This window comes from Delftia tsuruhatensis, from assembly GCF_903815225.1.
GTDB lineage: Bacteria > Pseudomonadota > Gammaproteobacteria > Burkholderiales > Burkholderiaceae_C > Comamonas > Comamonas tsuruhatensis_A.
In genome coordinates this window covers 1-226,135 of record NZ_LR813084.1, presented here as the reverse complement: position 1 = coordinate 226,135, position 226,135 = coordinate 1, and the positions used below count along the sequence as shown (strand labels likewise).

At 68.8% G+C, this 226,135-nt stretch carries 198 protein-coding genes (1 of these 198 cut by a window edge); 104 read left to right on the top strand and 94 right to left on the bottom strand.

Annotation, left to right across the window (positions count from 1 at the left end; genetic code table 11):
• A protein-coding gene (locus tag L1Z78_RS00990; protein ID WP_234639728.1) for a CaiB/BaiF CoA transferase family protein crosses the window boundary here: on the bottom strand, positions 1-693 show its 5' portion. 504 nt of this gene lie to the left of the window's left edge; the window shows 693 of its 1,197 coding nt (coding positions 1-693); the start codon lies at positions 691-693; its stop codon lies off the left edge, out of view.
• Between the two features lie 130 nt (positions 694-823).
• On the opposite strand from L1Z78_RS00990, the gene L1Z78_RS00985 reads away from it, so the two are divergent.
• Positions 824-1,768 (top strand): LysR family transcriptional regulator, encoded by a 945-nt coding sequence (locus L1Z78_RS00985; protein ID WP_234639727.1) that lies wholly within the window; start codon positions 824-826, stop codon positions 1,766-1,768.
• A 28-nt stretch (positions 1,769-1,796) separates the two neighbouring features.
• On the opposite strand, the gene L1Z78_RS00980 is transcribed toward L1Z78_RS00985, so the two are convergent.
• Positions 1,797-3,530, bottom strand: coding sequence for a methyl-accepting chemotaxis protein (locus tag L1Z78_RS00980; protein WP_234639726.1), 1,734 nt, complete (start codon positions 3,528-3,530; stop codon positions 1,797-1,799).
• A 304-nt stretch (positions 3,531-3,834) separates the two neighbouring features.
• On the opposite strand from L1Z78_RS00980, the gene L1Z78_RS00975 reads away from it, so the two are divergent.
• From L1Z78_RS00975 to L1Z78_RS00955, 5 genes are all read left to right on the top strand, one after another.
• Positions 3,835-4,815 (top strand): Bug family tripartite tricarboxylate transporter substrate binding protein, encoded by a 981-nt coding sequence (locus L1Z78_RS00975; RefSeq protein ID WP_234639725.1) that lies wholly within the window; start codon positions 3,835-3,837, stop codon positions 4,813-4,815.
• A gap of 118 nt (positions 4,816-4,933) precedes the next feature.
• Positions 4,934-6,442 (top strand): class I adenylate-forming enzyme family protein, encoded by a 1,509-nt coding sequence (locus L1Z78_RS00970; protein WP_234639724.1) that lies wholly within the window; start codon positions 4,934-4,936, stop codon positions 6,440-6,442.
• A 237-nt stretch (positions 6,443-6,679) separates the two neighbouring features.
• Entirely contained in the window at positions 6,680-7,651 is a 972-nt protein-coding gene (locus tag L1Z78_RS00965) for a tripartite tricarboxylate transporter substrate binding protein (RefSeq protein WP_234639723.1), read from the top strand.
• 1 nt (position 7,652) lies between these two features.
• Positions 7,653-7,889: a hypothetical protein gene (locus L1Z78_RS00960; protein ID WP_234639722.1), complete on the top strand. Its 237-nt coding sequence runs from the start codon at positions 7,653-7,655 to the stop codon at positions 7,887-7,889.
• Positions 7,873-9,258, top strand: a complete 1,386-nt coding sequence (locus L1Z78_RS00955) for an amidase (RefSeq protein ID WP_234639721.1) — start codon at positions 7,873-7,875, stop codon at positions 9,256-9,258. The genes L1Z78_RS00960 and L1Z78_RS00955 overlap by 17 nt, the downstream gene beginning before the upstream one ends.
• 48 nt (positions 9,259-9,306) lie before the next feature.
• On the opposite strand, the gene L1Z78_RS00950 is transcribed toward L1Z78_RS00955, so the two are convergent.
• Positions 9,307-10,245, bottom strand: a complete 939-nt coding sequence (locus tag L1Z78_RS00950) for a LysR family transcriptional regulator (RefSeq protein ID WP_234639720.1) — start codon at positions 10,243-10,245, stop codon at positions 9,307-9,309.
• A 62-nt stretch (positions 10,246-10,307) separates the two neighbouring features.
• The gene (locus L1Z78_RS00945; RefSeq protein WP_234639719.1) at positions 10,308-11,312 is read right to left on the bottom strand and encodes a tripartite tricarboxylate transporter substrate binding protein; all 1,005 of its coding nucleotides are present in this window, start codon (positions 11,310-11,312) and stop codon (positions 10,308-10,310) included.
• Between the two features lie 370 nt (positions 11,313-11,682).
• Between L1Z78_RS00945 and L1Z78_RS00940 the strand changes: the two genes are divergently transcribed.
• Together L1Z78_RS00940 and L1Z78_RS00935 are read left to right on the top strand one after the other, a co-directional pair.
• A complete protein-coding gene (locus L1Z78_RS00940) occupies positions 11,683-13,092 on the top strand; it encodes a glycosyltransferase family 39 protein (protein WP_234639718.1) in 1,410 nt (469 codons plus the stop codon).
• Positions 13,093-13,094: 2 nt separating this feature from the next.
• A complete protein-coding gene (locus L1Z78_RS00935) occupies positions 13,095-14,213 on the top strand; it encodes a glycosyltransferase family 2 protein (protein WP_234639717.1) in 1,119 nt (372 codons plus the stop codon).
• A gap of 37 nt (positions 14,214-14,250) precedes the next feature.
• On the opposite strand, the gene L1Z78_RS00930 is transcribed toward L1Z78_RS00935, so the two are convergent.
• The gene (locus L1Z78_RS00930) at positions 14,251-14,592 is read right to left on the bottom strand and encodes a zinc ribbon domain-containing protein (RefSeq protein WP_234639716.1); all 342 of its coding nucleotides are present in this window, start codon (positions 14,590-14,592) and stop codon (positions 14,251-14,253) included.
• A gap of 16 nt (positions 14,593-14,608) precedes the next feature.
• The gene (fmdA, locus tag L1Z78_RS00925) at positions 14,609-15,841 is read right to left on the bottom strand and encodes a formamidase (protein WP_234639715.1); all 1,233 of its coding nucleotides are present in this window, start codon (positions 15,839-15,841) and stop codon (positions 14,609-14,611) included.
• A 361-nt stretch (positions 15,842-16,202) separates the two neighbouring features.
• Here fmdA and L1Z78_RS00920 point away from each other — a divergent pair, with 361 nt between their 5' ends.
• The 4 genes from L1Z78_RS00920 to L1Z78_RS00905 are packed head-to-tail and all read left to right on the top strand — an operon-like array spanning position 16,203 to position 19,410.
• Positions 16,203-16,595: a Zn-ribbon domain-containing OB-fold protein gene (locus tag L1Z78_RS00920; protein WP_234639714.1), complete on the top strand. Its 393-nt coding sequence runs from the start codon at positions 16,203-16,205 to the stop codon at positions 16,593-16,595.
• Positions 16,592-17,803, top strand: a complete 1,212-nt coding sequence (locus L1Z78_RS00915) for a thiolase (RefSeq protein WP_234639713.1) — start codon at positions 16,592-16,594, stop codon at positions 17,801-17,803. Before L1Z78_RS00920 ends, L1Z78_RS00915 begins: the two co-directional genes overlap by 4 nt.
• A 24-nt stretch (positions 17,804-17,827) precedes the next feature.
• The gene (locus L1Z78_RS00910; RefSeq protein ID WP_234639712.1) at positions 17,828-18,985 is read left to right on the top strand and encodes an acyl-CoA dehydrogenase family protein; all 1,158 of its coding nucleotides are present in this window, start codon (positions 17,828-17,830) and stop codon (positions 18,983-18,985) included.
• Complete coding sequence (locus tag L1Z78_RS00905) at positions 18,982-19,410, top strand: PaaI family thioesterase (protein WP_326491962.1); 429 nt, start codon at positions 18,982-18,984, stop codon at positions 19,408-19,410. Before L1Z78_RS00910 ends, L1Z78_RS00905 begins: the two co-directional genes overlap by 4 nt.
• A 22-nt stretch (positions 19,411-19,432) precedes the next feature.
• Here L1Z78_RS00905 and L1Z78_RS00900 read toward each other — a convergent pair whose 3' ends face one another.
• Positions 19,433-20,347 (bottom strand): LysR family transcriptional regulator, encoded by a 915-nt coding sequence (locus L1Z78_RS00900; RefSeq protein WP_234639711.1) that lies wholly within the window; start codon positions 20,345-20,347, stop codon positions 19,433-19,435.
• Positions 20,348-20,508: 161 nt separating this feature from the next.
• On the opposite strand from L1Z78_RS00900, the gene L1Z78_RS00895 reads away from it, so the two are divergent.
• Positions 20,509-21,810: a CaiB/BaiF CoA transferase family protein gene (locus L1Z78_RS00895; RefSeq protein WP_234639710.1), complete on the top strand. Its 1,302-nt coding sequence runs from the start codon at positions 20,509-20,511 to the stop codon at positions 21,808-21,810.
• A 392-nt stretch (positions 21,811-22,202) separates the two neighbouring features.
• Positions 22,203-23,912: a methyl-accepting chemotaxis protein gene (locus L1Z78_RS00890; RefSeq protein ID WP_234639709.1), complete on the top strand. Its 1,710-nt coding sequence runs from the start codon at positions 22,203-22,205 to the stop codon at positions 23,910-23,912.
• On the opposite strand, the gene L1Z78_RS00885 is transcribed toward L1Z78_RS00890, so the two are convergent.
• The 9 genes from L1Z78_RS00885 to L1Z78_RS00845 all read right to left on the bottom strand — a co-directional run bounded on the left by L1Z78_RS00885 (position 23,855) and on the right by L1Z78_RS00845 (position 36,529).
• Complete coding sequence (locus L1Z78_RS00885; RefSeq protein ID WP_234639708.1) at positions 23,855-24,847, bottom strand: porin; 993 nt, start codon at positions 24,845-24,847, stop codon at positions 23,855-23,857. The two genes, L1Z78_RS00890 and L1Z78_RS00885, sit on opposite strands and share 58 nt — an antisense overlap.
• Before the next feature lie 288 nt (positions 24,848-25,135).
• Positions 25,136-26,380, bottom strand: a complete 1,245-nt coding sequence (locus L1Z78_RS00880) for a Fe-S oxidoreductase (RefSeq protein WP_234639707.1) — start codon at positions 26,378-26,380, stop codon at positions 25,136-25,138.
• 13 nt (positions 26,381-26,393) lie between these two features.
• Positions 26,394-27,458, bottom strand: coding sequence for a homocysteine S-methyltransferase family protein (locus tag L1Z78_RS00875; protein WP_234639706.1), 1,065 nt, complete (start codon positions 27,456-27,458; stop codon positions 26,394-26,396).
• A gap of 67 nt (positions 27,459-27,525) precedes the next feature.
• Entirely contained in the window at positions 27,526-28,164 is a 639-nt protein-coding gene (locus tag L1Z78_RS00870; protein WP_326491961.1) for a helix-turn-helix domain-containing protein, read from the bottom strand.
• Positions 28,165-28,241: 77 nt separating this feature from the next.
• Positions 28,242-29,327, bottom strand: a complete 1,086-nt coding sequence (locus L1Z78_RS00865) for a hypothetical protein (protein WP_234639705.1) — start codon at positions 29,325-29,327, stop codon at positions 28,242-28,244.
• A 57-nt stretch (positions 29,328-29,384) separates the two neighbouring features.
• Positions 29,385-30,527, bottom strand: a complete 1,143-nt coding sequence (locus tag L1Z78_RS00860; RefSeq protein ID WP_275444435.1) for an NAD(P)/FAD-dependent oxidoreductase — start codon at positions 30,525-30,527, stop codon at positions 29,385-29,387.
• A gap of 145 nt (positions 30,528-30,672) precedes the next feature.
• Positions 30,673-32,124 carry an efflux transporter outer membrane subunit gene (locus L1Z78_RS00855; RefSeq protein WP_234639703.1) on the bottom strand — a complete coding sequence of 484 codons (1,452 nt, stop codon included), beginning with the start codon at positions 32,122-32,124 and terminating at the stop codon, positions 30,673-30,675.
• Positions 32,117-35,326: an efflux RND transporter permease subunit gene (locus tag L1Z78_RS00850; protein WP_234639702.1), complete on the bottom strand. Its 3,210-nt coding sequence runs from the start codon at positions 35,324-35,326 to the stop codon at positions 32,117-32,119. Before L1Z78_RS00850 ends, L1Z78_RS00855 begins: the two co-directional genes overlap by 8 nt.
• A gap of 12 nt (positions 35,327-35,338) precedes the next feature.
• Positions 35,339-36,529 carry an efflux RND transporter periplasmic adaptor subunit gene (locus tag L1Z78_RS00845; protein ID WP_234639701.1) on the bottom strand — a complete coding sequence of 397 codons (1,191 nt, stop codon included), beginning with the start codon at positions 36,527-36,529 and terminating at the stop codon, positions 35,339-35,341.
• Positions 36,530-36,859: 330 nt separating this feature from the next.
• On the opposite strand from L1Z78_RS00845, the gene L1Z78_RS00840 reads away from it, so the two are divergent.
• The 3 genes from L1Z78_RS00840 to L1Z78_RS00830 all read left to right on the top strand — a co-directional run bounded on the left by L1Z78_RS00840 (position 36,860) and on the right by L1Z78_RS00830 (position 44,011).
• Positions 36,860-39,979 (top strand): hypothetical protein, encoded by a 3,120-nt coding sequence (locus L1Z78_RS00840; protein WP_234639700.1) that lies wholly within the window; start codon positions 36,860-36,862, stop codon positions 39,977-39,979.
• A 20-nt stretch (positions 39,980-39,999) separates the two neighbouring features.
• On the top strand, positions 40,000-41,715 hold the full coding sequence (locus tag L1Z78_RS00835; RefSeq protein WP_234639699.1) for an SWIM zinc finger family protein: 1,716 nt from the start codon (positions 40,000-40,002) through the stop codon (positions 41,713-41,715).
• A 313-nt stretch (positions 41,716-42,028) separates the two neighbouring features.
• Positions 42,029-44,011 (top strand): reverse transcriptase family protein, encoded by a 1,983-nt coding sequence (locus tag L1Z78_RS00830; RefSeq protein WP_234639698.1) that lies wholly within the window; start codon positions 42,029-42,031, stop codon positions 44,009-44,011.
• Here the strand turns inward: L1Z78_RS00830 and L1Z78_RS00825 are convergent.
• Positions 44,001-44,828: an AraC family transcriptional regulator gene (locus L1Z78_RS00825; RefSeq protein ID WP_234639697.1), complete on the bottom strand. Its 828-nt coding sequence runs from the start codon at positions 44,826-44,828 to the stop codon at positions 44,001-44,003. The genes L1Z78_RS00830 and L1Z78_RS00825 overlap by 11 nt on opposite strands.
• A 19-nt stretch (positions 44,829-44,847) precedes the next feature.
• Positions 44,848-45,231 (bottom strand): hypothetical protein, encoded by a 384-nt coding sequence (locus L1Z78_RS00820; RefSeq protein WP_234639696.1) that lies wholly within the window; start codon positions 45,229-45,231, stop codon positions 44,848-44,850.
• Positions 45,232-45,455: 224 nt separating this feature from the next.
• On the opposite strand from L1Z78_RS00820, the gene soxR reads away from it, so the two are divergent.
• The 3 genes from soxR to L1Z78_RS00805 all read left to right on the top strand — a co-directional run bounded on the left by soxR (position 45,456) and on the right by L1Z78_RS00805 (position 50,505).
• On the top strand, positions 45,456-45,938 hold the full coding sequence (gene soxR, locus L1Z78_RS00815; RefSeq protein WP_234639695.1) for a redox-sensitive transcriptional activator SoxR: 483 nt from the start codon (positions 45,456-45,458) through the stop codon (positions 45,936-45,938).
• A gap of 310 nt (positions 45,939-46,248) precedes the next feature.
• On the top strand, positions 46,249-47,397 hold the full coding sequence (locus L1Z78_RS00810; protein ID WP_234639694.1) for an efflux RND transporter periplasmic adaptor subunit: 1,149 nt from the start codon (positions 46,249-46,251) through the stop codon (positions 47,395-47,397).
• A 9-nt stretch (positions 47,398-47,406) separates the two neighbouring features.
• Positions 47,407-50,505, top strand: a complete 3,099-nt coding sequence (locus L1Z78_RS00805) for an efflux RND transporter permease subunit (RefSeq protein WP_234639693.1) — start codon at positions 47,407-47,409, stop codon at positions 50,503-50,505.
• 40 nt (positions 50,506-50,545) lie between these two features.
• Here L1Z78_RS00805 and hutG read toward each other — a convergent pair whose 3' ends face one another.
• The 14 genes from hutG to L1Z78_RS00735 form a co-directional block, all read right to left on the bottom strand.
• Positions 50,546-51,367 carry an N-formylglutamate deformylase gene (gene hutG, locus L1Z78_RS00800; protein WP_234639692.1) on the bottom strand — a complete coding sequence of 274 codons (822 nt, stop codon included), beginning with the start codon at positions 51,365-51,367 and terminating at the stop codon, positions 50,546-50,548.
• 19 nt (positions 51,368-51,386) lie between these two features.
• A complete protein-coding gene (locus L1Z78_RS00795; protein WP_234639691.1) occupies positions 51,387-52,763 on the bottom strand; it encodes a formimidoylglutamate deiminase in 1,377 nt (458 codons plus the stop codon).
• Positions 52,760-53,887, bottom strand: a complete 1,128-nt coding sequence (locus tag L1Z78_RS00790; RefSeq protein ID WP_234639690.1) for a histidinol-phosphate transaminase — start codon at positions 53,885-53,887, stop codon at positions 52,760-52,762. Before L1Z78_RS00790 ends, L1Z78_RS00795 begins: the two co-directional genes overlap by 4 nt.
• On the bottom strand, positions 53,884-55,272 hold the full coding sequence (locus L1Z78_RS00785) for an FAD-binding oxidoreductase (protein ID WP_234642298.1): 1,389 nt from the start codon (positions 55,270-55,272) through the stop codon (positions 53,884-53,886). The genes L1Z78_RS00790 and L1Z78_RS00785 overlap by 4 nt, the downstream gene beginning before the upstream one ends.
• A 55-nt stretch (positions 55,273-55,327) precedes the next feature.
• The gene (gene hutI, locus L1Z78_RS00780; RefSeq protein WP_234639689.1) at positions 55,328-56,587 is read right to left on the bottom strand and encodes an imidazolonepropionase; all 1,260 of its coding nucleotides are present in this window, start codon (positions 56,585-56,587) and stop codon (positions 55,328-55,330) included.
• 31 nt (positions 56,588-56,618) lie between these two features.
• On the bottom strand, positions 56,619-57,179 hold the full coding sequence (locus L1Z78_RS00775) for a HutD family protein (RefSeq protein ID WP_234639688.1): 561 nt from the start codon (positions 57,177-57,179) through the stop codon (positions 56,619-56,621).
• Between the two features lie 22 nt (positions 57,180-57,201).
• Positions 57,202-58,923, bottom strand: a complete 1,722-nt coding sequence (gene hutU / locus L1Z78_RS00770) for a urocanate hydratase (RefSeq protein ID WP_234639687.1) — start codon at positions 58,921-58,923, stop codon at positions 57,202-57,204.
• Between the two features lie 39 nt (positions 58,924-58,962).
• Complete coding sequence (gene hutH / locus L1Z78_RS00765) at positions 58,963-60,534, bottom strand: histidine ammonia-lyase (protein ID WP_234639686.1); 1,572 nt, start codon at positions 60,532-60,534, stop codon at positions 58,963-58,965.
• An 86-nt stretch (positions 60,535-60,620) separates the two neighbouring features.
• Positions 60,621-61,337, bottom strand: a complete 717-nt coding sequence (gene hutC, locus L1Z78_RS00760) for a histidine utilization repressor (protein ID WP_234642297.1) — start codon at positions 61,335-61,337, stop codon at positions 60,621-60,623.
• A gap of 80 nt (positions 61,338-61,417) precedes the next feature.
• Positions 61,418-62,203, bottom strand: coding sequence for an ABC transporter ATP-binding protein (locus L1Z78_RS00755; RefSeq protein ID WP_234639685.1), 786 nt, complete (start codon positions 62,201-62,203; stop codon positions 61,418-61,420).
• The gene (locus L1Z78_RS00750) at positions 62,200-63,057 is read right to left on the bottom strand and encodes an ABC transporter permease (protein ID WP_418921662.1); all 858 of its coding nucleotides are present in this window, start codon (positions 63,055-63,057) and stop codon (positions 62,200-62,202) included. The genes L1Z78_RS00755 and L1Z78_RS00750 overlap by 4 nt, the downstream gene beginning before the upstream one ends.
• A gap of 2 nt (positions 63,058-63,059) precedes the next feature.
• Positions 63,060-64,022 (bottom strand): ABC transporter substrate-binding protein, encoded by a 963-nt coding sequence (locus L1Z78_RS00745; protein WP_234639684.1) that lies wholly within the window; start codon positions 64,020-64,022, stop codon positions 63,060-63,062.
• Between the two features lie 72 nt (positions 64,023-64,094).
• On the bottom strand, positions 64,095-64,919 hold the full coding sequence (locus tag L1Z78_RS00740) for a phytanoyl-CoA dioxygenase family protein (RefSeq protein WP_234639683.1): 825 nt from the start codon (positions 64,917-64,919) through the stop codon (positions 64,095-64,097).
• A gap of 284 nt (positions 64,920-65,203) precedes the next feature.
• The gene (locus tag L1Z78_RS00735; RefSeq protein ID WP_234639682.1) at positions 65,204-66,100 is read right to left on the bottom strand and encodes a LysR substrate-binding domain-containing protein; all 897 of its coding nucleotides are present in this window, start codon (positions 66,098-66,100) and stop codon (positions 65,204-65,206) included.
• Positions 66,101-66,191: 91 nt separating this feature from the next.
• Between L1Z78_RS00735 and L1Z78_RS00730 the strand changes: the two genes are divergently transcribed.
• Both L1Z78_RS00730 and L1Z78_RS00725 read left to right on the top strand, forming a co-directional pair.
• Entirely contained in the window at positions 66,192-67,442 is a 1,251-nt protein-coding gene (locus tag L1Z78_RS00730; protein WP_234642295.1) for a CaiB/BaiF CoA transferase family protein, read from the top strand.
• A gap of 9 nt (positions 67,443-67,451) precedes the next feature.
• Positions 67,452-68,603: an acyl-CoA dehydrogenase family protein gene (locus tag L1Z78_RS00725; RefSeq protein WP_234639681.1), complete on the top strand. Its 1,152-nt coding sequence runs from the start codon at positions 67,452-67,454 to the stop codon at positions 68,601-68,603.
• A gap of 145 nt (positions 68,604-68,748) precedes the next feature.
• On the opposite strand, the gene L1Z78_RS00720 is transcribed toward L1Z78_RS00725, so the two are convergent.
• The 3 genes from L1Z78_RS00720 to L1Z78_RS00710 all read right to left on the bottom strand — a co-directional run bounded on the left by L1Z78_RS00720 (position 68,749) and on the right by L1Z78_RS00710 (position 71,676).
• Entirely contained in the window at positions 68,749-69,063 is a 315-nt protein-coding gene (locus L1Z78_RS00720; RefSeq protein ID WP_234639680.1) for a hypothetical protein, read from the bottom strand.
• 224 nt (positions 69,064-69,287) lie between these two features.
• Entirely contained in the window at positions 69,288-70,370 is a 1,083-nt protein-coding gene (locus L1Z78_RS00715) for an HAF repeat-containing protein (RefSeq protein ID WP_234639679.1), read from the bottom strand.
• 391 nt (positions 70,371-70,761) lie between these two features.
• A complete protein-coding gene (locus L1Z78_RS00710; protein ID WP_234639678.1) occupies positions 70,762-71,676 on the bottom strand; it encodes a hypothetical protein in 915 nt (304 codons plus the stop codon).
• Positions 71,677-72,054: 378 nt separating this feature from the next.
• On the opposite strand from L1Z78_RS00710, the gene L1Z78_RS00705 reads away from it, so the two are divergent.
• Positions 72,055-73,986 carry a RecQ family ATP-dependent DNA helicase gene (locus tag L1Z78_RS00705; RefSeq protein WP_234639677.1) on the top strand — a complete coding sequence of 644 codons (1,932 nt, stop codon included), beginning with the start codon at positions 72,055-72,057 and terminating at the stop codon, positions 73,984-73,986.
• A 32-nt stretch (positions 73,987-74,018) separates the two neighbouring features.
• Here the strand turns inward: L1Z78_RS00705 and L1Z78_RS00700 are convergent, their stop codons facing one another.
• Both L1Z78_RS00700 and L1Z78_RS00695 read right to left on the bottom strand, forming a co-directional pair.
• Positions 74,019-74,507, bottom strand: coding sequence for a hypothetical protein (locus L1Z78_RS00700; protein ID WP_234639676.1), 489 nt, complete (start codon positions 74,505-74,507; stop codon positions 74,019-74,021).
• Positions 74,508-74,819: 312 nt separating this feature from the next.
• A complete protein-coding gene (locus tag L1Z78_RS00695) occupies positions 74,820-75,800 on the bottom strand; it encodes a Bug family tripartite tricarboxylate transporter substrate binding protein (RefSeq protein WP_234639675.1) in 981 nt (326 codons plus the stop codon).
• Between the two features lie 299 nt (positions 75,801-76,099).
• On the opposite strand from L1Z78_RS00695, the gene L1Z78_RS00690 reads away from it, so the two are divergent.
• From L1Z78_RS00690 to L1Z78_RS00680, 3 genes are all read left to right on the top strand, one after another.
• Positions 76,100-77,473, top strand: coding sequence for an aspartate aminotransferase family protein (locus L1Z78_RS00690; protein WP_234639674.1), 1,374 nt, complete (start codon positions 76,100-76,102; stop codon positions 77,471-77,473).
• Positions 77,474-77,657: 184 nt separating this feature from the next.
• Positions 77,658-78,731, top strand: a complete 1,074-nt coding sequence (locus L1Z78_RS00685; protein WP_234642294.1) for a GNAT family N-acetyltransferase — start codon at positions 77,658-77,660, stop codon at positions 78,729-78,731.
• The gene (locus L1Z78_RS00680) at positions 78,713-79,612 is read left to right on the top strand and encodes an arginase family protein (protein ID WP_234639673.1); all 900 of its coding nucleotides are present in this window, start codon (positions 78,713-78,715) and stop codon (positions 79,610-79,612) included. The genes L1Z78_RS00685 and L1Z78_RS00680 overlap by 19 nt, the downstream gene beginning before the upstream one ends.
• A 46-nt stretch (positions 79,613-79,658) precedes the next feature.
• On the opposite strand, the gene L1Z78_RS00675 is transcribed toward L1Z78_RS00680, so the two are convergent.
• From L1Z78_RS00675 to L1Z78_RS00635, 9 genes are all read right to left on the bottom strand, one after another.
• Positions 79,659-80,876, bottom strand: coding sequence for a DegT/DnrJ/EryC1/StrS family aminotransferase (locus tag L1Z78_RS00675; RefSeq protein WP_234639672.1), 1,218 nt, complete (start codon positions 80,874-80,876; stop codon positions 79,659-79,661).
• Positions 80,869-81,363, bottom strand: coding sequence for a DMT family transporter (locus L1Z78_RS00670; protein ID WP_234639671.1), 495 nt, complete (start codon positions 81,361-81,363; stop codon positions 80,869-80,871). Before L1Z78_RS00670 ends, L1Z78_RS00675 begins: the two co-directional genes overlap by 8 nt.
• 155 nt (positions 81,364-81,518) lie before the next feature.
• Positions 81,519-81,887 carry an EamA family transporter gene (locus tag L1Z78_RS00665; protein ID WP_234639670.1) on the bottom strand — a complete coding sequence of 123 codons (369 nt, stop codon included), beginning with the start codon at positions 81,885-81,887 and terminating at the stop codon, positions 81,519-81,521.
• Entirely contained in the window at positions 81,877-82,818 is a 942-nt protein-coding gene (locus tag L1Z78_RS00660) for an alpha/beta hydrolase (RefSeq protein WP_234639669.1), read from the bottom strand. Before L1Z78_RS00660 ends, L1Z78_RS00665 begins: the two co-directional genes overlap by 11 nt.
• Positions 82,819-82,962: 144 nt before the next feature.
• Complete coding sequence (locus tag L1Z78_RS00655; RefSeq protein WP_234639668.1) at positions 82,963-83,667, bottom strand: MtnX-like HAD-IB family phosphatase; 705 nt, start codon at positions 83,665-83,667, stop codon at positions 82,963-82,965.
• A complete protein-coding gene (locus L1Z78_RS00650; RefSeq protein ID WP_234639667.1) occupies positions 83,660-84,604 on the bottom strand; it encodes an HlyD family secretion protein in 945 nt (314 codons plus the stop codon). The genes L1Z78_RS00655 and L1Z78_RS00650 overlap by 8 nt, the downstream gene beginning before the upstream one ends.
• A complete protein-coding gene (locus L1Z78_RS00645) occupies positions 84,601-85,347 on the bottom strand; it encodes an ABC transporter ATP-binding protein (RefSeq protein WP_234639666.1) in 747 nt (248 codons plus the stop codon). Before L1Z78_RS00645 ends, L1Z78_RS00650 begins: the two co-directional genes overlap by 4 nt.
• A gap of 9 nt (positions 85,348-85,356) precedes the next feature.
• A complete protein-coding gene (locus L1Z78_RS00640) occupies positions 85,357-86,514 on the bottom strand; it encodes an ABC transporter permease (protein WP_234639665.1) in 1,158 nt (385 codons plus the stop codon).
• On the bottom strand, positions 86,511-87,941 hold the full coding sequence (locus tag L1Z78_RS00635) for a TolC family protein (RefSeq protein ID WP_234639664.1): 1,431 nt from the start codon (positions 87,939-87,941) through the stop codon (positions 86,511-86,513). The genes L1Z78_RS00640 and L1Z78_RS00635 overlap by 4 nt, the downstream gene beginning before the upstream one ends.
• Before the next feature lie 229 nt (positions 87,942-88,170).
• Here L1Z78_RS00635 and L1Z78_RS00630 point away from each other — a divergent pair, with 229 nt between their 5' ends.
• Entirely contained in the window at positions 88,171-88,893 is a 723-nt protein-coding gene (locus L1Z78_RS00630; protein ID WP_234639663.1) for a response regulator, read from the top strand.
• Positions 88,878-90,056: a sensor histidine kinase gene (locus tag L1Z78_RS00625; RefSeq protein WP_234639662.1), complete on the top strand. Its 1,179-nt coding sequence runs from the start codon at positions 88,878-88,880 to the stop codon at positions 90,054-90,056. Before L1Z78_RS00630 ends, L1Z78_RS00625 begins: the two co-directional genes overlap by 16 nt.
• On the opposite strand, the gene L1Z78_RS00620 is transcribed toward L1Z78_RS00625, so the two are convergent.
• A complete protein-coding gene (locus tag L1Z78_RS00620) occupies positions 90,031-90,708 on the bottom strand; it encodes a TetR/AcrR family transcriptional regulator (RefSeq protein WP_418921661.1) in 678 nt (225 codons plus the stop codon). The genes L1Z78_RS00625 and L1Z78_RS00620 overlap by 26 nt on opposite strands.
• A gap of 45 nt (positions 90,709-90,753) precedes the next feature.
• Here L1Z78_RS00620 and L1Z78_RS00615 point away from each other — a divergent pair, with 45 nt between their 5' ends.
• The gene (locus L1Z78_RS00615) at positions 90,754-92,436 is read left to right on the top strand and encodes an acyl-CoA dehydrogenase family protein (protein WP_234639660.1); all 1,683 of its coding nucleotides are present in this window, start codon (positions 90,754-90,756) and stop codon (positions 92,434-92,436) included.
• 16 nt (positions 92,437-92,452) lie between these two features.
• On the opposite strand, the gene L1Z78_RS00610 is transcribed toward L1Z78_RS00615, so the two are convergent.
• Positions 92,453-93,445 (bottom strand): helix-turn-helix transcriptional regulator, encoded by a 993-nt coding sequence (locus L1Z78_RS00610; protein WP_234639659.1) that lies wholly within the window; start codon positions 93,443-93,445, stop codon positions 92,453-92,455.
• Positions 93,446-93,607: 162 nt separating this feature from the next.
• Here L1Z78_RS00610 and L1Z78_RS00605 point away from each other — a divergent pair, with 162 nt between their 5' ends.
• The 3 genes from L1Z78_RS00605 to L1Z78_RS00595 all read left to right on the top strand — a co-directional run bounded on the left by L1Z78_RS00605 (position 93,608) and on the right by L1Z78_RS00595 (position 97,243).
• Complete coding sequence (locus L1Z78_RS00605; RefSeq protein ID WP_234639658.1) at positions 93,608-94,807, top strand: threonine ammonia-lyase; 1,200 nt, start codon at positions 93,608-93,610, stop codon at positions 94,805-94,807.
• A 90-nt stretch (positions 94,808-94,897) separates the two neighbouring features.
• Complete coding sequence (locus tag L1Z78_RS00600) at positions 94,898-95,050, top strand: hypothetical protein (protein ID WP_234639657.1); 153 nt, start codon at positions 94,898-94,900, stop codon at positions 95,048-95,050.
• A gap of 327 nt (positions 95,051-95,377) precedes the next feature.
• Positions 95,378-97,243, top strand: a complete 1,866-nt coding sequence (locus L1Z78_RS00595; protein WP_234639656.1) for a phosphoenolpyruvate carboxykinase (GTP) — start codon at positions 95,378-95,380, stop codon at positions 97,241-97,243.
• Between the two features lie 141 nt (positions 97,244-97,384).
• Here the strand turns inward: L1Z78_RS00595 and L1Z78_RS00590 are convergent, their stop codons facing one another.
• On the bottom strand, positions 97,385-97,804 hold the full coding sequence (locus L1Z78_RS00590) for a hypothetical protein (protein ID WP_234639655.1): 420 nt from the start codon (positions 97,802-97,804) through the stop codon (positions 97,385-97,387).
• A 141-nt stretch (positions 97,805-97,945) separates the two neighbouring features.
• On the opposite strand from L1Z78_RS00590, the gene L1Z78_RS00585 reads away from it, so the two are divergent.
• The 19 genes from L1Z78_RS00585 to L1Z78_RS00495 all read left to right on the top strand — a co-directional run bounded on the left by L1Z78_RS00585 (position 97,946) and on the right by L1Z78_RS00495 (position 115,705).
• Positions 97,946-98,905, top strand: coding sequence for a LysR family transcriptional regulator (locus L1Z78_RS00585; RefSeq protein ID WP_234639654.1), 960 nt, complete (start codon positions 97,946-97,948; stop codon positions 98,903-98,905).
• Positions 98,906-98,935: 30 nt separating this feature from the next.
• The gene (locus L1Z78_RS00580) at positions 98,936-99,826 is read left to right on the top strand and encodes a metallophosphoesterase (protein WP_234639653.1); all 891 of its coding nucleotides are present in this window, start codon (positions 98,936-98,938) and stop codon (positions 99,824-99,826) included.
• A gap of 63 nt (positions 99,827-99,889) precedes the next feature.
• The gene (locus L1Z78_RS00575; protein ID WP_234639652.1) at positions 99,890-100,312 is read left to right on the top strand and encodes a universal stress protein; all 423 of its coding nucleotides are present in this window, start codon (positions 99,890-99,892) and stop codon (positions 100,310-100,312) included.
• A 193-nt stretch (positions 100,313-100,505) separates the two neighbouring features.
• The gene (locus tag L1Z78_RS00570; RefSeq protein ID WP_234639651.1) at positions 100,506-104,180 is read left to right on the top strand and encodes a DUF3616 domain-containing protein; all 3,675 of its coding nucleotides are present in this window, start codon (positions 100,506-100,508) and stop codon (positions 104,178-104,180) included.
• Between the two features lie 171 nt (positions 104,181-104,351).
• A complete protein-coding gene (locus L1Z78_RS00565; protein WP_234639650.1) occupies positions 104,352-105,032 on the top strand; it encodes a fumarylacetoacetate hydrolase family protein in 681 nt (226 codons plus the stop codon).
• Entirely contained in the window at positions 105,029-105,790 is a 762-nt protein-coding gene (locus L1Z78_RS00560; RefSeq protein ID WP_234639649.1) for a fumarylacetoacetate hydrolase family protein, read from the top strand. The genes L1Z78_RS00565 and L1Z78_RS00560 overlap by 4 nt, the downstream gene beginning before the upstream one ends.
• Positions 105,791-105,818: 28 nt before the next feature.
• Positions 105,819-107,276: a 5-carboxymethyl-2-hydroxymuconate semialdehyde dehydrogenase gene (hpaE, locus tag L1Z78_RS00555; protein ID WP_234639648.1), complete on the top strand. Its 1,458-nt coding sequence runs from the start codon at positions 105,819-105,821 to the stop codon at positions 107,274-107,276.
• Positions 107,277-107,313: 37 nt separating this feature from the next.
• Entirely contained in the window at positions 107,314-108,285 is a 972-nt protein-coding gene (locus L1Z78_RS00550) for a tripartite tricarboxylate transporter substrate binding protein (RefSeq protein WP_234639647.1), read from the top strand.
• A gap of 32 nt (positions 108,286-108,317) precedes the next feature.
• Positions 108,318-108,644, top strand: a complete 327-nt coding sequence (locus L1Z78_RS00545; protein ID WP_234639646.1) for an aromatic ring-opening dioxygenase subunit LigA — start codon at positions 108,318-108,320, stop codon at positions 108,642-108,644.
• Position 108,645: 1 nt separating this feature from the next.
• On the top strand, positions 108,646-109,464 hold the full coding sequence (locus tag L1Z78_RS00540; protein ID WP_234639645.1) for an extradiol ring-cleavage dioxygenase: 819 nt from the start codon (positions 108,646-108,648) through the stop codon (positions 109,462-109,464).
• Positions 109,465-109,899, top strand: coding sequence for a 5-carboxymethyl-2-hydroxymuconate Delta-isomerase (locus L1Z78_RS00535; protein ID WP_234639644.1), 435 nt, complete (start codon positions 109,465-109,467; stop codon positions 109,897-109,899).
• Between the two features lies 1 nt (position 109,900).
• A complete protein-coding gene (hpaH, locus tag L1Z78_RS00530; RefSeq protein WP_234639643.1) occupies positions 109,901-110,734 on the top strand; it encodes a 2-oxo-hept-4-ene-1,7-dioate hydratase in 834 nt (277 codons plus the stop codon).
• Between the two features lie 45 nt (positions 110,735-110,779).
• Positions 110,780-112,234, top strand: coding sequence for an NAD-dependent succinate-semialdehyde dehydrogenase (locus tag L1Z78_RS00525; RefSeq protein ID WP_234639642.1), 1,455 nt, complete (start codon positions 110,780-110,782; stop codon positions 112,232-112,234).
• Between the two features lie 17 nt (positions 112,235-112,251).
• Positions 112,252-113,073: an aldolase/citrate lyase family protein gene (locus L1Z78_RS00520; RefSeq protein WP_234639641.1), complete on the top strand. Its 822-nt coding sequence runs from the start codon at positions 112,252-112,254 to the stop codon at positions 113,071-113,073.
• A 74-nt stretch (positions 113,074-113,147) separates the two neighbouring features.
• Positions 113,148-113,636, top strand: coding sequence for a homoprotocatechuate degradation operon regulator HpaR (hpaR, locus tag L1Z78_RS00515; protein ID WP_234639640.1), 489 nt, complete (start codon positions 113,148-113,150; stop codon positions 113,634-113,636).
• 44 nt (positions 113,637-113,680) lie between these two features.
• Positions 113,681-114,316, top strand: a complete 636-nt coding sequence (locus tag L1Z78_RS00510; protein ID WP_234639639.1) for a PolC-type DNA polymerase III — start codon at positions 113,681-113,683, stop codon at positions 114,314-114,316.
• 146 nt (positions 114,317-114,462) lie between these two features.
• The gene (locus L1Z78_RS00505) at positions 114,463-114,984 is read left to right on the top strand and encodes a flavin reductase family protein (RefSeq protein WP_234639638.1); all 522 of its coding nucleotides are present in this window, start codon (positions 114,463-114,465) and stop codon (positions 114,982-114,984) included.
• Positions 114,985-115,062: 78 nt separating this feature from the next.
• Positions 115,063-115,296, top strand: coding sequence for an AbrB/MazE/SpoVT family DNA-binding domain-containing protein (locus tag L1Z78_RS00500; RefSeq protein WP_234639637.1), 234 nt, complete (start codon positions 115,063-115,065; stop codon positions 115,294-115,296).
• On the top strand, positions 115,283-115,705 hold the full coding sequence (locus L1Z78_RS00495) for a PIN domain-containing protein (RefSeq protein ID WP_234639636.1): 423 nt from the start codon (positions 115,283-115,285) through the stop codon (positions 115,703-115,705). The genes L1Z78_RS00500 and L1Z78_RS00495 overlap by 14 nt, the downstream gene beginning before the upstream one ends.
• 27 nt (positions 115,706-115,732) lie before the next feature.
• On the opposite strand, the gene minE is transcribed toward L1Z78_RS00495, so the two are convergent.
• The 7 genes from minE to L1Z78_RS00460 form a co-directional block, all read right to left on the bottom strand.
• Positions 115,733-115,996 carry a cell division topological specificity factor MinE gene (gene minE / locus L1Z78_RS00490; RefSeq protein ID WP_234639635.1) on the bottom strand — a complete coding sequence of 88 codons (264 nt, stop codon included), beginning with the start codon at positions 115,994-115,996 and terminating at the stop codon, positions 115,733-115,735.
• 6 nt (positions 115,997-116,002) lie between these two features.
• The gene (minD, locus tag L1Z78_RS00485) at positions 116,003-116,818 is read right to left on the bottom strand and encodes a septum site-determining protein MinD (RefSeq protein WP_234639634.1); all 816 of its coding nucleotides are present in this window, start codon (positions 116,816-116,818) and stop codon (positions 116,003-116,005) included.
• A 49-nt stretch (positions 116,819-116,867) separates the two neighbouring features.
• The gene (gene minC / locus L1Z78_RS00480; RefSeq protein ID WP_234639633.1) at positions 116,868-117,608 is read right to left on the bottom strand and encodes a septum site-determining protein MinC; all 741 of its coding nucleotides are present in this window, start codon (positions 117,606-117,608) and stop codon (positions 116,868-116,870) included.
• 155 nt (positions 117,609-117,763) lie between these two features.
• Positions 117,764-118,552, bottom strand: coding sequence for a crotonase/enoyl-CoA hydratase family protein (locus L1Z78_RS00475; RefSeq protein WP_234639632.1), 789 nt, complete (start codon positions 118,550-118,552; stop codon positions 117,764-117,766).
• 12 nt (positions 118,553-118,564) lie between these two features.
• On the bottom strand, positions 118,565-119,578 hold the full coding sequence (locus L1Z78_RS00470; RefSeq protein WP_234639631.1) for an acyl-CoA dehydrogenase family protein: 1,014 nt from the start codon (positions 119,576-119,578) through the stop codon (positions 118,565-118,567).
• An 11-nt stretch (positions 119,579-119,589) separates the two neighbouring features.
• Positions 119,590-120,759, bottom strand: a complete 1,170-nt coding sequence (locus L1Z78_RS00465) for an acyl-CoA dehydrogenase family protein (RefSeq protein ID WP_234639630.1) — start codon at positions 120,757-120,759, stop codon at positions 119,590-119,592.
• A gap of 88 nt (positions 120,760-120,847) precedes the next feature.
• Positions 120,848-122,926, bottom strand: coding sequence for an acetoacetate--CoA ligase (locus L1Z78_RS00460; RefSeq protein ID WP_234639629.1), 2,079 nt, complete (start codon positions 122,924-122,926; stop codon positions 120,848-120,850).
• Positions 122,927-123,121: 195 nt separating this feature from the next.
• Here L1Z78_RS00460 and L1Z78_RS00455 point away from each other — a divergent pair, with 195 nt between their 5' ends.
• The 3 genes from L1Z78_RS00455 to L1Z78_RS00445 all read left to right on the top strand — a co-directional run bounded on the left by L1Z78_RS00455 (position 123,122) and on the right by L1Z78_RS00445 (position 126,727).
• Complete coding sequence (locus tag L1Z78_RS00455) at positions 123,122-124,429, top strand: solute carrier family 23 protein (RefSeq protein WP_234639628.1); 1,308 nt, start codon at positions 123,122-123,124, stop codon at positions 124,427-124,429.
• Between the two features lie 206 nt (positions 124,430-124,635).
• Positions 124,636-126,150, top strand: coding sequence for an acetyl-CoA hydrolase/transferase family protein (locus L1Z78_RS00450; protein WP_234639627.1), 1,515 nt, complete (start codon positions 124,636-124,638; stop codon positions 126,148-126,150).
• Between the two features lie 103 nt (positions 126,151-126,253).
• Entirely contained in the window at positions 126,254-126,727 is a 474-nt protein-coding gene (locus L1Z78_RS00445) for a hotdog fold thioesterase (protein WP_012202024.1), read from the top strand.
• On the opposite strand, the gene L1Z78_RS00440 is transcribed toward L1Z78_RS00445, so the two are convergent.
• From L1Z78_RS00440 to L1Z78_RS00415, 6 genes are all read right to left on the bottom strand, one after another.
• Positions 126,728-127,429: an ABC transporter ATP-binding protein gene (locus L1Z78_RS00440; protein ID WP_234639626.1), complete on the bottom strand. Its 702-nt coding sequence runs from the start codon at positions 127,427-127,429 to the stop codon at positions 126,728-126,730.
• A gap of 178 nt (positions 127,430-127,607) precedes the next feature.
• Entirely contained in the window at positions 127,608-128,372 is a 765-nt protein-coding gene (locus L1Z78_RS00435) for an ABC transporter ATP-binding protein (RefSeq protein WP_234639625.1), read from the bottom strand.
• Positions 128,365-129,405 carry a branched-chain amino acid ABC transporter permease gene (locus L1Z78_RS00430; RefSeq protein ID WP_234639624.1) on the bottom strand — a complete coding sequence of 347 codons (1,041 nt, stop codon included), beginning with the start codon at positions 129,403-129,405 and terminating at the stop codon, positions 128,365-128,367. The genes L1Z78_RS00435 and L1Z78_RS00430 overlap by 8 nt, the downstream gene beginning before the upstream one ends.
• A 2-nt stretch (positions 129,406-129,407) precedes the next feature.
• On the bottom strand, positions 129,408-130,280 hold the full coding sequence (locus L1Z78_RS00425; protein ID WP_234639623.1) for a branched-chain amino acid ABC transporter permease: 873 nt from the start codon (positions 130,278-130,280) through the stop codon (positions 129,408-129,410).
• Positions 130,281-130,301: 21 nt separating this feature from the next.
• On the bottom strand, positions 130,302-131,465 hold the full coding sequence (locus L1Z78_RS00420) for an ABC transporter substrate-binding protein (RefSeq protein ID WP_234639622.1): 1,164 nt from the start codon (positions 131,463-131,465) through the stop codon (positions 130,302-130,304).
• A 55-nt stretch (positions 131,466-131,520) separates the two neighbouring features.
• Positions 131,521-133,077 carry a benzoate-CoA ligase family protein gene (locus tag L1Z78_RS00415; RefSeq protein WP_234639621.1) on the bottom strand — a complete coding sequence of 519 codons (1,557 nt, stop codon included), beginning with the start codon at positions 133,075-133,077 and terminating at the stop codon, positions 131,521-131,523.
• A 215-nt stretch (positions 133,078-133,292) separates the two neighbouring features.
• Between L1Z78_RS00415 and L1Z78_RS00410 the strand changes: the two genes are divergently transcribed.
• The 4 genes from L1Z78_RS00410 (at position 133,293) to boxA (ending at position 138,833) form a co-directional block, all read left to right on the top strand.
• A complete protein-coding gene (locus tag L1Z78_RS00410) occupies positions 133,293-134,207 on the top strand; it encodes a helix-turn-helix transcriptional regulator (protein ID WP_234639620.1) in 915 nt (304 codons plus the stop codon).
• Between the two features lie 190 nt (positions 134,208-134,397).
• Positions 134,398-136,059, top strand: coding sequence for a 2,3-epoxybenzoyl-CoA dihydrolase (gene boxC, locus L1Z78_RS00405; protein WP_234639619.1), 1,662 nt, complete (start codon positions 134,398-134,400; stop codon positions 136,057-136,059).
• Between the two features lie 31 nt (positions 136,060-136,090).
• Positions 136,091-137,518: a benzoyl-CoA 2,3-epoxidase subunit BoxB gene (boxB, locus tag L1Z78_RS00400; protein WP_234639618.1), complete on the top strand. Its 1,428-nt coding sequence runs from the start codon at positions 136,091-136,093 to the stop codon at positions 137,516-137,518.
• Between the two features lie 25 nt (positions 137,519-137,543).
• On the top strand, positions 137,544-138,833 hold the full coding sequence (gene boxA, locus L1Z78_RS00395) for a benzoyl-CoA 2,3-epoxidase subunit BoxA (protein WP_234639617.1): 1,290 nt from the start codon (positions 137,544-137,546) through the stop codon (positions 138,831-138,833).
• Here boxA and L1Z78_RS00390 read toward each other — a convergent pair.
• Both L1Z78_RS00390 and L1Z78_RS00385 read right to left on the bottom strand, forming a co-directional pair.
• Positions 138,827-139,579: an aspartate/glutamate racemase family protein gene (locus L1Z78_RS00390; RefSeq protein WP_234639616.1), complete on the bottom strand. Its 753-nt coding sequence runs from the start codon at positions 139,577-139,579 to the stop codon at positions 138,827-138,829. The two genes, boxA and L1Z78_RS00390, sit on opposite strands and share 7 nt — an antisense overlap.
• 14 nt (positions 139,580-139,593) lie before the next feature.
• Positions 139,594-140,475, bottom strand: a complete 882-nt coding sequence (locus L1Z78_RS00385) for an amino acid ABC transporter substrate-binding protein (protein WP_234639615.1) — start codon at positions 140,473-140,475, stop codon at positions 139,594-139,596.
• 221 nt (positions 140,476-140,696) lie between these two features.
• Between L1Z78_RS00385 and L1Z78_RS00380 the strand changes: the two genes are divergently transcribed.
• Positions 140,697-141,917: a D-amino acid dehydrogenase gene (locus tag L1Z78_RS00380; RefSeq protein ID WP_234642293.1), complete on the top strand. Its 1,221-nt coding sequence runs from the start codon at positions 140,697-140,699 to the stop codon at positions 141,915-141,917.
• 5 nt (positions 141,918-141,922) lie between these two features.
• On the opposite strand, the gene L1Z78_RS00375 is transcribed toward L1Z78_RS00380, so the two are convergent.
• Together L1Z78_RS00375 and L1Z78_RS00370 are read right to left on the bottom strand one after the other, a co-directional pair.
• Positions 141,923-142,828 carry a LysR substrate-binding domain-containing protein gene (locus tag L1Z78_RS00375; protein ID WP_234639614.1) on the bottom strand — a complete coding sequence of 302 codons (906 nt, stop codon included), beginning with the start codon at positions 142,826-142,828 and terminating at the stop codon, positions 141,923-141,925.
• 8 nt (positions 142,829-142,836) lie between these two features.
• Entirely contained in the window at positions 142,837-143,406 is a 570-nt protein-coding gene (locus tag L1Z78_RS00370) for a cob(I)yrinic acid a,c-diamide adenosyltransferase (RefSeq protein ID WP_234639613.1), read from the bottom strand.
• Between the two features lie 179 nt (positions 143,407-143,585).
• Here L1Z78_RS00370 and L1Z78_RS00365 point away from each other — a divergent pair, with 179 nt between their 5' ends.
• Together L1Z78_RS00365 and L1Z78_RS00360 are read left to right on the top strand one after the other, a co-directional pair.
• Positions 143,586-143,927, top strand: a complete 342-nt coding sequence (locus tag L1Z78_RS00365; protein ID WP_234642292.1) for an EF-hand domain-containing protein — start codon at positions 143,586-143,588, stop codon at positions 143,925-143,927.
• 66 nt (positions 143,928-143,993) lie between these two features.
• A complete protein-coding gene (locus L1Z78_RS00360; protein WP_234639612.1) occupies positions 143,994-145,418 on the top strand; it encodes an FAD-binding oxidoreductase in 1,425 nt (474 codons plus the stop codon).
• On the opposite strand, the gene L1Z78_RS00355 is transcribed toward L1Z78_RS00360, so the two are convergent.
• A complete protein-coding gene (locus L1Z78_RS00355) occupies positions 145,408-146,313 on the bottom strand; it encodes a LysR family transcriptional regulator (RefSeq protein ID WP_234639611.1) in 906 nt (301 codons plus the stop codon). The two genes, L1Z78_RS00360 and L1Z78_RS00355, sit on opposite strands and share 11 nt — an antisense overlap.
• Positions 146,314-146,442: 129 nt before the next feature.
• On the opposite strand from L1Z78_RS00355, the gene L1Z78_RS00350 reads away from it, so the two are divergent.
• Positions 146,443-147,651 (top strand): CaiB/BaiF CoA transferase family protein, encoded by a 1,209-nt coding sequence (locus L1Z78_RS00350; RefSeq protein ID WP_234639610.1) that lies wholly within the window; start codon positions 146,443-146,445, stop codon positions 147,649-147,651.
• 70 nt (positions 147,652-147,721) lie between these two features.
• Entirely contained in the window at positions 147,722-148,723 is a 1,002-nt protein-coding gene (locus tag L1Z78_RS00345) for a Bug family tripartite tricarboxylate transporter substrate binding protein (RefSeq protein WP_234639609.1), read from the top strand.
• Between the two features lie 442 nt (positions 148,724-149,165).
• Here L1Z78_RS00345 and L1Z78_RS00340 read toward each other — a convergent pair whose 3' ends face one another.
• Both L1Z78_RS00340 and L1Z78_RS00335 read right to left on the bottom strand, forming a co-directional pair.
• The gene (locus L1Z78_RS00340; RefSeq protein ID WP_234639608.1) at positions 149,166-150,455 is read right to left on the bottom strand and encodes a M20/M25/M40 family metallo-hydrolase; all 1,290 of its coding nucleotides are present in this window, start codon (positions 150,453-150,455) and stop codon (positions 149,166-149,168) included.
• Positions 150,456-150,601: 146 nt separating this feature from the next.
• Positions 150,602-151,873 carry an MFS transporter gene (locus L1Z78_RS00335; RefSeq protein WP_234639607.1) on the bottom strand — a complete coding sequence of 424 codons (1,272 nt, stop codon included), beginning with the start codon at positions 151,871-151,873 and terminating at the stop codon, positions 150,602-150,604.
• Positions 151,874-151,937: 64 nt separating this feature from the next.
• On the opposite strand from L1Z78_RS00335, the gene L1Z78_RS00330 reads away from it, so the two are divergent.
• The 5 genes from L1Z78_RS00330 (at position 151,938) to L1Z78_RS00310 (ending at position 155,822) form a co-directional block, all read left to right on the top strand.
• Complete coding sequence (locus L1Z78_RS00330) at positions 151,938-152,948, top strand: AraC family transcriptional regulator (RefSeq protein WP_234639606.1); 1,011 nt, start codon at positions 151,938-151,940, stop codon at positions 152,946-152,948.
• 71 nt (positions 152,949-153,019) lie between these two features.
• On the top strand, positions 153,020-153,553 hold the full coding sequence (locus L1Z78_RS00325; protein ID WP_234639605.1) for an RNA polymerase sigma factor: 534 nt from the start codon (positions 153,020-153,022) through the stop codon (positions 153,551-153,553).
• A gap of 2 nt (positions 153,554-153,555) precedes the next feature.
• Positions 153,556-154,176 carry a hypothetical protein gene (locus L1Z78_RS00320; protein WP_234639604.1) on the top strand — a complete coding sequence of 207 codons (621 nt, stop codon included), beginning with the start codon at positions 153,556-153,558 and terminating at the stop codon, positions 154,174-154,176.
• Positions 154,177-154,206: 30 nt separating this feature from the next.
• Complete coding sequence (locus L1Z78_RS00315) at positions 154,207-155,418, top strand: sulfite oxidase (protein ID WP_234642291.1); 1,212 nt, start codon at positions 154,207-154,209, stop codon at positions 155,416-155,418.
• A 68-nt stretch (positions 155,419-155,486) separates the two neighbouring features.
• Positions 155,487-155,822, top strand: coding sequence for a c-type cytochrome (locus L1Z78_RS00310; protein ID WP_234642290.1), 336 nt, complete (start codon positions 155,487-155,489; stop codon positions 155,820-155,822).
• 13 nt (positions 155,823-155,835) lie between these two features.
• Here the strand turns inward: L1Z78_RS00310 and L1Z78_RS00305 are convergent, their stop codons facing one another.
• The 8 genes from L1Z78_RS00305 to mnmG form a co-directional block, all read right to left on the bottom strand.
• Complete coding sequence (locus tag L1Z78_RS00305) at positions 155,836-156,657, bottom strand: class I SAM-dependent methyltransferase (RefSeq protein WP_234639603.1); 822 nt, start codon at positions 156,655-156,657, stop codon at positions 155,836-155,838.
• A 33-nt stretch (positions 156,658-156,690) separates the two neighbouring features.
• A complete protein-coding gene (locus L1Z78_RS00300; protein ID WP_234639602.1) occupies positions 156,691-157,725 on the bottom strand; it encodes a peptidoglycan-binding domain-containing protein in 1,035 nt (344 codons plus the stop codon).
• Positions 157,726-157,940: 215 nt separating this feature from the next.
• Positions 157,941-158,873: a ParB/RepB/Spo0J family partition protein gene (locus L1Z78_RS00295; protein WP_234639601.1), complete on the bottom strand. Its 933-nt coding sequence runs from the start codon at positions 158,871-158,873 to the stop codon at positions 157,941-157,943.
• A gap of 15 nt (positions 158,874-158,888) precedes the next feature.
• The gene (locus L1Z78_RS00290) at positions 158,889-159,467 is read right to left on the bottom strand and encodes an RBBP9/YdeN family alpha/beta hydrolase (protein WP_234639600.1); all 579 of its coding nucleotides are present in this window, start codon (positions 159,465-159,467) and stop codon (positions 158,889-158,891) included.
• A gap of 3 nt (positions 159,468-159,470) precedes the next feature.
• Entirely contained in the window at positions 159,471-160,241 is a 771-nt protein-coding gene (locus tag L1Z78_RS00285) for a ParA family protein (RefSeq protein ID WP_234639599.1), read from the bottom strand.
• Positions 160,242-160,254: 13 nt separating this feature from the next.
• On the bottom strand, positions 160,255-160,869 hold the full coding sequence (locus L1Z78_RS00280; RefSeq protein ID WP_234639598.1) for a LysE family transporter: 615 nt from the start codon (positions 160,867-160,869) through the stop codon (positions 160,255-160,257).
• Between the two features lie 106 nt (positions 160,870-160,975).
• Positions 160,976-161,635, bottom strand: a complete 660-nt coding sequence (rsmG, locus tag L1Z78_RS00275; protein WP_234639597.1) for a 16S rRNA (guanine(527)-N(7))-methyltransferase RsmG — start codon at positions 161,633-161,635, stop codon at positions 160,976-160,978.
• Positions 161,632-163,602 (bottom strand): tRNA uridine-5-carboxymethylaminomethyl(34) synthesis enzyme MnmG, encoded by a 1,971-nt coding sequence (gene mnmG, locus L1Z78_RS00270; protein WP_234639596.1) that lies wholly within the window; start codon positions 163,600-163,602, stop codon positions 161,632-161,634. The genes rsmG and mnmG overlap by 4 nt, the downstream gene beginning before the upstream one ends.
• Before the next feature lie 280 nt (positions 163,603-163,882).
• Here mnmG and L1Z78_RS00265 point away from each other — a divergent pair, with 280 nt between their 5' ends.
• The 3 genes from L1Z78_RS00265 (at position 163,883) to L1Z78_RS00255 (ending at position 166,627) form a co-directional block, all read left to right on the top strand.
• Positions 163,883-164,470, top strand: coding sequence for an NADPH-dependent FMN reductase (locus tag L1Z78_RS00265; RefSeq protein WP_234639595.1), 588 nt, complete (start codon positions 163,883-163,885; stop codon positions 164,468-164,470).
• Between the two features lie 220 nt (positions 164,471-164,690).
• Entirely contained in the window at positions 164,691-165,299 is a 609-nt protein-coding gene (gstA, locus tag L1Z78_RS00260; RefSeq protein ID WP_234639594.1) for a glutathione transferase GstA, read from the top strand.
• 209 nt (positions 165,300-165,508) lie between these two features.
• Positions 165,509-166,627 carry an alkene reductase gene (locus tag L1Z78_RS00255; RefSeq protein ID WP_234639593.1) on the top strand — a complete coding sequence of 373 codons (1,119 nt, stop codon included), beginning with the start codon at positions 165,509-165,511 and terminating at the stop codon, positions 166,625-166,627.
• Positions 166,628-166,712: 85 nt separating this feature from the next.
• On the opposite strand, the gene L1Z78_RS00250 is transcribed toward L1Z78_RS00255, so the two are convergent.
• Positions 166,713-168,404: a methyl-accepting chemotaxis protein gene (locus tag L1Z78_RS00250; RefSeq protein ID WP_234639592.1), complete on the bottom strand. Its 1,692-nt coding sequence runs from the start codon at positions 168,402-168,404 to the stop codon at positions 166,713-166,715.
• Positions 168,405-168,702: 298 nt separating this feature from the next.
• Here L1Z78_RS00250 and L1Z78_RS00245 point away from each other — a divergent pair, with 298 nt between their 5' ends.
• Entirely contained in the window at positions 168,703-168,897 is a 195-nt protein-coding gene (locus L1Z78_RS00245) for a heavy-metal-associated domain-containing protein (protein ID WP_234639591.1), read from the top strand.
• 12 nt (positions 168,898-168,909) lie between these two features.
• The gene (cueR, locus tag L1Z78_RS00240; RefSeq protein ID WP_234639590.1) at positions 168,910-169,344 is read left to right on the top strand and encodes a Cu(I)-responsive transcriptional regulator; all 435 of its coding nucleotides are present in this window, start codon (positions 168,910-168,912) and stop codon (positions 169,342-169,344) included.
• Positions 169,345-169,361: 17 nt separating this feature from the next.
• On the opposite strand, the gene L1Z78_RS00235 is transcribed toward cueR, so the two are convergent.
• Positions 169,362-170,096 carry a TetR/AcrR family transcriptional regulator gene (locus tag L1Z78_RS00235; RefSeq protein ID WP_234639589.1) on the bottom strand — a complete coding sequence of 245 codons (735 nt, stop codon included), beginning with the start codon at positions 170,094-170,096 and terminating at the stop codon, positions 169,362-169,364.
• Positions 170,097-170,225: 129 nt separating this feature from the next.
• Between L1Z78_RS00235 and L1Z78_RS00230 the strand changes: the two genes are divergently transcribed.
• The 8 genes from L1Z78_RS00230 (at position 170,226) to L1Z78_RS00195 (ending at position 179,019) form a co-directional block, all read left to right on the top strand.
• Positions 170,226-171,095 (top strand): ABC transporter ATP-binding protein, encoded by an 870-nt coding sequence (locus tag L1Z78_RS00230; protein ID WP_234639588.1) that lies wholly within the window; start codon positions 170,226-170,228, stop codon positions 171,093-171,095.
• Positions 171,092-171,973 carry a branched-chain amino acid ABC transporter permease gene (locus L1Z78_RS00225; RefSeq protein WP_234639587.1) on the top strand — a complete coding sequence of 294 codons (882 nt, stop codon included), beginning with the start codon at positions 171,092-171,094 and terminating at the stop codon, positions 171,971-171,973. The genes L1Z78_RS00230 and L1Z78_RS00225 overlap by 4 nt, the downstream gene beginning before the upstream one ends.
• Positions 171,974-171,983: 10 nt before the next feature.
• Positions 171,984-173,021, top strand: a complete 1,038-nt coding sequence (locus L1Z78_RS00220) for a branched-chain amino acid ABC transporter permease (protein WP_234639586.1) — start codon at positions 171,984-171,986, stop codon at positions 173,019-173,021.
• A 13-nt stretch (positions 173,022-173,034) separates the two neighbouring features.
• Positions 173,035-174,231: an ABC transporter substrate-binding protein gene (locus tag L1Z78_RS00215; RefSeq protein ID WP_234639585.1), complete on the top strand. Its 1,197-nt coding sequence runs from the start codon at positions 173,035-173,037 to the stop codon at positions 174,229-174,231.
• Between the two features lie 13 nt (positions 174,232-174,244).
• Positions 174,245-175,072: an ABC transporter ATP-binding protein gene (locus tag L1Z78_RS00210; RefSeq protein ID WP_234639584.1), complete on the top strand. Its 828-nt coding sequence runs from the start codon at positions 174,245-174,247 to the stop codon at positions 175,070-175,072.
• Between the two features lie 13 nt (positions 175,073-175,085).
• Positions 175,086-176,918 carry an AMP-dependent synthetase/ligase gene (locus tag L1Z78_RS00205; protein ID WP_234639583.1) on the top strand — a complete coding sequence of 611 codons (1,833 nt, stop codon included), beginning with the start codon at positions 175,086-175,088 and terminating at the stop codon, positions 176,916-176,918.
• 11 nt (positions 176,919-176,929) lie between these two features.
• Complete coding sequence (locus tag L1Z78_RS00200) at positions 176,930-177,709, top strand: enoyl-CoA hydratase/isomerase family protein (RefSeq protein WP_234639582.1); 780 nt, start codon at positions 176,930-176,932, stop codon at positions 177,707-177,709.
• A gap of 122 nt (positions 177,710-177,831) precedes the next feature.
• Entirely contained in the window at positions 177,832-179,019 is a 1,188-nt protein-coding gene (locus L1Z78_RS00195; protein WP_234639581.1) for an acetyl-CoA C-acyltransferase family protein, read from the top strand.
• 51 nt (positions 179,020-179,070) lie between these two features.
• Here the strand turns inward: L1Z78_RS00195 and L1Z78_RS00190 are convergent, their stop codons facing one another.
• Complete coding sequence (locus L1Z78_RS00190; protein ID WP_234639580.1) at positions 179,071-180,087, bottom strand: recombination-associated protein RdgC; 1,017 nt, start codon at positions 180,085-180,087, stop codon at positions 179,071-179,073.
• A gap of 287 nt (positions 180,088-180,374) precedes the next feature.
• Here L1Z78_RS00190 and L1Z78_RS00185 point away from each other — a divergent pair, with 287 nt between their 5' ends.
• Complete coding sequence (locus tag L1Z78_RS00185; RefSeq protein WP_234639579.1) at positions 180,375-180,920, top strand: Spy/CpxP family protein refolding chaperone; 546 nt, start codon at positions 180,375-180,377, stop codon at positions 180,918-180,920.
• A 237-nt stretch (positions 180,921-181,157) separates the two neighbouring features.
• Positions 181,158-181,727 (top strand): acyloxyacyl hydrolase, encoded by a 570-nt coding sequence (locus tag L1Z78_RS00180; RefSeq protein ID WP_418921660.1) that lies wholly within the window; start codon positions 181,158-181,160, stop codon positions 181,725-181,727.
• Between the two features lie 1,668 nt (positions 181,728-183,395).
• Here L1Z78_RS00180 and dinG read toward each other — a convergent pair.
• The gene (gene dinG / locus L1Z78_RS00175) at positions 183,396-185,570 is read right to left on the bottom strand and encodes an ATP-dependent DNA helicase DinG (protein WP_234639577.1); all 2,175 of its coding nucleotides are present in this window, start codon (positions 185,568-185,570) and stop codon (positions 183,396-183,398) included.
• A gap of 777 nt (positions 185,571-186,347) precedes the next feature.
• Here dinG and L1Z78_RS00170 point away from each other — a divergent pair.
• The 5 genes from L1Z78_RS00170 to L1Z78_RS00150 all read left to right on the top strand — a co-directional run bounded on the left by L1Z78_RS00170 (position 186,348) and on the right by L1Z78_RS00150 (position 194,318).
• Positions 186,348-187,496 (top strand): efflux RND transporter periplasmic adaptor subunit, encoded by a 1,149-nt coding sequence (locus L1Z78_RS00170; RefSeq protein WP_234639576.1) that lies wholly within the window; start codon positions 186,348-186,350, stop codon positions 187,494-187,496.
• 23 nt (positions 187,497-187,519) lie between these two features.
• Positions 187,520-190,624, top strand: coding sequence for an efflux RND transporter permease subunit (locus tag L1Z78_RS00165; RefSeq protein WP_234639575.1), 3,105 nt, complete (start codon positions 187,520-187,522; stop codon positions 190,622-190,624).
• Positions 190,625-190,802: 178 nt separating this feature from the next.
• On the top strand, positions 190,803-192,014 hold the full coding sequence (locus L1Z78_RS00160; protein ID WP_234639574.1) for a TolC family protein: 1,212 nt from the start codon (positions 190,803-190,805) through the stop codon (positions 192,012-192,014).
• A 199-nt stretch (positions 192,015-192,213) separates the two neighbouring features.
• Positions 192,214-192,918 (top strand): response regulator transcription factor, encoded by a 705-nt coding sequence (locus L1Z78_RS00155; RefSeq protein ID WP_234639573.1) that lies wholly within the window; start codon positions 192,214-192,216, stop codon positions 192,916-192,918.
• On the top strand, positions 192,918-194,318 hold the full coding sequence (locus L1Z78_RS00150) for a sensor histidine kinase (protein ID WP_234639572.1): 1,401 nt from the start codon (positions 192,918-192,920) through the stop codon (positions 194,316-194,318). Before L1Z78_RS00155 ends, L1Z78_RS00150 begins: the two co-directional genes overlap by 1 nt.
• 14 nt (positions 194,319-194,332) lie before the next feature.
• On the opposite strand, the gene L1Z78_RS00145 is transcribed toward L1Z78_RS00150, so the two are convergent.
• The 3 genes from L1Z78_RS00145 to L1Z78_RS00135 form a co-directional block, all read right to left on the bottom strand.
• Positions 194,333-194,731 (bottom strand): YkgJ family cysteine cluster protein, encoded by a 399-nt coding sequence (locus L1Z78_RS00145; protein WP_234639571.1) that lies wholly within the window; start codon positions 194,729-194,731, stop codon positions 194,333-194,335.
• Positions 194,732-194,867: 136 nt separating this feature from the next.
• On the bottom strand, positions 194,868-195,344 hold the full coding sequence (locus L1Z78_RS00140) for a MaoC family dehydratase (RefSeq protein WP_418921659.1): 477 nt from the start codon (positions 195,342-195,344) through the stop codon (positions 194,868-194,870).
• Between the two features lie 10 nt (positions 195,345-195,354).
• On the bottom strand, positions 195,355-196,329 hold the full coding sequence (locus L1Z78_RS00135) for a tripartite tricarboxylate transporter substrate binding protein (protein WP_234639570.1): 975 nt from the start codon (positions 196,327-196,329) through the stop codon (positions 195,355-195,357).
• Positions 196,330-196,466: 137 nt separating this feature from the next.
• On the opposite strand from L1Z78_RS00135, the gene L1Z78_RS00130 reads away from it, so the two are divergent.
• Positions 196,467-197,387, top strand: a complete 921-nt coding sequence (locus L1Z78_RS00130) for a LysR family transcriptional regulator (protein WP_234639569.1) — start codon at positions 196,467-196,469, stop codon at positions 197,385-197,387.
• 93 nt (positions 197,388-197,480) lie between these two features.
• Positions 197,481-198,644, top strand: a complete 1,164-nt coding sequence (locus L1Z78_RS00125) for a CaiB/BaiF CoA transferase family protein (protein WP_267966996.1) — start codon at positions 197,481-197,483, stop codon at positions 198,642-198,644.
• Positions 198,645-198,763: 119 nt separating this feature from the next.
• On the opposite strand, the gene L1Z78_RS00120 is transcribed toward L1Z78_RS00125, so the two are convergent.
• Genes L1Z78_RS00120 through L1Z78_RS00100 form a run of 5 tightly spaced genes read right to left on the bottom strand, consistent with a single transcriptional unit; the run spans position 198,764 to position 203,138 of the window.
• Positions 198,764-199,741, bottom strand: coding sequence for a biotin-dependent carboxyltransferase family protein (locus tag L1Z78_RS00120; protein ID WP_234639568.1), 978 nt, complete (start codon positions 199,739-199,741; stop codon positions 198,764-198,766).
• Positions 199,731-200,642 (bottom strand): 5-oxoprolinase subunit B family protein, encoded by a 912-nt coding sequence (locus L1Z78_RS00115; protein ID WP_043820657.1) that lies wholly within the window; start codon positions 200,640-200,642, stop codon positions 199,731-199,733. Before L1Z78_RS00115 ends, L1Z78_RS00120 begins: the two co-directional genes overlap by 11 nt.
• Entirely contained in the window at positions 200,639-202,036 is a 1,398-nt protein-coding gene (locus L1Z78_RS00110; protein ID WP_234639567.1) for an acetyl-CoA carboxylase biotin carboxylase subunit, read from the bottom strand. Before L1Z78_RS00110 ends, L1Z78_RS00115 begins: the two co-directional genes overlap by 4 nt.
• A gap of 11 nt (positions 202,037-202,047) precedes the next feature.
• Positions 202,048-202,296, bottom strand: a complete 249-nt coding sequence (locus tag L1Z78_RS00105) for an acetyl-CoA carboxylase (RefSeq protein ID WP_234639566.1) — start codon at positions 202,294-202,296, stop codon at positions 202,048-202,050.
• A gap of 53 nt (positions 202,297-202,349) precedes the next feature.
• A complete protein-coding gene (locus L1Z78_RS00100; protein WP_234639565.1) occupies positions 202,350-203,138 on the bottom strand; it encodes a 5-oxoprolinase subunit PxpA in 789 nt (262 codons plus the stop codon).
• A gap of 238 nt (positions 203,139-203,376) precedes the next feature.
• Here L1Z78_RS00100 and L1Z78_RS00095 point away from each other — a divergent pair, with 238 nt between their 5' ends.
• Positions 203,377-204,306, top strand: coding sequence for a LysR family transcriptional regulator (locus tag L1Z78_RS00095; protein WP_234639564.1), 930 nt, complete (start codon positions 203,377-203,379; stop codon positions 204,304-204,306).
• A 335-nt stretch (positions 204,307-204,641) separates the two neighbouring features.
• On the opposite strand, the gene L1Z78_RS00090 is transcribed toward L1Z78_RS00095, so the two are convergent.
• Positions 204,642-204,947 (bottom strand): hypothetical protein, encoded by a 306-nt coding sequence (locus L1Z78_RS00090; protein ID WP_234639563.1) that lies wholly within the window; start codon positions 204,945-204,947, stop codon positions 204,642-204,644.
• Positions 204,948-205,006: 59 nt separating this feature from the next.
• Between L1Z78_RS00090 and L1Z78_RS00085 the strand changes: the two genes are divergently transcribed.
• From L1Z78_RS00085 to L1Z78_RS00025, 13 genes are read left to right on the top strand one after another with little or no spacing between them, the layout of a single operon-like run.
• Positions 205,007-207,178, top strand: coding sequence for an indolepyruvate ferredoxin oxidoreductase subunit alpha (locus L1Z78_RS00085; protein ID WP_234639562.1), 2,172 nt, complete (start codon positions 205,007-205,009; stop codon positions 207,176-207,178).
• 8 nt (positions 207,179-207,186) lie between these two features.
• Positions 207,187-208,698 carry an indolepyruvate oxidoreductase subunit beta family protein gene (locus L1Z78_RS00080; RefSeq protein WP_234639561.1) on the top strand — a complete coding sequence of 504 codons (1,512 nt, stop codon included), beginning with the start codon at positions 207,187-207,189 and terminating at the stop codon, positions 208,696-208,698.
• Positions 208,699-208,733: 35 nt separating this feature from the next.
• Complete coding sequence (locus L1Z78_RS00075) at positions 208,734-209,732, top strand: Bug family tripartite tricarboxylate transporter substrate binding protein (RefSeq protein WP_234639560.1); 999 nt, start codon at positions 208,734-208,736, stop codon at positions 209,730-209,732.
• Between the two features lie 11 nt (positions 209,733-209,743).
• A complete protein-coding gene (locus L1Z78_RS00070; protein WP_418921658.1) occupies positions 209,744-210,739 on the top strand; it encodes a PDR/VanB family oxidoreductase in 996 nt (331 codons plus the stop codon).
• A 31-nt stretch (positions 210,740-210,770) separates the two neighbouring features.
• Positions 210,771-211,739 (top strand): Bug family tripartite tricarboxylate transporter substrate binding protein, encoded by a 969-nt coding sequence (locus tag L1Z78_RS00065; RefSeq protein WP_234639559.1) that lies wholly within the window; start codon positions 210,771-210,773, stop codon positions 211,737-211,739.
• Between the two features lie 4 nt (positions 211,740-211,743).
• Positions 211,744-213,075 carry an aromatic ring-hydroxylating dioxygenase subunit alpha gene (locus L1Z78_RS00060; protein ID WP_234639558.1) on the top strand — a complete coding sequence of 444 codons (1,332 nt, stop codon included), beginning with the start codon at positions 211,744-211,746 and terminating at the stop codon, positions 213,073-213,075.
• A complete protein-coding gene (locus tag L1Z78_RS00055) occupies positions 213,072-213,575 on the top strand; it encodes an aromatic-ring-hydroxylating dioxygenase subunit beta (RefSeq protein ID WP_234639557.1) in 504 nt (167 codons plus the stop codon). The genes L1Z78_RS00060 and L1Z78_RS00055 overlap by 4 nt, the downstream gene beginning before the upstream one ends.
• An 8-nt stretch (positions 213,576-213,583) precedes the next feature.
• Positions 213,584-215,194, top strand: a complete 1,611-nt coding sequence (locus tag L1Z78_RS00050; protein ID WP_234639556.1) for an ATP-dependent acyl-CoA ligase — start codon at positions 213,584-213,586, stop codon at positions 215,192-215,194.
• Between the two features lie 16 nt (positions 215,195-215,210).
• Complete coding sequence (locus L1Z78_RS00045) at positions 215,211-216,200, top strand: Bug family tripartite tricarboxylate transporter substrate binding protein (protein WP_234639555.1); 990 nt, start codon at positions 215,211-215,213, stop codon at positions 216,198-216,200.
• 2 nt (positions 216,201-216,202) lie between these two features.
• On the top strand, positions 216,203-217,381 hold the full coding sequence (locus L1Z78_RS00040) for a thiolase family protein (protein WP_234639554.1): 1,179 nt from the start codon (positions 216,203-216,205) through the stop codon (positions 217,379-217,381).
• The gene (locus tag L1Z78_RS00035) at positions 217,378-218,631 is read left to right on the top strand and encodes an SDR family NAD(P)-dependent oxidoreductase (protein ID WP_234639553.1); all 1,254 of its coding nucleotides are present in this window, start codon (positions 217,378-217,380) and stop codon (positions 218,629-218,631) included. Before L1Z78_RS00040 ends, L1Z78_RS00035 begins: the two co-directional genes overlap by 4 nt.
• A gap of 1 nt (position 218,632) precedes the next feature.
• Entirely contained in the window at positions 218,633-219,442 is an 810-nt protein-coding gene (locus L1Z78_RS00030) for a cyclase family protein (RefSeq protein WP_234639552.1), read from the top strand.
• On the top strand, positions 219,439-220,167 hold the full coding sequence (locus L1Z78_RS00025; protein ID WP_234639551.1) for an SDR family oxidoreductase: 729 nt from the start codon (positions 219,439-219,441) through the stop codon (positions 220,165-220,167). The genes L1Z78_RS00030 and L1Z78_RS00025 overlap by 4 nt, the downstream gene beginning before the upstream one ends.
• A 29-nt stretch (positions 220,168-220,196) precedes the next feature.
• Here the strand turns inward: L1Z78_RS00025 and L1Z78_RS00020 are convergent, their stop codons facing one another.
• The 4 genes from L1Z78_RS00020 to dnaA form a co-directional block, all read right to left on the bottom strand.
• Positions 220,197-220,661 (bottom strand): MarR family winged helix-turn-helix transcriptional regulator, encoded by a 465-nt coding sequence (locus L1Z78_RS00020; protein WP_234639550.1) that lies wholly within the window; start codon positions 220,659-220,661, stop codon positions 220,197-220,199.
• Positions 220,662-220,696: 35 nt separating this feature from the next.
• Positions 220,697-223,276, bottom strand: coding sequence for a DNA topoisomerase (ATP-hydrolyzing) subunit B (gene gyrB / locus L1Z78_RS00015; RefSeq protein ID WP_234639549.1), 2,580 nt, complete (start codon positions 223,274-223,276; stop codon positions 220,697-220,699).
• A gap of 211 nt (positions 223,277-223,487) precedes the next feature.
• Positions 223,488-224,606, bottom strand: a complete 1,119-nt coding sequence (gene dnaN, locus L1Z78_RS00010) for a DNA polymerase III subunit beta (RefSeq protein WP_234639548.1) — start codon at positions 224,604-224,606, stop codon at positions 223,488-223,490.
• A 122-nt stretch (positions 224,607-224,728) separates the two neighbouring features.
• The gene (gene dnaA, locus L1Z78_RS00005) at positions 224,729-226,135 is read right to left on the bottom strand and encodes a chromosomal replication initiator protein DnaA (protein ID WP_234639547.1); all 1,407 of its coding nucleotides are present in this window, start codon (positions 226,133-226,135) and stop codon (positions 224,729-224,731) included.

Genomic DNA, 226,135 nt, shown 5'->3' with positions numbered 1-226,135 from the left:
ACTCACGCCGGCGGACGGTTGGCCGCCGCACAGTGCGTTCTCGGCGAGCACCGTGGACTGCAGCGCGCAGCAGACCTCGAACAGATTGAGCTGCACATGGCGGCCCCGGCCGTCGCGCGCCTTGCCCAGCAGGGCGGCCGTGCAGGCCTGGGCCGCATAGACGCCCGCCGCGATATCGGCCAGCAGCAGGCCCACGCGCTGCGGTCGGCCCTGGGCGTCCCGGTTGGCCGCCATGAGACCGGAATCCGCCTGCATGACGGAGTCAGTGGCCGGCCGGTCGGCATACGGCCCCGTCGGACCGTAGCCGCTGATGGACACATAGACCGGGTTCATGCCGGCCGCGCGCAGGCTGTCGTAGTCCACGCCCATGCGCTGCACCACCTGAGGCCGGAAGTTCTGGATGACGACGTCCGCACCCTCGGCCAGCCGCCTGAGCAGGGCCCCGCCCCCCGGCTGGCGCGCATCGACCGCGATGCTGCGCTTGCCCGCGTTGTAGGTGGCCGACAGGCTGCTCTGGCCCTCGCGGGACAGGCCCACATGGCGCGCCCAGTCGCCATCCGGCGGCTCCACCTTGACCACCTCGGCCCCCTGGCGCGACAGCAGGTGGGCGCAGTAGGGACCGGCCACGCCCTGGCTCAGGTCCAGCACCTTGTAGTGCGCCAACGGCGCGGTTTGCTCGGCATCTTGGTTCATGGATTGCGGCCTTTCGCATGGTTTGCTCCATGCTAGAAAACCGGCGCTGCCACCACAATCCCCGGCAGCAGCCCATGCTTGGTGAGCTGCAATCAACAATCGCCGGATGCGGGAAGCGAACAATGCCGTGATGGATCTGAACCTGTGCCGCGTCTTCATCGACATCGCAGAAGCCGGCAGCCTCACGGGCGCCGCGCAGCGCAGCGGCATGACGCGATCGAACGTGTCGCGCCGACTCAAGGCCCTGGAGTCCGAGATGGGGACGCAACTGCTGCGTCGCAACACGCGCAGCGTAGAGCTGACCCAGGCCGGGCGCCTGCTGTACCAGAGCTGCCTGGCGATGATGCGGGAGCTGCAAAGCGCCCGCAATGCCATCCACCAACTGCGCTCCACCGTCAGCGGCGAAGTCGGCGTGCGCGTGCCCACGGGCTTCGGTCACTTCTATCTCAAGCCGCTGATCCTGAGCTTTTGCCGCGAGCATCCCGATATCCGGCTGCGCCTGCTCATCAACGACCAGCTCGGCGACCTGGTGGCGTCCAAGGTCGACCTGGCCGTGCAGATCACCTCCTCGCCGCTGGACGACCTGGTGGCCACCAAGCTGTGCGAGGTCCGCTGGCATTTCGTGGCCACGCCCGCCTGCCTGCAGGCGCTGGCAGGACCGTTGCGGGAAGCTGCCGACCTGGCCCATGCCCGCCTCATCCTGCCGCTGGCCATGGGCAGCAGGCTGGCTTTCCACACGCAGGGCGGCGCGGCGGCGGGCAGCATGGAAGTCTCGCCCTCGCTGCAGTCCGGCGACTACCGGCTGCTGTACGAGGCCGTGACCGCCGGCCAGGGCCTGGCCCTGCTGCCCCACTACGTCACGGCTGGCGCGATTGCCGATGGCCGCCTCGTGCCCGTGCTGGAACATGTGGACTTCCCCGGCCTGGGCAACGCCATGTACCTGGTGCGCATGCCCGACCGCCAGCCCACCATGGCAGCCCGCACCTTCCAGCAGTTCCTGCGCGAGGCCATCGTCTCGGCCGTGCCCTGCTGGCTTCCGGGCGATGACAAAGGTGACGACAAGGGCAAAGCCTAGCGACCGCCATCGCTCTCCAGGCCGGCCTTCAGAACGACGCCCATTCACCCTCCTCCACCTTGCCGCTGGCATGCGCCGGCCTGCTGCCCTGATCCCCTCGTGATGCCGGCAGGGGCGCCGCCCCCGAGATCCTGCGGGCAGGGGCAGTCCGCGCCGGCACGGCAGCAGCAGCGGGCCTGCGGGCCGGCGCGGATGCCCTGGCAGGCGCCAGCGCACTGCCCTCCTGCCCCAGCTTGAACACGGCCACCACCCCCGCCAGGCGCCTCGCCTGCTCCTGCATGGCCAGCGCCGCCGCGCTCGACTCCTCCACCAGCGCCGCATTCTGCTGCGTCATCTGGTCCAGCTGGCTCACCGCCTGGTTCACCTGGCCGATCCCGTCGCGCTGCTCCGTCGACGACGCCGTGATCTCTCCGATCAGATCACTCACCCTGCGCACGCTGGACACGATCTCCTCCATGGAGCGCCCCGCCTGCTCCACCTGCTGCGAGCCCGATTGCACGTTGTCCACGCTGGTCGTGATCAGCGTCTTGATCTCCTTGGCCGCCTCCGCGCTGCGCTGGGCCAGCGAACGCACCTCGCCCGCCACCACGGCGAAGCCCCGGCCCTGCTCGCCCGCGCGCGCCGCGTTCAGCGCCAGGATGTTGGTCTGGAAGGCAATGCCGTCGATCACGCCGATGATGTCGGCGATCTTGCGGCTGCTGTCCGTGATCTGCTGCATGCTCTGCACCACCTGGCCCACCACCGCTCCGCCCTGCTCGGCGGCCTTCGCCGCCGTGGCCGCCAGCTGGTTGGCCTGGCGCGCCGTGTCGGCCGACTGGGTGACGGTGGCCGTCAGCTGCTCCATGCTGGCCGCCGTCTCCTGCAGGTTGGCTGCCGTCTGCTCGGTGCGCGCGGACAGGTCCTGGTTGCCGCTGGCGATCTGGTTGGAGGCCGTGGACACGGACTCCACGCCCGAGCGCACCTCGCCGACCACGCCGCGCAGGCGCTCGGCCATGCCGTTGAACGAGCGCAGCAGCTTGCCGATCTCGTCGCCCCGGTCGGCCGGCACCGAGACACTCAGGTCGCCGGCGGCGATGTCGCCTGCCAGCGTGACGGCCTGCTCCAGGGGCCGCGTGATGGAGCGTGTGACCCAGGTGCCCAGCACGGTGGCCACCAGCATGGCCAGCGCCAGGCCTGCCAGCTGCAGCGTCAGGGTCTGGTTGCGCAGCGCATTGGCCTGCGCCTGCCGTTGCACCAGCAGGTCGCGTTCGGCCTGGCTGAATTCCGACTGGATCTTGCGAAAGCCATCCATGATGGCCTTGGCCTTCGCACGTTTGAAAGTGGCAACAAACGCGTCCATCGACATGGCGCCTTCATCCACCGACCTGCGCATGGCCAGCAACTCGCGCTCCGTGGCGATGAAGGCCTGCTGCGCGGCTTGCAGTTCATCGAGGCGGGCTTGCTGGACCGGGTTGTCCTGCGTGAGCGTCTTCAGCTGCGCCCAGGCCTGCTGGACGCCTTGCAAGCCCTTGTCCCAGGGCTCCAGGAAGCTGCTCTCGCCGGACAGCAGATAGCCCCTGACGCCGGTCTCCATGTTGACCATCCCCAGCAGCAACTCCTCGGCCAGGCCGGCGACACGGAAGGTGTGCTGGTTCCACTCCTGCGCTGCCTTGATCTGGTTCTGGCTGTTGATGGCCACCAGGATCACGGCAAGAAAAATGGCGATGACGCCCGCAAATGCCAGCGCCAGGCGCCGCGCCAGGGGCCAATCGGAAAACTGCATATGTCTCTCCACGCTCGGTGCTTCGGATTCCTGGGAAACCCGCTCTCGCGGGCCAGACCGCATCAGAAACCAAAAGATACAAACCTGGATATAGGACGGGTCTGATTTCCATGCCGACAGTCCCCGCCGCACCACCGGACGGGCTCCGCAGCCTGTCCTAACAACCGGCAAACCCCGGCTTTGGCAAAAGCAGATTCCCAAGCCGTGCCCATGTCCGCACCATTGCCTGCATGTCCGGCGCAGACCGGACGCGAGGCCGGCCACGCGGGCGCTTCGCACCATCCACCTTTGCAGGAGACATCGCATGACCGTCCACGCGCGCCGCAAGGCGCTGGCCACACTGGCCCTCTCTTCCCTGCTGCTGGCAGGGCTGCCCGCGGCCGCCCAGGATTCGCAGCCCGTGCGCCTGATCGTCGGCTATTCCGCAGGTGGCCCCGTGGACCAGGGTGCCCGTCTGTTCGGCGTGGCCCTGTCCAGGGAACTGGGCAGCTCGGTGGTGGTGGAGAACAAGCCCGGCGCCAATGCCACCATGGCCGGCAGCGAGGTCGTGCGTGCCAGGCCCGATGGACTGACGCTGTGGTTCGCGGCCAGCCCCACCATCACCATCAGCCCCAACGTGATGAGCAAGATGTCCTTCGACCCGGCCAGGGACCTCACGCCCGTGGCACCCATCCTCAGCTACTACAACGTCCTGGTGGTCAACAACGGCGAGCCCTACAGAAGCGCGCCCGAACTGGTGGCCTACGCCAAGGCGCATCCCGGCAAGCTCAACTACGGCTCGGCCGGCGTGGGCGGCTCCAACCACCTGGGCGCGCTGCTGTTCGCGCGGCGCAGCGGCATCGAGATGAACCACATTCCCTACAAGGGCAACGCACCCGCCATGACCGACGTGATCGGCGGCCAGCTGAGCATGATGCTGGACATCATCAGCACCGCCAGTACCTACATCCAGAGCGGCAAGGTACGGGCCATCGCCGTCACCTCGCCCCAGCGCAATGCCTCCCTGCCCGACGTGCCCACCTTCGCGGAATCCGGCATCGAAGGCCTCAAGGGCTTCGACGTGGGCGGCTGGTATGGCGTCTACGGGCCCAAGGGCATGTCGCCCGAACTCGTCGCCAGGCTCAACAAGTCCATCAACGCCGCCCTGGCACAGCCCGAGCTGCGCAAGCGCTTCAAGGAACTGGGCTACGAGGAGTGGACGGGATCGCCCCAGAAGCTGGCCGAGCGTGGTGCCAAGGAACGGGCCATGTGGGCCACGGTGACCCAAGGCATCGTGGTGGACTAGCAGGAGCACCTCCTGAGGCGCTTCGCGCCTTCCCCCTCTCTTCGGAGGGGGCGTACGGGCAACCGGCGCCCCCACCGCATTGGGCCGCGCCGGTTTTTCAGCGTGCGCCATGGAACCTATGAATCAACGCATACATCATCTTCTGGACCGCTGGCTGGCCGAGGCGCCGCAGCGGCCTTTCATCCACCTACCGGATGGCAGCAGCCTGCGCTTTGCCGACATCGGTGCGCTGACGGACACGGCCGAGGCCGAGTTGCGCGCGCTCGACGTACGGCCTGGCGACCGCGTGCTGGTCGTGGCCGAGAACTGCCCCGAGCATGCGGCACTGATCCTGGCCTGCAGCCGGGTCGGAGCCTGGTCCTGCGGCGTGAATGCGCGCATGGCGCCTGGCGAGATCGATGCGTTCGCGGACAAGGCCGATGCACGCATCGTCTACTTCACATCGGCCGCCTCGGACAGCGCCAGCACCCATGCGCGGCGCTTTGCCGCATGCGACTCGGCCCTGTCCGGCATGCAGCACAGCCCCGTGCGCGATGCGGCCGTGGCCGAAGGCGGACCGCTGCAGGACGAGGTGGCGGCATTGATCTTCACGTCCGGCACCACGGGCACGCCCAAGGGTGTGATGGTGGGGCATGACGCGCTGGCGCATTTCGCGCGCGTCTCGGCCGCGTCGCGCGCCCTGGGGCCCGAGGACCGCAGCTATGCCTTCGTGCCCATGACCCACATCTTCGGCCTGGGCACGGTGCTGCTGGCTTCGCTGCATGCAGGCGCGCAGATGGTGATGCGCCCGCAATTCGATCCGGCCGACCTGCTGGACGCGTTGGCGCGCCACGGCATCTCCCAGCTCCAAGGCCCACCCGCTCTCTATGCACGGCTGCTGGCCTGGCTGCAGGAACAGGGCATTCCCCGGCCCGAGGCGCCCGCGCTGCGCTATGTCTACACGGGTGCGGGTCCGCTGGACCTGACGCTCAAGAAGCGTGTGGAACAGGTGTTCGGCCAGGCCCTGCACCACGGCTACGGCCTGTCGGAGTACGCGGGTTCGGTGCATCTGACGCGCATGGGCGAGCAGCGCCCCGATACCAGCGCCGGCTATGTCGTCGAAGGCGCCGAGGTCCAGGCCGTCGATGCGGCCACGGGCCAGCCCCTGCCCATGGGCCAGCGCGGCGAGCTGTGGATACGCGGACGCGGCCTGATGCAGGGCTACTTCCGTGACGCCGAGTCCACGGCGGCCGTGATGCGCGAAGGCGGCTGGTACGCCAGCGGCGACCTCGGCGAGTTCCAGGCCGATGGTGCGCTGTTCGTGGTCGGGCGGCTCAAGGAGATGATCATCCGTTCGGGCTTCAACGTCTACCCGGCCGAGGTGGAGCGGGCCCTCAACGAGCTGCCCGGCATCCAGCGCAGCGCCGTGGTCGGCCGTGCCGGGCACGACGGCAACGAGGAGGTCATCGCCTTCGTGGAGCTGTGCCCCGGCGCCGCGCTCGATGCCAAGGCAGCGCGCAGCCACCTGCGCGAGCGGCTCGCACCCTACAAGCTGCCCGCCCACATCGTGGCCGTGCCCGAGCTGCCCACCAGCCCCAACGGCAAGGTCCTCAAGCGCCTGCTGCAGGAACGGGCCCGGCATCTCTGATGTGCGCCTGCGCCCCTCGGACGGCGCGCAGGCGAGCCGGTGAAATCGTCAATTTTTATACAAAACTATCGTATTGAAACAATCAATAGCTGAATAAAATTTCTGAATTGGACGCCCAAATCGCCGCTGGCTACAGTTCGATATCACTGTCTTGACAAGCATCAAATGCCGAAACGGCAAGACTTGCATGCCACGGACAGGCTTTCGTACCTAGCGACCAACCGTCCCCTTTCACCCATGAAAAAACTGGTCAGGCTCCTCTGGAGCGGTGTGCTGCTCTGTGCCGCGGGCATCAGTCACGCTGCATGGCCCGACAAGCCGATCACCCTGGTGGTTCCCTTTCCTCCCGGCGGCGGCACGGACGTGGTGGGGCGCATCCTCGCCAAGGAACTGGGCAGCCGCCTGGGCGTGAGCGTCGTCGTGGAAAACCGGCCGGGCGCGGCCGGCAACATCGGCAGCAACCATGTCGCGAAATCCAGCCCCAATGGCTATACGCTGCTGATCGGCACCACGGCCCAGAGCATTTCCGCGGCGCTCTACCGGCAGTCCAGGTATGACTTCGTCAATGACCTGGAGGCCATCTCCACCATCAACGACGGCCCGCTGGTCCTGATCAGCAGGCCCGGCCTGAAGGTGTCCTCCGTCAAGGACCTGATCGATCTGGCGCGGCGCAGCCCCGGCAAGCTCTCCTATGCCACTCCGGGCTATGGCACCTCGGCCCACATGGCGGCCGAAGTCCTGAGCCTGGCCACCGGCATCAGGATGCTGCATGTCCCCTACCAGGGAGCGGCTCCGGTGCTCACCGACCTGATGGGAGGCCAGGTGGACATCACCTTCGACCTGCTGACCACCGCCAAGAGCTACGTGCTGGAAGGCAAGGTCAACCGCATCGGCGTGGCCACGCGCGAGCGCTCGCCCCTGGTGCCCGACTGGCAGACCCTCAGCGAGCAAGGCCCCGAGAGCCTGCGCGGCTTCAATGAAACCGCCTGGAACGTGCTCATGGCGCCCAAGGGCACGCCCACCGCCATCCTGCAAAAGCTCAATGCGCAGATGAAACAGATCCTGTCGGACGACAAGGTCCGGCAGAAATTCATGGACCTCGGCAGCCTCCCCCTCTGGAAGGACATGGCCGATTCCAGGGCCTTCGTGGTCGATGACGTCAACAAGTGGAGAAAAGTCGTCCATGACGCAGGCATCGACAAGATCTGACATGCGTGCCACCGCCAGGAAAGCGTCCTCCTCGGACCTGGAGCGTCTGCAGGAGCTGCTGTCCGCATTGGGCCGGCATGGCCTGCATGTACCCTTCGAGCGCCTGGAGCCGATCCTGCACGAGTACCAATGGCTCAAGGAGCATCGCAGCCTCGTCAACGAGGTGGCCCACCAGCACGGGCCTTCGCACATCCAGACCCTGATGGGCCGACCTGCACGACATGAACGCCAGTCCTGAACTCTCGATACGGCAGATGGCCGGCATGCTGCGGGCGGGAAAGGCCACTTCGGAGACGCTGACCCGTGCGGCCCTGGGCCGTATCCGCGCCATGGACATCGACATCCATGCCTTCACCAATCTCGATGCCAGCGGCGCGATGGACGCCGCACGCATCGCCGACGCGGCGCGCGCCGAGTGCGCCGACCTGCCGCTGCTGCATGGCATTCCGGTGGCCATCAAGGACATCTACGACGTGGCAGGCTTGCCCACGACCTGCCACTCCTGGCTGAGCCTGGACTATGTCCCCGAGGAGGACGCCACCACGGTGCAGCGTCTGCGCAGGGCCGGTGCGGTCATCCTGGGCAAGCTGGCCACGCACGAGTTCGCCCTGGGCGGCCCCGACTTCGACCTGCCCTTTCCCCCGGCCCGCAACCCCTGGGACCTGGCGCATGTTCCCGGCGGCTCCTCGTCAGGGTCGGGGGCCGCGATCGCGGCCGGCTTCACGCGCCTGACGCTGGGCACCTGCACGGGAGGGTCCATCCGCATCCCGGCGGCCTGGTGCGGCGCCGTGGGGCTCAAGCCCACCTATGGCCGTGTGTCCAAGCACGGCGTGTTCCCGCTGGCCTGGACACTGGACCATTGCGGCCCGCTGACCCGCAGCGTGGAGGATGCGGCCATCGCGCTGCAGGTGCTGGCGGGATACGACCCCCTGGATCCCTCCAGCGCCGACCAACCCGTGGACGACTACGTCCGCGACCTGGACAAGGGCGTCTCGGGACTGACCATCGGCATCCCCCAGGACTGCCTGCCATCCTCGCCGCAGGCCTCCCCCACCGTTCTGGCGGCCTTCGACCGCATCGCGGCGGTGCTGGCCGAAGCCGGGGCAGGCATCGTCCGTCCGGGCCTGCCCGGCAGCGAGGAGTTTCTGGCAACCGGCCGCGTCATCCTCAGCGCAGAGAGCTTCGCCATCCACGCGCAAGACCTGCGCTCGCGCCCGTTGGATTTCAGCGCACGCACGGCCGCCCGCCTGCTGCTGGGCGCCACGGTGACTTCGGAGGACTACCTGAACGCGTTGCGCGTGCGGCGCATGCTGGCAGCACGCGTGGATGCAGCGCTCTCGCGCTGCGATGTGCTGCTCACTCCCGTGACCCTGGACACGGCGCCACGTTTCGACCCGCCTCCGTGCGCCCACTCCTGGCCGGTCCAGACGTATGCATTCAACGTGACAGGGCACCCGGCCGTCAGCGTGCCGGTCGGCCTTTCTCCCCAGGGCCTGCCCCTGGCCGTGCAGGTGGTGGGCCACTACTTCGACGAGGCGCGCATCCTGCAGGTGGCTCGCGCCATCGAACGGTTGAGCGGCTGGGAAAACCAGTTGCTGCCGGACTGATCCCCGGCATGGAATGCACCGGGCCAGGCCATGGGGACGGGGCGTGGCCTAGATACCCAGGCCGAGCTGGTCCGTCCGCTGCGTAGGCCCTCCCTGCCTGAAGGCCATCACGGCCTCGCAGAAATGGATGCGCGCGGGCGTTCCGGGCTGTGCCAGATGGATGAGCCCCAGGCTGACGCGTGCCGACTTGCCACCAGCTATGGGGCGCAGCACCACGTTGGGCGACAGCCGCATGGAGATGGCAGACATGTTGGAAGGCACCATCGCCAGCCCTATGCCCTCCTCCACCAGCCCCAGCACCGTCTGCACCTGCGCGGCCCGGTGCGTGGTGTTGGGCGCCAGCCCCTCCTCCTGGAACAGGGCGTCGATGACGGGCGCCAGGGCGCCCTGGACCTCGCCCGTGTAGTGGATGAAGGGGTAGTAGGTCATCTCCACCAGGGGAATTTCGTCCAGTACGGCCAGCACATGGTGGCGCGGCAGGGCGACCAGCAGATGGTCGTCCTGGATATGAGAGACCACCAGGTCGGGATCGTTGTCTATGGGAAAGCGCACCAGACCCACATCGACATCCCCCTGTTTGACGCGCTCGATCAGCAGGGAGGTGGTGGCCTCCTCAAGCTCCAGCCGCACCTGGGGATGCTGGGCACAGAAGCCGGCCAGCAGCTTGGGCATCAGGGTGCTGACCACCGAGCCCACGAAGCCTATCTTCAGTGTTCCGCTCTTGCCCGCCGCGGCCAGCCGTGCGTTGTCCCGGGCCTGCTGGACATGGAGCAGGGCCTTGCGCAGGTCCGCCGTGGCCGCCTGGCCGGCCATGGTCAGGTCGACGCCGCGGCTGGTGCGCAGGAACAGCTGGCAGCCGAACTCTTCCTCCAGCTTGCGGATGGACGTGGACAGCGCTGGCTGGCCCAGGTGCAGCTTTTGCGCCGCCACGCTGAAGCTTCGGGTTTCACTGAGAACGAGGAATTGCCGAAGTTGTCTGAGATCCATGAAGCATTATGGTGGAACGCCGCAGCATGGGCAGGCTTGCAACGGGCCTCGCTGCGCACGGCTCAGTCCGCCTGTATGCCCGCCACCTTGACCACCTGCGCCCATTTGCGCAGCTCGCCGCGCAGGCGCTCGCGCATCTGCTGGCGGGAGCCCGGGTCGGCCTCCGCGCCGGCCGTCAGCAGGCGCTGGCGCACGGCGGCGTCGCGCAGCGCGGTGTTGAAGTCGGCGTTGATCCGGTCAAGCACGGCGGCGGGGGTGCGGGCCGGCGCGAACAGCGCGGCCCAGGAATAGGCCTCGTACTCGGGCAGGCCCGATTCGGCGATGGTGGGCATCTCGGGCAGCATGGCCGAGCGCTGGCGGCTGGCCACGCCCAGCACCTTGATGCGGCCGGACCTGATGTGCTGCAGCGCGCTGGGCGCGTCGGCGAACATCAGCTGCACCTGGCCGCCCAGCAGGTCGTTCATGGCCGGCGCGCTGCCCTTGTAGGGAATGTGCTGCAGCTTGATGCCCGCATGCATGTTGAACAGCTCGCCGGCCAGGTGCGTGCCGCCGCCATTGCCGGAGGAACCGAAGCTCAGGCCGTTGCCGGACTTGGCCAGCGCGATCAGCTCGCGCACATTGCGCGCCGGCACCGAAGGATGGGCCACCAGGAAGACCGGGAACATGGCGGCAAAGCTCACGGGCTCGAAGTCGCGCTCGATGTCATAGGCCATCTTCGGCTGCAGCGCGGGATGGACGGCGTGGTGTATCGAGCCGACGAACAGCGTATAGCCGTCGGCCGGCTCCTTGGCGGCCAGGGCCGCGCCCACCATGCCGCCCGCGCCCGCGCGGTTGTCGACCAGGGTAGTCTGCTGCCATGCCTCGCCCAGCTTCTGGGTGAAGGCACGGGCCGTGGTATCCACGGGGCCGCCGGGCGGAAAGGGGACGATGAAGCGCACGGGCCGCGCGGGCCAGGACTCGGTGGCGCGGGCCTGCCGCACGGCAGGCATCAGGCTGGCGGCGGCCAGGGCACCGCCGGCGGACAGGAACCGGCGGCGTGAACGGGGCAGGGAAGGCGTCGGGGGCATGGCGGATCTCCGGACAACGGGCGGCGGTTTGCCGCGCGGCCATTCTGTTCAAGCCGCCGCGCACCGTGTTTCGTCAATGCGGAAGATGCGCTTCCAAACCGTCCAAGCGGGGTAAACCCTGGGCTACCAAGTCTGCTGGTCTTCCCGAAATCCTGCGCCACGGCACTCACCCTGACTTTCTCCTCTCCGTTGGATTGCGCATTTGTAATCCACTCCAGGAGAACGGATCCATAAAATAGGTGGCCTGCGATTCCAACTCAGCACTGGCTGCAATGTGATTTTTCCACACAAAATAGCAGACGCGCCGCCTTATTCAAGCGCCGTGCTGCTTCTCATGGGCTTCATCGCCTTTCGTACGGCAATGGCTGGAATGACAGCCCTGACGCCACAGGAAGCCTATTACTGGACATGGAGCCGGTTTCCCGATATTTCCTATTACGACCACCCACCCCTGGTCAGCTATTCCATAGGGATCACGACCTGGATTTTCGGCAATACCACGTTCGGCGTGAAAATGGCGGCGGTCCTGTGGTCACTGGGGTGGAATCTGCTGTGGCTGCGGCTGATCCGGGACATGTTCGACGACCCCAGGCTGGCCTGGTGGTCGCTGCTGGTCCTCAACTCCACCCTGCTGTACGAGCTGTATGCGCTGGGCCCCACGCCCGATGCGCCCCTGCTGTTCGGCTGGACGGGCACTCTCTGGGCCGTCTGGCGCGCCACGCATTCCCGGGGCCTGGGCTGGTGGCTGCTGGCGGGCATCTTTCTGGGCACGGCGCTGCTGGGCAAGTACTCCGCCATCCTGCTGCTGCCCGCCGTCGGCCTGTACCTGCTGGCACCTTCCAGACGGCCTTGGCTGCTCCATCCGGGCCCATGGCTGGCCCTGGCCCTGGCACTGCTGCTGTTCGCGCCCGTGCTGTACTGGAATGCCCAGCACGACTGGAGCTCCCTGGCCTTCCAGAGCAGCCGTCGGCTGGGGGAGATGTCCGCGCTCAAGCCCAGGTTCTTCGCCCTCCTGCTGGCGACGCAGACCCTGCTGCTGACGCCCTGGGTCATGTGGCTGAGCCTCCGGGGCCTGTGGGGCGCCGGCAGAGCGGTTCTCGCATCGCACGCCGATGCCGCGACCACCCTGCTATGGTGCAGCGCCCTGGTTCCCCTGGCCGTATTCGGCTCCGCCAGCTTCCTGGCCAACGGCAAGCTGAACTGGCTGATTCCCGCCTGGTGGCCGCTGGTCGTGCTGGGCCTGCGCCAGAGCCTGTCGCGGCCCGCCGCCGGCCTCTGGCGTCCCCTCGGCCTGGCCAGCACCCTGGCCCTTCTGCTGGCCGCCAGCGTCCTGGTCACCCAGGCCGACATGAAGCTTCCCGCCGACCTGAACGTCGCCAGCGGCTGGCGCCAAGCCGCGGCAAGGGTCGATGAACAGATTGCCGCCGAAAGGCTGGCTGGCAGGCGCGCCTTTGTCTTTTCCCCGAATTACAAGATCAGCTCGCTGATATGGATCCACCGGCCAAGCCAGGAACGCACTTACTCCAGCGACATATGGGGCGGCAAATCATTGCAATATGACCATTTTCCGAAAGACGAGAACCTGGCAGGTGCGACAGGATTTCTCGTGCTGTCCGACCAGGCCCAGTCGAATATCGACATGACCGAGGTCGCCAGACGCTTTGAATCCCTGGAATGGGTTGAAACCATGGAAACCCGTTCCAGGGGGGCCCTGGTCCGGCGCATTGAAATATGGCGCGGGGAAAACTATGCCGGCAGCGCGGCGCAATCAGGGAATTGAAAATGCCAGAGCTCACCATCATCGTTCCCACCTTCAACGAATCGGGCAATGTGGAGGAACTCCTGTACCGGATACGGTCGGCCCTGATCGACGTGGATTGGGAAATCATCTTCGTCGACGACGACTCGCCCGACGGCACGGCTGGCGTGGTCTCGCGCCTGGCCCGGGACAGCCATCGCGTGCGCCTGCTGCTGCGCCTCGGGCGCCGGGGCCTGTCCTCGGCGTGCATCGAGGGCATGCTGGCCTCCTGCGCGCCCCTGGTTGCCGTGATCGATGCCGACCTCCAGCATGACGAGCGGCTGCTGCGGCAGATGGTGGAGGAGCTCGACCACGATCCCGGCCTGGACATCGTCGTGGGAAGCCGCCATGTGGCCGGCGGCGGCCTGGGCGACTGGGACGCGTCACGCGCCGCCATCAGCCGTCTTGCGTCCTGGCTGGGCAGATCCGTGCTGCGTGCCGATCTGCGAGACCCCATGAGCGGCTTCTTCATGATCCGCAGGACGGCGGCAATGCCCTGCATGCGCGCGGGACTGTCCGGTATCGGATTCAAGATCCTGCTCGACCTGTTCGCCAGCAGTCCGCGGCCTCTTCGCTTCAAGGAACTGCCCTACGTGTTCGGCCTGCGGCGCCACGGCGACAGCAAGCTGGACAGCTCGGCCGCGTGGCAGTACCTCGTCATGCTGCTGAGCCATCTGCTCAAGGGAGCCCTTCCCGCGAAATTCATCGGCTTCGCCCTGATCGGCGCCCTGGGGCTGGTGGTCCACCTGGCCGCCCTGGCCATTCTTTTCAGAACCATGGGGCTGTCCTTCCCCCATGCCCAGACCATGGCCGTCGCCATTGCGATGACCGCCAACTACGTGCTGAACAACCGATTGACCTACCGCGACATGCGCCTCAGAGGCTGGCAATTCCTGCGGGGCTGGATCTCCTTCGTCGCCATCTGCAGCGTAGGCGCCATGGCCAACGTCGCGCTGTCCTCATGGCTGTTCACCTTCATCCCACACTACTGGCTGGCCTGGGCCACGCTGGGCGCGGCCGTGGCCGCCGTCTGGAACTATGCCGTGACAGCGGTCCACACCTGGGGACAGGGCTCGGTCCGGCGGGAGCAGCAGGGCGCCTGAGCGCCCTCCGGGGCGGCGCGCGCACCTTCAATTCAGCTCAATGGCTGATCATCCAGGGCCTCCTCGACGGCGCGGACTTCGTGCCGTTGGGCGCCGTCACCGTGGCGCCGCGCCGACCCGAACCACAGCAGCCGCAGCCAGCGGGATGCCTGAGGCGCGCATAGTCTCTGGAACTCACGGGCTCGTGGCGCGCGCGCTCGTTGGTGTCCATGGCGCGGCGCGTGCCGTCGGGCATCAGGGCCAGCCGGGGGGCGGCCGCCAGCACGCGCGGCGCGGCCACGCCACAGCCGGGGCAGGCGGCGGGCTCGTCGCGCAGGCGCAGCGGCCGGAGCGCCTCGAAGCCGCCGCACTGCGCGCAGTCATAGTCGTAGGTGGGCATGTAGCAGGCTCCCTGTTCAGCGCAGGTCGGGCGACAAGGGCATGTCGATGCTTCCATCGAACTGCACGACCGGCCCCGCCGCGTTGGGGTTGATGTCGAAGTCGAAGATGCCCGTGGGCAGCCACAGCGTGGCGCAGGCATTGGGCACGTCCACCACGCCGCTGATGTGACCCTGCACGGGCGCCGTGCCCAGAATGGAGTAGGCCTGGGCGCCGCTGTAGCCGAATTTCTTCAGGTACTCGATGGCGTTCAGGCAGGCCTGGCGGTAGGCCACGTTGACATCGAGGTAGTGCTGGCGGCCGCTCTCGTCCACCGAGATGCCTTCGAAGATCAGGTAGTCGTCATAGCGCGGCGTGATGGGGCTGGGCTTGAAGATGGGGTTCCTGATGCCGTACCTGGCCATGCCGCCCTTGATGAGGTTGACGCGCATGTGCACCCAGCCGGCCATCTCGATGGCGCCGCAGAAGGTGATCTCGCCGTCGCCCTGGCTGAAGTGCAGGTCGCCCACGCTCAGGCCCGCGCCGTCCACGTAGACCGGGAAATACACCTTGGCGCCACGCGACAGGTCCTTGATGTCGCAGTTGCCGCCGTGCTCGCGCGGCGGCACGGTGCGCGCGCCCTCGGCGGCGGCCTTGTCGCGGGCCTCGCCGCGCAGCTTGCCCATGTGGGCGGTTCCGGCGGACGGCGGGTTGGCCAGGCCGGGCACGCGCCCGGGATCGGTGGCGATCAGGGCGCTTTCGCGCTCGTTCCACATCTCCAGCATGGGCCGGTCGGGCAGGCAGCCGATCAGGCCCGGGTGGATGAGGCCGGCGAAGTTCACGCCGGGGATGTGGCGCGAGCTGGTGAACATGCCCTTGAAGTCCCAGATCGATTTCTGGGCCGAGGGGAAGTGGTCCGTCAGGAAGCCGCCGCCATTGTTCTTGGAGAAAAAGCCGTTGAAGCCCCAGAGGCTGTCGGGCTTGGCGCCGATGTCCAGCAGATCGACCACCAGCAGGTCGCCGGGCTGGGCGCCCTTCACGCCCACGGGCCCGGACAGGTAGTGCACCGTGGTCAGGTCGATGTCGCGCACATCGTCGGCGCTGTCGTTGTTCTGGATGAAGCCGCCGGTCCAGTCGTAGGTCTCCAGGATGAAGTCGTCGCCGGGCTGGACCCAGCAGGCCATGGGAATGTCCGGGTGCCAGCGGTTGTGCACCTGTTCGTTGTCGGTGGGCGGGCGGGTCAGATCGACCTTGATCAGCGTATCCGTCATGTGCAGAGCCTCCTGGAGGTGGTGATGAACTGCGGAAACAGGCGCGGGCCCGGACGCCCTGCCGGGCGCGGCCCGCCATCGCCCGCCCCTGCCGCGCCAAAGCGGCGGCGCGCCTGGGAAGCGCGGACTGGAAGAAAGGGCCGGGGATGCACAACCACCATAGCAGCCGCGCGGCGGCACCGGCCTAGGCACCAACCCTGGCTTGACGCGGCGCCACCGCCCCACCGGCTGCCGTGAAGCCACCCTTCCAGATTGGCGAATTGAAGCGGGGCCGCGATGCGGGCATGCTGGCGGACAGCCAGGGCATCCGGCGTGATCGCCGCACGCCCGCCGCAGAACACCGAGAACGGAGACCCCGCCCATGCACCTCAGTGCCCAGACCCATTACCAGGCCGAACTCGATGCCGGCCGCTTCTGCCTGCAGCAGTGCCCGCAATGCACGCGCCATGTCTTCACCCCGCGCGAGCTGTGCCCGCACTGCGGCGCCAGCCCGCTGCGCTGGGTGCGCGCCAGCGGCCAGGGCACGGTCTATTCCACCTCCACCATCGCGCGCAAGCCCGACGCCGGCGGCAACTACAACGTGGCCCTGATCGACCTGGACGAAGGCGTGCGCATGATGGGCCGCGTGGAAGGCGTCGCCCCCGAGGAGGTGCGCATCGGCCAGCGCGTGCAGGCCCATGTGGCGCACAAGGACGGGCGCGGCCTGGTGCTGTTCCAGCCACGCCAGGCCCCGCAGCAGGGAGGTGCCGCATGAACGCGCGCATTCCCCAATCCACCCTGGACGCCGCCGCCGTGAACCGCCTCCTGCGCGGGCGCGTGGCCATTGCCGGCGCCGCCACCTATGGCTGTGGCGAGGCACCCGGCATGGACGACATGACCCTGCTGGTGCGCGCCGCCCATGCGGCCGTGGCCGACGCGGGCCTGACCATGCAGGACATCGACGGCCTGGCCACCTGCAGCGTCAACGCCAGCATGTGGACCATGCCCGTGATCGAGCACCTGGGCATCAACCCCACCTATGTGGACGGCACGATGATCGGCGGCAGCAGTTTCATCGCCCACCTGCTGCCCGCCATCCGCGCGCTGGAGGCAGGCCAGTGCAAGGCCGTGCTGGTGTGCTACGGCAGCGCCCAGCGCTCGGCCACCTTCGGCCGCAAGGAAGGCCAGGCGGCGCGGCGCTTCCTGGACCCGCAGCCCTATGAGTTCCCCTACGAGCCCGTGCTGCCCGTGACCGCCTATGCGCTGGCGGCCGCGCGCCACATGCACGAGTTCGGCACCACGCGCGAGCAGCTGGCCGAGGTGGCCGTGGCCGCGCGCGCCTGGGCCCAGCTCAACCCCGAGGCCTTCATGCGCGATCCGCTGACCATCGAGGACGTGCTCTCGGCCCGCCCCATCGCCAGCCCCCTGAGCGTGCGCGACTGCTGCCTGGTCACCGACGGCGCGGGCGCCATCGTGCTGGTGCGCGCCGACCGCGCCCGCGACCTGCCCCGGCCCCCGGTCTACGTGCTGGGCAATGCCACGGCGATCTGGAACCGCCAGATCTCCTGCATGCCCGACCTGACCACCACGGCGGCCTCGCAGTCGGGCGCCCAGGCCTTCGCCATGGCGGGGCTCACGGCCGCCGACATGGACATGGCCCAGCTCTACGACGCCTTCACCATCAACACCCTGCTGTTCCTGGAGGACCTGGGTTTCTGCGCCAAGGGCGAGGGGGGCGCCTTCGTGTCCAAGGGAGGCATCGCGCCCGGCGGGCGGCTGGCGGTCAACACCAACGGCGGCGGCCTGTCCTGCGTGCACCCGGGCATGTACGGCATCTTTGCGCTGATCGAGGCCGTGCGCCAGCTGCGCGGCGAAGCCGGCCAGCGCCAGCTGGGACGCCACCGCACGGCCGTGGTCCATGGCAATGGCGGCACGCTGTCCAGCCAGTCCACCGCCGTCCTCGGCACGGCCGATGCCCTTTGATTTCGCAGAGAGAGAACACCGCCAATGATCCGCGACCAAGAAACCCTCGAAGCCCTGCTGGACAGCGTGCGCCGCTTCGTGCGCGAGCGCCTGGTGCCCGCCGAGAACGAAGTGGCCGAGACCGACGAGATTCCCGAGTCCATCGTGCAGGAGATGCGCAACCTGGGCCTGTTCGGCATGACCATCCCCGAGCAGTTCGGCGGGCTGGAGCTGACCATGGAGGAAGAGGTGCGCGTGCTCTTCGAGCTGTGCCAGACCGCGCCGGCCTTCCGCTCGGTGATCGGCACGACCGTGGGCATAGGCTCGCAGGGCATCCTCATCGACGGCACGCCCGAGCAGCAGGCCGCCTGGCTGCCCAAGCTGGCCACGGGTGAGATCATGGCCTCGTTCGCGCTGACCGAGCCCGAGGCGGGCTCGGACGCGGCCTCGCTGCGCACCACGGCCATCAGGGATGGGGACCACTACGTGGTCAACGGCAACAAGCGCTTCATCACCAATGCGCCGCATGCGGGCATGTTCACGCTGATGGCGCGCACCGACCCGGCCAACAAGGGCGCGGGCGGCGTCTCGGCCTTCATCGTGGATGCGAAGTCGCCGGGCATCAGCTTCGGCAAGAACGACGTGAAGATGGGCCAGAAGGGCGCGCACACCTGCGACGTGTTCTTCGACAACGTGCGCGTGCCGGCGGCCAACCTCATCGGCCTGAAGGAAGGCCAGGGCTTCAAGACCGCCATGAAGGTGCTGGACAAGGGCCGCATCCACATCGCGGCCGTGAGCGTGGGCGTGGCGCAGCGCATCCTGCGCGACGCGCTGAACTACGCGCTGGAGCGCAAGCAGTTCGGCCAGCCCATCTGCGAATTCCAGCTGGTGCAGGCCATGCTTGCCGACAGCCAGGCCGAGCTGTATGCGGCCGAGTGCATGGTCATCGACGCAGCGCGCCGCCGCGACGAGGGCCGCAACGTCTCCACCGAGGCCTCCTGCTGCAAGATGTTCGCCACCGAGATGGTGGGCCGCGTGGCCGACCGTGCCGTGCAGATCCTGGGCGGCTCGGGCTACCTGGCCGAATTCGGCATCGAGCGCTTCTACCGTGACGTGCGGCTGTTCCGCCTGTACGAGGGCACGACGCAGATCCAGCAGCTCATCATCGCGCGCAACATGGTGCGCGAGGCCCGCGCGGCATGAGCACGCCGGCCCCTGACCGCAGCGCCTTCATGCGCCTGATCGGCGCGGCACAGGTGCCGGCGCCGCCCGGCAAGGTCCATGTGCGCCTGCCGCACCTGCGCGAGGAACTGCTCAACCAGTTGCCGGCCGCGCATGGCGGCGTGCTCATGGCATTGCTGGACTCCGTGATGTCGCGCGCCGCCGGCGAGCTGCCGGGCGCCCCCTCGCAGACCGCCGTCACGGTGGAGATGAGCAGCCGCTTTCACCGCCCCGGCAAAGGCGCGCTGCTGGCCGAGGGCTGGGTGGTGCACGCCAGCCGCAGCCTGTGCAGCTGCGCGGCGCAATTGATGGACGAAGACGGAAAACTGGTGGCGACAGCCACCGGCACCTTCAAATACTGGCTGGCTCCGACCACCCTGGACCAGGGAACGGCCCGCGCGGATTGAGTGGGCGGAGCGAACCGGCCGGCTACTCCACCTTGAGCCGGCCCTGCGCGTCGGCCACCAGCAGCTCCACCAGTTCCTGGGCGAAGGACGGCAGGGCCTCCAGGCTGCGCACGCAGATCTGCATCTCGCGCACCGACCAGGCGTCGGACAGCGGCACGATGGCGATGTCCATGGACTGCGCATGGCGGCTGGCGGCCGACTCGGGCAGCACGCCCACGCCCACGCCGGCCTCGATCATGCGGCAGGCCGTCTCGAAGTTGCCGACCTGGATGCGCTGCTTGATGGGCCGGTGCAGCTGGTCGCTGGCCTGGCGAAGAAAGGCATGGATGGCGCTGGACTCGTGCAGGCCCACATGGTCCAGCTCCAGCGTATCGGCGAAGGCCATCTGCATCTCGCCGTCCAGCGCATGGCCGCGCGGCACCACCAGCACCAGGCGGTCGCGCCGGTAGGGCAGGGTCTCCAGGTTCTCTGTGCGCACCAGGCCGGCGACGATGCCGATGTCGGTCTGTCCCTCGGTCACGGCGCGCACGATGTCGTGCGACAGGCGCTCGCGCAGGTCGATGTTCACGTCGGGATTGCGGCGCAGGTAGTGGCGCAGCACGGGCGGCAGGAACTCGCCCAGCGAGGTGGTGTTGGCGAACACCCGCACATGGCCCTTGATGCCGCGCACGTACTCCTGCATGTCGCCGCGCAGGTGCTCGATCTGGCCCAGCACCATGCGCGCATGGGTCACGAAGGCCTGGCCCGGCGGCGTCAGCGTCACGCCCTGGCTGGTGCGGTACAGCAGCTTGGTGCCTATGCTCTCCTCCAGGTTCTTGATGCGGGTGCTGGCCGCCGGCAGGGAGATGAAGGAAAGTTCCGCGCCGCGCGTCATGCTGTTGGCGTCGGCGATGTGCACCATCAGGCGCAGATCCACAAGATCGAAATGCATGGCCATCCGGCATTGTAGAAAGCCGCGGGCTCCGGCACTGAGCCGCGCGCGTCAGTACAAACCGCAGTGCCGGCCCGGGCGCGAACGCGCGCTTTCACAAATGCGAAGCCGCAGCAGGCCCGCGCGCCGTAGCATGGCCCATCTGCCCGGGATAGCCGCCTCAGCCCATGAACCACACCGAACCCCCCTCCCCCAGCCCCATCAACAACACGGCCACCCAGACCGCAGGAGCGCTGGGCCATCTGCGCGTGCTCGACCTCTCGCGCGTGCTGGCCGGCCCCTGGTGCACCCAGAACCTGGCCGACATGGGGGCCGACGTCATCAAGATCGAAAAGCCCGGCGAGGGCGACGACACGCGCCACTGGGGCCCGCCCTTCTTCCCCGATGCGCAAGGCAATCCCTCGGACAACGCCGTGTACTTCGCGGCCTGCAACCGCAACAAGCGATCGGTCACCGTGGACATGGCCACGGCCGAGGGCCAGCAGCTGATCCGCGAGCTGGCCATGCAAAGCGACGTGGTGGTGGAGAACTTCAAGACCGGGGGCCTCAAGCGCTACGGGCTGGACTACGCCTCGCTGAGCGCGCTGAACCCGCGCCTGATCTACTGCTCGGTCACGGGCTTCGGCCAGACCGGCCCCTACGCGCCGCGCGCCGGCTACGACCTGCTGGTGCAGGCCATGAGCGGCCTCATGAGCATCACGGGCCGCGCCGACAGCGAACCCGGCGGCGGACCCATGCGCGTGGGCGTGGCCGTGATCGACCTGTTCACGGGCATGTATGCCACCACCGCCATCCTGGGCGCGCTGGAGGCCCGCCACCGCACCGGCCGTGGCCAGCACATCGACATGGCCCTGCTGGACGTGGCCATGGCCGTGCTCGCCAACCAGGGCGCAGGCTACCTGAATACCGGCCATGTGCCGGGACGCCAGGGCAACACCCACCCCAGCGTCGTGCCCTACCAGGACTTCCCCACGGCCGATGGCAACATGCTGCTGGCCATCGGCAACGATGGCCAGTTCGCGCGCTTTTGCGAGGCTGCCGGCGTGGACTGGGCGCGCGACGAGCGCTTTGCCACCAATGCCGGCCGCGTCATCCACCGCGACACGCTGATCCCCCTGATGCAGCAGCTCACGCGCGCCCGCGCCACGTCCGACTGGATCACCCTGCTGGAGGACAAGGCCGTGCCCTGCGGCCCCATCAACCACATCGGCCAGGCCTTCGATGACGCGCAGGTGCGCGCACGCAGCCTGCGCGTGGAGCAGGAACGCTACCCGGGCGCCCAGCCCCCCGAGGGCGAGACCATCAACCGCGTGGTGACCACGGCCAGCCCGCTGCGCCTGTCGGACACGCCCACCACACTGCGCCATGCACCGCCGGCCCTGGGCCAGCACACGGACGAGGTGCTGGCCGAGCGCCTGGGGCTGGATGCGCGCCAGCGGCAGGCGCTCAGGGACCAGGGCGTGGTCTGAGCACCGACCGGTGCGCGCCCTGAACGCGGCACTTTCAGACTGGTCCGATTGCCGAAACACCGGGAAAGACGTCTCATCCGGGACGTGAAAACCAGAATCTTCCTCATCCACGGCCCGGGGCCATCCTGCGATCACCCGCGGCACACCCCTGGCCTGGCGGGCACACGCCATGGCCATCCCTAGCCGCGAGCGCCGCCCCGGCCGGGTCTGCCGGACCTCTGGCTGGTTTCCCCCATAGACGGGCGCAACGCGCACGCCCGCTCTGCCCGCGCACGCCTCCGGCTCCTGAATGTTCCCGCCTGTGTCCACAGGCCGGGCGGCGGTCGGGCTGCGCCCGGGCATTCCCCTCTTCGTCGACCCCCATGCCCGAGGCCGGGCCACGGACCTTCGCCATGCAAGCCTTTCGCAACCTCCGCATCTCCGCCAAGCTGCTGCTGGCCTTCGCAGCCGTGCTGCTGCTGACCGCCTTCCTGGGCCTGTACGCCATCGTTCAACTGAACAGGATCAACCAGGCATCGACCGAGATCGCCACGCGGTGGATGCCATCCTCGCGCCTGTTGCTGGACATCCGTGCGGCCGTGGCGCGCTACCGCGTCAACGAACTGCAGCATGTGATCTCGGAAGTGGACAGCGAGATGGCCGGCTTCGAGACGGTGCTGGACGCGCTGTGGCAGCGCGTCCAGGACGACCATGGCCGCTATGCGCGCTACGCCATCACACCGCAGGAGCAAGCCGACCATCGGGCGCTGGGCGAACTGCTGGCGCGCTATGCCGGTGAGCATCCCCGGATCATGCAACTGTCGCGCAGCCTGCATACCAGCGAGGCCATGACCGTCATCCAGGGCGAGTCGCTGCAGATCAGCCGCACGCTCTACGAGCTCGTGGACCGCATGGTGCAGGCCAACCAGGACGGCGCGGCACAGGCCAACCAGCAGGCCAATGCGCTCTACGCCAGCGCGCGCAACTGGGTCACGGGCCTGCTGGTGTGCAGCGTGGCCCTGGGCCTGGCACTGGCCATGGCGATCGCGCGCCTCATCTCGCGCCCCTTGAACGATGCGGTCAAGGTGGCGCAGGCGGTGGCCAGCGGCGACCTGACCAGCCGCATCGAGGCACGGGACCGCGACGAGACCGGGCAACTGCTGCAGGCCCTGCACCGCATGGACAGCAACCTGGGACAGATCGTGCACCAGGTGCGCATGAGCACGGACTGCATCGCCACGGCATCGAGCGAGATCGCATCGGGCAACGACGATCTGTCCGCGCGCACCGAACGGCAGGCCAGCTCGCTGGAGCAGACGGCCGCCTCCATGGAGGAGCTGACCTCCACCGTGCGCCAGAATGCCGACAACGCCCATCAGGCCAACCAACTGGCCCTGTCCGCCTCCGCCGTCGCGACCCGGGGCGGCACGGTGGTCTCGCAGGTGGTGGACACCATGGACGCCATCCATGCCTCCTCGCGCCAGATCTCCGACATCATCGGCGTCATCGACGGCATTGCCTTCCAGACCAACATCCTGGCGCTGAACGCGGCCGTGGAGGCGGCGCGCGCGGGCGAGCAGGGCCGTGGCTTCGCCGTGGTGGCCGGCGAGGTGCGCACGCTGGCCCGGCGCAGCGCCGAAGCGGCCAAGGAGATCAAGCGGCTGATCGAGGACTCGACCGGCAAGGTCAGCACCGGATCGGCCCTGGTCCAGCAGGCCGGCCAGACCATGCGGGAAATCGTCAGCAGCGTGCGCAACGTGACCGACATCATGGGCGAGATCACGGCCGCCAGCCGCGAGCAGACGGCAGGCCTGGAGCAGATCAATCAGGCCATCTCGCAGATGGACCAGGTTACCCAGCAGAACGCGGCCCTGGTGGAGGAAGCGGCTGCCGCTGCCCACTCCCTGCAGGAACAGGCCTACGGCCTGCAGCAGGCCGTGAGCGTCTTCAGGCTGGAGCGCGGGGTGGCGCTGGAAGCGCTTCCGGCCAGCCCCGCCCCGCCGGCCCTGCCCGCGGCCCGGATCTCGGCCGAGGCCGGCGGGACATGCACTGACCCGGCGCCCGCTCAGAACGCGTGGGCCATGCCCACGCCGAAGGCCGTGCGCGAGCTCTGGCGCTCGTAGCGCTGGTGGCCCAGGCTGGTGTAGAGCATGGTGCGCTTGGACAGCTTGTACTCGGCGCCTAGCGACAGCATGTTGTTGGTGTCACGATCCAGCCGCTGGCGCGCATAGCTGGCCTTGAGCGTGGTGGCGCCGATGCCATAGGTCGCGCCCAGCGAGACCATGCGCGACTTGTCGGGCCCGTTTCCGGGGGTGCCGGCCGTGCCCGACTTGCTGCGGTCATAGGCCAGCATCACGGCCGCCGCGCCGAAGCGGTACTTGCCCCCCATGTACAGGTCGGTATCGCCGCTGCCGTTGCGCTCGTGCGCCAGCATGGCCGCCACCGCGCCCTGGTCATAGTTCACCGACACCGAGCGTGCACGGCCCTGGCGGCCCGGCGCCTCGGTGCGCTCGGGCGAGGCGCTCAGGTGCACGGAGAAGCCGCCGAACCTGGGCGAGTCGTAGAACACGCCGTTGGACATGCGGCCGTACTCGGGCGAGCCATTGTTGCTGGCGCGGTCCGTGGGCGTGAGGTAGTGGGCCATGTGCCAGGCCGGCGAGGCGATGCGGTTGAAGTTGGACCAGGGGTCGAACTGCCACTCCTGGCTCCACATCGCGCTGAGCGCGCGGCCCAGGCGCAGATGGCCCCAGGCGCCCTGCAGGCCCACGGTGGACTCGTCATGCCAGAAGGGCTTCTTCGGGTAGTCCTCGGTCAGGCCCGTGTCCAGGTCGAAGCGCGTGCTCAGGCGGAACGTGGCCTTCAGGCCGCCACCCAGGTCCTCGAAGCCGGCAATCGCCAGGTTGCTGCGCTGAATCGTTCCCAGCTTGCTGGTCTTGTCGTAGTCCCGGAACACGCCGGCATCAAGGTAGCCGCTGATGGTCACATTGGATTGGGCCGCGGCGGGCAGGGCCGCCGCAAGCGCGAGAGAGGCAAGGGTCGAGCGGGAGGTACAACGCATCCTGAATGGGTTCCTGGATTGAGGGATGGCACAACACCGGCGCGGCCTGCAGGCCTGCGCGAACGGCGACGGGGGCGGCCACGAGGGCGTGGCTGGAAAGGTGCGCGGCGGGCTGGTGGCTTGCTGCGACTTGAAGGCAGCCAGGATGCAGATCGCGGCATGATCACCGCACATCCGGGCCGAAGACGTCATCCGCGCAGATGGCGGGCAACAGGCGGCATTATGAAAGCAGGGGCCGGCGATGACCACGCCACCGTCAGGCCCGGTCAGTTTCGTAACAGGCCCGCTTCAGCGCATGCGCTCCATGCGCGCCACGCCCCACAGCCGGTTCATCTCGGTGCAGAACGGCTGGGCGCAGGGCGCGCGGCCCTCGTACTGGCAGCCTGGCGTGGTGCATAGATGGGACTGGTGTTCGCGGCGCTCGCGCGGCAGCACCCCCGAAGCCTGCGCTGCCGCCATGTGCAGCCACGGGTCGCCGCGCTGCTGCAGCAACTGCTGCATTTCCTGGGCCAGTGCCGGCGACAGGGAGGTCAGGCCCGCAGGCGCCGCCAGCGATACCCCGGACTGGCGCAAGGGCTGCAGCTCCAGCAGCAGCAGGGCGCTGGTGCGCAAGGCATCGGCGCCGCGCGGCTGCACCACCACGGCCATCGGCCCCGAGGCCAGGGATTGCAGCGAGGCATCCAGCGGCAGGCGCAGACCCGGCTCGGACACCTTGGGCACGGGGACAGGGGCAGCGGCGCCCGCGGATGGCATCGCCGACGCCGATGCCATCCGGCCGGGCTCCGTGGCCGCCAGCGCGATGGCCGCGCCCTGCGCCTGGGCCCAGGCCTGGGGTACCTGCAAGCTCAGTGTGAAGCCGCGCTCACCCTGGGGCGTCAGCAGCGTGCCCTGCTGCACCCACCAGGTCTGCAGCGCGGGCAGGGCCTGGCCCGCGCGCACCGCAAGGCCGGCAGACAGGCCCGCGCCTTCCCCCGCCTGCGGCGCCAGCCCGGAGCCGGCCAGCAATGCATCCACCACCTTCCCCTTGGCGGCGGCCATCGGCACGGCCGGGGACGATGGCGCCTGCGGTGCGGCACCTGCCGGGGTCGCTGGCGTGGAGGGCGGTGCTCCAGCCTGTGACGCCACGGGCCGCGATCCCGCATCCAGGCTGCCGGCCGCCAGCGCCTGCATCAGCGCCGCCGAACCCGGCTGGGCCGCGAGCAATTGCAGGGCCTGGCCCTGCTGCGTGCCCACCTGGGCCAGCAAGGCCTGCAGCAGCCGGCCCAGCGCCTCGGACACACCGGTGGCCGGCCACTGCGGGGCTGGTGCACCGGGACTGGCCTGGACCTGGCGCGCCAGCTGGGCCACCAATTGCTCGAAGGCCTGCAGGCGCAGGCTTTGCAGCATCTCGGCCGACCAGCGCACCGCCGTGGCGGCAGGCGGTGCCTGCGGCGGGATGGCGGCCTGGACAGGCGGCACCCCGCCTGCGGCCGGCGGCATGCCCACCGGCGCAGGCGATGCCACGCCGTTGGCGGCAGGCGCAACGGGTGGCATCGGAGAGCTCACATCAGGCCTCGGCGGGGTAGAACAGGCGGCGCGTGGGCGTGCTGGTCACGGCCTTGGCGATGGCGCCGATATGGTCGGGCGTGGTGCCGCAGCAGCCGCCGACGATGTTGACCAGCCCCTCGGCCGCGAACTCGTGGACCAGGCGGCTGGTGACCTCGGGCGTCTCGTCGAAGCCGGTGTCGCTCATGGGATTGGGCAGGCCGGCATTCGGGTAGCAGCTGATGAAGGTCTCGGGCGCGGCCTTGTTCAGCTCCTGGACATAGGGGCGCATCAGCGCCGCGCCCAGGGCACAGTTCAGGCCGATGGACAGCGGGTTCGCATGGCGCACGCTGTGCCAGAAGGCGGTGACGGTCTGGCCTGACAGGATGCGGCCCGAAGCATCGGTCACCGTGCCGCTGATCATGATGGGCAGGATCTGACCGCTTTGCTCGAAGGCCTCGTCCACGGCGAACAGCGCGGCCTTGGCGTTGAGGGTGTCGAAGATGGTCTCGACCAGGATGACGTCGGCGCCGCCCTCGATCAGTGCCAGCGTCTGCTCCAGGTAGGCCTGGCGCAGTTGCTCGAAATTCACGTTGCGCGCGCCCGGGTCGTTCACGTCGGGGCTGATGCTGGCCGTCTTGGGCGTGGGGCCCAGGGCGCCGGCCACGTAGCGTGGATGCCCGGGCGTGCTGTACTTGTCGCAGGCCGCGCGCGCCAGCTGGGCGCTCTTGAGATTCATCTCCCAGGCCAGGTCGGCCATGTGATAGTCCTCCTGCGCGATCGTGGTGGCGCCGAAGGTATTGGTCTCGATGAGGTCGGCGCCGGCCGCCAGGTATTTCTCGTGGATGTCGCGGATCACGTCGGGACGGGTGAGCGACAGCAGCTCGTTGTTGCCCTTGACGTCATGCGGGAAGTCCTTGAAGCGCTCGCCCACGCTGCCGGGGCCCGTGTAGCCCTCGCCCCGGTACTGGGCTTCGCCCAGCTTGAAGCGCTGGATCATGGTGCCCATGGCGCCGTCGAGGATGACGAGGCGCTGGGCAAGGGTGGCGGGAAGCTCTTTGGCGCGGGTGTACTGGGGCAGGCTCATGGGCGCAGATTGTAGGAACTCCAGGCAGGCCGTGCCCGCAAAGAGGAATCCCCTGCACGCGCCAGCGTCAGGAACACACGGAAACCACCTGGGCGGGCTGGCGGCTCAGGCTCACGTAGACGTGGCCCACGCCGCTGTCGAAGTAGGCGACCTCGTGGCGGCCCAGCTCCACCGATTCGCCGTTCTCGAACAGGATGCGCACCCGCCCGGACAGCACCATCACGAATTCCTGGCCGGGATGGCGGATGGTCTCGGAGAAATCGCCGGCCTCGCGCGCATTGATCACTGCCACCAGGGGCTGCATCTTCTTGCCCGGGAAGGCGCCGCACAGCACGCTGTAGACGTACTGGTCGGTCTCGTAGCCCTGCACGTCCGCGAAGCGGTCCTTGACCACGGTGGGCGCGTCCGGCGCCGCCGGCGCATCGCCGACCATGAACAGCCGCGTCATGTCGATGTCCAGCGCGCCGCCGAGCTTGAGCACCTTCTCGTAGCTCAGCGCGATCTGGCCGCGTTCGGCCTTGGAGACGGTGGACACGGCAAGGCCGCTGCTTTCGGCCACCTGCTGCAGCGTCAGGCCGCGCTCCTTGCGTGCCTTGCGCAGCTTGGCGCCCACCTCATGCTTGCCCGCCGGCAGGGCGGCTGCCGTGCGGGCGCCCGGCAGCACGGCGGCGAGGACGGGGTCTGGCAAGGGGCGGGGTCTGGGCATGAAACGGGCGGATCGGGGCTGGCGACCGCACGATTCTAGGGCCCCTCATGCGTGGCCCGGGACACACGGGCAGCGGCTCAGGTGCCGCGCAGATCGGGCCGGGGCGCCTGCCCGCGCCCCAAGCGCAGCCAGCCGGCCAGGGCACAGGCCATGAGCGCGAAGCCGATGTAGCCATACACCGGATAGACCATGCCCACCAGCGTGATGAAGCCCGCGAAGCTGCCGCCCAGCGCGGCCACGCCCGCCACGGCCGTGCTCCAGCGAAAGCGCGGCGTTCCGGCCGGCACCATGCGTGCGACGAAGGCATAGAGCATGCCCACGGCCGTGTTGAGGATCATGCCGAAGATGACCAGGGACATGAGATGCCCCAGCCAGGGCGCGATCTGCGTGGCCAGCGACAGCATGGGCATGGACAGGCCGCCCAGCGTGTCCATGCGCCAGACCATGGCGGCCGTGATCAGGAACATCAGCAGACCCAGCAGCAACCCGCCCGCCACGCCGCCCCACAGCGCCACGCGGCGCGAGCTGGCCTGGCCGCCCATGATCACCAGGAAAGGCATGCCGGCCACCACGTTGTAGGAGACGTAGAGCAGCGCCGCCACCAGCCAGTGGCCCGCACCCCGGGGCTGGGCTGCGGCGGCGGCCTCCAGCGCGGCCATGTCGGCATGGGGTGTCACCAGCACATAGCCGGCCACCAGCACGGTCATCAGCATCAGCAGCGGCGTGACCGCGCCGATGAAGGCGATCACCCGACCCACGTCGAGGCAGACGATGAGCACCGTGGCCACGGTGGCCAGCACACTGCCCCAGACCTCGGGCAACCCCAGCCACTGGTGCAGCAGCGAGCCCGCGCCGGCCAGCATGACCACGGTGATGGCGAACAGGAAGAAGGTGATCAGCACATCGAACACCAGGCCCGCATGCCGGCCCAGCAGGGCCTGCACCACCTCCTTGTGCGACTCGGAGCGCAGGCGCTGGCCCATGGTCGAGAACGCCATGGACAGGAAGACGAAGGCCAGCCCGGCCACCAGGCAGCCCAGCAGGCCGATGGCGCCAAAGCCCGCGAAAAACTGCAATATCTCCTGCCCCGAGGCAAAGCCCGCTCCGACGATGACGCCGACGAAGGCGCCGGCAATCCTGCTCACTTCCTTGAATGCACCCATGTCTGTCTCCTTGTGGTTATGGTGTCCGGGGCTGAAAAGGCGAAGGGAAAAGGCCGCTCAGGCCGAGAAGCGCGCCGGGCTCAGCCGCGCGGCGTCGACGCCCTGGGCCAGCAGTTCGCCAGGCAGCGACTCGTGCATCAGCAGCGCGGCGGCGGCGGCCGACGCGCCAGCCGCCGTCTGGATGCCGTAGCCGCCCTGCCCGGCCAGCCAGAAGAAGCCCTCGCGCCGCACATCCCAGCCGATGACGAAGTCGTCGTCGGGCGCGAAGCTGCGCAGCCCGGCCCAGACATGGCGCGGCCGGCGGATGCGCAGGCGGGTCAGGGACTCGATGCGGTCTATGCCGATGGCCACGTCCAGTTCCTCGGCCACCACGTCGTGCGGTGCCACGGGATCGGCGTTGGCGGGCGAGCCCAGCAGTTGGCCCGCGTCGGGCTTGAAGTAGAAGCTCTCGTCCACGCCGACCACCGCGGGCCAGTCATGGATGGCCTCGCCCTCGGGCGCGGCAAAGGTGAAGGCCGAGCGGCGCCGGGGCTCGATGCCCAGGGCCTGGGCACCGCACAGCCGCGCCACGGCATCGGCCCAGGCGCCCGCGGCATTGACCACGGCGCGCGCGCGCACCCGGGTGCCATCGTGCAGCGTCAGTGACCACAGGCCCTGGCCATCGCGCTCGGCGCCCGCCAGTTCGGCACCGCAGCGCAGGCGGGCGCCGGCGCGCGCCATGCCGCGCAGGAATCCCTGGTGCAGCCCGGCCACGTCGATGTCCATGGCATCCAGGTCATGCACGGCGCCCGCGAGCTGCGCCTCATCCAGGCAGGGCACCAGGGCGCAGGCCTGGCGCGCATCGATGCGCTCGGCGCGCAGGCCGTCGCGGCGGTACATGGCCAGGGCGTCATCGAGCTGCGCCTCCTGGCCGACCGTTCCCACGTAGAGCACGCTGCGCGGCTGCAGCAGCGCGTGTTCGCAAAAGCCTTCGGGCGGCGCGTCGTAGAAGGCGCGGCTGGCCCGCGTCAGCGCGCGGATCTGCTCGGTGCCATAGCTTTCCATGAACATCGCGGCCGAGCGGCCCGTGGCGTGGTAGCCGGGCTGCGGCTCCCGCTCCAGCACCAGTACCGAGGCGCCCGCCCCTGCCAGCCGCCAGGCCACCGAGGCGCCGGCCATGCCCGCGCCGATCACGGCGAAGTCGAGAACTTGGTTGTCCATCATCGATCACTCATTTTTTCCGATAAGAAAATTATCCGATAAGAAAAAAATGAGGCAAGCCCTCCGATCTCCTGGTTTTCACCGGGGCGGGACAGAAACAAAAAAGGACGGCATCGGGCCGTCCTTTCCGCGCAGGCCAGGGTCTTCAGGCCGGCGGCCCCTTCCCCTCCCAGCCGCCGGCCAGCGCCTGGTACAGGCCCACGGCCGCGCGCAGGCTGCGCGCCCGGCTGTCAGCCGCCGCGTCCTGGGCCGCGTACAGGTCGCGCTGCGCGTCCAGCACCTCGTACAGGCCCACGCTGCCCAGGTGGTAGCGGCGCAGGGCCAGTTGTTCGGCGCGCTGGCGCTGCTCGGCCGCCTGGGCCAGATGGGCATCCTCGGTGCGCGTGCGCTGCAGGCGCACCAGGGCGTTCTCCGTGTCCTCCAGCGCCAGCAGCACCGCCTGCTGGTACCGGGCCAGCGAGGCCTGTGCGCCGGCCTCGCTGGCCGCGATGCGCGCCCGCACGCGGCCCACGTCGAGGAAGGACCAGTCCACGCCCAGGAAGACGCTGCTGGTGGCGCTGCCGCCTTCGAACAGCGAACCGCTGTGCAATGCCGTGCTGCCCAGCAGCCCGCCCAGCGACAGGCGCGGGAACAGGTCGGCCGTGGCCACGCCGATGCGTGCCGTGGCCGCGTGCAGCCGTGCCTCGGCGGCGGCCACGTCGGGGCGGCGGCGCAGCAGGCCGGCCGGGGTGCCGGGGTCGATGGACGAGGGCAGTCCGGGCAGGGCCGCAGGCGCATCCAGCGACGCGATCAGCGCCTCGGGCACCTGGCCCGTGAGCACGGCAAGCCGGTGCTGGGCCACGGCGATCTGCGCCTGCAGCGCGGGAATGCGCGAGCGCGTGGCTTCCAGCTGGGCCTGGGCACGGGCCAGGTCGAATTCCGTGCCGCTGCCATGCGTCAGGCGCAGTTGCACCAGGCGCAGCGTGTCGTTCTGGTTGGCCGCGTTGGCCTGGGCCAGGCGCAGGCGCTGCTGCCAGCCGCGCAGGTCCGTGTAGCTGCCTGCGACCTGGGCCGCGATGGCCACCTGCAGGGCCGCGAGGTCGGCCGCATCGGCACGCAGGTCGGCCTGGCGGGCCTCGATGTTGCGGCGCACGCGGCCGTAGAGGTCGATCTCCCAGCTCGCGCTCAGGCCCGCCGTGTAGCTGCGCTGGCTGCGCGGCCCGTAGAGGGCCTGGCTTTCGCTGAACTTTTGCTGCGTGGCCTGGCCCGACAGGGTGACCGTGGGGATCTGGTCGAAGCGGCTTTCGCCGAGCAGCGCCTGGGCGCCGTCCAGCCGCGCCAGGGCCAGACGCAGGTCCTGGTTGGCATCCAGCGCCTGCTCGACCAGCTGCGTCAATTGCGGGTCCTGGAACTGGCGCCAGAACGCCGCATCGGCCGCGGCCTGCGGCACGGCCTGCTCCCGGTCTCCGGGATCGGCAGGCTCGGCCCGCGCGAACCGGGCACCGGCATCGGGCCACACGGGCGCCTTGAAGTCGGGGCCGACGGCACAGCCCGCCACCAGAGAGGCCGATGCCAGCGCCAGCGCATGACGGCCCAGGGATTTGCGTAGTTCAGACATGGTGTGGCTCCGGGGAGGCAGGGGATGCCGGCAGGGCCGGCGCGGGGGCCGGTGGATGCGAGGGCGCATGGCCCGTCAGCGCGCGGCCCGACAGGCGGCGCAGCGTGACGTAGAACACCGGCGTGAGAAACAGGCCGAACAGGGTCACGCCCAGCATGCCGGAGAACACGGTCACGCCCGTGGCTGCGCGCACCTCGCTGCCGGCGCCACTGCCGATCAGCAAGGGCACGGCGCCCGCGATGAAGGCGATCGAGGTCATGACGATGGGGCGCAGGCGCAGGCGGCAGGCCTGGAGCGCGGCATCGACGATGCCCAAGCCGCGCAGCTCCAGCTCACGCGCGAACTCCACGATCAGGATGGCGTTCTTGCAGGCCAGGCCCATCAGCACCACCAGCCCCACCTGCACGAAGACGTTGTTGTCCCCGCCCGCCAGCCAGACCCCGAACAGCGCCGCGCAGATGCACACGGGCACGATGAGGATGACGGCCAGCGGCAGCGTCCAGCTCTCGTACAGCGCGGCCAGCACCAGGAAGACCAGCATCACGGCGATGACGAAGACCACGGCCGCCGCGTTGCTCTGCTCGACCTGCTGGTAGCTGAGATCCGTCCAGGCCAGCTCGATGCCGCGCGGCAGCGTGCGCTGCGCGATCTCCTGGAGCTTGGCCAGCACCTCGCCCGAGGCCAGCACGCGCGGATCGGAGTCACCGATCAGGTCGGCCGCCGGAAAGCCGTTGTAGCGCAGCACCGGATCAGGCCCGAAGCTGGGCACCACGGTGACCATGGAGCCTATGGGCACCATCTCGCCGCGCGCGTTGCGCGTGCGCAGGCTGGCGATGTCCTCCACGGCCTGGCGGTGGTCGGCGTCGGCCTGCAGCATCACGCGCCAGACACGACCGAAGGCGTTGAAGTCGTTGACATAGACCGATCCCAGATAGGCCTGCAGCGTCTGGAACAGGTCCGTCAGCGCCACGCCCTGGGCCTTGGCCTTGGTGCGGTCCACCTTGACTTCCAGCTGCGGGATGTTGGACTGGTAGCTGCTGACCGGATAGGTCATGCCCGGTGTCCTGGCGATCTCGGCCTGGAAGGCCTGCAAGGCCTGTTGCAGCGCCGCGTAGCCCAGGCCCGCGCGATCCTGCAGGAACAGCGAGTAGCCCGAGCCGTTGCCCAGCCCCTGGATGGGCGGCGGCATCAGCGCATAGGCGAAGCCACCCTCGATCTGCGCGAACCTGGCGCCCAGCTCGGCGTTGATGGCCTCGGCGCTGCGCGTGCGCTCGCCGAAGGGCTTGAGCATGATGTAGGAACTTGTCAGATTGGGCGTGGTCGTGGTCTGCAAGGCATTGAAGCCGGCGAAGGCCGCCACCTTGTCCACGCCCTCCACGCTGTGGGCCAGCTCCACGATCTGGCGCGTGACCTCGGAAGTGCGCCCCAGCGAGGCGCCCTCGGGCAGCTTGGCGCCGCCGAACAGGTACAGCTTGTCCTGCAGCGGGATGAAGCCACCGGGCACGGCCTGGAACAGCACGGCCGTGCCGGCCAGCAGCGCCGCATAGACCGCGAACACCAGGCCACGGCGGCGCAGCGAACGGCCCACCGATTTCTCGTAGCTCCGGGCACTGCGGTCGAAGAAGCGGTTGAAGGGCCGGAAGAACCAGCCCAGCGCGCGATCGATGCCGCGCGCCAGCACATCGCGCGGTGCGCCGCGCGGCTGCAGCAGCTTGGCGGCCAGTGCCGGCGACAGGGTCAGCGAGTTGATGGCCGAGATCACGGTGGAGATGGCGATGGTCACCGCGAACTGCTTGTAGAACTGGCCCGTCACGCCGCTGAGGAAGGCCATGGGCACGAAGACCGCGCACAGCACCAGGGCGATGGCGATGATGGGGCCCGAGACCTCCTTCATCGCCAGGTGGGCCGCCTCCAGGGGGGTGTGCCCCTCCTCGATGTAGCGCTCCACGTTCTCCACGACGACGATGGCGTCGTCCACCACGATGCCGATGGCCAGCACCAGGCCGAACAGGGTCAGGGTGTTGATCGAGTAGCCCAGCAGGTACAGGCCCGCGAAGGTGCCGACGATGGACACGGGCACGGCCAGCAGCGGGATGATGGAGGCGCGCCAGGTCTGCAGGAAGACGATGACCACCAGCACCACGAGGATGACGGCCTCGATCAGCGTGCTCTGCACGGCCTTGATGGAGTCGCGCACGAAGACCGTCGGATCCCAGACCGTCTCGAACTGCACGCCCTCGGGCAGATCCCTGGACAGGCGCTGCATGGTGGCATAGACCTCTCTGGCCACGCCCAGCGCATTCGCCCCCGGCGACAGGAAGATGCCGACGGCCGCCATCTGGCGGTCGTCGCTGAGCGAGCGCATGGAGTAGTCGCTGGCGCCCAGCTCGATGCGCGCCACGTCGGCCAGGCGCACGATCTGGCCGCCCTCGCCGCTCTTGAGCACGATGGAGCCGAACTCCTCGACCGTCTTCAGGCGGCCGCGCACGTTGATGGACAGCAGCTTGTCGGCCCCCTTGGGGCTGGGCTCGGCGCCCAGCTGGCCGGCGGAGACCTGGATGTTCTGCTCGCGGATGGCACCGATCACCTCGGCCGCCGTGAGCTGGCGGGCCGCCACCTTCGCCGGGTCCAGCCAGACCCGCATGGCGTAGTCACCCGCACCGTAGAGCGCGACCTCGCCGATGCCGGGGATGCGCGCCAGCTCATCCTTGATCTTGAGCGTGGCGTGGTTGCGCAGGTACAGCGCGTCATGCTGGCCATTGCGGGAGGTCAGGCCCGCATACATCAGGGGCGTGGACGAACGCTTTTGCGTGGTCACCCCGTACTGGCGCACTTCCTCGGGCAGGCGGCTTTGCGCCTGGCTCACGCGGTTTTGCACGCGCACGGCCGCCGTGTCGGGGTCCACGTCGGCGCGGAAGGTCGCCACGACCTGCAGGCTGCCGTCCGAGGCCGCGACCGACTTCAGGTAGATCAGGCCCTCGACGCCGTTGATCGCCTCCTCCAGCGGCACGGCCACCGACTCGGCGATCTCCTTGGGGTTGGCACCCGGATAGGTGGCGCGCACGACCACGCTGGGGGGCACCACCTCGGGGTACTCGCCCACGGGCAGCTGCGGTATCGCGACCAGCCCCACGGCGAACAGGATGATGGACAGCACGACCGCGAAGATCGGCCGGTCTATGAAGAACTTGGAGAAATCCATGGCCTGCCCCGCTTACTGTGCCGCCATGGCCGTGCTGCCACCGCCCTCGGTGGCCGGCCTGGGCTGCACGGGCATGCCCGGGTAGTGGATGCGCTGCAGGCCGCCGACCACCAGCCGGTCGCCGGCGACCAGGCCTCTGTCCACCACGCGGCGGCCATCGACCATTCGTCCCAGGACCAGGTCGCGGCGTTCGGCCACGTTGCCCTCGCCCACCACATAGACGTACTTGCGGTCCTGGTCGGTGAGCACGGCCTTGTCGTCGATCAGCAGCGCCTGCTGCTCGCCGCCGCCATCGCCCTGCCCCGCCTGCAACTGCACGCGGGCGAACAGGCCCGGCGTCAGCAGCCGGTCGGGATTGGGCAGCCGCGCGCGCATGCGCACCGTGCCGGTCTGCGCATGGAGCTGGTTGTCGGTGAAGTCCAGCCGGCCTTCATGCGGAAATCCCTCGTCGCTGACCAGGCCCACCCGCACGGGGCGCTGGCCCCGGCCCTGCCTGGAGGCCTGCTGATAACGCAGGAAGCTGTGCTCGTCCGCGTCGAAGTACACATAGACCGGGTCCTGCGACACCAGCGTGGTCAGCACGCTCTGGTCGGCCTGGGCCATGTTGCCCACGGTCAGCAGCGCGCGGCTGGCGCGGCCCGTGACCGGCGCACGCACCTGCGTGAAGTCCAGGTTGAGACGGGCTGCGGCCAGCGCGGCCTCGGCCGCGCGCACCTGGGCCATGGCCTGGGCCAGGGTGCCGGCGCGCGTGTCCGCCTCTTCGCGCGAGACGGCATGCTCGGCCACCAGCTGGCGCGCGCGCTGGTCCTGGGTGCGCGCCAGCGCCGATGCGGCACGCGTGCGTTCCAGCTCGGCCTCGGCGCTGGCCAGGGCCGCGCGATAGGGGCGCTGGTCGATCACGAACAGCACCTGCCCCTTTTTCACTTCCTGGCCTTCGGCGAAGGCGATGCGCTCGATGTAGCCCGAGACGCGCGGGCGCAACTGCACGGACTCGATGGCATCCACGCGGCCATTGAACTCGTCCCACACGCGCACGCCGGAGGGCCGGACCTCGGAGACCAGCACCTCGGGCGCCGGCGGCGGACCGTTGGCCGCATGGGCATCGCCCACGGCCTCCTGGCGGCAGCCGGCGACCAGGGCCAGCGCCGCACAGCTGCCCGCGAGCAGCGCACGCCGCAACGGCGGCAGTTGATGAACTGGCATATCGAATCTCCTTGGGGAAATGCATCCGCCCTGCGGTCGGCAACCGGCCAGGGCCAAAGAAGCGGGAAAACAGGGACCTCCGGGGCCCCCTCGGGCTGTCGCTTGCAACGGCTTACATTCTTCAAGTTCAAGTTAACTTGAAGTCAAGATTCACAAGGAAAGACACCACGAAAATTGAGGATGGATTGCCAGGGACCTCCATGGCCGGATCGGACAAGCGGCGTGCCGATCGACACCGGGACCGACAGGCGGTACGCGGCGCCCGCAAGGCGTCCGGGCACGGGAGCGTGCTCTACACTGCCATGCCATCTGACCCTGGATGCCTGCCGCATGAATCTGCTTGCCCAAGCCGTACTGTCCCGACGACAGGGACGCAACGAACGCATCAGCACCGTGAGCGTGGTGGCCCTGGACCCGCCGGACGGCGGTGCGGGCGCGCGCCATGTCGTGACCTTGCAGGTCGCGCAATACCGCGCCGGTGTCTCCGTCCAGGTCGATGACGGCACGCTCACGCCCCTGCCCGTTCCGCTGGAGCAGGCCCGCCAGCGCGCCCTGGCCTATCTGCGCCAGCGCCTGGGGGCGGGCGATGTGCTGCAATCCCGACAGGGCTTCGCGGAGCTGGACGGCGCGGCCTGCGCGTCCACCCCGGCGCAGGCGCGGGTGCAGCAGCCCGAATCGGCGACGCAGGCCGGGGCCATCACCGCACTGTGCCGGCGGCTGGACGCCAACGCATGGCGGCTGATGCCGCAAGGGCGGCAGGCACGGCTGGTATGGCGGCTGGCCGAATATGTGGACACGGCGCGCGGCGCCGCCGCCCAGCGCCTGCTGCATGCACAGGCTCCCCGCCTGGTGGCACTGCTGGGCACGGGCGATGACCTGCTGGACTATTGCCTGGCCTGGCTCCTGGGGCGCCTGGGCGATGGCGGCGCGGCCGTGGCCATGCAGGCGCTGTCGCAGCGCGGCGCCAGCGAGGCCACGCGGGACCTGGGACGCCAGGCCTGGCTGGCCCTGCTGGGCCCCGGGGAGCGGCATGCCGCGCTGCAGGCGCACCGCGACGACTGGGCCCGGCTGGCAGCGCAGGCCTCCTCTGCGGATGCGGATTGCGCACAGGACGACGGGCACAGCACCTTCCTCGAGACCCTAACGCCACAGCAACTGCTGATGGCCGACGAACTGGGCGCGCATGACGGCGATGTCCATCGGCAAATGCTCGCCTGGATGGCACGCATCCCACTCACGCGCCCATGGTGGCCGGCCATCCGGCGCATCCACAAGCGGGCCGAATGGCGACGCGACCATGCGCTGCTGGCCGAGCTGCATGCGCGTTTCGACGGCCCGCGCGACGAACATGCCGCCTTCGGCCGCGAGACCTCGCTGTACCTGCGCCTGCGCGGCTGGCGCCAGCTGCGGCGCATGGCATCGGCCGACCACAGCGAAAGCGCCATGCATGCCACGGCCCTGCTGCTGGCCATGGACCGGCGCTGTGCGGACCAGAGCGCTCCGCACTCGGGGCGCCCGCCCGAGTCGCGCTGGCTGCTGGCGGCCCGGCTGCTGCTGCCGCGCTGGCCGCAGTTGCATGCCTCGGCACGCGCGCACGGCTGGACCACGGAGCAACCGCTGAACCTGGAGCAACTGCCGGCAGCGCGTGTCGATGGCCTGGCCGCCCTGTGGGATGCCCACCCGCAGCATCTGCTGCAACTGGTGGGCCAGGCGCGCTCCACCCTGCTGCGGTGGTCGCTCACGCGGGCGCTGCGGGACCAGACCGCCTTCCTGGACCGGCTCGATGCGCCGGCCACCGCACCGCTGCTGCACAACAACTATGCGCCGGCCGCCGCGCTGGGCCTGGAGATCGCGCAGCAGCGGCTGGTCTCGCTCACGGACGCAGCGGCGCGCCGTCCCTGGCTGTTCGCGCTGGCGCAATGCGGCGACGGGCCCGCCGCCCGCCATCTGGGCGACTGGCTGTCGCGCGACCGCGCAGGCGCGGCGCGCGACGCCGAGCTGGTCGCGGCCCTGTTGCTGTCGCCCGCGGACACCTCGCGCACGCAGGGCCTGGCGCTGCTGGTCTATGCCGATGCCCGGGCCGTGGCCCTGGCCCTGCTGGCGGCGCTGCCGGCGCTGGAGGCGGACAGCCCGGCGCTCGCGGACATCCGCGACACGGTGCAGTCGCTGTTCGCCGGCAACGGCCCCCTGGCCGCCCAGGCGGGCAGCGTGCCGGCCGCTCCGCTGCACCACCTGCTGTCCCACTCGGTGACCGCCCTGGTGGAGATCGCGACCACCTGGCTGCTGGCGCATCCCGAAGGCCTGCGCACCCTGCCCGCGGCGGCGCTGCGCACTTTGCTGGCCAGCGAGGAGCCCGCGCGCATGGCCTGCGGCATCCGGCTCATGGGCAGCCTGGACGACGCGCTGCTGTGCGAGCAGGCCGAGATGCTGGCCGAATTCGCGGTGTCGCCGCATGCGGCGCTGCGCGCGGCGGCGGCCCCCCTGGTCGAACGCCTGGCCGGCAACCCCCTCTATGACTCCCGCTGCAACGCGCAGATCGCCGAGCGCCTGCACGAAGTGCTGTTCCGCGCGGAAAAGGCCGATGGCGTCTACGACGACGCGCTGCGCCTGCTCACCGGCCCGCTGGCCGCCGTGGCCCCGGCACGCGATGCCTCGGGCCTCTGGCGCGCGCTGCAGGCGCAGGCCACGGGCGCGCAGCGCTACGGCGCCTGGGGCCTGCAGGCGCTGGATATCCAGGCCTATACGCTGCGCCAGTGGTCCACGCTGGCCCGCCATGCCGATGCCGATGTGCGCGCGCTCAGCCGCCGCAGCATCGATGCGCGCCTCACGCCCATGGAACACACCCGCCCCGAACAGGCCGAGCAGTTGCTGCCGCTGGCCGACGCGCTGTTCGCCGACACCCAGCAGTACGCGCGCGAGATGTTCGGCGAGCGCCTGCCGGCCGATGCGCTCGTGCCCGAGCTGCTCATCGGCTGGGTCGACCATCCCCAGCCCTGGGTCCAGGCCCTGGGCCGCCAGCGGCTCACGCGCCACATGAGCGCGCCCGAGGCCGGCCTGTGCCTCGCGCGCCTGGCCCAGCACCCGGCGACCAGCGTGCAGCTGTTCGTCACGCAATGGCTGCTGGCCCTGCCCGACGAGCCCGCGCCGCAGCGCGCCGCGCGCCTGCAGGAGCTGCAGCCCTACTTCCTGGCCGTGCTCAGCCAGGTGCACCGTGCGCGCGCCAGCAAGACGCGCGTGCTGCACTTCCTGCGCAGCCAGGTGCAGGCGCCGGAGACCGCTGCCGTGGTCGCCGCCATCTTCGCGCGCCAGGTGGTCAGCGCCAGCCACGCCGACCAGCCCGACTACGTGGCCGGGCTGCGCGACATCGTGCAGCGCCATCCCCAGCTGGCGCAAAGCTTCATGCAGCCCCTGGCCGTGGAACAGCGCGGCCGGGCCCAGGTTTCCCACTGAGCCGCCGGAGTCGATCGGACATGGAATTTCGTTATCAGTACTACGGCAGCACGCAGGTCGACGACACGGCCACGGCGCAATCCTTCTCCTTCGCTCCCGACCTGCTGCGCCCCCCCACCCGCTTCGACGGGCTGCTCAGGCGCGACGGCCCGGCCTGGCAACAGGTGCGCGAGGGCCTGTCCGCGCTGCACAGCGTGGTGGTCAGCGACATGCGCACGCGTGGCCGCGACAAGACGGCCTACCGCGAATGGCTGCAGGAGCACGAGTCGCAGCTGCTGGCTGGCTTCATGGCCGATACCGGCGGCGCCCAGGCGCGTGCCCGCGAGGTCAGCGCCGAACTCAAGCGCCTGCGCGAGACGCGCGAGCAGGTGCTGACACCCTTCTACCAGGCCCAGCGCAAATACTTCGACTGGCTGTTCGTGGCCAACCGCGATGCCTGGTATGTGCTGGACCCGGTGATCACCGTGCACCCGGACCGGCTGCTGTTCGAGGCCTTCAGCCAGGACGAGTCCAGCTACTGCGCGGTCAGCATCCGGCACGAGGCCTTCGAGCATGCGGGCGAGCGCATCTGCGGCACGACCAACATCGACTACTCGGCCAGCCTGTACGAGGAGTTCCAGAAGATCCGCAACTACAAGGACACGCGCCTGACGCTGGACCCCGCGGGCTTTGGCGTGCAGACACAGGGCGACCCGGCGCTGCGCGAGGAAAAGATAGCCCTGCCCGACAGCTGGCTGCGCGGCTTCGTGCAGGTCTCCAGCGCCATGGCCCTGCCCGCCACGGTGCTGGAGCTGCACCCCATGGACCTGTTCAACCTCTGCGCGCGTCTGCGTGCGCGGCGCGAGCGCCATGGGCCGCGCGCGCTGCGCTTCGAGCTGGTGCCGGGCCAGGCGCCCGCCATGGTGTTCGAGCCCTGGGAGGAGCGGCTGGTCACCAAACGCTCGCAGATCGTCGGCGATGGGCCTGGCGCAGCGCAGGCGCAGACCATCCGCCTGTGGGGCCGCCGCCGTCTGCTCACGCTGGAACGGCTGATCCCGCAGGCCACGCGCGTGCGCGTGCACCTGCTGGGCAGCGGCATGCCCAGCTTCTGGGTGATCGAGCTGGGCCTGGTCACCGTCACGCTGGGCCTGTCGGGCTGGAGTGCCAACGACTGGGCCGCCAGCGCGCGCTTTCACCTGATGGCGCCGCAGGCCGAGGTCCGCCCCTCGGAGGTCGAGGCCGTGGGCCGCCAGCTGCAATCGTGCTGGCAGGCCGGCGCGCAGGATCTGGCGCAGGCCACGGGCCTGGCCACCGCCCAGGTCCAGGCGGCCATGCTGCGCTGGATGCAGGCCGGCCGCGCCGTCTACGACCTGGACGCCGGGCGCTATGCCTGGCGCGAGCTGCTGCGCGAGCCGCTGACGGCGCAGCAGCTGGCGCCGGACCGGCCCGAGGAGTACAAGGCGCTGGCACTGGTGCGTGGCCGGCGCATCGACGCACCGCGCATCGACCGCCAGGACGGCTTCAGCCGCATCACCGGCAAGATCCCGCGCGCCGACGGCCAACGCCTGTTCGACACGCAGCTGGAACTCGACGCCGACGAGCGCCTGACCGATGCGCGCTGCGGCTGCAACCACTACCAGCAACACCGGCTGCGCCAGGGGCCTTGCGAACACATGATCGCGCTGCGCCTGGTGGCGCAGGCACAGCTCGATGCCGCGCGGCAGCAGCGCACGAGCGGACAAGGAGAGATCGCATGAACCCGTCCAATTGCTCTACACTCCCACGCGGAGCAACGCGCAGGCTCTTGCAATCCGGGTGGTGTTTCGCCGCCCTTGTGAACTGCCGTTTCATGCACCACGGGCGCCGTTTTCACTGTGCCACCCCAGCGACGGTATGCGTTTTCCTGAGTGGCTTGCCACAAGCGAAGCACGCATACCGTCGCGGGGTGGCGTCGAGCGAACAGCGCCCGTCCCGTGAGCCTTGCAGGCTCTTCGACGAGAAGCGCGTTGCTCCTTTTTTCTCTTCGTCCTGTGCCCGGCCCCGCCGGGCCCGCCTGCCGGGGGCTGCCGCATGAGCCAGCCGCAACCCACGCGCGCCGAGATCTACGAGCGCATCAAGGCGTCGAGCAAGCAGGAAGTCATCCTCGAGGAAATGCAGCGCCTGGGCTTCTGGCCCAAGGGCGAAGGCCAGCCGCAGCTGGCGGCCGCCCACATCCAGCGCGAGGGCGAGCTGCACCGGGAGCTGGCCGAGCTGCGCCGCCAGCTCGCCGTGCGCCAGGACCCCGAGCGTGCCCTGCGCCAGATGCGCAAGGAACGCATGCAGAAGGCGCTGGCCCGGCGCGAGGAGACCAGGCGCCGCCAGGCCCGGGAGCGCCACGACAAGGCGCTGGCCTGGCATGCCAGACGCGACACCCATGTGGGCTACCTGGGCCCCGGCGTTTCCGCGGGCCTGCATGAGCCCCGGGACGAAGCGCAGCAGCCTGCCGCCAGGGACCGCAGGCAGGCCGACCCGCAAAGGCTAGCCCGGCATGGCCTGCCCGAGCTGGCCGACGCCGCCCAGCTGGCCACCGCCATGGGCATCACGGTGGCGGAGCTGCGCTTCCTGGGCTTTCACCGCGAGGTGGCCCGCACGCACCACTACCACTCGTTCACGCTGCCCAAGAAAACGGGCGGCCAGCGGCTGATCTCCGCGCCCATGCCGCGCCTCAAGCGCGCGCAGTACTGGGTGCTGGACAACATCCTGGCCAAGGTGCCTGCGCACGATGCCGCGCACGGCTTTCTGGCCGGACGCTCCATCGTCAGCAATGCCGCGCCGCATGCAGGCCACGACGTGGTCATCAACCTGGACGTGAAGGACTTCTTCCCCAGCATCGCCTTCGGCCGCATCAAGGGCGTATTCCGGCAGCTGGGCTATGGCGAGGCCATGGCCACCCTCCTGGCCCTGCTGTGCAGCGAAAACCGTGCCCAGGCCTGGCAGGTGGATGGGGAGAAGCTGTTCGTGGGCGGCAAGGCGCGCGAGCGTGTGCTGCCCCAGGGCGCGCCGACCAGCCCCATGCTCACCAACCTGCTGTGCCGCCGCCTGGACCGCCGCCTGCTGGGGCTGGCACGGCAGCTGGGCTTCACCTACACGCGCTATGCCGACGACCTGACGTTCTCGGCCTCGGGCCAGGCCGCGCAGGACCACGTGGGCCGGCTGCTGGGCCGCGTGCGCTGGATCCTGCGCGACGAGGGCTTCACGCCGCACCCGGACAAGGAGCGCGTGATGCGCAGGGGCCGGCGCCAGGAAGTCACCGGGCTGGTGGTCAACGGCGAGCAGCCCGGCGTCTCGCGCGAGACGCGCAGGCGGCTGCGCGCCGCCTTGCACCGCGCCGCCCAGGCCGTCCCGGGTCAACGCCCCCATTGGCAAGGCCATGCGGCCCAGCCCTCGCAACTGCTGGGGCTGGCGCAGTTCGTGCACCAGGTCCGTCCGGCGCAAGGCGGTGCCTTGCTGCGACAGGCCCGGCAGCTGCTGCGCAGCCCGCTCGAGCGGGCCAACGAGGCCTTGATCGAAGCCAGCCGCCAGGACCGCGCACGCGCGCCCGAGGCCCAGGCATTCCGCCAACGGGCGGCTGCGGGCCAGGCCCCTGCGCTGGCCAGCGGCAAGCCCTGGTGGCAGCCGGCCGCACCGGCCGCGCCCGTGCTGGAGAAGACCGACCAGCAGCGCCGCGAGGAACGCCAGGAACAGCGCCAGCAGCAGCGCCAGGAACAGCAGCAGGCGGCGCGCGCCCAGGCGCATGCGGCAGCGGCCCCGGCGCCCCAGGCCGCCAGCGCACCGGCCCTGCCCCAGGAGCCGGCCCCGCCGCCCCCGGCAAAGTCCGCGCTGCCGGGCCTGCTGACCTACTGGGCGCAGATCATCATCTGCTTCGTGCTGGGCACGGTGTTCCAGACCCGGCTGGTCACGCTGATCGGCATCGTGCTGACCGTGATCCTCAAGTGGCGGCGCCTGCAACGCTGGGACGTCTTCGCCGGGGCCATGGTCATCGCCGTGCTGCTGGGCCTGGTGCTCAAGCCTTAGCGGTCCTCGCCGGGGCGCTGCGCATCGCCAGGAAGCGGCGCGGCGAGGTGCCCACGGCCTTGCGGAACATGGTCACGAAGGCCGGCGCGCTTTCATAGCCGAGGGCATCGGCCACGGTCTGTATGCGCAGCCCCTGGGACAGCTGCTGCAGCGCCGTGAGCACATGCAGCTGGCGGCGCCACTGGTTGACCGTCAGGCCGGTCTCGGCCACGAACAGGCGTGTCATGCTGCGCTCGCTCATGCCGATGCGCTGGGCCCAGTCGGCCAGACGCGCATGCAGTTGCGGCTCGGCGCACAGGGCGCTGGTCATGCGGCGCAGGCGCCGGTCGTGCGGCAGCGGCAGATGCAGGCCCTCGGGCTGGGCCGCCTGGATCTCGTCGAGCAGCACCTGCATCAGCCTGCCATCGCCGCCGTCCAGCGCATAGTCCTGGGGCAGGTCCTGCACGCGATCGAGCAGCGCGCGCAGGAAGGGCGAGACGGCCAGCGCATGGCAGGGGCCCGGCATGGGCCGCGCGGCGCCCGCCTCGACGAAGACGATATAGCCGCTGGCCGCGCCGCTGCAGCTGACGCGGTGCAGCGTGCCGCCCTGGATCCAGGCGGCGCTGCGTGGCGGCACCACGCAGACGCCGGCATCGGTCTCCAGCGTGATCAGCCCGGTATTGGTGACCATGAGCTGGCTCTTGCGGTGGGCATGGAAGTCCATGCCCCAATGCCCCGGACCCGAGCGCATGGGCAGCACGGTCACGGGGCGGTCCACATGGTCGGGGTCCCAGGGGGCAGGCAGGACTTTCAGCAGGGCACTATCCACGGCGTTCATGGCATCTCTCTCATGGCGGTCAATCGGTCTTGAGCAAGTCCAGGGCCGTCTGGCGCGCCTCCTGCGTGGAGGCCACGAGCAGCATGGGATAGCCCCAGGCCTTGCCGAACATCTGAGCGAAGGCCCGGGCCTGCTCGCGCTTGTGCGCATCGGGCTCGGCGTGCACCAGGGCGCGCACCAGGCTTTTGAGCTCGGTGCGACGCGCCTTCATCCACAGCACGACCTTCTTGCGCTCCTCGGGCGAGCGTTCCTCCTGCGACATGTCGCCGTCGCTGAAGAACACGAAGGCCTGGCCCCGGTCGAGCAAGGCCGAGAAATCCTCCAGGAGCCGATCCACGGGCTGGGCCTTGTCGCGCTCATAGCCCATGCGGACCAGGGGATAGCTGCTGCTGTCGATGTACATGGAAATCTCCTGCGTATGCCGGTCAATGGAAATGAGATTCATTACTGTATGAATGAACGACAGCATCGTCATTGCAGCTTTCGGCCAAAGAATTTCGCATTCCAGCCATGCTCCCGGCATGGGCGGTACAAGCCCCTGTTGCCTGGCTCCCGGGCAATCGCTCAGAATGGCCGCATTTTTGAAGTTCAAGTCAACTTGAAGTCAAGCCCCGAAGGAATGCCACCATGAAAATCGAGGATGATCCGCTGCTGAGCATCGGCGAGGTCGCACAGCGCAGCGGCGTGAAGGCCTCGGCGCTGCGCTTTTACGAATCACTGGCACTGATCGAGTCCGTGCGCAGCGCCAGCGGCCACCGCCGCTACCACCGCTCCTCGCTGCGTCGCATCGCCTTCGTGGTGTTCGCACAGCGCATAGGCTTCTCGCTGGAGGAGATCGCCGAACAGCTGGCGCGGCTGCCCAGCCGCCATGTGCCCACGGGCGGGGACTGGCAACGCATGTCACGGGTCTGGAAACAGCGCCTGGACGAGCGCATCGGCGAGCTGCAGCGCCTCAGCGACAGCCTGGACCAGTGCATTGGCTGCGGCTGCCTGTCGCTTCGCCACTGCGTGCTGCACAACCCCGGTGACCTGTGCGCGCAAAACGGCCCGGGCCCGCGCCGCTGGCTGGGCGACCCACCGCCCCTGGGGACAGAATCCGACAGCCGTTGACCGCCGCCGGCGCGCTGGCCGGCGCGCGCTCCCCCGGCATGCCTGCACGGGCAGGCCATGGCACTGCGCCGCGGGTGCCATCCCGTGGCACCCGCGATCCGGACTCCGGCTAGGATCACGGCTTGCCCGAGACAGGAGCGCACGCCGTGAGGAGCCATCCCCCACGGCCGGCAAGAAAGACTCCCATGCACCGTTGCCCCGAATATCGTCCCTGCTCCGCCACGCCCTGATCATCGCGGCGCCACGGTCTTGACCCGGGCGCGGGCACCGCGACGGCGAGCGGACGCACCACCGTCCCTTGAGTTTCGCCATGACACGAAAACTGCGTCTTGCATCCATCGCACTGGCCGCCGCCGCGTTGACGGCCCTGCTCCTGTGGCTGATGCGCAAGCCCGAGCCGGTCGCCACCACGGCGCCGGCCGAGGCCGCCGCACCCCGCCCCGCGCTGGCAGTGACCACGACCGCGCCCGAGCCCAGGGAGCTGGCGCGGACGCTGGCGGCCAACGGCAACATCGCGGCCTGGCAGGAAGCGGTGGTGGGCTCGCAGACCAGCGGCCTGCGCCTGGCCGAAGTGCGCGTGAACGTGGGCGATGTGGTCGGCAAGGGCCAGGTGCTCGCTGTCTTCGCCGCCGATACCGTGCAGGCCGAGCTGGCGCGCCTCAAGGCCGGCCTGCTCGAAGCCCAGGCCCAGGCCTCCGAGGCCCGGGGCAATGCCGAACGCGCACGCACCCTGGACCGCAGCGGCGCCTTGAGCCAGCAGCAGATCCAGCAGTACCTGGCTGCGGAGCAGACGGCGCAGGCGCGCGTGGAGGCGGCGCGCGCCGCGCTGGCCGCCCAGCAGGTGCAGTTGCGCAACACGCAGGTGCTGGCACCCGACGCCGGGGTCATCTCCTCGCGCACGGCCACGGTGGGCAGCGTGCTCAACGGCGGCACGGAGCTGTTTCGCCTGGTGCGGCAGGGCCGGCTGGAATGGCGCGCCGAGGTCGCGTCCGGCGAGCTGGCGCACATCGCCACCGGCACGCAGGCCCTGGTAACGGCTCCCGGCGGCGCACAGCTGCACGGCACGGTCCGCGTGGTGGGGCCCACGGTGGACCCGCAGACGCGCAACGCGCTGGTCTACGTGGACTTGCCGCAGGCCGCGCACCACGCCGCCTTCAAGGCCGGCATGTTCGCACGCGGCGAGTTCACGCTGGGCACGGACCAGGCACTCACGCTGCCGCTGGCGGCCATCGTGCCGCGCGACGGCTTCAACCATGTGCTGGTGCTGCGGCCCGACAGCCGCGTGCAGCTGGTCCGGGTGCAGACCGGCCGCCGCGCGGGCGAGCGCGTGGAGATCACCTCGCCCCTGCCGCACGATGCGCGCATCGTGGCCCAGGGCTCGGGCTTTCTGAACGATGGCGACCTGGTGCGGGTGGTGGAGGACGCTGCACCGACATCGGCACCCGCAGCTTCCCGATAAGGACACGGCATGAACCTCTCCGCTTGGTCCATACGCAACCCGGTGCCGGCGCTGATGCTCTTCGTGCTGCTGACGCTGGGCGGACTGCTGTCGTTCAAGTCCATGAAGGTGCAGAACTTTCCCGACATGGATCTGCCGGTGGTCATCGTCACCGCCGTGCTGCCCGGCGCTTCGCCGCCCCAGCTCGAAAGCGATGTGGCGCGCAAGATCGAGAACTCCATCGCCACCGTGCAGGGGCTCAAGCATGTCACCAGCACGCTGACCGATGGCGTGGCCACCATCGCGGCCGAGTTCATCCTGGAAAAGCCGGTGCAGGAGGCCGTCGATGACGTGCGCTCGGCCGTCAGCCGCGTGCGCTCGGACATGCCGGCCGACCTGCGCGACCCCATCGTCACCAAGCTGGACCTGGCCTCCCAGCCCGTGCTGGCCTTCGCCATCTCGTCCGACCGGCTCGACGACGAGGGCCTGTCCTGGTTCGTCGATGACACCGTGTCGCGCCGCCTGAAGGCCATCCCCGGCGTGGGCGCCGTCAACCGCGTCGGCGGCGCCACGCGCGAGATCCGCGTGGCGCTGGAGCCGGCCCGGCTGCAGGCGCTGAACGCCACGGCGGCCGACGTCTCGCGCCGGCTGCGCCAGGTGCAGCTGGAGAGCGCCGGCGGCCGCACCGACCTGGGCGGCGCCGAGCAGCCGGTGCGCACCATCGCCACCGTGCAGTCGGCCGACGAGCTGCGCCGCATGCAGATCGCGCTGTCCGACGGCCGGCGCATCGCCCTGGCCGACGTGGCCCAGGTGCTGGACACCGTGGCCGAGCCCCGCGCCGCCGCCCTGCTCAACGGCCAGCGGGTGGTGGGCTTCGAGGTGGCGCGCAGCCGCGGCGCCAGCGAGGTCGAGGTGGGCGCCGCCGTCGAGAAGGCGCTGGCGCAATTGCAGCGCGAGCACCCCGACATCCGGCTCACGCGCACGCTGGACTTCGTGCAGATCGCCTCCGACGAGTACGACGCCTCCATGGCCCTGCTCTACGAGGGCGCCTTTCTCGCGGTGCTGGTGGTGTGGCTGTTCCTGCGCGACTGGCGCGCCACCATCGTCTCGGCCGTGGCGCTGCCGCTGTCGGTGATACCGGCCTTCATCGGCATGTACTGGCTGGGCTTTTCGATCAACATCATCACGCTGCTGGCGCTGTCGCTGGTGGTGGGCATCCTGGTGGACGATGCCATCGTCGAGGTGGAGAACATCGTGCGCCACCTGCGCATGGGCAAGACGCCCTACCAGGCGGCCATGGAGGCGGCCGACGAGATCGGCCTGGCGGTCGTCGCCACCACCTTCACGCTGATCGCGGTGTTCCTGCCCACGGCCTTCATGAGCGGCGTGGTGGGCAAGTTCTTCAAGCAGTTCGGCTGGACAGCCTCGCTGGCGGTGTTCGCATCGCTGGTGGTGGCGCGCCTGCTGACGCCGATGATGGCGGCCTACCTGCTCAAGCCGCTGGCCGGCAGCGCGCGCGAGCCGGCCTGGCTGGCCTGGTACATGCGCGCCGTGCAGGCCTGCCTGCGCCACCGCTGGCGCACCATGCTGGGCGCGGCGCTGTTCTTCATCGGCTCGCTGGCGCTCATCCCCTTGCTGCCTTCGGGCTTCATTCCGCCCGACGACAACACCCAGACCCAGGTGCAGGTGGAGCTGCCGCCCGGCGCGCGGCTGGAGCAGACCATCGCCATGGCCGAGCAGGTGCGCCAGCGGCTGCTGACGCTCCCGCACATCGGCGACATCTACACCGCCATCGGCGCGGGCAGCGCGGGCGCGGACCCGTTCTCGGGCAACTTCGTCGAGGCGCGCAAGGCCACGCTCACGCTGCAGCTGGGGCCGCGCGGCACGCGGCCGAAAAAGCAGGTCATCGAACAGCGGATCCGCGCGCTGCTGGCCGACCTGCCCGGCGTGCGCTGGGGCGTGGGCCTGGGCGGCTCCAACGACAAGTACGTGCTGGCGCTGACCAGCCAGGACCCCCAGGCGCTGCGCCAGGCCGCCACCGACGTGGAGCGCGAGCTGCGCACCATCGCCGGCATCGGCAACGTGGCCTCGCTGGCCGGACTGGTGCGCCCCGAGGTGGTGGTGCGCCCGGACTTCGCGCGCGCGGCCGACCTGGGCGTGACCAGCAGCGCCATCGCCGACACGCTGCGCGTGGCCACGCTGGGCGACTATGACAACCAGCTGCCCAAGCTGAACTTGGCCGACCGCCAGGTGCCCATCATGGTGCGGCTGGAGGACCGCGCACGCCAGGACCTGAATCTGCTGGGACGCCTGGCCGTGCCCGGCGCACGCGGCCCCGTGCGGCTGGACGAGGTGGCGACGCTGACGCTGGCCGGTGGCCCCGCCGTCATCAGCCGCTACGACCGGGCGCGCAACATGAACTTCCACATCGAGCTGGGCGAGCGCGGGCTCAGCGACGTGACCGAGGCCGTGCACCAGCTGCCCGCCGTCAGGAACCTGCCGCCGGGCGTGCGCATCCTGAACGTGGGCGATGCCGAGGCCATGGGCGAGCTGTTCACGGGCTTCGGCCTGGCCATGCTGACCGGCGTGGTCTGCATCTACCTGGTGCTGGTGCTGCTGTTCAAGGATGTGCTGCAGCCGGCCACCATCCTCACGGCCCTGCCGCTGTCGCTGGGCGGTGCCTTCGTGGGCCTGCTGCTGGCGGGCAAGAGCTTTTCCATGCCCTCGCTGATCGGCCTGATCATGCTGATGGGCGTGGCCACCAAGAACTCCATCCTGCTGGTCGAGTACGCCATCGTGGCGCGGCGGCCCGGCGATGGCAGCGACGGCCGCCCGGCCGGCCCGGGCCTGAGCCGCAGGGACGCCCTGCTGGACGCCTGCCACAAGCGGGCCCGGCCCATCATCATGACCACGCTGGCCATGGGCGCCGGCATGCTGCCGATCGCCGTGGGCTGGGGCGCGGCGGATGCGAGCTTTCGTTCGCCCATGGCCACGGCCGTGATCGGCGGGCTCATCACCTCCACCGTGCTCAGCCTGCTGGTGGTGCCAGCCGTGTTCACCTACGTGGACGATGTGGAGCAGTGGCTGCGCCGCAGCCTGCGGCGGCTGCGCGGGCGCGCCGCCGGATAGGCCGCAGCGGTGGCGCCGCGCCAGGCGGCGGCGCCCGCCGTCACCGGGGGTGGGTCGCCACGAAGTCCAGCACGGCCTGCAGCATGCGCTGCAGCGTGGGCTGGATGCGCGCGGCGCGCTCTGGCAGGTAGTCGAAGGGCAGGGCTTCCTGCATGTAGCTGCACTGCGTCATCTCCAGCTGCACCGCATGGATGCCGGCCTCGGGCTGGCCGTAGTGGCGCGTGATGTAGCCGCCCGTGAAGCGGCCGTTGAGCACGCTGGTGTGGCCGGGCGCGGTCTTTGCGATCTCCAGCAGCTTCTCGGCCAGTGGCAGGGCGCAGCTCGTGCCCTTGCCCGTGCCCAGGTTCAGGTCGGGCAGTTGGCCCTCGAAGAAACGCGGCAGCACCGAGCGGATGGAGTGTGCGTCCCACAGCGCCACCGTGCCATGCACGGCCTTGAGGCGGTCGAGTTCGGCGCGCAGCTGGGCATGGTAGGGGCTCCAGACGGCATCGCGGCGCGCGGCGATCTCGGCGTCCGTGGGCACGTCGGCCGGGTCGGCGTACAGCGGCGTGTCGTCGAAGGTATCGACGGGGCACAGGCCCGTGACGCTCTGGCCGGGGTAGAGGCTGGCGCCATCGGGCGGACGGTTCAGGTCCACCACGTAGCGCGAATGCGTGGCCACGAGGATGGAGGCGCCCATGTGCCTGGCGAAGGCGTACAGCAGGGGCAGGTGCCAGTCGGTGTCGGGCACCTGGCGGGCCTCGCCGGTCAGGCGCGCGGCGATGGCCGGCGGCACATGGGTGCCCGCATGGGGCATGGACAGCAGCAGGGGGGCCGTGCCCTGGTGGAAGGTGAAGGCGGGGATGTCCGTGATATCGGTCATGGTGTGGTCTGCAATGGGTTCAGGAAGCGATCATGGCGGCGCGTGCGGCCACGAAGGCGCTGGCCGCATCATCGTGCAATGCATGGCGGCCGCCGGCGACGCGCAGGGCACCGCCCACCCACAGGCTGTGCAGCGCGCTGCCGCGGTGGCTGCCGAAGACGTGGGCCGAGAGCATGGCCTGCACCGGCAGGCCGGCCAGGGCCACGTGGCCCGGGTCCAGGGCCAGCATGTCGGCCTGCTGGCCCACGGCCAGGCCCGCCACGGGCCGGCCCGCGGCCCGCGCCCCGCCCTGCACGGCGGCACTCCACAGCGCCGTGCCGACCTGGGGGTCGGGTCCGGCCAGCACATTGCGCTGGCGCAGCGACAGGCGCTGGCTGTATTCGAGCATCAGCAGCTCCTCGGCCGCGTTGACGCAGGCATGGCTGTCCGAGCCCACCCCCCAGGCGCCGCCATGGCCCAGCCACTGCGGCATGTCGAAGATGCCGTCGCCCAGGTTGGCCTCGGTGGTGGGGCAGATGCCGGCCACGGCGCCGCTGCGCGCGGCGAGCGCGTACTCCCCGGGCGTCATGTGCGTGGCATGGACCAGGCACCAGCGCGCGTCCACGGGGGCGTGCTCCAGCAGCCATTGCACGGGGCGCTGGCCGCTCCAGGCCAGGCAGTCGTCCACTTCCTGGGTCTGCTCGGCGATGTGGATGTGGATGGGCGCCTGCGCGTCCAGCGCCGTGAGGCCCTCGACGGCCGCGCGCAGGCTGTCGGGCGGCACGGCGCGCAGCGAGTGTGGCGCCAGGCCCAGGGCCGCGCCCTGGGCGCGCGTGGCCGGCTGCAGGCGCTGCAGCAGGGCCAGCATGCTGTCCGTGCTGCGGATGAAGCGCGCCTGGTCGGCGCGCGGCGGCCTGCCCCCGAAGCCGCTGGTCTGGTAGAGCACGGGCAGCAGGGTGATGCCCATGCCGGCCGCCTGCGCGGCGCGCAGCAGGGCCAGGGACAGTTCGGCATCGTCGGCATAGGGCCGGCCGCCCTGGTCGTGGTGCACGTAGTGGAATTCGCAGACCGAGGTGTAGCCGGCCTCCAGCATCTCCACGTACAGCCAGGTGGCGATGGCCTGCAGCGATTCGGGCGTGATGCGGCCCGCGAAGCGGTACATGAGGTCACGCCAGCTCCAGAAGCTGTCCTGGCCCGCGCCCCGGTATTCGGTCAGGCCCGCGAAGGCGCGCTGGAAGGCGTGCGAGTGCAGGTTGGGCATGCCCGGCAGCAGCGGGCCGGGCGCGTGCGGCGCGCCGCCCGGCTCGGCACCGGGCTGCACGGACAGCAGGGTGCCCGCGCCGTCCCAGCGCAGCAGCACGTCGCGCGCCCAACCCGTGGGCAGCAGCGCATGTCCGGCAAACAGGGCACCGCTCATGGCCGGGCCTCCAGGATGTCCTGCAGCGCCTGCGCAAAGCGCGCGTTCTCGGCCTCGGTGCCCACGGAGACGCGGATGAAGTGCTCGAAGCCGGCCTCCTTCCAGGGCTTGACGATGAGGCCCCGCGCCAGCAGCGCCTCGTTCACGGGGCCGTTGGGCCGGCCGATGTCGATGAACAGGAAGTTGGTGGCCGAAGGCGCCATGCGCAACGCCGGCAAGGCCCGCAGGCGATCCGCCAGCACGCCGCGCAGGCGCACGGTCTCGGCCACGCCGCGCAGCATGTGGGCTTCATCGCCCCAGGCGGCCAGCGCGGCGGCCTGGGCGGCCTGGTTGACGTTGAAGGGCGTGCGCACGCGGTCCAGCAGTTGCACCAGGGCCGGGTCGCTGGCCAGGCCGTAGCCCACGCGCAGCCCCGCCAGGCCCCAGGCCTTGGAGAAGGTGCGCAGCACGATCCAGGGCATGCCGCGGCCGCGCAGCAGGGCCAGCACGTCGGGATAGCCGGACGACAGCCGCGCATACTCGACATAGGCCTCGTCGACCACGAGCAGGGTGTGCGACGGCGTGGCGTCCAGCAGGCGGGCGAAGTCCGCCGCGTCGAACATGCAGCCCACGGGGTTGGAGGGGTTGGCCAGCATGGCGATCTTGGGGCCGCGCGACAGCGCCTCGCACCAGGCACCGACATCGAAGTCCAGGGCGGGCGTCAGCTCCAGCAGCTCGACCCGGGCGCCCATCATGCGCGGGTAGATTTCGTGCAGGCCGAAGGCCGGGCGCTGCGTGAGCACGCGATCGCCCGGGGACAGGAAGGCCTGGCACAGCATCTGCAGGATGTCCTCGGAGCCATTGCCCACGACGATGGCTTCCGGCTCCACGCCCGTGCGCTGCGCGATGGCCACGCGCAGCGCCGTGCACTGGGCATCGGGGTAGACGCCCACGCGCTGTGCGAGGCCCGCCAGGGCCTGCGCCACGGCGGGGCTGGCGCCCCAGGGGTTTTCGTTGCTCGCCATCCGCGCGATCTCGCTGACGCCGTAGCGCGTGCGCACGGCCTCGGAGGACAGCCCCGCGTTGTAGGGCGGCAGCGGCGGCACTTCAGGGCGTGCCAGCGAGTGGATGGCGGATGCGTTCATAGGTCGAATACCTTGCCGGGGTTGAGGAGATGCAATGGGTCCAGCGCCTGCTTGATGGCGCGCATGGCGGCCAGCTCGGCCGGTGTGCGGCTGGCGCCCAGATAGGGCTTCTTGTGCAGGCCGATGCCGTGCTCGGCCGAGACGCTGCCGCCGAATTCGCCCACCAGGCGGTAGACCTCGGCCTCCACGCCATGGCAGTCGCCGCCCACGGTGGCGCCGTCGGTGGACAGGTGCAGGTTGCCGTCGCCCACATGGCCGAAGAACAGCGTGTGGTGGGCGGGCCAGCGCGCATCGAAGGCGGCGCGGCAGGCGTCGGCGAAGCGGCCGATGTCGGCCTGGGGCAGGCTGACGTCGAAGTTGACGGGCGGGTGCATGTTCGTGTTCAGCTCGGCCGGCGCCTCGCGCAGCGTCCACAGCTGGCGCGCCTGGGCCACGGATTGCGCGATGACGGCGTCGGCCACCTCGCCGGCCTCCATGGCCTCGCCCAGCAGCTCTTCCACGCCGGCGCGCAGCAGGGCCTCGTCCTTGCCGTCCACGTCGATCAGGGCCAGCAGGGCATGGGCCTCGCCGAACGGCGGCTGCAGTTTCTGCCAGGCGATGGAGGCCTGCACGAAGCTGTCCCACATCAGCTCGAAGGCGGCCACGCCGTTGCCGAAGCGCGACTGCATGCGCGCGAGCACGGCCAGCGCCGCATCGAAGTCCGGCACGGCCACCAGGGCCGTGGCGCGGGCCTGGGGCGCCGGGCGCAGGCGCAGCAGCACGCGCGTGATGACGCCCAGCGTGCCTTCCGAACCTATGAAGAACTGCTTGAGGTCGTAGCCCGTGTTGTTCTTGAGCATGGGCCGCAGCATGGGCAGCACCGTGCCGTCGGCCAGCACGACTTCCAGGCCCAGCACCTGCTCGCGCATCATGCCGTGCTGCAGCACGCCGTTGCCGCCCGCATTGGTGGCCACGTTGCCGCCGATCTGGCAGCTGCCGCGCGCGCCCAGGTCCACGCCGAAGACCATGCCCGCGGCCACGGCCGCCTCCTGCGCGGCCTGCAGCGTGACGCCGGCCTGCACCCCCATCAGCGCGCTGCGCGCGTCCACGGACTCGATGGCGTTCATGCGTTCCATGGACAGGGCGACGGCACCGGCCACGGGCACGGCGGCGCCGGCCAGGCCCGTGAGCCCGCCCTGGGGCACGACGGGCACGCGGTGGGCCGTGCACAGGCGCATCAGCGCGCTGACGTCTTCGGTGCCGCGCGGGCGCACCAGGGCCAGGGGGCGCTGGGGCGGCGTGCCGCTCCAGTCCGTGTGGTAGCGCTCGGCCACGTCGGCACCGCGCTGGGCCACGTCGGCGCCGAGGGTGGAAATCAGTTCATCGAGAAAGGGCGAATCGGACATCTGGCGACCTTTGGGCATGTTGTGTGCAATGGCCTCTGCCTGACGGGCTGCACGGTCACGGCGCGCGGCGCACCACACGGCCCTGGCGCACGATGGTGCAGCCGGGCCGGCTGCCGAACCAGTAGGCCAGCTCGGCCGCCTGGCCCACGGGCCACAGCACGAAGTGGGCAGGACGGCCGGCCGCGATCAGGCCGTGCGTGTCCTGCAGGCCCAGGGCGCGCGCGCCGTGGCGGGTGATGCCCGCCAGGGCCTCGGGCACCGTGAGCCGGAACAATGTGCAGGCCATGCTGGCCATGAGCAGCAGGCTCAGGCAGGGAGAGGTGCCCGGATTGTGATCGGTGGAGACGGCCATGGGCACGCCGGCGGCGCGCAGCGCCGCAATCGGCGGCACCTGGGTGTCGCGCAGCGCATAGAAGGCGCCGGGCAGCAGCACGGCCACGGAACCCGCGCCACGCATGGCCTGGATGCCGGTTTCGGACAGGTGCTCGATGTGGTCGCAGGACAGGGCGCCATAGCGGGCCGCGAGGGCCGCCCCCTCCATGTTCGACAGCTGCTCGGCATGCAGCTTGACGGGCAGGCCCAGCCGCTGCGCGGCCTGGAAGACCTGCTCGGTCTCGGCCAGCGAGAAGGCGATGCGCTCGCAGAACACGTCCACGGCATCGACCAGCCCCTCGGCGGCCAGCGCGGGCAGCATGGTGCCGGCCACCAGGTCCACGTATTCCTGGCTGCGGCCGGCGTACTCGGGCGGCAGTGCATGCGCGCCCAGGAAGGTGGTGCGCACGGTGACGCCGAAGGCCTGGCCCAGCCGGCGCGCCACGCGCAGCTGCTTGCGCTCGTGCTCCAGCGCCAGGCCGTAGCCGGACTTGATCTCGATGGCGCACACGCCCTCGTCCAGCAGCTGCGCAAGGCGCGGCGCGGCCTGGGCGAACAGCTCGTCCTCCGAGGCCTCGCGCGTGGCGCGCACGCTGGAGACGATGCCGCCGCCGGCGCGCGCCACCTCCTCGTAGCTTGCGCCGGCCAGGCGCATGGCGAACTCGCCCGCACGCTGGCCGCCATAGACCAGGTGGGTGTGGCAGTCGACCAGGCCCGGTGTGGCCAGCATGCCCCGGCCATCGTGGCGCGGCAGGCCCGCATGCAGGGCCGGCAGCGCCTGCCGGGGGCCCACCCAGTCGATGCGGCCATCGCGCACGACGATGCAGGCCGGCGTGTCCTCGCCCACCCCGTGGTCGGATGCGAACAGGTCCGGTGCCAGGCGCAGGTTGTGCCAGCAGCCATCGGCCGAGGGAGCGTTGTCGAAGGCGTGGTGTACGGACATGGGGAAGCTTCCTTGGATCTCTTGTCGTTGCTCAGGCCATCTGCTGCTGCACCCGCACCAGGCGGGCATCACCGCCCTGCGGCACCAGGGGCAGCGGCGCCGCTTGCCGCGCGCTCCACCACAGGCCCTGGCCGGGCGCGAGCAAGGCGCCATCGGCCAGCCAGCGGCCCTGCAGCACCATGCACAGGCCTGCATCGCAGTCGCCGGCCGTGGTGGCTTCATCCACCACGGCAATCCGCGCATGCCATTGCCCGCGCCGCGCCATCACGTTGAAGTCGGTCGAGATGCCCCCCAGCAGGGTGCAGGCGAGCGCCGTGTCGCCAGAGAAGGCAAAGGGCTGCCAGCGCTGCTCCAGCCGGTGGTCCACGCCGTCGCCCTTCAGGTGCACGCCATCGCCGTCGAGCAGCATGATCTGGCGGTCAATGCCCGCGAAGGCCGAGAACGGGCCGTCCCTGGCGATGGTGGCCACGCTGATGCGCCATGCGAAGGCATCCATGCCGGCGCCCGGCGGCCAGCAGGCGATCTCGCGCGTGCTGCCGCCGCCGTTCTTCCAGGGGCTGGCGGCGATTTGGTTCAGGTCGAAGCGGTGCATGGACCAGGGCCCTGCCGGTGGATTACTTGACCATCGGCAGATGGAGCCCATGGCGCTTCGCCGCGGCAACCGCCTGCTCGTAGCCCGCATCGGCATGGCGCATCACGCCCGTGGCCGGGTCGTTCCAGAGCACGCGGCCCAGGCGTGCGGCGGCCTCGTCCGTGCCATCGGCCACGATGACCACGCCCGCGTGCTGGGAGTAGCCCATGCCCACGCCGCCGCCATGGTGCAGGCTGACCCAGGTGGCGCCGCCCGCGGTGTTGAGCAGGGCGTTGAGCAGCGGCCAGTCGGAGACGGCGTCCGTGCCGTCCTTCATGGACTCGGTCTCGCGGTTGGGGCTGGCCACGGAGCCGCAGTCCAGGTGGTCGCGGCCGATCACGATGGGGGCCTTGAGCTCGCCGTTCTTCACCATCTCGTTGAAGGCCAGGGCCGCCTTGTGGCGCTCGCCCAGTCCCAGCCAGCAGATGCGCGCGGGCAGGCCCTGGAAGCTGATGCGCTCGCGCGCCATGTCCAGCCAGCGGTGGGTGTGCTTGTTGTCGGGGAACAGCTCCTTGATCTTGGCGTCGGTCTTGTAGATGTCCTCGGGATCGCCCGACAGGGCCACCCAGCGGAACGGCCCCTTGCCTTCGCAGAACAGCGGACGGATGTAGGCGGGCACGAAGCCGGGGAAGTCGAAGGCGTTCTTCACGCCCTCGTCGAAGGCCACCTGGCGGATGTTGTTGCCGTAGTCCACGGTGGGAACGCCCATGGCCTGGAAGTCCAGCATGGCCTGCACATGCCGGGCGCAGCCCTGGGCCGCGGCCTTGCGCAGGCGTTCGTGCTGGGCCGGGTCGGCGGCAGCGGCATTCCATTGCTCCACGCTCCAGCCCACGGGCAGGTAGCCATTGATGAGGTCATGGGCCGAGGTCTGGTCGGTCACGATGTCGGGCCGGGGGCCGCCGGCCTTGGCGCGGCGCACCAGCTCGGGCAGGATTTCGGCCGCATTGCCCAGCAGGGCGATGGAGACGGCTTCGCCCCTGGCCGTGTGCTGCTGGATCAGCGCCAGCGCGTCGTCGATGTCCCGGGCCTGCTTGTCCACGTAGCGCGTGCGCAGGCGAAAGTCGATGCTGGTCTGCTTGCATTCGATGTTCAGCGAGCAGGCACCGGCCAGCGTGGCCGCCAGCGGCTGGGCGCCGCCCATGCCGCCCAGCCCGGCCGTGAGGATCCACTTGCCCGACAGGTCGTTGCCGTAGTGCTGGCGGCCGGCCTCGACGAAGGTCTCGAAGGTGCCCTGCACGATGCCCTGGCTGCCGATGTAGATCCAGCTGCCGGCCGTCATCTGGCCGTACATGAACAGGCCCTTGCGGTCGAGTTCGTTGAAGTGCTCCCAGTTGGCCCACTGGGGCACGAGGTTGGAGTTGGCCAGCAGCACGCGCGGCGCGTTCTCGTGCGTCTTGAACACGCCCACGGGCTTGCCGGACTGGATCAGCAGGGACTCGTCGGCTTCCAGCGCCTTGAGCGATTCGAGGATCTGGTCATAGCACTCCCAGTTGCGCGCCGCGCGGCCGATGCCGCCGTAGACCACCAGGGCCTGGGGGTTCTCGGCCACGTCGGGGTCCAGGTTGTTCTGGAGCATGCGGTAGGCGGCCTCGGCCAGCCAGTTCTTGCAATGCAGCTGGCTGCCGCGCGGAGCGCGGATGACGCGGCTGGCGTCGTAGCGCGGATCGGTGGCGGAGGCGTTGAGGATGGCGTCGTTGGCGTTCATGGCGATCTCCTGGGTGCTTAGGGTGAGCGGTGGCTCGATTCAGGCAGCCTGGTGGCTGGGCAGGTGGCGGGTGATGGCCCGGGGCCAGTCCGTGGCCAGCGCCCACTGGCGCATGGTTTCGATGTCGGGCGCCAGGTAGCGGTCACGGTCCAGGTGCGGGACCTGGCTGCGGATCAGCGCGTACTGGGCCTCGATCAGCGGCGAGCTGGAAAGGCTGCGGTCGAAGTCCATGCCCTGGACGGAGGCCATGGCCTCCACGCCGACGATGACGGCCGTGTTGCGCGCCATCTCGCCCAGGCGCCGCGCGCCATAGGTGGCCATGGAGACATGGTCTTCCTGGTTGGCCGAGGTGGGCAGGCTGGTGACGCTGCTGGGATGGGCCAGGCACTGGTTCTCCGCGGCCAGGGCAGCGGCCGTGACCTGGGCAATCATGAAGCCGGAATTCACGCCGCTGTCGGCGATCAGAAAGGCCGGCAGGCCCGACAGGCCGGTGTCCAGCAGCAGGGCCATGCGGCGCTCGGAGATGGCGCCGATCTCGGCCAGGGCCAGGGCGATGATGTCGGCCGCGAAGGCCACGGGCTCGGCATGGAAGTTGCCGCCCGAGATCACGTCGCCGTTGTCGAACACCAGCGGGTTGTCCGAGGCGGCATTGGCCTCGATCACCAGCACCCGGGCGGCATGGGCCAGGTTGTCCAGGCAGGCGCCCATGACCTGGGGCACGCAGCGGATGGAATACGGGTCCTGCACGCGGCCGCAGTGGGGGTGCGAGGTGTCGATGGCGCTGCCCTCGAGCAGCTCGCGCACGGCGGCCGCCACGGCGATCTGGCCGGCCTGGCCGCGCGCCTCGTGGATGCGGGCATCGAAGGGCTTGACCGAGCCCTTGATGGCCTCCAGCGTCAGGCAACCCGCCACCAGGCCGGCCGAGAGCACGCTTTCGGCCTGGAACAGGCCCGCCAGCGCCAGCGCCGTGGACACCTGCGTGCCGTTGAGCAGGGCCAGGCCTTCCTTGGGGCCGAGCACGAAAGGATCCAGGCCCACGTGGCGCATGGCCTGGGCGCCGTCGATCACTTCGCCGTTGACCTTGGCCTGCCCCTCGCCGATCAGCACGCAGGCCAGGTGCGACAGCGGCGCCAGGTCACCCGAGGCGCCCACCGAGCCTTTGGAAGGGATCACGGGCAGCACATCGGCATTGGCCAGCGCCAGCAGCGCATCGGCAATCTCGGGGCGCACGCCCGAATGGCCACGCGCCAGGCTCACGGCCTTGGTGGCCAGCACCATGCGCACCACGTTGTCGGGCAGCGGCTCGCCCGTGCCCACGCTGTGGGACAGCACCAGGTTGCGCTGCAGCTCGGCCAGGCGGTCATGGGCGATCCTGGTGGAGGCCAGCTTGCCGAAGCCGGTGTTGATGCCATAGACCACCTGGTCCTCGTCCACGATGTGCTGCACATGGGCCTGGGCGGCGCGCATGCGCTCATAGGCCGCCGCGGACATGGACAGTTGCACGCCGCCCTGCTGAATGGACCGCAGCTGGGCCAGGCTGACCTGCCCGGGCTCCAGCGTCAGCGCGGTGCGGGAGCGGGAGGCGATACCGGGAGTGGTGATGGCATTCATGATCAGAATCCTTGTTTGTCTAGGGCTGTATATACAATATCAACCGAAACGAAACGGAGCAACAGAGGGAACACCCTCAGGCGGTGTCAGCCGTCGTGCGAGGCGCCGTCCGTGCGAAAGCGGCTGCCCAGGCGGTAGCGCATGCCCGGATGCACGCAATGCACCCAGGTCACGGGCGTGCCGCGGTACCAGGTGCGGCGGGTCAGGGTCAGGCAGGGCTGGTCGGTGGTCATCTGCAGCCAGCGGGCCTGCTCGGCCGTGGGCAGCGTGGCATCGACCACATGCTCGATCTGGTCGAAGGGCACGTTGCGCACCAGGTACACCGAGGGCTGGACCAGCGAGAAATCCTGCTCCATGAAGTCCGGCGCCATGCGCGGGTTCACATGGCGGTCCTCGAGCTGCACGGGCACGTCGTTCTCGAAATGCACGCCCTGCAGATGGAACACCGAGCTGCCGGCCGGCAGCTGCAGCGAGGCCGCCGCCTCGGGCGAGGCCGCCTCGCGGCGCACGCTGATCAGCTCGAAGCGGTGGTCATGGCCGCGCTGGCGGATCTCCTCGGCGATGTTGGCGATGTGCAGCAGCGTGGACTGCGGCTTTTCCTCGGCCACGAAGGAGCCCACACCGGCCACCCGCACGATCACGCCCTGCTCGGCCAGCTCGCGCAGCGCGCGGTTGGCCGTCATGCGCGCCACGCCGAATTCCTGCACCAGTTCCTGCTCGGAGGGTATGCGCTCGCCGGCCGACAGCGAGCCATCGGCGATCTTGCGCAGCACATGGTCCTTGACCTGCTGGTACAGGGCCATGGGCACCTCCGGCGTCGAAAGAGAGGCTCGGGAAGGCGTGGGGCGGGAAGACATGGTGTGGACAGCGTTCATGAAAACCCTCAGTGTGCAGCAGCCGCCAGGGACTCGGCGCGAATCTCCTCCGTCAGCCGGGCCTTGAGTGCCATGAACTCGGGCGAAGTCTTGACCGTGTAGTGGCGCGGGTGCGGCAGATCGACGGCGATGTCGGCCTTGATGCGACCCGGCCGCGCGCTGAAGACGGCGACACGGTTGGCCATGAAGATGGACTCGTCGATGTCGTGGGTCACGAAGATCACGGTCTTGCGGTGCTTTTCCCAGATGCCCAGCAACAGCTCCTGCATGACCACGCGGGTCTGGTTGTCCAGCGCGCCGAAGGGCTCGTCCAGCAGCAAGATCTTGGGGTCGTTGGCCAGGGCCCGCGCAATCGCCACGCGCTGCTGCATGCCGCCCGACAGCTGCTTGGGGAAATGCTGCTCGAACCCCTTGAGGCCCACGCTGGCGATGAAGTGCTCGCTGATCTCCTTTTGCTCGGCCGCCGGCACGCCCTTCTCGCGCAGGCCGAAGCAGATGTTCTGGCGCACGTTGAGCCAGGGGAACAGCGTATAGCTCTGGAACACCACGCCGCGGTCGGCACCCGGGCCCTGCACGCGCTGGCCGTCCAGCAGGATCTCGCCGCCCGTGGGCGTCTCCAGGCCGGCCACCAGGCGCAGCAGGGTGGACTTGCCGCAGCCCGAGGGGCCCAGCACGGTGATGAAGTCGTTGTCGGCCACTTCCAGGCTGGTGGGCTGCAGCGCCGTGGTCGGCGATGCCCCCCGGGCCGTACCTGCAAAGACCTTGGTGACGTTGCGTATGGACAGGCGGCTCATCGCATCAAACTCCAGGGGAACAGCTTCTGGTTGATCTTCTTGAACGACAGGTCCGAGGCCAGGCCCACGAGGCCGATGATGACGATGCCGGCAATGATGTTGTCGGTGGCCATCAGGGCCTGGCTGTCCATGATCATGTGGCCTATGCCCGAGGCGGCGCCGATCAGCTCGGCGACCACCACATAGGTCCAGCCCAGGCCCAGGACCTGGCGCAGGGCCTCGGCGATCTCGGGAGCGGCACCGGGCAGCAGCACGCGGCGGATCACGCTGGCGTCGGTGGAGCCCAGCGTGTAGGCGGCCTCCACCAGGTCGCGCCGTGCGTTGCTGACGATCATCATCACCATCAGCGTGAGCTGGAAGAAGCAGCCGATGAAGATGATGGACAGCTTCTGTGCCTCGCCGATGCCCACCCACATGATCAGCAGCGGGATGAAGGCCGAGGCCGGCAGGTAGCGCGCGAACGAGATGAAGGGCTCGAACACGGCCTCGACGGGCTTGTAGGCCCCCATGGCGATGCCCAGCGGCACGGCGATCACGGCCGCCAGCAGGAAGCCCCCCATCACGCGCCAGACCGTCATGCCCACGTCGTTCAGAAAGCCGAAGTCCGCGAACAGCTTCCAGGCCGCCTTGACCGCCTGCAGCGGCGAGGCCAGGAAATGCGGAGCGACGATGCCGGCCACGGTCAGGAAAGTCCAGAACAGCAGGAACAGCGCGAAGAAGCCCACGCCCAGGCACAGGCGGACACGGGGATCGACCGGATGCAGCAACTTCATCTTGCGAGGTCCGTTGGCCTGGGGCGGATCGGAGGGCGGCGTGCCCGCCGCCGGCTTGTCTATGGAGCTGACGGAGGCCATGGTCACTTCCTCAGGAACTGCGTGTCGAACAGGCTGTCGAGGTTGGGGGGGATGGCACGGATCACGCCCGTCTCCAGCAGCAAGGTGGCCGCCTCCTTGTTGAAGGCCTGGATCTCGCCGTTGAAGAAGCGGATGTTGGCCTCGCGGTCAGCCCATTGGATCTTGCTTTGCGAGGTCTCGAACTGCTCGGGCGTCTGCTTGACGTCGGCCCCCATGATGGCGAAGGCCTTGGCCTTGTCCTTCTCGATCAGCTCCAGCGCCTCGAAATAGCTTTCGGTCAGCCCCTTGGCGGCCTTGGGGTTGTCCTTGATGAACTTGGGCGTGCAGCCGAAGGTGTCGAACACCATGGAGTACTGCTTGGAGTCGGCGATCAGCTTGCCCTTGTCGGGCTGGCTGCGCACCAGGCCCAGATAGGGCTCATAGGTCATGGCCGCGTCCAGCCCGCTGTTGCCTGCGATCAGTGCGTTGGCGGCCTGGGCCGGCTCCAGCGTCACCATCTTCACGTCCTTGAGCGTCATGCCGTGCTTCTTGAGGATCCAGGCCAGCGAGAAGTAAGGGTTGGTGCCGGGCGCGGACACGCCGATGGTCTTGCCCTTGAGGTCCTCGACCTTGTCGATGCCGGGCCTGGCCACGATGCCGTCGGCACCCATGCCCTGGTCCATCTTGAACAGCTGGGTCGTGGCCACGCCATTGGCATTCCAGACGATCCAGGTCTCGGTCGAGGTGGCCGCGCACTGCACGTCGCCCGAGGCGATCGCCAGATGGCGGTCCTTCTGGGGAATCTTGCGGATGCTCACGTCGAGCCCGTGCTTCTTGAAGATGCCGGCCTCCCTGGCCAGCGTCAGCGGGCCGAAGCCCGTCCAGCCGGACATGGCGACGGACACCTTGGTCTCCTGCGCCAGGACCGCCCCGGACAGGCCCGCGGCCAGCGAAAGGCCCAGCATGGTTTTCTTCATCATGGACATGGAAAATCCCCTCATCGACATTGACAACACTGCGCAGGCAGCCGCTGTCCGGCGGCCTGCTCCACCTGGGTCCTAGGCCGCCTGCGCGCCATCGCGCCAGACCACCGGGAACATCGGATCGTCGAAAGGGTCGCCATGCCGCATGGTCAGGCCCTTGATCGGTGGCGAGCCCTTGCCGCCACGGTCGGCATAGACGGCGTCGTCGCCCACCCAGCGTGCCGAGAACACGCGGCGCGCCACGGGCGAGCGGTTGCCGGGCGCGCCATGCACGGTGCGGAAGTTGAAGGCGATCACGTCGCCGGGCTCCATGTCCCAGCCCGCGATGTCGAACTGCTCGCGTGCCGCGTCGATGTCGGGCAGCGCGGCATAGTTGTCGTTCTCGTACAGGCGCGTGCCATCGAAGCGCATGGGCCGGAAGTCCTGGCCCCAGCGGTGCGAGCCGCGCACGCACTCCATCACCACCGAGCGCGCCACCGGGTCCAGCGGCGTCCAGAAGCTCACGCTCTGGCGGCCTTCCACGCAGTAATAGGGCTGGTCCTGGTGCCAGGGCGTGACCGTGCTGCCGCCGGGCTGCTTGACCAGCACATGGTCATGGAAAAAGCGCGCCGTGCGCGAGCGCATCAACCGCGCGGCGAGCGCACCGGCAGGGGAATGCAGCACGAAGTCGCTGAACTCGGGAATGCGCTGCCAGTTGCACAGGTCCTGGAAGAACGGAGCGGAGCCATCGGCCGGCACCACCGATCGCTCCATGGGGCTGGGATCGGCCATCAGCCGGCGCACGCCCTCGCGCAGCGGCTCCATCCAGTCCGTGAATGCCTGGCGGATCACGATGACTCCGTCACGCTCGAATGCCGCAATGTCAGCCTCGGAAACCGGCATCTGCTCTACAACTGCCATGTCAAACCCCCGATAGAACTGTCTATACATTTCCCAGCAAAGCAGGATGCGTGCCAGCTCCACCGAAGTGCCCTGCCACACGGCTCACAAGGGACGACCCTCCTGTCCCTGTGCAGATTCGCGCTTTATCTGGTGCGAAGATCACAGTGGCTGCACCGCATATGTGCAGGCTCCCTGCACTTTTCCGATGCCACCGGGGGCAAGAATCCCTCAGTTGCGCATACCTGTATATACAGAACTTCCCTGTCCGGGAAATCGCGAAGGGGTTGCACCCATCGCGCCGCTCAGGCCGCGCGGGCGAACAGGGAGCGGACCACGGGCAGCAGCGGCTGGACCAGAGGGGAAGCCATGCTCCTGGGGAAAACCATCACCACCGACTGCCGCGCCACGGAACCGCTCAGGCGCCGGCAGGCCAGGCGCTTGCCGTCGTGCGCCCGGTCCACCACGGGCCGGGTGGTCAGCAGCCCCACGCCCAGGCCGTTGGCCACCAGGGAGCGCGCCATCTCCAGCGATTCGGTCTCGAAGGCGACCTCGGGCGCGGCACCCGCGTCGCGGAACAGGGACAGGAAATACTCGCGGCTGTGGGGCAGGCCGATCAGCACCAGCGGCGAGCGGGCCAGCTCCGCCAGCCGCACCGTGGCCTTGTGCGCCAGCGCATGGCCCCAGGGCAACAGCGCATAGGGCGCCAGATCCGCCACAGGGGCCAGCGCCAGGCGCGGCCGGGCCAGCCCCAGGTCGTATTGCAGCGCCACATCGAGCTCGCCACGTTCCAGCCCGCGCGTCAGGCTCTCGGTATCGCCCTCGACCAGCGCGATCTCCACCTGCGGATGGCTCTTGCGCATCTGCGCCACGATGGCCGGCACCCAGCGCGGCCCCAGCGTGCTCAGATAGCCCAGGCGCAGCAGGCCCGCCATGGCCGCCGTGCGCGGGCCCTGCAGCCGCTGCGCGCACTCGATGAGCGCCTGCGCCTCGCGCTGGCGCACGCTGCCCGCGGCCGTCAGGTCCATCCCCCGCGCATGGCGGCGCACGAACAAGGCCTCGCCCCACAGTGCCTCCAGGTCGGCGACGGCCTTGGAGATCGAGGGCTGCGACACATGCAGGGCCTCCGCCGCGCGCGCCGCGCCGCCATACCGGGCCGCCGCAAGAAAGTACTCCAGTTGCCTCAGGCTGATATGGATCATTTTTTCGAATGCATTGGATCAGGATTGAATATTTTCCATGGATCCAATCCCGGGCCAGCATGCAGCCATCGACCACCCCCAGGCTGCACCCATGAACGACACCTCCCCTGCCGCCCCCGCCACACGACCGCTGGACGGCGTGCGCATCCTCGACTTCACGCGCGTGCTCGCCGGCCCGCTGGCCACGGCACTGCTGGCAGACCTGGGCGCCGAGGTCGTCAAGATCGAGCCGCCCCAGGGCGACGACTACCGCGCCATCGGTCCCCTGAAGAACGGCGAGAGCGCGCTGTTCACCGTCATGAATCGCAACAAGCGAAGCCTGGTGCTGGACCTGCGGCATGCCGAGGCCGTGGCCCTGGTCCGCGAGATGGCGGCGCAGGCCGACGTGGTGGTGGAGAACTTCCGCCCCGGCGTGGCCGAGCGCCTGGGCATAGGGCCCGCGCAGCTGTGCGCGCTCAACCCGCGCCTGGTCTACGTCAGCGTCTCGGGCTTCGGGCAGACCGGCCCGCTGGCCCACCGCCCGGCCTACGACATCATCGTCCAGGCCATGAGCGGAATCATGGAAGCCACGGGCGAGCCCGAAGGCCCGCCCACCCTGGTGGGCGAGGCCGTCAGCGACGTGGTCGCCGGGCTGTTCGCCTCCTGGGCCACGCTGGCCGCGCTGCTGCAGGCGCGCGCCACGGGCCGGGGCCAGCAGGTGGACGTGGCCATGTTCGACACCACGCTGAGCTTTCTGGCGACCTCCATGTCGCGCTACCTGTTCACGGGCCGTCCGGCGCGCCGCGTGGGCAACCGCCATCCGCTGTCCGCGCCCTTCGGCGTGTACCGCGCGCGGGACGGGCATTTCGCGCTGGCCGTGCTCAACAGGAAGCTGTTCGAGGCCACCGCCCAGGCCATGGACCTGCCCCACCTGGCCGGCGACCCGCGCTTCGCCACGGATGAAAGCCGCTCGGCCCACGAGCCCGCGCTGCGCCAGGCCATCGAGGCCTGGGCCGGCCTGCGCGACGTGGCCGACGTGGTGTCCGCGCTCGACGCGGCCGGCGTGCCCGCAGCGCCCCTGTGGAACATCGCCCAGGCCCTGGAATCACCGCAGATCCGGGCGCGCGGCCTGCTGCGCGAGGTCGACGACCCGCGCCTGCCCGGCCTGCGCCTGCCCACCCAGCCCGTGCACTTCGGAGGCGCCGCGCCCAACCGCGCCGAGCGCGCGCCGGCCCTGGGCGAGCACACCGAGGCCCTGCTGTCCCAATGGCTGGGCCGTGGCGCCGAAGCCATCGCCGCGCTGCGCGCCTCGGGCGCGCTGGGCCACCCCACCCCTTCCCCCACCGCTTCCTCCACTCACTGAACCTACCCCATGACTTTTCTCAGACTGGGCACCACCGAAGAAGACCAGGCCGTCGCCGACGCCGTGGCCCGCTTTGCCGACGACACGCTGGCCCCCCTGGCGCAGCGCATGGACGAGGAGGCGCTGTCCGCCACCTGCCATGTCCCCGGCCTCGCTCGCCTGGGCGTGATGGGAATGAACCTGCCCGAGGCCCTGGGCGGCCCCGGCGTCACACCCACGGCCATGCTCATGTCGCTGGTGGCGATCTCGCGCGCCTGTGCGGCCACCTCCTCCATGATCGGCGCCCACTACCTGGGCACGGACGCGGTGCTCATCGGCGGCGACGACGCACAGCGCCGCCAGTGGCTGCCGCGCTGCGCCAGCGGCGAATGGCTGGCGGCCTTCGCGCTGACCGAGCCGCGCGGCGGATCGCACCCGGCCGACATGCGCACCCGGGCCGAGCGCACGGACGATGGCGAGAACTATGTGCTCACGGGCGTCAAGCACTTCATCTCCAACGCGGCCGAGGCGCGCTTCCTGGTGGTCTTTGCCAAGACCGATCCGCAGGCCGGCGCGCGCGGCGTCAGCGCCTTCATCGTGCCGCGCGATCTGCCGGGCATCCAGGTCTCGGCCCCCGAAAAACTCATGGGCATCCGTGGCGGCCATGCCTTCGAGGTCGCGCTGGATGGCGTGCGCGTGCCGGCCAGCCACCGGCTGGGCGCCGAGGGCACGGGCTTCAAGACGGCCATGAAGGTGCTGGACAACAGCCGCCTGGACGTGGCGGCCACCGCCCTGGGCGTGGCCGAGGCCGCGCTGGCCGCCGCCGCGCAATGGGCGGCCCAGCGCCTGGTGGGCGGCGAGCCGCTGGCCACGAAACAGGGCATCCAGTGGAAGCTGGCCGACATGAAGCTGCGCCTGGAGGCCTCCTGGGCGCTGACCCTGCAGGCCCTGGCCCTGCGACAGGCCGGCCAGCCCTTCACCCAGCACTCGGCCATGGCCAAGCTGCATGCCTCGGAAATGGCGGGCTTTGTCACCGACGAGGCCCTGCAGATCCACGGCGGCTACGGCTATACGCGCGACATGCCGCTGGAGCGCCTGGTGCGCGATGCACGCATCCTGCGGATCTACGAAGGGTCGTCTGAAGTGCAGCGGGGGATCATTGCGCGGGGGGTGTTGGGGTAGCGCATGCCGCAGCGCGGTGCTTGCAACAAGGCTTTCCGATCACGCTTATGTCAGCTGCTCAGGCACTGACTTCAGCGGAAATCCCATGACGTATTCCAAACTGCAGCGTGCTGCTGCAGGCCCCCTGAAGACCCAAGGAATCAGGCTAAAAGGGAAAATCCATATTGAAATAATAGTAAGGAGATGAGTAACCAGGACTATATATGTCCTCCAGGAATCTGCCTGGTACATCAAATTGGAAAGGACCCGCAGGACGTTCCGCAAAGACAGGCTCAGCCGGCTCGGAAAGATCATAGAAGCCTACACGCACAGAATTCCTTCGATCATCTCCAACATAGAGAGCTCCCGCATCATCTTCCTTCCTTATCATTTCAAATGGATCTTTCGGCGCCGCACAGGCGGCACTTATCGAAAAAACAAGAGCAAGGCATGTCATTGACTTTTTGAAGGTTTTTCTCATTTGGATCACCTCTTTGTGCAGCCCCACACACGAATTTTGAATCTTGCCAGGCCTGCGCCGACTCTATAGAGCTTGGCCTGCGCAGGCCAGCCCCACTGAGCGGCCCATTGCTTGTCCATGGCCACTGCAAAGTCATAACGTGCTCTAAATATCAGAGAGCCATTCGCAAATTAATATCCCACTTCATACGCGCAAGCCTTTTCTACATAAGAGATATGGGCTCCTCAAGGCGTGCACAGATTCTGCAAGAAGGCATGCGTATCCCGATCCAGCGCCACTTCGCTGCCACCCGTCAGATAGCAGCCATCCTGGCTCAAACCCCGGCCCGAGCTGTTCTTGCCGCCGGGCAGCGTGCCCAGATCCACGGTGCCGCCCGACAGCGTCCAGCGGATGGCGTGGCGTGTGCCGTCGCCGGTTTCGCTGGTACCGCTGACCAGGCCGTTGTCCCCCAGGTCGGCCACGCTGATCTTGAAGCCTCCGCTCAGCGGAGGAATATCCGTGCGGGTGTTGGTGGTGGTATCCCAATAGAACGGGATGGAGTCTCCATTGGCATTCTGGTAGCGCCCGATCACACCGCCGCTGGAATTGAGATCGCTGGCGCTGTTGCGAGCCGGATTGGTCACCAGCACCAGCGGAGTGGTGCTGGCATTGGGCCACAGCACGGCACGGCCACCCTGGGCGCCAAAGTCGCAATTGCCCAGGATGCGCCCATTGGCCACATGGGTGGTGGTGCAGTACAGCGCGCCCGTGGGTAACGGTAGCGTGGTCACTCCGTAGGCACCCAGCAGGCCCGCCGCCCACAGCACGGGCTGGGGCCGGCCGTTGGTTCCGGGGCAGTTGCCGGAGATATTGGGCATGTTGGGATTGGGGGCCGTGCTGTCGATGTCGGTGGGCACGCAGTTGGTGGCATCCAGCCCCAGCAGGCCCGCCGGCAGCGACCGGGCCGTGGTCTCGTTGATGCGCCACATCACGGGCTGGGCCGTATTGTTGGCACTCACACTCACACCTGCCGTTGCCCCGCCATGGTTGTAGGCCGTTCCCATGGTGCGCACACCGCCCAGCAACGGCTGCAGGGGCTGGACTGTCGTGGGCGAGTTGGCATTCCAGACCACGGCCGTGGTCAGCGAGTCATTGTTCAGGCAACTGCCCAGAATTCGGCCACCATTGGTGATGATGGTGGCCGCGCAGCTGCGCGCCGTGGCCAGCCGGCCCAATTCCACGGCCGTGCCAGGCGTCAATGCCACAAAGCCGACGGCGGAACCATCGGGTTTGGCGCAGGCGCCCACCACATGGCCGGAGGTATTCACGGATATGCCAACGCATTGGGGACCCACGCTGGTGCCGATATCCTGCATGGGGCCTGCAATGGCGCAAGCAGAGGCAAGCCATGGGCTGCAAGCCAGCAGCATGCGAGGGAAAAGGGCCGGAACATTCATTTGCACACTCCTGCAATCGAAGGAATACAACGGACACGAATCGACGGATTTCCCGCATCGGGGCGCAGAGGCCGCCCAGCGCTGGCATGGTGGCCATTAAATCGTGCAGAGATCGAGGATGGGGAAAAGCTTTTTTATCAGCGGACTCCCACGGCAATGGATTTTCAATCCATGCAACGGACGGCTACGACCAGGACAAGGCAGGGGTTCCGAAGCCATGGCCACGAATGGCTGGCGACCCCGGTGCAATGCCCCGCACCGGTCATGGGAAGCGTGGGTCGGCAGGCCGAGCGAACGCCCCGTCCGGGTCAGCGTCGCGCCGCAGGGCACCGATCACCAGCGGCCGGGTCGGGTCGTAGTCGGCCAGCACGAAGCCATAGCCACCGCCGGTGGCGTCGAGCAGGTACCGCACCGGCACGCCCGCCCGCTGGCCGTCTCCGTCCTGAAAGGCCACAGGCGCCGTGGAGACCACGTCACCATGTCCCGTGGCGACGATCAGTTCCCCCTGCTCGCCCAGGCGCAGCGATTGCGCACCGTCCACGCGCACCTGGATCTGGCCGGCATCCGCCTGCGGGGCCACATGGAACAGCGTTTCCACATGGTCGCCGCGCGCCGCCAGTTCGACTTCGATGCCGGGCCAGGCGCGGCCCAGGAGGATGTTGCGGTAGGTGGCAGCCCGGTAGCTGTTCGGGCCCGCGAAGCGGCTGACCCATATGTCCGAGGCCTGGCCGCCCACGGGCGACAGGGGCTGGGCGCCCGCCAGGGTCTCCGTGAGGCTCCAGGCGGGTGCTCGGGCCTGCGCCCCCGTGTCCGGAAGCCAGCCCATACCGTCTTCATGCACCGGCTCCACCGGAGCCGGCAGGCTGTAGACGATCTGGCCCTGGCGGGTAACGAACACCGCGCCCGCAGAGGTCCTGCCCATGAAGGCCACGCACCCGTCGAACTGGCCGCTGTTGGCCTCGAAGGGCATGGGCATGGCCATGGCCCGCCCCCCCTGCCGGGCCTGCTCCATCGAAGGCTTGTGCGCGCCTTCCCCGGCCGGTGGCTCGAGCTGCAGTGAAGCCGGCGGGAGGGCCGACCACAGCCACATGCCCGGCAGCAGCGCCAGGGCCATGGCCACCAGCCAGTGCTGGCCGCTGGCGCTCAGGCCGGCCGTGTCGTCCGAATCCCGTGGCAACGCCCCATCGCCTGCCCGACGCCGGCCCCGGCTTCCGGGTGGATCCACGCCATGCGCCGCATCCGTTCCGTCCATCTTCCCCTCCCTTCCGATCCTTTGGTATGTGCGATCCAGTCTAGGTTTCGCCGGCGAGCGCCAAGGTGGTAACCACAACGGCATATCTCCTAGGAATCGCCGTTTGGAGACTTCGCCCTGCCGTGGTACATCAGACGCCTGTGTGCCATGGCCCGTGCTGTGCAAACCCTGCGGCCGCCACGGAGCTTGCCGCGGGGCGCACAATCGGGGGGTGCTCCGGCTTCGCGCCGGAGCCTGCTTTTTGGGCGCCACGCGCCGTATTCCTTCCACCCGGCCTTGCCGCCTTTTTTCGAAAGACGCCCGTTGTCCGCCGCGCATTCCGTCCTGCAAGCCGTGTTCGGCTACGAACAATTCCGCGGCCCGCAGGAGGCCATCGTTTCCCATGTGGTCGCCGGCGGCGATGCGCTGGTGCTCATGCCCACGGGCGGCGGCAAGAGCCTGTGCTACCAGGTGCCGGCCATCGTGCGCCAGCAGCAGGGCCATGGCGTGGCCGTGGTGGTATCGCCGCTGATCGCGCTGATGCACGACCAGGTGGGCGCGCTGCACGAGGCCGGCGTCAGCGCCGCCTATCTGAATTCCACGCTGTCCTATGACGAGACGCAGGAGGTGGAGTGGCGGCTGCAGGGCGGCGAGATCACCCTGCTCTATGCCGCGCCCGAGCGGCTGAACACGCCGCGTTTCCTGGGCCTGCTGGATGACCTGCATGCCCAGGGCAAGCTGTCGCTGTTCGCCATCGACGAAGCCCACTGCGTGAGCCAGTGGGGCCACGACTTCCGCCCCGAGTACCGCGCCCTCACCGTGCTGCACGAGCGCTATGCGGGCGTGCCGCGCATCGCGCTGACGGCCACGGCCGACGCGCTCACCCGCGCCGACATCATCGAGCGCCTGCAGCTCGAAGGCGCGCGGCATTTCCTGAGCAGCTTCGACCGGCCCAACATCCGCTACCGCATCGCCGAGAAGAAGGATGTCTCCAACCAGCTGCTGCGCTTCATCGAACGCGAGCACGAGGGCGAGGCCGGCGTGGTCTATTGCCAGTCGCGCAAGCGCGTGGAGGAGCTGGCCCAGACGCTGAGCCAGGCCGGCGTGCCCGCCCTGCCCTACCACGCGGGCCTGCCGGCCGAGACGCGCCAGCTGCACCAGGACCGCTTCCTGCGCGAGGACGGCATCGTCATGGTGGCCACCATCGCCTTCGGCATGGGCATCAACAAGCCCGACGTGCGCTTCGTGGCCCATGTGGACATGCCCAAGAACATCGAGGGCTACTACCAGGAAACGGGCCGCGCGGGCCGCGACGGGCTGCCGGCCGATGCCTGGATGGCCTATGGCCTGTCCGACGTGGTCAACCAGCGCCGCATGATCGATGAAAGCCCGGCCGAGGACACCTTCAAGCAGGCCATGCGTGGCAAGCTCGACGCCCTGCTGGGCCTGGCCGAGGCCACGGACTGCCGCCGCGTGCGGCTGCTGGCCTATTTCGGCGAAACGTACGGCATGGGCGCGCCGGGCGAGCCAGAGGAAACCGACGCCGAGGGCCGTCCGCTGCAGCGCGTGGCAAAGACGGCCTGCGGCAACTGCGACAACTGCCTGGAGCCGCCGGCGCTGTGGGACGGCACGGATGCCGCGCGCAAGCTGCTGTCCACCATCTACCGCGTGCACGAGGCCAGCCAGCTGACCTTCGGCGCGGGCCACATCATGGATGTGCTGCGCGGCAAGGACACGGAGAAGGTGCGCCAGTACGGCCACGAGAAGATCTCCACCTTCGGCGTGGGCAAGGAATACAGCGAGCCCCAGCTGCGCGGCGTGATGCGCCAGCTGCTGGCCACGGGCGCCCTGGGGCTGCACAAGATCACGAGCGAGAACAGCGGCCACAGCTTCGACACGCTGTGCCTGGCCGAGGGCTCGCGCGAGGTGCTGCGCGGCAACGTGCCGGTGCAGCTGCGCGAGGCCGTGGCCGCGCCGCGCACGCGCGCCAAGCGCGCCACCACCCAGCCCAATGCGGCAGCGGCCAGCCTGGGGCCCGATGCCCAGGTGCGCTTCATCAACCTCAAGGCCTGGCGCGCCGAGGTGGCGCGCGAGCACAACCTGCCGGCCTACGTCATCTTCCACGATGCCACGCTGGCCGCCATCGCCGAGCGCGATCCGCGCACGCTGGACGATCTGCAGGGCATCAGCGGCATGGGCGCCAAGAAGCTCGACGCCTATGGCGCCGAGGTGCTGCGGGTGGTGGCCACGGGTTGACGGGAAAGCCCGTCCGGCGCAGCAGCCAGCGCTCAGGGCTTTGTGGCGTCGTTCCTGTCGACCACGCCGTCGCCGTTCACGTCGGCTTCCTTGAAACTGCGCTCGGCGATGGCCATGTCTTCCTCGGCGGTGTAGCGGCCGTCGCGGTTGCTGTCCACGATGCCGAAGCGCACATGGGCCTGCTTCATGGACTGGGCGTAGCGCTCGTCGGGCTGGCGGCCGGCGTACTGCTGCCTGAGGCGGGCCTCGAACTCGTCCACGTATTCCTTCTCGCTGAGCCAGCCGTCGCCATTGGTGTCGCCGGCCAGCAAGCGCTGCCTGCGCACGGTGTCGTACTCCGCGCGCGTGACCACGCCGTCGCGGTTGGCGTCATAGCTGCCCATGAAGGCCGCCTGGCCGTGGCCGCCCGCAGGTTGGGCCGGGCCGCTGGCGGACGGCGATGTGGTCGAAGCGCAGGCGGTGAGCAAGGCCGCCAGGCCGGCGGCGGCCGCCAGGCGCAGGGCAGGAAAGAACTGGGTCATGCATCGACTCCTGGAAAGGACATGGGCAGTGGCCGGAGCCCGGGCGGGCTGCACACCACCGGCGCCGGCCATGCACGCAGCGCTCCTGCGGGACCATGGTCCCGAAGATCTCTGCGGATGGCCGCTGCCGATTCTCTCATCAATTGATGATGATTATCATTTGCATCTCTGCATCGCTGCATCGATGGCGCGGCGGCACGCCAGGTCGGGGCGATGCCTCGGCCCCAGAGCGTGTGATGCACTTTTACGTGCCCGCGAAAGCAGGGGGCGCCGAGCCGGAAAAGGGGCCCGGAACGAGGCGCAGCACACGCTCTAATCCAGGGAAATCCCTGTTTCCCGGATCAAGGCGCCCCATTTTTCATGGTCGCGCCGTACCCATGTGGACACTTGCTGCGGCCCTGCAGGCATTGGCTCCATGCCGTGGAGCGCGATCTTTTCCGCCAGCTCTGGCGCCTTGAGTGCGCGCTGCAGCACGGCACTGGCGCGGGCCACGATGGCGTCGGGTGTCTGCTGCGGCAGGTACATCGCATACCAGGACGTGTACTCGAAGCCCGGCAGCGTGGCCGACATCAGCGGCAGCGAGCGCGTGGCGGGCGAGGTGCTGGGCGCCGTGGCTGCCAGCACGCGCACGTAGCCCTTGTCGACCGCCGCCTGCAGCGAGGGCAGGCTGCTGAACATGGCGCCTACCCGGCCGGAGGCGAGATCTCCGATGGCCGCCGCGCTGCCCTTGTAGGGAACATGCACGACCTCGGCCCCGGACAGCCTTTTGAACAGTTCCGCCCCCAGGTGCGCCGTTCCCCCCACGCCGGCCGATGCAAAGCCCAACTGGCCGGGATGGGCCCGGGCATAGTCCACCAGTTCCTGCGTGGTCCTGACCGGCAGCCGCGTGGACACCACCAGCACATGGGCGCTGGTGGTCACCATGCCCAAGGGCTTGAGCCTGGCGACCTGGTCACCGCCCCCGTTGCGGCTCAACAGGGGCTGCAGCACCACATTGCCCAGCGCCGGCATCCACCAGGTGTGCCCATCCGGGTCCGCGCGCGCCACGGCCGTCAGCGACGGTATGCCCATGCCGCCGCCCTGGTTCTCGACCACGAAAGGCTGTCCCGTGAGGGCGGCCAGTTTCTGGGCGATCTCCCTGGCCGTGATGTCGGCCGGACCGCCGGCCGCATAGGGCACGATGATCCTGACCGGCCGGGTGGGCCAGTCGGCGGCCGGCTGGGCCAGGCCGACGCCGGCCAACGCCGACAGGCAGGTGGCGACCATGAGCCGCCGCGCAGTGGAACAGGGCATACCGACCTCCTTTGCACTGCCTGGGGGCGGCATCCGGCAGGATGCCGGTGCTGGCGCAGGGCATGCGCAATCGTTCTATCTGATGGAATAAAAGACTTTCAGATAGAACTATAGAATGCCGCTCCTGCGACGCATTCAGGGTTAACGCGGGCTGTGCGAACGGCATGGCGCGAACTCTTTCAGGCCAGGCGCGGCCAGGGGCTGCCCGCGCGCCCTCCACAAACCGCACACAAAGGCTCGACAGCGCGGCAAGGTTGCCCGCCCACACTTCGGCGGCTGAATATCCGGAGCCCTCTGCTGTGACCAATAACGCCCAACTTCTGGCCGACGAAGCCAAGTACTGCTCGTTCGGGGATACCGTCCACTACGTCAACCCGCCCAAGATCTTCTCGGGCTGCGAAGGCAGCTACATGTATGACGAGGCCGGCACGCCCTACCTCGATCTGCAGATGTGGTATTCGGCCGTGAACTTCGGCTACAAGAACAAGCGCCTCGAGCAGAAGATGATCGAGCAGCTGCAGACCCTGCCCCAGGTCGCCAGCCAGTACCTGCACCCGACCAAGATCGAGCTGGCCAAGTTCATCGCCCAGGACGCGGAAAGGAAGTGGGGCCATGCCGGCCGCGTGCACTTCAACGTGGGCGGCGCCCAGGCCATCGAGGACTCGCTCAAGGTCGTGCGCAACGCCAGCGGCGGCAAGAGCCTGATGTTCGCCTTCGAGGGCGGCTACCACGGCCGCACGCTGGGCGCCTCCAGCATCACCTCCAGCTACCGCTACCGCCGCCGCTTCGGCCACTTCGGCGACCGCGCGCAGTTCATCCCCTTCCCCTACCCCTTCCGCCGCCCCAAGGGCATGACGGCCGAGGAGTACTCGCACTCCATCGTCAAGGAATTCGCGCGCAAGTTCGAGAACGAATACCACGCCATCTGGGACCCCAAGACCAACCAGTGCGAGTACGCGGCCTTCTACGTCGAGCCCATCCAGGGCACGGGCGGCTACGTCGTGCCGCCGCCCAACTTCTTCAAGGGCCTCAAGAAGGTGCTGGACGACCACGGCATCCTGATGGTGGTCGATGAGATCCAGATGGGCTTCTGGCGCACCGGCACGCTGTGGTCGGTGGAGAACTTCGGCGTCAAGCCCGACGTGCTGGTCTTCGCCAAGGCGCTGACCAACGGCCTCAACGCCCTGTCGGGCCTGTGGGCGCGCGAGGAGCTGATCAACCCGACCATCTTCCCGCCGGGATCGACCCATTCCACCTTCGCCTCCAACCCGCTGGGCACGGCCCTGGGCCTGGAAGTCATGAAGATGACCCACGAGATGGACTTCGGCCGCCAGGTGCGCGAATCGGGCGCCTACTTCCTCGAAGGCCTCAAGGAGCTGCAAAAGCGCCACAGGGAAATCGGCGACGTGGACGGCCTGGGCCTGGCGCTGCGCGCCGAGATCTGCACCGAGGACGGCTTCACGCCCAACAAGGCGCTGCTGGACAAGATGGTGGACATCGGCCTCGAAGGCGGTCTGGAATACCAGGGCCAGAAACGCGGCCTGGTGCTGGACGTGGGCGGCTACTACAAGAACGTGATCACCTTCGCGCCCTCGCTGATGATCTCGCGCCCCGAGATCGACGAGGCCATGGTGCTGCTGGACCAGCTCCTGACCAAGGCAAAAAAGGGCTGACCCCCTGAGCCGCTTCGCGGCTTCCCCCTGAAGGGGGGCATCCGGGCAGCCGGCGACACCCTCGGTGCGGGGCGGCGCGGCCGGCACAGGCCCTTCCTCGGTGCCCCTGGGTTGTGCACTGCCAGTTTCATAGAGTGTTGAAAACACCTAGCGTCATGGAAAAACTGATCTGATGAAAGGCACATTGCCCCTGGACCGTCTGCACAACCAGCTCGAACCCGCCAGCCTGCTCGCGCAGTTCGCAGCCCATCCTCCCGAGGGCTTCGCACTGCTGCAGGACTGGCCGGCGCCGGCCTTCACGGCGCCGTTCGATCTTCTGACCACGGCGGATGACGCGCTCAAGGCGCGTCTTTTGTCGTTGCCGGCGGGCGCCTGGCTGTCGCGCCGGCTGCGCCTGTCCACCGACTTCGTGGGCACCACGGTCAGCGAATACGCCGTGCTGCCCGCCGGGCCCACGCCCGCGCAGCAGGCCGCCGCGCTGCGCGCGCATGCGGGCCGGCGCATGCTGACCATCGTCAAGGATCTGCCCCAGGACTCGCCGCTGCTGCCCGCGGCCGACAACGCCCATGCGCAGGCCCTGGCCCGGGCCCTGGCCGATGCGGGCTTCCTCCTCGTCGAAGGCCAGGCCCTGGCCTATGTGCCCATCACCTTCTCCAGCCTCGACGACTACCTGTCACGCCTGTCCAGGAGCCGCCGCCAGAACCTGCGCCGCAAGCTCAAAAGCCGCGCACGGCTGCACATCGCGCGCATTCCCACGGGCGCGGCCTTTGCCGATGACGCGCGCGTCGATGCGTACTACGCGCTGTTCGAGGCGGTCTACGCGCAAAGCGAGATCCACTTCGACAAGCTCACGCGCGGCTTTTTCGCGGCCCTGCTGCGCGATGCGGGCAATGCCGGCATCGTGTTCGAGTACCGCGCGCTGCGCGAGGACGGCACGCCCGGCGATCTGCTGGGCTGGAACCTGTGCTTCGAGCACGACGGCAAGCTCATCGACAAGTACATCGGCCTGTCCTACCCGGCCGCGCGCGAGGCCGACCTGTATTTCGTGAGCTGGATGGTCAACCTCGAATACGCCATCGAACAGGGCCTGAGCCACTACGTGGCCGGCTGGACCGATCCCGAGGTCAAGGCCCAGCTGGGCGCAAGCTTCACCTTCACGCGGCATGCGGTCTTCATCCGCAACCCGCTGCTGCGCGCCCTGGGCCGGCGCTTTGCCGGCCACTTTGAAAGCGATCGCCAATGGAGCGAACAGAACTGAAAACCGTCGTGCTGGACGTGGATGGCTCGGTGGGCCCGCTGCCCGGCGAGCTGCGCCTGCCCTTGCAGGACTGGCAGGAGCAGGTGCGCTTCGGCTGCGGCCTGCGCCGCTTCGCGCGCTTTCGTGCCGCGCTCGATGCGCAGCTGCCCGCCGCGCACGGCACGGCCCTCATGGGCAGCGGGGACTTCCACCACCTGAGCTGGCCGCTGATCGAGCGCTGCATCGAGAAAGAGGCCCTGTCCGCCGGCCGGCCGCTGCGCGTGGTGGTGCTGGACAACCATCCGGACAACATGCGCTTTCCCTGGGGCGTGCACTGCGGCTCCTGGGTGCGGCGCGTGGCCCTGCACCCGGCTGTCTCGCATGTGCATGTGGCGGGCATCACCTCGGGCGACATCGGCCGCAGGCATGCCTGGGAGAACTATCTGGCGCCGCTGCGCACGGGCCGCCTGAGCTACTGGAGCGTGGGCGTGGACACGGCCTGGTCGCGCCGCCTGGGCGTGGACTCGGCCTTCCGGAGCTTTGCCAGCGTGGCCGAGCTGTCGCGCACGCTGGCCCGCATGCTGCGCGAGCAGCCCCAGCCCACCTACCTGAGCATCGACAAGGACGTGTTCGCCCCCGAGGTGGTGCGCACCAACTGGGACCAGGGCCGCATGCTGGAGGCCGAGGCCCTGGACGTGATCGGCGCGCTGGCCGGCCAGCTCGTGGGCAGCGACATCACGGGCGACGTCTCGTCGTGGCGCTACGCCACCTGGTGGAAGCGCTGGATGAGCGCGGGCGATGGCCAGGACACGCAGATCGACGCCCAGACCCTGGCCGCCTGGCAGCTGGGCCAGCATGTGCTCAACGAAAAACTGGTGGAACGCCTGGCGCAGTGCCGGTGACGCCCAGGGGCCGATGCCTGACCTGTCCCAGAGCGTGTTCACGCTCTCAGGCCAGCTGTCGTTCCAGAACGTCCACCAGGTCGCCGAAGCGCGCATCGCCGAACCACGGGCTGTTGCCCACGGCCACCAGGCGCTGCGCCCAGTCGCGCGCCTGCTCCACCGCGTCCTGCCGCGCCAGTCCCAGCACATGGTCGTAGCGGCCATAGTCGGGCAGCACATGGACGAAGGGCAGGGACAGGCCCCAGCCCTGCCCCCACTGCGCGCGCAGCAGCGCATCGCGCACGGCCGCGTCACGCAGGCGCAGCAGCAGCACGGGCCAGACGCCCTGCGCGCCGGGCACGGCATCGCAGACCACCTCGACCCCGGCTATGGCCGCCAGCCGGGCGCGGCGCTCATCGGCCTGGCGCCGCAGCCGCTGCTGGAAGTCCGCCAGCCGCGCCAGCGCGCGCCGGCCCACGCGGCGGCGCCAGGCGCCCAGTTCGTGGCGCGGAATGGCATCGTCGAAATCGTCGCCTGCCGCCTCCACCCAGTCACCGCGTGACAGCGCATCGCGCAGGGGCCGGCCATAGGCCAGGCCCAGCCCCGCAGGCCGGTACAGGGCCGCGTAGCCCAGCAGCTCCAGGCTGCGGCGCAGTTCCCATACAGCATCCTGGCGCACGCCGGCAGCGTGTGCCTCCCTCAACGCATCGCGCAGCGCGGCATCGCGCACCAGCAGCACGCCGCCCTCGAAGGTGGTCAGGCCCTTGCCCACGGCCAGGCTGTAGAAACCCACGTCGCCCTGCCATCCCACGGGCTGGCCATGCACGCGCGCGCCCAGCGCCTGGGCCGCATCCTCGATCACCCAGGCGCCCACGGCGCGTGCGCAGTCCAGGGCCATGGCCACGTCGGCCACGCGGCCGCACAGGTGGGTGGGCAGCACGGCCAGGGTCCGCTCGCTGCACAGGGCGCGCAGATGGAGCGCGCTCATGTCCAGCGCATCGGGGCGCAGTTCGCACAGCCGCAGCTGCAGTCCGCAATGGGCCACGGCCAGCGCCACCAGCGGGCAGGTGTAGGCGGGCACGATGACCTCGCTGCGCGCGGGCGCCAGGCGGCGCAGCGCCTGCAGCGCCACCATCAACGCCGAGGTGCCCGAGCATTCGAGCTGCACGGACGGCACGCCCAGCCACTGCGCCAGTGCCCCTGCCAGGTCCGCATCGCCCCAGGGCAGCAGGTCGGCCGCGCGCAGCGGCAGGCCCGCCGTGGGCGGCAGCACGCGTTCAGCCACGGTGCGTGCCGTGATCGGCCGAGGCCGCCAGATGCGCGGCGCCCGCGCTGGCCGAGCCCGCACCCGGGTTGCCGCCCGCATGGCCCGGCGCGTCATCGTCTGCGCCGGCCCCCTCGGCCTCCTGCGTCTCGCTGACGGCCAGGCAGGCGATGCCGGCCACGATGAACAGGCAGCCGATGATCTGCGGCAGGCCGATGCGCTCGTCGAACAGCCAGTACGACAGCGCCAGCACCGAGAGGATCTCCAGGTGCGAGGCCGCGAAGGCCGGACCGATGGGCGCGCGCTGGAGCAGCGTCATCCACGAGAAGAAGGCACCGATGTAGCCCACGAAGGCGCCGTAGATCCAGGGCTGGCCGAACACGCGCGCCAGCCAATCCACCGAGAACTCCAGCGGCAGCGCCGAAATGCCGGCCTGCTTGAAGCTCAGCTGGGCCAGCGTGTCGAAGGCCATGAGCACCAGAAAGCCAATGAAATAAAAACGCTTCATATCGGTATTTCAGTTCCTTGATGCTGGCTCTGCACGCATCGCTTGAAACTGTCGCGGCGCAAGCGCGGGACACCGAGCAAGAGCCGCCTCGCAGCGAGGGTGTCGTCCCCCTTCAAGGGGGAAGGCGCGAAGCGACTCAGGGGGTCCTCCATCTTTCAATGCAATCCGACGATGGCCACGCCTATCGAAACAAGGACGATGCCCGCCACCCGCATGGGCGCCAGCTTCTCGGCGAACAGCAGTCGGCCCGCGATCATGATGGCCACGATGTTGATGGAGCCCAGCAGCACGCCCTCGGACAGCGGCACCAGCGACAGAAAGGCCAGCCACAGCACGAACTCGGCCACATAGCAGCCCACGCCCAGCCAGATCCAGGGGCGCGCGGCCATGAAGCGCCAGCGCGCCAGGCCATCCAGCTCGCCGGGCTGGCTGGCCGCGGCCTTGAAGGCCAGTTGGCCTCCGCTGTCCACCAGCACGTTGAGCACCCACAGCGTGATGACCAGCGGCGAGAGGTCACTGCCCATGCCGCGCGTCCTCCACGGCGGCGCTGTCGCGCGGGACGGCACCGCTGGCGATGCGGGCCACGAATTCGGTGGTGCGCGCGATCACGGTGCGGCGGTCGCGGTCGATGGTGACCATGTGGTAGCTGTTTTCCAGCAGCACCAGCTCCACGTGGGCCTGCGTGGCGCCATGCACGATGTCATGGGCGTTGGCCACCGAGGAGATGTCATCGTTGCGCGCATGGATGACCAGGCAGGGCGAGCGCAGCAGGGGCAGGCGCGACAGCACATGGGCCGACAGGCGGCGCAGCTCGATGATGGACCACCAGGGATTGCCGGGCAGGCCGGCCGCCGCGCTGTCCCCCGAGTGCATCTGCTCGACCACGCGCGCGCGCAGGGCCTCGTCCTTGATGCCGTAGGGCGGCTGCTCCATGAACACGCTATGGCGGCCGATGCCCAGCGCACGGAACAGCGGCAGCAGGAAGGCCAGCCGCGTATAGAAGGGAATGCTCCAGCCGTCGTAGCGGAAGGTGGTGGACAGGGCGCAGACACCGGACACCTTGTCGGGGTGGCGTTCGGCCACGGCCAGCGAGAGCACGGCGCCCATGGACAGGCCGCCGACCACCACATGGTCCACATGCCGCGACAGGCGCATGAGGCCGTCCTCGACGCTGGCCAGCCAGTCGGTCCAGCGCGTGTCGATCAGGTCTTCCATGCTGCCGCAGTGACCGGCCAGCTGTACCGCGTAGACCGTGAAGCCCTGGCGGTTCAGGCCCTTGGCCAGCACACGCATCTCGGCCGGCGTGCCCGTCAGGCCATGCACCAGCAGCACGCCGGTGCGGCCCGCAGTGCCCGTGCCCGGCATGACGAACTCATGCGCGGTCACGCAGATGCCATCCAGCCCCGGTGCGGGTTCGCTGCGCTGCACCAGGGAGAACCCATCACTTAAATTCATATCAATTTCCCAGGGCGCTCCGCGCCACCCTCAGCCTACGAAACCGGCACGCCCTGAAGCCAGAGACACCGAGGAAGGGCCGCCCCGCACCGAGGGTGTCGTCCCCCTTGGGGGAAGGAGCGAAGCGACTCAGGGGGTATATCGTCATGCCATGGCCTCCAGGCCGAGCACCACCTTGTCCAGCAACGCGGTGGCCTGTTCGAAATGCTCGAACGGCGCATGGGCGATGCCCCGGCTTTCGCAATGCGCGATCAGCTTGTACTTGGCCAGCACGAAGTCGGCCCGGCCCGAGACGCAGAAGTCCGAGGTGCTGTCGCCCACGTAGAGCACGCGGCCATGCACGGCCTGCTGCTCGGCCAGGCGCTCGCACTTGCAGTTGCCGCTGGCGCGTGCGCAGCGCGCGCTGGCCCAGGGCGACTCCAGGCGCCAGCTGCGCTCGCCGGTCTGCACCAGGCGATTGGCAATGACGTCCAGATGGCCCAGGCCGTGGCGCGCGAGCACATGGCGTATGGCGTAGTCGATGCCGTCGCTGACCACCTGCACCACCATGCCGTGGGCCTGGGCCGCGGCCACGAAGCCCGCGAAGCCGGGGTCGATCGCGATGGTGTCCAGGTGTGCGCGCAGCTCGGCCTCGCTCATGTCCAGCAGGCCCACCTGGCCCTTCATGCATTCGCGCGAGCCGATCTCGCCACGCTCCCACGCATCCTCCAGCGCCTGCCAGCCCGGCCGGCCGAAGCGGTTGAGCAGGGTGTCGGTCACGTCCAGCAGGCTGATCGTGCCATCGAAATCGCTTTGCACCATCCAGCCGGGAGCGGCCGTGTCCAGGTACAGGGGAATGCGCTTATTCATGAAATTGCACCCTCACGTTTTGGCCCACGCGTACGGCGGCGGCGGGGGCCTGGTCGAAAGCCAGCACGCATTCGATGACGCGCACCGGTCCGCGCTGCTGGTCATCCTGCAGCCGCGCCGTGCCGTAGACGGGGCTGATGCGCAGCACGCGCGCGGCCGGCAGCGGCTGCGGCGCGGCGCCATCGGCGTCCAGCACCACCGTGGCGGCCATGCCTTCGCGCACGGCGGCCGCGAAGCTCTCATTGATCTCGGCACGCACCTGCAGCGGGCGCTGGGGCAGCAGCACCACGGCCGGCGTGCCCGGCACGGCCTGGCTGCCCGCATGCGTGGCCAGGCGCACCACGGTGCCGGCCTCGGGGGCACGCAGTTCCAGGCGCTTGTGCTGGGCACGAAGCTGTTCGAGCTTGCGCTCGGCCACCAGGGCCTCGGCTGCGGCCACGTCGCTCTCGGCCTGGGCGTCGCGCAGGGCCTGCGCGGCCTCGTCCACGCCCTGGGCATCGGCCGCGCCTTCGCGTGCCGCGGCCTGCCAGCGCGCCAGCGTCTGCTTGAGCTGGGGCAGGCGGGCCGCACGCGCCTTCTGCCGGGCCTTGGCCAGTTGCGCTTCGGATTCGGCCACGGCCACGTCGGCACGCAACGGGTCATCCGTCAGCTGCAGCAGCAACTGGCCGCGCTGCACGGCCTGGCCTTCCTTGACGGCCATCTGCCGGACCACGCCGGCCACGGCGGGCGACAGATCGAGCAGGCCGCCTTCGACCTCGATCTTGCCGCGCGCCACGGCCACCGATGCAGGCTGCTGGGTCTTGGCGCCCGCGGCCGCCGGCCCCGTACCGGCCGGCGCATCGTGCGAGGGCCCGCAGCCCGCGACCAGCGCGGACAGGGCCAGTGCCGCCGCCAGGCCCGTGGGAGAGGCGGCGAAGCCGCTCAGGGGGTGCTTCATTCTTGTTGTTCCTTGAGGGAAGTGGACTGGCGCCAATCGCTGCGGATGGCGCCATCCTCCATGCCGAGCACGCGGTCGGCATGGCGCACCAGGCGCGGGTCGTGGCTCACGCACAGCACCGTCGTGCCGTGGTTGCGCGCCGCGCGGTGCAGGATGTCGATGACGCGCTGGCCGCTTTCGGCATCCAGCGCACTCGTGGGCTCGTCGGCGAACAGCAGCTGGGGCGCCTTGGCCATGGCGCGCGCGATGGCCACGCGCTGCTTTTCGCCACCCGACAGCTCGGCCGGACGCATGTGGGCGCGGTGCGACAGGCCCACCTCCTCCAGCGCCTGCTGGGCACGGCGCAGCGCCTCGGCGCTGCGCAGGCCCATGTAGCCCAGCGGCAGCTGCACCTGCTCCAGCGAAGTCAGCGCGGGAAACAGGTTGAAGCCCTGGAACACGAAGCCGGTGTGGCGCAGGCGGAATTTCTCCAGAGCGCGCGTTCCCATCCTGCCCAGGTCCTCGCCCAGGGCCATGGCGTGGCCGCTGTCGGGCGCCTGCAGCCCCGACATCAGCGACAGCAGGGTGCTCTTGCCGCAGCCCGAGGGACCCGAGATCAGGCTCAGCTCGCCCGGGTACAGCGTGACCGACAGGCCCTGCAGCACCTGCACGCGCACCATGCCGGACAGGAAGGACTTGCACAGGCGCACGGCCTCGAGGCTGGGCGCGGGGCGGGAGGCGGCGGGCTGGTTCATGGAGTGCATGGCCGTTCCTCAACGCAGCAAGGTGGCCGGATCGTTGCGCAGCAGGCTGCGCATGGCGCCCAGGCCCGACAGCAGGGACAGCACGGCCACCAGCCCGCCGCAGGCCAGCACGGCCGAGGTGTTCAGCGCCACGGGGACGCGGTAGGCCGTGGCCAGGCTCAGCAGCACGGCGCTGGCCAGCGCGGCCAGCACGAAGCCCAGGCCGCCGATCCAGCAGGCCTGCTCCACCACCACGCGACCCAGGGCCGCGCGGCTCACGCCCAGGGCGTTGAGCACGGCGTATTCGCGCGAGGATGCGGCGACCACGGCCTTCAGCGACTGGCTGGTCACCACCGAGCCCACCAGGCAGACGATGATGGCCATGAACAGCACGCCGGCGCCGGCGCCCGTGTCGAACATCCAGTAGCGCTGCGAGCGCCGCGCGAATTCCTTGGCCGTCCAGGCCTCATGGGGACCGAAGCTCGAAGCGTCGGACAGGTTCAGCCGCCGCTGCACGTCCTTGCGCCGGGCGCCTTCGCGCACGCGGGCCACGAAATAGGTACTGCCCTGGGCCAGGTCTCCGCCAGCGATCTCGCGCGCGGTGGCCAGCGAGGCCAGCACGTTGACGCCGCCCAGGCCGCGCAGCCCGTCGACCGCGGCCACGACCTGCACGCGGTGGTTGTTGACCCAGGCCACGCCGCCTTCCTGCACGCCCAGCTGGTGCAGGTCGGCGCGGTCCACGATGACGGCGCCGGGCTCGCGCAGGCGCTGGCGCTGCCACGGCTGCAGAAGGCGCGCGAACAGCATCGAGGACGCGTCCGTGGCAATGCCCGAAAGGTAGATGGAGACGCCGCCACCGGCATCGCCGACGGCGCCTTGGACACGGCCCGCCCGCCAGTCGCCATCGACCCAGACATAGGGCTCGACGGCGGCGATGTCGACGTCCGAGCGCAGGCGCATCTCCACGTCGCGGGATATGGTGCGGCCGAAGTTCACGCTCTGCGTGCCCGGATAGCCCACCCACAGGTCGGCCGTGGAGGCCGTCACATAGAGCGCGGCCGAGCCGAAGATGCCCAGCACCAACGCGGCCTGCATGGCCAGCAGCACGCCCGAGAAGCCCACGGCGAACACCGAGGGGATGAAGCGGCGCCACTCATGGACCAGCGTCTTGCGCGCCAGGGCGATCATGCGCCGGCTCCCGGTACGGCAGGCGCGGGGGCGGCATCCTGGCCAAGGTCCTTGTCCTCGGGCGGCAGCGGCGCGCCACCCAGCGCCTTGTACAGCGCCACATAGGCCAGTGCGTGGGCGGCCAGGGCCGTGGCCTGCTCGCTGCGCGCCTGCAAAGCGGCGCGGCGACCGGCCAGGCCGCCGAATTCGCTGTCCAGGCCCAGGGCCTGGCGGCGCTCCTGCGCCTGCCCGCGCTGCTCCAGCACCTGCCCAGAGGCCTGCAGCGCGGCGATGCGCTCGCGCTGGGCGGCCAGGGCTGCCAGCGCCGATTCGACCTCGGCGACGCCATCGAGCACGCTCTGGCGATAGGCCTGCACCGAGGCCTGCAGCGCCAGCTCGCTGGCGTCGGCCTGGGAGCGGCGCCGGCTCCAGTCGAACAGCGGTATGTCGATCTGCGGCCCGAAGGTGGGCGCGTTGTCCTGCGTGGTGCGCAGGTTCTGCGTGATGTTGTACGAATACAGCAGCGAGCCCGCGATCACGAAGCGCGGGTACAGCGCCGACCTGGCCAGGCCCAGCTCGGCCGCGGCACGCTCCACGCCGGCCTGGGCGACCTGGATGTCGGGCCGCGTGCGCAGCAGGTCGGCGGGCAGGGCCGCCACGGCCAGGGCGTCGGGGCCGGGCAGCGGCGCGCCGGCATCGGCCCCCAGCCACTGCGCATCGGGCCGCGTGCGCCCCAGCAGGGCCGCCAGGCCATGGGCGGCGCGGGCCTGGGCCTCGCGCACGGCGGCCTGCTGGGCCAGGATCTGGGTGGACTGCAGCCGCAGCTGCTGCACGGCGTCCTGGGTGCCCAGGCGCTGCGCGCGGCGCACTTCGGCCAGTTGCAGGGCGCGGGCATCGATGCGCACCTGCTCGTCCAGCAGCGCGCGCTGGCGCTGGGCCATGCGGATGTCCAGGTAGCGGTGGGCCACATCGGCCACCAGGGCCACGCGTGCGGCCTGCAGGCGGCCTGCCGCGTCGAGCACGCCAGCCGCGGCGCTTTGCAGGCCGGCCTCGCGCGCTCCGAACAGGCCCAGGTCCCAGGCCACGTCGATGCTGGCGTGGAAATACGAGTCGATGGCCGCGATGTCCTGCAGCGTGCGCACGCCCGCCGTCACCACGGGGCGATAGGCCGCATCGGACGTGCCGGCCAGCAGCCGCTGCTGGCGCAGCCTGGACTGGGCCTGGGCCAGATCGAGGTTGGCAGCCAGCGCCTCCTCGACCAGGGCGTCCAGTGTCTTGTCACCCCAGGCCTTCCACCATCCGTGCAGATCGGGTGCGGCGGCCGTGGAGGCCGGCAGCGGCTGCGTCCAGGCCTGGGGTACCGAGCCATCGATCTGCGCCGGCGGTGGCGCGGAGCAGCCGGCCAGCGCCAGAACGGCGCCCAGGCACAGGCAGGAGAGGCGGGGCATCGCGGAGGCGGTGTTCACGGGGTGGGCAGGGCAGTCGGAGAGAGGGATGGGGCACAGACCATGCCCCGTATGCCCATTGGACGCGCCCAAGCTTGCGCCAGATTGCAGGGTTTATGGAGGGAATATGGAGGCCTGCGCCAGGCCGGACACCGCCCCATAATGCGCTTTTGATGCTTGGCACGGTGGCCCGCCGCCCCTGCGGCGGCCCTGCGCCGGCCTGGTTTCCGCCATGAACATGTCCGCCCAGCCCGCAACCACCCCCCTCGTGCTCGTCGTCGAAGACGAGCCCGGCATCGCCAGCATCCTCACGGCCTATCTGGAGCGTGACGGGCTGCGCTCGCGCCAGGCCCAGGACGGCCAGGAGGCCCTGCAGCTGTTCCGCCAGATGCGCCCGGACCTGGTGCTGCTGGACATCCACCTTCCGGGCATGGACGGCATCGACGTGCTGCGCGCCATCCGCGATGACGGCCAGACCCCCGTGATCATGGTCACCGCCCTGGCCGACGACGTGGACAAGCTGCTGGCCCTGCGCCTGGGCGCCGACGACTACGTGGTCAAGCCCTTCAATCCGCCCGAGGTCGTGGCCCGCGTGCGCGCCGTGCTGCGCCGCACCCAGGCGCGCAAGAGCCCGGCGCCCGCCCCCATCCGCGTGGGCCCCATCGAGATCGATGCCGAGGCGCACAGCGCCGTGGTCTACGACAACGAAGGCCGCGCCCTGCCGCTGCCGCTGACGCTGACCGAGTTCCGGCTGCTGGCCTGCCTGGCGGCCCAGCCCCGGCGCTGCTTCTCGCGGGCCCACCTGATCGAGCACTGCCTGCCCGAGAGCGATGCGCTGGAGCGCGTCATCGACTCCCACCTGTCCAAGCTGCGCCGCAAGCTGCAACTGGCCGGCCAGGAGGGCCTGATCGAGACCGTGCGCGGCATAGGCTACCGGCTATGGCCCTGGGACTGAGCCCCAACCGCATCTGGGTACGCTTCGGCCTGTGGATCACGGCCACCGTGCTCAGCACCATCGCCCTGCTGGCCATCGGCGTGCTGGTGTTCTCCGAGATCCAGTACCGCGACTTCTACAACAGCCTGCCGCCGGCGGTGCAGTTGGAGCTGGACGAGCTCAACGCCCAGTCCCTGGAGGACAGCCCGCGCGCCATGCAGATCTATGGCCAGTACTGGACGGGCGATCTGCTGTTCGGCGAGAAATGGTCCCTGGTGATCGGCCTGCTGGTGTGTCTGCCCTTCGGGCTGGCCGTGGGCTTCTGGGTCTCGCGCCTGGTCACGCGCCCGCTGGCCTCCATGGTCGAGGTGGCCAAGCGCGTGGAGCTGGGTGACTTCAGCGCCCGCGCCCTGCCCGGCAAGGCCCATGGCGAAATGGCCGAGATGGTGGAGGCCTTCAACCGCATGATCGATTCGCTGGAGACGCTGGAGACCGAGCGCCGCGCCACGGCGGCCTCGATCTCGCACGAGCTGCGCACGCCGCTGACCGTGCTGCAGGCGCGGCTGCATGCCATCTGCGACGGCGTGATCGCGGCCGACGAGGGTGAGCTCAAGGCCCTGCTGTCCCAGGTCGAGCACCTGGGCCGGCTGGTGGGCGACCTGCACACGCTGTCCATGGCCGACGCGGGCCAGCTGTCGCTGCAAAAGCAGCGCCTGGACCTGGCCGAGCTCGTGGCCGAGACCCTGGACCATCTGCATCCCCAGCTGCTGCAGCACGGCATGCAGCTGGAGATGCACCTGCCCGCGCCCAGCGACATCGGCGTGGCCGACATCCGCGCCGACGCCGACCGCATGCGCCAGATCCTCTCCAACCTGGTCAGCAACGCCATGCGCCATGCCGCCAGCGGGCAATGGCTGGGCGTGCGGCTCACGCTGGAGACCGACGCCGAGCACCGCCGCAGCGTGGTGCTGTGCGTCAGCGACGCGGGTCCGGGACTGCCCAGCGAGCTGCGCGCCCACCCGTTCCAGCGCTTCGCCCAGGTGCCGGGCAAGCGCCGCCGCGAAGGCTCGGGCCTGGGCCTTTCCATCGTCAAGGCCCTGACCGTGTCCCAGGGCGGCAGCGTGGAGGCGGACGATTCCGAGCGCGGCGGCGCACGCTTCACCCTGCGCTTTCCGGCGGCCTGACGACGCTGGCGGCAGCAGCCTCGCGCAGCAGCGCGTGGATGGCCCAGCCCAGCGGCACACGCAGCTCGGGCAGGGTCTGCCGCGGCCCCAGTGCCAGCAGGGACTGGGAAACCCAGCCATAGGTCAGCGTGTGCAGCAGGCGCGCCAGCGGCTGCGCGGCGAGCGTGGCCGCCCCGGGCTCCAGCGCCGTGGCCCACAGCTGCACATAGGCCTCGTAGTGGCGGCGAAAGGGCTCGAGGGCCGACACCTTGCGCTCCAGCATGAACAGCGCGGCCCACATGGGCGCCTCGCGCGCCATGGCGCCCACCAGGGTGTCCAGCAGCGCATCCACCCGCTGCGCCAGCGGCGCGCCGCGCTGCGCGGCCAGCACCTGCATTCCCTGGACGTGCAGGTGCCGCACCTGGCGGTGGATGCACATGGCGGCCAGCGTGTCCATGTTGCCGAAGTATTCGTAGAACGTGCCCAGCCCCACGCCGGCCACGGCCGCCACCTCGCGCACCGTCGTGCGCTCGAAGCCCTGCTCGATCACAAGCCGAACAAAGGCGTCCTGCAGCGCCTGGGACGTGGCCTGCGCACGCGATTGCAGGGGGCGCCGCCGCACCTGGGGCGGCTGCGGCAGCTGCCTTGAAACCCGAACACCTTTGCCGGCCATTTTTCCTAGACTTGTCCAATGAGACCAACGACCACGGAGACAGGCATGGACACCGCACAGACATGGGACACGCACGAGGTCCTGAACCAGTTCGACGAGTACACCGATTTCAACCTGCTGGAGGTCGACCCTGCCCTGGCCGAGGCCCTGCAGCGCAGCGGCGCCGCGCGCCACCTCCCGTCGCTGTCGCGATATGCGCAGCAGCTGGGCGAGCGCACCACCTGGGAGCTGGCCGAGCAGGCCAACCGCCACACGCCCGAGCTGCACCGCTTCGACGCGCGCGGCCGCATCATCGACACTGTTGAGTTCCACCCGAGCTGGCACACACTGCTGGGACTATACCGGCAGCAGGGACTGATCTCCCTGCCCTTCGAGGACAGTAGCACGGGCCGCTGGAGCGCCTGGGCCGCCGGCTTTTACCTGCACGGCCAGGTCGAGCAGGGCACGCTGTGCCCCGCGACCATGACCACGGCCGCCATCCCGCTGCTGAAAAAGGAGCCCGCGCTGTGGCAGCAGCTGCAGGACAAGCTCTGCAGCCATGCATACGATGCGCGCGACATCCCCGTGCACGGCAAGGCCTCGATGTGGCTGGGCATGGGCATGACCGAAAAGCAGGGAGGCTCGGACGTGCGCGCCAACACTACGGTGGCCATGCCCGTGGCCGGTGGCGGGCGCGGCGGCGAGTACCTGCTGCGCGGCCACAAGTGGTTCTTCTCCGCCCCCATGTGCGATGCCCATCTGGTGGTGGCGCGCATGGGCGAAGGCGGGGGCCAGGCCTGCTTCTACGTGCCGCGCTGGCGCCCCGACGGCACGAGGAACGCCGTGCGCGTGCAGCGCCTCAAGCACAAGGTGGGCAATCGCAGCAACGCCAGCAGCGAGGTGGAGTTCGAGGATGCCTGGGGCATCCTCATGGGCGAGGAAGGCCGGGGCATCCCCACCATCATCGAGATGGCCACCTACACGCGCCTGAACTGCGTGCTGGGCAGCGCGGCCATCCTGCGCTCGGCCCTGGTGCAGGCCCTGGCCTATGCGCGCCGGCGCATGGTCTTCGGCAAGCAGCTGGCCGAGCAGCCGCTGATGCGTACCGTGCTGGCCGACCTGGCCCTGGAGAGCGAGGCCGCGCTGCAGATCGCCATGCGCCTGGCCCAGGCCTACGAGAACGACGGCGGCAACGACGGCGGCGACCCGCTGGAGCGGGCCTGGAAGCGCATCATGACGCCGGCCGCCAAGTTCTGGGTCTGCAAGCGCGGCGTGGAACTGACGGGCGAGGCCATGGAGGTGCTGGGCGGCAACGGCTATGTGGACACGGGCGTGATGGCGCGCCTGTTCCGCGAGGCCCCAGTGAACTCGATCTGGGAAGGCTCGGGCAACGTCATGTGCCTGGACGTGCTGCGCGCCATCTCGCGCGAGCCCGAGGCCGCGCGCCTGCTGCTGCAGGACCTCGTCGATGCGGCGGCCGGCGAAGCCGTGCTCCAGCAGCAGGCGCAGTCGCTGGCCCGGCGCCTGTCGGCTCCCCCCGAGCAGCTCGAAGCCCAGGCCCGCCGCCTGGTCCAGGACCTGGTCCTGCTGGCCCAGGCCTGCCTGCTGCGCCGCCATGCGCCGCCCGCCATGGCCGACGGCTTCATCGCCACGCGCCTGGGCATGCAGCAGGGCGCCCTGGTCGCCGGGGCCTTCGATCCCTCGGGACTGGACATCGCCGCCATCCTCGGGCGCGCCCTGCCGCAGTGAATGGCGTGCCCGGCGATCACAGCCGGGCGCGCACCAGCTTCGGAGAGATGCCGAAGCGGCGCTTGAAGGCCGTGGAGAAATTGGCCGCGCTCGTATAGCCGGCGGCATGCGCGACCTCGGACACGCTGCAGCCCGTCTGCTCCAGCGAGGCCCAGGCCCGCTCCAGGCGCTGTTCGCGCCGGTACTCGTCGATGCTCGATCCATAGGCCTGGCGGAACTGGCGCTGCAGCGCGCTGGCGCTCAGGCCGACCTCGCGCGCGATCTCGGCCAGCGTGCGGCCACCCTCGCCGCCGCTGTCCAGCAAGGCCTTGAGCCGTGCCATGCGCCGGCGTTCGCGCACGCCCAGCACCGTCTGCGCCAGCTCCGGCTCGGGTGCATCAAGGGACTGCAGCGCCTCATGCACCAGCTCCAGCGTACGGCTGGCCAGCAGCACGGGCGCCGAGCCTTCGCGCGCCAGCTGGATGAGCTGCTCGGCCAGTGCCACGGCACGCGGCGAAGGCTGCCAGGGGCGCATGGCCAGCAGTTGCTGCTCCATCCAGTACCGCAGCAGCGACGGTGCCGCCATGGGCAGGGTCTGCGCGGCGAGCCACTGCGGCTGGACGGTGACGCTGAGCTTGCGCTCGAACTTGCCGCGCCGCCAGTGCCGCATGAACATGTCGCCGGGCCGCGAATGGATGACGGCGCCGCAGGCCCGGGCCGAGGCCCGCGCGCCATCGCCGGGCGCCACCTGCATCTGCAGACCCTGGTGGCCGAAGGCCACATCCACGCAGCCCTCCAGCAGCACCACCAGATGCAGGCCGGCAACCGCCGGCGAGCGCGTGCTCATGGTGCGCAGATCACGCGCCTCCACGCCGTGCAGCCACAGACCGGGCTGCACCTGCCAGGCCTGCACATGGCCGGCCAGCAGCGCATCCTGGGCCGAAACCTCGGCATCGAGGATGCGGTAGTCAGGGCCGCTGAAGTCGCAGGCACGCAGCGTGCCCCGCCCCAGCCAGCGCGGGGCACGCAAAGTTGTTTGGACAGAGGGGTGAGCCATGGCACGGCCGGAGCGATACAAGCCCCGCAAACAGGAATGATTCTTATTTTATTATGGGAGCCGGGGCAACGCTCCGTTCGGACAATCCGGTGCATGCCCGGCTCCGTGCCGGCCCGCCGTGCGCCACAATGCACCATGCTCAGCCTCCCAGACATCCGCAACGCCGCCGACCGCCTGCGCGGCGCCGTGCTCGAAACGCCCTGCGTGGAATCGCGCACCCTGTCCCAGATCACGGGGGCGCAGGTCTACCTCAAGTTCGAGAACCTGCAGTTCACGGCCTCGTTCAAGGAGCGCGGGGCCTTCAACAAGCTGGCCCAGCTCTCGCCCGAGGAGCGCGCGCGCGGCGTGGTCGCCATGAGCGCGGGCAACCACGCACAGGGCGTGGCCTACCACGCGCAGCGCCTGGGTGTGCGTGCCGTCATCGTCATGCCACGCTTCACGCCCGGCGTGAAGGTGGAGCGCACACGCGGCTTCGGAGCGGAGGTCGTGCTGCACGGAGACTCCCTGGCCGAGGCGCGCCAGCACGCCTACACGCTGGCCGAGCAGCAGGGCCTGTGCTTCGTCCACCCCTATGACGACGAGCAGATCGCCGCCGGCCAGGGCACGCTGGCGCTGGAGATGCTGGCCGAGCAGCCCGACCTGGAGCAGCTTGTCGTGGCCATCGGCGGCGGCGGCCTGATCGCGGGCGTGGCCACGGCGGCCAAGGCGCTGAATCCGGCCATCGAGATCATCGGCGTGCAGACCCAGCGCTTCCCCTCGATGTTCAACGCCGTGCGCCAGGCCGAGCTGCCCATGGGCAGCTCCACCATCGCCGAGGGCATCGCCGTCACACAGCCCGGAGCGATCACGCAGGAGATCGTGAGCCGCCTGGTGGACGACCTCCTGCTGGTCGATGAAGGCGACATCGAGCAGGCCGTGCTCATGCTGCTGGAGATCGAGAAGACCCTGGTCGAGGGCGCGGGCGCCGCCGGCCTGGCCGCCCTGCTGCGCCATCCGCAACGCTTCGCGGGCAGGAAGGTGGGCCTGATCCTGTCGGGCGGCAACATCGACCCGCTGCTGCTGGCCTCCATCATCGGGCGCGGCATGGTGCGCTCGGGGCGGCTTGCGCGCATCAAGGTCAGCGCGCGCGACGTGCCCGGCGTGCTGGCGCGCATCACGGCCACCGTGGCCACCGCCGGCGCCAACATCGAGGAGGTGCACCATCAGCGCGCCTTCACCCTGCTGGCCGCGCAAAGCGTGGAGATCGAGCTGGTGCTGCAGACACGCAACAAGGCCCATGTCGACGAGGTCATCGCCGCCCTGCAGGCCGAAGGCATGCAGGTGAACGCGGCGTGAGCGCCGGCGCGTCATGGCTTTCCCCAGACGCGCCCGCCGCGCACGCTGCCTACAATGGCCCGAATCCCATTGCAGCCAGGAGCGCACCGCATGTCGCATGATCCCGCAGCGAGCCACGCCACCGAATCCACGGCCACCGACGACGCCACGGAAGCCGTCGTGCCCTACATCCCCGTCATCCTGCCCCTGGCCGGTGCCGTGATGATGTTCCTGCTGGCCTTCATCGCGGTCAACATGGCCTGAGCCGGTTCCCCTGCATCCTCTTCGAAGCCCCGCCTTGCGGGGCTTTTTCTTGCCTGTTCAACAGGCAATTCAATATCATTTGTTGCATTTCATGATGCATAGAATGCATACTTTTTGCCATTCGCTTGCTGACAAATTCGTGACCGCTCCCTAGAATCGAATCCCCAGCCGGTGCGCCGCCAGCCTCCGCCAGCGCCACCTCATCGCCCCGAGAAGAGCTTCCTTCGCGCGCCGTCTGCACAAAAGCCTGTTTCTCAAAGCTGGCGCGCAGGCACATGGCGCGTCCTCTTTGAAAAACTGGTTTTTTCAATTGAAGGAAGCTCCGCGATGAACGCACCCGTCATGCAAGGCCTGAACATCCAGGCCCCTGCCTACGTCAAGAACAACCGCCTGATCGCCTGGGTCGCCGAAATGGCCGCCCTGTGCAAGCCCGCCCGCATCCACTGGTGCGACGGCTCCCAGGAGGAATACGAGCAGCTGTGCCAGCAGCTCGTCGATGCCGGCACCTTCAAGAAGCTCAACCCCTCCAAGCGCCCCGGCAGCTACCTGGCCTGGTCCGACCCTTCGGACGTGGCGCGCGTCGAGGACCGCACCTACATCTGCTCGGCCAACAAGGAAGATGCGGGCCCCACCAACAACTGGATGGCCCCGAACGAGATGCGCGCCACGCTGCAGCCCCTGTTCGACGGCTGCATGGCCGGCCGCACCATGTACGTCGTGCCGTTCTCCATGGGCCCGCTGGGCTCGCCCATCGCGCACGTGGGCGTGGAGCTGTCCGACAGCGCCTATGTGGCCGTGAACATGAAGATCATGACGCGCATGGGCCGCGCCGTGTACGACGTGATCGGCACCGATGGCGACTTCGTGCCCTGCATGCACACCGTGGGCGCCCCCCTGGCGGCCGGTGAAAAGGACCAGACCAGCTGGCCCTGCAACAAGACCAAGTACATCGTCCACTACCCCGAGACGCGCGAGATCTGGAGCTACGGCTCGGGCTACGGCGGCAACGCGCTTCTGGGCAAGAAGTGCTTCGCGCTGCGCATCGCCTCCACCATGGGCCGCGACCAGGGCTGGCTGGCCGAGCACATGCTGATCCTGGGCGTGACCAACCCCGAGGGCAAGAAGTACCACGTCGCCGCGGCCTTCCCCAGCGCCTGCGGCAAGACCAACTTCTCCATGCTGGTGCCGCCCAAGGCCTTCGAAGGCTGGAAGGTCACCACCATCGGCGACGACATCGCCTGGATCAAGCCCCAGGCCGACGGCTCGCTGCGCGCCATCAACCCCGAGGCCGGCTATTTCGGCGTGGCCCCGGGCACGAACTACCACACCAACCCCAACTGCATGGCCAGCCTCGACAAGAACGTGATCTTCACGAACGTCGCGCTGACCGATGACGGCGACGTCTGGTGGGAAGGCATGGAAAAGGACAGCGGCAAGCTGCCCGATCACCTGATCGACTGGCAGGGCAAGGACTGGACGCCCCAGATCGCCCGCGAGACTGGCGCCAAGGCCGCCCACCCCAACGCCCGCTTCACCGTGGCCGCCACCAACAACCCCGCGCTGGACGAAGCCTGGGACGACCCCAAGGGCGTGAAGATCGACGCCCTCATCTTCGGCGGCCGCCGCTCGACCACCGTGCCCCTGGTGACCGAGGCGCGCGACTGGGTCGAAGGTGTCTACATGGCCGCGACCATGGGCTCCGAGACCACGGCCGCCGCCTTCGGCGCCCAGGGCGTGGTGCGCCGCGACCCCTTCGCCATGCTGCCGTTCGCCGGCTACAACATGAGCGACTATTTCCAGCACTGGCTGACGCTGGGCGCCAAGATCGCAGGCCAGGGCGCCGTCCTGCCCCGGATCTTCACCACCAACTGGTTCCGCAAGAACGCCGAAGGCAAGTTCGTCTGGCCCGGCTACGGCGAGAACATGCGCGTGCTCAAGTGGATGATCGACCGCATCGAAGGCCAGGCCCAGGGCGAGCAGACCGCCTTCGGCATCGCCCCGCAGTACGCCGAGATCAACTGGAACGGCCTGGACTTCACGGCTGAGCAGTTCGCCAACGTCACCAGCATCGACAAGGCTGCCTGGGCCGAGGAAATGCAGCTGCACGCCGAGCATTTCGACAAGCTGGCCCACAAGCTGCCCCAGGAACTGCTGGCCACCAAGGCTGAACTGGAAAAGCGCTTGACCGCCTGACCCGGCGCCGGTACATCGAAAAAGCCTCGCGAAGCGAGGCTTTTTTGTAGCGTTTCAACGACACCCCCAGACAACAAAAAAGCCGCGCCTTGTGGGCAGCGGCTTTTTTGGAGGATCGCCGAAAGGCGCCCCAGGCAGAGATCAGTTGCCTTGACGGTCCATCGCGCGGGCCAGGTCGGCCATCAGGCGGGCGTCCTGCAGGGCGGCATTCCAGATGCGCTCGTCGGCGGCGGCCTGCTGGCGGCTTTCCTTCCAGGCGCGGTAGCCGGCGCGGACCATCATGGCAGCGCGGCGGGCGGGAGCCGAAAACAGGGCCAGGCCCATGAAGGCAGCAACCCAGAGCACCACCCATGCGCCCAGCATGTGGCCGTCGGTCCAGTTGTGGGCCACTTCGTTGACCACCACCATCAGGGCGGCGACCAGGGCGGCCAGCAGCAGGGCGCTGGCACCACGCCTGCCGGAGAAGCGACGCACCGCGGTCTTGCGGTCATCGGTGGCTTGATAGACATGCACCACACCAGGGTGCTCGACACAGTAGGAGTTGTAAATGAAGTTGCTCATGGCAGATAAACCCAGTTAAATGGCCGCTTTTGGCGGCGTGGCGGGCGACTGGGGATAACTATAGGGTTTACCCTAGAGTTCTTCAAATTTATATCTTGAATCTGTAGCATTCACGCCAGTGATGACTCAGCGCCTGCCGCCATGTCCGCCCTGAACTTCCGCACACTGGACCTGAACCTGCTGCGCGTCTTTGACGAGGTGATGGCCGAGCGCAGCCTGACCCGCGCCGCGCACAAGCTGTCCATCACCCAGCCGGCCGTGAGCAACGCGCTGCGCCGCCTGCGCGAGGCGCTGGGTGACGAATTGCTGGTGCGCCAGGGCCAGGGCGTGGAGCCCACGCCGCGCGCGCTGGCGCTGTGGCCTGTGATCCGCGAGGCGCTGCAGCAGTTGCAGGAGACGCTGACCCCCGGCGAATTCCATCCCTCCACGGCGACCACCACCTTCGTGCTGGCCATGGCCGACGCCACGGCGGCCACGCTGGTACCGCCCATGTTCAGCCTGCTCGAGCGCGAGGCTCCCGGCATCGGCATCCGCGTGCTGCCCCTGACCACGCGCGACCCGCGTGCCCTGCTGGAGGCCGGCGAGGCCGACATGGCCGTGGGCTACTTCCCTGCCGTGCTGGCCGACCTGACGGCGCGCGCCCAGTCCGGCGCACTGGTGGCCTTCGACAGCCGGCGCCTGTATGAGGGCGAGTACCTGTGCGTGATGCGCCAGGGCCATCCACTGGCCGAGGTGCCGCTGACGCTGGACAACTATTGCGCGGCGCGCCACATGCTGGTGAGCTTTTCGGGCCGCTCCTTCGGCTTCATCGACGAGGCCCTGGCCTCGCTGGGCCGCACGCGCCAGGTGGTTCTGACAGTCAACCAGTTCTTCACGGCCGGGCGAGTGGTCATGAACTCCAACCTGCTGACCATCCTGCCGCGCCACTTCGTGCCGGTCACGGGCATGGCCGACCGGCTGGTGCTGCGCGAGCTGCCCTTCGAGGTCCAGCCCGTGCACGTGGATGCGCTGTGGCGCCGGCGCGGGCCGCACCCGCTGGCCTACGACTGGCTGCTGCGCACGCTCACACGTTCGGCCGAGGTCACCTTCCCCCATGCCTGAAGGCACGGCACTGTTCCTATACTCGGACGCATGAAGATCCAGCTGCTGTCCGACCTGCACCTCGAAGTCCATCCCCATTACGCGCCCGAGCCGGCGCCGGATGCCGACGTACTGGTGCTGGCCGGCGACATAGGTTCCTACCAGGATGGCAGCCTGCTGGACGGCGAGAACTTCGGCCTGGAGCGCTTCTCCCCCCTTCCCCGGTACGCGGGCTGGCCCTGCCCCGTGGTCTTCGTGCCCGGCAACCATGAGTACGACATGCAGGACTTCGACGCCGCCCACGCGCGGCTGCGCGCCACCTGCGAGCGCATGGGCATGGTCTGGCTGGAGCGCGAGACCACCGTGCTCGACGGCGTGCGCTTCGTGGGCACCACGCTGTGGAGCGACTACGACGCCATGTCCATGCACGAAGGCGTGACCGATCTGGCCCGGCTGCTCAAGCTGCGCGAGAAGGCCTTCCGCGCGGCCAACTTCTACCTGCAAAAGACCGGTGGCACGCGCGGCGGAGAGCCGTTTCTGGCCGAGCCCATGCGCGCACAGTCCCTGGTCTGCCAGCACTGGTTGCGCCAGGCGCTGGCGCAACCCTTCGATGGCCCCACGGTGGCTGTCACCCATTTCGCGCCCAGCCTGCGCAGCGCCGATCCGCGCTATGGCCTGGTGCCGGGCACGGCCGGGTTCTGCAATGTGCTCGACGACCTGCTGCCCTTTGCCGATCTGTGGCTGCACGGCCACCTGCACGCGCCCAGCGACTACGTGGCCGAAGGCCTGCATGCGGACGGCAGCGCCTGGCGATGCCGCGTGGTCGCCAACCCGCTGGGCTACGCGCGCAAGGGCGAGCAGGAGGGCTTTTTGCCTCGGTCTACCATCGACGTGCCGGTGCACACGCCCGTGGAGACGGCCAGGGCTCCGGCAAGCGCTTGACCTGCATCAAGCCACCCGCCCCCGTTTGGGCTTAAGTTCGAGGTATTCCAAAGGAGGTTTCCCATGAACATTCTGCTCGCCGTCGATGGCAGCCCCTACACCCAGAAGATGCTGGCCTACCTGACCTCGCATCCCGAGATCCTGGGCTCGGCCCACAGCTACAGCGCCATCACCGTGCAGCCTCAGCTGCCGGCGCGCGCGCGCGCGGCCCTGGGCAAGGATGTGGTGGACGAGTACTACGCCGAGGAGTCGACCAAGGTGCTGGACCCCGTGTGCAGCTACCTGGCCGAGCATGGCGTGCAGGCCACGCGCCTGTCCAAGGTGGGCCCGATCGCCGACTCCATCATCAAGACCGCCGAGGAAGGCAAGTTCGACCTGCTGATCATGGGCACGCACGGCCATGGCGCGCTGGGCCGCCTGGTCATGGGATCGGTCAGCACCCAGGTGCTGGCCGGCAGCCAGATCCCGGTGCTGCTGATCCGCTGACGCGGTCTCCCCGCCCTGGCAGACCCGCGCCCACACCCAGAAAAAGCAAAGCACGGCCCTCAGGGCGCAAAGGCACAGGCGGCTCCCCCAGGGGAGCCGCTTTTTTTTGCCCGCAGGGCCCGTGCCCATCGTCACCAGGCTGTCATCGTCGGCTTCTACAGTCGCGCGATTTGTCACACAGGGGATGGTGAGCATGCGCATGGATACGACGGACTGGCGCCACAGGGCAATTGCAACGGCCTGCCTGGCCCTGTGCGGCACCGCCTGGTCCGCGCCGTTTTCTCCGGGCAACCTGGTGGCCTACCGCGTGGGCACGGGCACGGGAGCCCTGCCGGTGTTCCTCGACGAGTACCGCGTTGACGGCACGCTGGTGCAGTCGCTGGCGCTGTCCGAAGGCGCGGCGCCGCTGGCGGCCAGCAGCAAGGGCTCGGAAGGCCTGCTCAGCCGCTCGGAAGACGGCCTTTGCCTGGTGGTGCCCGGTTATGCCGTGGCCGCCGGGAGCACCGACCCCAACGGCGCCACAGCGGCCGCTGCGCCACGCGCGGTGGCCGTGGTACGGCCGGACGCCAGCGTGGGCAGCCTGCGCCCGTTCGGCGCCACGGCCTTCAGCAAGGATTCCATACGTGCCGCCGCCAGCAGCGACTGCGCGGCCGTCTGGGCCAGTGGCAAGGGCACGGCAGCCGCCAACAACGGCGTCTGGCATGTGGGCGCGGACGGCACGGGCATCTCTCAGCTGAACAACAGCAATGTCCAGGGCCTCACGATTGCCGGCGGGCAACTGATCGCCGCCATCAACGGGGGCACGCTCAGCCAGATCGGCACGGGACTGCAGACCTCGGGAATCCAGCCGGTCCAGGCGCTGGCAGGCCTGACTGCCGCCACCTATCGCGGCATCGCCTTCCTGCGACTCGAGGGCGGGCCGGACATGGTGAACACCGTCTACGTGGCGGACAACGATGCGGGTGCCATCCGCAAGTTCCGCCGCTCCGCCGATGGCACCGCCTGGCAGCCGGCAGGCTCCATCCCGGGACTGGCAAAGGCCCACGGACTGGCAGCCGTCGACACGGGTGGCGGCAACGTGATGCTGATGGCCACCGACACCTCGGGCCGCCTGTACCGCGCCTTCGACCACGGCGGCTACGCGGGCACGCTGGCCGGTACGGCCGAGCCCATCGCCGCGCCACAGGCCGGCAGTTTCTATGGGGTGGCCTGGACCCCGCAGGACAGCCTTCCCCCGGCAGCGCCCGCATCGCCTTCGAACCTCGTGGCCACGCCCGCCGGCAACCGGGTCACCGCCACCTGGGATGCCGTGATCGGCGCCGCCTACTACGTGGTGGAGCTGTCGCAGGACGGCTTCGCCTCGGTGTCCTCCACGGCCGTGACCACGGGCAGCAGCCAGTTGCTGGAAGGCCTGCTGCCGGGCAGCTATACGCTGCGCGTGCGCGCGGTCAATGCCCGCGGTGGCAGTGCCGATGCGACGAGCGCGCCCTTCACCGCCTCGGCCCCGCCCACGGCCTCGCTGCCGGCGCTGACGGCCTTCTCGGGCGTGGTGGGCGACGCCCTTGACCCACTGGCCTCGACCGGGCTGGCCTTCACCGTGCAGGATGCCGCTGGCGCGGCGGGCGTGCAAGTCACGGCGCGGTCGAGCAACCAGGCCGTGGTGCCCGACAGCGGCCTGGCCGCGTCGAACCAGGCCGGCAATGCCACGTTGCGGATCACCCCCGCCGGCGTGGGCCATGCCGACATCACCGTCACGCTGACGAATGCGGGCGGTGCTTCCCTCACGCGCACCATCAAGTACGCGGCCTCGGCCAACACCGCGCCGGGCACCAGCCCGCGCTGGCTGGCCGGCCGCTCGGACGCATCGACAGCCATCGTCATCGATGCCGCCACCCTGCTGGTGGGCGACGACGAGGCGCCCGCGCAGGATGCCTCGGGCAATGCGCTGCCTGCCGGCAATTCATTCTCGGCCTATGGCCCGGGCAGCGGCCTGCCGGTCAAGTCGCTGATGCTGGACAAGGCCGCGCTGGGCCTGGCCGATGCCGCCGCCTGCGCCAGTCCCGCCTTCACCGGCCTGGACAGCTGCAAGAGCGACGAAGAGGTGGACATCGAGGCCAGCTTCGCCATCGGCAGCCGCGTGTACGTGGCGGGTTCGCACTCCAACAACAAGAGCGGCAAATCGCGCACCGACCGCTGGCGCCTGTCCGCCTGGGACGTGACGGGCTCGGGCGCGACCACGGCGCTGACCCCGCGCGGCGACTACCGCTGGCTGCGCGAGGACTTGCGCAGCTGGGACGCAGCCCCGCATGACGGGCTGGTCGCCAATTACCTGGGCCTGGTGGCCAGTTCAGACGGCGGTGCCACCAAGGCGCCCGAGGCCGAGACGCTGAGCGGCTTTTCCATCGAAGGCCTGTCCACCAGCCCCGACGACTCGGCCGCCTGGCTGGGATTTCGCGCGCCGCTGGTGCCGGCCCCGGGCGCCCCGGCCGTCACGGCCGACAGCGCCACGGGCCGCACGCACGCCCTGATCGTGCCCGTGACCAATTTCGCGGCCCTGACCGTGGCCGGTGGCGGTAGCAAGGGCAGCGCGGCCTTCGGCCAGCCCATACGCCTGGACCTGGGCGGGCGCGGCATCCGCGAGATCCGCAAGAACGCAGCGGGCGAGTACCTGATCATCGCGGGTCCGTCGGCCGGCGCCACGGGCACGGCACCGCGCAACTTCCAGCTCTTTTCCTGGGACGGCCGCGTGAACGCTGCGGGACTGGCCCTCAACCTGCGCCCGCGCGGTGCCGACCTCGCATCCATCACCACGCCGCGCACCGCCTGCTCGGCCGAGGGCATAGGCGCCATGCCCGCCAGCCTGGATGCGGGCGGCAGCGTGGACATCCTCAGCGACTGCGGCGATGCCGATTTCTACGGCGATGGCAGCGTGGCCAAGGACCTGCCCTATGCGGCCTGGAAAAAGGCGCGCCTGGACAGCCTGGCGGTGCCGGCCCTGTCCACCGTGGCCCTGTCCGCCCAGACCGTGGACCAGACCTCGGCCGTGGTCCTGGCCACGCCCAGCCAAGCCGGCAGCCTGCGCGCCGTGGCCCTGCCGGCCAATGCCCCCGCCCCCAGCTGGGAACAGGTGATGGCCGGCCTGGACGCCGCCGGCCTGCCGGCCCCCGCAAGCAACACGGTCAGCACCGTGGCCCAGACCGCCGCCACGCTGTCCTTCACGGGCCTGGAACCTGCCTTGAACTACCGTGTGCACGCGGTCAACCTGCCCGCGTCGGGCACGGCCAGCGCCCCTGCCACGCTGGTCCTGGCCAAGCCCGTGCCCATCGGCACGCAGATCGGCAGCGGCAGCAACACGGCAGGCGTCAGCAACGGCGCCGGCAACGTGGGAGCCGACCAATGGCAGTTCGCATCGAACTCGGCGGGCTTCCAGCCTGCGCCTTCGCAAAGCCCGCTGCCCGGCAACCTGCGCCTGCCCTATGGCAGCCTGGGCTTCGTGCTCGTGGGCGGCACGCCGGGCTCGACCGCCACCATCCGCATGGACCTGCCCGAAGCCGCACCCGCCCAGGCCACGCTCTGGAAGTACGGCCCCACGGCCGCCACGCCCACGGCGCACTGGTATGAGCTGGCCGCGTCGGCCTACCGCTTCGCACCCGACCGCCGCTCGGTGAGCTTCGACATCGTCGACGGGCAGACGGGCGACAGCGACCTGACCGTCAACGGCGTCATCGTGGACCCCGTGGCGGTGGCCGCGCCTGCGGCCCTGCCGCCCGGCGCCACGGCCACCCCCGTGCCCGGCCTGTCCACACTGGCCCAGGCGCTGCTGGCGCTGGCCCTGGGCGGCATCGCCGCGCTGCGCCGCCGCAGCTGACGTCGGCGCGCCTTCTGCACCAGCCGCGCCGGCAGCACCCGGTGCCCCTCAAGCCCCTGCACGGTTCGCCGCGCAGGGGCTTTTTGCTGCGGCCTGGGAAAACCCTGAACCTGCCGTGTTGACGGGGCTTGTTGCAAAAACAATAATTACCACGTTAACTAAATCCACACCATGCAGATTCAGCCCTTTCTCCTGGATGACGGCCTTGCGCTGGGCGCGGTCTACGGCACGCTGCTCAACCAGCAGGCCACCGTGCAGCGCCTGTCGCCGCAGTTCGACAGCGCACCCTACAAGGCCGCTCCGCGCGCCCCCGTGCTCTACCTGAAGCCGCGCAACACCTGGGCGCGCGACGGCGCGGCGGTGGCCGTGCCGGCCGATCCTGGCGAGGTCCGCGTCGATGCCGGCATCGGCCTGGTGATCGGCCGCAGCGCCACGCGCGTCAGCGAAGAAACGGCCCTGGACCATGTGGCCGGCTGGCTGATCGCCAGCGACCTCACGCTGCCGCACGAGAACTACTACCGCCCCGCCATCCGCCAGCGCTGCCGCGACGGTTTCTGCCCGCTGGGCACGCTGGTGCGCGGCACAGGCTTTGACGCACAGGCGGCTACGCTCACGGTGTCCATCAATGGTGAACAGGTCTGGCAGCGCGGTTTTGCGGACCTGGTGCGCTCGCCCGCAAGGCTGCTGGCCGACGTGACCGAATTCATGACGCTGTCGCCCGGCGACGTGCTGTTGTTGGGGCCTGGCGAAGGCGCGCCGCTGGCGCGGCCCGGCGACCGGGTCTGCATCGAGGTGCCGAGCCTGGGCCAGCTCGCGCATTCGCTGGTGGTGGAACAAGGAGCTGCGGCATGAAGCACGGACGCGTCATCTTCGAAGGACAGACCCTGCAGGTCACCGAAGGCCCGCAGGGACAGGTGCAGTTGCCCGATGGCCGCCTGCTGGCCGAGACCGCCGTGCAGTGGCTGCCGCCGCTGCAGTTCGGCACGGTCTTCGCGCTGGGCCTGAACTATGCGGACCATGCCAAGGAAATCGCCTTCAACAAGGCGCCCGAGGAGCCACTGGTCTTCCTCAAGGGCCCGAACACGCTGAACGGCCACCGCGGCCGCACGTACCGGCCCGCCGACGTGGCCTACATGCACTTCGAGTGCGAGCTGGGCGTGGTCATCGGCAAGACCTGCCGCAACGTGCGCCGCGAGGACGCCTACGGCGTGGTCGCCGGCTATTGCACGGCCAACGACTACGCCATACGCGACTACCTGGAGAACTTCTACCGGCCCAACCTGCGCGTGAAGAACCGCGACGGCGCCACGCCCGTGGGCCCGTGGTTCGTCGATGCGGCCGATGTGCCCGACCCCATGAACCTGCGCCTGCGCAGCTGGGTCAACGGCGAGCTCAAGCAGGACGGCAGCACGCGCGACATGGTGCATGACATTCCCTCGCTGATCGCCCACCTGTCGGGCTTCATGACGCTGAACCCCGGCGACCTCATCCTCACGGGCACGCCCGACGGCGTGGCCGATTCCCGCGTGGGCGACGAGATCGTCACCGAGATCGAGGGCCTGGGCCGCCTGGTCAACACCATCGTCGGCGACGCGCCGGCCGCCTCCTGAACCTCACCGCACACGCCAAGGAATTCCCATGCGCATTGACCACCTCATCGACGGCAAGACCGTCGCCGGCAAGGACTATTTCGAGACCGTCAACCCCGCCACCCAGGAGGTGCTGGCCGAGGTCGCGGCCGGCGGCGAGGCCGAGGTGCAGGCCGCCGTTGCCGCAGCGAAGAACGCCTTCCCGAAATGGGCCAACACGCCCGCCACCGAACGCGCCAAGCTCGTGCGCAAGCTGGGCGACCTGATCGCCCGCCATGTGCCCGAGATCGCGCAGACCGAGACCAACGACTGCGGCCAGGTCATCGCCCAGACCGGCAAGCAGCTGGTGCCGCGCGCGGCCGACAACTTCTACTACTTCGCCGAGATGTGCACCCGCGTGGACGGCCACACCTACCCCACGCCCACGCACCTGAACTACACCCTGTTCCATCCCGTGGGCGTGTGCGCGCTGATCTCGCCGTGGAACGTGCCCTTCATGACGGCCACCTGGAAGGTCGCGCCCTGCCTGGCCTTCGGCAACACGGCCGTGCTCAAGATGAGCGAGCTGTCGCCCATGACGGCCGCGCGCCTGGGCGAGCTTGCGCTGGAGGCGGGCATTCCGCCCGGCGTGCTCAACCTGGTGCACGGCTACGGCAAGGACGCGGGCGAGCCCCTGGTGCGCCACCGCGATGTGCGCGCCGTCTCGTTCACGGGCTCGACCCAGACCGGCAACCGCATCGTGCAGGCCGCGGGCCTCAAGAAGTTCAGCATGGAGCTGGGCGGCAAGAGCCCCTTCGTGATCTTCGACGACGCCGACTTCGAGCGCGCGCTGGATGCGGCCGTGTTCATGATCTTCTCCAACAACGGCGAGCGCTGCACGGCCGGCAGCCGCATCCTGGTGCAAAAGGGCATCTACGCGAAGTTCGTGGACCGCTTCGTGGAGCGCGCCAGGAAGATCACCGTGGGCGACCCGCTGGACGAGAAGACCATCGTCGGCCCCATGATCAGCGCCAGCCACCTGGCCAAGGTGCGCCACTACATCGAGCTGGGACAGAAGGAAGGCGCCAGCATGCTGTGCGGCGGCCTGGACGCGCCGGCGCTGCCCGAGCGGGTGCGCAAGGGCAACTACGTGCTGCCCACGGTGTTTGCCGACGTGGACAACCGCATGCAGATCGCCCAGGACGAGATCTTCGGCCCCGTGGCCTGCATCATCCCCTTCAGCGACGAGGCCGAGGCCGTGCGCCTGGCCAACGACATCCCGTACGGCCTGTCCAGCTACGTCTGGACCGAGAGCGTGGGCCGCGCCCACCGCGTGGCCGCCGCCATCGAGGCCGGCATGTGCTTTGTCAACAGCCAGAACGTGCGCGACCTGCGCCAGCCCTTCGGTGGCACCAAGGCCTCGGGCACGGGCCGCGAGGGCGGCACCTGGAGCTACGAGGTGTTCTGCGAGCCCAAGAACGTGGCCGTCTCGCTGGGATCGCACCACATCCCGCACTGGGGCGTCTGAGCAGACCGCACCCGAACAAGAACAGAGGAGACAAGACATGCAACGCCGCCATTTCCTGCAATCGACCGCCGCCGGCGCACTGGCGTTCACGGGCCTGGCCCAGGCCCAGCCCGCGACCTGGCCCGCCAAGCCGCTGCGCATCATCGTGCCCTTCACGCCGGGCGGCACCACCGACCTGGTGGCGCGCCTGGTGGGCACCGAGCTGGGCAAGTCGCTGGGCCAGCCTGTCATCGTCGAGAACAAGCCCGGTGCGGGCACCGTGATCGGCGTGGACTATGTGTCCAAGCAGCCGGCCGATGGCTACACCCTGGTGTGCGTGGCCAACAGCTTCACGGCCAACAGGACGCTAGTGAAGAACCTGCCCTACGACACCACGCGCGACCTCAAGCCCGTGGCCCTCATGGGCCTGTCGGAGCATGTGCTGGCCACCCACCCGGGCAGCGGCCTGAAGACGCTGGCGGACCTGCGCAGCCGCGCCAGGGCCAAGCCCGGCGAGCTCAGCTATGCCTCGTTCGGCAACGGCACCTCGGCCCATCTGTCGGGCGCACTGCTGTGCCAGCAGATGGGCGTGGACATGGTCCACATTCCCTACAAGGGCCAGGGCCCGGCCCTGGCCGACCTGCTGGGCGGCCAGGTGGACGCGATGTTCGGCAACTGGCCCGAGTTCCGCGGCCATGTGCAAAGCGGCAAGCTCGTGGCCCTGGGCATGGCCACGCGCCAGCGTTCGCAATTCGCCCCCCAGGTGCCCACGCTGGCCGAGCAGGGCGTGGCGCTGGAATCCAACTCCTGGCAGGGCCTGCTGGCACCGGGCGCCACGCCCGATGCGCTGGTGCAGCGCATCAACGCGGCCGTGGTCAAGGCCCTGGCCGAGCCCGCCGTGGTGGACGCCTTCGCGCGCGGCGGCATCGTCTCGCAGGCCGGCACGGCGCAGCAGTTCGCCGCCTTTGTCCAGAGCGAAATCGCCAAGTACGAAACCATCATCCGCCGCGCCAACATCACGCTGGGCTGAGGCCGCACATCGCCATCGTCCCGGGAGACGCCATGAGCCTGTACACCATGCAGAAATTCCTCTTCCAGCTCAACCGCGAGCCCGAGGTGCAGCGCCGCTTTCGCGAAGACCGCGCGGCGCTGCTGGCCGAGTACGCGCTCGATGCCGAAGAGTACGAGGCCATGTTCCACGGCGACATCGGCAAGCTCTACGTGCTGGGCTGCAACGGCCAGCTGCTGATGCACTTCGCGCCGCTGCTGGGCATGCCCTGGGCCGACTACCTGCAGGCCATGCGCGACGGCGTGCAAAAGCACGGGCCGGTGCGCGCGGGCGTGTACGCCATGACCACCGCAATGGAAGAAAAAGTCGCAGGAGTTTGAGATGAGTCTGGTCTTTGCAGGCGTTTGCAGCCACGCGCCCGGCATCACGGGCCGCGCCCACCTGGCCGTTCCGGCCGCCAGGGATGCCTTCCATGCCGCCTTCCGCGACATGGGCGCGCAGCTGGAAGCGGCACGCCCCGATGCCGTGATCGTCATCGCGGCCGAGCACTTCGCCAACTTCTTCATGAACAACATGCCGGCCTATGCCATCGGCATGGCCGACCAGTACGAGGGGCCCATCGAGAACCCGGCCTGGCTGGGCATAGAGCGCCACCGCATCCCCGGCAATGCCGACCTGTCGCGGCGCCTGATCACCGAGGTCATGCAGACCGTGGACGTGGCCTTTGCCGAGGAGTGGAAGTTCGACCACGGAATCATGGTCCCGCTGCACTTCCTGACGCCGGCCTATGACAAGGACATCATCCCCGTCAACATCAACTGCCAGGGACCGCCGCTGACGCCGCTGCACCGCGCCTGGGCCTTTGGCGAGGCCCTGCGCCGCGCCTGCGACAAGGCGCCCGAGCGCATCGCCATCGTGGGCACGGGCGGCATCTCGCACTGGCCGGCCACGCCCGACTCGGGCAAGGTCAACTGGGAGTGGGACCAGCAGTTCATGGACCGCTGGTGCCGCAACGACAAGCAGGCCCTGCTGTCCTATACCGATGCCGAGACCTACCGCGACGCCGGCCAGGGCGGCTTCGAGATCCGCAGCTTCATCGCCGTGGCCGCCGCCGCGCGCGGCGCGGGACGGGTGCTGTACTGCCAGCCCATCCCCATCTTCGCCGTGAGCTGCACGGCCGCCACCATGGAGGTGGCCTGAATGCCGCACGTGGTCATCCTCTACACCGCCAGCCTGGACGCGCTGACCGACATGACGGCGCTGTGCCGCGCCCTGGCCGACACCATGCTCACCGTGCGCGCCGAGGACGGCGCCCAGGTCTTCCCCACGGGCGGCACGCGCGTGCTGGCCTACCCGGCGCCGCACAGCGCCGTGGCCGATGGCGGGGCCGCGGGCCGCGCAGCGGGCGGCGATGGCGACTACGGCTTCGTCTACATCAACCTGCGCATGGGGCGCGGCCGCTCGGCCGCCGTGCAGCAGCAGGCCGGCGACGCCCTGCTGGCCTGCGCGCGCCGCCACCTGCAGCCGCTGTTCGCGCAGCGCCACCTGGGCCTGACCGTGCAGGTCGATGAAAGCCCGGGCCAGGTGTACGACGGCAAGCACAGCACCCTCCATCCCCTCTTTTCCAGGCCCTGAAATGTTTTCCCAAGAACTTCTTTCCCAACTGGCCCAGGAACTCGACCACAGCGAGAAGACGCGCGTGCAGGTCGAGCATTTCTCCAAGCGCTTTCCCGGCATGACCGTGGAGGATGGCTACCGCGTCTCGCGCGAATGGGTGCGCCTGCAGATCGCGGCGGGACGCAAGGTGATCGGCCACAAGATCGGCCTGACCTCGCGCGCCATGCAGATATCGAGCCAGATCGACGAGCCCGACTACGGCACCCTGCTCGACAGCATGCTCTACCGCTGCACGCCAGGCCAGGTGCTGGACATCCCCGTGGCGAACTTCATCGCCCCGCGCGTGGAGGTGGAGCTGGCCTTCGTGCTCAAGGCGCCGCTGCGTGGCCCCGGCCTGCCGGGCGGCAAGGAAATCACGCTGCAGGACGTGCTGGATGCCACGGACTACGTCACCCCGGCCATCGAGATCATCGACGCGCGCATCGAGCAGTTCGATCGCCACACCAAGGCAATGCGCAAGGTCCAAGACACCATCAGCGACAACGCGGCCAATGCCGGCATCGTCCTCGGCGCCGGCCGCGCTGCCCCCCAGGTGCTTGACCTGCCCTGGTGCGGCGCCATACTGCGCTGCAACGGTGTGGTCGAGGAAACCGGCCTGGCTGCCGGCGTGCAGGGCCATCCCGCCATCGGCGTGGCCTGGCTGGCCAACAAGCTCGCGCCCTGGAGCGAGGCCCTGGAGCCGGGCCAGACCGTGCTGGCCGGCTCGTTCACGCGCCCCGTGGCCGCCCAAGCCGGCGACCTGTTCGATGCCGACTACGGCCCCCTGGGCCGCCTGCAGTTCCGTTTTGTCTAGGCGCCGTCGTCCCGACGCCTGCCCCGCCCTTATTGGAGATTTCCCATGCCGCTTGCCCTGCGCGACCCCAGCCTGCTCAAGAACCTCTGCCTGATCGACGGCCAATGGCTGGCCGCCGACGATGGCAGCCGCATCGACGTCCACAACCCCGCCACCGGCGAGGCCGTGGGCCATGTGCCCCGCATGGGCGAGGCCGAGACGCAGCGCGCCATCGCCGCCGCCGAACGCGCCTTTGCCCGCTGGAAGCAGCAGACCGCCGAGGCCCGCGCACGCCTGCTGCAGCGCTGGTTCGAGCTGATGATGGAGAACCAGGAAGACCTGGCCCTGATCATGACCAGCGAGCAGGGCAAGCCCCTGGCCGAGTCGCGCGGCGAGATCGCCTATGCGGCCTCCTACGTGCAGTGGTTCGCCGAGGAGGCGCGCCGCATCTACGGCTCCACCGTGCCAGCGCCCTGGGCCGACAAGCGCATCATCGTCACCAAGGAACCCGTGGGCGTCTGCGCCGCGATCACGCCCTGGAACTTCCCGGCCGCCATGATCACGCGCAAGGTCGCGCCGGCCCTGGCGGCGGGCTGCACCATCATCGTCAAGCCCGCGCAGCAGACGCCGCTGTCGGCCCTGGCCATGGCCGAGCTGGCCCAGCGCGCCGGCATTCCCGAAGGCGTGTTCAGCGTGATCACGGGCTCCTCGCGCGCCATCGGCGGCGTGCTCACGGCCAGCATGGCCGTGCGCAAGCTGACCTTCACGGGCTCCACCGAGGTGGGCCGCGTGCTGGCCGCGCAATGCGCGCCCACGCTCAAGAAGATGTCGCTGGAGCTGGGCGGCAATGCGCCCTTCATCGTCTTCGACGACGCGGACCTGGATGCCGCCGTCGAGGGCGCCATGGCCTCCAAGTACCGCAACACCGGCCAGACCTGCGTGTGCGCCAACCGCCTGCTGGTGCAGGACGGCGTGTACGACGCCTTCATGGCGAAATTCAAGGTGGCCGTGCAGGCCCTCAAGGTCGGCAACGGGCTGGAGGCCGGCGTGGGCCAGGGCCCGCTGATCGACCAGGCCGCCGTGGACAAGGTCGAGGAGCTGGTGGCCGATGCCGTGAAGAACGGCGCCGAGGTCGTGCTGGGCGGCAAGCGCCATGCGCTGGGCGGCACCTTCTACGAGCCCACCATCCTGGCCCATGCCACGGACCGCATGCGCATTGCCAGGGAAGAGGTCTTCGGCCCCGTGGCGCCCGTGTTCCGCTTCAAGACCGAGGAAGAGGCGATCCGCATGGCCAACGACACCGAGTACGGCCTGGCCGCCTACTTCTACGCCCGCGACCTGGGCCGCGTGTGGCGCGTGGGCGAGGCGCTGGAGTACGGCATGGTGGGCATCAACAGCGGCATCATCAGCACGGCCGTGGCACCGTTCGGCGGCGTCAAGCAGTCGGGCATGGGCCGCGAGGGCGGCGCCGCCGGCATAGAGGAATACCTGGGCACCAAGTACCTGTGCATGGGCCACTGAACAAGGACAATCACCCCATGCAGACACCTGTGAACCGCTTCAAGGCCGCCATCGCGGCCGACCAACCCCAGATCGGGCTGTGGCTGGGCCTGGCAGACCCCTATTCGGCGGAAATCTGCGCGGGCGCCGGCTTCGACTGGCTGCTGATCGATGGCGAGCATTCGCCCAACGACACGCGCACCCTGCTGGCCCAGTTGCAGGCCCTCGCGGCCTATCCCGACAGCCATGCCATCGCGCGCGTGCCCATGGGCCATGGCGAGATCGGCGAGATGCTGATCAAGCAGTACCTGGACCTCGGCGTGCAGACCCTGCTCGTGCCCATGGTGGACACGGCCGAGCAGGCCGCGCGCATCGTGCGCGCCGCGCGCTATCCGCAGGCCGATGGCCAGGGCGGCATCCGAGGCATGGGCGGCGCCCGCGCCTCGGCCTGGGGCCGGCGCGCCAGCTACGCCCACGAAGCCAACGCCCAGGTCTGCGTGCTCGTGCAGGTGGAAACGCGCCAGGCGCTGGCGAACCTGGACGCCATCGCGGCCACCGAGGGCGTGGACGGCGTCTTCATCGGCCCGGCCGACCTGTCGGCCTCCATGGGCCACATCGGCAATCCCGGGCATCCCGAGGTACAGGAGGCCATCGCCGACGCCATCGCGCGCATACGCCGCGCGGGCAAGGCGCCCGGCATCCTCACGCCCAACGAGGCCCTGGCGCGCAAGTACCTGGAGCTGGGCTGCACCTTCACGGCCGTGGGCCTGGACACCAACCTGCTGGTGCAGGCCACCAGCGCGCTGGCGGCGCGCTTCCGGCAGGGCGCCGCACCTGCGCCGCAAAGCCAGACCTACTGAGCAGCGCCCAGGCCGCCGTGCATGCCCGCATGCGCGGCGGCTGCATAGAATCCAGCCGACAGACGCTGCCGAACATGCCCCAGACAACGCCCCACTCCGCCTCCCTGCCCCTGCGCGACTTCTCGCGGTCCCTGCCCATGGCCCTGTTGCGCGCACGCGAGTCGGTCATGGTGCGTTTCCGCCCCATGCTGCGCGCCCATGGCCTGACCGAGCAGCAGTGGCGCGTGCTGCGCGCCATGGCCTCGGCGGCGCAGAAGCTGCGGCCCATGGAGCTGTCCCAGGCCACCTATATCAGCATGCCCAGCCTCTCGCGCCTGCTCAAGACGCTGGAGGGCCGCGCGCTGATCGAGCGCTCGCGCCATGCCAGCGACCTGCGTGGCGCCGAATTCGAGTTGACGGCGGCGGGCCACGCCATCGTGGCCGAGATCGCGCCGCATTCGTCCGGGACCTATGCCGAGATCGAGCAGCTCGTGGGCCCCGCCGAGGTCGAGCAGCTCTACGCCCTGCTGGGCCTGGTCGTGCAGCGCCTGGGCGTGGCCGACGGCAGCGACCTCGAGGAATAGCCGCCCTTGCGCGACGGACAGGAAGGCGGCGGCACAATCGCCCCATGCCGCAACCGATAGCCGTCATCGACTTCGAGACCACGGGCATGGCCCCCGCCCAGGGCGCACGCGCCACCGAAGTGGCCATCGTGCTGATCGAGGGTGGCCAGGTCGTGGACCGTTTCCAGAGCCTGATGCGCACGGGCGCCTGGATCCCGCCCTTCATCACGCGCCTGACCGGCATCACCAATGCCATGGTCGCGGCCGCGCCACAGGCCGAGGACGTGATGCGCGAGGCTGCGCGCTTCGTGGGCGATGCGCCCATGGTGGCGCACAACGCGGCCTTCGACAGCAAGTTCTGGCAGTCCGAACTGGCCCTGGCCGGCGAGCCCGCGCCCCAGCCCTTTGCCTGCACCGTGCTGCTGTCGCGCCGCATCTACCCCGAGGCGCCCAGCCACAGCCTGAGCCGCCTCACGGCCCACCTGGGCCTTCCCGTGGCCGAGCGCGCCCACCGGGCGCTGGCCGATGCCGAGATGGCCGCGGCCCTGCTGGCCCGCATGCAGCAGGACCTGTGTATGCGCCACGCCCTGGCCTGGCCCGGGCATGCACTGCTGATGCAGCTGCAGCGCTGCCCACGTGCCCGGCTGAACCAGTGGCTGCACGAGAACGCCGCGCCAGCGCAGATGACGATGCCGCTGTGACCCGGATGCGTGGCAAAGACCACCCTTGCAATGTCCCCATCGCCGCCACGTCGGCGCGACAGCGCCCATAATCGTCGGTTGCTGCCCGGCCCCGGGCGCCCGTTCCTCAGTCACAGCGGCCTGCCGCTGCGCCGCTTCCTCCATCCGTGAATTCCGCTCTGCCCCCTGCTGCCCTGGCTCCCCAGGCCCCGTTCTCGTCGCGCGAGTTCCGCGATGCGCTGGGTCAGTTCGCCACGGGCGTGACCATCGTCACCGCGCGCAGCCCGCAGGGCCATCCGGTGGGCGTCACGGTCAGCTCGTTCAACTCGGTCTCGCTCACGCCGCCGCTGGTGCTGTGGAGCATGGCGCTGTCGGCGGCCTCGCTGCCCGTGTTCCAGCACTGCTCGCACTACGCCATCCACGTGCTGTCGGCCGATCAGAAACCGCTGGCCGAGCTGTTCGCGCGCAAGGGCGTGGATCGCTTCGCCAACACCGCCTGGCGCAGTTCGGCACAAGGCGTGCCGCTGCTTTCCGACGCCACCACCGTCTTCGAGTGCCGCAACCGCCATCGCCATGAAGAAGGCGACCATGTGATCTTCATCGGCGAGGTCGAGCAGTGCAGCCACCAGGCCGGCCACACGCCCCTGCTCTACCACGCAGGCCGCATGCACACGGGCGGCCTGGGCTGAGGCAGAGCCTGCGGCGCGATGGCGTCGATTCAACTGCTAGATATACAATAAATTTTCGTATATCCAGAGGGTCTGAACATGCAAGTCTCCAAATGGGGCAACAGCCTGGCCGTCCGGCTGCCGGCCGCCGTCGTGCAGGCGCTGGAACTGCGTGAGGGCGACGATATCGAGATCACCGTGGAGGGCTCGCGCAGCTTCGCGGTGCGCAAGGCACCAAGTGACGAGGAACGCCTCGAAAGCCTGCGCGCCTTCCGGGGCAGGCTGCCCGCCGGCTTCCGTTTCAACCGGGACGAGGCCAATGCAAGAGATTGAGGCCCGGGCGGGCGCATCTTTTCTCGACAGCAATGTCGTGCTCTATCTGCTGTCTGCAGAGAGTGCAAAAGCCGGCAGCGCCGAGGCACTGCTGAAGACCGGGCCTGTCATCAGCGTGCAGGTGCTCAACGAGGTGACCCATGTCTGCATACGCAAGCTGCACATGGGCTGGAACGATGTGGAGCAATTTCTGGCACTGGTACGGAGCTTTTGCCGTGTCGTGCCCTTGACCGAGGACATCCATGATCTGGCGCGGCAGATTGCGCCGCGCAACGGGCTGTCCTTCTATGACGCATGCATCGTGGCTGCAGCCACCGCCTCAGGCTGCACCACGCTGCACAGCGAGGACATGAACCATGGCCAGGCCATCGGCAGCCTGACCCTCTGCAACCCGTTCAAGGCCGCATGAAGCCACGGCCCCGGGCCGTGGCGGCGCTCAGCGCGTGGCGTCGGGCAGCTCGATCTTGACTTCGAGCACTTCCAGGTTTTCCTGGCGCTCCAGGTGCACCTTGATGTCGTTGACGTCGATGTCCACGTACTTGGAGATCACCGCCATCAGCTCCTTTTGCAGCGCCGGCAGGTAGTCGGGGCCGCCGCCGTTGCCGCCCACGCGCTCGCGCGCGAGGATGATCTGCAGGCGCTCCTTGGCCACCGAGGCCGTCTTCTTCTTTTCTCCGAGCAGGAAAGAGAGCATGGACATGGCCGCTTACCTCCCGCCGAAGATGCGCTTGAAGAAGCCGGCCTTCTGCGCCTCGGTGAAGCGCATGGGCTTTTCCTCGCCCAGGAAGCGCGCCACCACGTCCAGGTAGGCCTCGGCCACGTCCGAGCCCTGCATGTGCACGGCGGGAATGCCCTGGTTGGAGGCCTGCAGCACGGTCTCGGACTCGGGCACCACGCCGATCAGCGGGATGCGCAGGATGTCCTGGATGTCCTCCAGCGACAGCATCTGGCCGTCCTGCACGCGGTGCGGGTTGTAGCGCGTGATCAGCAGGTGCTCCTTGATGGGCTCGCCGCCGGCCACGGCACGCGCGGTCTTGGAGCTGAGCATGCCCAGGATGCGGTCGGAGTCGCGCACCGAGGACACCTCGGGGTTGGTCACCACCAGCGCCTCGTCGGCGAAGTGCATGGCGATCAGCGCACCGCTCTCGATGCCGGCCGGCGAGTCGCAGACGATGTATTCGAAGCCCATGCCTGCCAGGTCGTCCAGGATCTTCTTGACGCCGTCCTGCGTCAGCGCCTCCTTGTCGCGGGTCTGGGAGGCAGCCAGCACGAAGAGGTTCTCGCACTGCTTGTCCTTGATCAGGGCCTGGTTGAGGTTGGCCTCGCCCTGGATGACATTGATCAGGTCGTAGACCACGCGGCGCTCGCAGCCCATGATCAGGTCCAGGTTGCGCAGGCCGACGTCGAAGTCGATGACGGCGGTCTTGTGTCCGCGCAGTGCGAGGCCCGAGGCGAAGCTGGCGCTGGTGGTGGTCTTGCCCACGCCACCTTTGCCGGAGGTCACGACGACGATTTTGGCCATGTTTTCACGGTTCCTTGAAGATTGTTGGGCAAAGGGATGCCGGTGGGGATCACACCGGCTCGATGACTATTTTTTCCCCGTCGAGCCGGACCTTGGCAGGCTTGGCAGCCACATCCGCGGGCAGATCGGTCTCGATTGTGCGATAGATGCCGGCAATCGACAGCAACTGGGGTTCCATGCAGGTGCTGAAGATGCGCGCCTCGGTGTTGCCGCGCGCACCCGCGATGGCACGGCCGCGCAGCGGCGCATAGACATGGACGTTGCCGTCGGCGATGACCTCGGCCCCGTAGCTGACCATGGCCAGCACCACGAGGTCGGTGCCACGCGCGTACACGCGCTGACCGGAGCGTAGCGGCTTGTCGACGATGAGCGCGTCAGCCAAGGGCGCGGGAACCTCGCGCACCACCTCGACTTCGCGCACCACCTCCTGGATTTCCGGTGCGGCCTGCCGCACGGGCGCGGCCTCGGGCGCGGGGGCCAGGCCGGCCGCGCGGGCCGCCTCCATCTGGGCGGGGCTGCCGCCGCGCACGGCCACGGGAACCGTATGGTGAAAGCGCAGGGCCTCGATCAGCACGGGGAAGTCGATGGCCTCCTCGGCCTCGCGCACATGGGCCAGGTCGATCAGCACGGGATCGTTGTCGAAGAAATCCGGGTCGTCGGCCAGGCGCTGGGCCAGGTCGGCCACGAGCGCGCGCACATCGGTGTCCCGCAGCGCCACCGCCACCACGGGCAGCTGCGCGCTCTTGAGGTCGAAGCTGGGGCGGGCAGTACTCGTCGTTTCAACGGCCATGGGACTGGGATGGGGAGGGATGGGAGAGATGCCTCTCGACGCGCAAAGTGTACTGTGTGCGCAGTCCATGGGCGCCCACTCCCCCGGCGTGCCCGGTGCGGGGGCGTGTCCATTTGTGTCCCGCCCAGCCCCGCGCCGGCCGGGGGCGGTGCCGTTCACTGAAACCGGGGCTTACGCTTCTCCACGAAGGCCATCACGGCTTCACGGTGGTCGGCCGTCTTGTGGGCCAGGGCCTGGTAGCCGGCCGACAGCTCCAGCAGCGACTCCAGCGAGCTGTGCTCGCCCTCGCGCAGCAGGCGCTTGGTCATGCGCATGACGGCGCCCGGATTGGCGGCGATCTTTTCCGCCAAGGCGCGCGCTGTCGGCAGCAGCTGGTCCGCAGGCACGACGCGGCTGACCAGGCCGCAGGCCAGGGCCTCGCGGGCGTCGATGGCCTCGCCCGTGAAAGCCATCTCGGCGGCCTTGGCACGGCCCACGGCGCGCGGCAGCAGCCAGGCGCCGCCGTCGCCCGGCACGATGCCCACGCGCACGAAGCTTTCGGCAAAGGTGGCCGTCTCGCTGGCGATGCGGATGTCGCACATGCAGGTCAGGTCCAGCCCCGCGCCGATGGCCGGGCCGTTGACGGCGCAGATCACGGGCACGTCCAGCTGGTTGAGCGCGCGCGGTATGCGCTGTATGCCCTGGCGGTATTCCTCGCGGATGGCGTCGGGCGTGAGCGCGTCGTCGAAGAAGCGCTGCATGTCCTTGACGTTGCCGCCCGAGCTGAAGATGGGGCCGGCGCCGGTGAGGATCACGGCCTTGACCGAGGCATCGCGCCGGATCTCGTCGCAGACCTGCACGAATTCATCGACGGCGGTATTGCCCGTGAGCGCGTTGCGCGTCTCGGGCTGGTCCATGGTGAGGGTGAGGATGGCGCCGTCGCGCTCCTGTGTCAGAAAAGGCATGGGCAATTCCTTCTAGGCAGTGATGTCGGTGGTGGATCGGATCAGGTCCAGGGTGCTGCCCGCGTGGCCATGGACCAGGGCCGCACCGGCCACGCCGTGCCAGTACGACTCGGTGCCCGCCGTCTGGCGCCAGGCGTGCAGGCGGCGCGTGAGCAGTTGCAGGTCGTATTCCTCGGTGAAGCCGATGGCGCCGTGGATGGCATGGGCCGCCTCGGCCACGGCCAGCGCGGCCTGGCTGCAGCGCGCCTTGGCCACGGCCACGCGCAGACGGTCGGGGAAGACGCCCTCCCCCGCGCAGCCCAGGCGCGCGGCCATGCGCGCGGCGAACACCTGCTCGCTCATCACGGCCAGCTGGTGCTGTATGGCCTGGAACTTGCCGATGGGGCGGCCGAACTGCTGGCGTTCGTTGGCGTACTGCAGCGTGCGCTGGAACACGTCCATCAGCGCCCCCGCGAGCTGGGCGGCCATGAGGCAGGCCTGCAGCGTGCGCAGGTCCAGCCCCTGGGGCAGATCCCACTCCAGGGTCCGGACCTGGGCAGCCGGCCAGCGCAGGTTCACGTCCAGGCAGAAGGCCGCCTTCTCCGGCCGCGCCTGGGCCACGGGCAGCAGGCTCCAGCCCTGGGCGTGCTGCACGAGCACGCTGTCCGCGACGGCGCCCAGGCACACGGGCGTGCAGTGCAGGCTGCCATCGGCCTGCAGGCGCCCCTCGGCCAGCGCGATCGAGCCTGCGGGATGCGCGACGCCAGCACCGGCCAGCAGAGCCCGCGCCAGCATGGTCTCGCCCAGCGGCACGGGCAGGGCCTGCGCGCCGCACAGCGCCCAGACATCGAACAGCTGCGCCAGCGCCAGCCCGGCTCCGCCCGCCGCCTCGGGCACCAGGGCATCGGCAAATCCGGCCTGCTCCAGCGCATCCCACAGCGCCCGGGGCGAGTCACCGGCCTCGATGGCCCGCACCCGCGCGGGCGTGCACTCGCCCTGCAGCAGCTGGCGCGCGGCGTCGGCCAACAAATCGTCGTGTTCTTGCATGTCTCTGTCCTTCACCGCAGGCCCAGGCCACGGGCGATCATGCCGCGCAGGATGTCGCGCGTGCCGCCGCGCAAGGAATACGAAGGAGCGACCTCAGTCACGTAGTTGAGGGTGCGCAACAGCTCCAGTGGAACCTCGGATGCTTCACGTGCAAAAAGGTCATCGGCGATGGCAGCGGGAATGAACTGCTCCAGCGTGGTACCCAGCTCCTTGACCAGAGCCGCCTCGACGATGGGGCTTTCGCCGCGCACCAGCCGGTCCTGCACGGCCACCGACATGGCGCGCAGCGGCGCCAGCTCCGTGAACACGCGGCCCGCCAGGCGCAGCGCGCTCTCGCTGCGGTTCCCGGTCGCACGCAGCCATGCCAGCCACTCGTCGAACAGCACGATGCTGGAGAACAGCCGCTCGGGACCGCTGCGCTCGAAGGCCAGCTCGGCCGTGACCTGCTCCCAGCCCTGGCCCTCCTGGCCGATGAGGGCGTCGGGCGGCAGCTGCACGTTGTCGAAGAAGACTTCGCAGAAATGGCGGTCGCCCGAGAGGTCGGTGATGGGCCGCACGGTGACGCCCGGCAGCGACAGGTCCACGATGACCTGGGACAGGCCCTGGTGCCGGTCAGCCGCCTCGCCCGAGGTGCGCACCAGGGCGATCATGTAGTGGCAGTGGTGGGCATTGGTGGTCCAGATCTTCTGGCCGTCGAGCACGAAGCCCCGGCCGCCCCCTTCGCCCCGGGGCACGGCGCGCGTCCTCACGCTGGCCAGGTCCGAACCGGAGTTCGGCTCGCTCATGCCGATGCAGAAGAACGCCTCGCCCCGGCAGATGCGCGGCAGGTAGAACCGCTTTTGCGCCTCGGTGCCGTACTTGAGGATCAGCGGCCCGCTCTGGCGGTCGGCGATCCAGTGCGAGCCCACGGGCGCGCCGCAGGCCAGGTACTCCTCGACCAGCACATAGCGCGTGAAGGCACTGCGCCCGCCACCGCCGTACTCGCGCGGCAGGGTGACGCCTATCCAGCCCTTCTGGCCCAGTTGCCGGCTCAGCTCGGCGCTGTAGCCGCCCCAGGAGCGCGCACGCACATGCGGCGGCAGGTGGCGGATGGCATCGGCCAGGAAGGCGCGCACCTCGGCGCGCAGCGCCTCGTCCTCGGCGGGGATGCGGGTCGGGACAAGTGAATCAAGCACACTCATTGCAGGGCTCCATGGTTGGAACCCACTCTAGGCAGCCGGTTTGTCGCAGTCCAATATTAAAAACCGAGCCACTGATATCGGTTGAATATCAGGCAGCCCCGGAGACGGCGGCCTGCCGCTGCGCATGGCGCGCGGCGAAGTCCACGTACCAATCCAGGCAGCCGGGGTTGGCCATGGCCTCCTTGTTGACCACCTTGTCCAGCGGCTGGCCCAGCAGCAGCTTCTTGATGGGCAGCTCCTGCTTCTTGCCGCTGAGCGTGCGCGGGATCTCGGCCACCTGCACGATCTCGTCGGGCACGAAGCGCGGCGACAGCGCCTGGCGGATGGCGGCCTGCAGGCGCGCGCGCAGCGCCTCGTCCAGCGCCACGCCGGGGCGCAGCACCACGAACAGCGGCATGTAGCTTTCGCGGCCCAGGAATTCGAGGTCCACGACCAGGGAGTCCAGCACTTCGGGCAGGGATTCGACGGCGCTGTAGATCTCGCTGGTACCCATGCGCAGGCCGTGGCGGTTGATGGTGGCGTCGCTGCGGCCGTAGATGATGCAGCCGCCCCCGGGCAGGATGCGGATCCAGTCGCCATGGCGCCAGACCGGGCCCATGGACACCGGGCCATGGCCGCCACCGGGCTGGCGGCCATGGCCGGGCGGATACATGTCGAAGTAGCTGGACAGGTAGCGCCCGCCGTCCGTGTCACCCCACAGGTACAGGGGCATGGAGGGGATGGGCTGGGTGCAGACCAGCTCGCCTACCTCGTCGATGACGGGCTGGCCCTGCGCGTCCCAGGCCTCGACGGCCGCGCCCAGCTGGCGGCACTGCATGATGCCCGGCTCCTGCGGCAGCTCGCGATGGCCGCCGATGAAGGCGCCCGCGAAGTCGGTGCCGCCCGAGATGTTGTTCCACCAGATGCCGGGACGCCCCATGCCTGCGAACTGCGCCGTGCCCCAGCTTTGCACCTCGGGCGACAGTGGCGAGCCCGTGGTGCCCAGGCTGCGGATGCGCGACAGGTCCCCGCACTGCGCGAGGTCCACGCCGGCCTTCATGCAGTTGGCGTAGAAGGCCGCGCCCGAGCCGAAGCTGGTCACGCCGGTCTCGGCCGCGAAGCGCCACAGCACGCCCCAGTCGGGCCTTTCCTTGCTGCCGCCGGGGCTGCCGTCGAAGATCACGCAGGTGGTGCCGCCCAGCAGGCCCGAGACCTGGGCGTTCCACATCACCCAGCCCGTGGAGCTGTACCAGTGGTAACGCTCGCCCCAGCTGTTGGGGTGGTAGCTGCAGCCCACGTCGTTGTGCAGGGCCTTGAGCTGCAGGGCCACCAGCACCATGCCGCCATGGCCGTGGACGATGGGCTTGGGCAGGCCGGTGGTGCCGCTGGAGTAGACGATCCACAGCGGGTGGTCGAAGGGCAGCCATTCGGGCTCGAAGGCCGCCGTGGCCGCGTCGTCGCGGGCCGTGACCTGGCCGTAGTCGGCGGCATCGGCCAGGCTGGCCTCCAGGTCCAGGTTGGGCACCAGGACCACATGCTCCACGCTGGGCAGGCCCTCGCGCAGCTCCGCCAGCACGGCCATGCGGTCGATATCGCGCCCTGCGTAGTGCACGCCATCGACGGCGATCAGCGCCTTGGGCGCGATCTGGCGAAAGCGGTCCAGCACCGCGTTGGTGCCCATGTCGGGCGCGCAGATGCTCCAGACGGCGCCCAGGCTGGCCGTGGCCAGCAGGGCGACCATGGCCTCGGGGATGTTGGGCAGGTAGGCGGCCACGCGGTCGCCGCGGCCCACGCCCTGGGCCTTCAGGTGCAGGGCCAGGGCGGCGACCTGGCGGCGCAGGTCCGGCCAGGACAGTTCGCGGTGGCGGCCTGCCTCGTTGCGGCTGACCACGGCGGGCATGCCGGCCGCATGGGCGGCATCCACATGGCGCAGCGCCTGGCGCGTGTAGTTGATTTGGGCGCCCGGAAACCACTGGGCGCCGGGCATGGTGTTGCGCTCCAGCACGGCCGTGTGCGGCGTGGGCGACTGCAGCGCGTTGTAGTCCCAGATGCTTTGCCAGAAGGCGTCCAGGTCGGTCACCGACCAGCGCCACAGCGCGTCGTAGCTGTCGAACTGCAGGCCGTGGCGCTCGCGCAGCCAGTCCTGGTACAGGCGGATCTGGGGGATGAAGGCAGGGGTGTGGCTCATGACCGGCCACGGTACGCGCGCGCTGCCCGCGAGCCCAGACGGGAAAGCCACTAGGCTGGCACCTGGGCGACAAAGTCTGCGGGCCGGATCGCGTATCTCCGCACAAACACTGGGAAAAAAATTCCAGTCTGCCCTGCCTGCCGGAAAACAAATGCCTCTAATATCGCGCCAATTTTTTACAAGGAGCGATGCCACATGGGCCTTTTCCAATGGACGGAGAAATCCGCCGACCAGCTGCAACGGGGAGGCGTGATCGGCCCCGATGAGCGCCTGCCCTGGCCCCAGACCGGGCTGATGGGCATACAGCACGTGATCGCCATGTTCGGCTCCACCGTGCTGGCGCCCATCCTCATGGGGTTCGACCCCAACGTGGCCGTGCTCATGAGCGGCATCGGCACGCTCATCTTCTTCCTGATCACGGGCGGCAAGGTGCCCAGCTACCTGGGCTCGTCCTTCGCCTTCATCGGCGTGGTCATCGCGGCCACGGCCTATGGCGGCAAGGGTGCCAACGGCAACATCGGCGTGGCGCTGGGCGGCATCATCGCCTGCGGCGCGGTCTATGCGCTGATCGGATTCATCGTGCAGATGGTGGGCACGCGCTGGATCGAGCGCTTCATGCCGCCCGTGGTCACGGGCGCCGTGGTGGCGGTGATCGGGCTGAACCTGGCGGCCATTCCCGTCAAGAACATGGCGGCCAACAACTTCGAATCCTGGATGCAGGCCCTGACCTTCGTCTGCGTGGGCCTGGTGGCCGTGTTCACGCGCGGCATGGTGCAGCGCCTGCTGATCCTGGTGGGCCTGATCGCGGCCAGCCTGCTGTACGGCCTGTTCACCAATGTGCTGGGCATGGGCAAGCCCGTGGACCTGTCGGGCGTGGCGGGCGCCGCCTGGTTCGGCCTGCCCCAGTTCCACGCGCCCGTGTTCAGCGGCCCGGCCATGGTGCTCATCGTGCCCGTGGTCATCATCCTGGTGGCCGAGAACCTGGGCCACATCAAGGCCGTGACCGCCATGACCGGCAAGAACCTGGACCAGTACATGGGCCGGGCCTTCATCGGCGACGGCGTGGCCACCATGGTCAGCGGCGCGGCCGGCGGCACGGGCGTGACCACCTACGCCGAGAACATCGGCGTGATGGCCGCCACGCGCATCTACTCGACGGCCGTGTTCTTCGTGGCCGCCGTGCTGGCCGTGCTGCTGGGCTTCTCGCCCAAGTTCGGCGCGCTGATCCAGGCGATCCCGCTGCCCGTGATGGGCGGCGTGTCCATCGTGGTCTTCGGCCTGATCGCCGTGGCCGGCGCCAAGATCTGGGTGGACAACCGCGTGGACTTCTCGCAGAACAAGAACCTGATCGTGGCAGCCATCACGCTGATCCTGGGCACGGGCGACTTCACGCTCAAGTTCGGCGATTTCGCGCTGGGCGGCATCGGGACCGCGACTTTCGGTGCCATCATCCTCTACGCGCTGCTCGACCACGCAAGGGATGACCAGCAACTCATTCATTGAATGTGAGCGCAAGCAAACACACCTTGAGCCATTGACTGCGCGGCAGGGCCTTTACGGGGAAACCCGAGGTCCGCTTCCAGCGCTGCTACCATCGGTTTCCGGAGATATGCCGCCCTTGCTTTCTTGCACGGGGCGGCTTTTTTTAGGCTTGCATGCCAGCGCTCCGGCCCCTGCCGGCTGGCGCGAGCCGTCAGCCGGAGCCATAGATGTCCCTCGCAGACCGCGTACGTTTCCCAGAATTCCTTTCGCGCACCATGACGGCCGAGCAGGCCGCCGCCCTGATCCCCCACGGCGTCAACGTCGGCATGAGCGGGTTCACGGGCGCGGGCTACCCCAAGGCCCTGCCCCAGGCCATCGCCCGGCACGCCAAGAGCGAACACGCGGCCGGCCGGCCCTACAAGATCAATGTCTGGACCGGCGCCTCCACGGCCGCCGAGATGGACGGCGCCTTGGCCGAGGCCGGCGCCCTGGGCCAGCGCCTGCCCTTCAACACCGACCCGACCTGCCGCGCCCGGATCAATGCCGGCGAGATCGACTTCATCGACATGCACCTGTCCCACGTGGCCCAGCATGCGTGGTTCGGCTTCCTGGGCCCCATGAGCGTGGCCGTGGTCGAGGTGCTGGGCGTGACCGAGGACGGCCGCCTGATTCCCTCCACCGCCGTGGGCAACAACAAGACCTGGCTGGAGATCGCCGACAAGGTGATCCTGGAGGTCAACACCAAGCCGCCCATCCAGATGGAAGGCATGCACGACATCTACTACGGCACGGCCATTCCGCCGCGCCGCGTGCCCATCGCCCTGACCCATGCCGATGACCGCATCGGCGAGCCCTATCTGCGCGTGGACCCGGCCAAGGTGGTCGCCGTGGTCGAAACCCACAAGGGCGACCGCGACAACGTCTTCGCCCAGCCGGACGCCAACTCCAACCTGATCGCCGCCTCCATCATCGACTTCCTCGCGCACGAGATGAAGATGGGCCGCCTGCCCAAGGAGATGCTGCCCATCCAGTCGGGCGTGGGCAATGTGGCCAATGCCGTGCTGGCCGGCCTGCTGACGGGCCCCTTCGAGAACCTGCTGGGCTTCACCGAGGTGCTGCAGGACGGGATGCTGGACCTGCTGCGCGCAGGCAAGATGGCCAAGGCCTCGGCCACTTCGATCTCGCTGTCCGGCAGCGCCTACAGGGACTTCGAGGAGAACATCGACTTCTACCGCGACCGCATCATCCTGCGCCCCCAGGAGATCAGCAACCACCCCGAGCTGGTGCGCCGGCTGGGCGTGATCGCCATGAACTCCATGATCGAGGCCGACATCTACGGCAACATCAACTCCACCCACGTCATGGGCACGGGGATGATGAACGGCATCGGCGGCTCGGGCGACTTCGCGCGCAACGGCTACCTGTCCTTCTTCGTCACGCCCTCGGTGGCCAAGGGCGGCAAGATCAGCTGCATCGTGCCCATGTGCTCGCACGTGGACCATACCGAGCACGACACGCAGATCATCGTCACCGAGCAGGGCCTGGCCGACCTGCGCGGCCTGTCGCCGCGCAAGCGCGCCCAGGTCATCATCGACCGCTGCGCCCATCCCGACTTCCGTCCCCAGCTGCAGGACTACTTCGACCGCGCCCAGCGCCAGGGCGCGCTGCACACGCCGCACATCCTGAGCGAGGCGCTGAGCTGGCACCAGCGCTTCGTGGACACAGGCGACATGCGCGCCTGACAGCGGCACAGTCTCCGGCGCAACAAACGCGCGCTGCGGACTGGCGTAGCATGCAAGGACGGCCCACGGGCCGTCTTTTTCGTTGCACCCACAGGACCTACCCATGCCGATCTGGAAGCGCAGCTTCACCCTCGAAGACATCACCTCGCTGAGCGCCGACACGGCCGTCTCGCACCTGGGCATCGAGTTCACCGAAATCGGTGACGACTTCCTGCGCGGCCGCGTGCACGTGGACCAGCGCACCTGCCAGCCCTACGGCATCCTGCACGGCGGCGTGAACGTGGTGCTGGCCGAAACCCTGGGCTCGGTGGCCGCGGCCTGCTCCATCCCCGAAGGCTGGCGCAGCGTGGGCCTGAACGTCTCGGCCAACCATGTGCGCGCCGCGCGCCAGGGCTGGGTCACGGGCACGGCCCGCCCCGTGCACCTGGGCCAGACCACCCATGTCTGGGCCATCGAACTGCACGACGAAACCGGCCGCCTGACCTGCACCTGCAGCCTGACCATGGCGCTGCTGCCGCCGACCCACGCCCAGAACGTCAAGCTCGCGGCGCAGCCGCCAGTGGCGGCGCAGCCCTGATCACACGCCCAGCAACGCCGACAGGCGCTCCGGCTGCGCCAGCAGGTCCCGCGAATCGGCCTGCAGCGCCAGCCGGCCCTTTTCCATGACCACGGCGCGGTCGGTGTGGGCCAGCACCTTGCGGTAGTCGCGGTCCACGATCAGGGTGGAGATGCCGGTGGCGCGGATGGCGGCGATCACGCGCCAGATCTCGGCCACCACCAGGGGCGCCAGGCCCTCGGTGGCTTCGTCGAGGATCAGCAGGCGCGGGTGCGTCATCAGCGCGCGGCCGATGGACAGCATCTGCTGCTCGCCACCCGACAGCTGGTCGCCGCCGTTGCCCAGACGCTCGGCCAGGCGCGGGAAGGTGGCCAGCACGCGCTCCAGCGTCCAGTGGCGCTCGCCGCCGGGGCCGGCTCGCGCGCTCATGACCAGGTTCTCGCGCACGCTGAGGTTGGGGAAGATGCCGCGCCCCTCGGGCACATAGCCGATGCCCAGCCGCGCCATGCGTTCGGGCGGCGCGCCCGTGCAGTCGCAGCCATCGGCGCGCAGCCGGCCCGCGCGCGCCGGCACATAGCCCATGAGCGTGCGGATCAGCGTGGTTTTGCCCATGCCGTTGCGTCCCAGCAGGCCCACGGCCTGGCCTGCGCGCAGTTCCAGGTCCACGCCCTGCAGGATGTGGCTGTCGCCGTAGCAGGTGTGCAGGCCCTCCAGAGAAAACATGGGCTCCGCTGCTTGGGTTTCAGGGGGACACGTCATCGCGCTATTCCCGTTCTGCATGGAACCGGCGCGACACAGGCGGGAGGCACCCAGCAAGGGCCGCCCCGCAGCGAGGGTGCCGTCCCCCTCCCGCGAAGCGAGAGAGGGGGAAGCGGCGCAGCCGCTCAGGGGGTGCTTAGCATCACTCATGGTCTTCTCCCAGGTAGGCCGTGCGCACCACGGGATCGACGCGGATCTGCGCGGGCGTGCCCGTGGCCACCACGCAGCCGTTGACCATCACCGTGATGCGGTCGGCGATGCGGAACACGGCGTCCATGTCGTGCTCGACCAGCAGCACCGCATGGCCGTGCTTGAGCTGCTGCAGCAGGGCCAGCATGCGCTCGGTCTCCTCGGCGCCCATGCCGGCCAGCGGCTCGTCCAGCAGCAGCACGCGCGGCCCCGTGGCCAGGCACATGGCCACTTCGAGCTGTCGCTTGGCGCCGTGGCTGAGCGTGCCGGCCACGCTCAGCGCATGGCCTTGCAGGCCCGCGCGCTCCAGGGCCGCCTGGGCCTGGCGCAGGCTGGCGGTGCAGCGTGCGGACGCCTGCCACAGCGGCCACAGTTGCCAGGGCCGGTGCGCCATCTGCGCCTGGGCCGCGAGGCGGCAGTTCTCCAGCGCCGAGAACTCGGGAAAGATGGTGGTGCGCTGGTAGCTGCGGCCCACGCCGGCGCGGGCGCGCAGCGGCTGGGGCATGCGCGTCACGTCGCGGCCCGCCAGCTCGATGCGCCCTTCGCTGGCGGCCAGCTCACCCGAGAGCATGTTGACCAGGGTGGACTTGCCCGCACCATTGGTGCCGATCACGGCATGGACTTCGCCTTCGTGCAGGTCCATGTCCACGCCGCCCACGGCAGTCAGGCCACCAAAGCGCCGCGTGAGGCCGCGCACGCGCATCAGGGATTCAGCCATGGCTGACCTCCTTGCCTGTTTCATTGCCCTTGCCCTTGCGCTGCCCCAGTCCCATCAGGCCCTTGGGCAGCAGGGCCACCAGCACGATGATGGCCAGGCCCAGGCTCAGTTGCCAGTGGTCGGCCAGGGGGCCGACGATGGCATGCGTGGACACGACCTCCTTGAGCGCGACGAAGGCCACGGTGCCGATCACGGCGCCGCGCAGCGAACCCAGGCCGCCGAGGATGACCATCAGCAGCACCTCGCCCGAGTGGTGCCAGGACAGCAGCTCGGGGTTGACCACGGCATCGCGCACGGCCAGCAGAAAGCCTGCCAGGCCCGCCAGCATGCCGGCCAGCACGAAGGCCGCGAGCTTGTAGCCGTAGGGAGTGAAGCCGGCCGCGCGCATGCGCTGCTCGTTGACGCGGATGCCCGCCAGCGCCGCGCCGAAGCGCGACTGCTGCAGCCGCGCCAGGAAGGCATAGGCCAGGGCCAGCGCGGCCAGCACCACGTAGTAGCGCACCTGCGGGTTTTCCATGTCGAGGGGGCCCCAGGCGGGCCGCGCCATCAGGTACAGGCCGTCGCTGCCGCCGCCGATGTCCGAGTCGTGGAACACGAAGTAGGCCAGCTGCGCGAAGGCCAGCGTCACCATGATGAAGTAGATGCCGCGCGTGCGCAGGCTCAGCAGGCCCACCAGCAGCGCATAGCCGCCCGAAGCCAGCAGGGCCCAGCCCAGCATGGCGGGTAGCCCGGCCTCCCTGCCCGCCGCCAGCACGGCCGCGTAGGCGCCCAGGCCCATGAAGGCCGCATGGCCCAGGCTGACCAGGCCCGTGCCGCCCACCAGCAGCTGCAGGCTCAGCGCGAAGAGGGCCAGGATCATGGTCTTGACCACCAGGCCCGACAGATAGTCCGACCACCAGGGGCCGGCCAGCGCCAGCAGCAGCGCGCAGGCCAGCGGCAGGGCACAGGCGCGCCAGGCGCAGGCCGATGGCGGCGGCTGCCCGCTGCGCTCACCGGCGGCCAGCAGGGCCGGGGAAGGGTTGGTGACCGCCATGCTCAGCTCCTTTGCCCCATCAGCCCCTGGGGCCGCCACACCAGCACCAGCGCCATCAGCAGATACACGCTCATGCCGCTCAACTCCTGGAAGAACAGCTTGCCGAAGGTGTCCACAAAGCCCACCAGCAGCGAGGCCAGCAGCGCCCCCGTGATCGAGCCGATGCCGCCGATGACCACCACCACGAAGCAGATGATGAGCACGCTGGAGCCCATGCCCGGGTAGACCGAGCTCATGGGCGCGGCGATCATGCCGGCCAGTGCCGCCAGCGCCACGCCGATGGCGAAGACGATGCGGTACAGGCGCTTCACAGCTATGCCCAGGCCGCGCACCATGTCGCGGTTGCTGGCGCCGGCGCGCACCATCATGCCCAGGCGCGTGCGGTGGACCACCCAGTACAGCGCCAGCGCCACCAGCAGGCACACGCCCGAGGCGAACAGCCGGTACCAGGGATAGCTCATCAGGGCGCCCAGCTCGAAGCTGCCCGACAGCCATGCGGGCAGGGACACGCCATGCACGTCGTTGCCCACCAGCATGGAGCGCAGCTCCTCGAACACCAGGATCAGGCCGAAGGTCATCAGCACCTGCTGCAGGTGCTCGCGCTCGTAGAGGTAGCTGAAGAAGGCCCACTCCAGCGCATAGCCCAGCACCACGCTCAGCGCCACGCCCGCCAGCAGCATGGTGATGAAGTGCTGGCCCAGCAGCGGCGCCAGCGCGAAGGCCATGTAGGCGCCGATCATGTAGAAGCTGCCATGGGCCAGGTTGATCACGCCCATGATGCCGAAGATCAGCGTCAGCCCCGAGGCCAGCAGGAACAGCAGCAGCCCATACTGGATGGCGTTCAGGCACTGCACGAGAAAGGTCGCGAGGTCCATGGCGATGTCCGTGTGCCTGCGTCACATGCGGCAGCCGCGGCCGGGGTCGCCCAGGGCCTTGAGGGCCACGCCCACGCGCTGGTTCTCCTGGCCCACGACCTTGCGCAGGTACACGTCCTGCACGGGGTTGTGCGTCTTGCTGATGGTGAAGTCGCCGCGCGGGCTGGGGATGGTGGCCTTTTCGATGGCCTGGCGGAACTCGGCCTTCTTCGCCATGTCGCCGCCCGCCGCCTTCAGGCCCACGCCCAGCATCTGGGCGGCGTCGTAGCCCTGCACGGCGTAGACGTCCGGCATCATCTTGTAGGCTTGGGCGTAGGCCGTGCGAAAGCGCCTGTCGCGCTCGGTGCCCAGTTCGTCGGCGTAGTGCAGCGTGGTCAGCAGGCCCTGGGCGGCCTCGCCCTGGGCCTCCAGCGTGCCGTCGGTCAGAAAGCCCGGGCCGTACAGCGGGATGGTCTTGTGCAGGCCGGCCGCATGGTAGTCCTTGACGAACTTCACGGCCCCGGCGCCCGCGAAGAAGGCAAACACCGCATCCGGCCTGGCGGCCGCGATCTCGGTCAGCAGGGCCTGGAATTCCACGTTGGGAAACGGCACGGTGAGCTGCTTGCTGACCTTGCCGCCCTCCTTCTCGAAGCCTTCCTTGAAGGCATTGGTCATCTCCTCGCCAGCCGCGTATTTCCAGGTGATGGTCATGGCGGTCTTCTTGCCTTCCTGCTTTGCAGCCACCACGCCCATGGGATAGGACGACTGCCAGTTGGAGAAGGACGAGCGGAAGATGTTGGGCGCACACATGGCGCCCGTGACCGCATCGGCGCCCGCATTGGGCACGATGAGCACGGTGCCGCTTTCCTTGGCCGCGCGCGCCATGGCCATGGCCACGCCCGAATGCACCGTGCCCACGATCACGTCCACCTTGTCGCGCTTGATCAGGCGGTTGACGTTGTCCGTGGCCTTGGCCGGGTCGGACTCGTCATCGACCTTGAAGAACTCGATCTCGCGCCCGCCCAGCTTGCCGCCCTGCTCATTCACGAACTGCCGGAATCCGTTCTCGATGGCCACGCCCAGCGCGGTATAGGTGCCGCTGTAGGGCAGCATGAAACCGACCTTGATCCTGTCCTGCGCGAAGGCGCCGCTGCTCATCGAGGCGGCCAGGGCAAGGGCGGCCCAGGGGGTGAAACCGGTGTGCATGCTTGTCTCCTTGTGGTGGATGGGTCTTGCTTTTTTCGGGGCCTGAAGGGGCCGTTCAGCCCACATTGGCCTCGCGTTCACGAAGGCGGAAACGCTGGATCTTTCCGGTCGCGGTCTTGGGCAGTTCGTCCACGAACTCGATGAAGCGCGGGTACTTGTAGGCGGCCAGGCGTTCCTTGACGAAGGCCTTGAGCTCGGCCTCGGTGGCGCTGTGGCCATCCTTGAGCACCACGAAGGATTTGGTCTTGGTCAGGCCGTCGGCATCGGTCTTGCCGATCACGGCGGCCTCCAGCACGGCCGGGTGCTGCATCAGCGTGGCCTCGACCTCGAAGGGCGAGACATAGATGCCGCTGACCTTGAGCATGTCGTCGCTGCGCCCGGCATAGGTGTAGTAGCCGTCGGCGTCGCGCACGTACTTGTCGCCGCTCTTGAGCCAGCCGCCCTGGAAGGTCTCGCGCGTCTTGTCGCGGTTGCCCCAGTACATGAGGGCGGCGCTGGGGCCCTGGATGAACAGGTCGCCGACCTCGCCATCGGCCACGGGCTGGCCGTCCTCGCCGCGCAGCTCCACGCGGTAGCCGTCCACGGGCTTGCCGGTGCTGCCGTAGCGGATGTCGCCGGGCCGGTTGGACAGGAAGATGTGCAGCATCTCGGTGGAGCCGATGCCGTCCACGATGTCGGCACCGAAATGCGCCTTGAAGCGCTGGGCGATCTCGGCCGGCAGGGCCTCGCCGGCCGAGGAACACATGCGCAGGCTGACCTGCTCGCGCGCCGGCAGCAGGGGCGAGGCCAGCATGCCGGCAAAGCCCGTGGGCGCGCCGAAGAACACCGTGGGCCGGTGCTGCACCCAGCGCGCGAAGGTGGCCTCGGGCGTGGGGCGCTCGGCCATCAGCACCACGGTGGCGCCCACGCTCAGCGGAAAGCTCAGGCCGTTGCCCAGGCCGTAGGCGAAGTAGAGCTTGGCGGCCGAAAAGCAGATGTCGTCCTCGCCCAGGCCCAGCACGGGTGTCCCATAGAGCTGGGCCGTCCAGTAGGGATTGGCATGCGTGTGCACCGCCCCCTTGGGCTTGCCGGTGGAGCCCGAGGAGTACAGCCAGAAGCCCGGGTCATCGCCCAGCGTGGCGGCCGGCGCGGCCAGCGGCGCCTGGGCCGCGAGCCAGGGGCCCAGGGGCTCGAAGCCCGCGTCGCGCGCCGCCGCCTCGTCGCCGGCCACCCAGACATGGCCCACCTCGTGCGGCGCACGCTCCAGGGCCTGGCGCAGCAGGGGCAGCAGCGCATCGCAGGTCAGCACGGCCTGGGCGCGGCTGTGGCCCAGCATGTAGGCATAGTCGTCGGCCGTGAGCAAGGTGTTCACGGCCACGGGCACCACGCCTGCATACAGCGCGCCCAGGAAGGCCACGGCCCATTCGTGGCGGTCGTGCATGAGCAGCAGCACGCGCTCCTCGCGGTGGATGCCCGCCGCCCGCAGGCCGCTGGCCAGGCGCCGCGCCTGCTGCTCCAGCTGGCCATAGCTGAGCGTGCCATGGTCGTCGATGTAGGCGATCTTGTCGGGCCGCGCGCGGTTGAGCGCGAACAGGTGCGCGGCGAAGTTGAAGGGCTGGGCGAAGTCGATCATCGGCGGGCCCGCCAGAGGGAAGTGCCTGGACCGTGTTCCATCGTGCGTCTCCTTTGACACCGGGCAAGAGACCCGGCTTGTAGTCCTCCGCACAACATGCAATATTGTGCGTGCACGGCAAAGATAGTTAGAACACAATCCATCGTCAAGCACTATATTGCATGGATGGTGTTAACCCCGAGTGCTTATCATTCAGCCCTCTTCAAGGAAACTCTATGGACCAGTTCGAGACGGCAGCCCTGTCCGCCGGGGCGGCGGATTCCCTCTCAGAAGCCCCCAGGAACCCGGTGCTGCAATCGCTGGGCGAGCGCGTGCGCAGCCTGCGCGCCCGCCGGGGCCTGACACGGCGCGGGCTGGCGGCGACGGCCGAGGTGTCCGAGCGCCACCTGGCCAACCTCGAGTACGGCACGGGCAATGTCTCGGTGCTGGTGCTGCACCATATTGCACAGGCCCTGCAATGCTCCATGGCCGAGCTGCTGGGCGACGTGACCACCACCAGCGCCGAATGGCTGCTGATCCGCGAGCTGCTGGAAGGCCGTGGCGAGGACGACCTGCGCCGCGTGCGCCTGGCCGCCGGCGAACTGCTGGGCACGGCCCCCAGCGACCGCCAGCGCCAGACGCGCATCGCGCTGATCGGACTGCGCGGCGCGGGCAAGTCCACGCTGGGGCGCATGCTGGCCGAGCAGCTGAACGTGCCCTTTCTCGAACTCAACCAGGAAATCGAGCGCGTCGCGGGCTGCAGCGTGCGCGCCATCCACGACCTGTACGGCGCCAATGCCTACCGCCGTTACGAGCGCCGCGCGCTGGAGGAGGCCGTGCAGATCTACAGCGACGTGGTCATCGCCACGCCGGGCGGCATCGTCTCGGACCCGGCCACCTTCAACGAGCTGCTGGCGCACTGCACCACGGTCTGGCTCAAGGCCCGGCCCGAGGAGCACATGGGCCGCGTCATCGCCCAGGGCGACACCCGCCCCATGGCCGCCAACCCCGAGGCCATGGACGACCTGCGCAGCATCCTCGAAGGCCGGGCCGGCTTCTATGCCAAGGCCGACCATGTGGTGGACACCAGCGGGCAGACGCTGGAGCAGAGCTTTGCGCAGTTGAGGGCCTTGTTCCTCCCGGCGCGCTGACGGCTCCCTGCCCCTCTGCATCCAGGCCAGCGGCCTGGATTTTTTTCACCTGATCTCCTGGTATTTACCCTGAATTTTCTCATAACACGCACTATCTTGCTTGTTGCAGCGTGCGTTTTTGGATGATGGCTGCATAATTGTGCCTGCAGCGCATCGATTGCTGCACTATCTTTCATCCAAGAGGCAGCCCATGCACCCGTCCAGCCCCCCTGTCGATTACCGCACCGAGCCCGGCCAGTACCGCCACTGGTCGTTCACCGTCGAAGGCGCCATCGCCCGCCTGCGGCTGGACATCGCCGAGGACGGCGGCATCCGGCCCGGCTACAAGCTCAAGCTCAACAGCTACGACCTGGGGGTGGACATCGAGCTGCACGACGCGCTCAACCGCATCCGCTTCGAGCACCCGCAGGTGCGCAGCGTCATCGTCACCAGCGGCAAGGACCGCATCTTCTGCTCGGGCGCCAACATCTTCATGCTGGGGGTCTCCAGCCACGCCTGGAAGGTGAACTTCTGCAAGTTCACGAACGAGACGCGCAACGGCATCGAGGACAGCTCGCGCCACTCGGGCCTGAAGTTCCTGGCCGCCGTCAACGGCGCCTGCGCGGGCGGCGGCTACGAGCTGGCCCTGGCCTGCGACGACATCGTGCTGATCGACGACCGCTCCTCGGCCGTGTCCCTGCCCGAGGTGCCGCTGCTGGGCGTGCTGCCCGGCACGGGCGGCCTGACCCGCGTGACCGACAAGCGCCATGTGCGCCATGACCTGGCCGACATCTTCTGCACCAGTGTGGAAGGCGTGCGCGGCCAGCGCGCCGTGAACTGGCGCCTGGTGGATGCCGTGGCCAAGCCAGCGCAGTTCGACGCCGTGGTGGCCGAGCGCGCGCAGCGCCTGGCCGAAGGCAGCGCGCGCCCGGCCAGCGCACAGGGCATCAGGCTCACGCGCCTGGAACGCGAGGCCACGCCCGATGCCCTGCACTACCGCCATGTGCGGGTGGAGATCGACCGCGCACGGCGCACGGCCACGCTGACCGTGAAGGCGCCGCAGGGTGTGCAGCCGGCCACCATCGAGGCCATCGTGCAGGCCGGCGACGCCTGGTGGCCGCTGGCCATGGGCCGCGAGCTGGACGATGCCATCCTGCACCTGCGCACCAACGAGCTGGACGTGGGCACCTGGCTGCTCAAGACCGAGGGCGAGGCCGCCGCCGTGCTGGCCGCGGGCGAGGCGCTGCTGGCCCACCAGGACCACTGGCTGGCGCGCGAGACCCTGGGCCTGCTGCGCCGCAGCTTTGCGCGGCTGGATGTGTCCTCGCGCACGCTGTTCGCGCTGATCGAGCCCGGCTCCTGCTTCGCGGGCATGCTGGCCGAGCTGGCCTTCGCGGCCGACCGCGCCTACATGCTGGTGCTGCCCGACGATGCCGAACACGCGCCGCGCATCCAGCTGGACGCCTTCAACTTCGGCCTGCTGCCCCTGGTCAACGACCAGTCGCGCCTGCAGCGGCGCTTCTACGAGGAGGCAGCACCGCTGGAAGCCGCGCGCGCCGCCACGGGCCACGCGCTGGACGGCGACCAGGCCCTGGCCCTGGGCCTGGTCACGGCCGCGCCCGACGACATCGACTGGGACGACGAGATCCGCATCGCCCTGGAAGAGCGCGCCGCCATGTCGCCCGACGCGCTCACGGGCCTGGAGGCCAACCTGCGCTTCGCCAGCCGCGAGAACATGGCCACGCGCATCTTCGGGCGCCTGTCGGCCTGGCAGAACTGGATCTTCAACCGCCCCAACGCCGTGGGCGACAAGGGCGCCCTGAAGCTCTACGGCACGGGCCAGAAGGCCGGCTTCGACTTCAACCGCGTGTGACCCCACCCCACGGACCCAGAGGAGACAGACCATGAGCGCCATCAACTACAGCGAGAAGATCCCCAACAACGTCAACCTCGGCGAGGACCGCACCCTGCAGCGCGCGCTGGAGAGCTGGCAGCCCAACTTCCTGAACTGGTGGGGCGACGTGGGCCCCGAGGGCTCGACCGACTACGACGTCTACCTGCGCACCGCCATCAGCGTGGACCCCCAGGGCTGGGCCCAGTTCGGCCACGTGAAGATGCGCGACTACCGCTGGGGCATCTTCCTGAACCCGGCCGAGGCCGAGCGCACGGTCCACTTCGGCGACCACCTGGGCGAGAAGGCCTGGCAGGACGTGCCCGGCGAGCACCGCGCCAACCTGCGCCGCATCATCGTCACCCAGGGCGACACCGAGCCGGCCTCGGTCGAGCAGCAGCGCCACCTGGGCCTGACCGCGCCGTCCATGTACGACCTGCGCAACCTGTTCCAGGTCAACGTGGAGGAAGGCCGCCACCTGTGGGCCATGGTCTACCTGCTGCACAAGCACTTCGGCCGCGACGGCCGCGAGGAGGCCGAGGCCCTGCTGGAGCGCCAGTCGGGCGACGAGAACAACCCGCGCATCCTGGGCGCCTTCAACGAGAAGACACCCGACTGGCTGTCCTTCTTCATGTTCACCTACTTCACCGACCGCGACGGCAAGTTCCAGCTCGCCGCCCTGTCCGAAAGCGCCTTCGACCCGCTGGCGCGCACCACCAAGTTCATGCTGACCGAGGAAGCCCACCACATGTTCGTGGGCGAGTCCGGCGTCTCGCGCGTGCTGCAGCGCACCTGCCAGGTGATGAACGAGCTGCGCACCGACGACGTGGGCCGCCTGCGCGCGGCCGGCGTGATCGATCTGCCCACCATCCAGCGCTACCTGAACTTCCACTACAGCGTGACCATCGACCTGTTCGGCGCCGACCAGTCCAGCAACGCCGCCACCTTCTACAGCAGCGGCCTGAAGGGCCGCTACGAGGAAGGCAAGCGCGCCGACGACCACCGCCTGCACGACCAGCACTACAAGGTGCTGGAAGTCGTGGACGGCAAATTGCAGGAAAAGGAGGTGCCCATGCTCAACGCGCTCAACGAGGTGCTGCGCGACGACTACATCAAGGACTCCAACGCAGGCGTGGGCCGCTGGAACAAGGTCATGGAAAAGGCCGGCATCGACTTTCGCCTCACCGTGCCGCACAAGGCCTTCAACCGCCAGATCGGCGCCCTGGCCGGCGTGCGCATGAGCCCCGACGGCCGCGTCGTCAGCCCCCAGGAATGGAGCCTGCGCGAAGGCGAATGGCTGCCCACGGCCGAGGACCGCGCCTTCGTCGCCTCGCTGATGGGCCGCTGCGTGGAGCCCGGCCGGTTCGCGGGCTGGATCGCGCCGCCCGTGATGGGCATCAACCGCCAGCCCGTGGACTTCGAATACGTGCGCTTCAACTGACCGCGGCAAGCCGCAGGGAGCCCCCATGACCGTCGCCCTCGTAGAGCAAGGCATCCTGAGCCAGCACCTGATCGATCCCGAGATCTGCATCCGCTGCAACACCTGCGAGGCCACCTGCCCCGTGGGCGCCATCACCCACGACGACCGCAACTACGTGGTCCGGGCCGAGCAGTGCAACGGCTGCATGGACTGCGTCTCGCCCTGCCCCACGGGCGCCATCGACAACTGGCGCAAGGTGCCGCTGGCGCGCGCCTACCCCATCGCCGAGCAGCTGCTGTGGGACGAGCTGCCCGCCGAGCTGCCGCCCGAGGCCCTGGCCGAAGGCGCGGACGCTGCGCAGGCGCCCCCGCCCGAGGACCTGCGCCAGGCCCAGGCCGTGATCGCGGCGGCCACGCGCGGCGCGGATGGCGAGACCTTCCGCAGCGCCAGCTGGAGCGCCACCGTGCCCCCCTGGTCGGCGGCCCATCCCTATACCAACCTGCATGGGCCCAGGACCCCCCTCACGGCCACCGTGGTCGGCAACCTCAACTGCACGGAGGCCGGCTTCGACAGCGAGACCCACCACATCGTGCTGGACTTCGGCAGCCAGCCGTTTCCCGTGCTCGAAGGCCAGTCCATCGCCATCATCCCGCCCGGCACCGATGCCCAGGGCCGCCCGCACGTGGCGCGCCAGTACTCGGTGGCCAGCGCGCGCAATGGCGAGCGGCCCGGCTACAACAACCTCGCGCTGACCGTCAAGCGCGTGACCCAGGACCACCAGGGCCAGCCCGTGCGCGGCGTGGCCAGCAATTACCTGTGCGACGCGAAAATCGGCGACAGGGTGCAGGTCATCGGCCCCTTCGGCCACTCCTTCCTGATGCCCAACCACCCGCAGTCCCACATCGTGATGATCTGCACGGGCACGGGCAGCGCCCCCATGCGCGCCATGACCGAATGGCGCAGGCGACTGCGCAGGAGCGGCAAGTTCGAGGGCGGCCGGCTCATGCTGTTCTTCGGCGCGCGCACGCCCCAGGAACTGCCCTACTTCGGCCCGCTGCAAAGCCTGCCCCGGGACTTCATCGACCACAACCTGGCCTTCTCGCGCGTGGCCGGCCAGCCCCGGCGCTACGTGCAGGATCTGCTGCGCGAGCGCGCGGCCGACCTCGCCGCCCTGCTGCGCGACGACAACGCCCACTTCTACGTCTGCGGGCTCAAGAGCATGGAGGAAGGCGTGGTGCTGGCACTGCGCGACGTGGCGCAGCAAGCCGGGCTGGACTGGGAGCAGGTCGGCGCGCGTCTCAAGCGCGAAGGCCGGCTGCACCTGGAGACTTACTGAACCCCGTAAGCATCGCCCACAAGGGCCTGGGCCAGGATCCAGGCCGGGTCCACCAGCGTGGCGCCACGCGCCTCGGGCGCCTGGGGCAGCGCCAGCGGGATCTCGGTGCAGCCCATGACCACGGGCACGTCGCCGTGGCGCTGCAGCAGCGGCGCCAGCACCGCGCCGAAGCACTGCGCGGCCCGGTCCATGTCGCCCTGCTTGACGCCCTCGTAGATGCCCTGCATGAGCCGTGCGCGCCCGCCCGCATCGGGCAGCAGCGGCGTGATGCCGCAGGCGCCCAGCGCCTCGTCGTAGAGCCCGCTTTCATAGGTGCCCTGCGTGGCCAGCACGACGGCCTGGCGCGCGCCGCCGGCCTGCAGGTGCTGCGCGGCCTGGCGTGCGATGTGCAGCACGTGCAGCTGCGGGAACTGCGCCTGCAGCTGCCCATGCCAGGCATGGGCCGTGTTGCAGGCCAGGGCCACGCTGCGCACGCCCAGCGCCGCCATGCGGCCCACGCCCTGCAGCAGATGCTGGGCCGGGCCCGTGGGGGCTTGAGGATCCTGGCGCAGGGCCTGCGTGCGGTCGGGCATGGGCAGCTGCACCAGCCAGTGCTCGGGATAGGCCTGGTCGAGCACGGGCCGCCCCTGGCGCTGCAGATGGTCCGTGCAGGCCTGCACGAACAGGCGCACGAAATCCGCGCCTGCGGCCGGGCCCATGCCCCCGAGAATGCCCACCGCGCGCGGGGGCTGAAGCTGCTGCTGCATGCTGCCGTCCGAAATCAAAAAGCGGGCTTGTCGCTGAGGTCCTGCAGGTTTTTCTGCAACTGCTCGCTCATCGGCAGGCCCAGGGCCACGTTCCTCGGCGCAATGGGCTGCATGAACCACTTGTCATAGAGCCTGGCGAACGCGCCCGACTTCATCATGTCGCCGATCACGCCATCGACCAGTTGCTTGAACTGCGGGTCGTCCTTGCGCAGCATGCAGGCATAGGGCTCTACCTGCAGCGAGTCGGCCACCACCTCGAAGTCGCCGGGGTTCTTGGCCGTGGGGATCAGGCCGAAGAGCAGGATGTCGTCCATGCCGAAGGCCGCGGCGCGGTCGTTCTCCACCAGCAGGAAGCCGTCCGCATGGTCCTTGGCCATGACGATGTTCATGCCCCAGGCCTTGTCGGCATTGGCCTTGCGCAGCACCTGCAGGTTGGTGGTTCCCGTGGTGATGGCCACGGTCCTGTCCTTGAGGTCGGCGTAATTCCTGATGCCCGAACTCTTCTTCACCAGCAGCCGCGTGCCCGTGTAGAAATGGTTGATGGCAAAGGCCACTTCCTTGCCGCGCACCGTGTTGTTGGTGGTCGAGCCGCATTCCAGGTCGATGGTGCCGTTGGCCAGCAGCGGCATGCGGTTCTGCGAGGTCACGGCCTGCCACTGCACCTTGAGGTCGGGCCGGTTCACGGCCTTCTTCACGGCCTCGGCCACGGCCTGCGAGATCTCCACGGTCATGCCGATGGGCTTGCCGTTGTCCAGGTAGCTGAAGGGCACGGAGGACTCTCGGTAGGCCAGCGTGATGCGGCCGCTTTCGCGCACCTTGGTCAGCGTGTCGGCATGGGCGGCGCCCAGGCTGGCGAAGGCGATGGCGGCGCACAGGGCCGGGGTGTGGAATCGCATGCTTGTCTCCTGCTTTTGGTGGAAGTGCGGCCAGTGTAGAAACGGTGCGCAGGTTTGCGTGATGACAATATCGGGCCGGTCCATGCCCGCCGGTTATGGACGCGCGAGACGCCCCTTCCAACCGCCCAGGGCCATAACCTGCGTGCATGGCCAATGTGCCAAATGCCATGGCCGCAGCGCCCATGGCAGGCCTACAGTGCGGCTGCATGGAGAAACGATCAATGCATGTCTGCATCGTGGGCGCCGGCATCGTCGGCCTGGCAACGGCCTGGGCGCTGCAGCGGGCCGGCCACCGCATCACCGTGTTGGACCGCGCACCGGGCCCCGCCCAGGGCGCCAGCGGCGGCAATGGCGCGCAACTGAGCTATTCCTACGTGCAGCCGCTGGCCGATCCCGGCATCTGGAAGATGCTGCCCCGCCTGCTGCTGGAAAAGGATTCGCCACTGGCCTTGCGCCTGCGCGCCGACCCCGCGCAATGGGCCTGGGGCCTGCGCTTTCTGGGTGCCTGCAATGCCCGGGCTTCCAGCGCCGGCACGCAGGCCCTGCTGGCGCTGGCCGCCGAAAGCCGCCAGGCCTTCGAGGCCATGCAGGCCACCGAGTCCCTGGCCTGCGATCTGCACACGCCGGGCAAGCTGGTGCTGTTTCCCTCGCAGCAAGGCCTGGACTGCGCCGCCCGCCAGGTCGCACTGCAGGCGCGCATGGGCGGTGCACCGCAACAGGTGGTCGATGCCGCAGAGGCCGCACGCATCGAACCCGCGCTGGCCGGCCATGCGCGGCACATCGCGGGTGCCGTCTACACCCCCAGCGAGAGCGCGGCCGATTGCCGCCAGCTGTGCGAACAGCTCGCCGCCCGGCTCGTGGCACTTGGCGCCGACCTGCGCTATGGCACCCTGGTCCGGGGCTTCGAGCGTCAGGGCGATGCCGTCGCAGGCGTGCACACCACCGCAGGCCCCGTCCACGCCGACCACTACGTGCTGGCCAGCGGCTGGGAAAGCGCGGCCCACGCGCGCCCGCTGGGCCTGCGCATTCCCGTCTACCCGCTCAAGGGCTACAGCATCACCGTCGATGCATCCGGTGCCCCCCAGGCCGCGCCACGTGTCAGCGTCACGGACACATCGCGCAAGGTGGTCTTCGCGCGCATCGGCGACCGCCTGCGTGTGGCCGGCATGGTGGAGATCGCAGGCCCCGACACGCGCGTGGACCCGCGGCGCATCGCCAGCCTGCGCCGCTCCACGCAGGAAGTCTTCGCCGACCTGCCACTGGATGGCGACCTCCACCCCTGGACCGGCATGCGCCCCGCCACGCCCACCGGCCTGCCCCTCACGGGCCGCCAGCGCGGCGGCCCGCGCAACCTGTGGCTGCAGACCGGCCACGGCGCGCTGGGGCTGACACTGGCCTTCGGGTCGGCACAGAGGCTGGTGGCGCAGATGGCCATGGCCTGAGCCGATCAGGCCGCCAGGAGCTCTCTCAGCGCCTTGCGCATCTGCGCCGTCATTGCCCGCGCCAGCACCGACCCCGGCCGCTGCGGCAGGCTGAGCGCATTCACCCCCACCGTGATGCGCGGTAGCAGGGGCACGACGTGGACCTTGCGGCGGTCGGCGGCCAGGGCCGTGCAACCGTCCATGATGGCCGCGCCCAGGCCGTACTCGGCCATGGACAGGGCCGCGTGGTAGGTCTGCACGGTGACCACGGGAGACAGGCCCACGCCGTGTTCGCGGCAGGCCTGGCCCAGGCGCATGCCCAGCGGATCGCGGGCGTCGAGGGCCACCACGGGCAGTTCGGCCAGGTCGCGCAGCTCCATGCCTTCCGGGCGCACGCGCGAAGGTGGCAGCAACCCCTTGGGCAGGACGCAGAACATGTCCACCTCGGACAGCAGCTCATGCTCCAGCGCGGGCTGGCCCACGGAGCTGATGACGAAGCCCACGTCGGCCTCCTGCAGCAGCAGGGCCGATACCACCTGCGGCGTGTGCAGCGCCTGCACATGGACCTGGACCTGCGGATGCAGTTGCCGAAAGCCCGCCACGGCGCGCGGCAGCACCTCGCGGCTGAGCGCGAACACGGTGAGCACGTTCAGGCGATCCGCCGCCCGGCCATGGCGCAGGTTGTCGGCCAGGCGCTGCACCTCGTCGAGCTGCTCGAACAGCTTCTCGATATGGGGGAACAGAGCCAGCGCCTCATTGGTGGGCGTGAGCCGGCCACGCGCGCGCTGGAACAGCGCGAAGCCCAGCTGCAGCTCGGCATGCTGCAGGGTGCGGCTGACGGCCGGCTGGGTGATGTTGATGAGCCGCGCCGCCGCGCTGACGCTGCCGGTCTGCATCACCGCGTTGAAGACCTCGATGTGGCGCAGGCGCATGCGCGGTCTCAGTGTTCGCCGGCACTGCGCGCCAGGCGCTCGCTTTTCCAGTAGACGTCGTCGCCGCCATCGAGGCGGTTGAGCACGCGCGCCAGCACGAACAGCAGGTCCGACAGCCGGTTCAGGTACTGGCGCGGCGCGGGCCGCATGGCCTCGCCCTGCTCCAGAGCCACCACGGCGCGCTCTGCACGTCGCGCCACGGTGCGGCAGACATGGGCCTGCGACGCGGCGCGCGTGCCCGCCGGCAGGATGAACTCCTGCAGCCGGGGCAACTGCGCGTTGTAGTGGGCCAGGGCCTGGTCCAGCTGCAGCAGGGCTTCGTCCTTGAGCAGCTCATAGCCCGGGATGGACAGCTCGCCACCCAGGTTGAACAGCTGGTGCTGGATATCGACCAGCAGCTCGCGTACATCGGTGGGCAGCGCCTCGCACAGCAGCAGGCCGATGTGGGAGTTGAGTTCGTCCACATCACCCATGGCGTGCGGACGGCCACTGTGCTTGGACACGCGCGTGTTGTCGCCCAGGCCCGTGGTGCCGTCGTCTCCGGTGCGCGTGGCGATCTGTGTCAAACGGTTGCCCATGGGCGTTCTCCTTGGCGATGCGGGGTGCGGGATGGGGCCGGTGGCGCCCATCACCCGATTGTGCGTTACAGCCGGCACGCAAATGTTGTCGCAGGCAACAGGCGGCAAAAGTGCTGGCCTCCATCGCCGCCAGCGGGTGGAATGCATCCATGTTCCACATCCGAAAGGAATTCGACAGCATGACCTCCCAACTGCGTAAAGTCTCCGGTTTTGAAATCCGCAGCGTGATGCTGTTCGCGGCACTGTCGTTCGGCGGCGCGGCCGCCATGGCCCAGGACCTGGGCCCCAGCAGCGGCCCCGCAACAGGCGTGCAAGCCGCGCCTGCCCCCTCCACCGCACCGGCGCAAGGCAACGATGTCCAGGCCGCCTTCGATCGCGCCGACACCAACAAGGACGGCAAGCTGAGCAAGAAGGAAGCCGAGGCCCTGCCCGCCGTGAGCAGCAACTTCGCCCAGATCGACACCGACAAGAACGGATCGCTGTCGCGCGAGGAATTCAGCAAGGCCGTGCAGCCGCGCTGACGGCAACCACGCATACGAGGGCGGCAGGGCCGGTGGTATTCTTTCCAGTTCCCCTGGAGAACACCGATGAACGCCCCTGTCGCCCCCGTCCGCCTGCAGCCTGAATTCGTTCAGCGCCCCGTCCCCGAAGCCTTCCTCGACGCACTGGCGGAACGCTTCGGCGCCCAGTGCTCGACGGCCCTGGCGGTGCGTGAACAGCACGGCCGCGACGAGGGCGCCATCCAGGCGCCTCCGCCCGCGGCCGTGGTCTTTGCGCAAAGCACGCAGGACGTGCGGGACGCCATCCGCCTCGCCGACCAGCATGCCGTGCCCGTCATCCCCTATGGCGCGGGCTCCTCGCTCGAAGGCCACCTGCTGGCCGTCGAGGGCGGCATCAGCATCGACGTCTCGCGCATGAACCAGGTCCTGTCGGTGGACACCGAGGATCTCACGGTCACGGTGCAGCCCGGCATCACGCGCAAGCAGCTCAACGATGCCATCAAGGACACAGGCTTCTTCTTCCCCATCGATCCCGGCGCCGACGCCTCCATCGGCGGCATGGCGGCCACGCGCGCCAGCGGCACCAATGCCGTGCGCTACGGCACCATGCGCGAGAACGTGCTGGCGCTGGAAGTGGTCACGGCCAGCGGCGAGGTGATCCGCACGGGCACGCGTGCCAAGAAGAGCAGCGCCGGCTACGATCTCACGCGCCTGATCGTGGGCAGCGAGGGCACGCTGGGCGTGGTCACCGAGATCACGGTGCGCCTGTACCCGCTGCCCGAGGCCGTGAGCGCGGCCATCTGCTCCTTTCCCAGCATCGAGGCCGCCGTGCGCACGGTGATCCAGACCATACAGATGGGCGTGCCCATCGCGCGCGTGGAGCTGGTGGACGTGAATGCCGTGCGCATGGTCAATGCCTACAGCAAGCTCGCGCTGCGCGAGGAGCCCATGCTGCTGATGGAGTTCCACGGCTCGCCCACGGGCGTGAAGGAACAGGCCGAGATGGTGCAGGACATCGCGGGCGAATTCGGCGGCAATGCCTTCGAGTGGGCCGAACGTCCCGAGGACCGCACGCGGCTGTTCACGGCCCGCCATAACGCCTACTTCGCCGCCGTCTCCAGCCGTCCGGGCTGCCGCTGCATCACCACCGATGCCTGCGTGCCCATCAGCCGCCTGGCCGACGCCCTGCTGGACTCGGTGCGCGAGGCCGACGACAGCGGCATTCCCTACTTCCTCGTCGGCCACGTGGGCGACGGCAACTTCCACTTCGGCTACCTGATCGACCCCGACAACGACGACGAGCGCGCACGCGCCGAGCAGCTCAACCACCAGCTGGTGGCACGCGCCATCGCCCTGGGCGGCACCTGCACGGGCGAGCATGGCGTGGGCATCCACAAGATGGACTTCCTGCGCGAGGAGGCCGGCGACGGCGCCGTGCAGATAATGCGCGCCATCAAGCAGGCGCTGGATCCGAAGAACATCCTGAATCCCGGCAAGATCTTCAGCCTCTGAGCCCTTCGGCCGCGGCCTTCTCCCGCAGGAAATCGATCAATGTGGAGATCGCCCGCGTCTGGTAGCGCGAAGGCATGTACAGCAGGTACTGGCGCGTGGCCAGGAAATCCAGGCTTCCGGGCGGCAGCGCCAGGCGCTCGAGCGCGCCGCTGGCCAGCTCGGCCGCCACCATGTAGCGCGGCACCACGGCCACGCCCAGGCCCTGGAGCACGGCGTCGCGCAGGAAGTGGAAGTTGGGCGAAGTCAGGCGCGGGCGTATGCGCAGCTCGGTGGGCCGCGCGCCGTTCATGCCCGCCGTGCGCAGCTTCTGGCCCGTGAGCGCCGAGGTGATCAGCGGCACGCGCTTGAGCGCCAGCAGCGAATCGGGCCGTCCCTGCGCGGCCAGGAACTGCGGCGTGGCGCAGGCCTCGTAGAGCACGTCGCCGAGATGGCAGGCCACCAGGCTCTCGGGCGGCTCGGTCATCACGCGCACGGAAAAGTCCACCGCGCCCTGCATCAGGTCGTCGATGTCGTTGTCGAAGATCACCTCCAGCGTGATGCCCGGGTGCAAGGCCATGAATTCAGTCAGCCAGGCCGACATCTGCAGCTGCCCATAGCCACTGGGCACGCTCAGGCGCACCGTGCCCTGCAGGCTCTGGCCCAGGCTGTCCACCGACTCTGCGGCGGCCATGACCTCCTGGCGTATGGCGCGGCCATGTTCGTACAGCTTCAGGCCCAGCTCGGTGGGCTCGACCTGGCGCGTGGTGCGTCGCAACAGCTGCTGGCCGATCTGGCGCTCGAACTGGTTGAGCCGGTGGCTGACGTTGGCACGGCTCATGCCCAGCCGCGCCGCGGCCCGGCTCAGGTTGCCGGCCTCGATGATGTCCACCAGCAGGGACAGTCCGCCCAGATCCATTGTCAAGCCTCAGTACACACAATGTCCATTTTTTAGCACGATTGTCAAAGTCCATCAACGCATGAAGAATGCGGGGCTGCCAGGGCATGACCTGCCCTGCGCGGTTTTCATGGTTCGACAAGGTTTCGCATGAGTGCTCTCCCCTCTTCCCTGCCGCTGGACGGCGTGCGCGTCCTGGATCTTTCTCGCGTGCTGGCCGGGCCGATGTGCGCCATGGCGCTGGCCGACCTGGGCGCCGACGTCGTCAAGGTCGAGCACCCGGGCCGCGGCGACGACACGCGCGACTGGGGCGTGCGCGTGGGCCTGCGCAATACCTCGTACTTCAACAGCGCCAACCGCAACAAGCGCTCGGTCACGCTGGACCTGCAGACCGAGGACGGCCTGCGCATCGCGCGCGCGCTGGCGGCGGACAGCGACGTGGTGATCCAGAACTTCAAGGTCGGTGGTGCCGAGAAGCTGGGCCTGGGCTACGAGCAGCTGTCGGCCGCGAACCCGCGCCTGGTGTACTGCTCGATCTCGGGCTACGCGCGCAGCGGCCCCGAGGCCACGCGCCCCGGCTACGACCTGGTGGTGCAGGGCGAGTCCGGCATCATGGCCATGAACGGCGAACGCGGCCAGGGCCCGCTGAAGTTCGGCGTGGCCGCCGTGGACATGTTCACGGGCATGTATTCGGCCCAGGCCATCCTGGCCGCGCTCTACGAGCGCGAGCGCAGCGGACGCGGCCGCCATGTGCAGATGGCCTTGTACGACTGCGGCCTGATGATCACCAGCTACTACGGCATGGAAGCCCTGCTCAAGGCCGGCGACCCGCCCAAGTTCGGCAATGCCCATCCGTCCATCGTGCCCTACGGCGTGTTCGAGGCAGCCGACGGCCCCCTGGTCATCACCGTGGGCAACAACGGCCAGTTCCAGCGCTTTTGCACCGAAGTCATCGCCAGGCCCGAGTGGGCGGTCGACGAACGCTTTGCCACCAACACCGCGCGCTCGGCACACCGCGAAACCCTGATGCCCCTGGTGCAGGCCGAGCTGCTGCGCTTCACGCGCGCCGAGCTGCTCGAACGCCTGACGGCCGCACAGATTCCCTGCGGCGAGGTGCTGGGCCTGTTCGAGGCCCTGAACTCGCGGCGCACGGCCGAGGCCGGCCTGCTGCACCGCTTCGAGGACAGCGAGGCCGGCAGCCAGTCCGTGCTGGCCCCGCCCTACGCGCTGGACGGCCAGCGCCTGCCCGTGCGCCTGGCGCCGCCCCACCAGGGCGAACACACCGACGAGGTGCTGCAGCAGCGCCTGGGCCTGGACGAGCAGGCCCGCGCCGCACTGCGCGCCAAAAACATCATCTGAGAGCGCGCAGACGTTCCCACCCAAACCGCCCCACGGCTCTCATTTCCACCCTTCCCGCTTGAGGAGACATATGACTTCCACCCCCTTTCAGGCCTCGCGCCGCCAGATCCTTTCCGCCGCCTGCGCCACCGCCATCGCCACGCTGGCCCCCGCCGCCCGGGCCCAGAGCCAGTGGCCCGACAAGCTGATCAAGCTGACCGTGGCCTTCCCGCCCGGCGGCCCCACCGACACGGCCGCGCGCATCGTCGCCCAGCGCCTGACCGAGCGCCTGGGCCAGACCATCGTCATCGACAACCGCCCCGGCGCCTCGGGCTCGGTGGGCACGGCGGCCTTCATCAAGTCGCCCGCCGACGGCTATTCGCTGTCCATGTTCGGCATGCCCGCCCTGCTGGCGCCCATGCTGTTCAACAACAACCTGTACGACGTTCGCAAGGACTTCCTGCCCGTGGCCACGGTCTATGACCTGCCCATGGCCATCGTCATCAACCCGCGCGAGCTGCCGGACGTGACCAACCTGCAGCAGCTGATCGAGCACGCCAAGAAGGCGAAGCCCGCGCTGAACTACACCAGCTCGGGCACGGGCAGCTTCGGCCACCTGTCCATGGAACAGCTCAAGGACCTGGGCGGCTTCGACATGCAGCACGTGCCCTACCGCGGCAGCGCCCCGGCCGTGACCGACCTGATCGGCGGCCAGATCGCCGTGATGTTCGCCGACGTGGTCGCGGCCCTTCCCCACATCCAGGCCGGCAAGCTGCGCGCCATTGCCGTCAGCTCGCAAAAGGCCAAGCAGCTGCTGCCGAACGTGAAGTCGGTGGCCGAGCAGGGCTTCCCCGGCTTCGACGCCGACACCTGGGGCGGCCTGATCGCTCCGCTGAACACGCCACCCGCCGTGGTCCAGCGCCTGAACCAGGAACTCAAGCTGATCCTGGCCGAGCCCGAGCTGCAAAAGAAGATGCTGGCCGCCGGCGCCATCGCCACCTACCAGGACGGCGCGGCCATGAAGGCACGCCTGAATGCCGACTTCACGCGCTGGAGCAAGATCGCCAAGGACAAGAACATCAGTTCCCAGTAACAGACAAAGAGCGCCCCACGATGCGCGTTCAGGGCATGCCGCAAGGCATGCCTTTTTTTGCGCCACCGCAGTCTGTATCGCTCCCGTATGGCCGCGCCTGCGTCGGGCCGCCTGCGGGGTTGCAAGCCTGCCGAAGGACAGGCTTGCTTCGTCATCTGACTCGCCGCAGTTGTTTGAACGGAGCGCGCAGCGCGCAGTGAGTTCTGCGGCGAACCCCGCAGGTGGCCCGGCGCAGGTTGCCCGCAGCGAAGCGGAGGGTCGCGGGCATTCGGGCACGTTTCTTTGCCTCCTTTCTTGTCGTGCGACAAGAAAGGAGGTCGGCCGCCGGGCCGAGACCCGGCCTCGAAAAACAACCACCCGGCAGGGTCGAAAAATCGACCCGAGCCAATGTCCAGCAGGACTTGGCACATGAGGGCCCCCCGGAGACAGGGGATCCGGAAGCCTACTTGGAGATATCCATGATCATGCGCGTCGCCAGGTACAGGCGCGGCACGATGGTGTTCAGCTGCACGTACTCCGCATCATTGGAGTGCGCGCCATAGCCGCTCAGGCCAAAGCCCTCGATGACCGCACCCTTGGCCTTGAGCGCCGCAAACGCCGCGTCGGTGCCGCCGCCCGTGGCCTTTTCCATCACGCTCATCTTCAGGCCCAGCTCATCGCTGTAGATGGTCTGCGCCTGCTTCGCCAGCTTGCGCGAGGCCTCGCTGGCCTCCAGCGGCGGGCGGCGCACCTCGAACTTGAGCTGCACCTTGCTGGCGTCCAGCAGCTTGTGGCCCACCTTGGCCTGCATGGCCTGCTCCAGCGCCGTGAAGTCGGCCACGCGCAGCGCGCGGGCGTCGGCCTGGGCCGTGGCCTCGGCAGGGACGACGTTGCGGTTGGTGCCGGCCTTGGCCACGGTCCAGTTGAGCTTGAGGCCGGTCTCGGGCTTGGACAGGTCCTTCATCTGCAGCAGTTGGTGCGACAGCTCGTACAGCGCGTTCACGCCGTCCTCGGGCTTGGCGCCCGCATGCGAGGCCTTGCCCTCGACCTTGAGGTAGGCCGCGCCGATGCCGCTGGTGGCCAGGCGCACGCCGCCATCGGTGCCACCGCCCTCGAAGGAGAACACCGCATCCTGCTCGGCACCCAGGCGCGTGATGGTGCTGCGCGCGCCGGGCGAGCTGATCTCCTCGTCGCTGTTCATCAGCACCGTCAGCGTGCCGTAGTTGTCGAAGCCCAGCTGGCGCAGCATGGCGACCGTGTGCAGGATCAGGGCCACGCCCTGCTTGTCGTCGGCGATGCCCAGGCCGTAGGCGCGCTCGCCCTCGATGCGGAATGGCTGGTCCTTGAGCATGCCGCGCAGATAGACCGTGTCCATGTGGGCGATCAGCATGATGCGGCTCGTGCCCTTGCCCTTGAACTCGGCATGCACCATGGGGCCGATCTTCTCGGGCGTGTCGCCCAGCCGGTAGACGTCGGTGGGTTGCAGGATCTCGACCTTGCCGCCCTGCTCGCGCAGCTTGCCGGCCACATAGTTGGCGATCTGCTCCACGCCCTCGATGTCCTTGCTGCCCGATTCGATATGCACCAGATCGCGCAGCGTATCGAGCAGCGGCTGCTGGTGCTTTTGCGCCAGCGCCTGGATATCGGCCCGGGGCGCGGCATGGACACCGCTCGCCAGGCCGGCCATGGCGAGGGCCAGCGCCAGAGGGGCGCTGCGGAACATGCGGGAAAGCGGGGAGAAGGCGGAAGGCATCGGATGGGTCTCCTGTGGTGAAAAAGTTGTGCCGGCACGATAGCAGGCGCCGAGCCAGGCGCATGCAATCGCCATGCCTGCGCGGTACAAAAAGCAAAAGCCCCGGGGCCTTCGGCCTCGGGGCTTTCCTGCTGGCGGCCAGGCACTCAGCCCGTGCTCAGCGCCATATTGCTCCTCTTGCTCACGCCGTCGCCCACCACCACGGCCGATACCACGCTGAGCACCAGCGCGATGGCCGCGCCGTAGAACACGCCATGGCTCAGGCCATGGTCCAGCATGTAGCCGAACACGGGCGCGGCCAGGCAAAAGCCCAGGTCCAGCCCCGAATACACCGTGCCGTAGACGCGGCCCGTGGCGCCAGGAGGAGCTGCGCGCTTGATCAGCATGTCGCGCGAGGGACCGGCCAGGCCCGTGCCCAGGCCGGCGATCGAGGCCACGGCCACCGCCACCATGGCGGGCAGCCAGCCCGTGCCGACCAGGAACAGCGCCAGGCCCGAACCCAGCATGCAGATGGAGATCACTTTCTCCAGCCGCTGCACACGCCCCACGAGAAAACCTCCCGCCACCATGCCGGCGGCGCCGCACAGCATGTAGCCCGTGACGATGAGGGCCGTCACGCTCAGCGGCAGGCCGTACATGGACTGCATGGCCGGGCTGGCGAAGCTCTGGATGGAGCTGAGCGCACAGGTGCTCCAGAAGAAGAAGGAAAAGCACAGCCACACCGAGGGCAGCCGCAGGAAGGCCATGGGGTGCTCCTGCGGTGCGGCGGCGGCCGTGCGGGCCACCGGGACATTGGCGTCGGCGGCACGGTCGTCCAGGGCATCGCGGTGGATCACCATGATGGCGAGGATGGTGGCCGCCAGCGCCGCGCCGCACAGGCAGGCCAGGCGCCAGGACCCCGTGGCCGTGGTGATGCCGGCCATGAACAGCGGCGCCAGCGCCCAGCCGATGTTGCCCGACAGTCCGTGCACCGAGAACGCATGGCCGATGCGCTGTGCCGAGACGCGCTTGTTCAGGATGGTGAAGTCCACCGGATGGAAGGGCGCATTGCCCAGGCCCGCGAAGAAAGCCGCCAGCAGCAGCATGCCGTAGCCCTGGGCCGAGCTGGCCACCAGCCCGGCCACGGTGAAGCTGCCCAGCGCGGCGAACAGGATGGGCCGCGCGCCGAAGCGGTCCACCGCAAAGCCGGCCAGGGCCTGGCCGACGCCCGAGACCACGAAGAACAGGGACACCATCACGCTGAGTTCGGCATAGCTGTAGCCGAACTCGGCGATCAGCCAGGGAAACAGCGGCGGCAGCAGCAGATGGAAGAAGTGCGAGGAGCCGTGGGCCAGGCCGATCAGGCCGATGGTACGTGCGTCGCGGCGGAACAGGTCGGGCGCTGCGGCATCCGCAGCGTGAGAGGAAGAGCGGGTCATGGCCGCATCTTAGGCAGCAGGGTTTCGGCTTGTATGCGATAGTCTGCCAACTTCTGTCGTGAACATGCCAAAACCCGCTTTTCCTCCCGACGCTGCCGCCAGCGCCAGTCCCGGCGCCGCGCCTCCTCCGGTACGCAGGGGCCGGCCCCTGGAGACGGTGGAGGCGCTCTTCCCCCACCTCTTCGTGCCCACGCGCGAGCGCCCCGTACGCGCCAAGCAGCACCACCTGTCGGCACGCACCCGCGTGATACCGCACACCCACAGCTGGGCGCAGATCTCGGTCTCGCTGGACGGCGTTCTGCATCTGGCGGCCCCGCAGGGCACGCTGATCGCGCCACCGTCCAAGGCTGTCTGGATCCCGCCCGGCCTGGTCCATGCCGTGGCCATGGTCGAGGATGCCGTGCTCACCTCCATCTACGTGCTGCAGGACGATACGGCCCAGGGCCCGGTGCTGCCGGGCCGGGGCGGCGCCGATGCCTGCGACCCGCACAAGTGGGCGCGCTGCCGCGTGCTCGACATCTCGCCCCTGATGCGCGAACTGATCATCGCCCTGCCCAAGCAGCGTGACGACCAGCCCCTGCCCGATGCCGCCACGCTGCAGCGCGAGCACCACCTGGGCGCCCTGCTGCTGGAGGAGCTGCGCCACGCGCGCGAGGTCAACCTGGGCGTGGACATGCCCCGGGACAAACGGCTGCGCATGCTGTGCGAGGCCGTGGTCGCCGACCCCACCCAGCACGGCAGTCTGGCCGCCTGGGCGGCCGACACTGGCGCCAGCCCGCGCACCGTGGCACGGCTGTTCCAGCAGGAGCTGGGCTGCAGCTTCACGGCCTGGCGCCAGCAGGTGGTGCTGGCCCATGCCGTCAGCCTGGCCGCGCGCGGCCTGCCCATCCAGCAGATCGCGGCCGAACTCGGCTACGGCCCCAGCGCCTTCAGCGCCATGGTGCACCGTACCGTGGGCATGCCGCCGGCACGCTTTTTCGGCCAGCAGGCCGGCGCAGCGGCGGCCCGCGCCGCACCAGGCGCTGTATTCAGGGCCACCCTGCCCCAACAGGAACGGATCGGCGCTTCGCGATAGCCCTGCCGATATAGGGTTTGCCTATGGGCAGGCCATGGAATGCAGCGGCGGCCCGCGTGCTCTTATGCCGCATGATCCCTTCCGCCGAGTCGCGCTACAACCAGTGGGTGCGCGAGCACTACCGATTCCTGCTGCGCAGCGCCTGGGCGCTGACGGGCTCGCGCGCGCTGGCCGAGGACGTGGTGCAGGACTGCTTCACCAGTGCCTGGCGCTTCCGGCACCAGCTGCGCGATGCCTCGATGGCGCGTGCCTGGCTGTTCCAGATCATGCGCCGCCACGCCTTCCGGCACCTGGCGCCCGCCGTGCATCTCGTGCCTGGCGACGAGACGCTGGACGAGCGTGCCGCCACCCCGGCCTCCGACCTCGACGACCAGCTCGACGTGGTCAAGGCGCTGGCGCACCTCGCGCCCATCCATCGCGAGGTGCTGGTGCTCTATTACTTCGACGACATGCCCACGGCCCAGATGGCCGAGGCGCTGGACATCGCGCCGGGCACGGTGCTGTCGCGCCTGGCGCGCGCCCGCGAGGCACTGAAGGCGGCGCTGACCGCGCCCAGGTCAGCGGCCCGCGTCGTCCCGCTCAGACCCCCGAGATACCAAGGTTGAACATGAATCCACCGGACACGGCCGACGAATCCGCCTTCGACCTGCGGGCACGCGCCGAGATGGCCCTGGCCTTCGACCCGGGCAGCGCCGGCGAGCCCCCGGCCCATCTGCTGCGCCATACGCCATGGCATGCGCGCGCCAGCCTGCGCGGCCTGATGGGCGCGCTGCTGGCCGCGGGCACGCTGGCCACTGCCGCGCTTTCACTTCGCCCGCCCGAGCTGGTGCGCGCCGCCATCGAACACGAATACTACGAGCGCACGCTGCGCGGCAGCTTCATGCCCGAGGCCGAGGTCGCGCGCCACCTGGACCTGCCGGCCGGCGAAAAGCTGCCCGGCTACACCCAGCTGATGCGGCCCTGCGACATCGACGGCACGCGCGCCTACCACCTGACCACCTTCTTCGAGAAGGGCGGCATCGTCACCGTGCTGGCCTTCGACCAGCCCCAGCGCCTGGCCGATGGCCGGGGCTGGTGGGCCAGCATGCACTGGCAGGTGGTGCGCTCGCGCGAAGGCCGCCCGCTGGTGCTCGTGGCCCAGAAGAAGCAGGCCCTGGCTGCGGCCAGCAGGGCCCTCGGCGCCCCGCCCCCCCTCATCGTCCCGGCCCGTCCCATCCCCGCCACCTGAAAACCATCCAGAGGAGACACACCATGCACCATCTGCCCCCCCTCGCTGCCACGCAGACGCCTGCTGGCCGGCAGCGCCAGCGCACTGGCCGCGGCCGGCCTGGCAAGCTTCCACCAGGGCGCGCTCGCGCAGGCCGCCGCCGCGCCCGCCGCCAAGCCCCTGCCCGGCTATGCGGGCTGGAAGAAGGCCGATGCCCTCATCGTCCACAGCTCCACCACCATCGAGACGCGGCGCGGCGCCTTCGGCACCAGCGTGATCACGCCCAGCGACCAGCTCTATGTGCGCAACAACCTGCCCACGCCGCCCGAGTCCATCGTCGCCGACCGCGACGCCTGGCAGCTGCAGGTCGAGGGCGTGCGCCAGCCGCGCGCACTGAGCGTGCGCGAGCTCAAGTCGCTGGGACTGGAAACCGTGGCCATGGTGCTGCAGTGCTCGGGCAACGGCCGGGCCTTCTTCCCCAGCAAGCCCAGTGGCACGCCCTGGACCGTGGGTGCGGCCGGCTGTGTGGTCTGGAGCGGCGTGCCCGTGCGCGATGTGGTCCAGGCCCTGGGTGGCGTGGCCGATGGCGGCCGCTACATGACCGGCACGGGCGGCGAGGTGCTTCCTCCCGGGCTGGATCCCAGGAGCGTCATCGTCGAGCGCTCGGTACCGCTGTCGGCCCTGCAGGACGCCCTGCTGGCCTGGGAGATGAACGGCGAGCCCATCCCGCTGGCCCATGGCGGCCCGCTGCGCCTGATCGTGCCCGGCTACACCGGCGTGAACAACATCAAGTACATCAAGCAGCTGGCCTTCACGCCGCGCGAGAGCGAGGCCATGATCATGTCCCACGGCTACCGCATCTCGCCGCCCGGCAGCAAGGGAGACCCCAGCCAGCCGTCGGTGCAGGAAATGGGCGTCAAGTCCTGGATCAACTCGCCGCTGCCCGAGGACGGGCTGCAGGCGGCCGGCCTGGTGCAGATCCATGGCGTGGCCTTCGGCGGCATGGATGCCGTCAAGGGTGTCGAGGTGTCCATCGACGGCGGCAAGAGCTGGCAGGCCGCGCGCCTGGTCGGCCCCGACCTGGGCAAATACGCCTGGCGCCAGTTCGTGCTGCAGGCCCGCCTGCCCAAGGGCACCCACGTGCTGGCCAGCCGTGCCACGGACGCGCGCGGCAACGTCCAGCCCGAGACGCGCGGCGAAAACCAGAGCGGCTACAACAACACCAGCTGGGCCGACCACGCCGTGACCGTCACCGTGGCCTGACGACGGCCTGCCTCCACCCCCGTTCCCGCCCACGGCACCAGACCGTGGCGGACCCGCACTCTCCTTGCCTGTTCACGATGAAACACCTGATCCCCGCCGCCCTGCTGGGCAGCGCGCTCGCGCTGTCCGCCCCCGCCTTCGCCGACGAGGCGGCCCAGATGGCCCTGGGAAAGAAACTGTTCGGCACGGCCACGCCGGCCTGCGCGCTGTGCCACACGCTCAAGGACGCGGGCGCCGAGGGGGCCATCGGCCCCGTGCTCGACGAACTGCAGCCCGATGCCGCGCGCGTGGCCCGCGCCCTGCGCGACGGCATAGGCGCCATGCCCTCGTTCAAGGCCACGCTCAGCGATGCCGACATCGCGGCGCTGTCGCTCTACGTGAGCAAGGCCAGCGCGAAGAAGTAGGCGGCGCGCCCCCTCACCGGCGTTCCTGCAGCTCGCGCAGCGCCTTCTCGTAGGGCGTTTCCTCGGGCTCGGGCACATGCACCACGGCTTCACCGGGCCCACCCAAGGGCATGCGGTAGACCCAGAGGCTGTGGCGCCCCGGACCTTGGCGCTGCCACGAGGGCTCCACGCCCGGCAGCGCAAAATCCAGGCTGACCAGCCAGGCGCCATCGGGCAGCTCGGTGGCGGCCTTGACGGCCGCGCGGCCCATGCTTTCGGGGCGCTGGAACAGGTAGACCATGCGGTAGCCGCTCCAGTCGGCCAGCCAGATGTCGGCGCGGCGCACGCGCGCCCAGGGGCAGCGCAGCGCGCAGAGCCAGCGCAGCGGCCAGCTCCACTCCATGCCATGCAGCCGCGCCTGCGGGTACTGGCCACGCAGCGCGCGCAGGCCGTCCCCCAGGCCGCAGCCCGCATCCAGCACGGCGGCCCCCTGAGGCAGCGGCGCGGCATCGGCCAGGCCGTCGAGCGCCTCGGCCGGCGTGGGAAACAGCGGCGCATCGCGCCAGGCGTTCAGCGGATAGACCAGGGTCAGCAGGCCCAGGGCGCCCAGCCACAGCCAGGGGCTGATGGCGGCCAGGCCGCCCGGACCCCACAGCATCAGGCAGGACAGCGGAAAGCCCGCTGCCACCGCCAGGCGCCGCCACCAGGGCCTGGCCATGAGGCTGGCGAGCACGCCCAAGAAACAGGCCGCCAGCCAGGCGGCCAGCGGCCCTGTCGTCGATTGCAGCCCGGCATAGGCGAGCCAGGCGCCCGCCCAGGCCAGCAGGGCCGGGGCGGGCCAGGGAAGGCGCTTCATGCGCGCCCTCCGGGCATGGCCGCGGCGTGCTGCTTATTGCAGTTGCAACGCTTGCGAGGTTGCACGGTCGAGGCGACCTGTCTGCGGCAGGCTCTGGTCGCGCTGGAACTCGCGCAGTGCATTCTGGGTGTTCTTGCCCATGGCGCCATCGGGGGAGCCGGCGTTGTAGCCCAGTGCATTGAGCTTTTGCTGGGCCGCGCGCAGCGACATGCCGGCGGCATTGGCACCCGGAGCCGAAGTCTGCGAAGGTGCGGCACCACCGTCCACGCCCAGGCGGCCACCGCCACCCAGGCCCTGGCCCTTGACGGTCTGGGCCTTGTAGTTGCGCAGCGAGCGCACCATCTGGTTGTAGGCATCCATGAAGGCGGCGGCGATCACCTTGCCTTCGGCCGTGCGCGTATAGCCGCCCAGCGAGGCGCCGGCAGAGCCGCCGAACAGCGCGCCCATGCCGCCCCAATCGGTCTTGGAGGACGAGCCTTCGGAGGCCGACACCTGCACGCCCGAGCGGTTGTCCACCAGGGCCAGCATGACCGAGGCCTCACGCGTCTTGGTGGCCGCAGCCAGCGCGCCGAAGATACCGCCTGCGCGGCCGCCGATGGCGCCGCCCATGCCGCCGGCATCGCTCTGGTTGAAGATCACTTCGGGGGACAGGCCGTAGTCGGAGGCCACCATCTGGCCCTTGCCCAGGTTGCTGCCGCCGCGCATTTCGCCCGAGTCCATCAGTGCGCGCTCGCGCGCCATGGCACCCATGCCGGCCGCGCCGCGCTCCACGACGATGAAGCAGTTGGACTGCTGGATCATCAGGCGCAGCAGCTGCGAGGTCGGGGGCAGGCGGTACTGCTGGGTCAGGATGGTGTACCAGCCGGCCGTCTGGTTCTCGACCAGCGAGATGGTGCCCAGCGACGAATCGCAGCGCTCCAGCTCGGTGTTGGCGTTCTCGGCGCTGGCGCCGCCTGCGGCCCCCGAAGCCACTGTCTTGGCCTCCGGCGACCCCATGCGCATGTCGGTGGTCACGCAGCCGGACAGTGTCACGGCGGCGATGGCAGTCAGGGCAAGGTACTTCTTCACGGTGTGATCCTCTTTGTCTGGTCGAAGTGGTACGGCGTCGCCGGGCAATGACCGATGCAAGCGCGACAGGACGCATCCTGAGTCATCGATTACAGACAATTACCCTGCTGAACGGCGTGCAATATACCGTCATTGCCCATTGCAAAAAAGCCTGTCGGTGCCTGCATGCCACAAATGGCGCAACGGTGACAAGCAGTTACAGACAATTTGCGATGTCAGCCGGCTTCTCCGCGCAAACGTTCTATCAGGCCATTGAGCGCGTCAAGCGAGCCGAACTGTATGGCCACTTCGCCCATTTCCTGCAGCTTGCCGCCACGGCGCACGGCTTTCTTGATGCGGACCTCCACATCGGCCATGAGCAGGTCGGACAGCTCTTCCTCCACACGCTTGATGTCGCGCGTCTTGCCGTCCTTCTTGGATTTCTGGCGCACCAGGCTGAAATCAGCGCCTATCTTCTTGACCAGGGCCTCGGCCTCGCGCACCGACAGCTTCTTGGCCGCGATCTGGTTGCCTGCCGTGATCTGTGCCGCGCGGTCCAGCGACAGCAGCGCACGTGCATGGCCCATGTCGATGTCGCCGGCCATGAGCATGGTCTGCACCGGATCCGCCAGGTTGAGCAGGCGCAGGATGTTGGTGGCCGCGCTGCGCGAGCGCCCCACGGCCTGGGCCGCCTGCTCGTGCGTGAGACCGAATTCCTTGACCAGCCGCGACAGGCCCTGGGCCTCTTCCAGCGGGTTGAGATCCTCGCGCTGGATGTTCTCGATCAGCGCCATCGCGGCCGCGGCCTCGTCGGGCACCTCGCGCACCAGCACCGGCACCTCGGCCAGGCCCGCGATGCGCGCGGCCCGGAAGCGCCGCTCGCCGGCGATGATTTCGTACTTGCCGGCGTGGTCGCCCTTGGCCAGACGGCGCACAAGGATGGGCTGCATGATGCCCTGCGCCTTGATGCTCTCGGCCAGCTCGTAGAGCGCACCTTCGTCCATGTGGGTGCGCGGCTGGTACTGACCGGGCACCATCACGTCCAGCTGCAGCACGCTGGGCAGTCCGGTCTCGGCCACCGGGGCGCCGGCCTGCTCCTTGTCGTGGACCTTGGGGCCGAGCAGGGCTTCAAGCCCGCGTCCCAGTCCCTTGGGTTTCTTGGTCACCATGGTTGTTCGTCCTTTTCAGAGGGTCAGCAGCAGCTTGTGGCCACCGTCCCAGTCGCCCAGCCCGCTGGCCGTGTTGATATGGCCCGCGGGGCCGGCATCGACGAAGCGCGCGCCCCAGGCATCAGCCATGGTCCGCGCGCGCCGCGCGCTGCAATGAATGTCGTTGCTGCTGCCCACCACGATGGAGGCAAACGGCAGGCGCTGCATCATCACGGGCGCCCAGCCCGGCAGCACCTCGCGCAGATGGGGCTGCTCGGCATCGCCGGGCGCGACCAGCAGCGCACCGCGCACCTTGTGCGCGGCCAGCGGAGAATGCGCGGCCCACCAGGCCACGAGAATGCAGCCCAGGCTGTGGGCCACGAGCACCACGGGACGCGGCGCATCGAGCACCGTCTCCTGCAGCCGCGCGCTCCAGTCGCCGCGCAGCGGGCGCTGCCAGTCGTTCTGCTCCAGGCGCCGGTAGCCATGGCGCTGCTCCCATCGGCTTTGCCAATGGCCGGCGTCGGAGTTCTGCCAGCCGGGCAGCAGCCAGACGTCCTCGGCCGGCATGTCCGCTGGCGCTGCCTGCCCTTGCGTTTCAGGTGGAACCTGCATGGCTCACATCTTCTTGATGCGGCGCACCATCTCGCGCGCGAACTCGATGAAGGCCTTGCTGCCCTTGGCCGAGGGATCGAACACCACGCCGGGCACGCCGTAGCTGGGCGCCTCGGCCAGGCGCACGTTGCGCGGAATCACGGTGTCGAACACCTTGTCGCCGAAGTGCTCCTTGAGCTGGTCGCTGACCTGCTGCTGCAGCGTGGTGCGGGGGTCGAACATCACGCGCAGCAGGCCGATGATCTGCAGGTCGGGGTTCATGTTGGCGTGGACCTGCTTGATGGTGTTGACCAGGTCGGTCAGGCCCTCGAGCGCGAAGTACTCGCATTGCATGGGCACCACCACGCCATGGGCCGCGCACAGGCCGTTGAGCGTGAGCATGGACAGGCTGGGCGGGCAGTCCACCAGCACGAAGTCGTAGTCGGCATCGGCGGCCTTGAGCGCGCCCTTGAGGCGGTCGTTGCGACGCTCCAGCGTGACCAGCTCGATCTCGGCGCCGCTGAGCTCGCGGTTGGCGCCCAGCACGTCGTAGCCCACGGCCTCGGAGCGCACGGCGGCCTCCTTGACGCTGGCGTTCTCCAGCAGCACGTCATAGACCGACAGCTCCAGCGCGCGCTTGTCCACGCCCGAGCCCATGGTGGCATTGCCCTGCGGGTCCAGGTCGATCAGGAGCACGCGCTGGCCGATCCTGGCCAGGCCCGCAGCAAGGTTGACGGTGGTGGTGGTCTTGCCGACCCCACCCTTTTGATTGGCGACACAGAAGATTTTGGCCATGGTATTTACACGCTTATTTGGCGATGGCCAGCTTGAGGCCAAAACCGATCAGGAACACGCCCGCAGTTTTCTCGAGAAAACGGGAAACCGCGGGATTGGCGCGCATGCGCTCGGCCAGATGCGCGGTCAACAGCACCACGATCAGGCAATAGAGAAAAGTCAGCACGGCCACCGTGGCGGCCATGACCGCGAACGTGAGCAGGCCCTGGTGGCGGGCGGGGTCCACGAACAACGGAAAGAAAGCCATATAGAACACGATGGACTTGGGATTCATCAGCGTAATCAGCCCGGCCTGGCGGAAATAGTGGCGTGGCTCGATGTGCAGCACGGGCTTGTCGCCAGGCTTGGCCGCAAGCATCCTGAAGCCCAGCCAGCCCAGATAGGCCGCGCCCAACCACTGCACGGCATGGAAGGCCGCCGGATAGGAGGCCAGCAGCGCGGCCACGCCCGCCACGGCCATCCAGATCAGGATCTGGTCGGCGGCCAGCACGCCCAGGCAGGCGGCCATGCCGGCACGCACGCCTCCCTTGCCCGTGGAGGTGATCAGCGCCAGATTGCCCGGCCCGGGGATCAGCAGGAACAGAAGAATGGCAACGGCGAAGGCACTGAAATCGGAGATGCCGAACATGCTGACCCCTGGGCAATGAAAGCTGGGAGTTTATGCGAGGGCCATGTCCCGCGCATGGGGAACATGGCCACGCCGCAGTACGGCAGTGTACGAATCGGCAAGAAAGTCAGGCTGCCAGGCGCAGCCACAGGATGCAGCGCTCGGCATCCAGCCCCGGAACCTTCAACGGTTCCACGTGAAACACCTGCACCTCGGCGGGCAGCGCGGCGATCTCGTCGTCGGGGTGGCGCCCCTTCATGGCCAGCCATGTGCCCCCCTCCTCCAGTGCCTGGCGCGACCAGTTCGTGAAGTCCGCCAGAGAGGCAAAGGCGCGGCAGCTGATCAGCGGGTAGCGGGTGCTCAACTGCTCCACGCGGCTGTGGATGCCGCGCAGGTTGGGCAGGCGCAGCGTGGCCGCCGCCTGCTGTATGAAGGCGGCCTTCTTGCCTACGGTGTCCACGCAGTGCACGTCGATCTGCGGGCAGCAGATGGCAAAGACCACACCGGGCAGGCCGCCGCCCGAGCCCACATCCAGCATGGCGGTGCGGCCTTCGCGAGAATGCGACTGGGCCAGGTGGCGCTGCAAGGACGGCACGGCGGCCAGGCTGTCGAGCAGGTGGTGGGTCAGCATCTCCTCGGGGTCGCGCACGGCCGTCAGGTTGTAGACCTTGTTCCATTTGCCCAGCAGGGCCTGGAACTCCATCAGCGTATCGACCTGTGCGGAGGCCAGGTCCAGGCCCAGCTCCCTCAGGCCCGCTTCAAGGCGCGCGCGCAGATCCTGGGTCATGCTGCGGCCTCCTCGCCCCGGGCATCCGCAGCAAAGCCTCGGAAGCCCCCCTTCTTGAGGTGGACCATGAGCAGCGAGATCGCCGCGGGCGTCACACCCGAGACGCGCGAGGCCTGGCCCAGCGTCTCGGGGCGGTGCTTTTGCAGTTTCTGGCGTACCTCGAAGGACAATGCCGGCACCTGCATGTAGTCGAGTTCGTCCGGCAAGCGCAGATTCTCGAAATGCGCGGCACGCTGCACCTCGTCCTTCTGGCGGTCGATGTAGCCCGCATACTTGGCGGCGATCTCCACCTGCTCGATCACCGCCTCGCTCAACTCGCCCAGCGCTTCGGGCTGCACATCGGCCGAGGCATAGCGGCCCTCGTTCAGGCCCATGAGCTTGCCGTAACCCACGTCGGGGCGGCGCAGCAGGTCGAACAGGTTGTATTCGCGCTCGATGGACTTGCCCAGGACGCGCTCGGATTCCTCGGGCGCGACGATGCGCGGGTTGATCCAGGTGGACTTCAGGCGCTCGGTTTCACGTGAAACAGCATCCCGCTTGCGGCTGAAGGAGTCCCAGCGCGCATCGTCGACCAGGCCCATGCGGCGGCCTGCCTCGGTCAGGCGCATGTCGGCGTTGTCCTCGCGCAGCTGCAGGCGGAACTCGGCACGGCTGGTGAACATGCGGTAGGGCTCGGTCACGCCCTTGGTGATCAGGTCGTCCACCAGCACGCCCAGGTAGGCCTCGTCGCGGCGCGGCAGCCACGGGCCTTCGCCGCGGCATTGCAGCGCGGCATTGACACCGGCGAACAGGCCCTGGGCCGCGGCCTCCTCGTAGCCCGTCGTGCCGTTGATCTGGCCCGCGAAGAACAGACCCTGGATCTGGCGGGTCTCGAAGCTGCTCTTGAGCGAGCGCGGATCGAAGTAGTCGTACTCGATGGCGTAGCCAGGACGCAGGATGTGGGCATTCTCCAGGCCCTTCATGCTGCGCACCAGCTCGTACTGGATGTCGAAAGGCAGGCTGGTGGAGATGCCGTTGGGATAGAACTCGTGGGTGGTCAGGCCTTCGGGCTCCAGGAAGATCTGATGGCTTTCCTTGTCGGCAAAGCGGTTGATCTTGTCCTCGACGCTGGGGCAGTAGCGCGGACCCACGCCCTCGATCTTGCCCGTGAACATGGGGCTGCGGTCGAAGCCGCTGCGGATGATCTCGTGCGTGCGCGCATTGGTATGAGTGATCCAGCACGGCATCTGGCGCGGGTGCATGGCCGCATTGCCGATGAAGCTGAATACCGGCAATACGCCTTCGTTCACGCCACCAGGCATGCCGTCGCCAGGCTGCTCCTCGCACTGCGAGAAATCGATGCTGCGGCCGTCAATGCGCGGCGGCGTGCCGGTCTTCAGGCGGCCCTGGGGCAGCTGCAGTTCCTTGAGCCGTGCCGACAGGCTGACGGCCGGGGGGTCCCCCGCGCGGCCCGCCGCATAGTTGTTCAGGCCCACATGGATCTTGCCGTCCAGGAAGGTGCCCGCCGTGAGCACCACGGTGCGGCTGCGAAAGCGCACGCCCACCTGGGTGACGGCACCCGCCACGCGATCGCCCTCGACCATGAGGTCGTCCACGGCCTGCTGGAACAGCCACAGGTTGGGCTGGTTCTCCAGCATGTCGCGGATGGCCGCCTTGTACAGCACGCGATCGGCCTGGGCACGCGTGGCGCGCACGGCCGGCCCCTTGGAGCTGTTGAGGATGCGGAACTGTATGCCGCCCTTGTCGGTGGCCAGCGCCATGGCGCCGCCCAGCGCATCCACCTCCTTGACCAGGTGGCCCTTGCCGATGCCGCCGATGCTGGGATTGCAGCTCATCTGGCCCAGGGTCTCGATGTTGTGACTGAGCAGCAGGGTCTTGCAGCCCATGCGCGCGGCCGCGAGCGCGGCCTCGGTGCCGGCGTGGCCACCGCCGACGACGATCACATCAAATTCCTGTGGGTACAACATGCTTATGACTCCGGGGGCCTGCCCGGCCCAAGCCCCCGACACGAAGCACTCACGCTCCGGCGCTCATGGCGGGCAGGCCTCGTGCATCTGGCAGGCGCTACCCAGCGGGGAACCTGCGATTTTCCCATCTTTGGCGCAACAATGCCTTGCAAGGGGTCGGCCCGCCCTGCCGTACGGGGAGGCTGTTCCACGTGAAACAGCACGCGGGCCGAAGGATGCTGCGTGCGGCCTTGCCAGGGCGGGGTGGCTTGCAAGAAACATGTGCGGCGCCTGTGATGCAATGGCGGCCATGCAGATCCTCATCTTCGCGGGAAGCACCCGCCAACAATCGCACAACCGGCGCCTGGCCTCCGCCGCCGCCGGCATGGCCCGCGAACTCGGCGCCCAGCCCACGCTGCTGGAGCTGTCGGAATTCGACATCCCCATGTACAACGCCGACCTGGAAGCCCGCGGCACGCCGCCGGACGTGCTGCGCTTCAAGGCGGCGCTGCACGGCCATCCCGCCTGGCTGATCTGCTCGCCCGAGTACAACGGCAGCTACCCCGCCCTGCTCAAGAACGCCATCGACTGGGCCTCCAGCCCCGTGGCCGGCGACCCCCTCTGGTCCGACGGCACCCTGCCCTTTCGCGGCAAGGTGGTCGGCATGGCCAGCGCCTCCCCGGGGGGTCTTGGAGGCCTGCGCGCCCAGTCCCACCTGGCACCTCTGCTGCTGAATCTGCAGTGCTGGCTGGCCCCCGTGAGCCACGCCGTAGGCCAGGCCGGCCAGGCATTCGATGATGCGGGCGGCCTGCTGCGCCCCCAGGATCGGCAGGGCCTGAAGGCGGTGATCGAGCAGGTGCTGTGGGCGGCGCAGCGGCTTGCCCCTTGACCGGACAAGGGCCCCGCCGAGCATCCGCGCTCTCCCGCGTCCTGTACTCCAGCCTGCTGAGCTCGGGCCACTGGGGGAGATCCCGGCCCTGCTCGCTGCGCCGCGGCCCGCGCGGGACCACGGCTGAACCCTGCCGGCATCGCGGTTCCGTCATCCAGGGGCCGGCCACAGGGTTTAGCATGGGCGCTTGTCTTTCTTTCCCGATCGGAAGCGATCCACCATGAAGCTCTACTACAGCCCTGGCGCCTGTTCCCTGTCCCCCCATATCGTCCTGCACGAGGCAGGCCTTGCGTACGAGCCGGTCCTGGCCAGCACCAAGACCCACAAGCTGCAGGACGGCTCGGACTACTACGAGATCAATCCGCTGGGCTATGTGCCCTTCCTGGTGCTGGACGACGGCGACACGCTGCACGAAGGCCCGGCCATCGTCCAGTACCTGGCCGACCTGGTGCCCGAGAAGAAACTGGCACCGGCCAACGGCACCATGGCCCGCTACCACCTGCAGGAATGGCTGAACTTCATCGGTACCGAGCTGCACAAGGGCTTCGGTCCGCTGTTCAACCCCGCCACGCCGGACGACTACAAGCCCGTGGTGCGCCAGCGCGTGCTGGATCGCCTCAAGTGGGTCGATGGCGAGCTCAACGGCCGCGAATACCTGATGGGCGAACAGTTCACCGTGGCCGACGCCTATCTGTTCACCGTGACCGGCTGGGCCCAGTTCGTGGGCGTGGACATCTCCGAACTGACCCACATCCTGGCCTACCGCGAGCGCGTGCTGGCCCGCCCGGCCGTGCAGGCCGCCATGAAGGCCGAGGGCCTGCTCAAGTAGGCACGGGTCTGCAGGTCCCCACGGGCCGGTGGGCGCAATGCCCGCCGGCCTTTTTTCATGGAACGACAAGTGCACCCTGGCCCGCGTCGCCTGCACGACAGTGCGCAAATCCCTGGCCTGCACGGTTGAATCCATGGGGTTAACCTTTGATGTACGCCCCGCCACCCGCGCGGGTGGCATGTCCGTCAACACACAGGAAGCCCCGACGCATGTCCTCTCTGTTCGATCCCATCCAGGCCGGCGCGCTGCGCCTGCCCAACCGCATCGCCATGGCACCGCTGACGCGCAACCGCGCGCCTGGAGCCATTCCCACCGAACTCATGGCCACCTACTACGCGCAGCGGGCCAGCGCCGGCCTGCTGATCAGCGAAGGGACGGCCATCAGCCACCAGGGCCAGGGCTATGCCCAGGTGCCCGGGCTGTATGGCAGCGAGCAGCTCGATGGCTGGAAGCGCGTGACCGACGCCGTGCACGCGGCCGGCGGACGCATCGTCACCCAGCTGTGGCATGTGGGCCGCGTCTCCCACACCTCGCTGCAGCCCGAAGGCCGGGCACCAGTGGGGCCTTCCCCCGTCGTGGCCCGGTCCAAGACCTATGTGATCGACGAGAAGACGGGCAAGGGCCAGTTCGCGCCCACCTCCGAGCCCCGTGCGCTCGCGCAGCAGGAGATTCCCGCCATCGTCCACAGCTTCGCCGTGGCCGCGCGCAATGCCGTGGAGACGGCCGGCTTCGATGGCGTGGAGCTGCACGGCGCCAACGGCTACCTGCTCGACCAGTTCCTCAAGACCGGGGCCAACCAGCGCGATGACGACTACGGCGGCAGCATCGAGAACCGCGCGCGCCTGGTGCTCGAGTGCACGCGCGCTGCCGTGGACGCGGTAGGCGGTGGCCGCGTGGGCATTCGCCTGTCGCCCGTGACGCCGGCCAACGACATCGTCGATGCCGACCCCCAGCCGCTGTTCGAATACGTGGTGCGCCAGCTCGCGCCCCTGGGCCTGGCCTACATCCACATCATCGAAGGCGCAACGGGCGGGCCACGCGAGCTGCCCGACCGCCCCTTCGACTACGCGGCGCTCAAGTCCGCCTACCGCCAGGCCGGCGGCCAGGGCGTCTGGATGGTCAACAACGGCTATGACCGCGATCTGGCGGTGCGCGCCGTGGAAAGCGGCCACGCCGACATGGTGGCGTTCGGCAAGGCCTTCATCTCCAACCCCGACCTGGTCCACCGCCTGCGCGACGACCTGCCGCTCAATCCCTGGAACTCCAGCCTGTTCTATGGCGGCGGTGCCGAAGGCTATACCGACTACCCGTTCGCAAGACAGGCCTGAAACGCAGCCTGCAAAAAAAAGCCCGCTGGCATGGCCTGCGGGCTTTTTTGCTTCATGTGGAACCCGGGGCACGGGCCCCGGCCCGTCAGGCATGCTCCAGCAACTGGGGTTCCTGAGTCGATGCCAGCGGGGCACGACCGGCCGCCGGTGCCAGGCCGGGCTGGCTCCGGACGGGCCGGCCATGGGACGGCACGGCCATGGAGGCCACGGCCGAGCCGGCCACGCGGAACTGGCCTACCACCTGGGCCAGGCGCGCGGCCTGTTCGCGCAGCGACTCGGCGGCGGCGGCTGACTCCTCGACCAGGGCAGCGTTCTGCTGCGTCATGCGGTCGATGTCGCCCACGGCCTGGTTGACCTGGCCGATGCCGCCCGACTGCTCGCTGGATGCCGCGGTGATCTCGCCGATGATGTCGCCCACGCGCTGCACGCTGTCCACGATCTCCTTCATGGTCTTGCCGGCATCCTCGACCTGGCGCACGCCCACGTCCACGGCCTGCACGCTGGTCTGGATCAGCGCCTTGATCTCGCTGGCCGCCTGCGCCGAGCGCTGGGCCAGGGAACGCACTTCGGCGGCCACCACGGCGAAGCCACGGCCCTGCTCGCCGGCACGCGCCGCTTCCACGGCGGCGTTCAGCGCGAGGATGTTGGTCTGGAAGGCGATGGAGTCGATCAGGCCGATGATGTCGCCGATCTTGCGGCTGGAGGTGGTGATCTCCTGCATGCTGACCACGGCCTGGGCCACCACGTCGCCACCGCGCGTGGCCGTGGTCGAAGCGGAGGCCGCCAGCTGATTGGCCAGCTGCGAGGACGAGGCCGTCTGCTGCACCGTGGCCGTGAGCTGGGACAGCGAAGCCACCGTCTCCTGCACGTTGCTGGCCGTCTGCTCCGTGCGCGAGGACAGATCCTGGTTGCCCGTGGCGATCTCCTGGCTGGCCGTGGCGATGTTGCCGCTGGCATCGCGCACCTGGGTCACCATGGCGCCCAGGCCCTGCTGCATCTGGTCCAGCGCGCGCTGGAGGTCGGCCACTTCGTCCTTGCCCTGCACCTTCACGCTCTGCGACAGATCGCCCTGGGCAATGGTCAGGGCCATCTGGCGTGCCTGCACCAGCGGACGGCAGATGGACAGCATGTTCAGCAGGGTCAGCGGCACGACCACGATCACGGTGAGCACCACCGCGGCCACGAAGATCCACTGCGTCTGCTCCGCCACGCCCTGCTCCTGGGCGGCCATGGCATCCACCTGCTGGCGCAGCAGTCCGTCGAGCTGGGCGATCAGCTTCTCGACTTCGGCCACCTCGGCCATGGCCTTGCCGCTCATGCGGTTGGCCGTGGTTGCCGTGTCATAGCCACCGGCCTCCAGCTGGCGGGCGATATGCTCGAACTGCTGGCGGTAGCGGTCCATGCGCTCGACGATGCCGTTGACGATGGCGTCGTCGGCCGGATCTTCATCCTTGAGGAAACGCGCGGCCACGGCCTTCGTGCGCTCGATGGCGGCGGTCCACTGGTTGTGGGCCTTGCGCACTTCCTCGGGGCGCTCGTACTGGATGATCATGTCCTTTTCATGGGCACGCACGGCCCCCAGCTCGGTACGCATCTCCACCATGTAGCCCATCTTGGCATACGAGGAATGCATGAACTGCTGGCTCATGCCGTGGATGCGGAACATGCCCAGCATGCCGGCTCCACCCAGCAGACCCAGCAGCACCAGCACCATGGCGATGGCCCCCAGCATCCGCGTGCGGATCGTGAATGCCCGCATCATTCCCAACAAGTTCATGACCGTTTCCTCTCTGTCAGTCAGGGCGCCTGCACGGTCTCCAGATGCCGGACGCCAACGTAAATACAAATTGTTGCAGTTTGTCAGATGATCGCCAATGGTCTATGACGGTTTTTGCATATTCCGGGCTCTTTTCGATGTATCGGACAGCCAGCCGAATCATTGAGCCGGCCCGCGAGTGCCGATTTGGGCCAGATCAACCCTGAACCGGCCAGGTCCTTGACCTTGGCATGATGTCAAGGTTCAACATACGCTCCATGGCATGCGCCACCGTGGCGCGCCCAACCAGGAGCAAGCAATGCAACATGTTTTCAAGGTGCAGGGAATGACCTGCGGCCACTGCGAACGCAGCGTCACCCAGGCAGTGCAGGGCGTGGACAGCCAGGCCCAGGTCAAGATCGACCGGGCCGCCCAGCGTGTGGAAGTCGAAAGCGCGGCCAGCCGCGAGGCGCTGGGCGCCGCCATCGCCGAGGAAGGCTACGAGGTCGCCTGAGGGACAGCCGCCATGCCCGAGCACACCGCACCGCACTGGCCCGTCTCCATCGGCGAGGCCGCGCGCCGCGCCGGTGTCTCGGCGCGCATGGTGCGCCACTACGAAGCCCAGGGCCTGCTGCCGCCCATGCACCGCACCGACAGCGGCTACCGCCAGTACGCCGAGTCCGACGTGCATGCCCTGCGCTTCATCCGGCGCGCACGCGACCTGGGCTTTTCGATGGAGGAGATCGCCACCCTGCTGGGCCTTTGGCAGGACAAGAGCCGCGCCAGCAGCCAGGTCAAGGACATCGCGCAGCGCCACATCGAGGCGCTGACCGAGCGCATCGCCTCCATGCAGGCCATGCAGCGCACGCTCCAGACCCTGGTGCACTGCTGCCATGGGGATGACCGGCCCGATTGTCCGATCCTGGATGATCTGGCGGCACAGGACAACGCGAGGCCATAGCAGCCTGCGCTGAGGCTTCAGGAATCGTCTGCGCCGATGCGCCGTGGTGCGCGCTTGCGCGCTTTCGGTGTCTCCTGGGGCCTGCTCAGCACCCCTCCCATCAGGGTCTCGATGCACTGCCGCGCCACCTCCTCGGCCGGATACTGCCCGCCCGGCTGGTACCAGCGCCCGATCCAGCTGAGCGCGCCGGCGATCACGAAGGCCGTGATCTTGGGGTCGCAGGGCGCCACCGATCCTTCCTTCACGCCGGCCGCCACCAGGCGGCGGAAGGCCTGGTCGATGGCGGCCTTCTGGCGGCGCAGCTCCTTGCGGCTGTCGGGCGGCACCTGCTCGTCGCCCACGCGGATCAGGCACATGCCGAAGTCCATGGTGACGATGCGCGCATAGACCTGCATGCAGGCGCGCAGCTGGTCGATGGCCTTCCCGCCCGCGCGGCGCGAGGCCTCTATGCCTTCCAGCGTCATGGCCAGGCCCTGGTTGACGCACTGCAGCAGGATCTCGTCCTTGTTCTTCACGTAGTAGTACAGCGTGGGCTTGCTCACGCCCAGCCGCGCGGCGATGTCATCCAGCGAGGTGGCGTGAAAGCCGCGCTCGTTGAACAGTTGCGCGGCCGCCTGGAGCACGGCCTGGCGCTTGGCCTCGCGCTGCTGCTCGCGGTCGGGCGCCGTGCTCCAGGGCGATGCCACCGGGGTCGGATCCGGCTTGCGGCGGGCAGTGGTGCGGGTCTTGGCGGCGGCGGTCGATGGCTTCATGGCGTTGGTCGCACCGGGGAAAGCACCGATGCTGCATGCGGGGGGCGGCAACCAGAATCTACTCCAAAGTAAATAGCCTACGCGTCAGTAGACATCTGTCCGACTCGAAGAAAACCGTACGGGAGAGCGATGGAGACACAACCCGCAGGCGGCCCGGCCGCCCCGTTGCTGCAGGTCGATGGCGTCACGCTCGCCTTTGGCGGCGTGAAGGCGCTGTCGGGCGTGGGCTTCGATGTGCAGCCCGGCTCCATCACGGCCGTGATCGGCCCCAATGGCGCGGGCAAGACCTCGCTGTTCAACACCATCTCGGGCTTTTACCGGCCCACGGGCGGAGCCATCCGTTTCCAGGGCCGGGATATCACGCGCGTGCCGGCGCCGCAGCGCGCCCGGCTGGGGCTGGGGCGCAGCTTCCAGAACATCGCGCTGTTCCGGGGCATGACGGTGCTGGACAACATCAAGCTGGGCCGCCACGCCCACCTGCGCACCAACGTCTTCGACGCCCTGCTCTACCTGGGCCGCGCGCACCGCGAGGAGGCCGAGCTGCGCCGCGACATCGAGGAACGCATCATCGATTTCCTGGAGATCGACCACATCCGCCACGCGCCCGTGGCCGCCCTGTCCTACGGCCTGCAAAAGCGCGTGGAGATGGCCCGCGCCCTGGCCATGCAGCCGCGCATCCTGATGCTGGACGAGCCCGTGGCCGGCATGAACCGCGAGGAGACCGAGGACATGGCGCGCTTCATCCTCGACGTGCGTGCCGAGTGGGACGTGACCGTGCTCATGGTCGAGCACGACATGGGCATGGTGATGGACCTGTCCGACCACGTGGTGGTGCTCAACTTCGGCCAGGTCATCGCCCAGGGCACGCCGGCCGTGGTCCAGGCCGACCCCGAGGTCAACCGAGCCTACCTGGGCGCGGGCGACGTCGGAGAGCTGCGGCGCAGGCTGCGCGCCAGCCCGGCGGCAGCGCCAGCCGCCCTGGCCCCGGGGGCCGCATGATGGACTGGGCCTACCTGTTCGAGATCAGCCTCACCGGCCTGGCCGGCGGCGGCCTGTATGCGCTGGCGGCGCTGGCCTTCGTGGTGGTCTACAAGGCCACGCGCGTGGTCAACATCGCCATCGGCGAGCTGCTGATGGTGGGTGCCTACCTGTTCTTCACCTTCGCCGCCCTGTTCGCGCTGCCGCTGTGGCTGGCGATTCCCGCAGCCGTGCTGGGCACGGGCCTGCTGGGCGCGCTGATCGAGCGCACCATGATCCGGCCCCTGCTGGGCGAGCCGCCGATCTCCGTGTTCATGGTCACCGTGGGACTGGCCTCGGTGCTGGTGGGCCTGGTGGAGCTGATCTGGACGGCCGACCAGCGCCGCCTGCCCGAGTTCATGCCCACGCAGCCGGTGGTGATCGGCGAGGCCTTTCTCGCCCCCAAGGTGGCCTGGGGCGCGGCCGTCGCCGTGGTCTTCATCGCGGCCGTGCTGCTGGTGTTCCGCTTCTGGCGCGGCGGCGTGGCCCTGCGCGCCACGGCCGGCGACCAGGCCGCCGCCTATTCGGTGGGCATCAACGTGCCGCGCGTGTTCTCGCTGGCCTGGGTGGTGTCGGCCATGATCGCCGCCGTCTCGGGAATCATCGTCGGCGCCATCGGCGGCATCTCGTCGGGCATGGGCGTGTTCGGGCTGTCGGTGCTGGTGGTCGTCATCGTGGGCGGGCTGGACAGCGTGCTCGGCGCCCTGGTCGGCGGCCTGTTCATCGGCCTGGTGGAGGCGCTGGCCGGCGCCTACCTGGGTGGCGAATACAAGCTGCTGGCCACCTTCATCGTGCTGGTGGTGGTGCTCATGCTCAGGCCCTACGGCCTGTTCGGCACGCACGAAATCGAACGTCTCTAGGAAGGCCGCCATGCGCATTGGTACGCTCAAGGAAAGCTACGTCGCCGATGCGGCGCTGTTCGACTCCCGCACGCAACGCACCTGGCTGGCCGTGGCCGGCGCGCTGCTGCTGCTGTTTCCCTTCCTGGCCAGCGACTACTGGCTGTATCTGGCCTGCCTGGTCAGCATCAACGTGGCCAGCGCCACGGGGCTGAACATCCTCACGGGCTACACCGGCCTGGTCAGCCTGGGCCAGGCCGCCTTCATGGGCCTGGGTGCCTACACGGTGGCCATCCTGCAGACGCGCTGGGGCATGCCGTTTCCCGTGAATCTGCTGGCCGGCGGCCTGGTGGCCATGCTGGGCGGCATCGTGGTGGGCCTGCCCTCGCTGCGCGTCAAGGGCCTGTACCTGGCGATCGCCACCATCGCGGCCTCGTTCATCGCGCATTTCCTGTTCGCCAACCTCGGGCTCACAGGCGGCACGGCGGGCCTGGCGGTGCCGCCGGCCACGGCCTTCGGCCTGCCGCTGGACACGTCGTTCCGGCTGTACTGGGTGATCGTGCCCGTCACGCTGCTGATGCTGCTGGGCGCGGCCAACCTGTTTCGCACGCGCATCGGCCGCGCCTTCATCGCCATCCGCGACCGCGACATCTCGGCCGAGGTGCTGGGCATCCCGCTGCTGCGTTACAAGCTGCTGTCCTTCGGGCTGTCCTCGTTCTACGCGGGCGTGGCCGGTGGCCTGTGGGCCTACTTCTTCCGCGTGGTCACGCCCGAGAGCTTTCCGCTCTTGATGTCCATCTTCTTCCTGGCCGCCATCATCGTCGGCGGCATGGGCTCCATCCTGGGCGGCATCCTGGGCGCGGTCTTCATGACCATGGTGCCCGAGCTGCTCAAGCTCATCGTGGACCTGCTGCCCGGCGGCACCGAGCTGGCGGTGTTTCTCTCGCCCGTGCGCACCATGGTGTTCGGGCTGCTGATCATCGTGTTTCTGGTGTTCGAGCCGCAGGGGCTCGCCCAGATGTGGCGGCGCCTGCGCCGCTTCTTCCACCTGTGGCCCTTCCGCAATTGACTAGGAGACAAGCATGCAGCATCCCCCGAATTCCGAGCGCCGCCGCAGCCTGCTGCTGGCGGCCGGCGCCAGCCTGGCCCTGCCCCTCACGGCCCGCGCCCAAGCGGGCCGCGCCCAGGCCGGCGGCGAGGACATCGTGATCGGCGGCTCCATCCCCATGACCGGCGTGTTCGCCTTCGCGGGCGTGGGCATCAATGCCGGCATGGGCGACTACGTGAAGATGGTCAACGATGCGGGCGGCATCAAGGGCCGCAGGATCCGCTACGTGCCCGAGGACACGGGCTACAAGGTCGATGTGTCGGTGGCCGCGTTCAAGAAGATCACCAGCCAGAACAAGGTCAGCCTCTACTACGGCGACTCCACGGGCTTTTCCAAGACCATCAATCCGGAGCTGGACCGCAACGGCCACATCCTCATGGCCGGCGCCTCGTTCGCCACCGAACTCAACAACCCGGCCAGGTACCCGAACCAGTTCCTCGTGGGGCCCGACTACACGGAGATGTTCGGCATCCTGCTCAAGCACATCGCCCAGGAGAAGCCGGGCGCCAAGGTGGCCTTCGTCTACTCGGACTCCGAGTTCGGCCGCGACCCCATCGAGGCCAGCGAGGCCGCGGCGAAGAAGCTGGGGCTGAGCATCGTGGCCAAGCTGATGACGCCGCCAGGCAGCGTGGACGTGTCCACCGAGGTCATCAAGCTGCGCCGCGCCGCACCCGACTACACCATCTTCCACGGCTACATCCTCGCGCCCATCCCGGAGTTCATCCAGCAGGGCAAGCAGATGGGCATGACCAGCCGCTGGATGGGCACCTTCTGGACCATGGACAGCTCCACCGTCATGAAGATGGGCGAGGCCGGCGACGGCTTCATGGGCGTCATGCCCTACCGCTACTACTACGACACCTCGGCCAAGGCGCCCATGCTGGACAAGATCCGCGCGCTGCGCCCCGAGTACCAGAGCACGGCCTACATCCAGGGCTTTCTGGCGGCCATGCTGTTCGTGGAATCGGCCAGGCGCTGCCTGGACGCGGGCAAGCCGCTCACCGGCCCCAACCTCAAGGCCGCGCTGAACTCCATCAAGGACTTCGACACGGGCGGGCTGATCGGCGTGCCCATCACCATCAAGGGCAACTCCATCCCCGTGGGCCGGGTCTACAAGGCCGACATGAAGGTGCAGAAGATGCTGCCGGCCTCGGATTGGATCGCGCTCTGACCCACGGCACGACATGACCCAGCAGCCCACGCCCGCAACGGACAACATCCTCGAAATCAACAACATCGAGGTCATCTACAACAAGGTCGTGCAGGCCCTGCGCGGCCTGTCGCTGGCCGTTCCACGTGGACAGATCGTGGCGCTGCTGGGCAGCAACGGGGCGGGCAAGAGCACCACGCTCAAGGCCGCCTCGGGCCTGCTGGCGCTGGAGGATGGCCTGCTGGCCAGCGGCAGCGTGCGCTACAACGGCCAGTCCAACGGGCAATACGCGCCCCAGCAGCTGGTGCGCCTGGGGCTGTCGCATGTGATGGAGGGCCGGCGCGTGTTCGAGGACCTCACGGTGGAGGAAAACCTCGTGGCCGCCACCTATGCGCTCACGGGCCGCCGCGACGTGCGCCCCGACTTCGACCTGGTCTACAGCTACTTCCCGCGCCTGCACGAGCGCCGCAGGGGCCTGGCCGGCTACCTGTCGGGCGGCGAGCAGCAGATGCTGGCCATCGGCCGCGCGCTGATCGCCCAGCCCCAGCTGATGCTGCTGGACGAGCCCTCGCTGGGGCTTTCACCGAAGCTGGTGGAGGACATCTTCACCATCATCGCGCGCATCAATGCCGAGCGCGGCACCTCCATGCTGCTGGTCGAGCAGAACGCCACCGTGGCCCTGGCCGTGGCGCACGGCGGCTACATCATGGAGAACGGCAAGATCGTCATCGACGGGCCGGCCGAACGCCTGGCCCAGGACGCCGACGTGCGCGAGTTCTACCTGGGCATGGGCGGCGGCGGAGAGGCGAAAAGTTTTCGAGATCTGAAGCACTACAAGCGCCGCAAGCGCTGGTTGTCCTAGCCTGGGAACGCACATGCAAGCCCTTCCCGAACTCACCCTGCCCCAGATGCTGGCCCGGCGCGCGCGCAGCGATGCGTCGCGCGTGGCGATCCGGCAAAAGGACTTCGGCATCTGGAAGCCCACGACCTGGGCGCGATACCACGAGCGCGCCAGCCATTTCGGCCTGGGCCTGGGCCAGCTGGGCCTGGCGCACGGCGGCCATCTGGGCGTGATCTCCGAGAACCGCATCGAATGGGTGCTGGCCCAGATGGGGGCCGGCCTGATCGGCGCAGTCACCGTGGGCGTGTACCCCACCAGCCCCATGCCCGAGGTCGCCTACGTGGCCGGCCATGCCGACATCGAGATCATGGTCTGCGAGGACCAGGAGCAGGCCGACAAGCTGCTGGCCGCCCTGCCCCAGCTGCCGCGCCTCAGGAAGATCATCGTCATCGAAACCAAGGGCCTGCGCAGCTTCGCGCCCGAAGTCCGCGCCCTGATCGCCACCTTCGGCGAGGTCGAGCGCCTGGGCGCCCAGGCCCGCCTTTGCACGCGCATCGACGAGGCCCTGGCACGCCAGACGCTCGACGATGTGGGCCTGATGATCTACACCTCGGGTTCCACGGGAAAACCCAAGGGCGCCATGATCACCTACCGCAACATCCGCGGCGTGGTGCCGGGCATCGCCCAGCGGCTGGGACTGGATGCCGCCACGCGCCACCTGTCCTACCTGCCGCTGTGCCATGTGGCCGAGCAGATGCTGACCAGCTTCGTGCCCGTCTACCTGGGCTCCCAGGTGCACTTCGGAGAGTCCATACGCACGGTGCAGGAGGACCTGCGCGAGGTCGCACCCGACATGTTCCTGGGCGTGCCGCGCATCTGGGAAAAGCTGCATGCGGCCATCAGCATCAAGATGCAGGAAACCGGCCCGCTGCGCCGCGCCCTGTATGCCCGCGCCATGGCCTTCTGCGCGCCCCTGGCCGACAAGCCGCGCGCGCAGTGGAGCCTGGGCGAGCGCCTGGGCTACGCTGCCAGCTACTGGAGCATTCTTCGCGCGTTGCAGAACTTCATCGGCCTGCGCCAGGCGCGCGTGGCGCTCACGGGCGCCGCGCCCATCCCGCCCGACGTGGTGCGCTTTTTCCGCACGCTGGGCGTGCCGCTGATCGAGGTCTACGGCCTGACCGAATCAACGGGCATGGTCAGCGGCCACCGTCTGGACCAGGTGATCGTGGGCACGGTGGGCGTGCCCACCGAGGGCGTGCAGTGGCGCATCGCGGCAAACGCCAGCGACCATGGCAGCGACGACGGAAGCGGCGAATTGCAGATCCGGGGCGACATGGTCTTCGCGGGCTACTACAAGAACCCCGAGGCCACGGCGCAAAGCATCCAGGACGGCTGGCTGCACACAGGCGACGTGGTGCGCGAAGAGCGCGGGCAACTGCGCATCGTGGACCGCCTCAAGGACATCATGATCACGGCCGGCGGCAAGAACCTCACGCCCTCGGAGATCGAGAACACCATGAAGTCCAGCCCCTTCATCAAGGAATGCATCGTGGTCGCGGACGGCCGCAAATTCGTGGGCGCGCTGGTGCAGATCGACTACGAGACCGTGGGCAAATGGGCCGAGGCGCGGCGCATCCCGTTCACGAACTTCCGCTCGCTGGCCGAGATGCAGCCGGTGCGTGCGCTGATCGACGCCGAGATCGCCCGGGGCAATGCGCGCCTGGCCCAGGTCGCGCAGGTGCGGCGCTTCCATCTGCTGACCAAGGAGCTGGACCACGACGACGGCGAGGTCACGGCCACCATGAAGGTGCGCCGCTCGTCCATCTACAAGACCTACGCGCCCGAAATCGAGGCGCTGTACCACTGAAGGCGCCCCTGATGAACGAGACCCCGCTGCTGCTGCACCGCGAAGGCGCCATCGCCACGCTGACCTTCCACCGCCCCGCCGCCCTCAACGCCATCGACGTGCCCATGGCGCTGGCGCTGCGCGATGCCGTGCGCGCCCTGGCCCAGGACCGCGCGCTGCGCTGCGTGGTGATGCAGGGCGCGGGCCGCGCCTTCATGGCCGGCGGCGACCTGGACACGCTGGCGGCCGACCCCGTGCGCGGCGCCGCCGAGCTGCTGGCGCCGCTCAACGAGGCCGTGGTGCTGCTGGGCCAGCTCGATGCCCCCGTCATCGCCAAGGTGCATGGTGCAGCCGCCGGTGCCGGGCTGTCGCTGATGCTGCAGGCCGACTTCGTCTACGCAGCCGAAGGCACGCGTTTCAACCTGGCCTACATCCAACTGGGCGCCAGCTGCGATGTGGGCGCCTCCTGGGCACTGCCGCGCATCGTGGGCCTGCGCAACGCGCTGGAGATCGCCATGCTGGGTGAGACCCTCGGCAGCGCCGATGCGCAGCGCCTGGGCCTCATCAACCGCGCCCTGCCCGGCCCGGAGCTGGATTGCGCCGTGCAGCAGCTGGCCGAACGCCTGGCCGCAGGTCCCACCGTGGCCCTGGGCCACATGCGCCGCCTCCTGCGCGCGGGCCTGGACCGCGGCCTGCGCGATCAGCTCGCAGCCGAGGCCTGTGCCTTCGACGCCTGCGCGCGCACGGCCGACCTGCCGCGCGGCATCGCCGCTTTCCACGCGAAACAGACGCCCCGTTTCGAAGGGCGTTGAGTCAAGGCAGCAAGGACCTGGGAGGGCCGCCGCCTGACGCCGAGGAGGCTGCGCAAAAGGCAGCACACCCGGCACAATGCACGCCATCCATCCCCGTGTTCATTGCTTCGAGGAGTTTCACCATGACCCCACGCGACGTCTTCGTCGTCGGCACCGCGCGCACCGCCATCGGCACCTTCGGCGGCAGCCTCAAGGACGTGCCCAACACCCAGCTGGCCACCACCGCCGTCAAGGCCGCCATCGAACGCGCCGGCCTGGCGCCCGATGCCGTGGGCCATGTGGTCATGGGCAATGTGATCCCCACCGACACCAAGGATGCCTACCTCTCGCGCGTGGCCGCCATCGATGCGGGCTGCCCCATCGAGACACCCGCCTTCAACGTCAACCGCCTGTGCGGCTCGGGCCTGCAGGCCATCGTCTCGGCGGCCCAGGCCATCGCCCTGGGCGACTGCGACGTGGCCATCGGCGGCGGCAGCGAATCCATGAGCCGCGGCCCCTACTTCGACCAGGCCGCGCGCTGGGGCGCGCGCATGGGCGACGCCAAGAGCATCGACTACATGCTGGGCATCCTGCACGATCCCTGGCAGAAGATGCACATGGGCATCACGGCCGAGAACGTGGCCGAGCGCTACCACATCAGCCGCGAGATGCAGGACGAGCTGGCCGCCGCCAGCCACCAGCGCGCGGTGGCCGCCATCGAGGCCGGCTACTTCAGGGACCAGATCGTCCCCGTGGAAATCGCCACGCGCAAGGGCACCGTGGTCTTCGACACCGATGAGCATGTGCGCGCCGCCACCACCATCGAGGTGCTGTCCGCCATGAAGCCCGCCTTCCGCAAGGAAGGCGGCACCGTGACGGCCGGCAATGCCTCGGGCATCAACGACGGCGCCGCCGCCGTGGCCCTGGCCGCGGGCGATCGCGTGGCGGCACTGGGCCTCAGGCCCCTGGCCCGCCTGGTCGGCTACGCCCATGCCGGCGTGGAGCCGGCCTACATGGGCATAGGCCCGGTCCCGGCCACCCAGAAGGTGCTGCAGCGCACGGGCCTGAAGATCGCGGACATGGACGTGATCGAGGCCAACGAGGCCTTCGCGGCCCAGGCCTGCGCCGTGATCCAGCAGCTGGCGCTGGACCCGGCCAAGGTCAACCCCAACGGCTCGGGCATCTCGCTGGGCCACCCGGTGGGCGCCACGGGGGCCATCATCACCACCAAGGCCATCGCCGAGCTGCATCGCACGGGCGGCCGCTACGCGCTGGTCACCATGTGCATCGGCGGCGGCCAGGGCATCGCCGCGGTGTTTGAACGGGTCTGATGCTCTCTTGCCCCGTGCGATGTTTCACATGAAACATCGCCGGCACCGGCATCAGAACGGTGCTTCTTCCGGGGCCGTGTCCGCCGGGGCCATGGCCGGCCCCGTCAGCGTGCCCCGGCCTGCCGGTTTCGCCGCCACGGCGGTTGTCTCCAGCGACGCAGGCAGCCCCTGGCCCAGGCCGGTGCGCCCTTCCCCGCCCAGCGCCTCGATCAGGTCGGGGATCAGCCTGGACAGCTCGCCCGTGGCGATGGCCACGTCGGCATCGAAGCCGCCATCGTCCTGCGACTGGCCTTCCATCACGGCATCGAGCAGCGCGATCTTGCGTATCTGAAGGCCCTCGGTCAGCACGAAGCTCACGCGGTCATCCCAGGTCATGGCCAGGCGCGTGGGCAGCTTGCCGTGCTCGATGTGCTGGCGTACCTCATCGATGTCCAGCGGATGGCGCGCATAGCGCACCACGGCCTTGGATTCGTCGGCCGCCTTCAGCTCGCACTCGCGGTCGATGGAAAAGCCCGCGGGCGGCTCCTGGGTCATCAGCCAGTGCGCCATCGCGGCCTGGGCGCTGGTCTGGGTATCGACCAGGGCCAGCGCCAGGCCAGTGAGGCCCTCGACCAGCATGCTCACCACCTCGTCGGCGCGCGCCTGGCTGCCCGTGTCCAGCACCAGGGTACGGGCCTGGGGATCGAGCCAGACCCACATCGAGCCCTGCTTGGTGAAGGCCATGGGCAGCAGGTCCAGCTTGGCCTCGTCCTTGAGCTCCTTCTTCTCCTTCTTGCCGGGCTTGCGGCCCTCGGTGGCCTCGATGTGCGCAGCCTTCTCGTTGACGCGGCGGTTGAGCACGCTGGCCGGCAGCATCTTGGCCTCGGTCATGAAGCGCATCACCCACTGGCCCGCGACGGACTCGGCCAGCGGGCCGTGGGCCTCGCCACGCGGCGGCACCCAGCCGGCACTGCGCTCCTGCGTGGCGCCGCATTCGGCGAACGGGCTCTTGGCCAGGGCCTCCTCGAGCTGCTGCAAATCGCCTTGCCAGCTCTCGGCAATGCGATAGACGATCATGTTCTTGAACATCGAAAACCTTTTCTCGCACGGAATGCGGCAGCGTGGCCGCGAAGCCTCCATGCATCAGGGAAAACAGGAAATAGAAGATGGCGCCCCGGCATGCGGCGCCCTGCCCGGCCATTGTGCATGTCCTGCAGTCGGCCGGTGTCGCACAAGCTTGTCAATTCTTTACAAGCCGTGCGCAAAACCTCACTGCCCCGATACATCGGACGACCACACTTGCCTCATCCGCTGCACAGGGTTTGCCAAGAGCCTTGCAGGCGGCTTCCGTCACCCTCTCCAGAAAGGATCTTGGAATGACCACCACTTTCCGCCGCACCCTCGCCAGCGCAGCAGCCGCAACCGCCCTGCTGGCATCGTTCGCCCAGCCTTCGTTCGCGCAGACCGCCGCGCCGGCAGCCCCCGCCGCGGCCTCGGCACCCCAACCCGGCCATGCCGGGCACAAGCGCGGAGATTTCCGTGAACGCATGCAGCAGCGCATCGCCAAGCTCAAGGCCGACCTCAAGCTCACGCCCGCCCAGGAAGGCGCGTGGAACACCTATGCGGCCAGCTTCAAGCCCGGCGAGCGTCCCCAGCGCATGGAGCGCGAGGACTTCGCCAAGCTGACCACGCCCCAGCGCATCGACAAGATGCGCGAGATGCGTGCCCAGCGCGCGGCCGAAGCCGACCGCCGCGGCGAGGCCACCAAGGCCTTCTATGCCCAGCTGGATGCCAACCAGCAAAAGACCTTCGATGCGGCCACGCTGCACAAAGGCATGCACGGTCACCATGGCATGGACCACGGCCCGCGCCATGACCACAAGCCTGGCCAGGCACGCCCTGCCCCAGCGCCCGCCCAGTAAGCACCGGCCCTGGCCTGCCCGCAGCCTGCGGGCAGCCGGATTGCTTGCCCCAGCCCTTGCAGGGCCGCCTTGTCAGGCGGCCGACAGTGCAAGGGCTTTTTTGCTGACGTACCGATCTTCACCAGACTGCCTAGAGTGAAACAGGCAGCGGCGATGCTGCCGATTCTGGAGAAGACCATGGCTTTCAAAAACACTCCAACAACGCCATCCACGACACAAAGGCGCTCACCGGCCCGCATGGGCCCATCCACCCGGCTGCGCGCCCTGGCCTTGCTGGCCTGGACCTGTGCCGTTCTGCCCCTGGCACAGGCCCAATCCGCCAGCCCGGAGCAATCGCCCGCCATGTACCTCCAGTACGGCGCCGCCGAGCACAGCGCCGACAGCTGGACCGTGGGCGTCACCCTGCCCTGGCGCGACTGGCGCCGTTTCCTGTGGGGCGGCCAACTGACCGGCTACTGGGACGTCTGGGGTGCACGCTGGTCCGCGCCACTGCAGGGCGACGACCGCAGCACCTGGGTGATCGGCCTGAACCCCACCCTGCGATGGCGCGGCGGCAACGGCCATTCGCCATGGTTTGCGGAAACCGGCGTGGGCGTGAGCTGGGCGCTGAACCGGCGCTATGCCACGGACCACAAGACGTTCCCCACCCGCTACAACTTCGCCACCCACATCGGCATGGGATACCTGTTCGGCAGCCAGCGCCAGCATGAACTCATGCTGCGGCTGGAACACCACTCCAATGCCGGTATCAAGAAGCCCAACCCCGGCGAGAACTTCCTGCAACTGCGCTACGCCCGTCACTTCTGATCCCCAGCCTCCACAGCCTGGCCAGGACCACCCATGCGGTGGTCTTTTTTTGCGCCTGCGCGCCCTGTGGAAAAACCTGGGTATAAAAAACGAGGAAATCAGATCTTTTCCACAGGTATCTGGATCTCATGGAAGTTGTTCCCAAAACGGGTACACCTGCGCAGCAGCATCGGACACAGGTTTTGACACATCGTAAGTTGTTGATTTTACTTGATCAAATACAGTTATCAACAATTAAGCGGATCACTTACTACTATTACTAACTAAAAAATAAGAGAGATAGGAATAACAGCCGAGGTCAGTTTTTCACAGCGTTGGCAGCCAACAGGACAAAAAAAACCGTGACGACTTCAAGGAAAGATGGTCTCGCAGCAGGTCACAACAGCAAAGAGCCATGTGTCCATCCATACCCAACGTGCTTTCATCTGTGACTTGATTCAGAAAAAGTACTTCTAAATCAATAGGTTATGAATCAATCTCTGGAAAACCACCATGCGTGTAAAACTGTGGATAGCTGTAGATCAACTTTGTGGTTATCCACAGAATCGTCGAAACCAGGAAAACTATCCCCGTTGGAACGACAGCGGGAGCAGGGCCTTGACCACAAGTTTTTCAAGATCATATCTCTTTGATTTATATTGAAAATATTGACTTATCCACAGAGATATTAGGACTCTACTACTACGACTATTTTTTATAAGAGCTCCAAAGAACAACCGAAGCCGAAGTCCCGCGGGAAGCCTGGTCAGGGTCTGTTCATCAGAAAACCGAAGACGCTCAGCCGGCTGGAACCCGGGGACTGGCCCGGAAGACATGTCTCCAGCGAAATTGGCGCGTCTCGTTCGAGAAATCTCCACGGCGCGACCTCCTGGATAAGGTCATTCATGGGGACAAGACCCATGGCCAGCACCGGTGGAGCGTCTTTTGTCCACAGGATGTTCTGCACACCGGTGGACAGCTGCGGGTGTCCTCATGGTGTTCGCCTGCCGGAGGACCAGGTGCTGGAGAAGGCCTTTGTCCATTCAAAAAAATTCAACCCCTGCGCCAGCTCACCTGGCCACGCCGGAATCGGAATCAGGAGCAGGAAACCCAGTACCGCCAAGGGCAATCACGGAAAGTGATGGCTGCCGATGATGGTGTTCCAGCCTTGGTGGGAACCATGGTTTGCCAGAGCCGTCATGGACGCCGCGCCGCATGGCCCGGCATTGCACGGATTCCTTCCCCGACCTGGAGCCGTGAGGGGGATCCCCCGTGGGGGCTGTGGCAGCGGCACTGCTGTGGATAGAGGGACGGGATCGCCTGCCGGCAAACACCCATGGAGGGGCGGACGCCTTCAGCGGGCCTCAGATGGCCTGGGAAGGGGAGGGCGTCAGGGGTGGGATGGGGACAAGAGCCTGTCCTGGGGCTTTCTGGTGGCCTTGGGATGGCCTGGCCATGCAGACGCTTGACGTCAGGGCCGTAAACCCCCGGGGCTGCCGGCTGCATCCAGGCACGGCCGCCTTCAGATGACAGGAATGCTCTTCACAGCCTGTGCATGACTGGGTTGTGCACAGGTTGCGTGGTTGGAGTTTTTGAAAATTCCTGAAGGATCAATGACTTGTCCGGCTGGGACAATGCGGGTGGGCAGCTTCGATCCGGCTTGTCCTTGCATTGTCCACAGGCTGCGGCTCAGCGTGCCGGACGCCGCTGCAGGGCAAAGGGGGGCAGGCCCTTGAGCAGTTGCTGGCCATAGCTGGTGTTCACCAGGCGGCGGTCATAGCAGTACACATGGGCCTGGTCCTCCTCCGTGCGTATGGCACGCCCCACCCATTGGGCCAGCCGTATCGCCGTGGCGGGCACGACCAGCTCGTTGAACGGGTTGCGGCCACTGCTGCGCAGCCATTCGGCGCGTGCCTCGCCCACGGGGTCGTCGGGCGGGGCGAAAGGCAGCTTGGTGATGAACAGCGATTCGCACAGCGCTCCGGGCAGGTCCAGGCCCTCACCGAAGGACTGCATGCCGAAGATGATCGAGGGTTCGCCCATCTCCACGGCGTCGCGGTGGCGTGCCAGCAGCAGGGCACGGGGCAGGGCGGTCTGCACCAGCACCTGGGATCGCATGGCCGTGGACAGCGCATCGACGGCCTGGCGCATCTGCTCGCGCGAGGTGAACAGCACCAGGGCCCCGGCCTGCACGCGGGACAGGTCGCCCAGCAGCGCCTCCACCATCTCCTGCGTGAAGCGCGCCGCCTCCTTGGGGTCGGCCTGGGTTTCACGCGCCACCAGGGTGCCCTGGCGGGCGTAGTCGAAAGGGCTGGGCACTTCCAGCGTGGTCACGGCCGCATCGTCGTGCAGGCCGGCCTCGCGCAGGAAGAAGTCGAATTGTCCACAGCTGGTCAGAGTGGCCGATGTCAGGACGGCCCCACGCACCTGGGACCACAGATGGTGGCGCAGCGTGGCCCCCGGCAGGATGGGGCTGGCATGCGCCTTGACCACGATGTATTCGCCATCCGTCTCCAACGTGAACCATTTCGCATTGGGGACGCGGCTACTGTCGTCATCTTCTGCGGGCTGCTGCATCAGCAGCTGTGCCGTGTCATAGACGCTCTCCAGCCTGGGAGCCAGTGCGCCAACCTGTGCGTAGGCTGTGGACAGCCTGCGAGCTTCCTCTGGATTTTCCTTGATCGCGGCGCGCAGTGCCTTGGAGATGGCGCGCAGGGCATCGAGATAGGCGTTGGCATGGTGGGCCATGCGGCCCAGCGGCTCCAGCAGCGCCTCGGGCAGTATGCCGCGCGGTGCACGCACGCGCGCCGGCCCCCAGCTGTCCTTCTGTCCCTTGAGGCTGTCGCCGTATTGCTCCATCACCAGGCGCGCCAGCTCCTGCATCTGCTGGCGCAGCTGGCTGGCGTGGGCGGGCAGATCGGCCAGTTCCTCCACTTCCACCAGGGTGTTCACCCGCAGCGCGCGACTGGTCAGCTTGTCGATCCAGCCCAGCCGGCTCAGGTCCACTTCTCCGGCGAACTGGCCCAGCGCCGTGGCCGGCAGGTGGTGGGCCTCGTCGAGCACCAGCAGGCAGTTGTCGAGTTCGGGCAGCAGCCGGGCTCCCAGGGATGACAGCAGCAGGTCGTGGTTGGCCACGATGACCTGGGCGGCGACCAGATCCTTGCGGCGCTCGTAGTAGACGCAGTGGCTGAAGGCGGGACAGTGCTTGCCGGTGCAGGACGAGGATTCGGCCGCCACCGGGCTCCAGGCCTCGGCCTCCGGCGGGGTTTCCAGCGAATCGCGGTCACCGTCCCAGGCCTGCGTGGCCAACGCATTGGCCATGCTTTTGTAGAACTGCATGCGCGCTTCCAGCTCCTGGGCAGGCCGTGCCGTGCGGTTTTGGGCCTGGGCCTTCTCCTCGGCGAACAGGTCATCCATGTCCTCGTCCTGGGCTTCGCCGGTGCTGGCCAGGCGCTCCAGCTTGAGCTTGCAGACAAAGCGTCCCCGGCCCTTGGCCAGCGCGAACTTGAACGGCTGCTCCAGCTGCTGGGCCAGGGCGGGAAGGTCCTTGTTCACCAGCTGCTCCTGCAAGGCCACCGTGGCCGTGGAGATCAGCACCCGCGTGCCGCGCGCCAGCGCCATCGCAATGGCTGGGACGCTGTAGGCCAGCGATTTGCCCACGCCGGTGCCGGCCTGGACCACGGCGATGGCCCGGACCGGATCCGGTGCGCCTTCATCGATTTTTCCGAGCTGGGCCTGGCTGAAGGTCTGTGCCACCTGGGCCGCCATTTTTCGCTGGCCCCCACGATTTCGGAACCCCGGGATGGCTCCGACCACATCATCGAAGGATTTCAGGGCCTGATCAGCCCATTTTTTTTCATGCATTTCGGCGTTTTTCGACCCATGGGACCATCAAGGTCCATGGATTTATAAAAATTCGTACAGTGATATGTATTAAATAAGATGCGAAATCTTATGAAATACAGCATACAAAGCGTCTGTCGCGTATGCCGTACAGCCTACAAGCAGGCTGTCATGTGTATCGCCGTGCCTGCCAATCGCATGTGCGAACGGGTGGGTATGTGTGTCGTGGTTGTCCTCTTTATCCACCAGCTGTTCGTGATTTGTTCCCATGCACGGGAATGCTGTACCCAGGGTGGCATCCACAGGCTTGTTCACAGATCGGCGAGGGGTCTGGAGCGTATTAGGCCTGTGGAAACCGTGTTGACATGCTTGTGGATGATGTGGGTGATTGTGATGGTTTGTCGTTGATTTTCAAGAGATTTTTCCAGAATTTTCGGTGTGCCGGATGTCGTGGCTGTGATGGAGGTTGTCACCACTGTGGATAACGGACTCTGTGCGTAGCCTGGATGGAGAAAGCCTGGCTTTGTCATCGGTTTGTCCACAGGCAGGGGCTACTGGCCGGAGCGGTCGGCCGGGCGCGATGCCGGGCTGGGGCCGGCATGGAGGCGTGGGAAATCGGTCGCAGGCCATGGCTGTGGCGGGCGCTGCCGGCCCGTCGCGGCGATACGTTCTTACCAAACGGTAATGAAGGCTTCACCCACGCCGGGCGGCGTGCTTTCTAGCATCCGCTTCATCTCAGGAGAGAAGGGCCGGCCTGCCGCAGTCCCTGCGCTCCAGGCATGGATTGAAGGGGGCAAGATGATCAAGACATTCACGGGCCTGCAGATGGCGGCCCGATTCCCGGTGGCGTCCCTGTGCGCTGCCGTTGCGGCGGCCTGCGTTCTGGCAGGCTGCGATGCGTCCAAGGCCTCGGACCAGGCCAAACCTGTTGCGCAGGCCGCACGTGCCGAAGGCGTGGTCCAGGTCAAGCCCGAGTCGCTGAAGATGCTCAATATCGCCGTGGTGGCCGATCCCCAGGGCACGCAGATGGCCTGGGCACCTGCGCGCGTGGCCTTCGCGGAGGACCGCGTGGCCACGGTGACGGTGCCCGTCGCGGCCCGCGTGCAATCCGTGCGCGCCCATGTGGGCGATCTGGTCAAGGCCGGCGATGAGCTGGCCATCCTGGTCAGCCCCGATGCGCTGCGCGTGCGCTATGAGGTCGAGGCGGCGCGAAGCGCCCATGACGTGGCCTCGGTGGAGGTGCGCCGCCAGCAGACCATGGTGGACAAGGGCGTGGGCGTGGAGGTGGATCTGCGTGCCGCCCAGGCCAAGCTGCGCGAGAGCGCGCAGGAACTGTCGCGTGCCCAGGGCACGGCGGCGCTGCTGGGGCAGGGCGGCGGTGACCGCATCGTGTTGCGTGCGCCGCGCGCCGGCGTGGTGGCCGAGCGCAAGGCCGTGGTCGGGGCCTCGGTGGAGGCCGGCGGCGAGCTGTTCCTCGTCGGGGATCCGGGTGCCATGAATGTCGTGGCCGAGGTGTTCGAAAGCGATCTGCCCGGCATCCGACTGGGCAGCAATGTGCAGGTCGACATTCCCCAGCTTCCCAAGCCGTTGAGCGGCAAGGTCCGCCACCTGGGCGCTACGCTGGACAAGGAGTCGCGCCGCGCGGCCGTGATCGTGCAGCTCGATGCCCAGGACCCCGTGCTGCGCTCGGGCATGCAGGCGCGCGTGGGCCTGCAGGTCTCCAACGAGCATGAGATGCTGATTCCCGTGACGGCCGTGCTCATCAAGGACGAGAGCCGCAGCATCGTCTTCGTGCAGACCGGCGAGCTGCAGTTCGAGGCACGCACCGTCAGCCTGGGCCGACCCGCCCGAGGCATGGTGCCCGTGGTCTCGGGCCTCAAGCCCGGCGAGAAGATCGTCGTGCGCGGCGGCCTGCTGCTGGACGGCGCGGCCAGCCAGCTTCTCTGATACGCGGCAGGAGTTCCCACCATATGCTGCGTTCCCTGATTTCCTTCGTGGTGCACCGGCGGCTCGTTGCCCTGTGCGCCACCCTGATCATCGCCATCTATGGCGTGTATTCGTACCTGCACACCGCCATCGAGGCCTACCCCGATGTGACCAATGTGCAGGTGGGCGTGATCGCCCAGGCGCCGGGCCTGGCCCCCGAGGAGGTCGAGCGCCAGATCACCCAGCCGCTGGAGCGCGAGCTCAACGGCACGCCGGGCCTGGTCTCGCTGCGCTCGGAGAGCTATTTCGGGCTGGCCATGATCAACCTGGTCTTCAACGACCAGGCCGACAGCTTCCATGCGCGCGCCGAAGTCTCGCAGCGCCTGCCCCAGGCCGACCTGCCCGATGGCGTCACGCCCGAGATGGCGCCCGACTACACGCCGCTGGGCAAGATCTTCTACTACCGCCTCAAGAGCGACCGCCACACGCTGGCGCAGCTGCGCACCGAGCAGGAGTGGCGCGTGGTGCGCGTGCTCAAGCAGGTGCAGGGCGTGGCCGACGTGGTCAGCATCGGCGGCTTCGTCAAGGAGTACCACGTCGAGGTCGATCCCGAGAAGCTCTATGCCCTGGGCCTGTCGCTGGAGGACGTGAGCGAGGCGCTGTCCAAGTCCAACCGCAACGTGGGCGGCGGCCTGATGCGCCGCGGCGAGCAGTCGCTGATCATCCGCGGCATCGGCCTGCTGCGCACGCCCCAGGAGATCCAGGCCGTGGTGGTGGCCATGCGCGGCAGTGCGCCCGTGACCATCGGCGACGTGGCGCGCGTGGTGCAGTCGCACACGCCGCGCCAGGGCTCGGTGGGCATGGACGAGGCCGACGACGTGGTCCAGGGCATCGTGCTGCTCAAGCGCGGCGAAAACCCCTCGGAAGTGCTGGACCAGATCCATGCCAAGGTGGCCGCGCTCAACGACGGCGGCCTGCCCGAGGGCATGCACATGGAGACCAACTACGACCGCTCGGACCTGGTCGGCCACACGCTGGGCACGGTGCAGCACAACCTGCTGTTCGGCGCCACGCTGATCGTGGGCGTGCTGTGGCTGTTCCTGCGCAGCCTGCGCGGCTCGCTGATCGTGGCCACGGTGATTCCGCTGTCGCTGCTGGTGGCCTTCATCGGACTGCACCTGCTGGGCATGCCGGCCAACCTGATCTCCATGGGCGCCATCGACTTCGGCATCATGGTGGACGGCGCCGTGGTGCTGGCCGAGAACATCATCCGCAACGCCCGCCTGCGCAAGCCGCAGACCCAGGCGGACATGCGCCACATCATCATCGACTCGGCCGTGGCCGTGGCCAAGCCCACGCTGTTCGCCATGGCCATCGTGATCGCGGCCCTGATCCCGGTGTTCTCGCTGCAGAGCATCGAGGGCCGCATCTTCCGGCCGCTGGCCATGACCTACAGCTTCGCGCTGCTGGGTGCCCTGGTCTTCGCCATGGGCCTGGTGCCGGCGCTGTGCGCGCTGCTGCTCAAGCCCCGGCACGTGATGGTGGAGGAGCCCAAGATCTTCGACCGTGCCCACCATGGCTACCAGCACTGGATAGAGCGCGTGCTGGGCGCGGGGCGTCGCCGTTTCACGGTGGTCGTAGTCTCGGTGGCGATCCTGGTGGGTGCGGGCGTGTCGGCCGTGTGGCTGGGCACGGAATTCCTGCCCGAGCTCGACGAGGGCGATGCCTATGTGCTGGTGCAGATGCCGGCCTCGATCTCGCTGGAAAAGGGCCAGGAAGTGCTGCGCGACGTGCGCCTGCGCCTGAAGGCCTTCCCCGAGGTCATCACCGTGACCACCGAGCAGGGCCGCCCCGAGTCGGGCACCGACAACGAGACACTGAACCTGGCCAAGGTGCTGGTGCGCCTGAAGGGCCATGGCGAGTGGCGCAAGGGCCTGACCAAGCCCCAGCTCATCGAGCAGATGCGCGCCACGCTCGGCGAGATTCCCGGCGTGGCCTTCAACTTCGCCCAGCCTATCCGCGACAGCGTCGAGGAGTCGACCTCGGGCGCGCGCGGGCAGGTGGTGCTCAAGGTCTTCGGTCCCGACATTCCGCAGCTGCGCTCCATCCTGCAGCAGACCGTGGACCTCGTGAAGGACATCGACGGCGTGGTGGACCTGGGCCTGTACCGCGACGCGCCCGCGCCGCAGGTGCACGTGGAGTTCGACCGCCAGGCCCTGGCGCGCCAGGGCATCGCCATGGAGACCGCGCAGAAGACGCTGGAGGCCGCGCTGGCCGGCAACATCTCGACCACGCTGTGGGAGGGCGAGTACCCGGTGCCCGTGCGTGTGCGCCTGCCCTACGTGGACCGCATGGACGAGGAGCGCATCCGCAACATCGCCATCCCCTTGCCCAATGGTGGATCCGTGCCCCTGCACTCGGTGGGCCAGGTCTCCATCAAGATCGGCAACTCCTCCATCTTCCGCGAAGGCAATGCGCGCTACATGGCGCTGAAGTTCAACGTGGAAGGCCGTGACATCGGCTCCGTGGTGAAGGACACGCTGGCCACGTTCAAGAAGAACGTGAAGATCCCCGAGGGCTACCAGGCGGTCTGGGGCGGCGAGTGGGAGAACCAGCAGCGCGCGGCCGCGCGCCTGAAGATCGTCGTGCCCCTGTCGCTGCTCATCGTCTATGCGCTGCTGTTCGGCGCGCTGGGGCAGGCGCGCAGCGCCGGCATCATCCTGCTGTGCGCTCCGTTCGCCATGGTCGGCGGCATCGCGGCCTTGCACATGGCGGGCATCGAGCTGTCCATCAGCGCGGCCATCGGCTTCATCGCGCTGCTGGGCCAGGTGGCGCTGGCCGGCCTGCTCGTGATCTCGGCCGTCGAGGAACTGCGCCGCCAGGGCATGCCCATGCTGCAGGCCCTGGTCGAAGGCACGGCCGAGCGCATGCGCTCCATCGTGCTCGTGGCCCTGCTGGCGCTGCTGGGCCTGCTGCCCATGGCACTGTCCACGGGCGTGGGCAGCGAGACGCAAAAGCCCTTTGCCTCGGTGATCGTGGGCGGCATGGTGGTGCTGCCGCTGGTGGCCCTGGTGCTGCTGCCCGTGCTCTACGCCATCCTGGGCCCCAAGAACATGTTGACGCAGGAAGAACTCGATGAAAAGGAATGACTACCCCCTGAGCGGCTGCGCCGCTTCCCCCAAGGGGGACGACGCCTTCGCCGCGAGGCGGCTCTTGCTCGGCGTCTCTGAGTTTGGCCGCGTCGGTTTTGTGCGCAATGCCCTGGTGGCTGCGGCCGTTCTGTGTTGCGCCACTGGTTCTGCAGTGGCGCAACAGGCAGTGCCCGCCATGACGGCGGTGACGGCCGCGCCCGCGCCGGCTTCCGAGGTGGCGCCTGCGGCGGCGCCGCAGCAGCCGGTGGGCATGCAGGAGTATCTGCAGATGGTGGTGCGCAACCAGCCGCAGCTGGCGGCGCAGCGGCTGCAGATCGGCGTTGCGCAGGCGGACAGCCGCACGGCGGCGGCGTTCCCCAATCCCACGGCGTCGTACGGCAGCAAGCCGGGCGAGAAGCAGTGGGGCATCGAGCAACCCCTGCCCATCTTCGGCCAGCGGCGCCTGCGCATGGAAAACGCGCGCAAGGGCGAGACGGCGGCGCGTGCCAATGTCGAGGTGGCCGTGGCCACGACCCTCAGCGATGCGGCCACCGCCTTCATCGACCTGCTGATGGCGCAGCAGCGCCTGAAGGTCTGGGAAGAGGCCCAGGAGTCGCTCAACGGAGCCGGAGGCATCGTGCGCGGGCAGATCGAGGCGGGCGCGCGCAGCCGCTATGACGGTGCGCGCCTGAACCTGCAGCAGGCCCAGATGGCCATGCAGGTCAGCCAGGCCCGATCGGACTTGCAGGATGCCGCATCGCACGCCGCCGCTCTGGCCGCGCTGCCTGACTGGGCGCCGCGCGCCACGGGCAGCCTGCAGGCGGTGCCCGTGGGGCAGTTGATGAACGAGCCGCAACTGTGGGAGGCGGCACGCCTGCGACTGCCGGCCCTGGTCGCAGCCCAGGCCGAACTGGACCAGGCGCGCCACAAGATCGAGCTGGAGCGCCGTGAGGCCCTGCCCACGCCCAGCGTGAGCGTGGCGCGCGTGCGCAACCGGCTGGACGGCAACTACAACCAGATCGGCGTGTCGGTGGAGCTGCCGCTGTTCGACCGCCGCGAAGGACCGATTGCACGCGCCCAGGTGGAGGCGGAACAGGCCGAACTGCGCTATGACGCCGCCCTGATCGAGGCGCGCACCGAGCTGCAGCGCGCCGTCAGGCAATTGAAGTTGCGCCGCGATGCCGTGCGCGCCTATGAAAAGCAGGGCCTGGCCCAGATCGAGCCGTTGAAACAGATGGCCCAGGATGCCTACAAGCTCGGCCAGGGCTCCATCCTGGAGCTGATCGACTCGCTGGGCTCGATCAACGAGCACCGCCTGGAGCACCTGGACCTGGTCAAGGAAATGCTGCGGGCCGAGTGGCAGGTGCGCGTGGCCAGTGGCGATCTGCCGATGTGGGCGGCCCCCTGAGCATTTCAGGTCGGCGGCACCCCCCGAAGGGGCTGCACAGTGCGGTAGATAGCTGAAAAAGGCGGTACACATGCCGGCATCCCCTTCCTCCCCTGCGGCGCCCGGCGTATCGACGCCCGGCGTATCGACGCCCGGCGCATCGGCGCCCGGTGCCCCGTATAGTGTCTGCCTCAGCTTTGAGACAGGCCCTGTCGCCCGCATGTACCGCTACCTCATCATCGAAGACGACGCGCTCAACGCGCGCTACATCGCCGAAGGCCTGCGCCAGCAGGGCGCCCAGGTGGTGGTATGCAGCGACGGCGTGCAGGGCATCGCCCTGGCCGTGGGTGAGAGCTGGGATGTCATCATCCTGGACCGCATGCTGGCCAACGGCTTCGACGGCCTGCAGATCCTGCAGGCCCTGCGCTCCATGGGCAAGCAGACGCCGGTGCTGGTGCTCAGCGCCCTGTCGGCCACCGACGAGCGCGTGCGCGGCCTGAAGGCCGGCTGCGACGACTACCTGACAAAGCCCTTCGCGTTTTCCGAGTTGTCGGCACGCCTGGAGGCCCTGGTGCGCCGAGCCCAGATCCCCGCGCCCGCGCGCGAGATGCGCCTGGCCGACCTGCGCCTGAACCTGCTCACGCGCAGCGCCGAGCGCGCGGGCCAGCCGCTGGCGCTGCAGCCGCGCGAGTTCCGCCTGCTGGCCTTTCTGATGCAGCACGCGCACCAGATCGTCACGCGCACCATGCTGCTCGAATCCGTCTGGGACTACCGGTTCGACCCGCAGACCAATGTCATTGACGTGCATATCAGCCGCCTGCGCGGCAAGGTGGACAAGGGTTTCGAGCCCGCGCTGATCCACACCGTGCGCGGCGTGGGCTACAGCCTCTCGGACCGGCCCCAGGACCTGCCCCAGGTGCCCTGATGTCGCTGTCCAAGCCCTGGAGCTCCACGGCCTTCCGGCTGGCGCTGACCTACGGGGTGCTGCTGGTGCTGACCATGTCCATCGTGCTGTCGGTGTTCTATGTGCAGACCGTGGGCGTGCTGCGCATGCGCATGGACCGCCAGGCCGAGAACCACCTGCGCCGCCTGGTCGAGCACCGCGACAAGTATGGCGAGCCCGCGCTGGAGGCCGAGATCCAGCAGACGCTGCTGGACGGCGTCAACACCGATACCGAAATCCTGATACTCATGGATGAGCAGGGTACGCCCATCATCGGCAACGCCGACCCCGTGCCCGCGCGTCGGCTCTCTGAAATGGGTGTACGCGACCTCAAGGTGCGGCGCAATGGTCGCATCGTCACGGGCCGCGTGGCCGTGGCCGCCCTGTCCGACGGCCGGCTGCTGGCCGTGGGCAGCGACATGCAGGTGCAGCGTGACGTGGAGGACCTGTTTGGCCGCGCCAGCCTGCTGGCGGGCCTGGTGGCCCTGGGCATGGCCGTGCTGGGCGCGGGGGCCTTTCGCCGCGTGGTGGAGGAACGCGCCGCCGACATCCGCAGCACCATGGCGCGCGTGGCCACGGGCGACCTGCGCCAGCGCATCCCGGTCACGGGCCGCGACGACGAATTCACCCTGCTCAACCGCGACATCAACACCATGCTGGACCGGCTGGAACTGTTGATGGACGGCATACGCCACGTCTCCAACACCATCGCCCACAATCTGCGCACACCGCTGACGCGCATCCTGCTGCGCCTGCGCAATGCCCGGCAGGCCACGCCCGAGGAAAAGAACGAGATCCTGGCCCTGGTGGCCCAGGAAGTGGCCGAACTGGGCGTGGTCTTCGACAAGCTGCTGCAGATCGCCGAAGTGGAAAGCGGCGCCAGCCGCAAGAACTTCGCGCCCGTGGACCTGCATGCGCTGCTGGTCGATGTGGTGGAGTTCTATGAACCGCTGGTCGAGGACGCCGGCGGCGTGCTGCGCCTCGATGTCCAGGGAACACCCATGGCGCTGGGCGATGGCGACCTGCTGGCCAGTGCCGTGGCCAACCTCGTGGACAACGCCATCAAGTACGGCTCGGCACCCGACAGCGCGCATGGTGCCGACATGCTGTTGCGCGCGGGCGTGGCGCATGAGCTGGGCGTCGATGGCGGCGCCTGGGGCGTGGAAATCATCGTCCAGGACCAGGGGCCGGGCGTGGACGCTGCCACGCGCGAGAAGATGGGCACGCGCTTTTACCGTGCCGAATCGGACCGCGAAGGCTATGGCCTGGGCCTGGCCAGCGTGCAGGCCATCGTGCAGCTGCATGGCGGACGGCTCAGTTTCGAGAACGTCAATCCTGGCCTGCAGGCCAGGATCTGGTTGCCCAGCCTGCCGGTGGCCTGAGGCCGGGCGAGGCCTCAACGCGCCTTGTGGCCGAAGGCGCAGAAACCCGGCTTGGGCCCCTTCTTCGGATGCAGGCGGCAGGTCTCGGGCCGCTGCTCGTAGACGGTGCAGCGCCGCGTTTTCGCATCGAGGAAGTTGCAGTCCCCGCTGGCACGCCGCGCCATCGTGAAGAGGTTGTGCTTGGGGTTGTAGTGGTCGATCAGGCGCATCTTCATCAGCCGTCTGGCGATGAGCCTGGGCTCCACGTTGTCCACCTCGAACGGGTCCACCAGCCCCAGCCGCACCAGGTCGGGCAGCTGCACCTCCAGCGGCATGGTGCAGCAGTTGGCCGCACAGCTGTCGCACAGGCCGGGCTTGTACTTGCTCCAGGTGTCGAGGCGGTCGACATCGACGATGCTGATGGGGGATTTCATGGGGTAGGGCAGGGCAACGAAAAAACGCCCGTGGCGGGCGTGGAACAGGCGGGTATTTTTCTCCAGAAACGGCCTGCCGTGGTGCGCACCCCTGTGTAGTTGCCCGGCGTGGCGGGTTTTGCCCCGGCGCGCGGGCTCAATGCCCTGGCACCCGCTTCCTCAGCAGGTACTTCTGGAACCCGTCCGACACCAGCTCGCCGCGCTGGTTCAGCACGCGCGTGGCCAGCGTCAGCACGCCGGTGGTGTGGCCGGCCTTCAGCTCCGACACCGTCAGCGTGCAGTACAGCGTGTCACCCACGTAGACGGGTGCCAGGAAGCGGCTGCCCTGTTCCAGGAAGGCCTTGAGGGATTCCTCCACCATGTGCGGGAACAGGCCCGCGCCGGCCGCCGTCTGGATGGCCACCTGGTAGCCATGGGCCAGCATGTGGGGCATGCCGTGCGCGCGGCAGTACTCCACGTCGTAGTGCACGGGGTGGTTGTCGCCGCTGGCCAGCTGGAAGGCCGCGAACAGCGCGTCGGTCATGGTGCGCGAGGGCAGGGGGAAGACCTCGCCCGGCGTGAAGTCCTCGAAGTAGCGCTGGGGGCACAGGGATGGGTGTCGTGGCAGTGGCATGGCGGTTTCCTCAGTTCGCGCCCATGTGGGCGGCCTTGGCGACCTTGCCCCATTTGTCCAGTTCCTGGTTCAGGAACGCGGCCAGCGCCTGTGGGCGCGGCTGCTTTTCCAGCACCAGGCCCATGTCGTAGGCCTTTCTTTGCAGCCCGGCATCGTCCACCGTGGACTGCAGGCCGGCCTGCAGCCGGTCGATCAGCTTTTGCGGCGTGCCGGCGGGCGCGAACACGGCGTTCCAGGTATAGGCCTCGTAGCCGGGCACCTGCTCGGCAATGGCCGGTGTGTCGGGCGTCTGCGGCAGGCGCTGGGCCATGGTCGTGGCCAGCAGGCGCACCGTGCCGGCCCGGACCTGGGCCAGCCCGGTGGGTGCGCTGTCCAGCATGAAGGCCAGGTGGCCGCCGATCAGGTCCTGGATGGCCGGAGCGCTGCCCCGGTAGGGCACATGCACGGCCTGGGTGGTCGCCATCAGGTTGAGCAGTTCCGCGCCCAGGTGCGGCGCGCTGCCCACGCCGGCCGAGGCATAGCTGACCTGGCCGGGCCGCGCGCGCAGATAGGCCAGGAACTCGGGCAGGTTCTGCACCGGCAGTCGCTTGTCCACGATCAGCACCAGCGGCGCCTTGGCGACCAGGCCCACGGGCGCGAAGTCCTCCACCGTGCGGTAGCCGAGCTTGTCGTGGATGTGCGGGTTGACGGCATGCGCCACCGTGGTCAGCAGCAGGGTGTAGCCATCGGGCGCGGCCCGGGCCACGGCCTCGGTGCCCACCAGGGTGCCCGCCCCCGTGCGGTTTTCGATCACCACGGGTGAGCCCAGTTTCCTGCTCCAGACCTCGGCCATGGCGCGGCCGAAGCTGTCGGTGGGGCCGCCTGCCGCATAGGGGATCACGAGCTTGATGGGGCGGGCGGGATAGTCCTGGGCGCCGACCGTGCCTGCGGCCAGCAGCCAGGCCGCGGCAATCAGGGTTTGGCGTCTTGCGGTCTTGAAGTGCATACTTTTCTCCGTTGCTTTTTCGGTTGTCTCTGGGTGACGACTATAGAAATGCATAAAAAAAGCAGCCAGTCGAATATTTGATAGGGCGATTAGATATCGTCTAAAACACAGGAGATACCCCTGGAGGTATGGCGTCCATGCGGTTTGAATTGACGGATTTAAGGGTTTTCCTGGCCATTGCCCGCGAAAAAAGCCTCAGCGCCGGTGCGGCCGAGGTGCATCTGACGGCACCATCGGCCAGCTATCGGCTCAAGAATCTGGAGCAGGCCATGGGGGCATCGCTTTTCGAGCGTACATCGAAAGGCATGGTACTCACGCCCGCTGGAATGACCGTGAAGAAATATGCGGATTCCATTTTCAGCAATGTGGAGCGATTGCAAGGAGAAATGCAGCGCCATGTCAATGGCATAGCGGGCCATATCCGTGTCTTCGCCAACAGCAGCACCTTGATGGGGATCACACCCGCGCTCAGCCGTTATCTGGCGCATTATCCCAATGTCAATGTGGACCTGGACGAGCACCTGAGCGAGGACACGGTGCGCGCCGTGCTCGAAGGCCGTGCCGACGTGGGCCTGGTCGCCGGCCCCATTGATCTGCATGGCCTGCACGCCATCACCTACGGGCATGACGAGCTGGTGCTGGTGGCGCCCGTGGGCCATCCCCTGGTGGCCCAGGGACAGGCATCGCTGGAGACGGCATTGACCCATGATCTGGTCTCCATTGGCCGCAAGACCAGCAATTTCCTGTATCTGCAAGGCATGGCGGACAAGCTGGGCATGCATCCCCGTGTACGTGTGCACGCACCCACATTCGAGGCCGTGTTGCGCTGCGTGCAGGAAGGCGTGGGCATTGCCCTGGTGCCGCGCTCCATCGCGGCGCCGGCGCTGGAGGCCGGTCGCCTGGCCGCCATACGCCTGGATGAATCCTGGGCGCAACGCGAGCAAAGGGTGGTCACGCGCGATCCCGACAGCCTGCCCGCCTATGCGCGCGATTTCGTGGCCTATGTGGCCACGCAACACCTGCCACAGGAAAACATGCTGGAAAAACCTGCGGCTTAGAGAAATTGGAATCCACCTTAGAAAATGCCGACTGGCTGTCTGCATGGCCGGCTTCTAGAATGCGGCCAATCGCTATTTGCCGGATTCAAGAAAATGCAGACACGTCCCCTGGATGGTGTGATGGTATTGGCCATGGAGCATGCCGTGGCAGGGCCTTTTGCCAGCCGGCAGCTGGCCGATCTGGGGGCCCGGGTCATCAAGCTGGAGCGATGGCCCGATGGAGATTTTGCGCGAGGATATGACGACAAGGTTCATGGTGAATCCTCTTTCTTCGTCTGGGCCAACAGGGGAAAGGAAAGTCTTGCGGCCGATATCAAGACCGAAGAAGGGCGGAATATCGTCGGGAAGATACTGGAAAAGGCCGATATCCTGATCCAGAACCTGGCGCCTGGCGCCACCCAGAGAATGGGCCTGGATTTCGACAGCCTGCATGAGAAATATCCGCGCCTCATCGTCTGCGACATTTCGGGCTATGGCGAGGGGGGGCCGCTGAGCGACAGGAAGGCCTATGACCTGCTGATCCAGGCGGCGGCCGGCCTGATCTCGGTCACCGGCACGCAGGACCAGCCCGCGCGCGTGGGCATCTCCATCGCCGACATCGCGGCCGGCATGTATGCCTACTCGGGCGTCCTGTCCGCGCTGCTGCAGCGCGCCCGCACCGGGCGGGGCCTGCGCGTGGAGGTGTCCATGCTCGAAGCGCTGGCCGAGTGGATGTCCTACCCGCTGAACTTTGCCCGTTACGGCGGCACGGCGCCGACGCGCAGCGGCCTGACCCATCCGTCCATCGCTCCCTACGGGCAGTACGTGGCGGGCGATGGCCAGAGCCTCATCTTCGGCCTGCAGAACGACCGGGAATGGGACAGCTTCTGCACCCATGTGCTGCGCCAGCCCGCGCTGGCGCAGGATGCGCGCCTGGCGACCAACCTGCAGCGCGTGGCGCATCGCGCCGAGCTGGATGCGGTGATTGCCGAAGTCTTCTCCACGCTGAGCCGCGAGCAGGCCATGCAGCGGCTGGATGCGGGCGGCATCGCCAACGCGCCGCTCAACGGCATGCACGAGGTCTGGGATCATCCGCAGCTGCGGGCCCGCGGACGCTGGCGCGAGGTGGCCACGCCCGGCGGCGGCATCCAGGCCCTGCTTCCCCCGGCCACGCTGTCGGATGCCGAAGCCGCCATGGGCGCCGTGCCCGCCCTGGGCGAGCATACGCAGGCGCTGTGGGAGGAGTTTGGCGGGCAGGCTCGAGGCCGGCAAGAGTGATGCCCGATGGGTCCAGGCGGGCGATGGTGGTTGAACTACGGAACCCATTCGAGCGTGGCGAACTCGACCGCTTCCTTGGTTGTCATCGGCTCTCTTGAGAGGGACGAAGAGGGTCGCGCTCAGACCGCGAGCGCTGCGCGCAAGCGCTCGATTCTTCGCCGCCGCTCGGCGCGCGCTTCGAGCGCCTGCGCCATATCGACTTCGACAAAGCGTGCCTTGTGGTTTGGCTGCATCTGGGCGATGAGATCCATGTCGGCGCTGATGACGGTGCCGACCATCGCGTAGCCGCCACCCGAGACCGCATCGCGGTGCAGGATGATTGGTTCGCGTCCGCCCGGCACCTGGATGGAACCGTATGGGTAGCCCGCATCGACGATGTTCGACGGGTCGTCGCCCGCGCCGAATGGCGGCGTGCGCTCGTGGAACTTCAGCGGCGTGCCGTTCTTGTAGCGGTAGCCGATGCGGTCGGCCTCGGAACCGACAGTCCAGGTGTCGGCAAAAAAGCTTTGCACCGACACCTCCTGCAGTCGGTGGAAGTAGATGCCCGGCAGCACACGCAGGACCACTTCCTTGTCGAGCACCGGCAGCAATGCGGCCTCCACCGTGCGACCCGCGCGGGCAGTGGCGGACGGTACACCCACGGGCAGTCTGTCGCCAGCCAGCAGCTTGCGTCCGTTGAAGCCGCCGAATGCGCCCAGGCCGTAGGTCGAGCGGCTGCCCAGTACCACCGGCACATCGATGCCGCCGGCCACGGCGATGCACATGCGCGCGCCGAGCTTCATGAAGTCGAAGCCGAGCCTGTCGCCGGCCTGCACCGCGAATGCGGTATTGCGTGGCACCTCATTGCCGTTGAGCTTGATCTTCGCGTCGGCGCCGGTCACGGCCACCAGCGCGGGCGCGTCGAACTGCAGCTCGGGCCCGAGCAGCGTGCTTTCGATGACGGCCGCACCTTCGTCGTTGCCGACCAGCAGGTTTGCGAGCACCAGGCTTTGCTGGTCGAGCGCACCCGACAGCGGAATGCCCAGGTGGTAGTAGCCGGGGCGGCCGGCGTCCTGCACGCTGGTCGCGAGGCCGGGCTTGAGCACTTCAATCGCCATGGAGCACTTTCAGGAGCTGTTGGTTGTAGCCGCCCGGGTCAGCCAGGAAATCGTTGAGCGAGAACGACACTGGCGCGATGCGAAGCGCGTAGGTGCCGGCCTCGACCTGCGCGATCTGGCGGTCGTACTCGGCGCGGTCAATGGGTTTGTACTTGACGATGTCGCCGGGCTGGAAGAACACCATCAGCTCCTTCAGGTAGGACAGCCGTTGCGCCGGGTCGAAGATGGGCGCGGGCGTGACACCGAACATCTGGTAGCCGCCCGCACCACGCACCGAGTAGATGCAGCTGAAGCAACCGCCGTGGCCCAGCGTGAGCCTGGGCGTGTCGGTGCGCGGGCTCAGGTACTTGGGCACCTGGATCTGGCGCTGGCGCTCGACCATCTGGAACAGAAAGGGCAGGCCGGCCACGAAGCCGACCATCGACACGAACCAGGGTGCCGACGAGTGCGCCTCGATGAAGGCCTCGACCGAGACGTGGCCGTTGATGCGCGCCGCGTACTCGATGTCGGTGCCCGACGGGTCCTGGTGCCGCTCGCGAAAGCGCATCAGCGTCTCGTGTGTCCACGGGTCGTTGTAGAGCACGGGAATCTCGACGATGCGCGTCTGCATCTGCAGGTCGGCATCGCCCAGGCCCGCTTCGATGTCTTTGAGCATGGCGAGCAGTGCGTCGGGCGCGATCGCATCGGGATCGAAGCGCACGAGGTAGGCGGCGTTGGCGGGACAGATTTCGGTCACGCCCGTGATCTCGCCCGCCTGTGCGCGGCGGCGCAGCTCATTGCAGATGGCCATGCCTTTGAAGAAGGCGGGCAGCGACATCTCTTCGCTGATCTCGACGAACAGGTGCTCGTCGCCGCCGAAGCTGTAGCGGGCCTGGGTGGGAAGGGTGCTGGCAGCGGTCATGCGGTCACCTTCGCAAGTGGATCGGGTGCGTCAGCCAGCGGATTCACCGCCAGCCAGGTTTCGAGAAAGCCCGTGTGGAATGCGGCCTGCGCCACGCCCGCGTCCTCGCACAGTGCGCGGTGCAGCGGGATCGTGGTGTGGATGCCTTCGACCTGCAGCTCGTCGAGCGCGCGCCGCATGCGGGCCAGCGCGCCGGCGCGATCGGTGTTGTGCACGATCAGCTTGCCCAGCAGCGAGTCGTAGTACGCCGGCACGGTGCAGCCGGGGAACAGCATGGTGTCGAAGCGCACGCCGGGGCCGCCCGGCACCACGAGCTGTGACACGAGGCCCGGGCTTGGCATGAAGTTCTTCGCGGCGTTCTCGGCGTTGATGCGCACCTCGATGGCCGCGCCGGTCAGCCGGATGTCTTCCTGCCGCAGGCGCAGCGGCTGGCCCAGCGCGATGCGCAGCATCTCCTTCACGAGGTCGATGCCGGTGATCATCTCGGTGATGGGGTGCTCGACCTGGATGCGCGTGTTCATCTCGATGAAGAAGAACTCGCGCGTGTCGTCGTCGTACAGGTATTCGAGCGTGCCCGCGCCGCGGTAGGCCACGGCATGGGCCAGCCGCAGCGCCGATTCGCACAGCGCGGCGCGCGTGGCCTCGCTGATGGCGGCCGAGGGCGCTTCTTCCCACACTTTCTGGCGGCGTCGCTGCAGCGAGCATTCGCGCTCGAAGCAGTGAACCACGCGCTGGCCGTCGCCCAGGATCTGCACCTCGATGTGGCGCGCCTGGCGGATGAAGCGTTCGAGGTACACCTCGCCGTTGCCGAAAGCGGCCTGCGCTTCCGCCGTGGCGGTGGCGAACTGCTGGCGTAGCTCGGCTTCGTCGTGCGCCACGCGAATGCCGCGCCCGCCCCCGCCGGCCGAGGCCTTGATCATGATGGGGTAGCCGATGTCCTTTGCCACCGCAACGGCGGTGTCGGCATCTGTCACTGCCCCCATGCTGCCGGGCACGGTGGGCACGCCGGCCTTCATGGCCGCGGCGCGCGCGGCGGCCTTGTCGCCCATGGTGCGGATCGCGTGCGGCGTCGGGCCGACGAACACCAGGCCCGCGGCCTCGATGCGCTCGGCGAACGCGGCGTTCTCCGACAGGAAACCGTAGCCCGGATGCACGGCGCCGGCGCCGCTGTCGGCTGCCGCTTCAAGAATGGCGTCCACGCTCAGATAGCTCCCGGTGGCATGCGCCGGGCCAATGCGCACGGCTTCGTCGGCCATGCGCACCGCGAGGCTTTGCGCGTCAGCGTCGCTGTAGACGGCGACGGTCTTGAGGCCCAGTTCCTTCGCGGCGCGGATGATGCGCACCGCGATCTCGCCACGGTTGGCGATGAGCAGTTTGTCGAATGCGGCGGTCATGGTCCGGGGCCTCACGCCGTTTCGATGACGGCCAGCACCTGGCCCGGATCGACGGGTTCGCCGTTCTCCACGGCAAAGCCCCGCAGCCGGCCGGCCACGTCGGCCGTGACTTCGCTGAACTGCTTCATCACCTCGACCAGGCCGATCACATCGCCCACGGCCACGGTGTCGCCTTCGGCCTTGAACGGCGGCGCGTCGGGCGCCGAACGGCGGTAGAAGGTGCCCGGCAGCGGGCTCAGGACTTCATGGGTAGCGGGCATCGATGCACTCCTGGAAAGCGGGAACAGGAACGAAAGCGGGAAGAACGGAAAACTCAAGGCCGCGCCGGCGCAGCCGCACCGGCAAAACCTGCAACTTCGATGCCGTGCTCGGCCAGTGCGCGGCGCGTGGCCTGCACGATCGCCAGCGCGCCGGGCGTGTCGCTGTGGATGCAGACCGAGTCGAAGCCGATCGCCATGTCCTGGCCTTCGACCGTGCGCACCACGCCTTCGGTGCAGGCACGCAGCACCTTGGCGGCCACGGCCTCGGGGTCGAGCGCGCCGGCGCGGCGGGTGAAGACGATGGAGCCGCTCAGGTCGTAGTCGCGGTCGGCATAGAACTCGCGCGCCACGGGCTGGCCCAATTCGCACGCCACCTGGAAGGTGACGGACGATTCCATGCAGAACAGGCGCAGCGTCGGTTCGATCTGCTGCAGGGCAGTGACGAGTGCGCGCGACAGCGTCTCGTCGCGCGCCGCATGCATGTAGAGCGCGCCGTGCGGCTTGATGTGCTGCAGCGTCATGCCGGCCAGCCGCGCGAATTCGCGCAGCGCGCCGAGCTGGTAGACCATGTCGTTCACCAGCTCGTCGGCCGGTGCATTGATATGGCGGCGCCCGAAGCCCACGAGGTCGCGAAAGCCCGGGTGCGCGCCGATGCCCACGCCGTTTTCCCGGGCCAACAACACCGTCTTGCGCATGATGTTCGGATCGCCCGCATGAAAGCCTGTGGCGATATTGGCCGAGCTGATCAATGGCATCAATTCCTGGTCCACGCCATCGCCGATGGCCCATGGACCGAAGCTTTCGCCCATGTCGGAGTTCAGATCAATCAGCGTCTTCTTCACGTTTCACCTTGTGTTGTTGGCACGGCCAGATGGCAGCAATGCGGGACAAAGTGAAGATTAGTGAGCTGAAAATCGGCTGAAAAGCATTATTTACAGGCGATGCGATATCTGAAAAACAGATACTCCGACTGCATGCAATAGGCGCTACCCTGGAGATCAGTGAATGCTAGGTATCGGATTTGCGCGCGCTGGCATGCAATTTTCGAGCGATAAGTAAATACCCCAGGAAGGCTGCACCATGTCCTTGACCCTTCGCCAGCTCAAGTACTTCACGGCGGTGGCCGAAGTGGGTCGCATCTCACATGCGGCACTGCAACTCAACATCTCGCAATCGGCCGTGACCACGGCAGTCCGGGAGCTGGAGGAAATGCTGGGGCAGCAGCTGTTTGAGCGACAGCCTCATGGCGTGGAACTGACCCGGGCCGGACGGCGTTTTCTGAGCCATGCCTATGCCGTGCTCTCGGCGGCAGACGAGGCGATCCGCATGCCGCATGAGGGAGTGAATGTCGAGGGGACGCTTACCGTTGCCGCTACTTACACGGTGCTCGGCTACTTCTTGCCCCATCACCTTCAGCGTTTCGAGCAATTGCATCCGCAGATCAAGGTCAAGGTGCACGAAGTAGTGCGTGAAGCCATTGAGGAGGGGCTGATCACGCAGCAATACGACATGGGCGTACTGCTCACGTCCAATGTGGTGCTGCGCGAGCTGTCGCTCGAGACATTCTTTGGCTCGCAACGCCGACTGTGGGTGCCGGCCAAGCATGCGCTGCTCGAAAAGGCGGAAGTCACGCTGGCCGATGTGGCTGCCGAGCCCTACATCCTGCTCACCGTGGACGAGGCTGCGGGCACTGCAATGAAATATTGGAGCAAGACGCCGTACCAGCCTCAGATCAGGCTGCGCACAAGCTCGGTAGAAGCAGTGCGCAGCACCGTGGCGAATGGCCTAGGTGTGACCGTTCTCTCGGATATGGTTTATCGACCTTGGTCGCTGGAGGGAAAGCGCATTGAAACCATCAGTCTGCGCGACGCCGTGCCTACGATGAACATCGGGCTTGGGTGGAAGCAAGGCATCGAATTTTCCCCAGCGATGACGGCGTTTCGCGATTACTTTCGGCAGTTGTTTCTCGAGCCGGTCCTGCATCAAGGCAGAAGGAGGCCCGGCGGTTGATGTCGGTGGTTGGACATGCCCGTTCCTGCATTCAGCAAAACGGCTTCCTCCGAATTTCTCGCGCATGCGAATGCATCGATTGAGGCATCACATCATGGCCTGGGTGGCCCATCCTTCAGTCCCGTGACTTTCAACGCGACCCGCACGACCCGGCCAAGTTCGAGCGCTATAAGGCCGAGGCGCTGGTCAACACCATCAACACCATCAACACCGTGGGGGTGATGGGCAAGGGCATTGCGCAGATGTTCAAGGAGCGCTTTGACGACAACTACCGCCAGTACGCCGCAGCCCGACCAGGACAAGTACAGCAACCACCGTCTGCACGGCTTGCTTGCTCATCTGACCCCAAGCGAGCTCGTCATGAAAGGGCAGTGCAACTTGAAGAAGCGAGTTTTTTGACTGTCCAGCTTCGGAAAGAACGCCAGCGCCTTCCTGCCCATCCTCCCTGAATCGGCAGCTTTCTCCGCTTGCCAGCCACCGGCTTTTCCAGCCACACCGGCCCCATGTCCAACGCGCTCCGTGACCGCCTCGAGCACTTCAAGGCCATGTACCGCCATCCCGAAACGCCTGTCCGTCGCGCGCAAGACGCCTGGGAAAACCATGATTTTGGATGCATTTACTTCGCCGTTGATGCATGTCATATTCCATCCAAAATCATAGATCACCGCTCCCGGCGGCGGTCCCCGCGAAGGATTCCTAGATGGCAGAACGCTCGTTTGTCGAAGAGGTCCGCAAGCTGCGCCTGGGCGCGGGCGAGGTGTTCCGTGGCGAGGGCATCCTGGCGGTGACCAAGGCGCTGCTGGAGTCGGGCGTGAACTATGTGGCGGGCTACCAGGGCGCGCCGATCTCGCACCTGATGGACGTGCTGGCCGATGCCCAGGACATCCTGGTCGAGCACGGCATCCGCTTCGAGAACAGCGCCAGCGAGGCCACGGCGGCGGCCACGCTGGCCGCCTCGGTCAACTACCCGCTGCGCGGTGCCGTGACCTTCAAGGCCACGGTGGGCACGAATGTCGCGTCCGATGCGCTGGCCAACCTGGCCTCGGGCGGCGTGCAGGGCGGGGCGCTGGTCATCGTGGGCGAGGACTATGGCGAGGGCTCGTCCATCATGCAGGAGCGCAGCCACGCCTTCGCGATGAAGTCGCAGATCTGGCTGCTGGACCCGCGCCCCAATTTGCCCAGCATCGTGCAGGCGGTGAAAGACGGCTTCGAGCTGTCCGAGGCCAGCCATACGCCCGTGATGCTGCAGCTGCGCATCCGCGCCTGCCATGTGCATGGCCAGTTCATCGCCAGCGACAACCGCCGTCCGGCCCACACCATCGAACAGGCCATGGCCGAGCCGCAGCGCGACGTGGGCCGCATCGTGCTGCCGCCCGCCAGCTTCATGCACGAGCAGGAAAAACTGCGCCAGCGCTGGCCCGCCGCCCAGCGCTTCATCGCGGAGCGCGGGCTCAACGAGTTCTTCTCCGAGGATGCGGACGACATCGGCATCGCCTGCCAGGGCGGCAGCTACAACGGCCTGATCCGGGCGCTGCAGCAGCTGGACCTGGCCGATGCCTATGGCCGCACGCGCATCCCGCTGTACGTGATGAACGTCGCCTATCCGCTGGTGGACAGCGAGCTGCTGCGCTTTTGCGCGGGCAAGCGCGCCCTGCTGGTGGTGGAGGAGGGCCAGCCGAACTTCGTCGAGCAGAACGTGGCGGCGGTGCTGCGCCAGGCCGGATCGGCGACCGCGCTGCATGGCAAGGACATGCTGCCGGCCTTCGGCGAGTACACCACGGCCGCCCTGCTCCAGGGCGTGCGCGCCTTTCTGCTGGGGCAAGGCAGGCTGCCGGCGCAGGCACGGTCACAGCCCGTACCGCGCAGGATCATCCCGCTGACGCCCGTGCCGTCCCTGCCCCCGGTCGAGGCCAGCGTGCAGGCGCGTCCGCCGGGGTTTTGCACGGGCTGCCCCGAGCGGCCCATCTTCACCGCGATGAAGCTGGTCCAGCGCGAGCTGGGCGAGCACCACATCAGCGCCGACATCGGCTGCCACCTGTTCTCCATCCTGCCGCCCTTCAACCTGGGCAACACCACCATGGGCTACGGCCTGGGCGCGGCGGGGGCGGCGGCGTTCAACCCGGCGCAGCCGCGCGAGGGCGGCAAGCGCGTGGTGGCCGTCATGGGCGACGGCGGCTTCTGGCACAACGGCCTGACCAGCGGCATCGCCAACGCGGTGTTCAACAAGAGCGACAACCTGACCATCGTCGTCGACAACAGCTACACCTCGGCCACGGGCGGGCAGGACATCCTGTCGTCCCGGGCGTCCAACCCCACGCGCAGCACCCGGCACGCCATCGAGCGCGCCGTGCGCGGCGTGGGCGTGCAATGGGTCAGGACCGTGCGCCGCACCTACGACCTCCAGGCCATGGTGGGCACGCTGCGCGAGGCGCTGACCACCACCACGCAGGGCCCCAAGGTGCTGATCGCGCAGAGTGAATGCATGCTGAACCTGCAGCGCCGCGAAAAGCCCAGGGTCCGCCAGGCCATCGCCAGCGGCCGGCGCGTGGTGCGCGAGCGCTTCGGCGTGGACCCGGACACCTGCACGGGCGACCATTCGTGCATCCGCCTGTCGGGCTGCCCCTCGCTGTCGATACGGCCCCATCCCGATCCGCTGCGCAGCGACCCCGTGGCCACCGTCATCGACAGCTGCGTGGGCTGCGGCCTGTGCGGCGAAGTGGCGCATGCGGCCGTGCTCTGCCCCTCGTTCTATCGCGCGCAGATCGTCAGCAATCCCACGCGCTGGGACCGCTGGCGCCAGCGGGCGCGCGGCGCCGTGATCGGCTGGCTGCAGCGCCGCGACCAGCGCCGGCTCGACCGCCTTGCCTTCTGAGGCTCGCCATGCCCCACAGCCAACCGATCAAGATCGCCATCCTCGCCATGGGCGGCGAGGGCGGCGGCGTGCTGGCCGACTGGATCGTCGACCTCGCCGAGCACCACGGCTTCATCGCCCAGAGCACCTCGGTGCCCGGCGTGGCGCAGCGCACCGGCGCCACGCTCTACTACGTCGAGCTGTTCGACGGCGAACAGGCACGCCAGGCGGGCGGCCAGCCCGTGCTGGCGCTGATGCCCCTGCCCGGCGACGTGGACGTGGTGCTGGCCTCCGAACTCATGGAGGCCGGCCGGGCCGTGCAGCGCGGCCTGGTCACGCCCGACCGCACCACCCTGGTGGCCTCCACCCACCGCGTCTATTCCATCGCCGAGAAGACCGCCATGGGCGATGGCCGCGTGGACAGCGCCGAGCTGCTGGCCCATGCGGACCGGGCGGCGCGGCGCTTCGTGGGCTTGGACATGGCCCGGGTGGCCGAGCAGGCGTCCAGCGTGGTCAGCGCGGCGCTGTTCGGCGCCTTGGCCGCCACCGGCGCCCTGCCCTGGAGCCGGGCCCAGTTCGAGGCCACCATCGAACGTGGCGGCGTGGGCGTGGCGTCCAGCCTCAAGGCCTTCGGCATCGCCCATGCACAGGCGTCGCGGGCGTCGGAGCCTGTGCAGCAGGCCGATGCGGCTGCGGCGCCTGCGGCACCTGCCGCACGCACCCCGGCCGATCCCGCCGTGGCCGCGCTGGTGGCGCGCGTGGCCGGCTTTCCCGGCCCTGCGCAGGCCCTGATCACCGAAGGCCTGCGCCGGCTGATCGACTACCAGGACCCGGCCTATGCCGCGCTCTACCTGGACCGGCTGGCTGCCGTGCAGGCCCTGCCGGACGATGGCACGGGCGCCCTGCTGCGCGATACCGCGCGCCACCTGGCGCTGTGGATGGCCTACGAGGACACGGTGCGCGTGGCCGACCTCAAGACGCGCGCCAGCCGCTTCGCGCGGGTCCAGGCCGAGGTGCGGCTGCAGTCCGGCCAGCAGATCGCCATCCAGGAGTTCATGCACCCGCGCATCGAGGAGATCTGCGACACCCTGCCGGCCGGCCTGGGCCGCTGGCTGGCCCGCCCGCACGCGGTGCATCGCCTGGTGGCGCGCTTGACGCGGCAGGGGCGCACGGTGTCCACCAGTTCGCTGCGCGGCTTTCTGCTGCTGTGGGGCCTGGCGCGGCTGCGCGGCCTGCGGCGCGGCTCGCTGCGCTACCAGCACGAGAACGCGCGCATCGAGCAATGGCTGGCGCAGATCGCCGCCACGGCCGCGTTCAACCCGGCGCTGGCGGTCGAGGTCGCCCTGTGCCAGCGCCTGGTCAAGGGCTATGGCGACACCCATGCCCGAGGCCTGGCGAACTACGAACTGCTGATGCGGGCCGTGCAGAGCACCGGTCCCCGGCTGGCCCCCGCCACGTTGCGTGCGCTGCGCGAGGCGGCGCTGGCCGACGAGCATGGCCACGCGCTGCGGGCCGCGCTGCAAGAGCAGGCGCTGGCCTGATTCCACCCACGCATGTCCATCGAGGAGGCCGCTTCATGACAACCAACACTCTGGGCCGTCACCGTCGATGGGCAAGGGCCCGCATGGCCGCACCTTTGCTGGCCCTGCTGCTGTGCACGGCCGGCGGACTGACCACGGCGCATGCCTGGCCGACCAAGCCGGTGCGCCTGGTCGTCTCGTTCGCGCCGGGCGGCCTGGCCGACGTGATGGTGCGGCTGCTGCAGCCGCAGCTGGCCGAGGCCCTGGGCCAGCCCGTGCTGATCGACAACCGCAGCGGCGCCTCGGGCAACGTGGCCGGCGACCTCGTGGCCAGGAGTGGAGACGGCCACAGCTTTCTGGTCGCGGCCTCCAGTGTCGAGTCGGTCAATCCCTCCATGTTCTCGCGCATGCCCTTCGATCCGGCCAAGGATCTGGTGCATGTGGCGCTGCTGGCCAACACCCGCCTGTTCCTGGTCGCGCGGCCCGACCTGCCGTCCGGCGACCTCAGTGCCTTCATCCACCATGCGCGCAGCCATCCGGGCATGAGCTATGGCTCCCCGGGCACGGGCAGCACGCCGCACCTGGCCGGGGAAATGCTCAGGCAGGCCGCCGGCGTCGCGGCCACCCATGTCCCCTACCGGGGCGCGCAGCCGGCGCTGCAGGCCGTGCTGTCCGGCCAGATCGACTATGCCTTCGTGCCCGGCACGGCACTGACCTGGGTGCGCGGCGGCAAGCTCAGGCTGCTGGCGGTCGCCAGTGCGGCGCGCGTGCCCGAGGCGCCTGACACGCCGGCCTTTGCCGAGCAGGGCCTGGGCGATGTGGCCGTCGATACCTTGTTCGGCGTCTACGGCCCCGCCGGCACGCCGCCCCCGGTGGTGGAGCGGCTCAACGGCGAGATCAACAGGCTGCTCGCACAGCCGTCCATCAAGGCGCGGTTCGCCGAGCTGGGCGCCGAGCCCCTGCCGGTCACCCCGGCGGCCTTCAAGGCCACCGTGCAGGCCGAGACGCTGCGCTTTGCCGCCGTGGTGAAGGCCGCGAACATCAAGGCGGACTGAGGGAACACGCCATGACGCTCCCCCCTCTCCCAAATCCCCCCACGCTGACGCTGCGCGTCGCGCAGGCCCTGCCGCTCAACCCGCTGGTCCGCATGCTGGTGCTGCGCGCGGCCGATGGCGGGCCGCTGCCCGGTTTCGACGCCGGATCGCACCTGCGTGTGCGGGTCGGCCCGACCGGCGACCCGCACGATTGGCGCGAATACTCGCTGATCGATCTGGAACGCGGTGCCCATGCCGCGCCGGCCGCATACCGCATCGCCGTGCGCCTGGAGGCCGAAGGCCGTGGCGGCTCGCGCTTCATGCATGGCTTGCAGGAGGGCGACGAGATCACCGTCGCGCCGCCGCGCAACGACTTCCCCCTGGCCGATCACGCGGGCTGCGCGGTGCTGGTGGCTGGCGGCATCGGCGTCACGCCGCTGGCCAGCATGGCGGCGCGCTGCCGCGCCCTGGGGCGGCCGGTGCGCATGGCCTACGCGGGCCGCAGCCGCGCGCAGATGGCCTTGCTGACCGAATTGCAGGCCCTGCTCGGCGATGCGCTGCGCGTGCACGCCGACGACGAGCAGGGCGCGCCGCTGGACGTGGACGCCCTGCTGGACCGCTGCGCGCCCGAGGACCGCCTGTACGTCTGCGGCCCCCGGCCCCTGCTCGATGCCGTGCTGGCGGGCGCCCGCGCCCGTGCCTGGCCCATGGAGCGCGTGCGGTTCGAGCTGTTCACGGCCGCGCAGCCGCAGGCCGGCGACCAGGCCTTCGAGCTGGTGCTGGCGCACAGCGGTCGGCGCTGCACCGTGGCGGCGGACCAGAGCATCCTCGACTGCCTGATCGAACAGGGCTGCGATCCGCTGTTCGACTGCCGGCGCGGCGAGTGCGGGGTCTGTGCCGTGCCCGTGCTCGAAGGCGAGATAGACCACCGCGACCATGTGCTCGGCGCCAGCGAAAAGGCCGCAGGCAACGTGATCCAGATCTGCATCTCGCGTGCCAGGGGGCCGCGCCTGGTGCTGGATCTCTGAGGCCCCACCCACCCCACGCGAGGAGACCCCGATGATGCTCAGAACCTTGAGGCGGCTGGCTGCGCTGGCCCTGTTTCCACTGGTCTCGCTGGTCGCTCTGGCCAACGATGGCAAGCCCGTCGAATGGGTGGTGGGCTATGCGCCCGGCGGCGGCTCCGACGTGGTGGCGCGCATGCTGGCCGATGCCATGGGCAAGAGCATGCAGCAGTCCTTCATCGTGGTGAACAAGCCGGGCGCGGGCGCCAACATCGCCGCCGAGTACGTGGCCCGCACGCGCAGCCCGGAGCACACCGTCTCCACCGTGGATTCGGCCGTGCTGGCGGCCAATCCCTTTCTCTACGGCAAGCTGGGCTACAGCGCCGAACGGGACTTCGCCCTGGCCGGCATGATCGCGCGCTTTCCACTGGTGCTGGTGGTGGGACCCCAGGTGCCGGCCAGGAACCTGGCGGAGTTCCTGGCCTGGGCCCGCCAGGCGCCCGAGGGCACCAGCTACGGCAGCCCGGGCCTGGGCAGTCCGCACCACCTGGCGGTGGAGCTGTTCCGCAGCCAGTCGGGCCTGCAACTGACCCATGTGCCTTATCGCGGCGCCGCGCCGGCCCTGGCCGATGTGGCTGGCGGCCAGCTGCCCTTCATGTTTGTCGATACCTCCAGCGGCGGCCCCTTCATCGGCGCGGGCAAGGTGCGCGCCATCGGCGTCGCCAGCCCGCAGCGCGTGTCGTCCATGCCCGAGCTGGCGACCCTGGCCGAGCAGGGCCTGCCCGGTTTCGAGGCCTATGCCTGGCAGGCCCTGGTCGTGCCGGCGGCCACGAAACCGGCCACGGTGCAGGCCTTGAACAAGGCGCTGAACCTGGCGCTGAACTCCGCCGACGTGAAGGCCCGCATGCAGACGCTGGGCATCGAGCCCCTGCCCACCACGCCCGCCGAGGCCACGCGCTACGCCGCCCAGGAGCGCGAGCGCTGGGGCCGCGTGATCCGCAACGCCCACATCCGCCTGGACTGACGCCATGACTCGCTACCACGACAACCCCGGGGCCGTGGCCGCCCTGGTGCGCGATACCGAGGTGCACAGGGACTGCTACACCAGCGAAGAAATCTTCGCCCTGGAGATGGAGCAGCTGTTCGCCAGCACCTGGATCTACGTGGGCCACGCCAGCCAGATTCCCCGTCCCGGCGACTTCTATGCCACCACCGTGGGCGACCAGCCCGTGGTCATGGTGCGCCACACCGACGCCAGCATCCGGGTGCTGTACAACCGCTGCGCGCACAAGGGCGTGCAGATCGCGCCCGAAGGCTGCGGCCACACGGGCAAGTTCTTCCGCTGCCCCTACCACGCCTGGACCTACCGCACCGATGGCCGGCTGCTGTCCATCCCTTTGAAGAAGGGCTACGACCACACCGGCTTCGAGGCCTGCGAGGCCAGCCAGGGCATGGTGGCCGTGGGGGCCGTCGAGGTCTACCGCGACTTCGTCTTCTGCCGCCTGCGCCCCGAAGGCATGGGCTTTGCGCAGTTCTTCGGCCCCGCGCTGTCCACGCTGGACAACATGGTCGATCGCTCGCCCGAGGGCCGGCTGGAGGTGGCCGGCGGCGTCATGCGCTACCTGCACCGCTGCAACTGGAAGATGCTGGTGGACAACCAGACCGACACCTGCCACCCCATGGTGGCGCATGAGTCCTCGGCCGGCACGGCCGTGAAGGTCTGGGAAAGCGCCCCCGAGGGCACGCCCCAACCCATGGCGGTGGAGCTGTTCGCGCCCTTCGTGAACCCCTACGAGTTCTTCGAGAACATGGGCATCCGCGTCTGGCCCAACGGCCATGGCCACACGGGCGTCAGCGACTCCATCCACGCGGCCTATTCGCCCGCGCCCGGCTACTGGGACAGCATGGTGGCGGCCTACGGCGAAGCGCGTGCGCGCGCCATCCTCGGCGAGGTGCGGCACAACACCGTCTACTTTCCCAACCTCATGGTCAAGGGGCCGATACAGACGCTGCGCCTGTTCAAGCCGCTGGCGGCCGACAGGACGCTGGTGGAGAGCTGGACCTTCCGCCTGGCCGGCGCACCCGACCTGCTGCTGGAGCGCACGCTGATGTACAACCGCCTCGTCAACGCGCCCACCTCGGTGGTGGGCCACGACGACCTGGAAATGTACGAGCGTGCCCAGCAGGGCCTGGCCTCGCGCGGCTCGCAATGGGTGAACCTGGGCCGCCTGTTCGATCCCGCCGAGAAAGCGCAGGAAGAGGCCGTGACCAACGGCACCAGCGAATGGCAGATGCGCAGCCAGATGCGTGCCTGGGCGCGCTTCATGACGGATGGCATGGCGCGGGAGGACCTGGCATGAACACGGCCCTGCCCACCGACCAGCAGCTCATCGACTTCGTGCTCGACGAAGCGGCCCTGCTCGACGCCCAGCGCTACGACGACTGGCTGGCCCTGTTCACCGACGACGGCCACTACTGGATGCCGCTGGCCCCGGGCCAGACCGATGCGCGCCTGCATGCCTCGCTGCTGTACGAGGACCGGCTGCTGCTGCAGGTGCGCATAGCGCGGCTGCGCGGCGCGCGCACCTTCTCGCAGCAGCCCGTCAGCCGCTGCCACCACCTGCTGCAGACGCCGCGCGTGACGGCGCGCGACGACGCGGCCGGCATCTACCACTGCCGCACGGCCTTCCACTACATCGAGACGCGCCGGGACGAGCAGGCGCTGTATGCGGGCTGGGCCGGGCACGAGCTGGTGCGCCAGGACGATGGCCAGGGTGGGGGCCGTCTGCGCATGCGGCTCAAGCGCGTGGACCTGGTCAACTGCGATGCCGCGTTCGGCAACATGCAACTGTTCATGTGAGGTCTGCCATGTCCTGTGCCATCCCCTGGATCGACAGCTTCACGCCAGCCCAGCGCACGCTGCCCGCGCTGCTGGAGCAGCAATGCCGGCGCTTTGCCGACCGCACCCTGCTCGTCGCCGGCGACACGCGCTGGCGCTATGCCGACGCGCTGCGCACGGCCCGCGCCATGGGCGCGCTGCTGCGGGATGCCGGCCTGGGCCCCGGCGACCGCGTAGCCCTGATGTGCGGCAACCGCCCCGAGTTCCTGCAGACCCTGCTGGGCTGCGCCTGGATAGGCGCCATCACCGTGCCCTTGAACACCGCCGCGCGCGGCCCCTCGCTGCGGCACATGCTGGCCAACAGCGGCGCGCGGCTGTTCGTGGCCGAATCCGAGGGCCTGGCGGCGCTGCAAGGGCTGGAGGACCGCGACAGCCTGGCCCTGGAGCGCCTGTGGTGCATCGATGCGCCCCCGCCGCCTGGCAGCGAGCCGTTTCCGGTACCGGGCGAAACGCTGGCGGACCCCCTCGCAGAGCCCGCACCCGTGCAGCCCGGCGACACGCTGGCCATCCTCTACACCTCGGGCACGACCGGCCTGTCCAAGGGCGTGTGCTGCCCGCATGCGCAGTTCTACTGGTGGGGCCGCCATACCGCGCAGCTGCTGGAGCTGTCGGGCACGGGGGAGGGCGAGGTGCTGCTGACCACGCTGCCGCTGTTCCACACCAATGCCCTGAACGCCTTCTTCCAGGCCTTGCTGACGGGCTCCACGCTGGTGGTGGAGCCGCGCTTCTCGGCCTCGGGCTTCTGGGCCGCGCTGGTGCAGCACCGGGCTACGGTGACCTATGTGCTGGGCGCCATGGTGCCCATCCTGCTGTCGCGGCCGCCGTCGCCGCTGGACCGCGCGCACCGCGTGCGCATGGCGCTGGCGCCCGGCGTGCCGCCGCGCTTTCATGCGCAGTTCGGCGCGCGCTTCGGCCTGCGGCTGCTGGACGGCTATGGCTCCACCGAAACCAACTTCGTGATCGGCCGGGATGCCGAACAGCGCCCCGGCAGCATGGGCCGCGTGGTGCCGGGCTTCACGGCGCGCGTGGCCGATGCGCAGGACGAGGAGCTGCCGCCCGGCACGCCCGGCGAGCTGCTGCTGCGCGCCGACGAGCCCTACGCCTTCGCCACCGGCTACTTCGGCATGCCCGGGCAGACCGTGCAGGCCTGGCGCAACCTGTGGTTCCACACCGGCGACCGCGTGGTGCGCGATGCCGACGGCTTCTTCACCTTCCTGGACCGGCTCAAGGACGCCATCCGCCGGCGTGGCGAGAACATCTCCAGCTACGAGGTCGAACAGGTGCTGCTGAGCCATCCGGACGTGGCCGTGGCGGCGGTGTTCCCCGTGCGCAGCGAGCTGGCCGAGGACGAGGTCATGGCCGCCATCGTCCCGCGCGAGGACGCCGTGCCGGACCCTGTGGAGCTGCTGCGCTTTTGCGAGACGCGCATGGCGTATTTCGCTGTCCCGCGCTACCTGGAATTCATGGCCGCGCTGCCCTCGACCGAGAACGGCAAGGTGCAGAAATTCAAGCTGCGCGAGCGCGGCATCACCGCGCAGACCTGGGACCGCGAGGCGGCCGGCTTCCAGCTCCGGCGCTGACCCCACGGGAGCCACCATGCACGCCCTGTCATTCCCGATCCGGTCCCTGGGTGTCCTGCTGTGCACCGCCTGCCTGGCCCTGGGCGCAGCCGCAGGCACGGGGGCGCCGCAGGCCTACCCCAGCAAGCCCATCCGCATCATCGTGCCCTTCCCGCCCGGTGGCGGCAGCGACCTCGTGGCCCGCACCGTGGCGGCACGCCTGGGCGAGCGCTGGAGGCAGCCCGTCATGGTGGACAACCGGCCCGGCGGAAACACCCTCATCGCGGCCGAGGCGGCGGCCCGCGCGGCGCCCGATGGGCATACGCTGTTCGTGGCCATCGACTCCACGCTGGCCATGAACCAGAGCCTGTACCGCAAGCTGCCCTACGACCCGGTCAAAAGCTTCGCCCCGGTCACGCTGGCCATCACCATGCCCATGGTGCTGGCGGCGCATCCGTCGGCCGGCGCGCGCAGCGTGGCCGAGCTGCTGGCGGCGGCGCGCGCCCAGCCGGGCCGGCTGGCCTATGCGCACGGCGCCATGCCGGCCCAGGTGGCCGGCGAGGTCTTCAAGAGCGCGGCTGGCGTGGACCTGCTGGCCGTGCCCTACAAGGGCGGCGCACCGGCCATGACGGACACGGTGGCGGGCCAGGTGCCGCTGATCTTCGATGCGCTGGGGCCGGCCATGCCCTACATCCAGGGCGGCAAGGTCCGGCCGCTGGCCGTGACCAGCGCCACGCGCAGCCCGCTGCTGCCCGAGGTGCCGACCCTGGCCGAATCGGGCCTGCCCGGCGTGGACCTGCTGACCTGGATCGGCTTCGTGGTGCCGGCAGGAACGCCGCCGGCCATCGTCGAGCGGCTGCACCGGGAACTGGCCGCCATCCTGCGGATGCCGGCCACGCGCGAGCTGCTGTCCGGCATGGGCATGACGGTGGTGGCCGGCACGCCCGCGCAGTTCGCGCAGACCATCGCGGACGACACCCTGAAATTCGGCCGCATCATCGAGGCGGCCGGCATCCGGCTGGACTGAGCATGGCCACCTACCTGCAACGCAAAGGCTACGAGGGCGTGGCGCTGGCCGTGCCCGTCACCGTGCCCTACGAGCGCTACAGCATCCATGGCGCGCACTGGTTCCTGGGCCAGGCCGTGCGCGGCCTGCTGGCCGGCAGCGGCCTGGCCAAGGCGCAGATCGACGGCCTGACGGTCAGCAGCTTCTCGCTGGCGCCCGACACCGCCGTGGGCGTGACCCAGCACCTGGGCCTGTCGCCGCGCTGGCTGGACCACATCCCCACGGGCGGGGCCTCGGGCGTGATGGCGCTGCGCCGCGCCGCGCGGGCCGTGCAATGCGGCGATGCCGAGGTGGTGGCCTGCGTGGCGGCCGACACCAACCATGTGGACTCGTTCCGGCAGACGCTGGGCGCCTTCAGCGACTTCGCGCGCGATGCCAGCTACCCCTACGGCGCGGGCGGGCCCAACGCCATGTTCGCCTTCATCACCGCGCACTACATGCGCAGCCATGGCGCGCGGCGCGAGGATTTCGGGCGCATCGCCGTGGCCCAGCGCACGAACGCGTTGCGCAATCCCCATGCCTTGTTCGACAAGCCCTTGACGCTGGAGGACTACCTGGCGGCCCGGCCGATTGCCGAGCCCATCCACCTGTTCGACTGCGTCATGCCCTGCGCGGGGGCGGAGGCCTTTCTCGTGATGGCACCCGAACGTGCGCGCGACCTGGGCCTGCCCCATGTGCTGCTGCGCGGCGCCATCGAACGCCACAACGCCTATGCCGAAGACCCCGTGATGCTGCGCGGCGGCTGGGCCGTGGACCGTGGCGACCTCTATGCCCAGGCGGGCATGCAGCCCCGGGACATCGACTTTCTGCAGACCTATGACGACTACCCGGTGATCGCCATGATGCAGATGGAGGACCTGGGCTTTTGCGGCAAGGGGGAAGGGCCGGACTTCGTGCGCGCCCACGACCTGACCCATGCCGGGGACTTCCCGCACAACACCGGTGGCGGCCAGCTGTCCTGCGGCCAGGCGGGCGCGGCCGGCGGCTTCCTGGGCCTGACCGAGACGCTGCGCCAGCTCACCGGACAGGCCGGGGAACGCGCCGTGCCCGGTGCGCGCACGGCCCTGGTGGGCGGCTTCGGCATGGTGACCTATGACCGCTGCCTGTGCACGGGCGCCGTGATCGTGGAGGCCAGCAGATGACATTGCCGTTCACGAAGCCCGCACGCAAGAACCCTCTGCTGCGCACCCCGCAGATCAACCTGCCGCCGTCCGCGCGCGGCCGCGTGGCGCTGGGCCTGACGGCGGCCGCCGCCGAAGGGCGCCTTGCCTTGCAGGCCTGCGCCGAATGCGGCGCCGTGCAGTACCCGCCGCGCGAGGCCTGCCACCGCTGCCTGTCGCCCGAGCTGCCCTGGCAGGCGCAGGACGGTGCGGGCGTGCTGCTGGCCTCGACCACGCTGGCCCACAGCAACGACCTGTACTTCCGCGAGCGCCTGCCCTGGCGCCTGGGCATGGTGCAGCTCGATACGGGGCCCAGCGTCATGGTGCACCTGCATGGCGAAGTGGGCGCCGCCCCCGAGCGCGTGCAAGTGCAGGCCCGCCTGGACCGCGCCGGCCAGGCGGTGCTGATCGCATGCCCCGAGAAAGGAACCCCACACATGGCCGACGACCCCCTGCTGCGCGAAATGGCCAGCGACCCCAAGCACCGCAAGAGCCTGGTGACGGATGGCCAATCCGCCGTGGGCCAGGCCATGGCCCGTGCGCTGGTCCAGGCTGGCGCAGATCTTGTCTGGGTCGGCCATGCCGAACCCTGGAAGAAGCTGCCGGGCCTGGCGGAGTTGGCGGCCATGCCGCAGGTCACGCTGGTGCCGCTGGATGTGACCGACGAGCGCTCGGTCGGCACCCTGGCCGGCCAGATCGGCGGCAAGGTGGACATCGTGGTCAACACGGCCGAGTTGCACCGGGGCTTCGGCATCGCGGCGCGGCGCGGCACCGACGTGGCCAAGGCCGAGATGGAGGTCAACTACTTCGGCCTGCTGCGGCTGGCGCAGTGCTTCGGCCCGGCGCTCAAGGCCCGCGCGGCCGATGGTGCCGCGCACGCCACGGCCTGGGTCAATCTGCTGTCGGTCTACGCGCTGGCCAATTTTCCCGCGCATGGCACCTTCTCGGCCTCCAAGGCGGCGGCCCTGTCGCTGGCCCAGTGCCTGCGCGCGGAAATGCAGCCTGCGGGCATCCGCGTGGTCAACGTGTTCCCCGGACCCATCGACGACGAATGGAGCCAGAACCTGCCACCGCCCAAGCTCGCTCCCGCCGCGCTGGCGTCAGCCATCGTGAAGGCTTTGCGTGACGGCCTGGAAGACATCTACCCCGGCGACCTGGCCCAGGAATGGCGCCAGCGCTGGCGCCACGACCCCAAGGTACTTGAACGCGAACTCGCCGCAGGAGGACTCTGACATGCCCGCTTCCCCCGATCTGCTGGCCGGCCTTGCGCTGGCCCTGGCCAGCGGCCGCATCCGCATCATCGACCTGACCCAGACGCTGAGCCCGGACTTTCCCACCATCGCCCTGCCGCCCGAGGTAGGCCAGTGCCAGCCCTTTCGCATCGAACGGATATCGGCCTATGACGAGCGCGGGCCGGCCTGGTACTGGAACAATTTTTCCTGCGGCGAACACACGGGCACGCATTTCGATGCGCCCATCCACTGGATCTCGGGCCGCGACCTGCCGAACAACGCCGTGGACAGCATCCCGCCGCAGCACTTCATCGCCCCGGCCTGCGTGATTGACTGCAGCGCCCAGGCCGCGGCCGATCCCGACTACCTGATGGGCGTGGCCGATATCGCGCGCTTCGAGGCCGCCCACGGCCGCATCCCGGCCGGCAGCTGGGTGCTGATGCGCACCGACTGGGCGCGGCGCTGGTCGCAGGCGCGCGATGCCCAGGCCTTCCAGAACTTCGACGCCAGCGGCCAGCACACGCCGGGGCCGGACACGGACGCCGTGCGTTTCCTGGTCGAGCAGCGCGACGTGCTGGGCTTCGGCACCGAATCCATAGGCACGGACGCGGGCCAGGCCTACCACCTGCGTCCACCCTATCCCTGCCATTCGCTGATGCACGGCGCCGGCAAATACGGCCTGCAATGCCTGACCCGGCTGGACCAGCTGCCGCCCACCGGCGCACTGGTGGTGGCCGCGCCGCTGAAGATCGAAAACGGCAGCGGCAGCCCGCTGCGGGTGCTGGCGCTGGTGGAGGAGGGCAGGGCATGAAGGCGCACAAGGTCGCCGCGGTGACGGGCGGCAGCGCCGGCATCGGCAAGGCCATCTGCGAACAGCTGCTGGCCCAGGGCTATGAAGTCATCTCGCTGGCGCGGCGGCGCACCGAAATCGACCATCCGCGCCTGCACAGCATCGAGGTGGACCTGGCCGACCGCGCAGCCACGGCCCAGGCGGTGCAGGCCATGGTGGGGCAGCACGAGGTCACCACCATCGTGCACAACGCGGGCGTGATCCGCGCCGCCCTGCTGCCCGATGTGCAGCTCGCGGACCTGGATGCCCTGGTCGAGCTGCACCTGGGCTGCGCGGTGCAGATGCTGCAGGCGGCGCTGCCGGCCATGCGGGCGCGGCAGTTCGGCCGCGTGGTGCTGCTGTCCTCGCGCGCGGCGCTGGGCCTGGCCACGCGCACCAGCTACTCGGCCACCAAGGCCGGCATGCTGGGCATGGCGCGCACCTGGGCGCTGGAGCTGGCGCCCGAGGGCATCACGGTCAACGTGGTCGCGCCGGGGCCGATACGCACCGACATGTTCTACGACGTGGTGGCGCAGGGCAGCGACAGGGAGCGCCAGCTGGCCGCCTCCGTGCCCGTGCGCCGGCTGGGCGAGGCGGCCGACGTGGCGCGCGCCGTGGCCTTCTTCGCCGATGCGGCCAGCGGCTTCGTGACCGGCCAGGTGCTCTATGTCTGCGGTGGCACCAGCGTGGGCAGCCTGGCGCTGTAGCGGCCCAGGCCACCCAGGCTGTCAGCCGCTCAGCCGGGCGGCAGGTGCAGCTCGATGATGCGCCGCAGCGTGACCTTGAGCGCCTCGGCGCGCTTGAGGCCGAAGGGCTGCAGCACGCGCAGCTCGTGCTCCTTGGCCTTGCGGATCAGATCGGCCAGGATGGCCTGGCCCGCCGGCGCGATGCGCACCATGGTCAGGCGCCGGTCGCTGTCGTGCGCGAAGCGCTCCACATAGCCCTTGGCCTCCATGCGGTCCAGCAGCCGCGTGACCGTGGGCTGCTTGGTGACCGAGATCTGCGCCAGCCGCCCGGTGCTGATGCCCGGCGAGCCGGTCAGCGAGGCCAGGATGCGCCACTCGGTGACCGAAAAACCCTCGGCCTCGACCACGGCATGGAACTCCGCCGAAATCAGCTTGCTGGCCTGTGCCAGCAGCGCCGGCAGGTAGTCCTCGACGAAGGGCAGGGCCGTGGGCTCGTCCTGGGGGGCCTCAGCCATGCCGGAACCTGCACCGTCCTTGTCGCCCGAGGACATCACACGTCGATATTCCCCGCCCGCAGCGCATTCGTCTCGATGAAGTCCCTGCGCGGCTCGACCTCGTCGCCCATCAGCATGGTGAACACGCGGTCGGCCTCGATGGCGTCGCCGATCTGCACCTGCAGCAGGCTGCGCACGTTGGGGTCCATGGTGGTTTCCCAGAGCTGCTCGGGGTTCATTTCGCCCAGGCCCTTGTAGCGCTGGCGGGCCGTGGTGCGCTCGGCCTCGTGCAGCAGCCACTGCATGGCCTGGCGGAAGTCGGCGGCCTTGTCGCTCTTGGCCTTTTCGCCTTCGCCGCGCATGACCTTGGCGCCTTCGCCCAGCAGGCCGTTGAAGTTCTGGGCCTCGTCGGCCAGGGCCGCGTAGTCATGGCTGCGCACGAACTCCTGGGTGAGGATGGAGCTCTTGATGTTGCCGTGGTGGTGGCGGCTGATGCGCAGCACGGGCTTTTCGGTGACGGGGTCGATCTCGGCCGTGACTTCGGCGGGCACGCCCGTGGTGGTCAGCTCGCGCAGCTTGGCCTCCAGGATGGGGGCGCAGGCCTGGGCGGCCTCGATGCTGTCCAGCGTGATCTGCACGCCATCGGCGATGGCGCGCAGCGCCTCGGCATCCATGAAGTTGGACAGGCGGTCGATGACGGTCTCTGCGGCCAGGTGCATGTTGGCCAGCCTGGCCAGTTCCTCGCCGTCCAGCGTGCGTGGGTTGGCGCCGCCGGTGTGGACGCTGGCATTGAGCAGGGCGATGCGCAGCAGGTACTGGTCCAGGGCCGGGGCGTCCTTGATGTACAGCTCTTCCTTGCCGTTCTTGACCTTGTACAGCGGCGGCTGGGCGATGTAGATGTGGCCGCGCTCGACCAGCTCGGGCATCTGGCGGTAGAAGAAGGTCAGCAGCAGGGTGCGGATGTGGGCGCCGTCCACGTCCGCGTCGGTCATGATGATGATGCGGTGGTAGCGCAGCTTGTTGGGGTCGAAGTCGTCGCTGCCGCTCTTGCCCGATTCGGCCGTGGCCTTGCCGATGCCGGTGCCCAGGGCCGTGATCAGGGTCACGATTTCATTGCTGGACAGCAGCTTTTCGTAGCGCGCCTTCTCGACGTTCAGGATCTTGCCGCGCAGCGGCAGGATGGCCTGGAACTTGCGGTCGCGCCCCTGCTTGGCCGAGCCCCCTGCGGAGTCGCCCTCGACGATGTAGATCTCGCACAGCGCCGGGTCCTTTTCCTGGCAGTCGGCCAGCTTGCCGGGCAGGCCCATGCCGTCGAGCACGCCCTTGCGGCGCGTCATCTCGCGGGCCTTGCGCGCGGCCTCGCGGGCACGCGCGGCCTCGACGATCTTGCCGCACAGGATCTTGGCGTCGTTGGGTTTTTCTTCCAGGTAGTCGGTCAGCGCCTTGGCGACGATGTCCTCCACGGGCGCGCGCACTTCGCTGGAGACCAGCTTGTCCTTGGTCTGGCTGCTGAACTTGGGCTCGGGCACCTTCACGGAGAGCACGCAGCACAGGCCTTCGCGCATGTCGTCGCCGCTGACCTCGACCTTGGCCTTCTTGGCCAGCTCGTTCTGCTCGATGTACTTGCCGATCACGCGCGTCATGGCCGCGCGCAGGCCCGTCAGGTGGGTGCCGCCGTCGCGCTGCGGGATGTTGTTGGTGAAGCATAGCACCTGCTCGGCATAGCTGTCGTTCCACTGCATGGCGACTTCGACGCCGATCTCGGTGCCGGGGATGCCGCCATAGCTTTCCGCGGGGCGGCTGCCGTTGGCGTGGAAGGCCGTGGGATGCAGCACCTTCTTGTTGGCGTTGATGAACTGCACGAAGCCCATGACGCCGCCGGCGCCCGAGAAGTCGTCCTCGCGGCCGTCGCGCTCGTCCTTGAGGCGGATGCGCACGCCGTTGTTCAGGAAGGACAGCTCGCGCAGGCGCTTGGCCAGGATCTCGTAGCGGAACTCATGGTTCTGCGTGAAGATTTCCGTGTCGGGCAGGAAGTGGACCTTGGTGCCGCGCTTGTCGCTCTTGCCGACCACGCGCATGGGCGAGACCTCGAAGCCGTCCACGACCTCGATCAGGCGGTTCTGCACCTGGCCGCGCGAGAAGTCGATCTCGTAGACCTCGCCGTCGCGGCGTACGCTGAGCTTGAGCCAGACGGACAGCGCGTTCACGCAGGACACGCCCACGCCGTGCAGGCCGCCCGAGACCTTGTAGCTGTTCTGGTTGAACTTGCCGCCGGCGTGCAGTTCGGTCAGCGCGATCTCGGCGGCCGAGCGCTTGGGCTCGTGCTTGTCGTCCATCTTCACGCGCGTGGGAATGCCGCGGCCGTTGTCGATGACGGACAGCGAGCCATCGGCATGGATGGTCACGAGGATGTCGTCGCAATAGCCGGCCAGGGCCTCGTCGATGGAGTTGTCCACCACTTCGAAGACCAGGTGGTGCAGGCCCGTGCCGTCGGAGGTGTCGCCGATGTACATGCCGGGGCGCTTGCGCACGGCCTCCAGGCCTTCGAGGATCTGGATCGCGCCTTCGCCATACCCGCCCGAATCGGATCCTGCGGGGGCGGTGGTCTGGGGTGCTGGCTTGTTCTCGTCGGTCATGGAAGGCCCTGGGGTAGTTCCGTCGGAAGCTGTCGCTTCGCTTGAAAATGGTTCGAATCGGCCGCTGGCGCGGTGCGTAGGGACACGCGCTGGGGGCTACGAGTCGGATAGGGTGGTTGCGCGCCGTGCACCATGCAACGCCATGGGGCGGCGGGTGCGGGGGCTGCGCAAGGTGTCAGGCATCGGGTCGGTGTGACGCGCTCGCAATGGCTCAGATGCGCATGGGCATCACGACGTACTTGAAGCTGTCGTTCTCGGGGATGGTCAGCAGCGCCGAGCTGTTGCCGTCCTGCAGGTCGATCCTGATCATGTCCTGGTTCATGTTGGACAGGGCGTCGATCAGGTAGGTGACGTTGAAGCCGATCTCGATGGTGTCGCCACCGTAGTCGATGTCCAGCTCGTCCATGGCCTCTTCCTGCTCGGCGTTGTTGGACGCCACGCGCAGGGTGCCGGGCTCCACCGTCAGGCGCACGCCCTTGAACTTGTCGCTGGTCATGATGGCCGTGCGCTGCAGGCTGGCCAGCAGCGGGGCGCGGCCCAGGGTCACGCTGTTGGTGTGGTTGCGCGGGATGACGCGGTTGTAGTCGGGGAACTTGCCCTCGACCAGCTTGGTCACGAACTCCATGCCGCCGAAGGTGAACTTGGCCTGGTTGTTGGCGAACTGCATCTCGATGTGGGGCTGGTTCTCGCCACCGGCGTCCGACAGCAGGCGCTGCAGCTCCAGCACGGTCTTGCGCGGCAGGATCACTTCCTGCTTGGGCACTTCCACGTCCAGCTGGCTGCTGGCGAAGGCCAGGCGGTGGCCGTCGGTGGCGACCAGGGACAATTGCTTGCCTTCGGCCACGAACAGGATGCCGTTGAGGTAGTAGCGGATGTCCTGCACGGCCATGGCGAAGGAGACCTGGCCCAGCAGGTCCTTGAGCACCTTCTGCGGCACGCTGAAGGACGGGCCGAAGGCCGCGGCCTCCTGCACCAGCGGAAAGTCCTCGGCCGGCAGGGTCTGCAGCGTGAAGCGGCTCTTGCCGCCCTTGAGCACCATCTTGGACTGCTGTGTTTCCAGGCTCACGGTCTGGTCGCCGGGCATGGTCTTGAGGATGTCGATGAGCTTGCGCGCGCCCACGGTGGTGGTGAAGTCGCCGGTGTCGCCGCCGAGTTCGGCCGTGGTGCGGATCTGGATTTCCAGGTCGCTGGTGGTCAGCTGCAGCGCGTTGCCGGTCTTCTTGATCAGCACGTTGGCCAGGATGGGCAGCGTGTGGCGGCGTTCGACGATGCCGGACACCGATTGCAGGACCGCGAGAACTTTGTCTTGTGTGGCTTTCAGGACGATCATGTCAACCTCTGATATTCAGGATGCGGGTCTCGGTGGGAGCGGCGGCTCACAAATGAGCCCCCTCTTGCCGCTCCAATTCCCCATTTTGCCGCGTACATGCGGCCTGGATGGGGGAGTTTTCATCAACCTTTGAGAGTTTGCTCCAGCACGTGCAGCTGCTGGTTCAGCTCGGTCAGCTGCTGGCGTTCGCCGGCGATCTTGCGCACCGCGTGCAGCACCGTGGTGTGGTCGCGTCCGCCGAACAGCTCGCCGATCTCGGGCAGGCTCTTCTGGGTCAATTCCTTGGCCAGGTACATGGCGATCTGGCGCGGCCGGGCGATGCTGGCAGGGCGCTTCTTGCTGTACATGTCGGCGACCTTGATCTTGTAGTAGTCGGCCACCGTCTTCTGGATGTTTTCCACGCTGATCTGGCGGTTCTGGATGGACAGCAGATCGCGCAGGGCCTCGCGGGCCAGCTGGATGGAGACTTCCTTCTGGTTGAAGCGCGAGTAGGCCAGGATCTTGCGCAGCGCGCCTTCGAGCTCGCGCACGTTGGAGCGCACGTTCTTGGCCACGAAGAAGGCGACTTCCTCGGGCATCTCGGCGTTCTCGGCACGGGCCTTGTTGATCAGGATGGCCACGCGCATCTCCAGCTCGGGCGGCTCGATGGCCACCGTCAGCCCGGAGTCGAAGCGCGAGACCAGCCGCTCGTGGATGTTGGCCAGCCCCTTGGGATAGGTGTCCGAGGTCATCACGATGTGGCTCTTCTTGGCCAGCAGGGCCTCGAACGCATTGAAGAACTCTTCCTGCGTGCGATCCTTGTTGGCGAAGAACTGCACATCGTCGATCAGCAGCAGATCCAGCGAGTGGTAACGCTCCTTGAACTCGTCGAAAGTGCGGCGCTGGTAGGCCTTGACCACATCCGAGACGAATTGCTCGGCATGGATGTAGAGAACTTTGGCGTCGGGCTTGTCGGCCAGCAGCTTGTTGCCCACGGCATGCACCAGGTGGGTCTTGCCCAGGCCCACGCCACCGTAGATGAACAACGGGTTGTACAGGTGGCCGGGCGATGCCGCCACGTGCATGGCGGCCGAGCGCGCCATGCGGTTGGCCGTACCTTCCACCAGGGTATCGAAGGTCAGGGCGGCGTTCAGGCGCGTGCGAAAGACCGGCGCCGCGGCGTCTTCGCCCGTGACGGTCGGCACGGCGGTGGTGATGGTCTCCGGGGGCGCCGAGCGTTCGGTCGACGAAGGGCGCACATAAGTGCGCACAACACTTTCACGCTGAGCGAGTGCCAACTCCAGTGTGACCGGCTGGCCGTAGAGCGACTCCAGCATGGCCGAGATGCGGCCTGCGTACTGGGCACGTATCCAGTCGAGCTTGAAGCGGTTGGCCACGTAGACGGTGACCTTGGAGAAGTCTTCGGCGACGTGCGCGGTCAGGGGCTTGATCCAGGTGTTGAACTGCTGCTCGGGCAACTCCTGCCCGAGTTGCTCAACGCAGACTTGCCACAGGCCCTGGCCTGCATCGTTCGTGGGTTCCTCTGTCAT

What these genes read in the sequence shown, in the direction of transcription:
- L1Z78_RS00410 (WP_234639620.1), top strand. Translation starts at nt 133,293, where the DNA reads ATGGACCAGTTCGAGACGGCAGCCCTGTCCGCCGGGGCGGCGGATTCC.
- L1Z78_RS00945 (WP_234639719.1), bottom strand. Translation starts at nt 11,312, where the DNA reads ATGCCCCCGACGCCTTCCCTGCCCCGTTCACGCCGCCGGTTCCTGTCC.
- L1Z78_RS00190 (WP_234639580.1), bottom strand. Translation starts at nt 180,087, where the DNA reads ATGTTCAAGAACATGATCGTCTATCGCATTGCCGAGAGCTGGCAAGGC.
- hutU (WP_234639687.1), bottom strand. Translation starts at nt 58,923, where the DNA reads ATGAACGCCAACGACGCCATCCTCAACGCCTCCGCCACCGATCCGCGC.
- L1Z78_RS00430 (WP_234639624.1), bottom strand. Translation starts at nt 129,405, where the DNA reads ATGGCGGTCACCAACCCTTCCCCGGCCCTGCTGGCCGCCGGTGAGCGC.
- L1Z78_RS00890 (WP_234639709.1), top strand. Translation starts at nt 22,203, where the DNA reads ATGCAAGCCTTTCGCAACCTCCGCATCTCCGCCAAGCTGCTGCTGGCC.
- hpaH (WP_234639643.1), top strand. Translation starts at nt 109,901, where the DNA reads ATGTTTTCCCAAGAACTTCTTTCCCAACTGGCCCAGGAACTCGACCAC.
- boxB (WP_234639618.1), top strand. Translation starts at nt 136,091, where the DNA reads ATGAGCGCCATCAACTACAGCGAGAAGATCCCCAACAACGTCAACCTC.
- L1Z78_RS00335 (WP_234639607.1), bottom strand. Translation starts at nt 151,873, where the DNA reads ATGACCCGCTCTTCCTCTCACGCTGCGGATGCCGCAGCGCCCGACCTG.
- L1Z78_RS00250 (WP_234639592.1), bottom strand. Translation starts at nt 168,404, where the DNA reads ATGAACTTGTTGGGAATGATGCGGGCATTCACGATCCGCACGCGGATG.
- L1Z78_RS00810 (WP_234639694.1), top strand. Translation starts at nt 46,249, where the DNA reads ATGACACGAAAACTGCGTCTTGCATCCATCGCACTGGCCGCCGCCGCG.
- L1Z78_RS00660 (WP_234639669.1), bottom strand. Translation starts at nt 82,818, where the DNA reads ATGAATTTAAGTGATGGGTTCTCCCTGGTGCAGCGCAGCGAACCCGCA.
- dinG (WP_234639577.1), bottom strand. Translation starts at nt 185,570, where the DNA reads ATGCATGAAAAAAAATGGGCTGATCAGGCCCTGAAATCCTTCGATGAT.
- L1Z78_RS00065 (WP_234639559.1), top strand. Translation starts at nt 210,771, where the DNA reads ATGATGCTCAGAACCTTGAGGCGGCTGGCTGCGCTGGCCCTGTTTCCA.
- L1Z78_RS00910 (WP_234639712.1), top strand. Translation starts at nt 17,828, where the DNA reads ATGATCCGCGACCAAGAAACCCTCGAAGCCCTGCTGGACAGCGTGCGC.
- L1Z78_RS00035 (WP_234639553.1), top strand. Translation starts at nt 217,378, where the DNA reads ATGACATTGCCGTTCACGAAGCCCGCACGCAAGAACCCTCTGCTGCGC.
- L1Z78_RS00965 (WP_234639723.1), top strand. Translation starts at nt 6,680, where the DNA reads ATGAAAAAACTGGTCAGGCTCCTCTGGAGCGGTGTGCTGCTCTGTGCC.
- L1Z78_RS00975 (WP_234639725.1), top strand. Translation starts at nt 3,835, where the DNA reads ATGACCGTCCACGCGCGCCGCAAGGCGCTGGCCACACTGGCCCTCTCT.
- gyrB (WP_234639549.1), bottom strand. Translation starts at nt 223,276, where the DNA reads ATGACCGACGAGAACAAGCCAGCACCCCAGACCACCGCCCCCGCAGGA.
- L1Z78_RS00825 (WP_234639697.1), bottom strand. Translation starts at nt 44,828, where the DNA reads ATGAACGCCGTGGATAGTGCCCTGCTGAAAGTCCTGCCTGCCCCCTGG.
- L1Z78_RS00795 (WP_234639691.1), bottom strand. Translation starts at nt 52,763, where the DNA reads ATGAGCGGTGCCCTGTTTGCCGGACATGCGCTGCTGCCCACGGGTTGG.
- L1Z78_RS00730 (WP_234642295.1), top strand. Translation starts at nt 66,192, where the DNA reads ATGAACGACACCTCCCCTGCCGCCCCCGCCACACGACCGCTGGACGGC.
- L1Z78_RS00545 (WP_234639646.1), top strand. Translation starts at nt 108,318, where the DNA reads ATGAGCCTGTACACCATGCAGAAATTCCTCTTCCAGCTCAACCGCGAG.
- hutH (WP_234639686.1), bottom strand. Translation starts at nt 60,534, where the DNA reads ATGAATGCCATCACCACTCCCGGTATCGCCTCCCGCTCCCGCACCGCG.
- L1Z78_RS00535 (WP_234639644.1), top strand. Translation starts at nt 109,465, where the DNA reads ATGCCGCACGTGGTCATCCTCTACACCGCCAGCCTGGACGCGCTGACC.
- L1Z78_RS00155 (WP_234639573.1), top strand. Translation starts at nt 192,214, where the DNA reads ATGTACCGCTACCTCATCATCGAAGACGACGCGCTCAACGCGCGCTAC.
- L1Z78_RS00980 (WP_234639726.1), bottom strand. Translation starts at nt 3,530, where the DNA reads ATGCAGTTTTCCGATTGGCCCCTGGCGCGGCGCCTGGCGCTGGCATTT.
- L1Z78_RS00920 (WP_234639714.1), top strand. Translation starts at nt 16,203, where the DNA reads ATGCACCTCAGTGCCCAGACCCATTACCAGGCCGAACTCGATGCCGGC.
- soxR (WP_234639695.1), top strand. Translation starts at nt 45,456, where the DNA reads ATGAAAATCGAGGATGATCCGCTGCTGAGCATCGGCGAGGTCGCACAG.
- L1Z78_RS00650 (WP_234639667.1), bottom strand. Translation starts at nt 84,604, where the DNA reads ATGAAGCACCCCCTGAGCGGCTTCGCCGCCTCTCCCACGGGCCTGGCG.
- L1Z78_RS00045 (WP_234639555.1), top strand. Translation starts at nt 215,211, where the DNA reads ATGCACGCCCTGTCATTCCCGATCCGGTCCCTGGGTGTCCTGCTGTGC.
- L1Z78_RS00245 (WP_234639591.1), top strand. Translation starts at nt 168,703, where the DNA reads ATGCAACATGTTTTCAAGGTGCAGGGAATGACCTGCGGCCACTGCGAA.
- L1Z78_RS00455 (WP_234639628.1), top strand. Translation starts at nt 123,122, where the DNA reads ATGGGCCTTTTCCAATGGACGGAGAAATCCGCCGACCAGCTGCAACGG.
- L1Z78_RS00495 (WP_234639636.1), top strand. Translation starts at nt 115,283, where the DNA reads ATGCAAGAGATTGAGGCCCGGGCGGGCGCATCTTTTCTCGACAGCAAT.
- L1Z78_RS00135 (WP_234639570.1), bottom strand. Translation starts at nt 196,329, where the DNA reads ATGCACTTCAAGACCGCAAGACGCCAAACCCTGATTGCCGCGGCCTGG.
- L1Z78_RS00590 (WP_234639655.1), bottom strand. Translation starts at nt 97,804, where the DNA reads ATGAGCAACTTCATTTACAACTCCTACTGTGTCGAGCACCCTGGTGTG.
- L1Z78_RS00580 (WP_234639653.1), top strand. Translation starts at nt 98,936, where the DNA reads ATGAAGATCCAGCTGCTGTCCGACCTGCACCTCGAAGTCCATCCCCAT.
- L1Z78_RS00575 (WP_234639652.1), top strand. Translation starts at nt 99,890, where the DNA reads ATGAACATTCTGCTCGCCGTCGATGGCAGCCCCTACACCCAGAAGATG.
- L1Z78_RS00285 (WP_234639599.1), bottom strand. Translation starts at nt 160,241, where the DNA reads ATGGCCAAAATCTTCTGTGTCGCCAATCAAAAGGGTGGGGTCGGCAAG.
- L1Z78_RS00855 (WP_234639703.1), bottom strand. Translation starts at nt 32,124, where the DNA reads ATGTCTGAACTACGCAAATCCCTGGGCCGTCATGCGCTGGCGCTGGCA.
- L1Z78_RS00290 (WP_234639600.1), bottom strand. Translation starts at nt 159,467, where the DNA reads ATGCAGGTTCCACCTGAAACGCAAGGGCAGGCAGCGCCAGCGGACATG.
- L1Z78_RS00095 (WP_234639564.1), top strand. Translation starts at nt 203,377, where the DNA reads ATGTCCTTGACCCTTCGCCAGCTCAAGTACTTCACGGCGGTGGCCGAA.
- L1Z78_RS00365 (WP_234642292.1), top strand. Translation starts at nt 143,586, where the DNA reads ATGACCTCCCAACTGCGTAAAGTCTCCGGTTTTGAAATCCGCAGCGTG.
- L1Z78_RS00120 (WP_234639568.1), bottom strand. Translation starts at nt 199,741, where the DNA reads ATGGCGATTGAAGTGCTCAAGCCCGGCCTCGCGACCAGCGTGCAGGAC.
- L1Z78_RS00345 (WP_234639609.1), top strand. Translation starts at nt 147,722, where the DNA reads ATGACTTCCACCCCCTTTCAGGCCTCGCGCCGCCAGATCCTTTCCGCC.
- L1Z78_RS00205 (WP_234639583.1), top strand. Translation starts at nt 175,086, where the DNA reads ATGCAAGCCCTTCCCGAACTCACCCTGCCCCAGATGCTGGCCCGGCGC.
- hutG (WP_234639692.1), bottom strand. Translation starts at nt 51,367, where the DNA reads ATGACCGATATCACGGACATCCCCGCCTTCACCTTCCACCAGGGCACG.
- L1Z78_RS00130 (WP_234639569.1), top strand. Translation starts at nt 196,467, where the DNA reads ATGCGGTTTGAATTGACGGATTTAAGGGTTTTCCTGGCCATTGCCCGC.
- L1Z78_RS00105 (WP_234639566.1), bottom strand. Translation starts at nt 202,296, where the DNA reads ATGCCCGCTACCCATGAAGTCCTGAGCCCGCTGCCGGGCACCTTCTAC.
- L1Z78_RS00720 (WP_234639680.1), bottom strand. Translation starts at nt 69,063, where the DNA reads ATGAGAAAAACCTTCAAAAAGTCAATGACATGCCTTGCTCTTGTTTTT.
- L1Z78_RS00510 (WP_234639639.1), top strand. Translation starts at nt 113,681, where the DNA reads ATGCCGCAACCGATAGCCGTCATCGACTTCGAGACCACGGGCATGGCC.
- L1Z78_RS00220 (WP_234639586.1), top strand. Translation starts at nt 171,984, where the DNA reads ATGCGCATTGGTACGCTCAAGGAAAGCTACGTCGCCGATGCGGCGCTG.
- boxA (WP_234639617.1), top strand. Translation starts at nt 137,544, where the DNA reads ATGACCGTCGCCCTCGTAGAGCAAGGCATCCTGAGCCAGCACCTGATC.
- L1Z78_RS00195 (WP_234639581.1), top strand. Translation starts at nt 177,832, where the DNA reads ATGACCCCACGCGACGTCTTCGTCGTCGGCACCGCGCGCACCGCCATC.
- L1Z78_RS00845 (WP_234639701.1), bottom strand. Translation starts at nt 36,529, where the DNA reads ATGCCAGTTCATCAACTGCCGCCGTTGCGGCGTGCGCTGCTCGCGGGC.
- dnaN (WP_234639548.1), bottom strand. Translation starts at nt 224,606, where the DNA reads ATGATCGTCCTGAAAGCCACACAAGACAAAGTTCTCGCGGTCCTGCAA.
- L1Z78_RS00050 (WP_234639556.1), top strand. Translation starts at nt 213,584, where the DNA reads ATGTCCTGTGCCATCCCCTGGATCGACAGCTTCACGCCAGCCCAGCGC.
- L1Z78_RS00180 (WP_418921660.1), top strand. Translation starts at nt 181,158, where the DNA reads ATGGGCCCATCCACCCGGCTGCGCGCCCTGGCCTTGCTGGCCTGGACC.
- L1Z78_RS00370 (WP_234639613.1), bottom strand. Translation starts at nt 143,406, where the DNA reads ATGGGCAACCGTTTGACACAGATCGCCACGCGCACCGGAGACGACGGC.
- L1Z78_RS00080 (WP_234639561.1), top strand. Translation starts at nt 207,187, where the DNA reads ATGCCCCACAGCCAACCGATCAAGATCGCCATCCTCGCCATGGGCGGC.
- L1Z78_RS00445 (WP_012202024.1), top strand. Translation starts at nt 126,254, where the DNA reads ATGCCGATCTGGAAGCGCAGCTTCACCCTCGAAGACATCACCTCGCTG.
- hpaE (WP_234639648.1), top strand. Translation starts at nt 105,819, where the DNA reads ATGCGCATTGACCACCTCATCGACGGCAAGACCGTCGCCGGCAAGGAC.
- dnaA (WP_234639547.1), bottom strand. Translation starts at nt 226,135, where the DNA reads ATGACAGAGGAACCCACGAACGATGCAGGCCAGGGCCTGTGGCAAGTC.
- L1Z78_RS00025 (WP_234639551.1), top strand. Translation starts at nt 219,439, where the DNA reads ATGAAGGCGCACAAGGTCGCCGCGGTGACGGGCGGCAGCGCCGGCATC.
- L1Z78_RS00885 (WP_234639708.1), bottom strand. Translation starts at nt 24,847, where the DNA reads ATGCGTTGTACCTCCCGCTCGACCCTTGCCTCTCTCGCGCTTGCGGCG.
- L1Z78_RS00960 (WP_234639722.1), top strand. Translation starts at nt 7,653, where the DNA reads ATGCGTGCCACCGCCAGGAAAGCGTCCTCCTCGGACCTGGAGCGTCTG.
- hpaR (WP_234639640.1), top strand. Translation starts at nt 113,148, where the DNA reads ATGCCCCAGACAACGCCCCACTCCGCCTCCCTGCCCCTGCGCGACTTC.
- L1Z78_RS00475 (WP_234639632.1), bottom strand. Translation starts at nt 118,552, where the DNA reads ATGCCTTTTCTGACACAGGAGCGCGACGGCGCCATCCTCACCCTCACC.
- L1Z78_RS00745 (WP_234639684.1), bottom strand. Translation starts at nt 64,022, where the DNA reads ATGTCCATGATGAAGAAAACCATGCTGGGCCTTTCGCTGGCCGCGGGC.
- L1Z78_RS00020 (WP_234639550.1), bottom strand. Translation starts at nt 220,661, where the DNA reads ATGGCTGAGGCCCCCCAGGACGAGCCCACGGCCCTGCCCTTCGTCGAG.
- L1Z78_RS00440 (WP_234639626.1), bottom strand. Translation starts at nt 127,429, where the DNA reads ATGTTTTCTCTGGAGGGCCTGCACACCTGCTACGGCGACAGCCACATC.
- L1Z78_RS00360 (WP_234639612.1), top strand. Translation starts at nt 143,994, where the DNA reads ATGAACGCCCCTGTCGCCCCCGTCCGCCTGCAGCCTGAATTCGTTCAG.
- L1Z78_RS00165 (WP_234639575.1), top strand. Translation starts at nt 187,520, where the DNA reads ATGCTGCGTTCCCTGATTTCCTTCGTGGTGCACCGGCGGCTCGTTGCC.
- L1Z78_RS00835 (WP_234639699.1), top strand. Translation starts at nt 40,000, where the DNA reads ATGGAATTTCGTTATCAGTACTACGGCAGCACGCAGGTCGACGACACG.
- L1Z78_RS00470 (WP_234639631.1), bottom strand. Translation starts at nt 119,578, where the DNA reads ATGCAAGAACACGACGATTTGTTGGCCGACGCCGCGCGCCAGCTGCTG.
- L1Z78_RS00970 (WP_234639724.1), top strand. Translation starts at nt 4,934, where the DNA reads ATGAATCAACGCATACATCATCTTCTGGACCGCTGGCTGGCCGAGGCG.
- L1Z78_RS00450 (WP_234639627.1), top strand. Translation starts at nt 124,636, where the DNA reads ATGTCCCTCGCAGACCGCGTACGTTTCCCAGAATTCCTTTCGCGCACC.
- L1Z78_RS00185 (WP_234639579.1), top strand. Translation starts at nt 180,375, where the DNA reads ATGACCACCACTTTCCGCCGCACCCTCGCCAGCGCAGCAGCCGCAACC.
- L1Z78_RS00790 (WP_234639690.1), bottom strand. Translation starts at nt 53,887, where the DNA reads ATGAACGCATCCGCCATCCACTCGCTGGCACGCCCTGAAGTGCCGCCG.
- L1Z78_RS00595 (WP_234639656.1), top strand. Translation starts at nt 95,378, where the DNA reads ATGAACGCACCCGTCATGCAAGGCCTGAACATCCAGGCCCCTGCCTAC.
- L1Z78_RS00150 (WP_234639572.1), top strand. Translation starts at nt 192,918, where the DNA reads ATGTCGCTGTCCAAGCCCTGGAGCTCCACGGCCTTCCGGCTGGCGCTG.
- L1Z78_RS00850 (WP_234639702.1), bottom strand. Translation starts at nt 35,326, where the DNA reads ATGGATTTCTCCAAGTTCTTCATAGACCGGCCGATCTTCGCGGTCGTG.
- hutC (WP_234642297.1), bottom strand. Translation starts at nt 61,337, where the DNA reads ATGGCCCTGTACCAGCAGGTCAAGGACCATGTGCTGCGCAAGATCGCC.
- L1Z78_RS00875 (WP_234639706.1), bottom strand. Translation starts at nt 27,458, where the DNA reads ATGAGCCTGCCCCAGTACACCCGCGCCAAAGAGCTTCCCGCCACCCTT.
- hutI (WP_234639689.1), bottom strand. Translation starts at nt 56,587, where the DNA reads ATGTCCGTACACCACGCCTTCGACAACGCTCCCTCGGCCGATGGCTGC.
- rsmG (WP_234639597.1), bottom strand. Translation starts at nt 161,635, where the DNA reads ATGACCCAGGATCTGCGCGCGCGCCTTGAAGCGGGCCTGAGGGAGCTG.
- L1Z78_RS00390 (WP_234639616.1), bottom strand. Translation starts at nt 139,579, where the DNA reads ATGCAGCAGCAGCTTCAGCCCCCGCGCGCGGTGGGCATTCTCGGGGGC.
- L1Z78_RS00435 (WP_234639625.1), bottom strand. Translation starts at nt 128,372, where the DNA reads ATGGCTGAATCCCTGATGCGCGTGCGCGGCCTCACGCGGCGCTTTGGT.
- L1Z78_RS00225 (WP_234639587.1), top strand. Translation starts at nt 171,092, where the DNA reads ATGATGGACTGGGCCTACCTGTTCGAGATCAGCCTCACCGGCCTGGCC.
- boxC (WP_234639619.1), top strand. Translation starts at nt 134,398, where the DNA reads ATGCACCCGTCCAGCCCCCCTGTCGATTACCGCACCGAGCCCGGCCAG.
- minE (WP_234639635.1), bottom strand. Translation starts at nt 115,996, where the DNA reads ATGTCCATGCTCTCTTTCCTGCTCGGAGAAAAGAAGAAGACGGCCTCG.
- L1Z78_RS00055 (WP_234639557.1), top strand. Translation starts at nt 213,072, where the DNA reads ATGAACACGGCCCTGCCCACCGACCAGCAGCTCATCGACTTCGTGCTC.
- L1Z78_RS00060 (WP_234639558.1), top strand. Translation starts at nt 211,744, where the DNA reads ATGACTCGCTACCACGACAACCCCGGGGCCGTGGCCGCCCTGGTGCGC.
- L1Z78_RS00075 (WP_234639560.1), top strand. Translation starts at nt 208,734, where the DNA reads ATGACAACCAACACTCTGGGCCGTCACCGTCGATGGGCAAGGGCCCGC.
- L1Z78_RS00420 (WP_234639622.1), bottom strand. Translation starts at nt 131,465, where the DNA reads ATGCACACCGGTTTCACCCCCTGGGCCGCCCTTGCCCTGGCCGCCTCG.
- L1Z78_RS00905 (WP_326491962.1), top strand. Translation starts at nt 18,982, where the DNA reads ATGAGCACGCCGGCCCCTGACCGCAGCGCCTTCATGCGCCTGATCGGC.
- L1Z78_RS00215 (WP_234639585.1), top strand. Translation starts at nt 173,035, where the DNA reads ATGCAGCATCCCCCGAATTCCGAGCGCCGCCGCAGCCTGCTGCTGGCG.
- L1Z78_RS00355 (WP_234639611.1), bottom strand. Translation starts at nt 146,313, where the DNA reads ATGGATCTGGGCGGACTGTCCCTGCTGGTGGACATCATCGAGGCCGGC.
- L1Z78_RS00635 (WP_234639664.1), bottom strand. Translation starts at nt 87,941, where the DNA reads ATGCCCCGCCTCTCCTGCCTGTGCCTGGGCGCCGTTCTGGCGCTGGCC.
- L1Z78_RS00090 (WP_234639563.1), bottom strand. Translation starts at nt 204,947, where the DNA reads ATGACATGCATCAACGGCGAAGTAAATGCATCCAAAATCATGGTTTTC.
- L1Z78_RS00295 (WP_234639601.1), bottom strand. Translation starts at nt 158,873, where the DNA reads ATGGTGACCAAGAAACCCAAGGGACTGGGACGCGGGCTTGAAGCCCTG.
- L1Z78_RS00900 (WP_234639711.1), bottom strand. Translation starts at nt 20,347, where the DNA reads ATGGCCATGCATTTCGATCTTGTGGATCTGCGCCTGATGGTGCACATC.
- L1Z78_RS00605 (WP_234639658.1), top strand. Translation starts at nt 93,608, where the DNA reads ATGCTCAGCCTCCCAGACATCCGCAACGCCGCCGACCGCCTGCGCGGC.
- L1Z78_RS00085 (WP_234639562.1), top strand. Translation starts at nt 205,007, where the DNA reads ATGGCAGAACGCTCGTTTGTCGAAGAGGTCCGCAAGCTGCGCCTGGGC.
- L1Z78_RS00570 (WP_234639651.1), top strand. Translation starts at nt 100,506, where the DNA reads ATGCGCATGGATACGACGGACTGGCGCCACAGGGCAATTGCAACGGCC.
- L1Z78_RS00375 (WP_234639614.1), bottom strand. Translation starts at nt 142,828, where the DNA reads ATGCGCCTGCGCCACATCGAGGTCTTCAACGCGGTGATGCAGACCGGC.
- L1Z78_RS00750 (WP_418921662.1), bottom strand. Translation starts at nt 63,057, where the DNA reads ATGGCCTCCGTCAGCTCCATAGACAAGCCGGCGGCGGGCACGCCGCCC.
- L1Z78_RS00110 (WP_234639567.1), bottom strand. Translation starts at nt 202,036, where the DNA reads ATGACCGCCGCATTCGACAAACTGCTCATCGCCAACCGTGGCGAGATC.
- minC (WP_234639633.1), bottom strand. Translation starts at nt 117,608, where the DNA reads ATGGCCGTTGAAACGACGAGTACTGCCCGCCCCAGCTTCGACCTCAAG.
- L1Z78_RS00160 (WP_234639574.1), top strand. Translation starts at nt 190,803, where the DNA reads ATGACGGCGGTGACGGCCGCGCCCGCGCCGGCTTCCGAGGTGGCGCCT.
- L1Z78_RS00860 (WP_275444435.1), bottom strand. Translation starts at nt 30,527, where the DNA reads ATGGACAACCAAGTTCTCGACTTCGCCGTGATCGGCGCGGGCATGGCC.
- L1Z78_RS00735 (WP_234639682.1), bottom strand. Translation starts at nt 66,100, where the DNA reads ATGATCCATATCAGCCTGAGGCAACTGGAGTACTTTCTTGCGGCGGCC.
- L1Z78_RS00140 (WP_418921659.1), bottom strand. Translation starts at nt 195,344, where the DNA reads ATGCCACTGCCACGACACCCATCCCTGTGCCCCCAGCGCTACTTCGAG.
- L1Z78_RS00030 (WP_234639552.1), top strand. Translation starts at nt 218,633, where the DNA reads ATGCCCGCTTCCCCCGATCTGCTGGCCGGCCTTGCGCTGGCCCTGGCC.
- L1Z78_RS00565 (WP_234639650.1), top strand. Translation starts at nt 104,352, where the DNA reads ATGCAGATTCAGCCCTTTCTCCTGGATGACGGCCTTGCGCTGGGCGCG.
- L1Z78_RS00880 (WP_234639707.1), bottom strand. Translation starts at nt 26,380, where the DNA reads ATGCCACCCGTTGCGCCTGCCGCCAACGGCGTGGCATCGCCTGCGCCG.
- minD (WP_234639634.1), bottom strand. Translation starts at nt 116,818, where the DNA reads ATGGCCAAAATCGTCGTCGTGACCTCCGGCAAAGGTGGCGTGGGCAAG.
- L1Z78_RS00500 (WP_234639637.1), top strand. Translation starts at nt 115,063, where the DNA reads ATGCAAGTCTCCAAATGGGGCAACAGCCTGGCCGTCCGGCTGCCGGCC.
- L1Z78_RS00125 (WP_267966996.1), top strand. Translation starts at nt 197,481, where the DNA reads ATGCAGACACGTCCCCTGGATGGTGTGATGGTATTGGCCATGGAGCAT.
- L1Z78_RS00230 (WP_234639588.1), top strand. Translation starts at nt 170,226, where the DNA reads ATGGAGACACAACCCGCAGGCGGCCCGGCCGCCCCGTTGCTGCAGGTC.
- L1Z78_RS00805 (WP_234639693.1), top strand. Translation starts at nt 47,407, where the DNA reads ATGAACCTCTCCGCTTGGTCCATACGCAACCCGGTGCCGGCGCTGATG.
- L1Z78_RS00280 (WP_234639598.1), bottom strand. Translation starts at nt 160,869, where the DNA reads ATGTTCGGCATCTCCGATTTCAGTGCCTTCGCCGTTGCCATTCTTCTG.
- L1Z78_RS00560 (WP_234639649.1), top strand. Translation starts at nt 105,029, where the DNA reads ATGAAGCACGGACGCGTCATCTTCGAAGGACAGACCCTGCAGGTCACC.
- L1Z78_RS00460 (WP_234639629.1), bottom strand. Translation starts at nt 122,926, where the DNA reads ATGAGCCACACCCCTGCCTTCATCCCCCAGATCCGCCTGTACCAGGAC.
- L1Z78_RS00755 (WP_234639685.1), bottom strand. Translation starts at nt 62,203, where the DNA reads ATGAGCCGCCTGTCCATACGCAACGTCACCAAGGTCTTTGCAGGTACG.
- L1Z78_RS00585 (WP_234639654.1), top strand. Translation starts at nt 97,946, where the DNA reads ATGTCCGCCCTGAACTTCCGCACACTGGACCTGAACCTGCTGCGCGTC.
- L1Z78_RS00415 (WP_234639621.1), bottom strand. Translation starts at nt 133,077, where the DNA reads ATGATCGACTTCGCCCAGCCCTTCAACTTCGCCGCGCACCTGTTCGCG.
- L1Z78_RS00350 (WP_234639610.1), top strand. Translation starts at nt 146,443, where the DNA reads ATGAGTGCTCTCCCCTCTTCCCTGCCGCTGGACGGCGTGCGCGTCCTG.
- L1Z78_RS00640 (WP_234639665.1), bottom strand. Translation starts at nt 86,514, where the DNA reads ATGATCGCCCTGGCGCGCAAGACGCTGGTCCATGAGTGGCGCCGCTTC.
- L1Z78_RS00820 (WP_234639696.1), bottom strand. Translation starts at nt 45,231, where the DNA reads ATGTACATCGACAGCAGCAGCTATCCCCTGGTCCGCATGGGCTATGAG.
- L1Z78_RS00235 (WP_234639589.1), bottom strand. Translation starts at nt 170,096, where the DNA reads ATGAAGCCATCGACCGCCGCCGCCAAGACCCGCACCACTGCCCGCCGC.
- L1Z78_RS00255 (WP_234639593.1), top strand. Translation starts at nt 165,509, where the DNA reads ATGTCCTCTCTGTTCGATCCCATCCAGGCCGGCGCGCTGCGCCTGCCC.
- L1Z78_RS00830 (WP_234639698.1), top strand. Translation starts at nt 42,029, where the DNA reads ATGAGCCAGCCGCAACCCACGCGCGCCGAGATCTACGAGCGCATCAAG.
- L1Z78_RS00625 (WP_234639662.1), top strand. Translation starts at nt 88,878, where the DNA reads ATGGCCCTGGGACTGAGCCCCAACCGCATCTGGGTACGCTTCGGCCTG.
- L1Z78_RS00665 (WP_234639670.1), bottom strand. Translation starts at nt 81,887, where the DNA reads ATGGGCAGTGACCTCTCGCCGCTGGTCATCACGCTGTGGGTGCTCAAC.
- L1Z78_RS00340 (WP_234639608.1), bottom strand. Translation starts at nt 150,455, where the DNA reads ATGCCTTCCGCCTTCTCCCCGCTTTCCCGCATGTTCCGCAGCGCCCCT.
- L1Z78_RS00955 (WP_234639721.1), top strand. Translation starts at nt 7,873, where the DNA reads ATGAACGCCAGTCCTGAACTCTCGATACGGCAGATGGCCGGCATGCTG.
- L1Z78_RS00865 (WP_234639705.1), bottom strand. Translation starts at nt 29,327, where the DNA reads ATGGGTGCATTCAAGGAAGTGAGCAGGATTGCCGGCGCCTTCGTCGGC.
- L1Z78_RS00145 (WP_234639571.1), bottom strand. Translation starts at nt 194,731, where the DNA reads ATGAAATCCCCCATCAGCATCGTCGATGTCGACCGCCTCGACACCTGG.
- L1Z78_RS00870 (WP_326491961.1), bottom strand. Translation starts at nt 28,164, where the DNA reads ATGCCCAGACCCCGCCCCTTGCCAGACCCCGTCCTCGCCGCCGTGCTG.
- L1Z78_RS00670 (WP_234639671.1), bottom strand. Translation starts at nt 81,363, where the DNA reads ATGAAGCGTTTTTATTTCATTGGCTTTCTGGTGCTCATGGCCTTCGAC.
- L1Z78_RS00915 (WP_234639713.1), top strand. Translation starts at nt 16,592, where the DNA reads ATGAACGCGCGCATTCCCCAATCCACCCTGGACGCCGCCGCCGTGAAC.
- L1Z78_RS00620 (WP_418921661.1), bottom strand. Translation starts at nt 90,708, where the DNA reads ATGGCCGGCAAAGGTGTTCGGGTTTCAAGGCAGCTGCCGCAGCCGCCC.
- L1Z78_RS00550 (WP_234639647.1), top strand. Translation starts at nt 107,314, where the DNA reads ATGCAACGCCGCCATTTCCTGCAATCGACCGCCGCCGGCGCACTGGCG.
- L1Z78_RS00840 (WP_234639700.1), top strand. Translation starts at nt 36,860, where the DNA reads ATGAATCTGCTTGCCCAAGCCGTACTGTCCCGACGACAGGGACGCAAC.
- L1Z78_RS00330 (WP_234639606.1), top strand. Translation starts at nt 151,938, where the DNA reads ATGCCAAAACCCGCTTTTCCTCCCGACGCTGCCGCCAGCGCCAGTCCC.
- L1Z78_RS00655 (WP_234639668.1), bottom strand. Translation starts at nt 83,667, where the DNA reads ATGAATAAGCGCATTCCCCTGTACCTGGACACGGCCGCTCCCGGCTGG.
- L1Z78_RS00325 (WP_234639605.1), top strand. Translation starts at nt 153,020, where the DNA reads ATGATCCCTTCCGCCGAGTCGCGCTACAACCAGTGGGTGCGCGAGCAC.
- L1Z78_RS00940 (WP_234639718.1), top strand. Translation starts at nt 11,683, where the DNA reads ATGACAGCCCTGACGCCACAGGAAGCCTATTACTGGACATGGAGCCGG.
- L1Z78_RS00465 (WP_234639630.1), bottom strand. Translation starts at nt 120,759, where the DNA reads ATGAGTGTGCTTGATTCACTTGTCCCGACCCGCATCCCCGCCGAGGAC.
- L1Z78_RS00645 (WP_234639666.1), bottom strand. Translation starts at nt 85,347, where the DNA reads ATGCACTCCATGAACCAGCCCGCCGCCTCCCGCCCCGCGCCCAGCCTC.
- L1Z78_RS00950 (WP_234639720.1), bottom strand. Translation starts at nt 10,245, where the DNA reads ATGGATCTCAGACAACTTCGGCAATTCCTCGTTCTCAGTGAAACCCGA.
- mnmG (WP_234639596.1), bottom strand. Translation starts at nt 163,602, where the DNA reads ATGTTGTACCCACAGGAATTTGATGTGATCGTCGTCGGCGGTGGCCAC.
- L1Z78_RS00725 (WP_234639681.1), top strand. Translation starts at nt 67,452, where the DNA reads ATGACTTTTCTCAGACTGGGCACCACCGAAGAAGACCAGGCCGTCGCC.
- L1Z78_RS00425 (WP_234639623.1), bottom strand. Translation starts at nt 130,280, where the DNA reads ATGGACCTCGCGACCTTTCTCGTGCAGTGCCTGAACGCCATCCAGTAT.
- L1Z78_RS00930 (WP_234639716.1), bottom strand. Translation starts at nt 14,592, where the DNA reads ATGCCCACCTACGACTATGACTGCGCGCAGTGCGGCGGCTTCGAGGCG.
- L1Z78_RS00385 (WP_234639615.1), bottom strand. Translation starts at nt 140,475, where the DNA reads ATGCGATTCCACACCCCGGCCCTGTGCGCCGCCATCGCCTTCGCCAGC.
- L1Z78_RS00785 (WP_234642298.1), bottom strand. Translation starts at nt 55,272, where the DNA reads ATGTCCGATTCGCCCTTTCTCGATGAACTGATTTCCACCCTCGGCGCC.
- L1Z78_RS00740 (WP_234639683.1), bottom strand. Translation starts at nt 64,919, where the DNA reads ATGGCAGTTGTAGAGCAGATGCCGGTTTCCGAGGCTGACATTGCGGCA.
- fmdA (WP_234639715.1), bottom strand. Translation starts at nt 15,841, where the DNA reads ATGACGGATACGCTGATCAAGGTCGATCTGACCCGCCCGCCCACCGAC.
- L1Z78_RS00525 (WP_234639642.1), top strand. Translation starts at nt 110,780, where the DNA reads ATGCCGCTTGCCCTGCGCGACCCCAGCCTGCTCAAGAACCTCTGCCTG.
- L1Z78_RS00520 (WP_234639641.1), top strand. Translation starts at nt 112,252, where the DNA reads ATGCAGACACCTGTGAACCGCTTCAAGGCCGCCATCGCGGCCGACCAA.
- L1Z78_RS00115 (WP_043820657.1), bottom strand. Translation starts at nt 200,642, where the DNA reads ATGACCGCTGCCAGCACCCTTCCCACCCAGGCCCGCTACAGCTTCGGC.
- L1Z78_RS00700 (WP_234639676.1), bottom strand. Translation starts at nt 74,507, where the DNA reads ATGACCCAGTTCTTTCCTGCCCTGCGCCTGGCGGCCGCCGCCGGCCTG.
- L1Z78_RS00985 (WP_234639727.1), top strand. Translation starts at nt 824, where the DNA reads ATGGATCTGAACCTGTGCCGCGTCTTCATCGACATCGCAGAAGCCGGC.
- L1Z78_RS00775 (WP_234639688.1), bottom strand. Translation starts at nt 57,179, where the DNA reads ATGCACCGCTTCGACCTGAACCAAATCGCCGCCAGCCCCTGGAAGAAC.
- L1Z78_RS00600 (WP_234639657.1), top strand. Translation starts at nt 94,898, where the DNA reads ATGTCGCATGATCCCGCAGCGAGCCACGCCACCGAATCCACGGCCACC.
- L1Z78_RS00200 (WP_234639582.1), top strand. Translation starts at nt 176,930, where the DNA reads ATGAACGAGACCCCGCTGCTGCTGCACCGCGAAGGCGCCATCGCCACG.
- L1Z78_RS00070 (WP_418921658.1), top strand. Translation starts at nt 209,744, where the DNA reads ATGACGCTCCCCCCTCTCCCAAATCCCCCCACGCTGACGCTGCGCGTC.
- L1Z78_RS00680 (WP_234639673.1), top strand. Translation starts at nt 78,713, where the DNA reads ATGGAGCGAACAGAACTGAAAACCGTCGTGCTGGACGTGGATGGCTCG.
- L1Z78_RS00630 (WP_234639663.1), top strand. Translation starts at nt 88,171, where the DNA reads ATGAACATGTCCGCCCAGCCCGCAACCACCCCCCTCGTGCTCGTCGTC.
- L1Z78_RS00265 (WP_234639595.1), top strand. Translation starts at nt 163,883, where the DNA reads ATGGCGGCCATGCAGATCCTCATCTTCGCGGGAAGCACCCGCCAACAA.
- L1Z78_RS00695 (WP_234639675.1), bottom strand. Translation starts at nt 75,800, where the DNA reads ATGCCCTGTTCCACTGCGCGGCGGCTCATGGTCGCCACCTGCCTGTCG.
- L1Z78_RS00040 (WP_234639554.1), top strand. Translation starts at nt 216,203, where the DNA reads ATGGCCACCTACCTGCAACGCAAAGGCTACGAGGGCGTGGCGCTGGCC.
- L1Z78_RS00895 (WP_234639710.1), top strand. Translation starts at nt 20,509, where the DNA reads ATGAACCACACCGAACCCCCCTCCCCCAGCCCCATCAACAACACGGCC.
- L1Z78_RS00540 (WP_234639645.1), top strand. Translation starts at nt 108,646, where the DNA reads ATGAGTCTGGTCTTTGCAGGCGTTTGCAGCCACGCGCCCGGCATCACG.
- L1Z78_RS00305 (WP_234639603.1), bottom strand. Translation starts at nt 156,657, where the DNA reads ATGAAGCGCCTTCCCTGGCCCGCCCCGGCCCTGCTGGCCTGGGCGGGC.
- cueR (WP_234639590.1), top strand. Translation starts at nt 168,910, where the DNA reads ATGCCCGAGCACACCGCACCGCACTGGCCCGTCTCCATCGGCGAGGCC.
- gstA (WP_234639594.1), top strand. Translation starts at nt 164,691, where the DNA reads ATGAAGCTCTACTACAGCCCTGGCGCCTGTTCCCTGTCCCCCCATATC.
- L1Z78_RS00320 (WP_234639604.1), top strand. Translation starts at nt 153,556, where the DNA reads ATGAATCCACCGGACACGGCCGACGAATCCGCCTTCGACCTGCGGGCA.
- L1Z78_RS00210 (WP_234639584.1), top strand. Translation starts at nt 174,245, where the DNA reads ATGACCCAGCAGCCCACGCCCGCAACGGACAACATCCTCGAAATCAAC.
- L1Z78_RS00170 (WP_234639576.1), top strand. Translation starts at nt 186,348, where the DNA reads ATGATCAAGACATTCACGGGCCTGCAGATGGCGGCCCGATTCCCGGTG.
- L1Z78_RS00615 (WP_234639660.1), top strand. Translation starts at nt 90,754, where the DNA reads ATGGACACCGCACAGACATGGGACACGCACGAGGTCCTGAACCAGTTC.
- L1Z78_RS00380 (WP_234642293.1), top strand. Translation starts at nt 140,697, where the DNA reads ATGCATGTCTGCATCGTGGGCGCCGGCATCGTCGGCCTGGCAACGGCC.
- L1Z78_RS00935 (WP_234639717.1), top strand. Translation starts at nt 13,095, where the DNA reads ATGCCAGAGCTCACCATCATCGTTCCCACCTTCAACGAATCGGGCAAT.